The following is a 230,686-nucleotide window of genomic DNA, read 5'->3' as shown; positions in this document are numbered from 1 at the left end:
CCGGCGAAGGCAAGCGTGGGGTAGCCAATCCTAAGAAAGGATTTATCTGGGATTATTGCCAGCGCGCAGGTGTTACCTTCCGTACCTATGGCGAATTTGCTGATGACGGCAAAGCCAACATCCCTGTACTCGAAGGACACTTTTGCCCCTACTACACCGATTACAACTTAGCTGTAAGAGATACGACACGTTTTTACCAGTGGCGCCGCGAGTTCGATTCACTGGTAGCAGCCAACGCAGTACCCCAGTTCAACAGCATGCGCTTTGGCAACGACCACACCGAAGGGTTGAGAACAGGAAGACCTTCCCCATTTGCCCATGTGGCCGATAATGACCTCGCAGTAGGCTTGTTTGTCGAATATCTTTCCAAAAGTCCGATATGGAAAGAGTCAGTAGTGTTCATCGTTGAAGACGATGCGCAAAATGGACCTGATCACGTAGATGCACACCGCACTACCGCCTATGTGGCTGGCCCCTTTGTAAAAAGGAAGTTTGTCGACCACACGATGTATTCTACTTCCTCCATGCTGCGCACGATGGAACTGATACTGGGTCTGCCGCCCATGAGCCAGTACGATGCGGCGGCCACACCGATGTGGCGCAGCTTCACCGCTACACCCGATTATACGGCATTTCAATCCGTGCCGGCCAACGTGAACCTCAATGACAAGAACACGGCCAATAACGCTACGGCACAACTCAGCAATACCCTCGACTTCACAAAAGAAGACAGGATACCCGATTTGCTTTTTAGCCAGGTCATCTGGAAAGCCGTAAAAGGAGAACACAGCGTGATGCCAGCTCCCCGCCGCAGCTCATTTGTAAAAACAGTAAAAGAAGAAGAGGACGAAGACGAGGACGATAAATAATTTATTGGTCTGAGACCTTACTGGAATCTGCATGTATATTCACGGCAGCAGGGGTAAAGTCATATACTGTATTACTATCCCTGAACCAGGTATCCTTCACAGCACCTATACCATAAAAGCGATATTGCAACCCAACAATGTCCGTAGGTTCATTGGGAAAATTAAGTGAGTAGGCCTGCGTGCCATTCACAAAAAACGTCATTTGCTTATTACGGCTTTCTACACGCAGCGTGGTCCACTGGCTCAGGTCGGCGCCAAAGCCCGACAGATCAGTATCCTTGCTGGTACCGCCTCCACCACAGGCATACAACATCAGGTCGCCGGTGCAGGCTTTGGTCGACAGGGGGATGATCATGATATCATCCTTGCATTGGATCAATACCTGAACATGTTGACAAGCGTTTGTACCGCCGGAAAATTCATTCTTCAGCTTCGTTTCAAACGTGAAATTGTCATTGCGTAAAGAACCCAGATCACGCTGGTTGAACAATCTTACCTTGGGCGGCTTCGGATGTAGTGACAAGCTATAAGCCCGCAGCGTGGCAGAATCGATTTCTATCCGGTCACGCTTGATATACTCATCTTTCCTGAAATAAAGGGGTGTCGGTTCGTTTTCCACCAGGCCAAGCCAGCCATCGGAAGTGATCTGCACATCATGACGTTTTACCACCTCGCCGTCAACGATCAGCTTGGTGCGAAAGAAGCCGGGATAATAATAGATCGCTGAATGATCATGCTTGTTTTTCGGCACCAGTTTTTTACGCGATAGGTCCCAGGTTTGAACGATATAAACAGAATCGGTGGTAGCCGCAGAAGCGTCGTAGTGAAAGATGACGGTGTTAGGTACACCTTCGGAAATGATCTTGTTGGTAGAGAAGCTAAACTTTGCCGGATCAGGCTTCCTGGGCTTGGTATTTCGGTTGGCTGCAATGAAAACGATGGCCGCCAGTAGCACCAGTGCACCAGTCAGCATAATGACAACCCGCTTACGCTTGGACGAAGATCGTCTACCAGATTCGGTAGATGCACTTTCCTGTTGAGTTAAGTCCCGCTGAGGCGGAAAAGCCCCCTCCCCGTCATGGGAAGCAACTGCTGCCATAGCTTCCTCGACAGTTTGCGCTATAATAATAACCGGCGGAGGCCGGAACTGCTGCTGGTAAGCCCGCCAGTCGGAATACCCCAGGTACTGCGCCAGCGTGTGTAAAGTGGTAAGAGAAGGAGTATGTTGGGAGGAGACTTTGCCCCACACCCGCTTCAGCGTAGACACGCTGAGCTGCACATTGGTCTTGCCGGCGATGAGATCAGCCAGCTTTTCGAAATCATAATTGGACCATTTAGCGCTGCTGCCCCAGTTCAATTGCGCTTCAATGGCATCCAGGCAAGCTTTGATATGTACTTGCTCATCATTTGTTGTCATTTGACAATGAGCTGTTTAAATCGTGAATAAAAATGAACCAACTTGAACAACCTTTGCATCCCTGTATTCATGACGCTACATTCATATTTGGGTCAAATAACACAAACCGGAAAATAGCACCATGAAAAAAACAATGCACCTGACGCGCTTCCTCTCCCTGTCTATCCTTGCTTTATTGGTATCGGTTGTACAAGGCCAACAACGAAAAATAGATGTTGGTAACCGTAGCCTCTGGCAAATATATGACAGGGACTTGCAATTCACTACCAAAGATACCATGGGCTTTGCGCCACACGATAGCATCGGATTGTGGGTCCTGAAAAATGAAATAATAAGTCTGGGTACCGTAGAATTTGATGTGAAAGGAGTAAACGATATGAACAACAACTTTGTAGGATTGGCCTTCAACATGCAGGAAGATCCACATGTCTTTGAAACCATTTATTTCAGGCCCTTCAACTTTTACAACCCTGATACGGTGCGGAGACCCCGTTCAGTACAATACATGTCCCTGCCAGATAATGATTGGTTCAAATTGAGGACTGAGCATCCGGGAAAATATGAGAACAGGATCATTAATGCCCCGGACCCCGACAGTTGGTTTCATGTGAAGATCACCATCAACCACCCGGAAATAAAAGTATATGTCAACAACAATCCCCAGCCTTCGCTGGTGGTGAACAGCCTGTCTAAATATACCTCCGGAAGAATAGGATTCTGGATACAGGGTAAGTCACATGGCAGCTTCGCCAACCTGGTCATCACGCCGGCCACGGCAGCTAAGAAAGTAAGCTATGGCAACAATCCCGCCGCTGGAAAATACATGAACGCAGGCGACGCCAAACTCTACTATGAAACCTACGGCAGTGGCAAACCCATTTTGCTATTGCATGGCGGCGTATATGGCTACATCGATGAGTTTGCAGCATTTATCGATCAGCTGTCACAAACCAACCAGGTGATCTGCCTTGCTACCCGCGGGCATGGAAGATCGGAGATTGGCAATACACCTTTCACCTGGGATCAGCGCGCAGCCGATGCATACAAGCTGATCCGTACCATTACAAAAGACAGCGTCATGGTATTGGGCTTCAGCGATGGAGCAGCTGCCGGGTTCAAACTGGCGGCCAATCATCCGGAAGCAGTCTCGAAACTGGTGGCTATCGGATTTGGTGACACGCCCAAAGGAAGCCGCAAAGAGAAATTTAAGTATAGCCCTGAATTATTAATGAGCCAGGCGAGATCTCTATTTGAAGGTCGAAAAACATTGATGCCCCAGCCGGAACGCTGGGCTCAATGCCTTACCTGGCTCAACGGACTCTACAATAATGACTTTCTGAGCAAAGAAACCTTTGCAAAGATCAAATGCCCCACGTTGATCATGAGCGGCGACAAAGATGATTACCACAACGTAGACGGTATAGTAGCCACCGCAAAAATGATCCCCGGCAGCCGGCTGTCCATCATCCCCGGCTGTTCCCACGTAGTCTTCTTCTGCAACTGGCCCGCCGTCTGGGAAAGCATCAAACCGTTTTTTAGTTAGCATCCCTTGGCTTCCTCGTTGCCTGTTTGCCTCAATGCCTCGTTGCCTTCTTAACCTGTTGCCTTTATTCCTCACAATCCACCAGATCCAACAAATCCTGGTTCCGACATTAACAAACCTTTAGACCTCCGCGGCCCCTTATTTGTCCGTCTTCTACGTACCTGATAAATATGAAAACCTGTAAATCCATATCACTACTGGCTATTGTTGCAAGCATAGCCATCCTGCCCGGTTGCAAAAAAGACGACAGTCCTTCTTCCACCTCCAGTCAGCAGGAGCCCGAATGCGAACCAGTACGGTTTACTACCGCTGCCCTCAGTGATACCTACATCGTGATCATGAATAATGAAGCGCCAGCGGGTCGTCTCATGCAATCAGCCGATCAGGCAAGAGCAGTAACCACCAGCCTGTTTCAACGACACAAGATCGCAACAACACAACTCGACCAGGCATTTAACGCCATACATATAGGATGTATCGCCCGACTTACACCGGCACAGGCAGCAGCCTTGAAAGAAGACAGCGAAGTACAATTGGTAGAGCACGACCGGGTAATCACCTTGTCAGAAGGATGCTTTACCGTAGTGGCGCCATCCACTGCACAATGGGGTGTACGCCGTGTTGGAGTAGGCGATGGAACAGGCAAGAGAGTATGGATTATCGATACGGGCGTAGATCCCGATCATCCGGACCTCAATGTAGACCAAACCCTCAGCAGGTCATTCATCACCAGTGAGACTACTATTGAAGACAATAACGGACATGGTACCCACGTGGCGGGCATCATCGGTGCATTGAACAATACACGCGGCGTATTAGGTGTGGCTTCCGGTGTAAGCATCATTGCATTGAAAGCGCTCGATGGCGAAGGCAACGGCAACTCCAGCAGTATCATGCGCGCACTTAACTACATTGGCCAGAATGCACAGGCCGGTGAGGTAGTGAACATCAGCCTCGGTACCGATACGATATCAGCAGCATTGGACAATGCTGTACGCACATTGGCAGACAGAGGTATCTTGTTTGCCATCGCTGCAGGCAATGATGCGGTAAAAGCAAACCTTAGTTCTCCGGCGCGGGTTAACGCACCCAACGTATTTACTGTGTCTGCAATCGATAGCCTTGGTCGGCTGGCGCGCTTTTCCAACTTCGGCAATGATGTGGTAGACTTCGCAGCACCGGGAGTAGACATCGTATCCACCTTCAGCCAGGGAAGATATGCCCGGTTGAGTGGCACCTCTATGGCAGCACCACATGTAGCGGGCATCCTCGTGCTCAATGGCGCCAGGATCGTTACCAAAGGCGCTGCACTAAACGATCCCGATGGCGTACCTGACCCTATCGCAGCCGCGTATTAAATTGTCCTATCTTTAAAACAAAAAATGCAGCACAAGGGCCTGCTATTTATTCCTGATATCAGCGGCTTTACCCGGTTTGTCAACGAAATAGAATTAGAGCACAGCCGGCACATCATCCAGCAGTTGCTGGAGCTGCTCATCAATGCCAATGAGGTAGGGCTGGAAGTATCAGAAATAGAAGGCGATGCCATCCTCTTTTATAAATTCGGAGAACCGTTGGAGCTGGAAGCCATTTACAAGCAGGTAGAACGAATGTTCTGTTCCTTTCACCAACACATCAATGCTTACAACGCCCGCCGCATTTGTCAGTGTAAAGCCTGCATCTCGGCAGTAAACCTCAGCCTGAAAGTGATCACCCACTATGGAGAGTTTGCCACGTACAACGTAAAGAACTTCAGCAAGCTCATTGGTAAAGATGTGATCGTGGCCCACCAGCTGTTGAAGAACGATATCGAACAACATGAATACTGGTTGGTCACGCAGGGCCTCCTACCCAGTCAGCAACCGGCAGAACTCACCGGCTGGATGGAATGGAACAGCAGCAAAAAACAAACAGAGACGGGCGAGATACCATTTCACTATACCCAGCTAAGCCACCTGAAAGAAACATTACCATCCGATCCATTGCCATCCCTCGAGTTGGAACAAAAAGAAAGATGGTTGACGGTATACAGAGATTATGATGTAGACCTCAAACTGCTATGCTTTACCGTATTGCATTTTGAATTTCGTCACCAGTGGCAGGTAGGCGTAAAGGCGGTCAATGAAGTACAACACTACCTGCCGGGTATTGGCAGCACCCACCGTCACCAGTTTGACAATGGCGGGTCTACGCTCATGTACACCAGCAGCTTTGTATACAACCCTGAGGAGAGGATCATCTTCAGCGAAACAGATGAACAGAAAAAGAACTCCACCTACTATACGATGGAGATTGTAAACGGAAAGCCCCGGCTTATCCTCGATTACTACGGCAAAAAAGGTACGTTCAATAAACTCCTGTATACACTCACACAGAAAAAGAAAATGCAGCGGGAACTACAGCAATCGCTGGAGAATCTCGATAAACTGGTGAAGACAATGGTCCTGCCACTGGAGTTTTGATCACTACTTCAAATATTTTCCCAGAAAGCCAATTATACGTTCCCGTATATCTGCAGCATCAAACATCACCCCGAAGTGAGGCGCGCCAGGTACTACGATCAGCTCACTGTACACGCCTGACAATTTCAGCCAGGAGTGCAACACTTTCGATTGCGATTGGGGCACGCCATCATCCTTTTCACCCTGTATGATAATGAAAGGAGGGTCTTGTTTGTCAACATACGTTATAGGACTTGCCCGTTTGGCGAGGTCGGGCCGGTCAACCACCAGGGCGCCCAGCAATAAAGACAAAGCATCACGGCCATTACTCAGCGAAGTATCGGCAGGTGGATTGATGCCCAGCGCGATGAGATCAGAAGGACCATAAAAATCAACGACGCAACGGATAGAAAAAGAAGGTTTCCGGCCATCGGTATAAAAGTCTTTGATTGAATTGTTGTGCGAAAGGCCCATCAGCGAAGCAAGATGCCCGCCGGCAGAAAAGCCGATTAGGCCGATCTTTCGCTTATCAAGTTTATAGTCGGCAGCGTGCTGGTACAAATACTCCAGGGCAAGATTACAATCCTGCACCTGTGCCGGAAAAACAGCCTGTGAGCTGAACCGGTAGTCGATAGAAGCCAGCGCATAGCCATTATTGATAATAGCCCGGATGGTGGAGTTCATATAACTCATGTCGGCATACTTGTCATTGACCATCCAGCCGCCGCCATGTACCCACACCAGCAACGGCGTATTGGCCGTGGCATTGGCTGGCAAATAAATATCCAGCAGGTGCTTCTTCTCCGTATCACCCGCATAAGGAATGTTTTGATGCATGACCGTTCCCTTGGGGAAAATAGCTTTGATCAGCGAGTCTCGCTGTGCATGCGCAGCAGAGAAGGAGCACCAGGCAAACAAAAGCAATAAGGATAAGCGTATTGGCATAGAGAAGATGTTTATCCAAACTTACAACATATTCAGCGCCGTAAGGTCGCAAATAGCCCCCTATTTGTCCTGATACCACCCCTTCATTATACAGTCCCAACGGTATTTTTGAAAAACTGATCATTCATCTATTCATCGCTAAAAGCTAACAGCCGATAGCCAACACCTAACAACATGGCAAAGACAGATTTCAAGACCATCGACGAATACCACCAGAACTTCTCAGGCGAAACCCTCGAAAGAATGGAAACCATCAGAAGCATCGTTAAAAAGGCAGCGCCTGATGCCGAAGAGATTATCAGCTACCAGATACCCTCCTTTAAGTACCATGGTTACCTGGTTTACTATTCAGCCTACAAGTCGCATATATCCCTTTCGTCGCCCTGGAGCCCAGCCCTGCTAAAAGAATTCAAAACCGAACTGGCGAAATACAATGTCAGCAAGTCGGCCATCCAATTCCCCAACGATGAGCCGCTGCCCACTACACTCATTAAAAAAATAGTGCAGTTCAGGATGAAAGAAAACAAAGAGAATGAGGTTGTCAAAAAGAAGAAAGCGAAAGCCTGATGGTAGAGTTGTCGAAGTAAACGCATTGCCGATTGCTGACTGCCGATTGCCGGTCTTGCCTTCTCAACTTTTCAACCCTGTCAACTTATCAACAGAAAGACCTAAATTGTGTCATAACTAACGCACACAAAAAGCCTTGCTATGACAACACGCCGATCCTTTCTGCACAAGCTGACAGCCGCTGCCGTTACATTGCCTTTACTCTCATTTGAAGAATGCAATAATGCCGATACCAACACCAGTACGGGTGAAACAAAACCGTACGATGGTCCGGTATTGCGGGTAGCTATCATGGGTCTTGGTGGATATGGTACCCGCGTGGCAGATGCTATGCAGGCTTGCCAGAAAGCAAAACTGGTAGGCGTTATCAGTGGCACGCCTTCCAAGGTCAAAGCCTGGCAAACGAAATACAATATACCCGAGAAGAACTGCTACAACTACGAGAACTTCGACAACATTAAGAACAATCCCGATATCGATGCCGTATACGTCATCACACCCAACTCACTCCACCATGGCCAGGTGATCCGCGTAGCAAAAGCTGGCAAACATGTTATCTGCGAAAAGCCGATGGCCCTGAATGCCAAAGAAGGGCAGGAGATGATCGACGCCTGTAAAAAAGCCAATGTAAAATTATTAGTAGGCTACCGCATGCACTTCGAGCCAAAAACACTCGAAGTGGTCCGCATGCGCAAAGACGGAGAGTTGGGAAAAATACTGTTCTTCCAGGGACTGTCCGGCTTCAGGATCGGCGACCCTACACAGTGGCGGTTGAATAAACAACTGGCCGGAGGCGGCGCGATGATGGACATAGGCATCTATTCCATCAATGGAGCACGCTACATGGTAGGAGAGGAACCGGTATGGGTCACAGCACAGGAGACAAAGACCGACACTACAAAATTCAAAGAAGGAGTAGATGAGACGATACAATTCCAGATGGGCTTTCCCTCCGGTGCAGTAGCTTCCTGCTTATCTACTTATAGCATGAACGGCCTCGATAAATTCTACCTCAACGGCACGAACGGATTTGCAGAATTGCAACCATCTACCGGCTATGGACCCATTAAAGGCCGCACCAATAAAGGCGAACTTACACAGCCCCACAATACCCATCAAACCGTGCAGATGGAAGAAATGGCAGGCATTATACTCGAAGGAAAACAACCCATTGTGCCGGTAGATGGCGAAGAAGGACTGCGTGATCTTAAGATCATCGACGCTATCTACGCAGCAGTAAAGTCTGGAAAAAAGGTAGAGATTAAATAGACATACTACCGTTAGTTTTATAACACTATTACATCATTCACCACCTGCATACAGTGTCAGCACCTGTCTGTTGACACTTGCTGACAATCATTCTTTTATCAGCATTCGTGCAACGGACTTGTATAATTTACTGTCAGCACAAGCCGCGAGCGGCGCATTCAGCCCGTTAGATTGCCGCAATCGCCCCTCCGATCCTAATTCTGTACAATCTATTTTTGTTTTCGAACCTTGTGGCCGGTTGGTATGTTAGAATAGCCCCGGCGCTATGTTTACTGGCTACAAGTTGGCGATCTATAAAAAAATTCTTTGGAAAAAAGGTTGGCGGTAATTCAAACGTTGTTACTTTTGCTAACACTGTTAGGAAAAATAACGATGGGAATATCAGAAAGACGGTTACGGCAAAAAGAGGAGGTACGCTCCAACATACTCGCCACGGCATGGCAGATCGTAAAGGAAGAAGGGTGGCAAGCACTCTCCATCCGCAAGATCGCCGACGCCATAGAGTACAGCGTACCAGTGGTATATGACCATTTTGTGAACAAGGAATGCATTCTGTTGGAGTTTGCCAAAGAAGGCTTTTGTCTGTTGGCAAAAAAGATGCAACAGGCCAAGAGCAAGCATACTGATCCCGCCCAACAGTTAAAAGCCATGGCAGATGCCTACTGGAATTTCGCCTTTAAGAACAAGGAGTATTACCAGGTGATGTTCAACCTCGGCATACCCTGCAATGAGGTCGACGATTGCAACTGCCAGCCCGAAAAGATCAGCTTCAGGAGCCTCGTGGCGGATCCTATATCCGTCATCCTGGAAAAGAACAACAAGCAAACAGAAGACAGTGTGTGTTTGAAGACCCACACCTTCTGGTCGGTTATTCACGGGCTGATCTCGATTAAAATGATGAGAACTTCCGATGTGTCGGAAGTACTTAATAAAATGGTAATGGATGATGCAATAGAAGGGTTTATTAAAAACCTGGCATAGTGTGAAAAAAAGAAGCTAATTTATTTAGTGGTAAATGACTAATTTAATTAGCTTTGCTACCACTGTGGACACTCCGTAAATGATGGCGCAACTTCATTCACTGGGATAAGCAGTAACGAAAGGGAAAGATAAAGCCATGAACAAACAGATCCACCTGCCCAGCTCACAGGCAGAAGAACGGAAAAAATAACTTCCGGGATTTGTCCGAATTCGTCCCATCCGTTCGTAGTAGAAACGATAGGTATTGATTATCCTGCCCGACTGATAGAAACTCAAGTCGATTGCATGCTTTTGCCATAAGCATATTATTGAAACATATACCTGTTTATATAAAACCGGAAGCAAACCCTGCTTCTGTAAACAACCTGTTATGCAATACACAAAGATGAATAGAAGAACTAACAAACCAACCGTTTCCGTCAGCCCGGCCATGCATCGTGTCGTTGCACCGCTTGGGCACATTTTCCTGGGTGCTGTTGTATCCATCATACTATATAGCTGTGGCTCTTCAGCCGCACCCGGAGCTGCCTATGGGGCCATGCCTCCTCCGCAGCTGCCCGTAGTAGCAGTTGTTACATCTCCCGCTACTACTTTCAAAGAATACTCTGCTTCACTCGAAGGACGGGTGAACGTAGAGATCCGCCCACAGGTAGAAGGATACCTCGAAAAGATCTATGTAGATGAAGGCGCTTATGTAAAAGCAGGTCAGCCTCTGTTTAAGATCAATGACCGCATTTACAACGAAGCACTCAATAGCGCTCAATCGAGCGTACTGGCTGCACAAGCCAACGTGCAGAGAGCACAGGTAGAAGTAGATCGCCTGGTACCATTGGTAGATAACAAGGTGATCTCCGAAGTGCAGCTCAAAACTGCCCGCGCTGCCCTCGATGCTGCTAAAGCGTCAGAAGAGCAGGCCAAAGCAGGTGTAGGCAACGCACGCATCAACGTAGGGTACACTTATATCACGGCGCCTGTGAGTGGTTATATCGGCCGCATCCCTTACAAGACAGGTAGCCTGGTAGGTAAAGGAGAAGCCATGCCGTTGACAGTGTTGTCTGAGATCAACGAGATGTATGCTTACTTCTCCATGAGTGAGCCCGACTTTATCACCTTCAAACAGCAATTCGCCGGTAATACCATCGAAGAGAAAGTAAAGAAAGTGCCTGCCGTTGAACTGCTCCTGGCCGATAACAGTGTATACACCGAAAAAGGTAAGATATCTACAGTTGAAGGCCAGTTCGACAGAACTACAGGAACCATTGCCTTCCGCGCTACTTTCCCCAATGCAGGCGGTATGCTCCGCACCGGCAACACTGGTAAAGTGAGAATACCACAACAGCTGGCGCAGGTAGTAGTAGTACCACAGGAAGCTACTTTCGAAATACAGGACAAAGTATTTGTATTCGTAGTAGGCGATAGCAACAAAGTGGCCAGCAAGCCCATTGGCATCGCAGGCAAAACACCTACCTGGTACTTTGTGGAAAGTGGTCTCAAGCCTGGTGAGAAGATCGTATTCGCAGGTACCGGCAACCTGCAGGATGGAATGGCGATCGTGCCACAGCCTATCTCTGCCGACAGTTTATTAAAAGTTAAGCCATTATAAACAAATAATGCTGTAACACCGGATACTGATTTTGTGCTAAATGCTTATTGCTGTAAATACTGAACGCTATAATGAGTTCTGTAATCCGGATGCTGCATTCTAATTCTTTCTCCCATGCTTAGAAAATTCATAGAAAGGCCCGTTTTATCAACGGTCGTGTCCATCATATTGCTGTTGTTGGGCGGTCTGTCGTTGTATACGCTGCCAGTTACACTCTTTCCCGATATCGCGCCCCCCAGCGTACAGGTAACAGCCCTGTACCCGGGAGCCAATGCCGAAGTAGTAGCCCGTTCAGTAGCTACGCCTTTGGAAGAAGCCGTCAACGGTGTGGAAAACATGACCTACATGACTTCCAACTCCAGTAACGACGGTAGTATGACCCTCACTGTTTTCTTCAAACAGGGAACCGACCCGGATATCGCCTCTGTAAACGTACAGAACCGCGTGTCCAAGGCCGTGAGCCAGGTTCCTGCTGAAGTAGTACAGGCAGGTATCTCCACTCAGAAAGTACAGAACAGTATCATCATGTTCGTGGCCCTGTCGAGCGAAGACAGTACGCAATATGATGAGTTGTTTCTCGAAAACTACATCAAGATCAACCTGATCCCCCAGATACAACGTGTACCCGGTGTGGGCCAGGCCCTCGTATTCGGTACCAAGGATTACTCCATGCGTATCTGGTTAAAGCCCGACCGCCTCATTGCCAACAACCTGTCACCACAGGATGTGCTGAACGCGATCAGGGACCAGAATCTTGAAGCAGCACCTGGTCGTCTTGGACAAAGCAGCCCCGAAACATTTGAGTATGTACTTAAATACAAAGGCAAGCTGAACCAATACGAAGACTACGAGAACTTTGTGATCAAGGCCAATCCTGATGGCTCCATGCTGCGCCTGAAAGATGTAGCCCGCGTACAGTTTGGTTCTTATACCTATTCCACCAATAGCCGTATGGATGGCAATCCGGTATCAGGGTTCGCTGTATTCCAGACAGCAGGCTCCAACGCCAACGATATCCTTACAGAGATAGAACGTCAGCTGAAAGACTTTGAGCGCACGCTGCCCAAAGGTGTGAAGACCACCATCATGTTCAACTCCAAAGAGTTCCTTGATGCGTCGATCGACCAGGTAACGGAAACCCTGGTGATCGCCTTCGTGCTGGTGTTCCTCGTGGTGTTCCTCTTCCTGCAGGATTTCCGTTCAACATTGATACCGGCCATTGCAGTACCGGTAGCTATTATAGGTACCTTCTTCTTCATGCAGCTGTTTGGGTTCACCCTCAACCTGCTTACCCTCTTCGCGTTGGTACTCGCCATCGGTATCGTGGTGGATGACGCCATCGTGGTGGTAGAAGCGGTGCACTCGAAGATGGAACGTACCAAACTACCCGCACGCACCGCAACGGTGCAGTCTATGAGTGAGATCTCCGGGGCCATCATCTCTATTACCCTCGTAATGGCGGCGGTGTTCATTCCCGTAGGCTTCATGCAAGGCCCTGCCGGTGTATTCTACAGGCAGTTCGCCTTCACCCTGGCTATCGCGATCCTGATCTCTGCGGTGAACGCGTTGACACTGAGTCCGGCCCTTTGCGCCCTCTTCCTGAAAGGCGGACATGACGAAGAAGTTCATGGCAAAAGAAAAGGATTTGCAGGCCGCTTCTTTGGCGCCTTCAATGCAGGCTTCAACAGCATGACCAATAAATACATCAAGAGCCTGCAGTTCCTGATCAAGCATAAATGGGTACCGATCACAGGTCTTGTTGTCATAGGCGTGCTCTGCTTCTGGCTGATAGGAAAAACGCCTACAGGCTTCATTCCAACAGAAGACCAGGGTTTCGTGCTGTATGCATTGAACACGCCTCCCGGCAGTTCACTCGACAGGACCAAACAGGCAACCCAGCAGATCGAGAATATTATTAAGAACGAACCAGCCGCTAATCACCACTACGTGATCGATGGTCTCAACTTCATCAGCAATGCCAACGCATCACCGTATGCTGCAGGTTTTGTGCGATTGAAAGATTATAAAGACCGTGGTGCAGTGAAAGACCCCGACATGATTGCCGGTGGTATATCACAAAAAGTAGCAGGCATAAAAGGCGCGAACGCCTTCTTCTTCAACTTCCCCACTGTACAGGGATTTGGTAACGTGAGCGGTTTCGAGTTCATGCTGCAGGATAGGAGCAACGGCCCCCTCGATAAACTGGGTAATACTACCTGGGCGTTCATCGGAGCCCTGATGCAAAGACCGGAGATCGCTTATGCGTTCACCACCTTTGCCACTGCCAACCCGCAGTACATGATCGAAGTGGACAATATAAAAGCCAAACAACTGGGCGTATCCATTACCGAGTTGATGCAAACCATGCAGATCTACTACGGAAGTAGCTTCGTGTCCGACTTTAACCGCTTTGGTAAATACTACCGTGTAATGGCGCAAGCCGATCCGTCTTACCGTACCGATGCCAATTCACTCGATGGTATCTATATAAAGAACGGCAGTGGAGAAATGGTGCCAGCTAAATCACTGGTAAGATTGAAAAGGGTTTACGGTCCTGAAACAGTAACCCGTAACAACCTGTTCAATGCCGTTACCATCAACGGAGTACCCAAACCTGGATACAGTACCGGTGATGCCATCAAGGCCATCGAGGAAACAGCTAAGCAGGTGTTGCCACGCGGATATGCATACGAATGGACAGGTGTAACACGTGAAGAGATCAAGACAGGTGGACAAACAGGATTTATCTTCCTGCTCAGTATCATCTTTGTATTCTTCCTGCTGGCAGCCCAGTACGAGAGCTACATTCTGCCGTTCGCTATTATCCTTACCATTCCTACCGGCGTACTCGGTGTGTATTCCTTCATCGGATGGGCCGGCATAGAAAGTAATATATATGTGCAGATCGGTTTGATCATGTTGATCGGTCTGTTGGCCAAGAACGCTATCCTGATCGTTGAGTATGCCGTACAGCGCCGCAGGGCAGGCATGGGACTGATTGAATCGGCACTCGAAGGATCAAGACTTAGGTTGCGTCCGATCCTAATGACCTCCTTCGCGTTCATCGTTGGTCTGTTGCCATTAATATGGACACACGGCGCTTCCGCAAAAGGAAACGCATCTATTGGTACCAGTGCTGTAGGTGGAATGCTTACCGGGGTGATCTTAGGGATATTTATGATCCCTGTACTCTATGTAATATTCCAGTACCTGCAGGAAAAAGTAACCGGCAGAACAGGACCAAGAGAGATCAGCCTGAGCGAATAAAATAATATTTGATCCCGCAGAGCTTGCTCTGCGGGATCTTAAAGAACAATAATAATCGTATTAAAACGGATATACGCCATGCAACAGAAGCATATTCACTTTTATATAGCTGCCTTCGTCGCCGTGGTACTGGTGGGATGTAAGTTAGGTAAGGAATACCAACGCCCCCAGGTACAACTGCCGCAACAGTTTGGCACCACAGCACAGGCACAGAGTTTTGCCGATACCAACAGTATCGCAGACATTGCCTGGAAGGAGTTCTTTACCGATCCAACATTGCAGGAGTTGATTACCCGCGGCATTACTTACAACAATGACTTGCAGGTAGCCATCAAAAGAATAGACATTGCCAATGCCCAGGCAAAGCAGGCGAAGTTACTCCAGCTGCCGAAGGTCGACCTGCAGGTAACGGGAGCCATTAACCGTCCATCAGACAATAGCTTGAACGGACTTAGCGCCAGTGCCTTCTTAGGTAAAGTATACATAGAAAACTACCAGGTGTTGGCCAATATCTCCTGGGAAGCCGATATCTGGGGAAAGATACGTGGACAGAAAGAGACTGTGCTGGCCCAATACCTGCAAACACAGGAAGCTGCCAAGGCAGTACAAACACAACTGGTGTCCAGCATCGCACAAGGTTATTACAACCTGCTGATGCTCGACAGGCAATTGATCATTGCACGCAACAACCTTACACTCAATGATACATTTGTCAACGTTACCCGCTTACTGAGAGATGGAGGCGTAGTAACTACACTGGCAGTGCGTCAGGCAGAAGCACAAAAGCAAACCACTGCCTTATTGATCCCGCAGCTGGAGCAAGACATTGCCATGCAGGAAAATGCCCTGCAGGTATTGACAGGCCAGTTGCCCGGTGCGGTAGCCCGTGCAGCATCGTTGAACGATCTGCCCCTACCCACCAACCTGTCTACCGGATTGCCGGTGGCTATGGTGAGCCGGAGGCCGGATGTACGCACTACCGAATTGGCCCTTGTGATGGCCAATGCGCAGGTAGGTGTGGCGCAAGCCAATATGTACCCTGCGTTTACGATCACGGCAGGTACAGGTCTTGAGTCTTTCAAGTCAAGCAACTGGTTCAACATTCCTGGCTCTCTGTTTGGACTGGCAGCCGGAACAATATTGCAACCGGTATTCAGACAGAAACAACTGAAAACACAATTTGAAATAGCGAAGATCGAAAGAGAGCAGGCAGTGATACAGTTCAGGCAGTCAGTACTGCTGGCTACCGGTGAAGTGAGTAACGCGCTGGTACAGGTAGAAAAGCTGAAAGAACAACGCGTTTTGGCCGGCAACCAGGTAGATACTTTAAAACAGGCCGTTGGCAACGCACAATTGCTCTTCAAGAGCGATATGGCCAACTACCTGGAGGTGATCACCGCCCAAACCAACGCACTGCAGGCCGAATTGAACCTCGCAGCCATCCAGCGCAGCCAATTGGGAGCCGTGGTAGAATTGTACCGCTCCCTCGGAGGCGGTTGGAAATAAGGCAGCGCGCAACACAAAGCAGAACATTCAACACCCATAAACGAGCTTTTTTTTCGAAGATTAAGAGAACCAAAAAGTACGGCAAGTCCAAAGGGTGGGTCGCTCTCAAAAGCGGCTCACCCTTGTTGTTTTTTCGCCTTTTGTTAATCTCCACCTTTTCAATCTGTTAACTCTTCACATCACTACTCGTTTCCTCAATACCTCGTTTCTTTTTCCTTTTTAACCCATCACCGTTCCATTTTGGGAAAACTCAATCTATTCACTTTCCATTCTTATCAACTTTTTAACCTGTTAACTTTTCAACCTACCTCAATAATCCCGGTCCGGTCTTTGCCTGCTAAACGGCTAAATGGTTAACTTAGCTTAGGCATGAGAGCAGTGACCAAGACCAACCACTTTATCCGTTACCTCGTGTTGATGATCTTGAGTATAGCAGCGCAAGTTGCCTATGCACAAAACCATACTTTGACAATACAGGTGGCGGATAGCGCACAGATCCCGGTGAGCAACGCGACCTTGAAGATCAACAAACAGGAAAAGGTCGTAGATTCATCAGGGAATATTGCTATACAATTACCTTCAGGCATTCATCGAATCACCATCTCGGCCGTAGGCCACTATGCCAACACTTTCACCATTCCACTTTACAGTGATACCGCCATCCAGGTACTCTTACGATCACGCGAAAGCCTGTTGACAAATGTAGTGGTCACAGCAAGCGCCAATGTGCACCGCAACCAGATGAGTACCCAATCGCTGAACATTACACAGATCAAGAAATTGCCCGTTGTATTTGGGGAAATTGATCCACTAAAGACAATCACCCTGTTGCCCGGCATTAAAAGCGGGGGAGAGGCGAGTGCGGGTATCTATGTACGTGGTGGCGGGCCCGATCAAAATCTGGTGCTATTGGATGGCATACCCGTTTACAATCCCAATCACCTGCTCGGATTCTTCAGCGTCTTCAATGGCGAAGCGGTAAAAAATATTGAGGTCATTAAAGGTGGCATACCCGCCGAATACGGAGGCCGTCTCAGCAGCGTGATAGCAGTGGACACCCGTGATGGGAACAAAGACACCCTGAAAGGAAGTGGCGGCATAGGATTGATCTCCTCCCGCGTTTCGCTGGAAGGACCCATAGTGAAAGGCAAGTCCTCCTTCATCCTCAGCGCCCGGCGCACGTATATTGACCAGGTGGCCAAACTGTTTGCCCGCGACACCATTGGCGATAATGGGTACTACTTTTACGACGTCAACTTCAAGGCCGATTACCAGCTCAATAAGAACAATGCTCTATACTTCACCTTCTACCACGGAAAAGATGACTTCAACTTTGTAGATGATGACGAAGACGGTCCCGAACGCCGCTTCAATGCGGTATGGGGCAATACGATCCTGGGCCTTTCCTGGAAACAGCAATTGAATAAAAAGTTGAAACAGGAACTGGCGATAGTGCGCAATGATTTCAACCTCGATACCAAAGTATCATTCGGCATCAATGGATTTGTTTTCTCCTCCGGGCTCACCGATTACCAGCTGAAGAACGACTGGACCTATACAGCCAACAGTTGGATGAAATGGAAGTGGGGACTGCTATATACCCGCCACGAATTTCGGCCCGGCGCAGGAAGCTCCAATGCCGGTGTGCAGGAATTCAAGACTTCCATCACAGATCAGTATGCGCGTGAAGCAGCAGCTTACGTGAGCACAGACCTCAACATCACACCACAGCTGAATATTATAGCAGGATTACGCTACAGCTATTTTAATCAGGTAGGACCTACAGAGCGTGTGCTGTACGGTCCCGACGGATCACCCACTGGCGAAACAGAACGATATGGAAAAGGACAAAGCATAGCACGCTATCATTATCCCGAGCCCCGCTTTAGTGCGCTCTATCGCCTGCCCGGAAAAGCCAGTATCAAGGTGTCCTACACACGTACTATACAATACCTGCACCTCGCAACCACCAGCGCTGCAACATTTCCCAGCGATCTTTGGGTGCCATCAGGCAGCCTTATCAAGCCGGCGAAGGCCCAGCAGGTGGCAGCAGGATTTTTTAAAGACCTCGGCAATGGCGCTTATGAAATGAGTGTAGAAGCCTATTACAAAACCATGTCCAACCAACTGGAGTTTAAACCCGGGGCCCGCTTATTGCTGAACCAGAACATCGAAGGAGAAATGATCTTCGGAACAGGAAAAGCCTACGGCCTTGAACTGTTCTTCCAGAAAAAGACCGGAAGACTTACTGGTTGGATTGGGTATACACTCAGCCGCACAGAACGCACATTCCCTGCTATGAACGAAGGCAAACCATTTCCATATCGCTACGACCGTACCCACGATGTAAGCGTAGTGGCCAATTATAAACTCAGCAGCAAATGGGATGCTTCAGGAGTTTTTGTATATGGCACTGGCAATGCATTGACCATGCCTACCGGCCGGTTTGTATACAACCTTGGTTACAACGAATACGAAAAGAGGCCGGTTTTTACCAGCCTGAACCAATACGATAAGATCAACGATTATCGAATGCCGGCTTATCACAGAGTAGACCTTTCATTTACCTATACACCAAAACCGAATAGTACAAAACGCTTTAAGAGCAGCTGGATCTTTAGTCTTTATAATCTTTATAACAGGCAGAATCCCTATTTTATTTATATGGATGTGCAGGAAGATGAAGAAACCATTCAGGGAAAGAAAGTATTTCTGTTTCCCATTTTACCAGGCGTTACCTGGAACTTTAAATTTTAGGAACATGAGGAAAGTAAAGTGTAAAATAGGATGGGCAGCCCTTGTATCACTCATAGCTTTTGTAGCATGTGAGCGGGATTTTGATATAAAGATCAAGAACAACGAGCCACAACTGGTAGTGGAAGCATACATCAACAATTTATTGCCCACCTTCAACTATGTGGTGTTGAGCAAAAGCAAGAACTACTATGAACCCGGATTTCAGAATACGCCGGTAGGAGGAGCAAAAGTGTACATTACCGAAGGCGAGCTATCCGCAGATAACAAATACCGTTGGGATGAAACCTCTACACGCGAACTAAGAGAAGTCGCCCTGCCCCAGGTTAGGAATTCGCCCGCATCAGGTGTTTATTTTGATCCCAGGCTTGTTACCGATTCTGCCAACGCATTGAGAGGGAAACCTGGCAAGCACTACCTCTTGGAAATAGAAGTGGAGGGAAAGAAATACACGGCCACCACAGCGCTGCTGATACCGGTGCCTGTAGACAGCCTCAGTACGGGCAATTACTTCGTGGACGAAGACGATGACCACGACACCTTGACAAAAGCACGAATAACAGTTTATTTTAAAGACCCCGATACCATTGGCAATACCCAGCTCTATTACTGGCGTCACGGCGGCATTCGCAACAACTTTGGCTGGGGAGGCTTAGGCGCCAATTGGTATACCCCCGGTACAGATGAATTGGTAAATGGGCAGAATGTCAAGATCACTCACTCTTACGGATTTGTGATAGGTGATACGGTCGAATACTTTATGGCCAATGTAGAAAGGAAAGTATACAACTTCTGGGATAGCTTCAATAAAGCCAGGGACAATGGAGGACCCTTTGCTACGCCGGTATCCCTCCTCAGTACCATCAATGGTGAAAATGTAACTGGCTGCTTCAGCGGCTTCAGCCTCAGCACCCGGAATATAATTGTGAAATGACACCTTCTTTTTGTCATTTCGAACGAAGCGCTAGCGTAGTGAGAAATCTGCTGTCGAAGCAAACGCGAATTGCCCGGTCCTTTAGGGCCGGGAGAAAAACAAGTAGGTCGACTGGGCTTTAGCCCAATTCTTTGCTACGAAACAAAAGTGCCGCTGCTACTCATTAAGCTCACATTAAACTTATTACTCCGCCCTGTAATTATTGTAAATTTAAGACGACATATACCACAGCAGTCCCACCGGGGCAGGCCACCTATTAAATGATTTCGCAATGGAACAAACGATTGTACTCAAAGTCAATGGCAAAGACTGGAGCTTGAACATAGATCCCGAAATGCCATTATTATATGCACTCAGGAACAATCTGCAATTGAATGGACCCAAATACGGTTGCGGCATGGCGCTTTGCGGAAGCTGCATGGTATTGTTGGATGGAAAAGCACAGCCCTCCTGCATCATGCCTTGCTCTACAGCTGCCACCCACTCCATTACAACACTCGAAGGCATTGGCAACAGAGAGAAACTACATCCTGTACAAAAAGCTTGTATTGAAGAGCAGGCCGCACAATGCGGCTATTGCCTCAATGGCGTTATTATGTGCGCCAAAGAACTGCTGGAAAACAATACGCATCCCACAGATACAGAAATAAGAGAAGCCCTGCAACGTGTGCTCTGCCGCTGCGGCACCCACACCCGCTTCATCAGTGCCATTAAAAAAGCAGCCGCTCAACTTTAACACACGCCCATGTCAATACACCACACAGATACACCAGCCAATCCCGGAAGACGTCATTTCCTCAAAGCCACGGGGCAATTACTGATCGGTTTCAGTATTATACCATCCACCTTCAGGGCAATGCAGGCAATGACTGCCGATGCAGTAACGGTCGATGAAGGAAACATCAATGCATGGCTCAGGATCGATGCAGAAGGGAATGTCACGGTGTTGACGGGTAAAACAGAATTGGGCCAGGGCATAAAAACAGCCCTGATGCAAATAGCAGCCGAGGAGTTGGACGTGAGCATGAAGCACATGCACATTATTATCTCAGATACAGCACAAACTGCCGATGAACGATATACAGCTGGCAGCGCTTCCATCACAGGCAGTGGTAGTGCCATCCGCGAAGCAGCAGCAGAAGCAAGAAGAGTATTACTGGAAATGGCCGCAGAAAAATTACAAACACAAGTAGGCGGTCTCAATGTGAAAGATGGCATGGTAACAGCCACAGCTACCGGTAGATCCATTAGCTATGCAGCCTTATTAGATGGAAAAAGTATACAAGGAAAAGTCTCTGGTAAAGCACCGCAGAAAGATCCATCAAAATATACATTGGTAGGCACTTCCTGGCCACGCGAAGACATAGCAGCCATGGCCACAGGTGAGCCGGTATATGTACAGGACATGAGACTACCCGGCATGCTGCACGCACGTGTAGTACGTCCGCCAGCATACGGCGCCAAACTGTTGACATTGCCGGAAGACAAACTGAAAACATTGCCAGGCATTGTAAAGCTGGTACGCAATGGCAGCTTTGTAGGCATTGTGGCCCAGGAAGAATACCAGGCCATGAAAGCACTGAAGCTGCTGCAACAGAGCGCTACCTGGAGCAAGCCGGCATTGCAGCCTGCTCAGCCACAATTGTTCGACCATATACTACAACAAAATACCAATAGCGAAGTCGTCAAGAAAAATGAATCGGTAAACCCGGCTATTGAAGGCGCTGCTACCAAACTGGAAGCAGTATACAAACGACCCTACCACATGCATGGCTCCATTGGCCCGTCTTGTGCAATAGCCGAATGGAAAGACGATCAGCTGACAGTATGGTCCCACACACAAGGAGCTTTTCCTCTCAGGGGCACGCTGTCCGATCTGTTGGGTATACCGGAAACCAGGATCAGGGTAATGGCAGTGCCGGGCTCAGGTTGCTATGGACACAATGGTGCTGATGATGTAGGCGCAGATGCAGCCTTGCTGGCGATGGCAGTGCCGGGAAAACCAGTGCGTGTACAATGGATGCGCGATGATGAGCACAGTTGGGAGCCATACGGATCAGCTATGCTGCTGCGCTTAAAAGGCGGCCTCGATGCACAAGGCAACCTGCTGGCATTGAGTACAGAACTTTGGTCCGATACACACAGCTCCCGTCCCGGAGGCCGCGCTGGCCATTTCATTGCAGGCCGCGATCTGGAGAAACCCTTTACCTTTTCTGTTGGGCGCTTCTCCGGTGGTAGCTACCGCAACTCTCAGCCACTATACGATACACCGAGCCAGGTGATCCTCAACAATTGCAAAGGACCACTCAGAACTTCTGCGTTGCGTAGCCTCGGCGCTTATGCCAACATATTCGCCCTCGAATCCTTCATGGATGAGCTGGCCCATAAAGCAGGTAAAGACCCTGCCGACTTCAGGCTGAAGTACCTGAAAGATGAACGCGCAAGAGCCGTCATAGAAATGGTGATAGAGAAAACCCAGTGGCGCGATCGCATTAAGAAGAAAGGAGCCGGCCTGGGTATTGCCTTTGCTCAATATAAAAACGATGCATCCTATTGTGCAGTAGTGGCAGAAGTGCAGATCGATAAAAAAACAAAACAATACCGGCTTGTAAAACTTACCAGCGCTATCGATGCAGGCCAGGCAATTAATATAGATGGCATCATCAACCAAACAGCCGGCGGCATGATACAATCAGCCAGTTGGACGATGCTCGAAGAAGTGCGCTACAACGAAGGAGGCATACTCACCCGGGCCTGGGATTCATATCCCATCCTGCGCTTCAATGCAGTACCTCACACAGAAGTATTTGTCATCAACAAAACAGGACTGCCGCCATTGGGAGCAGGAGAGGCGGCACAAGGACCCACGGCCGCAGCCATTGCCAACGCTATTTTCAATGCTACAGGCAGCAGACTACGGGAACTGCCATTGAAGCCAGCTAAGATCGACTGGAATAAAGTATCATGATATTAGCTCCGTAAATCATATATTCACGATAGCAACTCCCTGAATAGATGACTAAACGGACCCCTCTCCGGCAGGCCCTGCTATTGCATGCCTGCATGCTCCTGACCCTGTCGATGCATGCACGACAACAACGTTTCATTACCTGGAACGTATCCCACGGCCTCTCCCAAAGCAGCGTACACACCATTTACCAGGACAGCGATGGCCTCATCTGGATCGGCACACAGGATGGCCTCAACAGCTTCGATGGTCAGCACTTCAAAACCTGGAAACACCACCAGCACGATACCACTACCATCAGCGATCAGTTCATACTTTCCATTACAGAAGACAATACCGGCCACCTCTGGATAGGCACCCGTAACGGCTTTAATAAATTCAATAAACGTACTGGCAAGTTTACCCGGTATTATACTACCCTTGAAGAGAAGAGAACGATCGGCCACCCTTACTTCACAATATTGAAAAACCGGCAAGGCGATATACTCGTGCCGGGCAGAATAGGCATTTTATCGGTATTTAAGAATGGTCAGGACGGAGCAGGCTTACAAACGTATCCCCTTATGATCAGTGATCCCGCTATAGACAGCAGCGGTCGCCTTTGGGGCTTCGATAAAAACAATATACTCTATTGCTATGATCCTGCACTGCAATACCGGCCACAGAAAATGACAAGCCTGCCGCAGGCTACCCAGCTCAAATGTGTAATAAGCCCTGCACAGGAATTGTGGTGCTATGAAGAAGGTGCAAAAAACAGCATATGGCGTTACTATATATCATCACGCAAATGGGAACAGCAACCCTTGTCGGTGCCTGCTGTGATCACGCACATCGGCTTCGACCACAATAGCCATCCATGGATCAGCACGTACAAGGGATTATATACCATATCACAACAGCAATTGCCACAACAGGTCGCCATTGCAAAAGATGAACAGTTCACCTTACCCCCGGGAAAACTATTGTGCAGTTACCACGACAGGCAAGGCAACCTCTGGGTAGGTTCCGCAAGCGGTGGTTTGGCCTTTCACAATCCCGCTTTTAATAACTATGCCCTGTTAACAACAGGCATCAGGAATGATGGCATAACAGCAGCTGTTGATTATTCGGAAGACGAACGATGGATAGCAGCGGTAAGTGGACTATATGTCGCTCGCCGCCAACCCGGTGAAGAAAATAACTATGCAATAGAAAAACGGTTACTGCCCGGACAGGTTATCACGGCACTCGCAAATGACAAAGAAGGTAAAATATGGGCAGCTGTTCAAAAGAAAGGATTGTATGTGATTAATAAAGGCAGCATGCAATCACCTGTTCAGGTGCCACAGGCACTGCTGCAGGATAAAGACATCAATTACCTCTTTTGCGACAACCACAACAGGATATTGGTAGGAACAGTGAAGGGATTATTTATACTTGATCAGGCTACGGGTAAATGGCAGGGATTCACGAAGCTGAATGATAACAGCGCCACGGGATATTACATTATGAATATATTCCAGGATGATCAGCATCGTATCTGGGTAGGTAAAAATACAGGCGTCGATGTGTACGATGAAGAACTCAGGATGCTGTTCACGATCAACAGCGCGTCCGATACATCCGCCATCAACCGCACGCTCATTACGGCCATCACGCAGGACAAACGTGGCGACATATGGATAGCGACCCTCAGCAGCGGCATCTACCAATACCATAATGGAAAACTGTCCCAGTTTACCACCGATCATGGCTTAAGCAGTAATGTCACCTATGGCATTATTGGCGATCAGAAAGGACGCCTTTGGATTACCACTACTTCAGGCATCAACATCTACGTGCCCGAAGAAAAGAAGTTTTATAAGCCAGGCTTCAGTGAAGGTGTACCGGCAGGAGATTACATGGTAGGGGCGCTCACCCTGAACGAGCAAGGACAGATTTACCTGGGCACTACACACGGCCTGCTGGTGGCGAATGCCAACAACATCGAGCTGCAAAATAAAACCGCAGAAGCGGCAGTGAGCGACGTGAAAGTAAATGGAGAAAGCATAGCGTCCCTGCAACAATCCTATGTGCTGCAGCCCGGCTACACAACCATTAGCTTTGAATTTTCTATACGCGAAGCCTTCCAGCCGGGCAACCTTATTTACCAGTACCGGCTTAGCCACGAAAAAGAGTGGAATACATTACCACAGGGAACGGCGCGCATCAACTATACACAGTTGCCATTTGGAGCCGTCACGATGCAGGTGCGGGCTGCTTATTCCACAGCCGAATTACGGGAAGCGCCGGTGTCTACATTCAGCATGAACGTTCGGCCACCCTGGTGGCAAACGACCTGGTTCAAGGGGCTGTCGTTCCTGGCCATAGGAGGACTCATCGGTTGGGGAGTTAGGATCTACACACAAGCCAAATACGCCCGGCAAATGCAGGCCCTGCAGGTGCAACGGCAGCTCCAGCGGGAACGCGAAAGAATTAGCCGCGACCTGCACGATAACATCGGCGCCTACACTTCAGCCCTCATAGCAGGCATCAACCGCCTGAAAGATGAAAACCATGAACACACGGAAGTAGAAGAACTGGGGGAATATGCCGCCGGCATCATGGCTTCCCTGCGGCAAACAATATGGGTATTGAATAATGAAAGCCTCACCCTCACCGCTTTTGTTGACAGGTTCAAAAGCTATGCGGTAAAGATCATGAGAAACTATCCAGACATCACCCTGCAAATACACCAGGACTCGCCGGCAGAGAAAACCCTCTCCCCCCAGCAATCACTCAACCTCTTCCGCATCATGCAGGAAGCATTGCATAACGCCTGTAAATATGCTGCAGCCACCTGTATAGAAATAACAGTCTTGAACCGCGATCAATTCAGCATCACCATAAAAGACAATGGAAGAGGATTAAGCAACCACAAAAAAGAAGACAGCTATGGCCTCCACAACATGGAGCAGCGCGCAGAAGAATCAGGTTATAATTTATTGATACAGTCCGGCGAGGGATCAGGAACAGCCGTGCACATACAGGAAAAATAGTGCAAATGCAGTATCCCCCGGCAGCAGTTAAAAAACAATATTTGTACATGACCCGCATCGGCATCGTAGACGATAAGATGATCAACCGGAAAACCGCGCAGCGCAACCTGCAGGGAGCGGCAGATATACGGATAGTGCTGGAAGCCTCCTCCGGCCAGGATTTCATTGAAAAAATGGAACACCTCACAGAGGCAGAAAGGCCACAGATCGTACTCATGGACATTGATATGCCGCAAATGAGCGGCATTGAAGCCATAGCCATCGGCACCATCAGGTTTCCCGGCACCAGGTTCCTGGTCCTTACGGTATTCGACGACGATGAGAAAATATTCGAAGCCATACAGGCAGGCGCTTCCGGTTACCTCCTCAAAGACGATTCAGCCGTACAGTTGGCCGAAGCCATCACAAACATTATGGAATTCAACGGCACACCCATGAGTCCTGCTGTGGCCCGTAAAACCCTGTCCTGGCTGCGGGAGCTCCAGTATAAGCCGGGAGCGCCGGCAACATCACCGGTCACCAGCGACAAACTACTCAGCAACCGCGAACTGGAGATCATGAAACTGATGGTAGAAGGTTTGGAATACAAAAGCATCGCTGCAAGACTATCCATTAGCCCCAACACGGTGCGGGCCCACATCAGTAAAATATACGAAAAGCTCCACATCAACTCCAAAGCACAGGCAGTACAACTCGCGTATAAGTATAAATGGGTATAATTGCTGGCTAATGCAAATGCACTATTGATTCCGCTTCCCCGTAAAGATAGCTTTGAGGCATTATAGCAATCCCCATAAACCCTCTTTAAATGAAAAAGCTATTCTTTACCCTGCTGATCACAGCTTGCAGTGCAATGGCTGTTGCTCAGGACTTCGATGTATTCACCTTTATCAAAAGTGGCACATTCGGCAAGCAGACCATTTTAAAAGACATGAACAAACTGGCCATCCCACAGGCCACCATCATCTTTAAAACAGCCACTACAAAAGATTATCTGAAAAATGAAAGAGGCGGCTTGCTGGGCGGACGCAAATCCGGGGGTGGTACCGTCACCGGCAAGATCACAGCTTACCTCGAGATCACAGATGGAGAGCTTACACAAGAAGATTACCAGTTGATGGCAGACCAGTTCTATGGTTACCTCACAAAACGTCTGAACGAGAACGGCATTGGTACAGTAGATTGGAACACCATCACCCAGAAAGACTTTTACCAGGCAGGCGATGATGCGGAAGAAGAAGACAAAACACGCAAAAGCGAAGAAAAGAAAGGACAGATCTACACCATGGTCAATGCCAACAAAGGAAAGACCGTCACTACCTACGATCCTTCCCGCACTTTCAACTTCGGCTTTGCCGGCATGAAAATAAAAAGAGCAGCCAACTTCTCCGAAGAGCTGGGTGCACCCATCTTATTCCTGCATACAGTAGTAGACTTTGTAGACCTGATGCTGGAAGGTGATGTACATACGGGCTCCGGCGTTAAATACGAGTGGATGAACAACCCTGTCACAAAAACCGATTTTGGTCTTTATGAGATCAAGACGAGTTTCAAGAACTATGAAATGAATGCCAAAGCTGCCCCCAATGTAAAAGTGGCTGGCTGGACTACCTGGGATGGCAAGAGCATGGGCGGCAGGCTGATGTTTCAAAACGATCGCTCCAAAACAGATACCTACATGTTCAATGCCGATATTCCCTCCTTTACAGAGTTCGCTACAGAGCTTACCCAGGACCCTAATCGTAAAGTATTGAACAAACGCGAGAACATCTTTGCCAAAGACATACGCTATGTACCGGTAGTAGTGGCAACTACCAAAGCAAAATACATGAACGCTGTACAAAAAGCGCTGGAAAACTTTGCAGATGCATTGATATACCAGGTGAAGCTCAGCAAAAAGTCATAGTCTCATTAACCATAGGAATATAAACGTTCGCGCGCATCAGAGTAGTTTAGCAAAAGGTCAAAGGCCCCGTAAGGGGCCTTTGGTGCTATATAAACCTTTCAAATTCTTTATTGAGTGCTCACCTTCATCACCACCTTCTTCACGGGCGAAGGCTGCTTCACCATAATATTAGGCATGTGCAGATCAGTAGGATAGAAGATCGCAAACATACCAGCCTCCAGCTTCGAGAAAAAAGCAGGCTGCTCACCAAATAACCAATAATCATTAGCCTCATCATACTCCTTGGCAGGCGACTGCTGGCGCAGCCAGTCATGGCCGATAAGCTCCTGGCCACTCACAATATACTGGACATCGATGTATTTTTTGTGCGCCTCCATCTTTTCACCGGCAGCAGGAACAGTGTCATATTCATTTACAATGGCAATAACATTGGTGCCATCAATCTCATACCTGCCCTTGGGCACCTGCGAAAAATCAGTTTCAGTAAGATACTGGAAAGCCTTCACGACCCGGGGGCCAAGATTATAATACAGGATCGCATTCTGTAAAGTGTCGATAACCATGTTGGGTAATAATATTAGAACAGCAAGATACTCCTTTGCACTTACAAACAAAATCGGGAAGGCATCAAAATAGGAGCTATAATATTAATAATCAGCTTGAAGTGCCGCTTTTAGCCCCCTCGGCAGAAAAAATATAAAGCTATTTGTTATAAACGTACGTTTTTTATCGTACCTTGGTCCTATGAAGCTTAGAAAAGAACCTGCCGGCAAAGAAACAGTGCCCACCAAAGCAGAGATGGATGTGCTCCAGGTACTCTGGCAACACGGCCCTTCCACCGTTCGGTTTGTACACGATACACTCAACGAACAGAAGGAAGCGGTACAATACACATCTACCCTCAAGCTCATGCAGGTGATGACAGAAAAAGGAATGCTCACAAGAGATGAGTCCAGCATGAAGCACGTATACAGTGCGGCACTCGAAGAAAGCAAGACGAAAGGCTCCATGTTGAGCCGCTTCGTAGATAATATGTATGATGGCTCCGTGAGCAATCTCATGGTTGCCCTGTTAGGAAATGACAAAACCTCCGAAAAAGAATTACAGGTGTTGAAGGAAATGTTGAAGAAACTGGATGATAAATAAATAAGCACAAAAGCAGTACAACATGAACGCCCTTGTAAACAACATACTGTTGGAACGAAGCCTCCAGGCCTTCTGCTGGATGCTGATCCATTCCCTTTGGCAGGGCCTGCTGTTAGCCCTTGTCACCGGCATCGTAATGCTGCTGACCAATAAAGCCAAAGCAGAAACACGGTATGCCCTTACAACCGGTCTTTTCTTTACATTCCTGGCAGTCTGCTGCGGCACCTATATCTATGAATGGAACAATGGGTTTGCAGCAACCGACTCTCAGACTGCAAAGACAGGATTTGGTAATATAGCCTTGCTGCAGCACTATGGTATCGACGGATGGCCTGCTGCCTTGGCCCAATACTGCTCTTCCCATGCAACATACATTGTGTTGGGATGGTTTGCCATCTTCACCTTCCGCTGCTGGCAAATGAGCCGTGCATTCAGTTACATACGGCGCGTGCGCACAAGCAATCACCGGTCGCCTGGTGTTTACTGGCAAAACAAGATCAGTACCCTCACACAACAGTTACAGATAAAGCGAACAGTAACGATGCTCGAATCAGGTATTACCAAAGTACCTGTAGTCATTGGCCACCTGAAGCCGGTTATTTATATGCCGCTTGGTTTACTGGCCAACCTGCCGCCCGACCAGGTAGAAGCAGTACTGTTGCACGAACTGGCACACATCCGGCGCAACGACTACCTTGTCAACCTGCTGCAGAATATGGCAGAAAGTGTCTTCTTCTTCAATCCCGGATTATTATGGGTATCGTCATTGGTAAAACAGGAAAGAGAACACTGCTGTGATGATGTGGCCCTGGCTCACACAGGCAATAAAAAACAGTTCATTCAGGCATTGATCAGCTTCAAAGAACATGTTATATATGGCAACAGCCAGGCGGTGGCCTTCCCCGGTAAAAAGAGCCATTTATTACAACGTGTGACACGCATAGTATACAACCGCAACAACACATTAAGCGGAGGAGAAAAGATATTCCTGCTCGGTAGCCTGTTGATATGCTTTGCCCTATTGGGAGCAATGACTGGTGGACAAGCCACGCCGGTTGTAGCCGTGAAAGAACCGGTAAAAGAAATAACGGCAGCAATACTACTGCCACTGCCGCAACCTGCAGCAACTCCAGTGAGTGTAAAAGAAAAGAAGACAACACCGGTAAAGAGAAATACAACAACAGCTCGCCGGATACCAACAACAGTAAGCACCCAGGTAATACAAACGGAGCTGGCCATGAATGCACAAAGCAGCCATGAACAAACCGTGGAGATCGCCCAACGGCAAAGAGAGGAAGAGATGAAAGTTGCATCGCATACAGAAAGCCAGGCCGACCGGTATCGCAGGCAGGCAGAACAAGATCATCAGCAGGCTATGCGCGACCGTGAGCAGGCAGCAAAAGACCGTGCACAAGCTGATCGTGACCGCGAGCGGGCCAACATAGATAGACAAAGAGCCGAACAAGATCGTGCTCAGGCCGAGCGCGATAGATTGCAGGCCGACAGAGATCGTGCACAGGCAGACAAAGATCGTGAGCAGGCGGAAAGAGACAGAGCACAGGCAGACAGGGACAGGGCGCAGGCCAATGAACACCGCCGGCAGGCCGATAGAGACCGCAAACAATTTGAGCAGAAAAGAGTAGAACAACTTAGAAATACAGCAACTCCGCTTTACACCAACCCATAAAGATGCGCACTTTACAGGTTGAGTAGTATCCTATCAATATCGTTGAATTAAGATGTCACCCTGCGTGTCCCGCCCTGCGGGAAGCTCGTCGAAGGGTTGTAAAAATTCACCAGGAGTGAAAAGGGAAAGTATTGCCTATTGCTTAACATCAAAAAAGAAAACATGAAAAACAAAACGTTAATGATTAAAGTACTCCTTTGTGCCATGACCATTTCAATTACTGCTGCGCAGGCACAAAACAATCCACCTGTACGCTCCAGTACTACCAGAACACGCAGTTCGTCATCAGACAATTGGATGAATGTACAATCAGATTCAGCCAACGATCCCAACAAATCGATCACGATGTACAAGAACGGTGATGTTTATAAGATCAAGGTCACCAATGAGAAGATCACAGAAATGTACATCGACGACAAAAAAGTGCCGGAGTCGGACTTCCCTAAGTATGCAACCATGGTAAAAGAAATACTGGAGCAGGTAAAGCGTGATGAAGAACAGGCTGCCCGAGACCGTGAGCAGGCCGAGCGCGATAGAAAACAGGCAGATAAAGACCGTCAACAAGCTGAGCGTGACAGGCAACGCGCCGAACTGGACAGAGCGCAGGCAGAAAAAGATCGTCAGCAGGCAGATAGAGACCGTGAACGCGCCGTGCAGGATAGAGCACAGGCCGATAAGAATCGCGAACAAGTCCAGCGTGATCGTGCACAAGCAGAGCGCGATAGAGCACAGGCGGACAAAGACCGCGAACAAGCCGGGCGCGACAGGCAACGTGCCGACCAGGATCGCGCGCAGGCAGAGCGTGATAGACAACGGGCCGATAAGGACCGTGCACAGGCAGATCGCGACCGTGAGCAGGCCAATCGTGATCGCGAACAGGCTGGACGTGACCGCGTGCAAGCCGAAAAAGATAGAGCACAAGCCGAAATAGATCGCAAGCGCGCAGAAGAAGACCGTAAAAAGATGGCAGCATTCTTTGAAGATTTGGTGAAAGAGAACATCGTAGGCAGCAAAGAAGAAGTACGGATCGTAGAATTATCTGATGATTCATTTATCGTGAACGACAAGAAACAATCAGCAGAATTACACCAGAAATTCAAAAGCAAATACCTGAGCGGTTCTGGTAGCCGTATGCGTTATTCCAACCAGAATGGCAACAGGCATTTTAGTATACACAACGAATAGACACATTTGATAGAGAGACGACACTGCTGACTGCAAGGCAAGTCGTTCGACCAACCACCCGCCATGCAGGGCGGGAAGCACCAAAGAGCACACTGGCGCAAGTATGCCGCCAGGCCAACGCGCGAGGCGTACTTGTGCCAACCTGGATGCCCACTCAAAGGAAATTGCCCCTGTTCTTAAAGGGTGTCGACTCGAAGGGAATTGCCCCGTCCTTTAGGACGGGGTACACGGATCTTCTATACACAATGGGCTTTAGCCCAATTAAAGCAAAAAACAAGGCCCCTTTTCTAAGGGGCCTTAATGTGTATATGATCTTGTCAATTATTTATGCGTATGCGAAGCCCACGTATGCCCTTGCTTCGCTATCAAAGCCTCTGCATTTTCAGGACCCCACATGCCGGCAGTGTAATTAGGAAACTCGATCGAATTATGCGACTCCCATGATTCCAATATCGGCGTCACCACATCCCACGCGATCAACACCTGGTCAGAACGCATGAACAAAGTCGCATCACCTTGCAGTGCATCCAGCAGCAACGTTTCATAAGCCTCCGGTGATTGTGTAGAGCATGTATCATAGTCAAACACCATCTCCACTGGATTCAGGTTCATCTCCAGGCCCTGCCGTTTGGCAGTAAAACGCAACCGGATATCCATCTGCGGTTGAATATTGATGATAAGCCGGTTGGGCGTCACACTATCATACAGGTTTTCCGGGAAAGAAGAGTGGGGGATAGGGCGGAACTGAATAGTAATAGAAGAAGTCTTCTCCAGCATCCGTTTACCGGTGCGGATATAAAAAGGAACACCCTGCCAGCGCCAGTTATCAAGATGGAACTTGATCGCCGCATAAGTCTCCGCATTGGAAGTGGGGCTCACACCCGGTTCTTCACGGTAACCAGGCACCTTGCGACCCTCGATCCAGCCGGGCGCATATTGACCACGCACAGCCACCTTGCTCACTTCTTCATGTTTGATGGGGCGTATAGCACGCATCACATCAGCCTTGCGGTTACGGATTTCCTCTGCATCGAAAGAGACAGGCGGTTCCATCGCGATCATACACAACAGCTGCAGCAAATGGTTCTGCACCATATCGCGCAATGCACCAGCACTCTCATAATAACCACCACGTTCTTCCACACCAACCTGCTCGGCCACGGTGATCTGTATATAATCGATGTAGTTACGGTTCCACAATGGCTCGAACAATGCATTGGCAAAACGGAAAGCCAGGATGTTCTGCACAGTTTCCTTACCAAGATAGTGGTCGATGCGGTACAACTGCGTCTCCTGGAACAGGCCGGTCAGCAGGTTATTAAGTGCAATAGCACTCTCTTTATTATGACCAAAAGGTTTCTCGATAACGATGCGGTCGGTGGCTGCATTGGAAGCAAGACTCAGCTTGTGCAGGTTCACGGCTACCACTTCCACGAAGCGTGGAGCAATGGAAAGATAGAACAACCGGTCAGCACGCGCGCCCCACTTGGTATCGAACGCTGTTACTTTGGCCGACAAGTTCGAATACGTGATCTCCTCATTCATATTCGAAGGAATGTAAGTCAGGCGTTGCTTAAAATCTTCCCAGGAAGGCCCCGAAGGTTTGCCTTTGCGGGAAAACTCAGACAAACTCTCTTCAATGAAATCCTGGTATTGAGCGTCGTTGAATTCGTTCAAGCCAAGACCAATGATGGCAAACGTGTCCGGCATCCAGCCGTCAAGAAAAAGATTATAAAAAGCAGGTAATAACTTTCGCTTAGCCAGGTCGCCGCTGCCTCCAAATATGATAATGATAGTGGGCGTAGTTTTTCTGCCTGAGATCATAAACAGGATAATTTAGTAATGGGATCAAAGATAACATCAAATACATTAAGCCAAAGACAGACCATATTGCGCCAGCTCCTTCTTCGAGTTCTCTACGCTGGTATGGTGAATAGCATTGATGCCAAGGCTGCGGGCCACTTGAATAAACATCAGGCGGTCATCGAAATAAAGTGCTTCCTCCGGCTTGGTATAAGCAATATCCAATGCCAGCTGGTAAATACCCTTGTCAGGCTTACGCAACTGCACAAAAGCCGACGAAACGAAAGCGTCAAATAACTTATCCAGCCCGAAGGTCCGGATACGGTATTCATTCAGCTCACGACCTTCATTATTGAGCGCAAAAACCTTCAGCCCGTTCTGTTGCTTCAGCTGTTGTACAAATTGAAGCATGTCAGTTAATGGCTGCGATTGCGTGTACATGAACTCGATGAACACTTCCGGCGTAAAAGAGCGCGGCGTATAAAAAACAGTTAACTGCAAATACTCGTGGAGCGACATCTTGCCCGTTTCATAAGCATCAAACGCCAGCTTATGACGGTCATTCAACTCAGTAAAATCAAGAGAGAACTTTTCAGCGGCCAGTTTCCTTGAGGCGGTGCCCCATCCATTCGATAAAATAACGCCTCCCATATCCAGGAACAGCGTCTTGATTGCTGTACTCATATATAAATTCCTTTCTTAAAAAAACATTCAACTATAGAACAAAGCTACTATGTAACCATCGATGCGCCAATTGACAAACACGCACCGTTGTTGTATAAATCATCGAATAAATAACAGTTAACGAAGCCTTTGGTTTAACCCACAGCTAAAACCTAACACCTATTTAAAAATCTCATTCAGTACCCCTGCCAGCCGCACGCCACCCTTCAACAGGCGATCATTCACCGTATCGAGATAATCGAAATTATAGCGGTAGCCCAGCTTTTGATTAGGCTCTTTGATCTCGGCATAAAGACGCTGACTGATGGTATAAGATTCAAACAACCAGTGCTTGATAGAGTTTGACTGCCATTCCTTGCGTTGAGCCTTCGTAGTAAAATTGATGGCAGCAGCATACTCGGTATAACTCAGCTCCTGCTGCTCTACCAGCCTATTATCCCACACACTGTGCAGGTTGGTAGGCTGGTTGAACCACAACACGTTGATGCGATTGCCACCAAGGTCTTCGGGACGACCGGTATGCATAGGCTGATGTATATCGCCTACAATATGGACTACCAGGCGGAGATAAAACACCTTCTTTTCCTTATCGAGCGATTTGTTTTTCAACTCGTTGATCAGGAAGTTCAGTTTGGTGTATGCATCGGTAGCGGTATCCTTATCGAGATAGTCATGCAATTGCTGTTCAGTAAGGCCATCCTTAAAATTGATATAATGCCAGGGATCGAGGTAGCGAAAAGTGGTGTCCGATTTGATGAAGTCTGGCCAGTTACTGCACATAGCCAGCGATTCGTTACCCAGGATCTCCCTGATCTGGCGGCGGGCTTTGGCACTCAGGTAGCTATCGGCAATCTGGCCAACAATACGGTGACCCAGCATACCCCAGGCCATCACCTGACTGGGTAGATAAAATAACAAGCCGGCCAGCAGTAAACGCTTGATGATCCTCATAACAGTAGAAATTATTTGGCCAAATATAAGCAGGAAGCGCGAAGCCGATATTAATCTTCTCTTAACATACGACCCGGTGGCACAAGATTAGAACCTCCTAAAAACAACTAACGGCGGGGAAAATGGTACCCGTTCCTTTAAAAAGAAGCAACTTATGCGCGTAAAGTCCAAAAAATCAGGCAAGCAGGTATTCTCCAGGCAGTTGGACGCATTCTTCATGGACATATACGCCATCGGGCAGTTTACCGGGCGATTCTTCAAAGAAGCCTTCCTGCCGCCCTACGAATGGAAAGAGATCATCAGACAATGCTATATGGTAGGCTACAGATCGCTGGCGTTGGTATCCGTCACGAGCTTTGTTACAGGCATCGTGTTTACCAAGCAGTCCCGGCCTTCTCTGGCCGAATTTGGCGCCACCTCCTGGCTGCCTTCACTGGTGGCCATTGCCATCATACGGGCCCTGGCGCCGCTGGTCACGGCCCTCATCGCAGCAGGTAAAGTAGGGTCCAATATTGGAGCTGAACTGGGATCGATGCGCGTAACAGAACAGATAGAGGCCATGGAAGTCTCTGCCGTCAATCCATTTCGATACCTGGTCGTCACGCGTGTCATGGCCACCACATTTATGTTGCCACTGCTCATGCTTTATATGGCCCTCATAGCCCTCATAGGCGCTTACCTCAATGTGCACCAGAATGAACAAACGAGCCTGGTATCCTTTTTTGAGAACGCATTCGAGCAGATATCCTTCCTCGATATTTTCTCCTCCACGTTCAAGTCCCTGGCCTTTGGCTTTACCATCGGTATAGTAGGATGCTATAAAGGATACTACACCACCCAGGGCACGCAGGGGGTAGGAAAAGCCGCCAACTCCGCAGTGGTCATATCCATGTTCCTCATATTCATAGAAGAGATCATTATAGTACAGGTCGTCAACTGGTTCAGGGTATAAAAGAACAATATGAAAAAAAGCACCAACCATATCGATAAAGACAATGTAGTCGTCACCATCCGGGATTTGTACAAATCCTTTGGAGAAAACCATGTATTGCGTGGAGTGGACCTGGATATTTCCCAGGGCGAAACCCTCGTGGTGCTCGGTCGATCCGGTACGGGCAAAAGCGTCCTCATTAAGATCATGGCAGGCCTGCTGAAACAGGATAGCGGAATGATGAAAGTGTTGGGACAGGAGGTGGATAAACTATCGGTAAAAGAACTGGATGCCTTACGATTGAAGATAGGCTTCTCATTTCAGCACAGCGCATTATACGATAGCATGACGGTAGGAGAGAACCTGGCATTTCCACTACAACGCCACAACAAAACATTGTCCACAGCTGAAGTTAACAAAGCAGTACAGGAGGTACTGGAAGCAGTTGGATTGGCAAAAGCCATACACCAGCTGCCGGCCGAACTGTCGGGTGGACAAAGAAAGCGTATCGGCATCGCCCGCACCCTGATCATGCAGCCAGCCATTATGCTCTATGATGAGCCAACAGCTGGCCTCGACCCCATTACAAGCATGGACATCAACAACCTCATCAATAAAGTACAGGAACAATACCACACCACGTCCGTTGTCATTACCCACGACCTTACCTGTGCCAAAGTAGTGGGCGATCGTATAGCGATCCTGCTCGAAGGACAATTTGCCCACATAGGCACCTTCGAAACAGTGGTAGAGCATACGACCGATCCACAGGTACAAAGTTTTTATGACTATAATTTTATCGACTAATGAGCACACCCAAAAATAAACAGGCCATCACCGTAGGGTTCTTTATCACCATCGGCATTGTCATACTCATCGTGGGCATCTTTACCCTCGGTGGGCAGAAGAAAACCTTTGCAGCCTCCTTACCGGTAACAGCCATCTTCAATAATGTAAATGGCCTGCAGAAAGGAAACAACGTCTGGTTTTCCGGCGTGAAGATCGGTACGGTCAAAACCATCGAGTTCTATGGCAATTCCCAGGTTAAAGTCACCCTGAACATTGACAGGAAGGCCCATGAATTCATTCGCAAAGATGCGAAGGCTAAGATCAGCGCTGAGGGACTGATTGGCAATAAGCTGGTAGTGTTGTACGGAGGCACGGAACAGGCAGGAGGAATAGAAGGAGGCGAAAACCTGCAGGTGGAAGAAGCCCTTAGTTCTGAAGAACTGTTAGGTACGTTGCAAACCAACAACAAGAACCTGTTGGCCATTACCACCGATTTCAAAACACTCAGCAAAAAACTGGTAAACGGAGAAGGGACTCTTGGAGCTTTGATCAGCAATGAAGCCCTCTATAAAGATATGCAAGCCACGATCGCTAAGCTCAATAACACGGTAGCCAACCTGCAAGTGGCTGTTCGCAACAGCGAAAAATTGACGGGCAATGTAGCTGAATACACGGCCAGCCTCAATACACCTGGCACCCTTGCCGGCGATCTGGTGACCGACACGGTGATCATGACAAACCTGCGCACGTCGGTAGAGCAGATCAACCTGGCAACAGCCCAAACAAATGCATTTGTACACTCCCTGCGCAATGCAGGAGATAAGCTCGACGAAGGCAACAATGCTGCCGGAATACTATTGAACGATGAAAAGGTAGGCGATGAACTGCGCAACACCCTGGAGAATTTAAACAGCAGCAGCCGCAAACTCGATGAAAACCTGGAAGCGCTGCAGCACAACTTCCTGCTCCGCGGATACTTTAGAAAAAAAGCAAGACGAGAAGCAAAGGAAGCACGCGACAGCGCCCGCAAAAACTAAAGTAGGGTGAGTCGCTCTCCAAAGAGCGGCTCACCCTATTTTAGTATCTTATCGAAGCAAATGCTTTTCACATAAAGGCTCTTACCTCCTACCTCTTACTTCTTACTCCGCATCCATCTTCTTCTTGAAGTCAGGATACATCAGGTACAACGTTTCACGTTGGTCCGAAGGGATCTTCTTATAATTGCTGCTCCTTGAATTCACAAGCGCTACAGCCTTGTCAGTTTCTTTATTGTCGAGGTACGTCACGAGCAGCTCCAGTGTTCCCTCATAAAAAGAAGGCATATTTTTATCCAGCAGTTCAAGATGCTCACGCTGCTTTTCCTTGTTGCCCATCATCTTGTAGATCAGTCCGCGATAATAATCAAGGAAGGGATCTTTATTGATAAGAGCATCCAGTTGATTTACCGACTCAAGCGCCTTCTCATGCTGTTCTTTCAGGATATAAGCGTCGATCATTAATAGGTACATATTCGGAGCATCCGGATAAGCTTGTTGATAATCGGTCATGGCCTTGAGGTACTCATCGTTGCCCAGCCCGGAAGCAATTTGTACGTACATCATCTTGAAGATCTTGGTTTGCCGTAAAATAGCAGGCAAGCTCTTATAAATCCTGTTAGCCTGTTCATAATCCTGGCCATTGATAAGCTGACGTATCCGCTTGATGTTATTCACGTGATCCTTATCTACCGAAGATAGACTGCTGAGATTTTCCGACATCAACATCGCCGATTCGGCCAGCGTGGCGCTCAGCGTTTCACCCGTTATATAAATAAATATATCACCGATCTTCACCTGGTCTTTTTTCTTGATCACCTCAAAATCGTGGTAATTCAGTTTGCTATCGGCATACAACCGGAAAATAAGATGCTGCTTTTGGTCCTTCTCATATTGCTTTACCAATTGATAAGTGCCGCCTTTTCCAAGCGATTGAGTGATCTGCGTACCCAGTTGCCCGGTTTTAAGTTCTTTAATAGCACCATCCACGATGCGGGAGTCGATCTTTTTCTTGCCGGCCTCCATGATCCTATTGCGGAGCGATTCGGCATCGAGCGCTTCGTTAAACTTGGCAGCACTGCGCTTAGCCATGCTGCTTTCAAGAGACTTGGCAAGAGCGGCAGCCTCTTCCTTGGTGGCAGGCTTTTCAGGTTCCGAACAGGCAGTAGCAAGAAAAAACAGCGAAAAACAGGTATACAACAAGGTGGTAAAGCGGCGCATAAAGGGTCGATTGGTTAGGTAATAAACGAAAGGTACAAAATACAAAAGGAAAGAACGCCAGTTCTTTCCTTTTGTTGTATATATAACACTGTCATTTCGAACGGAGCGCTTCCTTGTTTGTCATTTCGAACGGAGCGACAGCGCAGTGAGAAATCTGCCTGCGAAGCAATGGTATCGAAGCAAACGACTCTGAACTCTCGACTCTGAACTCATCACTCTGTCTTCAGACTCTTCACCGGGTTCGCCAGGGCGGCCCTGATGGCCTTATAACCCACAGCTATCCAGGCAATCACTACCGAGAATACGATCGCGGCGACAAAAATCCCAACGCCTATGCTGATATGATAATGGAAATCGGCCAGCCATTGATGCATGAAGTAATAACCCGTGGGCGCTGCTATCAGGAAGGCTACCACGATCAGCACCGTAAACTCCTTGGAAAACAAATACACGATACTTTGTACCGAAGCGCCGAGCACCTTGCGGATGCCGATCTCTTTTGTCTTCTGTACAGCCATAAAAGCCACCAGACCATACAAACCGAGGCAGGAGATAAAAATGGCCAAAGCAGCGAATATTTTGAACAACTGCGCAATAGTAACCTCCGACTTATAAAAACGTTCGATTTGCTCGTCGAAAAAGCGAAGGTCATACATGTATGTTGGGTACACCCCCCGGAAAGTCTTTTCCATTTGAGCCAGCGTGCTGCCCATATGAGCACGGTCCATACGTACTGCCAGCGTGGAATACATGTCATAATGAGTAGTAATAGCCAGCGGTTTGATCTGAACATGCAGCGAGCGCGCGTGGAAATCACGCAATACACCTACTACAGGAAATTTTATTTTGCCATCAAAGGAGATCAGCTTGCCGATAATATCATTGGCAGAGGCAAAGCCCAATTGCTTTACCGTCGCTTCATTCACCAGGAATTCCCGGGCAGTATCACTGTGAAAAGGCAAACGGCCTGCTGCCAGCTTGAGACCGAACGTTTGATAATAACTGCTGTCGGCAAACTCCATACCGATCTTGAACGGCTGCTTCACAGGATCATTATTGAAATAAAGGTCATTTTCTGATACCCACATTACAGCCGGGGCATCCCAGCAAAGGCTGGCATCCTGCACCCCTGCTATAGCCTGCATGCTTTGTTTGAGCAGCGGATACTTCACTTTCAGAGAGCTGTCACTGGGAAGATCGATAAGCGCAATACCTTCCTTTTGAAAACCCATAGATTGGGAGCGGAAAAACTGCATCTGCTTCACAACTACAATAGTGCCGATCACCAGCAATTGAGCGATCACAAACTGGAACACCACCAGCGCCCGGCGTAAAGAAATGCCACCAATGCTTTTCGTAGATAACTTGTTCCTGAAAATAGTTACAGGCTTAAAGCCCGATACGATAAGAGCAGGGTAGAGGCCGGCCAGGAAAGTAACTACAATAACAACCGTAGCCATAAATAAAAGAACACCCGGGTCATACAGCAGGTTGGCAGAAAGCTGCTTATCGAGTACTTGAACCAGCAAAGGCAAAGTAATAACAGCCAGTACAATGCCAAGCGCCAGCGCCAGCAAAGTAATAAGACCGGTTTCTTGCAAAAACTGCCGCACCAGTTGAGGCCGGTTACTGCCCAATACCTTGCGTACACCGATCTCACGCGCGCGTGTCACCGACTGTGCAGTAGCGAGGTTAATGAAATTGATGCAGGCCACCAACAGCAAAAAGCCGCCGATCAGTCCCAGCGCCCACAACTCTTTTACCGATAGGCTGTCGCCCGTAAAAGTACCATAGACATGGTTAAGGTGCACATCGGCCAGCGGCTGTAGCTTCAATTGCAGGGATTGCTTGGTGTTTTGGTCCTCCGGGTAATACTTCTTTACAAAAGCGGGCAGTTGAGCCGCAGCGATAGTGGCAGACTGTCCTTCCGGCATCAATACAAAACATTGGAGATTTTCATGTACCCATGTCCAATTGTCTATCGAAGTAAAAAAATCAGGCGGGTAAATTTTTCGTATGGTGGCAAAAGATACTCCCATGCGAATAGGTACATCGGTATTGGAAGGCAGGTCTTTAAAAACCCCGGTAATTAAAACCTTATTACGAAAAGAAAAGAATTCGATCGTTTTGCCGATGGCTGCTGTGGCACTGCCGAAATACTTTTCCGCCATACTTTGTTCGATGACACCGGTATTGGGAGCAGTAAGGCCTGTAGCGTTACCGGCAATCCATTTGAAATCGAACATGTCGAAGATTCCGGGCTCGGTAAAATAAAGCCCCTCATTTTCCTTGAACCTCTTTTCATCCGCCAGATCTTTACCCGGCACATAGATCTGTGCCTGTCCAAGCGCGGTGACCATGCTTACCCTTTCAAAAGAGGTAAGATCATGACGCAGCGCATCTGGCATGGGCGTGGGCACACCCCGGTGATATTCTTCGATGGCCCCATTACTACGGCTTTTCTTTTCACTCACCACCCGGTAGATCCTGTCCTTCCTTTGATGATAACTATCGTAACTCGTTTCATAATGAATCGTCAGGAAAATAAGCAGGCAGGCGGCGATACCAACGCCAAGACCGGCAACATTGATGATAACGAAAGACTTGTTTTTCTGCAGCGAGCGAAAGCTGGTTTTGAAGAAATGATTGGCCATAGCAGGAGTGTGAGGTTAAAGAAACGGGATCAGTGATAACTACAACACAAAGACATGCAGCCCGTCCTATTGTTGCACAAACAGGTCCAAAACACAGAGAGCTAAAAATCAATTAAATAGATATAGGAATGGAGTAGAAGTTGTCCGTTTGTGATACAGCTATCGCCCATTTGTGAACATCGGGAAAACCAGGGAGTAGTGAACCAGTGCAGCTACAAAAAAGACCGGGAGCCTGAACCCAGACCCCCGGCTTTATATGATCGGCCTTTCTATATTAACTTACGCTGTCATTTCGAACCCTGCCACACGTACTTGCCTTCATAACCAGAACACAGGGTGAGAAATCTGCCTGCGACGCAAAAGTTTCGAAGCAAACGACTCTGAACTTACTTCTTAATCATCAACGCCTGCACCTGCTCGATCGTATTACCCTTCACCTGGATAAAATACTGACCAGCCGTCAGATGGCTCGTAGGAATAGATTGCTGCCAATAGCCCGTTTCCTTATTGAACTGATTCACTTGCACTACCATGCCTTGCTGATTGATGATCTTCACAGAAAGCCTGTCCTTCTCAGGATGGCTGAATCCAACAGTTACAGAGGCGCTGGCAGGATTGGGGAATAGCACAATGCCATTGGCTTGTAGTTCAATAACAGATTGCAGGATAGAATAAAGCGTGGTTTTACCATTCAGGTCAGTCTGGCTCAGACGGTAAAAGTTATTGCCGATAGCAGGTTGCTGATCCTTGAAACTATAATTACTGCCACTGGAGAGGTTGGTACCCGCTACTTTCCCAATGACGGAAAAGTTGTTGCCGTCAGTAGAGCGTTCAATACTGAAAAAATCATTGTTTTGTTCCGCAGTAGTCGACCAGCCAATAGTTACCGCCTGCTTGTCGGCAGATACGATCCTGTAGTTTGTTAGCGTAACTGGCAGCGCGGCCTCAGCCCGGCTATATTGCAGCATCCACTCGTAAATATTCAATCCATTCTCCCGGAAAGAAGGACTATAAGTGCGTGTCCATGCATCGTGGAGTTCGGCAGGGGCAGTGGTAAAAATAGTTTTCCGGGCCAGCGGCGACGGTGGACGCGGATTACCATTGATAAAACTTACATAACCATTGGTATTGTCAACCGATACCGCATTATCAGCCTGGTTATGAGTAGCCCATACCGGCACATCACCATTGGCGATCACATTGGCAACAGGAGTTTGGGGCGAAGAAGCGCCGCATATAGGTACAATAGCGGCCAGCTTTTGAGCTGCATTGATATTACTGCCGGCGTATTCCCAGGTAATGCCGCCGCCCATGCTCATGCCGGTCAGGTAAACACGGTTGGTATCCACCTTGTAGCGGCTCTTCACATAAGCAAGCACTGCAGCTACATCCGCTGCTCCGGCAGGTCCTGTCTGCGGCCACAACTTCAATTGAGGGGAAATAACGATGAATTTGAAAGCCTGTCCATTGGAAGTCACAGAAGAAGGAAACTGTCCCTCATTGATCAGCTTGGGTAATGCTTTCGTTAACAGCTTAGCAAGATCAGCCTGGCTACCACTGCCACGGTCCCCATCGCCATGCATATACACGATCAGGGGGTATCGCTGAGCGGCGGTGCCGTCATAACCCTGCGGAAGATATTCATAAAAACCGCCACAATTACTGTTGATGTTAACAGTCCTGGGCGTGTGCGTAGAGGCTGGTAGTTGAGCTATGCCTTGCTGATTCGTTAGTACACATACCAATAACAGGCATGCTGTACATAAATTGTACAAATGCTTCATATCAATTGCTTTTTACAGGATGATGCAAATCAGGGCATCGCGACAGAAACTGCCGGACACGTCAGATTAGACATATGGCAAGAGGAACAGAAGGTAAGCGATCAACAGAAGTAAAAAATCATGCCCGGGGCATTTTTATTAAAGGATAAAAGCTTAGAGGAGTACCCTATTGGGAAATAGTGGTAAATCCTCCACAAGATATTGTATTCTCCTACTCACCATTCAAAACCACCACAATATTTTATCGCGGAAAAAAGAAATTGATTCTATACAACAAAAAAGTACTTGTCTGTCTCCGGTAGTAAAGCAAAAACGACGCAAAAGAGGTGACACCTTTTCGCTTGCGAAGTGAAAGAAGGTGTCACCTCTTGCCAGTCAGGAAGAATACAAACAAACAAACGTTCGAAGCAAGCTACAAACGAGGTGACGCCTCCCTTTCGAAGCAAACGCTGCACAGGAAAAGCCCCTCTCGAAGCAAACGGAATTGCCCGGCCCTTCAGGGCCGGGATACAAAATGACTATTCCCACCTTGGGCTTTAGCCCAATTGACAAAGAAGAGCAATCGATAAAAAAGTAATAAGAATAGACAGGACAGCCACTTATATCTGCGAGTACAAAACAGGCTTCAGAAAAGTGCGCACAATTTTGGAGATCAGTTTTTTATCCGCATACTCCTCCATACTGCTGATCCGCTTCCACTCAGCATCACTCCCAAAAGTTTTCCAGTTGCGGTCATGCGCTTCCATATTGTCGAAAGTGATCATGTAAGTCAGGTTGGGACGTGAATCACCGATCAGCACCTCCCCAAAAAACACAGGCGTCAGCCCGGTCTTTTTGAAGATTTCGATCTCTCCACCTTCGTTGAACATCTCGATCTTCTTTTTACTGGCGTACTCCGTAGGACTTTCATAGCGCCTCAGCTCGAAGATCCTTTCCTTATTCTCGGGCGCCACCAGGTTGGGCATAAAAGAAAAAGCCTTCAGCAGCGAACTTTGAATACGTACATAGGCCGGAGCATCCGCTGGAGCCGTGAGATAATCTGAAGCCTCCTGTTGATATTGGATATCCTTAGCCAGGTTTACATCCATCGCCGTAAAATTTTCCAAAGATGGGAATTGAGTCACTACATAAACCTTGGTCTGCCCTTCCGGCTTAAGCTCGGTAAACACACCCACATACTTTGACCCTTGCCGGTTCATTGCCGGAATATAAGCCTGCGACAGGTACACTTCTGTTAATCGTTGTTGAGCCTCATCCTTTAAGGTGTATACACGTAGCTCGTAAAATTCCTGTTTCTTCTTGGCGGCATCGGCAGATAGCGCAGTGGCAGGAGATAGCGCCGCAGAGGTGCCGGCGATAAAAGAAGATTGAATAAAGCGGCGTCTTTTCATCATCAGTCAGTTTAGGTTGGATACAAAAACAGGCAATAACACTGTAAATTAACATATTTCCACAAACAGAAAATAGCCGGAAGAACGAGGTGAAAGTAAAAACCCAAACCAACCCCGCCCTCCGGCTATATTCTGGCTGTTGCTAATTGCTAACAGCTAAAAGCTAATCGCTGTTCCTACGTCAGCGACACTTGCCTCTTCTGCTTCCGGCTGTGCGACCGCCGGTAAATGATCTCCACGATCAGCGGAAACACCAGCAACGTAAGAATGGTTGAGCTGATCAACCCACCGATCACCACAATAGCCAGCGGCTTTTGCGTTTCAGAACCGATACCGGTTGATACAGCCGCTGGTAATAAACCGATGGCTGCCATCAGTGCGGTCATTACCACAGGCCTGATCCGCGAGTTCACGCCCTCCCGTATAGCCTGCACCAACGGTATCTTCTGATGCAGGTTCTGCTTGAACACCGAGATCAGGATTACCCCATTCTGGATACAAATACCAAACAATGCAATGAAACCAATGCCCGCCGAAATACTGAAGATGGTACCGGTGATATGCAAGGCCAGGATTCCACCGATCATCGCAAAAGGCACATTGATCAACACGAGGCCCGCATCCACGGCATTGCCAAACATAATGAACAACAGGATGAAGATCATTACGAGCACGATAGGCACCACCTGCGACAACTTCTTCTGCGCACGCACCTGGTTCTCAAACTCACCACTCCATTCAACATGAAAACCCTTGTCGAGCTTGATATGCTGATTTACGAGTTGCTGCGCTTCAGCAATGGTACTGCCCATATCCCTTTCCCGGATAGAGAACTTGATAGCGATAAAACGTGTATTCTTATCGCGGTAAACGAACGCCGGACCGGTAACCGTTTTAATGTCAGCGATCTCACGTAACTGCACTTTAGCGCCGTGAATAGTGGGCACCATCAGTTTACCGATCTTATATTCATTATCCCGGAATTCTTCGGGGTAACGAATACGGATATCGAACTTCCTTTCCTGCTGATAAAAAGTAGAAACAGATTTACCACCAATGGCCATTTCGATAACAGCATTGGCATCAGCAGTAGTAACGCCATAAATACCCATCTTCTGCTCGTCGAGCACGATACTTAGTTCCGGCTGACCAATATTCCGCATGATACCAAGGTCCTTTACTCCCTGTACCTTGCCAAGAATAGTATACACACTATCAGCCAGCTTGTCGAGCTTTTCAAGATCATTACCAAATATCTTCACCGCCAGAGAAGCATTGATGCCGGCCACGGCTTCCGCTACGTTATCGATAATAGGTTGAGAATAGTTGTACACCACGCCGGGGTACTGCCGCAGCTTGGCATCCATTTCTTCAACCAGCTGATCAGTCGATATCTTACGCTTCCATTCCTTCTTGGGCTTCAGGTTCACCTGGCATTGCACATAATAAAATCCGGAAGGATCAGTACCGTCATTACTACGGCCCGTTTGAGACAATACCCCATTAACCTCGTCAAAACTGTTGAGAATACTCCGGAACTCGTGCACAAACTTGGTTGAATTAGTCAGCGAGCTGCTCATCGGCAACTTAGCCTCCACCCACAAGGCGCCCTCATTCAACGTAGGCAAAAATTCACTGCCAAGGAACTTGAACGAGAAAAGCACAGCACCCATGATAGCAAAAGCCACTGTGAGGCTGAGCTTCTTATGACCCATAGTGAAATTGAAACCCTTGTTCACGATACGGTTGAAGAAGTTCACCACAGGATTATTCCTTTCCCGGGCATTCTTCCTGAGCAGGATACTTGAAAGCACAGGCACCAGCGTAAGCGTGAACAACAAGGCGCCCAACAATGCGAAACTCAAAGTCCACGCAAGCGGAGAGAACATTTTTCCCTCTACCTTCTCAAAAGCGAAAATGGGAATAAGACTGGTAATGATGATCACCTTGGCAAAGAAGATGGCCTTGGCGAGTGAAGAACCCGTCTTACGGATCATACTCAGCTTGGCGATCTTATTATACTTTTCCATCCCTACCTCGTGCGCCTTATGCGCCAGCACTACAAACAATCCTTCCACCATCACCACGGCCCCATCGATGATGATACCGAAATCGATAGCCCCCATCGAAAGCAGGTTGGCGCTCATACCCTTCAGGTGCAAACAAATAAAGGCAAACAACAGCGAGAGCGGAATAATAATAGATACGATCACGGTCGTACGCCAGTCGAACATGAAAATGAAAACGATAAGCGTTACCAGCAAAATACCTTCCACAAGATTGTGGATGATGGTCTCCGTACAAAAATCCATCAGGTTGTCCCGGTCATAAAAAGTCACCATCTTCACATCCGACGGTAGAATATGCTCATTGAGATCATTGATCTTATCCTTTACCCGCGCCAGCACCTCACGTGGGTTCTCACCCTTCCGCATCACTACAATACCTTCTACGGCATCGTCATTCTCATCGAGACCCACTTGACCCACACGTGGCACATGACTCTCGACAACGGTAGCAAGGTTTTTTACGAGGATAGGCGTGCCATTGATATTATCCACAATGATATTCTCGATGTCTCTGATCTTGTCCAGCAACCCGATACCACGCACCACATAAGCCTGGCCATTCTTCTCGATCACATCACCACCCACGTTGATATTACTTTTACTCACCGCACTATATACTTCCAGCGGCGTAATATCATACCGGGCCAGCATGGTAGGGTCAACCTTGATCTCATAAGTCTTCTCGGCACCGCCAAACGCCACCAGGTCGGCCACGCCAGGAATGCTCCGCAGCTGCCGGTCGATCACCCAATTCTGAATGGTCAGTAGATCGGTAGAGCTTTTCCCTTTGCCCTGGATAGTATACCGGAATATCTCACCGGTGGGGCCATAAGGAGGCTGCACATCCGGCTCCACATTTTCCGGTAAGTTCACATTGCGCAATAGATTATTCACCTGCTGTCGTGCAAAGAAATCCTCCACATCATCATCGAAAATGATCTTGGTCACAGAGAGACCAAACATGGAAATAGACCGCAATGTCGATTTCTTCTGTACGGAGTTCATGGCCACCTCGACCGGCACCGTCACAAACCGCTCCACTTCCTCGGCACTACGGCCGGGCCATTGCGTCACAATAATGATCTGCGTATTCGTTACATCCGGGAAAGCTTCCAGCGGAGTTTTAATATAACTCCAGATACCGCCGATAATGATCAGCAGCGTCATGAAGAAAATAAAGAACCTGTTCTTAAGCGAAAAGGTTACTATGTTGGAAATAAATTTATTCATGTCCAAAGACGTTTTGCAATAAAAATATCAATACCACTAACTGCTAAAAGCCGGCAGCTAAAAGCTAATAGCTAACAGCTAATCATTCAACGCATCATACACCAGCAACTGGTACTGCGTGATCACCTTCTCTCCATCAGTCAGGCCACTCTTCACATAAGTGGTCCCACCAATGGTTTTGTACAACTCGATCTCCCGGGTTTCAATATTGCATTTGTCTTTATACACCATCACAAAATTCTTGTTCTTGTCGAAGATCACTGCCTCGGCCGGAATGGCAGGCATGTGCTCTTTTCCTTCTGTATATTGAATATTGATCTGCGCAAACATTTCTGGCTTCAGTACATAACCACTGTTGGGAATACGTATCCGCACCTTCATCACCCGGCTCTGAGGGTCCAGCATGGAAAAGATCCTATCGACCTTTCCTTTGAACACCTTGTCCTTATAGGCGATCACGGAAACATTCGCATCATACCCCACTTGTATTTTAGGAATATCACTTTCAAATACATTGGCCATAACCCACACCTCATCCAGGTTCGAAATGATGAAGAAAGGCTGGGCGCCATCCACACGGAATTGCATCTGGTCAGTAATATTCTTTTCAATGATAAAGCCCGACACAGGCGCTGTGATGGTTTGCAATGCATTGCCTTTAGCACCGTAGATCGCATTCGTTTCGCGAATACGCTTCAGATCGGCCTTAGCTTTTTCGAGTTCAGTTTCAGCAGCCACCACATCCTTCTCCGTAGCCAGGCCGGCAGAAAACATGTCTTTGTTCGAAGACAATGTTTTCTCTGCCATCTTCACAGAAGCCTCGGCACTCGACTGTTGCCCCTGGTAATCGGCAATCTCACTACTGCGGATCACTGCCAACACCTGGCCTTTAGTAACATAATCGCCCAGTTCTACCTTCAGCGATTCCACAATACCACCTACTACGGGGAACACCTTGATCCATTTGTCCTCATTAGCCTGGATTTTGCCCGATAGTGCGATCTCATTCTTCACCGTGTCCGTTTGCACGGTCGCCATTACTATCTTCTTTTGTAAAGTATCGGTAAGGCAAAAAGGAGTGTCGGTTACAGGGGTAGCTTCGCTTTCCCGGCAGGCAGTCATCTGAAACAAAAGAAGACCACCCAACAGGAATATGATCATAGATTTCATACAATACATTTTAGGTCGTTTAATTGAAAAGGGTTTTGCCAATAGCGAAATTCAGCGCTTCCATAGCCTGGTCTTTTTCATTCCTCAGCTGGTTCCATTGCAACACATTGTCACGCCAGGACTCATAGAAGTCGGTAAACTCTAATAAACTGATATTCTTCTTCTGGAAATTTTCCGTAATGCCCTGCAGCAGCTTGTCGAACTGCTGTTTGAAGGAGGGGTCGAACGATTGAAGCATCTTGCCCGTATTCATGGCTTTGATATAAGCCTTCTGCACATCATTCTCAACCGTCAGCTGTTGATGCTGATACAACACCTTGCTTTGATCGATCTGCGTTTTAGCTGCTTTGATATTTCCCTGATTGCGGTTGAAAAAAGGAAGATCGATGGCGGCAGTCAGGAAAGAAGCATTATTGACAAAACTTCCCCGCTTGTCGAATTCGGCGCCCAGCGTAAGATCAGGCGTGCGCAAAGCCTTTTGCAATTGATAATTCTGTTCACTATACACCCTGTTGGCATCGGCAGCCTTCAGGTCATAGCGATTATTATAAGCACTGTCAACCAGCGATTGCAGCGGATATTGCGTAGGCATATCCGGACCGTTGTTGGCATCCTCCGGTATAAAATAATGCTTGTTGTCGCCCAGCAGCAATTGCAGTTCAGCCTCGAGGTCATTCAACTGATTCTGCAGACTCGTTTGTTCAGCTTGCAGCGAATACAACAACGATTTGATGCGCACTGCATCCTTGAGCGTTACCACTCCTTTAGCCTGCAAGTCGCTATAAGCGGCAGTCAACTGTTGCAGACTATTGATCTGTACCTGGTAAGCATCCTTCGATTGCTGCAGGTGCAGCATGCTGAAGAAATTACTGCGCAGAGAAAAACGCAGTGTGCGCAGCACATCGTAAAAATTATACTCGGCTATCCTTGCATTGGTAGAAGCCAGGCTGATCTGCTTGTTGCGTTTGCCTGCCAGCGTGATCAATTGCTGGATTTGAATATCGTATTGGCCGGTTTTGTTACTGATATCAAAAAACTTGCGACGGTCGGGATTATATAAATTACCATTTACCGATAAGTTGGGATTATTGTACAATCGGGCCTGGATGATGGCTGCCTGCGCTATCGAAATATCATATTTAGAGGCCAGCAGCGATAAGTTGTTCTGCAAAAATTGTTGCTCAGCCGATTGCAGGGAAATACGCAATGTATCCTGGGCGTTGGCTGCAAAGCCTGCCAGCAATACAAAACATACAACCATGCATCGCCTGAACAGAAAACACTTTCTGTTCATACATACATTAGTTTAATAAAAATGATAAAGGAAGGTCAGCTTAAACGAGCCTGAGATCTGGGGGAGGAGAAACAATGTGAAAATAACCCTTGCAGGTTGGGTAATCCTGCCGGTTGGCCGTTTGAGAAGCTTTATCAGTTCTGTTGGTGGGTGTCACAATTACTTTCTGAAAAAATTGACAGCACAGAGGATTCCAGGAGAACTTTTCAACGCCTTTATTCTTAGGCATGCCATCATCTTCATTTTGTTGCTCGGGAATATAATCCTCATCATCCATGATCTGCTCGATCACAAACTCCGTGATCGAATCGATATCATCATAGCCGCGCATATTCGCCGACTGCCGGGAGGCAAAAGTCGACGTGATGTAATCAAGGTCGATACTCTGGTTCAACACCGAGAAAGCGACTAATATGAGCAAAAATCTTGTCACGGGTTTATATACAATTTGCAAATATATCGACCAACAGTAAAAAATCATAGTTTATTGGCCAGATAGAGCGTTAACAGCGCGTTAAGGTAGCCCTTTTTCATTATTATTGTATACACGATTATAATATAATACTCTTACAATAATACGCAGATGCCTAATCCTTCCTCAATCATTCGCTCTTTACGCAATAGTATAGCCCTTGCATGCCTCATTTGTGCAACAGGGTTTCACACGATAGCCCAACAAACAGTTGTTCAGTATTTGTCCGGAACCGATAGAGACCACACAGTAGCCTGGGATTTCTTTTGCACCAAAGGAAGGAACAGCGGGAAGTGGACCACGATTGCAGTACCATCCTGTTGGGAGTTGCAGGGCTTTGGCCGCTACGATTATGGACATGTGAAACTGGCAGAGCAAGGCGATGAAGAAGGACTTTATAAATACCGTTTCAAAGTAGACAAACAATGGAAAGGACAAAAAGTGAAGATTGTCTTTGAAGGTAGCATGACCGATACCGAAGTAAAGATCAATGGCAAGCAGGCTGGTAATATACACCAGGGAGCCTTTTACCGCTTTAGTTACGACATCACAGATTTGCTGAAATACGGAGCAACCAACCTCCTTGAGGTAAAAGTGAGTAAGAAATCAGCCAATTACTCCGTCAACCAGGCCGAGCGCGTTGCCGACTTCTGGATATTCGGCGGCATCTTCCGTCCGGTATACCTCGAAATGACACCCGTTGCCCATATCGAAAGAATAACAATAGATGCGCAGGCCGATGGAAAATTTTTAATGGATGTATACAAACAGCAAGCCAGCGAAGGCTACACTGTGAAAGCTTCCATCAGCAAAGCCAATAGTGACTTGCCAATAGCAACAATGACCAACAATTCACGAGACGGTGAGGTCCTCAGCCTGGAAAGTAAGATTAATAACCCCGAATTATGGAGCCCTGAATTTCCTAACCTCTACAAAGTAATAGTAACATTACAAAACAGTCAGGGAAAAGCAGTCCATACGATCGAAAAGAAATTCGGCTTCCGTACAGTTGAACTACGACGGGGCGACGGCTTCTACCTGAACAACCAAAAAGTCATCTTCAAAGGTGTCAACAGACATAGTTTCTGGCCCGAAAGCGGCCGAACCCTCAGCAAGGCCCTCAGTATTGAAGATGTGACCCTCATGAAAGACATGAACATGAACACGGTGCGCATGTCCCACTATCCGCCCGATCAACACTTCCTTGATGTGTGCGACTCGATGGGCCTCATGGTCATTGACGAACTCACAGGCTGGCAGAAAATGTATGATGATACCACGGCCGCCCGCCTGGTGGGTGAGTTGGTGACGAGAGATCAGCACCATCCTGCCATAGTACTCTGGGCCAATGGCAACGAAGGAGGATTCAACCGCACCGTAGATAAGAACTACCATTTCTACGACCTTCAGAAAAGACATGTCATACACCCTTGGGAAAAATTCAATGGCACCGATACCAGACACTATCCCGATTACAACTACATGGTGAATGCTTCACTATATGAGAAAGAGGTGTTGTTCCCCACAGAGTTCATGCATGGATTATATGATGGCGGACATGGCGCCGGTCTCGATGATTTCTGGAACATCATCCTGAAGTATCCCATTTTTGCCGGAGGTTTCCTCTGGGTATATGCCGATGAAGGCGTAGTGCGTCGTGATAAGAACGACAGCATCGACACCTGGACCAACAACGCACCCGATGGCATCGTTGGCCCTTACCATCAGAAAGAAGGCAGCTACTATACCATCAAAGAAATATGGTCGCCGGTACACATCGATGTGAAACCAATAGAACTCGACAATAATATCCAATTACCAGTTGAGAATAGGTTTCTCTTCACTAACCTCAACCAGTGCACCTTCCGGTACAAAGTAATGAGCGTCATGAAGGCAGGAGGCCATGCCGCCATGGAAACCCTTGATTCCGGCCAGTTAGCAACTATCTCCGTTAAACCCGGAGAAAAAGGAATGCTGGATTTATCAAGGGTGAAGATGCCGATACTCTCCAATATACTATACATCACAGCAACCGATCCCCATGGCAAAGAAATATGCACCTGGAGCTTTCCGTTGGAGTCGTTGCTAAAGCTAGGTAAAATGGTATCCAGAAGTGGTCAACCCATCCAGGTCACACAGGAGCAAAACACCTTGATAATAAGGCAGGATAACATAGCCATGCATTTCGATACCACCACAGGCTACCTGTCCAAAGTAATGAAAGGAGATTCATTGCTTTCGTTATCAGGAGGTCCGGTATTGGCAGGTCTCGATCAACAAAAGACCTCTTTCACTCACAAAAAAGAAGGCGATAATTATATCGTAGAGGCCAAATATAAAGGCAACAATAACTCGCTGAATGTAACGTGGACCTTCAGCCCCGCCGAAATGGTAAAACTGACCTATAGCTTTTCACAGCGCGGTGAAGCCGACTTCATGGGCATCACCTTCAACTACCCGGAAGAAAAAGTAAAAGGTATGAAATGGCAGGGCCGTGGGCCATACCATATATGGAAGAACCGGCTCAAAGGACAACAATATGGAGTATGGGAAAAAGCATACAACAATACCATCACAGGTGAGCGTGGCTGGCAGTATCCGGAGTTTAAAGGCAACCACGCGGAGGTAGCCTGGGTTACCATACACACCAATGAATTTCCCTTCACCGTGCATACAGAAGACAAAAAACTATTCTTCCAGATGTTGAAACCCGAAAGTCCCAAAGGCGCTTACAATAGCAATACAACCGTCAACTACCCGGCAGGCAACATTGGATTCCTGAACGCCATACAACCGATCGGCACGAAGTTCCAACCTGCCTCCGCCATGGGCCCACAAAGCCAGAAGAATGTCCAGCTCAATGCCCCCTACACTGGCACGCTGTGGTTTGACTTCCGGTAAGTACTGCTCTGCGAGGCTATCGCTCTGCGAGGCTTGCAGCCTCGCAGTGTTATGGCTGGGCCTTTGGCCCAATTTATATGATGCGTCGTTTTGCACCGAAAACATCAGAAGTGACCAATTATCACAATCTGTCTCCACATAGCCCCGGAATGCATCACCACATATTGAAGACCATTACTTTTTAGCACTACATTTGTTAAGCTATGCTATTGATGACAATGAGACAGTAAGTGTGACAGAAAGAACCGGCAGACTCGAAAAGACGACCGGAATGAGGTAGAGCTAAAGACAGGATAGGGTATAGATGAAGTATAGATACCCTATAGATGAAGTATAGATAGAGTATTGAAATAGCGTAGTTGACTAAAACGTGCAGTTTTTACCAAAAACAGCAGGGCTGTTGGTGTCTATATCTTTTTAACCTTTCAACTTGTCAACCTCTCACCAAATAAACGCCGTCAGCGCCAGCCCAAAAGCAAAGTGATCAAACTTCACCCGCTCAGTACCCTGGTGCTGGTAAGTATACTTCCCATCGATATCGATCTCCGACAATCGATCGATAACAAAGTCATGGTCCGAATCAAAATAACCGGTGTATAACTTCATCGCGAGGTTACGGCCAACCCTCTTCTGCAATCCCATCCCCGCCGACCAGCTGAAAGTAGCTTCAGGCTTATACCGCAGGTAAGGCAATTCATTGGTGCCAAAGAAATCAGCATATTCATCCTTGATCTGCAGCACCACATTACCATCTGCGCCCAGCGAAGAACCAAAGCCGATCTTGCCAGTAATAAACCAGTTATTGGGCAGTGGCACACTGAAGAAAGGACCAAGGTGCAGGTAGCGGATACCCATCGGTTGCGTGTAATGCCCATCGGTGAGCGTTGGAATATCGGGATCACTCAAGATGAGATGGTCATCATTGATAGGAAAACTGGTAAAAGCAAACTCACCACCAATGCCAAAGTTTTTATGAAAGAACCACGCACCCTCCAGGCCGAGATTAAATCCCTTGCGTGCATGCACTTCACTGGATGCTTTTGTAAGGTCCCTGCTGGTAGCAGTAGCAAAGCCAAGCCGCATTTCAATAAAGCTGGGCTTTTTATTGATGGGGTAGGGGTTATTCCGCAAGGGATGGTGTGTCCCCTTATTCTTGAATATCTTATCGGCAATAAAGTAGCCTGCTTCAGTCGATAAGATGCCGATGCCTGCACCGGCCAGTACATCCGATATCCAGTGCCGGTTGTTCAGTTGCCGGCCGATGGCAGTAGCAGTAGCCATAGTATAACCGGCAACACCATACAGCGGATGCCGGTATTGGCCATACTCCTTGTGTAGGAAGGAGGCATTCATGAATGAATTAGCTGTATGACCAGAGGGAAAAGAGTTACGGTCATCGCCACTGGGCCTTTGCACTTTAGCTGAATACTTGATGGTATTGACGGTGAGGCCCATGATGGCGGCAGAAAAAGCATAAGATACAAACGCACGCTTAACAGTATGTTTGCCTTTAATGCCCGCAGCGTTAAGTCCAAACACAGACAGAGCTGGGACATACTGCATATAATCATCATAGTGATGCCGGAAGGTGGGGATATAGCGGTTGCGGAACTTCCTGATCTCCTCCCGTTCACCCCAGGTCAATGCGCTGGCGGCAAACAAACCAATGGGAATACCCGCCACGCGGACCGCCTTCGTTTGCCAGAAGCTGGGTTTGGGAGGAGCAGGAGTGGAATCGAATATAGAGCTATTCAAAGAGAAAGAAAGAGAACTCGATCGCTGCGCCACAAGCGAATGCCGCAGGCAGCAAAACAATAACAACAGGCACATGCCGTATCGCTTCATAAGCCCTTAGTTTAATGGTATGTAAAGCAGGTACGGCGTATATCCTATAACACAAATTCAATATAAGACTTTTCCCTCATAATAACATCACCAAACGAACCAAAAAAGTGCGTCGTTTACTATCAGGAGGCTAGGTGCTTGTGGTAAATAAGGTGTGCTACACCTAAAGTGTCTTGCTGCTTATAATAAGTGAAGATTGTTACGCCTTGGAGAGGCGTTGGCCCGTCAGGCCGCGCGGAGCGATCGGGCCTGACTTGATTTTTCTTTGGTTACTTTCTTTTCATCAAGGAAAAGAAAGTGACAGTCCCGCGCGCACAGCGCGAAACCCTTGCGTCAGCAAAAAGCAAAGAAGAAAGTAAAGAAGTGGCAAAAAGTAAATCAGACATCCCTCCGACTCTCCGTCGTATACACAAAACTATCCGCCCTATAGTACCCAATATTATACTCTATAGGCCGATCCTCCTGATCAAACACATACCGCTTGCGCAATAAGATAGGCGACCCCGCATCAATCTCTAATTTTTTAGAAATAAACTTGTCCGAAGCCCTTGCACTAATCTCCTCCTTGGACAAAGTAGCTACCACACTATGATCCTTCTCCAGGATTTCATACAGCGGTCTTTTGAAGTCTTCATCACCGGTGAGACCTACACGGGGATGAAAGTACGAGATGAAATATACGAAGGGACCTTCGGGGCGGCCCCGCAGACGTTCAAGACAAAGGATCTTCTTATCAGTACCGATCTCGAAGAACTGAGCCACCTTTTCTTCAGGTTCTACCCAGCTGATGTGCAGTTCGAAGTTTTTGATGGGGATGCCACGTGCAGCCATTTCCTGCGAAAAGCTCAGCCAGTTGTTGGAGCGTGAGCTCACGGTATGTTGCGCCACCGTGGTGCCAACACCCTTCTTGCGTGCCAGCAGCCCTTCATACACCAGTTTATTGATAGCCTGGCGAAGCGTGGTGCGCGAGATAGCCAGTTGCTTGGCCAGGTCCACCTCTTTCGGAAACAGCTTGCCATTCTCAAACTGAGGGTCCCTGATCATTTTTCTCAACAGTTCTTCAGCCTGTATGTGCAGCGGAATAGGGCTTTTATGATTGATGCGATACTTCATTAAACACGTTTGGAGCATTAAAGATAAGTACAATATCCTATTCCGGCTTTTTGTATCCGGATAGCATATCAGCACTGATTATAGATTTATATGTAAGTACATATAGTTATTTCTGGGTTATATGTATTGTTTAATAATTAATTGATAAACAAATAAATAAGAAGTATAAAAATGACCTTTTAATAAATATTTGGAAGTCAGGATACTTAATTGTAACTATGTACATACATACTAAATATCCCGTAAGGGAGTTTATAAACCAAGCTAACTAAACAAAAACGATTATGCGCCACTTCTCCACGTGTCTGCGAGTGAGGTATCTCAGCTCCATCTTTCTTATCCTATACACAGCGGGCGCCACCTTTGCCCAAACACCCATAAAAGTCAGTGGGTCTGTGGTTGATAATAAGGGCACGAAGCTACAGGGCGTAGCAGTGGCCCTGAAGCACAACCCGGCTATTGGCGCATTTACCGACGAAGATGGCGTCTATGGCATCAATGCTCCCGACACGGCCACCCTGGTGTTCTCCTTCGTAGGCTTTACTACAAAAGAGGCGAACATTGCTGGCCGTAAGATCATCAACGTTACATTAGACAGTAAGAACGATTCCCTCGGAGAGGTCATCGTGGTGGCCTATGGCACGCAGAAAAAAGAAAGCATGGTAAGTGCCATTACCACGATATCGCCGAAAGAGATCAAAGGACCAACCAGTAACCTGACCACCATGCTGGCAGGTCGCATCTCCGGTTTGGTTTCGTACCAGCGTAGCGGCGAACCCGGCGCCGACAATGCCTCCTTCTTTATCCGTGGCATTACATCCTTCGGCTCTGGTAAGCTGGACCCGCTCATCCTCATCGATGGTATGGAGTCCAGCAACACGGCACTGGCGCGCCTTCAGCCAGATGATATTACAGGCTTCTCCGTATTGAAAGATGCAGCAGCATCCTCCCTCTACGGAGCGCGTGGTGCCAACGGCGTTATCCTCGTTACCACCAAATCAGGTAAAGTAGGAGAAACGAAATTGAACGCCCGCCTGGAGAACTCCATATCCTCCAACACACAGAACTTCCGCCTCGCAGATAACATTACCTATATGAAACTGGCTAATGAGGCAGCGTTGACCCGTAATCCCCTGGCCCCATTACCCTACACGCAAAACAAGATTGACCGTACGATAGAAGGCGCTAATCCATTACTGTACCCCAACAACGACTGGATGGGTAGGCTCATCAAAGATTACACCTGGAACCAGCGCGTTAACCTCAACGTAAGCGGTGGTGTAAACAGGGCACAGTACTATGTGGCAGCCACCTACAACCAGGACAATGGCATATTGAAATCACAGGAAGGCAACAACGTCAACAGCAACATTAAGCTCAGAAGCTACCAGGTTCGTTCCAACATCAATGTGAAACTCACCAATACGACCGAAGGAATACTGAGGATATCAGGTGATTTCGATGATTACAATGGGCCAGTAGGCGGTGGGGGAGCTATCTTCAATAGCGTACTCAATGCCAACCCGGTATTGTTCCCGGCCATCTACCCCGCTTCAGCAATGCCCTATGCAAAACATCCTTTGTTTGGTAATGCTGCACGTGGAACGAACGGAGAAGTATATACCAACCCGCTGGCTTCGATGGTATCAGGATACCAGCATAACAGCACCTCTACCTTGAACCTGCAGCTGGAAATGAAACAGGACCTTAGGTTCATTACCGAAGGGCTTTCGGCAAGAGCAATGGTATTTACCAAACGCTATTCATACTTCGACCTGAGCCGTCAGTACAATCCCTATTTCTATGCGGCTTCTCCTTCCATCACAGATGGAAAAGGATATGTGCTCACCCTGTTGAATCAAAGCACAGCAACCGAGTACCTCAACTATAAAGAAGGAAGCAAGGTTACCAACACCGCTACCTATGGCGAGTTGGCCCTTAACTACAACCGCGTATTCAATAAAGTACACAACATCGGTGGTCTGTTGATAGGCATACAAAGAAATTACCTGACAGGCAATGCCGGCGATCTGCAGGCGTCCCTGCCATTTAGGAACCAGGGCATATCCGGCCGCTTTACCTATGGCTATGATAACCGTTACCTCCTCGAAGCCAACTTTGGTTACAACGGTTCAGAGCGATTCGCTAAGAATAACCGGTTTGGCTTCTTCCCATCGATAGGCCTTGCCTGGAATGCCAGCAACGAAAAGTTCTTTGAACCACTCGTTAACACCATTACAAAATTGAAACTGCGTGCTACCTACGGCCTGGTGGGTAATGACCAGATCGGTAGTGCAGCCGACAGGTTCTTCTACATGTCCAACGTAAACCTCGCAGATGCGAACTACGGAGCTTACTTTGGAGAGAACTACAACTTCTATAGACCGGGCGTCACCATCTCCCGCTATGCGAACAACGACATCTCCTGGGAGAGATCGAAGAAAGTCAACGTAGGTATGGACATTGGCCTGTGGAATGCCCTGAACATTACCCTCGATGCTTATTACGAACGTCGCAGCAACATCCTGATGCAGCGTGCTTACATCGCTTCCACCATGGGGCTCACCGCGCCGGTTAGTGCCAACGTGGGCGTAGCTTCTGGTCAGGGTATTGACTTATCTGTAGATTACAACAGGACCTTTGGACAGGCATGGCTGCAGGTGCGCGGCACCTTCACTTACGCAGCCAGCGAGCTCCTCACCAATGAAGAACCCGACTATCCTGCCAACATGAAATATTTGTCGCGCGTAGGCCATTCATTAGGACAGGTATATGGTCTCATCGCAGAACGCTTGTTTGTAGACGACGAAGACGTGAAGAACTCGCCCCGCCAGAATTTCGGAGAAGTGAGAGGAGGCGATATTAAATACAAAGACCTTAATGGCGATGGACAGATCACTGATCTGGATATGGCCAACGGCCTGGGCTACCCAACGACGCCAGAGATCATCTATGGCTTTGGCTTTTCATTCGGCTACAAAAACTTCGACATCAGCACCTTCTTCCAGGGCTCTGCCAGATCAGCCATCTACATCAGCCCCTCCGCCATATCACCCTTCGTGATGGATGGAGCTAACCAGCATGGTTTGTTGAGCGTCATCGCCAATGATCACTGGTCCGAAGACCACCGCAACCTCTACGCATTCTGGCCACGCCTGAGCCTCATGCAAAGCGAGAACAACAATAAGCCTTCCAACTGGTGGATGCGCAACGGCGCCTTCCTCCGCATGAAGAGCGCAGAGATCGGCTACAACATCAAAGACAAAGCCCTTAGAAGATTTCATATATCGGGACTGAGGTTCTATGCCAATGGCACCAACCTGTTTTTGATCAGTGCCTTTAAGCTGTGGGATCCTGAACAAGGAGGCAACGGATTGGGCTATCCTGTACAACGCGTATTCAACCTGGGCCTGAACGTCTCCTTGTAAACCGAGGGTGGGTCGCCCTCGAAGGGCGGCTCACCCTGGACTAAGTCGAATTGAAAAAAGTCAATGAAGTAAAATGAAAACGGTAAAACTCACCATACTAATAATAAGTTTGCTGGCCACACAAGCCTGCAAAAAATACCTCGACATAGTGCCCGATAACGTGGCCACGATCGACAATGCATTTGCCAATAGCATCGAGGCAGAAAAATACCTGTTCACCTGCTACACCTATTTGCCACAGGAAGGACATCCGGATAAGAACCCTGCCTTCAGCGGAGGCGATGAAGCATGGACCTACTGGCCCATGATCGAAGACTTCTTCTTCCTTGATCCCTACAACATTGCCCGTGGCAACCAGAACCGTTCCAATCCCTACATGAACTACTGGGACGGATTCGACAACAAATCATTATGGCAAGGCATCCGTGTTTGCAATATATTCCTGGAGAACGTCGACAAAGTAGCAGACCTCCAGCCCTACATTAAAGAACGCTGGATAGCAGAAGCTAAATTCCTGAAAGCCTATTTCCACTGGTATCTCTTCCGCATGTATGGACCTATACCTGTGGTAGACAAAAACCTGCCGGTAACAGCAGCGCCCGCTGATGTGAAAGTATACCGTCAGCCGGTCGATTCAGTGGTGAACTACATAGCCAACCTGCTGGAAGAATCTGCAGCCGGTGATGCCAACACAGGATTGCCCATGGTGATCACAAGTACGACCACCGAGCTGGGACGTGCCACCAAAGTAGCGGCCATGGCGATTCGTGCAAGAGTACTGGTTACAGCAGCAAGTCCCCTGTTTAATGGCAACAATGATTTCACTGGATTGAAATCCAACAATGGAGTAGCGTTGTTCAACACCCAGTACGATCCTGCCAAATGGACAAGAGCTGCCGAAGCCTGCAAAAAGGCCATCGATATGGCCACCGCTGCAGGAAATAAACTCTACTACTTCAACGATGCACTCTTTCCGGTAGATCCTGCTACCAAAACAGAAATGAACATTCGTAACGCAGTATGTGAGAAGTGGAACAGCGAGTTGATCTGGGGTTCATCAGCCAGTGGCAATCCAACCTACTGGATACAACTCTATGCAGTACCCCAACTGGATCCCAGCAACCTTAACCTCAACCTGAAAGGAAAACTGGCGCCGCCTTTGAAAATGGCAGAACAGTTCTATACAAAGAACGGCGTACCCATAGAAGAAGATAAGACCTGGAACTATGCCGATCGTTTCAAGCTGCGTACTGCTGCTGCAACTGATACGGGCATACAATCGGGTTACCAAACGATAGGCCTCCATTTCAACAGAGAGCGTCGTTTCTATGCCGACATGGCCTTCGACGGATCGAAGTGGTTCATGAAAAACGGTAACTACAACATACAATCCAAGTCTGAACAACACGCCGGTAAAAAGCAAAGCCGCTTGTATTCAGTAACCGGCTACTATACCAAAAAGCTGGTCAACTGGAACCTGGTATTCACTGCAAACAGCACTACCGTTGAATCCTATCCATGGCCGGTGATACGCCTCGGAGACCTTTACCTCTTATATGCAGAAGCATTGAACGAGTCAGGCAATGCAGGCGCTGCGTTACCCTACGTAAACCAGATCAGGGCAAGAGCTGGATTGCCAACAGTGGAAACGGCATGGACAACCTATTCAACCAAGCCATCTAAATACACGAGCGTGGAAGGGCTGCGCGAGATCATACGCCAGGAGCGCACAATTGAAATGGCCTTTGAAGGAAGCCGCTTCTGGGACCTTCGCCGTTGGAAAACAGCCCCACAGGTATTGAGCCAGCCGATCTACGGTTGGGACATCCTGCAAACCACCTACGAAGATTACAACAGGAAAGTCCTCCTGTACAATCCAAGGTTTGTAGCCCCCAGAGATTACTTCTGGCCGGTAAGAGAATACAACCTGCAGATCAACCCCAACCTGGTACAAAACACGGGCTGGTAGTAACAAACATTAAATACAACGACAATGAAAAATATTATATACACGATGCTCGCCGGGATGCTGATGCTGCTCAGCGCCTGTAAGCAAGAAGTGCTGGGACCTGTTGAAAAAGACAGCACAGTGCCCGGACAGGTAAGCAACGTCACTGTTGAGAACCTGCACGGCGCCGCCAAAATAAGCTACAAGCTGCCCGACGATGGCGACCTCTTATATGTAAAAGCCCTCTATACTACCAAGCAAGGTGAGGTAAGAGAAACCAAAGTGAGTCGCTTCAACAGTAGCCTCACAGTAGTAGGCTTTGGCGATACCGATACTTATCAGGTAAGCCTGTATGCAGTAGATAAAAGCGAAAACGAATCAGCGCCGGTACAAACGGCGGTGAAGCCACTAAGCCCTGCAGTTGTGCTTACACGCGCCAGCTTTCAGACAACGCCCGACTTTGGAGGTATTAATATCAAATACGAAAACGAATCAGAAGAAAACCTGGCATTGATAGTATTGACGAATGATTCATTAGGACAGTTCTCTCCGGTATATACGCACTATACCAACCTGAAAGAAGGCAATTTCTCTGTCAGGGGCATGGCTTCCCAGCCTACAAAATTTGGTGTGTATGCCCGCGACAGATGGGGCAATCTTTCCGATACACTCATCGTAACCCTTACACCTTTGTTTGAGCAACTATTGGATCGCACGAAAATGAAAGGCGTGGTATTTAGCAATGATGCACCCCTCGGACATGGCGGTAACATTGCAGGCATCTTCGATGGCAATGTCACAAGTGGTTTCTATCACTCAGGCGATGCTGCCCGGATGCCCCAATGGTTCACATTTGATATGGGCGTCACAGCCAAGCTGAGCCGCCTCACCTGGTTCATGCGTGATGGGTTCTATTATACACTGCACAATCCCCGCGTAGTAGAAATATGGGGTTCCAACAATCCCAATCCTAATGGCGACTTTGATGCTACCTGGACTTTGTTGGGCACGCATACGGCGATCAAGCCTTCAGGCTTACCGGAAGGACAATTATCACAAGCGGATATCGATGCGGCACATGCCGGAGAAACGATGATATTCCCGCTGAACATACCCAAAGTTCGCTATATAAGATTCAAGACACTCAAGAACTGGTCAAACGGTACATACGTCAACTTTTATGAACTGATGATGTGGGGAGACACACAATAAAAACAACAGGCATGAAAACGAACATAAACATTGCATTGCTTATCATAGCCATCCTGGCAGTTACAGTAGCTACCTGTACCAAAACAAAAAGCGATTCCTGGAAAGAATACGTGAAGGGAGGAGAGATCGTTTATCCCGGCCGTGTGGATACCGTGATCGTTGAAGCTGGATACAAACGCGTTCAGTTGGCCTCTGTACTGGGCAACGATCCTTTGGTAACCCGCTTGCGTATATTTTGGAACAACCAGGCCGACTCGGTGGATGTGGCAGTTGACCATACAAAAGATACCGTACGGGTCATAATCCCCAACCTGGTAGAAGGCAATTACAACTTTATCATCTATACCTTTGATAAAAATGGCAACAAGTCGGTTATCTTTAATACAACAGGAACGGTATATGGCGACAGCTATGTGAGCTCATTGGCCAACCGCACCCTGAAGACAGTAGCACAATCGAAGAACGGCCTTCAAATGCAACTCACCTGGGGAGAAGCCGCTGCCGGTGAATTAGGAACAGAAGTGAATTATGTGGCAGAAGATGGCACAGCTAAGAAAATAGTAGTTCTATCAACAGATGCAGTGACCACACTGCCCAATTACAAAGAACAAAGTAAACTGACCTACCGATCCCTCTACAAACCCGATTCGACAGCCTTTGAAAACTTCTCACCCGCGGCCGTTGAAATAACCCTGCCCTTATTTGAAAGAGAACTGGATAAAGCAGGATTCAAACTGGTAAACCTTACAACGGATGTACAGGAAGGTGGATATAACTGGTTCCAGCAATACATGTGGGACGAGAAATACAACCCACCCGGCTTTGCTACCAAAAACCAAATACCTTGTTGGTTTACGATCGATGCCGGACAAGCAGCTGCCCTCAGCAGGTTCAAAATGTGGCAGGCGAATGACCGCTTGTTTCAACTCGAAAGCGTAAAGACATTTGAACTATATGGCAGCAATGCACCAAATGCAGACGGTACCTGGGATAGCTGGACCAAAATAGGAGAGTATACTTCGATCAAGCCATCGGGCCAGCCGGTAGGACAGAACACCCAGGCAGATATCGACTATGCGAAAGCCGGAGAAGAATTTATAGCACCGGCAGGCACACAAGCTTATAGGTACTATCGCTTCAAGCTGCTGACGAACTGGGGCAACAGACCATTCATGACGATCGAAGAATTTACATTGTATACGCGCGACAGATAACGCTTTAGCATAATGATGAAGACCATTCGAAATACCGTACTCATTCCGTGTCTCATGATGTTGGCAGCACATAGCTATGCCCAACAAAAACAACCAATAGATTATGTAAACCCGATGATCGGCACCTCCAATTCCCGCTGGATGCTATTCCCCGGGGCCACCATGCCCAATGGTATGGTAAAACTGAGTCCCGACAACCAGGGATGGGTATGGCAGGGAGGTTACGATTACTCGATAGGAAGCATACACGGCTTTACCTTCATACACGGCTGGACGATGGCCGGCCTGCTTACCATGCCGGCCAATGGCGACCTTGCACTCAATGCAGGCACGCCCGATGCGCCATTCAGAGGAGCAGGAGCAGGCTATCATTCCCGCTTCAATCACAACGATGAAAAAGCCAGTCCTGGTTATTATTCCGTTTACCTGCTGGACCCACAGGTGAAAGCAGAACTGACGACAACAGAGCGAACAGGCGTACAGCGCTATTCCTTTCCGGCCGATGAGTCCAACAGGATCATGGTACAATTGAACCCACCGGCAGAATATGGTTACGAGCTGAAAGACGCCGTCATCACCAAAGTCAACGACCACGAAATACAAGGCTATGCAAAGACATCAGCCGTATGGGGATTCAACGAATACACCCTGCACTTTGTGATGCAGTTCAGCAAACCCTTCACTAAGTTTCGTGGCTATAGCAACTGGAAAGAAATAGCAGGCGATACAGAAGTGAAAGGCAGTAAGGAATTAGGCGCATACGTTACATTCCCTGCCAGCAAAGCCGAACAGGTGATCGTACGCACAGGTATATCCTTCGTTAGCATAGACCAGGCCCGGTTGAATCTCTCGATGGAACTAAAAGACTTCGACTGGAATTTCGATGCACTGGTGAAGCACAACAAAGCAATATGGAACAAGCAACTCAGCACTATCCAGGTAAAAGGCGGTTCAGAAAAAGACAAAGTAAAATTCTACACCAACCTATACCGCTGCTTCACCGCCAAAATGATCATGAGCGATGCCAATGGCAAATACCTCGATGCCTGTGAAAAAGAACAACAACTGGCACAGGGCCGCAAAGCGATGATCGGCGGCGATGCCTTCTGGAATACCTACTGGAACCTGAACATGTTGTGGTCTCTGGCAGCGCCGGAGATCACGCAGCAAATGGTAGATACACAATTGGAGATGTACGAAAAAACAGGATGGACTTCCAAAGGGCCAGCTGGCATTGAGTATTCAGGCATTATGGAAGGCTCTCATGAAATGGCCCTGATGGCAAGCGCCTACCTGAAAGGCATCGTTAAAAAAGATGTAGACATTGCTTACGCAGCGATGAAGAAAAATGTAGAAGTAGAACCCGCACCCACCTGTGGTGGCAGGCCCGGTAATCCACACATCGCTACTTATGCACGCCTTGGATATGTACCCATAGAAAAAGGTTTTACATCCAATACCCTCGACTACGCCTTCGACGATTGGTGTGTAGGCCAGCTGGCACAATCACTCAATAAGAAAGAGGATGCAGCCTTTTTCTTACAGCGGTCAGGCAACTGGCGCAACGTATTCGATACAACAGTAGGATATGTACGACCACGTAAAGAAGATGGAACCTACACGCCAGACTTCGATCGTTTCTCAGTAAAACACTTTGTAGAAGGTAATGGCTGGCAATATTCCTTTTATGTGCCCCACGACATCCCGGGCGTAGTGAAACGAATGGGAAAAGGAGAGTTTATAGCAAGGCTCACAGAAGGATTTAAGAAGTCTGAATTCCACAAGTTTGCAGCTCATGCACTCGACCGTACCGAAGGCCAGTCGGCGGAATACTACATCAACCAGGGCAACCAGGTGAATATGCAGGCAGCCTATCTGTTCAACTACGGCGGGCGGCCAGACCTTACCCAATACTACACCCGCAAAATAATGAACACCTTCTTCGACGACTCACCCTACGTAGGTTGGAATGGCGATGAAGACGAAGGACAGATGGGCGCCTGGTTTGTATTGAGCGCATTGGGCCTGTTCGAAATGAATGGCGGCACCTCACCAGATCTGCGTATAGATATTACGAGCCCTTTATTCACAGAAGCAACCATTTGCCTCAACCCGGCCTTTTACAAAGGCAAAACCTTTGTGATCAAGGCCATCAACAACTCGGATAAGAACATCTATATCCAGTCCATTAAACTGAATGGACAAACCATAAAAGACCATGCGATCAGCTTTCATGACATTACAAAAGGCGGGACCCTCGAATTGACAATGGGACCTAACCCTGCTAAATAATTCCGTACACTTAACGACAAACAATAATTAATGAGGAAGGGGATAACAACGATTACAGCTTTAGCACTACTGACCAGTAGCTACATCACAAACGGTCAGCAAGGAGCAGCGAACAAGATGGCGACAGTCATTTTGATGGGTGATTCTGTCAAAACGATGGCAGAACAGTTGATCAAAAAAGGGTTCAACGCAGGCGATGGCTACGGTGAGGTCTGGATCAGGGACTTCAACACATTTATGGAAGTAGCTTGCAAAGTGCAGGACCGTGCATTGATCAGGAAAGGCCTGATCAACTTTATAAAGTTTCAGCAACCCGATGGCGCCATCCTCGATGGCTACGTACCCAATCCCAAAGGATCGGGCGTTCCTTACAATTATTACCACACGCCACTGGCGCCTGAATACGCGGGACACAAGAACACCGTAGAAACTGACCAGGAAACATCACTCATACAAGCCGTTGCCAAATACATCCGTATTACCGGCGACAAAACAATCCTCACAGATACCATTGCAGGTATAGCCATACAAAAACACCTCGAACGAGCCATGCAGTTCCTGTTGACCAAACGGTACGACGAAAAGCATGGATTGATTTGGGGTGCCACCACCGCCGATTGGGGTGATGTGCAACCCGAACATGAATGGGGCGTTGAGATCAATGAAAACACACACCGGGCAATAGACATCTACGACAATGCCATGTTTGTGATCGCCATAGAAGATTACCTTGGCTTTGCTACGATCCCGGCCAAAGAGCGCAAATACTGGACAAACACCAGGAACAACCTGAAGAAAAACATACAAACACATCTGTGGGACAAGGCCAAACAAAAGTATCGTCCACATATCTACCTGAACGGATCACCCTTCCCAACCTCCTTTGATGAATCGGACGTCTATTACCATGGCGGCACTACAGTAGCCATAGAAGCAGGGCTACTTAGCAAACAAGAAGTGAAACAAGCCTATGAAAAAATGCAGGACAATGTAAAGAAAGCCAACGCAGCTACGATTGGCCTCACCCTATATCCTGTATATCCTGCCGGTACTTTTAAGAATGGCGGCATGGGCCCTTATTCCTATCAAAACGGTGGTGACTGGACATGGTTTGGCGCAAGGATGATCACCCAGCTCATCAGGTACAACTTATTGAACGAGGCTTGCGAGGCTGTAGAACCGATGCTGGCACGCGTGCTGAAAAACAAAGGCTTCTATGAGTGGTACACGCCCGACAACCGGGCGCAGGGCTCATCAGGATTCAAAGGAGAAGCCGGCGTATTATGGAATGCCATTACACAACTGGAGAAAAAGAAGTAACAACACAACAATACAATGGATTTTATGGAGGTTAACACCAATATTTTAGCGAACAACCCTGTGGAAAAGAAATGGCGAAGTGGAACACAACCTTTGCTGCCGGTAAAAATTGATACCACCAATACACCGGACGGGTACACCCTTTATCCTTATCACACATTAGGAACCGGTCAGATCAACAATGGCTACACATCCCTGGCAGGCTGGATGAAGAAACAGACACAGGTAGTGATCGATGGCTATGTAGGCGTATTCTGGGAAGAAACAGAACGATACCTCACAGAAGAGTTTAAGAAACTGAACCTGCGCATAAACTGGGTGCGCACGGCTACTTATCTGAAAACACCATCGGTTATTCAAGACCTAATAGCGCCCTTCCTTGGAACAGAAAACTCGGTATGGGGCACAAAGTGTACACTGGAATTAGCTGATTTGTATGAATTCAAATACAAGGAAGTGCCGGGCGCCAACTATGACCTTACGATATTTATTGGCCCGGGCGCAGCATTAATGAATACTTCAGCACCTGTCGTCTACCTCGACCTGCCTAAGAATGAACTGCAGTTGAGGATGCGTACAGGTTCTGTCAACAACCTCGGGGCCGATGTAACCGATGCGGCTGCTGAAATGTACAAGCGCTTTTATTTTGTAGACTGGGTACTCCTGAATGCACATAAGAAGAACATCCTGCACAGGATGGCAGTGATTGGTGATGCCCAACACAAGCATACACTCAACTGGTGCTTGGGCAGCAGCTTGCTGACTGGTCTTAAAAATATAGGCAATCATGTATTCAGGGTGCGCCCTTGGTTCGAGCCCGGTGCATGGGGAGGACATTGGATGAAAGACCGTATCAATGGACTAAGCCAGGAAGAGATCAACTACGCATGGTCATTCGAGCTGATCGTGCCCGAAAACGGAATACTGTTCGAAAGCGATGGCCTGCTGCTGGAAGTATCATTCGACTTCCTTATGTTCAGCCAGCGCGATGCCGTGATGGGAAAACATGCAGACCTCTTCAAAGATGAATTCCCCATACGGTTTGACTTTCTCGATACCTGGCAGGGAGGCAACCTGTCTATACAATGCCATCCTTCCTTACCCTATATACAAAAGGAGTTTGGAGAGACCATCACACAAGATGAAACCTACTACATACTCGATTGCCAGGACAATGCACGCGTGTACCTCGGCTTTCAGGACACCATCGACCCGGACCAATTCAGGAATGAGCTCGAGATGAGCCGCGATGAAAAAATACCGGTCGACATAGAGCGGCATGTGCAGGCCCATCAGGCACAAAAACATGACCTGTTCCTCATCCCTAATGGTACGGTACACAGCGCTGGTGCGGGCAACATGGTACTGGAGATCAGCGCCACGCCCTACATCTTTACCTTTAAAATGTACGATTGGCTGCGTCTTGGTCTGGACGGCGAACCACGTGCCATCAACATAGAGCATGCTTTCAATAACCTTCGCTTCGACCGAAAAGGTAACACGGTAAAAGACGAACTGATCTCGAAACCTGCTATATTGAAAAAGGGAAGCGATTGGCAGCTGGTTCATGTGCCCACACATGCTGCACACTTCTATGATGTACACCGCCTGGAGTTTGATACCAGCATACCGGTTGAAACCGGCAACGTGTGCCACGTATTGATGTTGGTGGAAGGAAGTAAAGTAGCAGCGGTGAACGAAGACGGCTCAGAGCAGGTTTTCCAGTATGCAGAAACCTTCGTTATCCCGGCAGCAGCGAAGAGTTATACTTTAGTCAACAAAGGCAGCGGACGTGCAAAAGTGGTGAAGGCATTCGTAAAAGACAATGTAAGCGAAATTTTGCAAGGAAGCTATTAAGACTGTCACCCTGAGCCTGTCGAAGGGTACAGAAGGGCATCACACAACATAAACAGCAACAAATGAAACACGGTCAAAAAAAGATAAGCCTTGCATTGATCACCTGGGTGGTGGCATTGGGAGGGTTTCTTTTCGGGTTCGATATGGCAGTCATCTCCGGCGTATTGCCGTTGGTACAAAAACAATTCCTGCTAACACCAGGCCAGGAAGGATGGTTTGTTTCATCAGCTTTGATTGGGTGTATAATCGGTGTGGCATTCTCCGGAGAGTTGAGTGATAGGATAGGCAGGAAAGAGCCGCTCCTTATAGCAGCCATCCTGTTTGTCGTATCAGCTGTTGGTTGCGCAGTAATGCCTTATCTGTCGGGAGTGATCGTATTTCGTTTGTTGGGAGGTATCGGTATTGGTATCGCGTCAAACGTTGTCCCCTTATACATCTCTGAAATTGCACCGGCTCATAACCGCGGCAGGTTGGTCACCTATTACCAGCTGGCAGTAACCGTGGGCATCCTGGTAGCCTATATTAGCAATGCCGGTCTTGTCGCAGTAGCGCCACACAACACTCCGGGCAATGAAACCTGGCGTTTAATGTTCGGAGCGGGCGCTATTCCGGCGTTGCTCTTTTTCGGTGGACTATTCCTGGTCCCTGAAAGCCCGCGTTGGTTGAGGCAGAAGGGGAGATATGAAGAAGCCAACCGTATTACCAGCGCCATCACCGGCCAGCCGGTCGCAGCAGTTAATGGAGCTGCGACAGTGAAAGAAAACAATAAGAAGGTATCGTATCGTGAGCTGTTTGCCCCCGGCATGCGCAAAGCATTATTGATAGGCATACTCCTGCCGTTCTTTTCACAATTCAGCGGCATCAATGCCATCATCTACTACGGACCCGGCATATTGAGTAATGCAGGTGTATCATTAAGTAATTCCTTGTTGAGCCAGGTGATCTTTGGATTGGCCAACGTGCTCTTTACCCTCATCGCCATCTGGAAAGTAGATAGCTGGGGCAGAAGACCCTTATACCTCTACGGCACAGCGGGTGCGGCTGTAACACTGGTGTTGACGGGATTGTGCTTTTACTATGGCGCTACCCAAAGCATCTGGTTGCTGGTATTTGTGTTGTCCTTCCTGGCATTCTTTGCCTTCTCCATTGGCCCCTTGAAGTTTGTAGTAGCTTCAGAAATATTCCCCGACGCCATTCGTGGCCGTGCGTTGGCCATCAGCATCATGGTCATGTGGATCGCCGATACCATTGTAGGACAACTTACCCCTATATTACTGAAAGAGATCGGCAGTAGCGGCACCTTCTGGTTCTTTGCCGTCTTTTGTGTGATCGCTTTTGTATTCATTTACCGCTTCCTTCCCGAAACCAAGGGCCGCTCCCTCGAACAGATCGGCGACTCATGGAAAAGTGAGGGCACAGAAGGAGATAAACAGCCTATGGCAGATACCCACATACCAATACATTAACCGTTCAAGGTTGCTTAGCTCTACGAGGCTTGTAGCCTCGTAGCCCTATTCCCGGGCCTCTGGCCCGCTATTCCTTGGGAAGCAGCTGCAGATTCTCTTTGGCCATGGCATTATCCTTATCTATAGCCAGTATCTTATTATAAACCTCGCGTGCTTCTTTAAATTTTTTATTGATCTGAAGTTCGGCAGCCTTCTGCGATAACGTATGGATCTCCAATTGCTTTAAATTGATTTTGGCAAACTCATTATCCGCATCTCTATCCAGTATCTTTCTATAAAGGACCATTGCTTCCTCCAGCTTTTGCGCATTATGAAGTTTAAAGGCCTGATGGGAAAGCAATGAAACAGAAAAAGGGCTCCACCAAACAGAAGACCCCAAAACAGCCAGTAACAACAACGCGCCGGCCCATTGCTTATAAGACGCAAAGCGGGTAAGATAAGCCAGCAACATGCCCCACACAAGTCCGCCGACATGGGCAGCATTGCCGATATTCATAAGCCCGAGCTTTGTTATCACGATACAAATGACCAGCCATGCAAAGAATAAGCTGATGGCCTGTCGATCAAGGTAGTTTTTATACGCATCAGACGATTTACTCTTTATGAATACGAAGCCAAAAAAAGCATAAGCAATTCCTGATAGACCAATACCCGATGCGTCACTAAAGGAGAGTTGCGCTAAAGAGCTGACCAGGGCAGAAGATAAGACCAGCAGCAGGTAAAAAAGCTTGTTGCTCTCAAATTCGATCTTCTTTCCGAGGAACCAGAACCAGAATAAATTAAAGATAATATGCCAGACTTCTACGTGTAAGAAATTAGACGTGATAAGACCCCAATAATCTCCGTCGAAGATCTCCGTGAAGGAAGAAGCGCCCCATTTCCTGTATGCTTCCATACTGATAGGCTTGTCTTCAAAAAGATTTATCCCGAGAAATAGAACAATACTCGCTGCACAGAAAATGACTGTTGCAATAGGAATATACTTTTTAAAAACAGGATCAACAGGCGGAGCGCCGTCACCTGTTTGTTCATCGCTTGCAGATTGAGTATGATCTATAGGTTGAGTATTGTCTACAGCTTGGGTACTGTCAATAGGGTCGGTTGGTTTATTGTCAGGCATGGTGGAGACTTGGAAGATCAGAGCTTGATACTGTAAAATGTTTTCTTGAATTTGTCGATGTATATGCCTTTATCAAGATCACCACTCGCGAAAACAATGAGTGTGTTATCCTTGATCACATAGGCATTAAAAACAAAGTTCTTATAATTGGTCTTTTCATTAGACTCGGTATATGAAACATAATACGCCGGATTTCCGTGAAGGGTCGTATCCTTTTTGACTACATCCGAAAGGGTATTATTCAGTTGTTTGGAAAAAGCCACGAATTGTTCGAACTGGTCAAGCGCCACTTTAGCACTCATATTAGGTGCTAAGGTGAAGGAAAAAGCAGACGGGTTAACACTCTTAATGTCCGATGGTCCGTTTTTAGTGTAAACAACCGTTCCCTGGAAGTTGGCGGCAAAGTGGAAGCCGGTAATGCTGGAGTCGATCTTGAGGTCTTCAAATTGCACCTTACCGGTAGAAGCAGGGGCGACCTGTCCGGCAGCAAAAAAATAAACAACAAGCAGGAGAGAAGTAAGAGTAAACTTCATATAATATTGGGTTAAGGGTGTAGAAATCGGGGTATTGTTACCAACGCTAACAAACAATCATTGCAATATATTATAAAAAACTGGTTGTCAAAGTATATGGGCTTACTCATAGTGTAAACAATCTTATCTTTACGGCTCGTATATAACAATAAATAATAATGAGCATTACAATAGCAGCCGGATTAAAAGATCGTAGCAGTGGAACTTGCGAATTATGCAGCAACGAACAGGCAACCATTGCCTATGCTGTTAGCCCTAAAAATAACGATGCTATTGAGCATGAAGTAGCCTTGTGTAATACCTGTCTTTCTGCAATCGATGATCCGGCAGCTTCACTGCATTGGCAATGCCTGGCGGGCAGCATCTGGAATACAGAGCCCAGCGTGCAGGCTTTGAGCTATCGGATACTCTATAAACATAAAGATCAGGCATGGGCCAGCGAGATCATGGATTCTGTGACATTAGAGGAGTCGGTGATCAACTGGGCACTCAGTGCATTCGAAGTAAAAGAAGTGCACCGCGATAGCAATGGTAGTCAGCTGGAAGCAGGTGACACCGTTGTGCTTACCCAGGGATTGAATGTTAAAGGAACTAACTTCACGGCTCCTAAAGGAACGATTGTTCGAAAAATAAGATTGGTACCCGATAATACGGAGCAGATAGAAGGAAAGATAAACGACCAAACGATTGTGATCCTTACAAAATATGTACGCAAAGCTACTTCCTAAAAACCTTAATTTGCTCAAGCCTTGTCAACGCTTGGTCGTAGGTATATTCATCTTTAGGTAGGTGTTCTACCATTTTATAATTCCCGAATCGAACCTCTTTAACATCTGGTCCGTGCGAAAGCAGGTTCAGCTCTTCACAGTTATTGCATCTTACCACATCCCAGGAGTAGTCAGGTATTCCGGCTTCTTTCCTAAGAATATGGGTTTCTAAATCTATACTGCATTTCGTACAGGGGGTTCGAAGTGTCTCAACAATTTTTTCAGGGCGAAGCGTTCGTTGGATTTTCATCAGTGTTGCTAACACAGAACCATAAAGCCACTTAGTCAGGTGTTCATTAAAATCAACTTGTACAATGGAAGCAAGTTCATGAAATAAATCGCAAATAAACTCCCGTTCTTCTGTATCGAAGTCTGATCTTTTTAATCTATTGAGCTCCGAATCAAGTAGTGTTGTTAAAGCTTTGGTTGACTCTTCACGATTTACCGCATTAACCAGCTTGTCTGTGCAGACATTGAAGAATGCAGTAAGATATTGACATAACTCATCGCCGGAAGGATTTAAACCCCTTTCATTCCATGCCTGTACTGAAAACTTATCACGTCGTTTAAACTCAATAAGCTTGTCAATCTTTTCCTGGGTGTTTTGCATAATTAAACCGATAGGCTGCTGTTTGCCTCGCCGGGTGTAGACAAGATAGCTATTTTATAATATTTCAGCCAGGCTAAACGTAGACGTGTTGGTTTGGGGTACCTGCCGTTTAGTCACACTAACCCGTCACATTAAAAAGGGTCAAATGGGTCATAAGTACTAAAAACGGTCATCTCCATTTGGGTGGCCTGTAGATATGATCTACGTTTGTATTGATTCAATGAATGACACAAGGACAGTGAAGTGATGGGAATATATACAGCAATTGGCAGGAAAGCGTAGAGATTGCAGGGCATGAACAAGAGGCGAAGTGTAGATACAGTAAGGATAGTGTATAGATGGTGTATAGATGCTGTATAGATAGTGTATCAAAATAGCAGTGTATAGAAAATTCGCAGTTTTAGCCAAAAACAGCAGGGCTGGTTGTTTCCGTCTTTGAGATGATTGTCATACGATCATTTTACAATTTTCTTTTCATTAGCAGGTTGTATTTTTAGGTTGAACGAAAACGTACAAGTATGAGTTCCTGGTCAGGCTTTTTGGATACCATCGTTTTGCTGGGCATACTGCAAGGGTTTATCCTCAGTGCCTTGTTGTTTTCATCCCGCAAAAAAAAGCCTGCCAATCGTTTCCTGGCTGCCCTTATAGCACTTATCACATTGGCCTGTCTCAACATCTACCTGCTCGATGCTACCTGGCTGGATAGCAACATCGTATTGCATATACTCGCCGGTGCATTGCCGCTTGTAGTGATCATGCCGATAGGCCCATTGATCTGGTGTTATGTCCAGGCAACAACCGATCCCATATTCCGTCTCACCCGCAAACAGTACCGGCATTTCTATCCGGTAGTGCTCGACCTCTTCCCGTATTTACTCATCCTGATTGCCGATATCGGATCACTTACCGGCATGGTATCCAAAGGACAGCGCAGCTGGGTAAGTAGCTTTATCGATCAGTGGCAGGTGTATGCCGACATTCCCCGTTGGCTATCCCTCACAGCTTATCTGTGGCTGACCCACCAATACCTGCGGCAGCAAACAGCAGAGCAACCGCAAACAAGCCATTGGCTACAGCAGTTTGTAACGATATTTCTCGTATTCCAGGCCATCTGGTTTGTCTACCTCGTGCCCTATAGCATTCCCGCTACGCGGCAGGCGTTGCTCGATGCTGTCGACTGGTACCCTGTATTTATTCCGCTGGCAGTAATGATCTATTGGCTGGGGCTTAAAGGATACCTTGTCAACTATAAACCCTTTGAGTTAAACAGCCCTAAAACATTGGCTACGGTCTCCGCTTTGCCCGAGTCTTTAGCAACGCTTTATATAGACCAGTTGCAGCTGATCATGGAAGCGCAAAAACTCTACCTTGATCCATCACTCACTGTGAATACATTGGCAAAGCAGGTGGACATACCCGCCAAAACGGTCTCCGCTGTATTGAACCAGCACCTCAACAAAAGCTTTTCCGTTTTTGTAAACGAATATCGCATAACCGCTTTCAGGCAAAGGATCATGCAGGAGGATGCCGATAAACTGACCATTCCCGGCCTTGCTGCAGAATGCGGCTTCAGCTCAGCCGCTACCTTTCAGCGCATCTTCAAACAGCTCACCGGCACTACGCCGTCCCAATTTATACAGGAGACAAAGCTGCCGGAAGGCGACTCCGTCAGGCCGCTCAATGCGGCCAGACCGGTCGATACCTCCCTCAAATCCGGAATTGAGTAACTGTTTTTCAGCCTGTTAAGCAGTTAATAAAGAGGTTTGCAAAAAAGCTACCCATGAAGTTTGTATGGATCATCCTTGTTTTACTATGTATCGTAACACAAGCTGCAGCGCAGGGGAAAAATCCCGTGTATGACAGTTTAGCTGACCGTACCCTGTCAAAACAGGATATGCAGGAAGACCTGCAATACCTCCGCCATATTATGGAGAAAACACATCCCGGCTTGTATCGTTATGCGTCCAGAGCTGACATGTACAGGCGCCTGGATAGTTTCTATAACCTCATTACCACGCCGTTACCTTATTACGATTTCTACAGGCTGCTGGCATCACTGATCGCTGGAGTTCGCTGTGCGCACACCACCATCCTTCCCGGTGGCAACTGGCAGGCTCATTTTTCCACCAATATGCCTGTATACCCTTTTTCAACGCATTTCATCAGCGACAAACTTTATGTATCGGCAAACCTTACGGCCGATACCACCATAAAACCCGGTTATGAAGTAACCCACATCAACGGCCAACTGGTAACAGCTATTCGCCAGTTTATCTTCGATCACTCCTGGAGTGATGGCTATAACCTTACCAATAAACAACAACGCCTGAATACCGGCTCGTTTGGCCTGTTCTATTATTTGTTCATAGCCCGGCCGGATAGCTTTGCCATCACTGCCAAAGACCTGTCAGGAAAAGAAGTCAGGATCGTTTATCCTGCACTAACAATGCAGCAAGGTGGCCAGCAGTTTCGCCAAAATCCAGTCAACAAAGAAATAATAAGACTATATGTAGATAGAAAACGAAAAGACCTCGACCTGGAGATCAATAAGGAGCTCAATACAGCCGTGCTCAGCATACGCACCTTTGGAGGAAAAGCAGCATCAGACCTGGGAGGTTTTCTGGAAAGATCCATGCGCGAGCTGAAGAAAAAGAATATTGGTCATCTTGTTATAGACCTGCGCAACAACGGCGGTGGGTGGGACAGTGCCGGCGTATTGCTCTTCAATTATCTTATTGACAAACCATCCCGATACTATATCCGGCAGCATGGTATTACCGATTCCATGCAATATTTAAAACTAAGCGATCTGTCGGAAGATGATCTTCAAAACGTACGTAATGAATTGATACGGGAGACAGACGGCACTTTTTCTTTGAAACCTGCTGCCGCTGCTGGCTTGTCGATACAAAACCCCAAACCACTCCACTATACCGGCAAGGTTTATTTCCTGATGAATGGCGGCAGTGCTTCCACTACGGCTGAGTTTTTAGCGGCCGCCCGTACCAACGAGCTTGGTGTATTCATTGGCGAAGAAGCAGGTGGCAATTATGAAGGCGGTAATGGTGGCTCCTTCATTCCATTGAATTTACCTCATAGTAATATCAGGATATCCATTCCATTAGTGTATTACAATAATGCCACAAAACCACCTTTTGAAAAGGGCAGAGGAGTATTGCCCGATCACGCAGTGCCCGACGACATCAACAACATCCTCAAAGGCATCGACACCCAAAAGCAATTCGCCTTCGATCTAATAAAGCGTGGCCATTAAAAGTAGCGGCTTGATCCAGAGCCCTTTCAACTTATTAACCTATCAACTTCCCATCAGGACTCGTGATATGCAACACCTCATACTGCCCCGGCTCAAAATCAAATTGCATCTTTCTTTTAATAGATACCGATTCACCTGAATAGAGATTATGATATTCACCGGCTATAGCCGGATGATCGATGCTGAAAGAGGCGCTCTCTTTACCGAAGTTTAGCAGCACAAGCACCTTATCTGCCTGTCGCCTGCACAGGTAAGCCAATACGTAAGTATGTTCTTGCGGTAGTATCAATACAGAAGCGCTTTCCTGTAAAGCTTTATTCTTTTTGCGGATGGTAAGCAAGGTCTTGTAAAAATCGTGTAGCTCTACTTTGCCGTTCCAGTCGATGGAATCCTTTTCAAAAAAAGCGAGGCGGTTATAATTAGGTTTTTCCTGTCCGGAGTAAATGAGCGGAATGCCCGGCCAGGTGCAGGTGAATACAGCCATGGCTTTGGCAGCGATGCCATATTTTTCATACTCGGTACCATGATCAGTATTCTCATCGTGATTGGAGGTAAACAATAATTTGCGCGAACCAATAGGATAGCGCGAATAATCTACCAGTATCTTCAGGATATCTGGCATCTTAATTTCTTTGCCAGCCATGAACTTATCGATGGCCCGCATGCACTCCCAGCCATAGGTGATATCAAACACTTCATGATAGTTCAGTATCTCACATTCTGCCAGCCACAGCAATGGCCTGATGGTATCACATTCACTGCGCGCCTCGATCCAGAAATCGATGGGCACAGTGCGCGCCATATCACAGCGAAATCCATCGAGGTTAAACTCCCGTAGCCAGAATTTCATAGAGTTGATCATCTCTGCGCGCATCTCGGGGATGTCGTAATTGAGATCTATCACATCAACCCAGCCATACAGTTCAGTGAAATTGCCAGCTTCATCTTTCCGGTACCAGTCAGCATACTTTTTCGTCCATTGATGATCATAGCCGGTATGATTCGCTACCCAGTCGATGATCACCTTCATGCCGTGAAAGTGAGCCGTATCGATCAGTTGCCTGAAATCATCAGTAGTGCCATAGGCAGGATCGATATCGGTATAAGAGCTGGCGGCATAATAACTGCCGTAAGTACCCTGTCTTTTTTCTACACTGATAGGCGTTACAGGCATCAGCCACAAAACATCCACCCCCATATTGGCCAGACGCGGGATGTGTTCGATAAAAGCCTGGAAAGTACCTTGAGGTGTGTATTGCCTGATGTTGACCTCGTAAATATTCGTTCCGTTGCCCCAGGATACAATGGGAAAAGCTGTGCTCATACAATGCCTTTAACAGGCATTATGCAACTTTGATACCCCGGTTCCTATTGGATAAAATACACTTCAGCGATCTTATCATTAACGATCTTATAAATAGCAATGGCTGTTAAAGGCTTATTGCCAAAGCCGGTAACACTTTCCTGGTCGATCACGGTATTGCCTTCCACAATACGATTCACCAGTTTGCAGTGCAATTCTTTTACATTGGTGAACATACCGCTGTATTGCTTCCGCATGGCTTCCTTGCCTTGCATGATCAAGGTGTTGGGGAAACTATAAATGCGTACACTGTCGCTATACGGCTCCAGGAAAGCATCGATGTTCCTGGCATTATAAGCATTCAATTGTTGCTGCGCCAGACTTTCCGGCGTTACGGGCAGCAGTTGTTTAGGCTGCATAGGTACACCGCGGTGGATCACCGTATTGATATTGCTCAGAATGGAGAGGTCTTGCAGCGGGTCTTTGTCCAGCAACAGCAGATCGGCGATCTTGCCTTTCTCGATACTGCCATAATCTTTGTCCTTGCCAAACCCTTTGGCCGCATTGATGGTAGCTGCACGGATGATATCGGCATTGCTGAGCCCTGCCTGCTTCATCACCAGCAGCTCATCGTAATAGGAAGAAGCATGGTGCGTACCGATATTGCCGGCATCGGTTCCCGTTACTACCAATACGCCTGCATCCTGCGCCAGTTTGAGGTTGGTTATCATGGTGCTGTCTTCCTTGTCGGGAATGCGAATGTAATTGCGTGTCTTCTTGTAATCGAAAGTGATCTTGTTTTTCTCGATGTGCTGCGGGTCCATCAGGGTGCCCAGCATAAAGGGATCACTGTATTTGAAGTCATGCGCCGTGAAGTTGAACTGCTGGCTGAACGTGCGGTTATAGTTTTGCGCAACGATCATCGTAGGAATATAAACCGTTTGTTTGGTCTTCAGCAATTGCAGCATCTCAGTGTCCAGCACTTTATCATCCACACTATGCACCAGTATATCGGCGCCGGCAGTCACGGCCAGTTTGGCTGTTTCATATTGCGTGGCGTGAACAGCTACCTTCAGGCCATTGGCATGGCTTTCTTCTATGGCAGCTTTTACGATCGGCAGCGTAGCCTCCGCTTTCTGGTTGGGCAATACGATGTACCATATCTTGATGAAATCAGGCTTGAGCGGTACCTGCTTTTGCACCAATGCGCGTGCTTCATCGGCAGTAGTGACTTTAACGATGGGTGGGTCTTTCTTATCGAGGTTGGGCGGCAGGTAGGTTGACACCAACGGACCGGTTACAAAGGCCGTAGGCGCGGCTATACGTGCATTCACCGAATCGCGGGTGGTGTAATTGCTCATAGGGCCACCCACGTCAATGACCGTGGTGATACCACAGGCGAGGTAGCGGGTCATGAGACCATATAGATTGTCCCTTACCCATTGTTGGTCCTTCTCATAGGGATATACCTGGTTGAGGTTGGCTCCGTCGGGGCGTGTGTACAAACCGCCGCTCTGGAAAAAGTGAATATGCGCATCCGTCATGCCCGGCATCATGTACTTGCCGGTACCATCGATCGTAATAGCATTGGCGGGCGCCTTGATCTTTTTGGAAGGGCCGGCTGCGGTAATGCGGTCATTCTCTATGACGATGGTTTGGTCGGCTTCGGCTTTCCCGGTGAGCACATTGATCACACTTACCTTGTTGATCACCAGGGGGGCGGCAGGCTTTTCGATTTTTGTCGTACCGGATTGATTTTGAGCAGGCGCAGTGAAGGATAAACCCGCCAGTATAGGCAGGAGCAGATGCTGTATTTTTCTCATGAAGCGGTTGCGTTTAATCAATTAAAGATAAGGTTTTGCCGCTCATCGAAGCAATACCCATTTCGTCGGATAGTTTCCTGCCCGGCATCCCGGATAGGGTATTTTTATAGTATGAGTGGCAACACATGGGAGCGGCTATTAGCTAAACGGATCATCTGGACCATCAGCCTGAAGGAATTTTTGCTCTGGTTGTTATTTTTCATCCTGTACGGGATCATTTACTACTATGCGCTTATCTCCATCAAGTTTGGCGCGCCCGCAACCGGGATCGATAAAGCAATCCTGACAGATATTTCCATAGGAGCTGGCGTGCAGGCATTGCTTACATTGCCCATCTGGTGGATCATCTTCCGCAAATTGAAAGACCGCCCACTCACCTTGATCCTGTTGGCCCACATCGCTTGCGCAGCCGTTTTTCTATACATCCGGTGTTGGGTAGAAAGCAGTGTGATCATGATCATAACCCATAAAGAACGGGGTGTCTATAGCTTTTGGTTTGCCTATTACCTGCCATTCCTGTTTTACCTCATACAGTTTGGTATCATGCACGCGTATAACTTCTGGCTAAAGAGTCAGCGGCAGCTGCAAAAAGAAAAAGAGTTGCTGTCCCTGGCCTATCAAAGCGAAGTAAATGCCTTGAAGGCGCAAATACAACCCCACTTCCTGTTCAATACCCTCAACTCGATTAGTGCTACTGTGCCACCTGAAATGGAAGCCACCCGGGTAATGATCGCACGTCTCGCCGATACTTTCCGGTATGCACTGCGTAGCACCCAAAAACATGAGGTAACACTGGCAGAAGAACTGGATTTCATTCATACCTGGATCGAGCTGGAAATGCACCGGTTCAAATCGCGGCTCAAAGTTGAATACGATACCGACGAATCTGTATTGCAAATACTGATACCACCTATGTTGTTACAACCATTGGTAGAAAACGCGGTGAAACATGGCATCGGGGGCAGTATCAGCGGAGGCACTATTAAAATATCCTGTATACGGGAGGGCCAGTATGCAAAGATCACGATCAGCGATACAGGAGCAGGATTTAAAGGCGATTGGCTGCAATTGGAACGTGCAGAAGGTATCGGACTGAAAAATACCCGCCAGCGGTTGCAGCGGTTATACAACGAAGAACTGTTTGTGCAAGCCAATATGCCTACCGGGTTCACCTCTTATTTTTACATACCCTTATAGACTATCATGACAAAGAAAGTATTGATCATCGATGATGAAGATGCGGCCCGGCTGGTAATACGACAATACCTTGCCGCCTTTGAAGAGTTGCAGATCATCGGTGAATGCAGCCATGGGCAGGAAGCCGTTACAGCCATCAACCGGCTGGAACCCGATCTGATATTCCTGGACATACAGATGCCCGGTCTTAGTGGCTTCCAGGTAATACAGCAGATCGTGCACGTGCCACAGATCATCTTTACTACCGCTTACGATCAATATGCCCTCAAAGCCTTCGACTCCAACGCCATCGACTACCTGTTGAAGCCCTATACATTGGAAAGGTTCAGGCAGGCAGTATCCAAAGTCTTATTGAGATCGGGCAACGCTTCCATGGAAGCGGTTAAAACCCTTGTCGATCAGGCGAGCTATACGGCCACCACCTATTCAGAAAGAATACTGGTAGAAAGTGGCAGCAAGCTCACCAACATACAAACGGCCGATATCATCTACCTCGAAGCAGAAAGAGATTATACCCGCCTGTTTACCGAAAAGAAACAATACCTCAGCAACTATGGCATCGGTGTGATCGTGCAGCGCCTCGACCCCCGGCACTTCATACGCATTCACCGCTCCTGGATCGTCAACATCAATCACATCAAAGAAGTATACCGGGAAGACAATGGCATACAGGTGGTCACTTCCAACAATGTTTCCCTCAAGGTTAGCCGCAGCTATACGGAAGACCTGCGCCGGCTCATGTACTGATCTTAAATAAAAATAAAAAGCATCCTTACGGGGATGCCTTTATTGGATGTACCTTTTAAATTGCCCCTTACAACTTCGCCAATTTGGCTGCTTCTGCAGGAGGTACAGGTGCAGGTACCCGGTTCTTCACAGGAGGCAATGACTGCAAATAAGTATATACGGCTTTAAGGTCTTCATCGGTCATTTTCCCTACAAACTCCCAGGGCATGGGTGGTAAAATAGGACGGCCACCTTCCTGGCCCAGGTGCTTACCGGTACGTATGGTCTTTACAAAGGTTTCTTCACTCCATGCGCCGATACCGGTAGTGGAATCAGGCGTAAGATTGGCGGAATAACTGATGCCCCAGGGACCCACAGCAGCGGTAAGATGACCTGAAAATAATACCCAGCCTCCCGGTTTAAGTGATTTGGCATCTACTGCCGGAATAGTGCTGCCTTCCGGGTGGCCGGACAATAAACGTTCTTCATCCAGCGACATGCCATGTGGGCCAAACTTTTTCGGAGAGTGACAATCATTGCAAAGTCCCACAGTTACCAGGTACTTACCCCGTGTTACCAGTTCTCCGTGCGTAAGCGCCGCGCTTTGCGGCAACACATCCGCCTTCTTTTCTGCTTGTGTTGTACAACTGGCATCTACCAGCACGATGGCGCCCACGAGCAAGCCCATGATGCCCGTAAGCATCAGCTTCTTCTTCATTGCGTTTAAGTTTTAAATTCAAATAAATATCTGTCTGCAGGTTACTGATAGCTTGCAGCAGGTGATGATACGGGCAGGATGATCACAGGATGAATAACGATGAGTGGGGGTGAAAGTTGAACAAAGGTATGCCCCATCAAATGCAGCAGCAATGCGGGATTGAACGAATTGTAATTTCTTTGCTATGAATTGAGACACGAAGAAAAGGGCAGCTAAGAGCTAATGCCTAACAGCTAAATCCTAAGCCTACTGGTTACCAACCTTGTACATGAGCCAGCAGATAAGGCCGGTGATTACTACTACCGCCACCCATTTGTATTTCTCCCACAGGTCGCGACGCTTTCTTTGTTGCACGGCATGATCGATGGCGCGGATGATGGGCTCGTCGTTGCCGGCCAGTTTGGCCAGTAGTAGCGCGATAGGCTGCAGGTATTTTAAGGGTAAGGGCTCAGCAGCTTGCAAGAGGGTTTTATTGATGGTGCGGTTGGTGGATACGTCGTTGAACTGGTGTAGGATGCCGATATTACTATCACTCAGCAACTGCCGGATATGAAAGCTCAAGGCATCGAAGTCGATCTGGAAAATGTTCATCGATACCACGTAGTCTTTCAACTGCTGGGCAGATGCCAGGATAGCGTCAGGCGTGAGCGGACGTTCAGTATAACCGCCGCCGATGCTGCGGTTGAACCAGCGTTTGTAATTGTATTCTTCCCGCTTTTTAGGGTCCGATAATACCTCCCAGGCTTCCTGTATCTCTTTGAACATAGCCTCCGAGAGAGGGGAGGCTTCATTTTTATCCGGGTGGTATTTCAACGCCAGCTGGCGGAACGACTTTTTGATCTCCTGCTGGGTGGCCAGCGGTGTCACTTCCAGTATTTTATAGTAATCTTTTAGCTGCATATATAACGGTGCGAAAATAGCGCGTATTTGCTTACAGAATCAGACAACAAAACCCTAAGTTTGCCGTTATAAAACCCAAGCTTACCTATTCCCTAAACGCTATGAAAACCACAGCCCTCCATTTTTCTGCCAGGAATCTTTCTGTAGCAATCTGCATGTTTTTTGCTTACAGTTGTCAAAATACACCCGGCACTACGGTGTCTATCGCTGCGCCGCCTCCGGCTGCTGCCGCTGAAAAGACCGAAACTCCGGCTGAGCCTAAACCGGTTGCCACGCCAACTCCAGCCACTGCAGTTCCTGTAGACCCGGCTAAAGTAATGGCCCGCCGTGAAGTGCCCATCCTTTGCTATCACCAGATACGCGAATGGAGGGATACCGATTCCAAAACAGCACAGAATTATATTGTACCGGTGCAGGCTTTCCGCGATCAGATGAAAATGCTGGCGGATAGTGGCTACCATACCATCCTGCCCGATCAGTTATATGCTTACCTCACCACCGGGGCTGCACTTCCATCCAAACCTGTAATGCTTACGTTCGATGATACCGACCTGGAGCAATATACTGTGGCACTGCCTGAGATGAATAAGTACGGATTCAAAGGTGTGTTCTTTGTAATGACCGTATCGATCGGAAGACCTCACTACATGAGCAAAACACAGATCAAGGACCTGGCCGATCAGGGAAATATCATTGGCTCACATACCTGGGATCATCATAATGTAAAACAATACCAGGGACAGGATTGGGTGACACAGATCGAGAAGCCATCTAAACAGCTGGAAACTATTACCGGTAAACCCGTTAATTATTTTGCATATCCATTTGGTCTATGGAACCCACAAGCCATTCCACAATTGAAACAACGCGGCATGATAGCAGCCTTCCAGTTATCAGGCAAGCGCGACCTCAATGATCCACTGCATACCATTCGTCGTATCATTGTTCCAGGAGCTTGGAAACCAGCTACATTGCAGTCCTGGATAAAGAAAAGTTTCTAAAACTGCTATAAAAAACTAATACGGTTCATCCGTTAATTCATTCGGTTTATTCTTTCTGATTAACTGTCTATAACGTTCGCTCTTTTTACCGCTATGGGGTTCTCTACATTTGCCGGCTGTTGAAAGTACCGTATTTCTCAACCGATAAAATGCAGAATCATGAAGGTATTAGTCGTGGAAGGGGAAAAGCGCGTTGTAAGGTTATTAGAACGGGCTTTGAAAAAGATCGATCACTCCATCCACATCATTGGAACAATCCCTGCTATTTTTGCTTCCGCCCATTGGCTGGAGCAGCATGGTATTCCGGATATTATTTTGATGAGTGAAAGAGCCGTGAAAGAACACCAGATCGCCGACCTCTCGAGCGGTAAGATCAACGCTACCGTTATTTTCACAGTACAGTCTGACCAGTTTACATTCTACGCTTTCCGCATCAGCCATCTTGAACATCTCCTACCGGCAGCTTTTATGAACCGCGTGCAGGAAGAAGCTTATACTACTACATTGCAATTGCCGGAACAAGCCATCGAAGCAACAGCTGCTGTAGCAACCACTGCAACATCTACTTTACAAACTGCCTGGCGAACCCGTTTTCTGGTAAGGCAGGGACAGAAATTTGCTTCTATCGAAACAACTACCATCGCTTATTTCTTCTCCGAAGGGCGCTTTATATTTTTCAAAACCTTCGATAGCCAAAAGTACCTGGTGGAGTATACATTGGAGGAGCTGGAATCGATGCTCGATCCGCAACTGTTCTTCCGCATCAACCGTTCACTACTCATTGCTTTTAAAAGCGTGGAGCAGATCCATCCTTACTTTGGCAACCGGTTAAAACTGTTCCTCGATCCTTCCATGGAAAAAGAAATACTGGTGAGCAGGGAAAAAGTAAACGAGTTTAAACGGTGGCTGGGGCAGTAAGTTCACTACGTAATTTGTGCAATTCGACCCGTTAATCATTCAGCTTAAACGGATTCGCTTTCAGGCACCGGGCGCATGGGGTATTTTGTTTGAGAACCTGATATCCTGCATAAAAACCCTCAAACCCCTATTCCCATGCGTGCCCTTGCTATGCTTATCAGCGTTGCATTTCTGCAACTATTGTATCAACCTGCGTTTAGCCAATGCATCGTTGCGCCACCCGTAGAGCCCTGTGTAGGTAATGAAGCAACCGTCTCCGATAACGAGACGATATTGCTCGGCACAAAAAAATGGCATTATGGAGCGCCGGCTACTTTTAACCAGCTTACGCTTCGCGGCGGTACCCTCATCGTTTGTACAGAACTTACCATTAATGTATTGAACATGGACTCTGGCACCATCGTGATCAGGCCAGGCGCCAAACTCACAGCCGGTGGGGGAGGAAGTGGTATGATCTGGCGGGGCAACTGTGCTGTTTATAACCATGGAAGGTTTGAGATCACTTCCAATATCACTTTTGAAGGGCCCAATGCCACCGCTTCAAAGCCCAATATCCTGATGAATGTAACGGCTGCTTCCTCGTGCCGTGCCTTCAACTACTTCGTGATCAATAACCCCTTTTCTTACTTTGTAAATAATGGGTTGGCAGAGTTTCATGGTATCATTACCGACAACAACGCGGTAGCTGGTAGTGTGTGCCTCGGAAAGGGAAGTCAGGTGAAGCAAACCGTTCTTATCAATAAAGTAAAAGATGCCTATTCGGTACCTTACGGCATGGCTTGCGTATCGGTATACCAGTTTTCGCAATTGACCGATACCCTGACCAATGATCCCAAGTTATTGATTTGCCTGAGTAGTTCGCATTCCTCAGCTACCGGAGGTACCAACAAGCCCAATGCCTGGGGAATACCGACAGCGCATATTTTTTCTGCCTGCAATAGCTGCGCCGATGTGGCGCTACTACCTGCGGAGGAGAGCCCGTCCCGGCCAACGCTCGCACGGGAAAATAATCCTTCCACGATCTCCCTGTTTCCCAACCCCTTTTCGGATGTCGTACGGATTAAATGGGCTACCGGTAAAAAACCGCATTCTGTCATGATACTTGATAATATGGGCCGCGTAGTGCACCATGAAAACCTGGAGCAGGCAGTGGCTGGCAGTCATAGTATTTCACTGGCTACCTTGCCGGCAGGCAGCTATATGGCAAGGATCATGTACCCGGGATCGGTGATCATTCAAAAACTCGTCAAAACAGGTAAATAATATCAGAAAACCTTGTTAAAGAGCCATTTGCATTCAGGCCTTGCCCTTACTTTTGCCAGGGGGCGTACAGCGGTGCAACGAAAATCCATCGTAAATTGTCTTAATAGCCTACAGGAAAACCTTTGCACCAAAGCCGGCAATCTTTCCTAATATTGTGCGGTGATATCCTGTAGATATAGTGCTGTTCGTCAACCCTAATTATTAAGATAAAAAAGTAAAACTGTGCAAAAGAGTAAGGCAAATATTTTCTTATGGAGCGCGATAGCTTTGCTGGGTGTTACCTTAACGGGCTGCTTGAAGACAAGTGAACCACAGCGGCAGGCTGCTAAAGCTTACGTATCGATGCTGCATTTAGCTACCAAAACACCGGCTGTGGCGGTGCAGATCTACTTTAATGATACCCTGGTATCCGGTACTTTTGATGCAGGTGGTGTATCACAAACTTATTCTCCTGTAAATACGGGCAACTTTGTCGTTAAGTTCAAAAAGAGCACCAAAGACAGCATAGTAGCCGGCATACCTTTTACGCGTTTCGATTCATTGGGTTTCTATTCCATGGTATTATTCAACGAACCCTCAGGATCTAATGTAAACGCCATGGTAATCGAGGATGACTTCTCCGATCTTACGCTTGATAAACCTTTCTTTAGATTCTGGCAACTGAGCCCCGGTATCAACGACCTGGGACCGGTAGACTTGTATGTCGATAATAACAAGATATTTTCTCAGCGCTCACTGGCTGATAATGAGTTCAGTGATTACTATAACGGATTTACAGCATCTACAGCAGGCTACCACAAGTTTGAGGTAAAAGTAAAAACCAGCGGCGGAACTGATAGTGTTGTTGCTAAATTAGACGATGTGAACCTGCTGGCAGGCAACGCTTATACCTTCTACCTGGCAGGTAACCCCGGCGGTACAGGTTCCAATGCCCTCGGATTGGGCGTATTAAGAGCAGCCAACTAAGCTTTGTATATAAAGAAATTGAAAGGGTGAGCCTACGTGGCTCACCCTTTTGTATTTGGTGGTGGTTTTAATGGTATTTTAATTGCTGACCAGCGTCTTGCTATTGGCCATTGACTTGCTTCCCAATGAACCCACATTGTTTTGCAACACTTCTGCTACATATTGTTCACAAAGCAGATGCGGATCGTACCGGTTGAATTCTGCCGCCAGTTTCTTCACCTGTTGTTTGTAGATATCGTTCGACAATACTTCCAGTACACTCTCCTTTAATTGTTGAGGCGTGGGCTTTTCTGTTTTCATATCAACGCCCAGCTTGAAATAGCCAACCCGTGCATTGATCTCCAGCTTGCCCTCGTGGATACCACCTACCACCAGTGGCAGTAAATGTTGAATACCCAGCAGTACACCACCATATCCTCCATTGGTAACATATACATCGGCATAAGGCATCACATCATCAAAAGGAATAAAATCTTCAACGATGATATTGTCGGCAGCATACTTTTGTTGCAAGGCAGCGGTGCCTGAGCCACCAGTAGTAGCAATCACCAGGTGGCTGGTAGAGCCCCTGAATGCTTCCAACGTGGGCACAATGATTTTCTCAGGATCTTTCTCTACAGTGCCCTGCGTCACAATGATCACCTTATCATACTGCTCCAGCTTTTCATGGTACCAGCGTTTGCGTTCGCGCGAAGATGTATAAGGCAGTAAAGGCCCGATAAAGCGAATATTGCTGGCCAGGTCACTGCGTTCAAACTCAAAGCCCGGCGTACCACTTTGCAGCATCAAAGTAGCCTTGCGGGTAAGCGTGTCGAATACATTGGAAGGTCCGGGGTCGATGTCATACTCCCTGAATATCTTGCGCATCACCTTATTGGATTTGCGGAAGATGAATTGGTCGGCGATGAAACGCATGAGGTCCTGCTTGCGCCTGCCAAAGAAACTGGTGGCAGGTGTAAGTCCCAATCCTGCAGGCCCCAGGTCTTTTGAAGTTTGTGTGATGGGAACAATGCCTATACCGATCACCGGGATATTCATCTTCTCTTTCACGAAAGGCATAGCAGAGAAAGTAACGTCTGCGATCATCAGGTCGAAGGGGAATGTTTGATAGATCTCCCGGATGTCGTCGTAATACTCTGTAGAGCGTAATATGAATACATTGATCAGGTCGTAATTCAATTTAGCGATCTGGCTCTTATGTTGCTCCCGGTCGGGAAACAACTCATTCACGTTGTCGCCATTCAGGTTCAGCGCCCGTTGAAAAGGATACCAGGGCATGCCCATCTTTTTGATCTTCTCTTCATAGGCATCGCCGGCATACCACCTTACATCATACCCAATGCTTTTCAGGTGCATGGCCAGCCCCGTGAGGGGATTGAAATGTCCATCGGCAGGCACACAGGCAAAAAGGATCTTCTTCCCATTGCCGTTTCCGGCATAACCATAATACTTGCTATTTTCCATAATAACCGGTTTTAAATTGATTGCAGCGACAATATTAAAAACCGGTTAAGTTCTTTCCCTGCCTGTAGTGCATGAATTGGCCGATCTGTATGACCAGTTGACGAAAGCAGGGGATAAGTCAAATAGAGGAGGAGGTCAAAACTCGAAATTGATAACCGTTTCGTCCTTCAGCATCGCATCGATAAAGCGGTCATGGGCTGCTTTACCACCTTTTATTTTGAGCCTGAAATGCAGTTCCTTTCCTTTCTTTGCCCGCCTTTGCTTGGCACAGGTGAGACCATAACTCTTTAACAGCGCCTCGTACTTCTGCAAAATGTCGGGTTCGTAAATACTTACGATGGTATAGGTTCTTTCTTTGTGAAAAGTGTCGATAAGCGGTTCGAGGTGAACGAAGAGTGATAGGACGATCAGTACACACAGCGCCGTGGCCGAGGCTACAATATACAATCCGTTGCCAACGGCCATACCGATGGCGGCGGTGGCCCAGATGGTGGCAGCGGTGGTGAGGCCATTAACGCCCTGCTCGCTTTTGAAGATCACGCCGGCGCCGAGGAAGCCGATGCCGGTCACTATAGTAGAAGCAATCCGGTCGGCAGTGCCATTGGTCAGCAGCAGGGATATAAGTGTAAACAGGCAGGAGCCCACGCAGATAAGCGTCAGCGTGCGCAGACCGGCGGATTTATCATGATATTCCCGCTCGGCGCCAATAAGGGCCCCGATAAGTACGGCAATACCTATTCGGATCAAAGCAGTTTCCCAATCCAATATCATATTAGCAGAAATTATTCCCTTTCATCGTCTTCATTCTCCTCATCAACACTGTAGGCATTATTCTCCTCGTCTTCCTCCCCGATTTCTTCATCGGCATCATCGTCCTCACTGCCGGGCACATCCAGGTCGTCACCGCTATAAGCATTGCGGAATCCCCGTTCATTTAGTGGGTCGCCATCTTCGTCGGTGCTGTCGAGCGCGCTGGCCCGTATGATCTTATCATCCTCATCGGAGTTATAGTCTGTTGCTTCCTGTAGCAGAGCTGCTTCTTCGGCAGAGACATTGGAGCCCCTGTCGGCAATGATATCCTCATCCTGCGGATCATCCAATATACTTGCACCCTCTTCATCATCGGAGGAAATGGTGGTATCCTGGAACTCACGCATGCGCGGCACCCGCACATGCTCCTGGCCGGGAATGTCTTTCACCTCGGGCAGGTCCAGCGTGGCCTCGTCACCCTGCAGCTTTGCCTCGTCTTGTGGCGAGTCTTGCAGATCACTGGAAGAAGCTTTTGACTTGGTTGCCGGTTGTGGGTTGGTATCTTTTAATTTGCCTGATTGGGCGCCCGCGGTTTTCTTTGCCATGGTCTTGCGTTTACAAAACACAACAAAAATCTTGTGCCAATGGTTTTTTATGGCGGTGAAGCCGGGAGAAAATTGATCAATACGTGATGGTGGTCAGATTTTCGTTTGGAACGGTTCACTCCTTAATAGAGCAAACCTTGTAAAAGAGTTCATTGTCAGGTAAATAATACACATTAAAAGCGCAGGATTTTTTTATTTGTGTGATCGAACGATTTCTTTTTTGACTATCTTTGAAGGGATCGAATGAATCGTAGCGAATTATTATCTCTTTCTCCGTCAACATTGAGCGCCTGCCATATTTAAAGTTCCGATTTTTTGCCCAACGTTTGCTTCCGCATCCCCTTAACTGAAAACTGTGCAAGGATAGTGCTGTGTGCATAATCAACCTGTTCAGTATTCTCTGTTCACTCTATAAAATCTGATGGCATGAAAAAGCTACATTACAATTACCTCCCTGCCGACGGAACCGGCACAGGAAAGGCAGCGAAAATCAAGACTCAACCAAAAACGTCTGCCGGCAAGACCACCCCTACACCTCCCGATGAGGAAACGATTAAACGCCTGAACGCTATTGCCCGTGAGTATCCCTTTTGCGTGAACTTCAGGCAGAATGGAATTTCATTGTTATAACATCCCCAATGAGGGAAAGATCAGAACCAACTGCTACATGAGAGGAAGCCGCCCCGGTAATACCAGAGGCGGCTTCTTCTTTCTATTAACGCTAATGGCTAATACCTAAAAGCTGACACCTAAGCGCTAATCTCTCCTGAAACTATTGGCATGGTCGTCGTCTACCGGCAGCGATTGGAAATAAAGAACAAGCGGGTAATTGGAAGACGGATCATAAGTAAAGAAAAACTTGTTGTTATTGGTCATACCCTGCACCTCACTGTCTGTAGCAGCCCGGTCAACGGTCAGTTTACCGGTTGTCCATCCTTTGTACCAGGCATTGCATACTTTAAACTCCAGCGTTTGAGCATTCTCGTCGAATACCACAGTACCATACATCCTGGTCACTGATTGCAGACCGCTATAATAACCCCCGTCTACCAGGAGTGTCAGTTCTGCATTCTTACCATTGGCATCAAACTTCAGGTACTGGCCGGTTTTGAAACCGGTGCCCACATATTTGCCATTATAGGCATCCGTTACAATGGTCGATGAAGCCTGACCCCGTACCCATCCGCCGGCAGCGCCTGCAGGGGCCGGGCTGCTGGGCAGGTTACACGATTTTGCCTGACCCTTACTATCATTGTCTTTGTCGCAGCTACTGTTGAAAAGGAGCGTGGCTACCGTTCCGATAATGAAAACTACTTTACGCATGGCTAATACTTTATGCTTATTGATTAATGAATGCGCAAAGTAATCCCGCCACACGGCCGCCATCAAGCCTGCACTGCCTGAATTGACAATAAGATTTGTTGAATTGAGGAATGGCATTTATGTTGCTGTGCAACCAGGGTTATTATGAAGCGAATTACTTTTTTTACCATATGCCTGTTATTGAGTTGTGCTGCTGCCCGTGGACAGTTTAATGATTCCACGCATTACCATGTGAAGTATTCAACCACAGGCATCATCAACAAAACAAACGATGCCCGCTCCTTTGTGTTGAACAATGTGCTCGGCTTCCAGGTCAATAAGGAAAAGTTCAGTCTCAACAGCAGCAATGCCTGGATCTATGGCCGGCAGGGGAGCAGGCTTACCAACAACGACTTTACCACGGCCCTGAACCTGGATTACCTGAAGGACAAGCAGCGGCTGTATTACTGGGCACTGGCCACCTTCACATCCAGTTACTCCCTGAAGATCGATTACCAGTTCCAGGCCGGCGGCGGCATTGGGTATAATTTTATCAATAAGGAAGCGGCTGAATTGGTGATAAGCGATGGCTTATTGTATGAGACCAGCGACCTGAAGTTGGTTACCGGTGAGCAGGATATTTACCAGACAGTACGAAACTCTTTGCGTATAAAATACAGGTGGGATGTAAACAAGTTGGTGGTGCTGGAAGGCATGCATTTCTGGCAGCCTTCCTTACAACGCTTCGATGATTATATCATCCGTTCGGTGTCTTCGCTATCCGTAAAGCTGCGATCATGGTTGAGCCTTACAGCCGCAGTCACCTATAATAAACTCAGCCGCACCGACCGGGAAAACCTGCTGGTGAACTTTGGCCTTACAGCCGAGAAGTTTTTTTAGGTACTGGCTATCGTACCAGCATGAGCATGCCTCTATTGTTTTGGACCGGTTCGTTTGCCAATTGCCAGGTACAGGTCCATGTATAGCCACCGGTATCCTGCGGCAAACCGCCAACTGTTCCATCCCAGCCTTTATGAACATCCCCCGTGGAGAAGATGCGCTGTCCCCAACGATTGTAAATGGTTAATTCATATTTCACCACAAGACCATGCGCAACAGGCTTAAATACATCGTTTTTCCTGTCGCCATTGGGTGAGAAGGCATTGGGGAAGAATAGGCCTTTCAGGCATTCTTTCGGCAGAATGGTAATGGTATCCATTCCCTGACAGCCAAATTGATCGGTTACCGTAAGCCTATAGACGCCGCTTTGAGCGATCGTGATCGAGGAGGAGGTAGCACCGGTACTCCAGGCATAACGGCTAAAGCTTTCTGAAGGTTTGAGGTTCATACTGGAGTAAGCGCATAACACCGTATCTATAGGCAAAAAGCCTTTCGGCAGCGGAAGTATAGTGTTGATGATGGTGGTGTCACTACTGAAACATTGATTGGCATCTGTAATTTTTACCCAGTAGGTACCTGTGGCAGAAACGGTTAGCTGTGGCTGTGAAGAACCATCCTGCCACTGGTAGCTGGAGAAGCCAGTGCCGGGCGTCAATTGCCGGGAAGAGGCGGTACATAAGAATGGGTCCTTATTGAGCTGACTTACGGGAAGCGCATATACGTTGAGCACCCTTAACGTGTCGGCAGCAGGGCAGTTATTGTAATCAACAGCCCTGATAATATAAGAACCTGCATTCCTCGCAGTAATAAAAGAAGAGGAGGCGCCCGTGTTCCAGGTATAAGATTGAAACCCTGCGCCTGCATTCAATACAATACTGTCGCCCCGGCAAAAGCTGGTATCCCTGCCCAATGAAATAACAGGCGAATGATGAACTGCAATGCGGATGGAGTCATAGGCAAAACAGCCTGGCGATTTCTCTGCAGCGACATAATACATCGTATCGACGGCAGGAAAGGCGGTGAGTTTTTGTTCTGCAGTGCTGGTTACATTATATGCCGGCGACCAGCTGTAATTTAAAAAGCCTGCCGGCGCCGTAATCGTTACAGAGTCTTTATTGCATTTGCTCACAGCTGCGCCCAGATCGAACGGAATAGGAGGAGCGGCCGACACTACCACCGTATCGGTATATTCTATGCCACAGGCATTTTGGGCAGTGACATAGTACTTCCCGGGAGCCTGTACGAGGAAAACGGAATCGGCTGATCCATCCTGCCAGCGATACGAAAGAAAGCCTTTGCGGGCATTTAATTGTAAGGTGTTGGAAGGACACAGGGAGGTATCCTTACCCAGGTCGATCCTGTCGGGAGATATCAGAACGGCGATCTTAATAGAATCCGCCTGCGCATTGCAACGGCCATCGATAGCGGCATAGATCTTTCCTTCCCAGGTAGATTTTATCTCAAAGCTCACCGTAGTATCATTCAGGTAAGTCACCTTGCTGAGGGCCGAAGTATCTGGCAACTGCCAATTCACCCAACTGCCACACTCCCTGTTTTTGAAAGCCGTCAACACAATAGGTTGCTGGCCTGTACAAAGCGTATCAGGTCCATGTACCTTCAGTGTATCGCACCAGCTTTGCTGCACGCAACCATCCCGGGTATAAAAATCCAGCGGATCCGCATAGATGTCATTAGGTATTTCCTGGAACTGGTTGGTAAGAAGCCCTGACCATCTATTGGTATGGGGAACATATTTTAGTGGCGTAAGCCTGGCAAAGTTCGTATCGATACCCATGCAGGTTGCGTAGCCGGAAGTATCACTGTTGTGCATTTTCACAAATTCAATATAGCTCTGGGGTTCATTAGGTGCATAATAGTTCTGCAGGTGTACTATCGAGTTATCGCCAAATGAGAGAAAAGTAGAGCCATTAACAAGTGTAACATCTGTATACGATATTTTTCGCTGCTTCCGGAACTGGCCATCCTTTATGGTAGCCATAAAAAGATCTTTCTGCGTACTGTTAACCTGATAGTGAATACCGAAGTTGATCTGGCCATTGGGGCTTATGCTGATGTGGTCGTAGCTGGTGATATTATCTACAACAGTTGTACTGATGAGATAGCCTGCCACATAGTTGAGGTCGCTATCGAATTCTATGACGGCAAAATAATTGGTTTCTGCCGGCCGGACAATATTCCTGTCCGATACGAAACCTGCCATCACGTAATGACCATTGTTCAGTCTTTCCGTGATGATATCATAGCCCGAAAACTGTGTCCAGTAGTTGGTAGAGGATACTGTGCCTTCCTGTTTATAAGAACGTTCGCCCAGCAATGCGCCCGTTTGATAATTGAGACGCAGAAAGGTCATATTCGTCACCAGATCATATTCAAAGGAGGTGCCGGACCTGCCCATTACCACCACTTCATTGTTGGCAAAAAATATACCATCGGCCCAGCTGTGGTTACTCATATGTTTGAAGGCCGTACTCCATACCATATTGCCGGAAGCATCGAGCCGGAACGCAATACCGGTAGGACAATACACCACCGTACCTGCTACCAGTATATCGCCGTTGCTGCCTTCTGCCATCGATTTAATTTGTGTAAAGCCAGAAGTATTACAATTAGTCAGCGATGTACGAAATTTTTTCGCCCATATCAGGTCGCCTGTACTCGTCAGTTTGGCTATCCATGTATCGTATTGCTGATTTACGGTATTATAATTACCTGCAATGGCGATGCTGCCATCACTTAATTCCATGACCTTAAGAATAGGGTTGTCAAAATTGAGGGTGCCGCGCAGTTTTTTTGCCCATACAACATTGCCCAGGCTATCATATTTTACGATCAATCCAAAGAACCGCCAGGTATCTGCTTTATCCCAAACACTCCCTGTTGCTATGATACTACCATCCCGTAGTTTGGTAGAGCCGCCATGCATGGAAAACTGATGGTTATCTGCCCAGGACAATTTTTGATAAGAGCTGTCTTTGCAGGTAGCAGCATTTACCCGGAATTCCATACGGCTTTTCTGTAAAGCTTCTCTGCCGGAAAAGTTAATGCTTTCGCTATAAATACGTAATTCCTCAGCGCGAACAGGTTGTTGGAGCGTGTCCTGTGCCTGCACTGTATGGCACAGCAGGCAACCAAGCAATAGGATATAACAAAGGAATTGGGTTTTGACGGGCACATTAAGGAACATAGTGATCTCAGGTCAGGGTTTGGATCGTAAAATACAGAAAAAACATCATACGCTTCCCTGTAAACGCTCCGGCCGGGCGTTTCGTCTTCATCAACCACATTAAAAAAGCCCTCCGCTATAAACGGAGGGCTTCTGCTATTGGGCAATGATATAAATCAATTCACCATTCACTATTGTGCTTCCACTTCTGCATACGAGCTAACCGGCTCACAGGTACAGATCAGGTTCCTGTCACCATGCGTGTTGTTTACGCGGGCTACAGAAGGCCAGAACTTGTTGGCGCGGATATACGACAGCGGGAAGGCTGCTTGCTGACGGCTGTAAGCATGTTTCCACTCATCGGCAGTGATCACATACTGCGTATGGGGAGCATTCTTCAGGGCATTGTCTTTCTTGTCAGCTTTGCCTTCTTCAATGGCACGGATCTCATCACGTATGCTCAACATAGCGTCGCAGAAACGGTCCAGCTCGGCTTTGTCTTCACTTTCTGTAGGCTCTATCATGATCGTGCCTGGTACAGGGAAGCTCAGGGTTGGAGCGTGGAAGCCATAGTCCATCAAACGCTTGGCCACATCTTCCGCTTCGATCTCGGCAGACTTCTTGAAAGGACGCAGGTCTACGATAAACTCGTGTGCACACTGGCCATTGTGGTTGGTATAAAGGATCTCATATTCTTCCTGCAACCTTGCACGCATATAATTAGCGTTGAGGATAGCATATTCAGTAGCCATCTTAGTACCTTCCTGGCCCAGCATGCGGATATAACCATAGCTGATGAGCAGGATAGAGGCAGAACCATAAGGAGCAGCAGATACAGCACCTTTGGAATTCAGTGACACGTGGCCGGGCAGGTAAGGAGCCAGATGTTGCTTCACACAGATGGGACCCATGCCAGGACCACCGCCACCGTGAGGGATAGCGAAGGTTTTGTGCAGGTTGAGGTGGCAAACGTCGGCGCCGATAAGGCCCGGAGCCGTTAAACCAACCTGTGCATTCATGTTCGCACCATCCATATATACCTGACCACCATGTTGGTGGATGATATCAGTGATCTCTTTTACCGTCTCTTCATATACACCATACGTGCTGGGGTAGGTGATCATGATACCGGAAAGCTCCTTGCTGTACTGAGCAGCTTTGGCTTTCAGGTCCTCTACATCAATATAACCGTTCTCCAGCGCTTTCACCACAACCACCTTCATACCGGCCATTACAGCGCTGGCAGGGTTGGTGCCGTGGGCGCTAATGGGGATCAACATCACATTACGGTGACCTTCACCACGGCTTTCATGGTAATCGCGGATTACCAGCAGGCCAGCGTATTCGCCCTGGGCGCCACTGTTGGGTTGCAGACTACACGCGTCGAAGGCAGTGATCTGGCAAAGGTATTCGCTCAGTTCATCCACGATCTGCTGATAACCTTGTGTCTGATCCTTGGGGGCGAAGGGGTGGATCTTGCTCCAGTGTGCCCAGCTAAGGGGTATCATTTCACTCGCTGCGTTCAGCTTCATGGTGCAGGAACCCAGGGAGATCATGGAAGTATTGAGCGAAAGGTCTTTATTTTCCAGTTGCTTGATATAACGCATCATCTGCGTTTCACTGTGGTGCGAGTTGAACGTCGGATGCGTTAAGAAAGGAGAAGTACGCGTTAAGCCGGTAGGCAGGTGATACAGGCCGGCATCTTCACTTACGCTGAAACCAGCTACGCTGTGGTCATTGGGTTGATCCAGCAACAACAGGATATCCAGTACATCGCTGAGTGTAGTGCTTTCGTCCAGAGAAATACCGATGAGGTTATTCTCATAATAACGGAAGTTGATCTCCGCCTTTTCAGCTTTTGCCTTGATAGCCGCACTATCTTCTACCTTGATCACTATGGTGTCGAAGTAGTTATCGTGCAGTACCTCATAACCTTCAGCTTCCAGCTCTTCTGCCATAGCGTTGGCCATTACGGTAACGCGCTTGGCGATATCCTTCAGGCCATCGGGGCCATGATATACAGCATACATCGCAGCCATATTGGCCAGCAATGCCTGTGCCGTACAAATATTGGAAGTTGCTTTCTCCCGTTTGATGTGCTGCTCTCTTGTTTGCAGCGCCATACGGAGCGCACGGTCACCCTGCGCGTCGATGCTCACACCGATAATACGGCCGGGGATATTGCGTTTGAACTCATCTTTGGCAGCGAAGAAGGCTGCGTGTGGACCACCATAGCCGAGCGGAACGCCAAAGCGTTGAGCAGAACCACAGGCTACGTCAGCACCCAGTTCACCGGGAGGTGTCAGCAGGGTGAGCGCCAGCAGGTCGGTAGTCATTACCACGTAAGCCTCCGCTTCGTGTACTTTATTGATGAAACTGCGGTAGTCTTCGATAGAACCCTTGTCATTGGGATATTGCACCAGCGCACCAAAATAGCTCTTGTCGATAGTGGCAGTCTTATAATCGCCAAATACTACTTCAATACCTACTGGTATAGCGCGGGTAACCAGTACATCTTTGGTTTGTGGGAAGGTGGCTGCATCTACAAAGAACTTAGGACGGGTGATGTGATCATGGTCCCTGTTCAGTGTATTGAAGAACATGGTCATCGCTTCAGCAGCAGCGGTAGCTTCGTCCAGCAGCGAGGCGTTGGCCAGCGGCAGGGCGGTAAGATCGCTTACCATGGTCTGGAAGTTCAGCAGGCTTTCGAGGCGGCCTTGAGAGATCTCGGCCTGGTAGGGCGTGTACTGTGTATACCAACCTGGGTTCTCGAAAATGTTGCGCAGGATAACACTGGGAACGATATTGTCATAATAACCCTGACCAATGTAAGTTTTGTAAGTCTTATTCTTCAGGGAGATTTCTTTCAGTAAATGCAGGTATTCATTTTCACTGATGGAGGCGGGAATATTCAGCGCCTTGTTCATGCGGATAGCAGGAGGAACAGTTTTGCTAACCAGCGCCTCTACACTGGGCTCCCCGATCGTTTTCAGCATTTGCCGGGTCTCGGATTCATGGGGGCCAATATGGCGACGGATAAATTCGGAGTTTTGCTTTTCGAACAGACTCATATATAGTATTAATTTCTAATTTCAATTGTTGGGAGCAACCGCGGGAAAGGGGAGGTGTAAGGATAAAAGACTACCTCGGAATCGACCAACAAACCTTACGGTAACCCTTCAAAGAGGGTGCAAAGTTAATATGATTAATCCAGACGAACAGGTGTTTGTTGAAGACGGTGCATTAAATGGGGAAAACCGTTGAAAGACAGGGGATAGTGCCTCTGTAGGCTGCTGGATATAGGGCGTTATAGGGTGTCCGGGCTTGAATAAGGGTGATTGACCGGGCTGCTGGTAAAAGGGGCATAGTTGATAGCTGGTGCCCGGCGGGTCAGCTGAGCCGCATGACCAGAGGGACATGGTGGCAATCAGCTGTACCTTATTCAAAGATTGCTCGTATTTCCTCTTCCTCCTCTTGTTCGGCTATTTCTTCGTCTGACTCAACATAGCCATCATATCGCTCTACAATAGAAACAAACTCATCTTCATTTTCCCGCATCCATTCATATTCATCCGGAATAGCATAATCAAGTTTGAAATAACCTTGCAACTCGTTTTCGATGATGGTTGTCTGATCACGTATGAATTCAGTTATCGCTGTATATGCTCCCGTTATGTCTTCCCGATAAAAAAAGTCGGACTTAATAAGACTAATTTTAAATTCAATGTACATGTGGAACCTTGATCTCAATACCTCAATGTGCTCTTCATTGCTAAAAAAGGCTGCCAGATCCCTTTCATACTTGTTAAACAACTGGCAAAAGGATGGTATATCAATATGACCGCTTATTTCTCTTAATGCTACCATGATTAGCTGGTCAAAATTCAATTGGATAATTTTTTTTAAATCTGGGTTGTTAATACTATTGTCGAGTGTTTCAACAAGTGAATGTTTTTCGGCAGAATCAAAATTATTGAAGTCTATTTTTTCCAAAGCCTGTAATGCTGCCTTATTACCCGGTGAGATTATTGAGATAAGACAGAAGCATCGGATTTGTTTATCTGTAACAGTATATTTAAACTCATAAGTAAAAAGTGTATCAGCTAATAGAAGCTTCTCAAGTATATCAATTTCTTTTGTCGTGAAACCGGTATTCATGAACATGTAGACAAATCGTTCGACCTGCTCAATGTAAGAAAATGAACCAATCATACGCACGCGCTCGTGGACAGATGAAGCCAAAAAGAATCGTAGGAAATCCTGCAAGGAAGGATTAATGAATGCTACTTTGGCAATAGGATTTCTACCTTCTATTGAGATTTGTCGACTAATAAACCCGTTGACAAGTACTTTCATAGCTTTCTGAAAAGAATCGAATGAAAGGCGGTGATTATGGTTTGCGATTTCATATTGCAGTCTTTTTTCATAAATTTCCTGTACTAAACTTTCATCGACGGGGAGCCCAAAGCGGAGGCTGAATAAACCTAATAATAAAAACCGCTCCTCATCATTCAACTGTTTTTCAAAACTAAACCTCCAAATATCTGCCGGATTCGCCAAGGTATTAAGCACAAATTGTTTATAATCATCTATAAGTATAGTTTCCAGCCGTGCTGGATTAGTGACAAATTCGATAACCCTTGGATTAAAATTGCCGTGCCGGATGATCTCCAGGAAAAAGCCATCTTGTTTAATAACTGCAACGTGATCGGACGGCAAACCATGGAAATAAATATGATTGTACAATATTTTACCACGTTCCAGATCTGAGTACTCATTGATTGAAAGCTCTGTTTTTTCACGGTCCAGAAATGCATACCGAAATCGTTCATAGGTTTCAAGCCCCTGGTTAAGGATTACTGTCCGGCTGGTTAGTACAAATAACTTATTGCTTGATTTGCGTATTGTTCTGAAGAATTGATCGAGCGAAGCGTCGGTAAGATGCTTATTCATCGCCAGGTCAAGATGAATGGCTCCCAGGAAGTCATCAAAATAGAAAAGTTGCTTTTGATCTGGCGAACGGGATAGATTCTCTTCAGCTTCTTTAATGGATTCAATTTTGAATAAATGATAACCCTCCGCCAGCATTCGAAAAGAAAGCATGTCTGCCAACGTCGTTTTTCCGGCGCCAGGTTGCCCGGTAATAATAAGTATCTTGTTCTTTAGGAGCTGGTCATAAGCCTTGTGGTAAGCTTGCGTAGGTACATAATAACGGATACGGTCCTTTATCCAATCTATATAGTAGCTGGAGCGCCCGGTGACAGCATTATTGATAATGTTATTGATGATCTCAGTACTGGACAGCCATAGTTTAAAATGCACCTGTTCTACCTCTTTGTATTCGCCAAGCCAGGCGTTCAGGGTTTCGTTGCCAATGACATCGCCTGCGGATTTTATAAATGGCTTAAACAGTGCTTTGATTTCATCTTGGTTAGCAGCAGATAACGGCACAGAAGTAACGACAAAGTACCGGCCGGGCTTAAGCTTACTGACCTTGGCCACCTCTTTTTTTAACGTTCTTAGCAGCACTTTATAACCTGAGTTATAATAGTGCTTTACCTGCACCACAGTTTTATTTGGATTGGCTGAACTGGAGTCACGAAGGTCTATACCTGCATCCCGTCCACTTTTATAGCTTTGAAGATTAAAGGAGAACTTTTTATTGAGGAGATCCCTGGCAAGCTCCTCAAAATCTTTATCGTTCAAAGTGGTAAAATCGTAACGTGGCATATAAATGAAAATAAGGAAAGTTTGCTTACATTCGGTGGCAACCAAAACAACCCATGCATTCAACCAACTGCTTAAACTGTAATACGCCTTTACAGCCGGAACAGCGTTATTGTAGCCAATGTGGGCAACAAGCTGCTATCCACCGCTTCTCCGTACCCCATTTCCTGCATGAGTTTTTCCATGCTTTCACCCACACGGATAAAGGTATTTTTCACCTCCTTAAGTCGTTGGCTACCAGGCCCGGCGCCACAGCCCGGGAATATATACAAGGCAAGCGTAAAGCTTACTTCAACCCGTTTACCTTCTTCCTCATCGTCATGGGCATCTATGTGCTGGCTGATGCTATGTTTGTGAAAAGTGCCCCTGAACAGGAGCCCGATCAGCGGGTGCTGGCTCGTATACCGACAGCTGAAGGAAAACAGCAGTATGTCGACATGCTCCGCCGGGGCAATAACGTCAAGCATTTCATGGAAAAGAAGGCCAATATCGTGGCCATGGTAGCAGTACCGCTAATAGCCCTCGTCTCCTGGATGTTCTTTTATCGTCGTGGGTTTAATTATGCTGAACATCTTACTGGCAATATGATGTTTGTAGTGTTCAGCAACCTTTTATTTGCACTGATTATCTTTCCTCTGCGGGGCCTGTTCAAAGGTACTGCTATAGCAAGCTGGTTGCCGCTGATAGGCATGTTGCTGCAGACCTTATACCTGTGCTGGAGTTACAATGGATTCTTTCAGTTGACAACTGCGGGGCAGCGCATCAAGTCATTCTTTGTGGCTCTTTTTGCCATCATTGCCTGGTTTATGTTCTCATTCACCGCTATGGCAGTGTACATTTATCAAAGCGGGGATTTCTATAAATTCTTTGTGAGAATGTTTAGCGGAGGACGCTAACAGCTAACCTGTAATATATTTACGCGCAGCTCATAACTTGTCCCGTTACGATGGGAGCTCGCGGCTCGTAGCTTTTACTGCTATCGCGTCTTCTTTAAGCTCATCGGTGATCATACCTGCATCCTCTTCCTGTCGCATCTGCTCGCTGGTCAGCCTGCTGCCATCGTGGCTCCAGCCGGGAGGGCCAAAGATGTAGCCAAATCGTTCTTTCCAGCCAATATCGGTGCGGTTGATATCCTTGAAGATATTCTGCCATTCGTGGAATACCACCGTAACAGGCGTTTCCTTCTCTACAGCCTTAGTAAGCCCGTATTTAATAGGCTGGTATTCGGTTGCCGGCAATTCGGCCTGGAAGGTACCGAACAACTTGTCCCAGATGATCAGGAACATGCCCATGTTCTTATCGAGGTATTTAGCATTCGAAGCATGGTGCACGCGGTGGTGGGAGGGTGTTACCAGGATATGCTCCAGCCAGCCCATCTTGTTGATCAGTTCCGTATGAACGAAAATGCCCCATATCTGGGTAGCAGAGTAAACGAATACGATATCTACCGGGCTAAAGCCCATCAGCGCCAGCGGTATAAAATAAATAAAGCGGTATAAAGGCTGGAATACAGAAGAACGGAATCCAACGGTAAAGTTCATGTGCTCCGATGAATGGTGCGTAACATGCACCGCCCAGAAGAGCCTTATTTCATGGTCAAACCGGTGTAGCCAGTAATACAGGAAGTCTTCCAGCAATACCAGCATGAACCAATACACAACCACATGGCTGAACGAAAATAGTTGATGACGGTAGAAGTAATCCAGGATCAGCAGGTATACAGCCCTGAACAGCAGATCGATGGCACTGTTCATCAACATCAGGTAGCAATTGATGGCCGTATCTTTCCAGGTATACAATTTACGGTGACGGTAATTGCTCAATAACACCTCCAGCCCAATAATGATCAGGTATAAAGGTGTACTGATGAGAATAAGTATTTGCTCCCGTAAAGAGTCCATATGCGATGGGCAAAAGTAAGCAACTGACAGTAAATGATTTGTCAAAAAATGAACATAATCCCATCTTATCGTGTGAGCGGTGGCTGTACATGGCTTCTTTCTGTCATGCGTTCCGCTCAATCTGGAGGGTTTGCCGCCTGGTTTTGAGGGTAGGAAATCTGGCAGTTTTTTGTTTATTTCTTTTCAACATCTCTCTCAGTTCTTCACTTGTCTTGCGGCTACCATCATGGCTCCAGCCCGGAGGACCAAAAACATATAACCATTTTTGTTTCCAGGTAAGCCCCGGGCGGTGCAGATCCTGCCAGATGGCAGACCATTCATGAAAGATGATGGTGGGTATAGTATCTTTTTCGAGTGGCGTAGTGAGCCCATACCGGATAGGCTCATACTCAGCAGCGGATAATTCTTCCTGGAAGGTGCCAAATAATTTGTCCCAGAAAATAAATACAGAACCCATATTCCGATCAAGGTACTTAACATTGGATGCGTGGTGAACGCGGTGGTGGGAGGGGGTAATGAGAATATATTCCAGCCATCCCAGCTTGCGCACCTTTTCTGTATGCGTTAAAATGGCCCATATTTCAGTAATGGAATAGACCAGTAAAAGATCAGCCGGTTGGAAACCCAGCAATACAATGGGAATAAAGAAGGCGAAACGATACAAAGGTTCCAGTACACCTGCCCGAAAGCCTACACTGAAATTATACAGCGAAGAAGAGTGGTGATTCACATGCACGGCCCAAAATAGCCGGCAGGTATGGCTAAGGCGATGCAGCCAATAGTGCATCATATCCACCAGTAGTAGTAAGACTGCCCAATAGAAAAAAGTATGCGTAAGCTTGAAAAAATGATGGTTGAAAAAGAAAGCAAAAATTGCCAGGCTTACACCCCGCATCAACACATCTACCGCGCCTGATAAAATACTAATACAAAAATTCTGGAAGGTATTGCGCCGGGTATAACTATGCGTGTGGTGAATATTACTTAAAATGATCTCCGCGCCAATGACGATCACGTACAACGGCGTGGTGATCAACACCAATAATTGCTGCTGAAGTGTTCCCATGCCATCCCCGACTCAAAAAAAGTACCATGCAATGCTGGCAGGGTTCAGTAACTTGCAGGGCAAATAATTATAATCATATTATAATCCCGTATTGATGGTCAGGAGCTTATAAGTGGCTCTTGTGGAATGATTTAGCTGATGGCAAACCTTGTAAACGATAACTGGCAAAAGAAGGCTGCGGCCAATCAGAAACAGTATAAACAGTTTTTGAAACAGGCCGACAAGAATAAAGTGTTGAAACAATTGCCCGATTTGCATGAGGAGGCCTTCAGTAAGATAGACTGTTTGCAATGCGGCGCCTGTTGTAAGAACTATTCCCCCCGTTTTAAAACGCCCGACATAAAACGTATCAGTAAGCACCTGAGAATGAAAGAAAGTGCATTCATCGATACGTACCTGCGCCTCGATGAAGAAGGCGATTATGTGGTCAAGTCTGCACCTTGCCCTTTCCTGAGCGCTGATAATTATTGCAGCATCTATGAAGAGCGTCCCTCTGATTGCGCACGATTCCCCTATACGGATGAAGATGTATTGTTGAAACGCCCGAACCTTACCTTGAAGAATGCGAGTTTTTGTCCTGCAGTACACTACGTAATGGAAAAGCTGATACAGCCAACAAATAAGTGATATAAATATCCAGACAATACACAACAACTGAACGATATTTTTTGTATAATTCAGCAATGTCGCATTTGCCTAAACTAATTGAAGATCTCGCCTTGATATTGGCCCTGGCTGGTATCATCACTTTGCTGTTCAAAAAACTTAAACAACCCGTAGTACTGGGCTATATATTGGCGGGTTTGCTGGTAAGTCCTAATGTGTCATGGCTACCCAATGTGTCCGACAGGCAGAGCGTGCAGGTATGGGCAGATATCGGGGTCATCGTGCTGCTATTCAGTCTGGGTTTAGAGTTCAGTTTTAAAAAACTGGTGAAGGTCAGCGGCACGGCTGGCATTGCAGGTATTTTTGAGATCACCTGTATGATTGCCCTTGGATATTTCACGGGCAGGTTGATGGGATGGCCAACCATGGATTGTATCTTCCTCGGCGGCATTATAGCTATTTCTTCCACCACCATTATCATCCGGGCTTTCGATGAGCTGGGCGTAAAAGCCCAAAAATTTGCGGGCCTTGTATTGGGTATACTCGTTATTGAGGACCTGGTAGCGGTATTGTTGATGGTATTATTATCAACGATTGCGGTAAGCCAGACCTTCGAAGGCGGCCAAATGTTACAGTCAGTCTTTAAGCTATTATTCTTTCTTTCCCTTTGGTTCATATCTGGCATCTTTATCCTGCCCACTTTTTTTAAATGGGTACGGCGATTGATCAATGAAGAAACCTTGTTGGTAATATCATTAGGCTTATGCTTATTGATGGTAGTGTTGGCTACCCACACCGGTTTTTCTGCACCATTGGGCGCTTTCATCATGGGCTCTATATTGGCCGAGACAACACAGGCAGAAAAAATTGAACACCTGGTGAAACCAGTGAAAGACCTGTTTGGAGCCATATTCTTTGTATCGGTAGGCTTATTGATCGAGGTGCCCATGCTGATCAAGTATGCCCTGCCTGTTGCTGGGCTGGTGCTTATTGTCATTGCCGGTAAAACGATAAGTGTTACCATCGGATCATTACTCTCCGGGCAGCCGCTGAAGCAGTCGTTGCAGGCAGGTATGAGTTTGTCGCAAATAGGGGAGTTCTCTTTTATTATCGCCAACCTCGGGTTGTCGCTGAATGTAACCGGCAAACACCTCTATCCCATTGCAGTGGGCGTTTCTGTGATCACTGCATTTACTACACCTTACATGATCAGACTGGCCGACCCCTTGTATAACTGGCTGGACAAAAAGCTGCCATTAAAATGGCGCACCGCACTTAATCAGTACAGTACGGGTGCTCAAACCATCCGTGTGGAAAGCGATTGGAAGATTGTGCTGCGGTCTTACCTGACAGTAATGCTGGTCAATTCTGTGATCGTAGTGGCGCTGGTACTGTTATCGGCTCAGTTCCTGCTGCCATTTGTCAGCAGCTATTTAGCCAGTCCTACACTGGCTGCTTTCCTCACCTGTTTTATCACCTTTATAGTGATGGCCCCTTTCCTGTGGGCATTGGCTATCCGGCGAATACATTCCTTTGCTTCCGCCAATCTATGGCTGGATCAAAAGTATAACCATGGCCCATTGGTATTACTGGAAGTAATGCGCAATATTTTGTTGATCGTGCTGGTGGGATTTTTGGTCGACAGGCTTTTTGGCGCATTGGTAGCTTTGATGGTAGTATTACCCGTCATAGTAGTGGTATTGTTGGTATTCTCGCGCAGGCTGAATGCATTTTACTCACGCATAGAAAAACGCTTTCTGTCCAACCTCAATGACAGGGAGACGACTGCCGCGCAGGGCTCCCATGATCTGTCGCCCTGGGATGCGCACCTTGCCTATTTTACCATTTTGCCTGAGTCGCCTGCCATCGGGCAAACCTTGCTGCAGCTTTCCTGGCGCGAGAAATACGGTGTAAACGTCGCCCTGATCGAGCGAGGCAAAAGAACGATCTATGCCCCGTCCCGCGACGTCATGATCCACCCCCACGACAAGATGGCTGTAATAGGAACCGATGTGCAGTTGGAAAATTTCAGGACGATTGTAGAAATAGAAACCGGCGATGGCGAATACATCCCTCATAAAGATGATATCATCCTCAATAAGCTCATCATCGACAACCGCACAGACCTGCGGGGCAAAAGCATCCGCGATTCCGGTATCCGGGAAATAGCGCATGGACTGGTGGTTGGCATCGAACGTGACGGTACACGCATCCTCAATCCGGACTCTTCCACGGTTTTTGAATGGGACGATATTATCTGGATAGTAGGAGAACGGAAAATGATTCAGAAACTGGTAAAGGAGTAGGGGACTCAATACTCGAATTTGCGCAGCTTAGGCGCCTTCCACCACATGGCGGCTACCACCAATAGCGTCATAGCGCCGCCGAAGATCACAGAAGGTACTTTGCCCATCAGCGTTGCTGCGAGGCCGCTTTCCACCTGTCCGATCTCATTCGACGAGTTGATAAACATAGAGTTCACGGCAGATACACGCCCGCGCATATTGTCGGGCGTTTTCATTTGTAGAATAGTGCCGCGCACTACCACACTGATACCGTCCAGCACACCACTGATCAGCAGTGCAACAAAAGAAAGCAGGAATATTTTCGAGAGGCCAAATATGATAATGCACACACCATAGCCTGCCACCACATACAACAGCTTAAGTCCCTGCTTGCGGCGCAGCGGGAAAAAGATAAGCGTGATGATCACACCAAAAGAGCCAATATCGCCAGCGGCATTCAGCCAGCCAAAACCAATGGGACCTACATGCAATATCTGGTCGGCGAAGAAAGGGATCATCGCTACGGCGCCGCCAAACAGTACGGCAAACATATCCAGCGTCAGGGCGCTCAGCAATTCTTTAGTGGTGATCACATATTTCAATCCTTCTTTCACGCTCTCCCAGGTTTTCTGCTCGGAGTTGTTATGCAGGATGGGTTTGGGCTTGATCCGCCAGATGCTCAGGCAGGCAATGACCAGGTATACCATGATAATCACGAAAGAAGCCGAATAACCGGCATACGCGATCAGCAGGCCGGCGGAACCATGCCCCAGCACAGAGCCCGTGAGCCAGGTAGTAGAGCTCCAGGTCACGGCATTAGGTAGCATCTGCTTAGGAACCAGTTGAGCCATGATAGAACTGGAGCTTGGACCTGTGAAAGAGCGGATAATGCCGGTACAGAAAATCACGAAGTAAATACCATATTGCACAAACCGGCTGCCCATACTTGCCTCTACATCTTTGTAGGTGATCACCAGCAGGCCGGTCACACACAGTAGGTACAACAGGATAGTACGGAGCAATAACGTGCGCTTATCACTCTTATCCACCACGTGGCCGGAATAGAGCGCCAGTGAAATGGCAGGAATGGCTTCGGCCAAACCGATCAGGGAAACCTGTAAGGGATCTTTTGTCAACAGGTACAATTTCCACAGTACCAGTGTGGCCACCATGCGCATAGCCATGATGAAGAAAAAACGTTGTATGATAAAGTAGCGGAATTCTTCGATACGAACGGAGGCAAATGGGCTGTTGTTGCTTTGTAGTTCACTATCCATGGGCGCAAAAATAATGGATTCTCAGCATTGTCACCCGGAACCGTCATCGGCTAAAAGCTAAAAGCCAATGGCTAACAGCTAATTCATTTACGGCAACGTAAGATAACGCTGCCCATAATCATGATCCTTCTCCAGGGCATCGGTGATCACCTGCAGGTGTTTCTCGTTACCAAGAAAATCGGCATTGCTGGCATCTACAAACAAAGTCTTCAGGTTATGCTGCTTGATGTAATTCGTATAAGTCTCCTGTATCCTGAATAGGTATTCATCAGGAATGGCCTGCTCGTAAGGACGGTTGCGCTTACGGATATTTTGCTGCAACTTATTGACCGGCACATGCAGATAGATCAGGATCTCCGGCTGCGGTATCTGTTGGTGAATGATCTCGAATAACTTCTGGTACAGGCGAAACTCTTCTTCAGGCAGGTTTACTTTAGCGAAGAGCAGGCACTTGGTAAAAAGATAATCGGTGATGGTCACACTCTGGAACAGGTCTTTGGTGTGGATCAGTTCCTTCAATTGTTTATAACGCTCAGCCATAAAGAACAACTCCAGCGGAAACGCATACTGCGCCGGGTTTTCGTAGAATTTGCTGAGAAAAGGATTGTCGGCAAAAGCTTCCAGGATCAGGCGCGAATTGTACCGTTTGGCCAGTAAGTGCGACAGGGTGGTTTTACCCGCCCCGATATTGCCTTCAATTGTTATAAAGTGATAATTCATAATGTGTAGGAGTCCGCAGTCAGTGCACCAAAATAAAGGAAATGACTACATACATATGGGGTGTGAACATAATTTGTGGAAAACTTGAAAAGGTATTAGCTATTAGTTGTTAGCTTTTAGCAGCGCAATAACAGGGCATTGCTAAAGGCTAATGCCTAACAGCTAAAAGCTGACTTTTTTAACCTCCAACTCATCCTTACACTCCTCTAACAGCGTTCGAATCGTCTTCCCCAGTACTGGGTGCAAATAACCGGGCGCTATTTCCGCCAAAGGCGTCAAGGCAAAGCGGCGGTTCTGCAGCTCAGGGTGCGGAATGACCAGATCGGGCTCACTTATATCATCATAATTAAAAAGTAATATGTCGATATCGATGATCCGGGGGCCATATCGTTCCTTGCGCACACGGCCCAGCAGCGTTTCCGCTTCCAATACCTTTTCCAATAATTGGAAAGCCGTCAGATCCGTTTCTACCAACAGCGCCTGGTTGAGAAAAGATTGCTGGTCGGTCTTGCCCCAGGCGGCCGTTTCATAAATAGCCGATTGACGCACAACACGGCCGCAGGTACGGTCGATGGTAATTACGGCCTGTTGCAGGTTGTGGAGCCTGTCACCTACGTTGCCGCCTATCAGTAAATACACATAATTCATATATTGCAGGCTGTCAAAGGGTCAAATATCTTTGAATTTTGTATAAAATCACTTGATTGATGAACAGCTTTCTCAAAATATTTCTTGCTTCTCTGACCGCATTGTTGGTGTTTACCCTGGTCCTGTTTTTTGTCAGCCTCGGCTTTCTATCAGGATTAGCTACACCCAAAAAAGAACCAATAGGCGCTAAGGCCGTATTGACGATAGACCTTTCACAACCCATTCAGGAAGTCAAAACAGAAAATCCATTGGCTGCACTGGGAGGAAGAGAACAATACAGCAATCCCGCCTTGTATGATGTAGTGAGACTTATCCGTTACGCCAAAACCGATTCTTCCGTAAAAGGCATTTATATCAACAGCGGTAGCAGTGCGAATGGCATGGGTACCAGCGATGAGCTGCGCGATGCCCTGCTGGATTTCAAATCAACCGGCAAGTTTATCTACGCCTATGCAGATGTGATCACGCAAAATGCTTACCACATCGCCAACGTAGCCGATAAAGTATACTGCAACCCCAAGGGCGGGTTAGACTGGCGTGGTTTTGTGATGCAGATGGTATACCTCAAAGGAACTTTGCAAAAGCTGGAGATAGAACCACAGATATTCTATGCCGGTAAATTCAAGAGCGCCACAGAGCCTTTCCGTGAAGATAAAATGACAGATGCCAACAGGCTGCAATCGAGCGTTATCCTCAATGACCTGTATGGACATTTCCTGTTGCAGACATCGGCCACCCGTAAAACAGACACCGCTACGTTGCACCACTATGCCAATGAGAATAGTATTCAATTTGCTGCAGATGCATTGAAGTATAAACTGGTTGACGGTCTAAAATATGATGACGAAGTAAAAGACGAGATCAAAGAAAAGCTGAGCGTAAGCAAATACGATAAGATCAATTTTGTAAGCCTGGGCAAATATGCACAGGCAGTAGATTATAAAGAAGCCGGTACCGATAAGATCGCTGTGATCTATGCACAGGGCGATATTGTTGATGGCAAAGGCGACAGGGAAACCATTGGCGGTGATACCTATCGCAACCTTATCCGTAAAGCACGCCTCGACAAGGAAGTGAAGGCCATTGTAGTTCGTATCAATTCTGGTGGTGGCAGTGCCATGGCCAGCGAAAATATCTGGCGCGAGCTCACAGTAGCCCGTCAGGACAAGCCCGTGGTGGTAAGTTTTGGTGATGTAGCTGCTTCCGGCGGATATTATCTATCCTGCAATGCCGACAGCATCTTTGCACAGCCCAACACCATTACCGGCTCCATTGGTGTATTCGTTTTGTTGCCCAATATGCAGAAGTTCTTCCAGAATAAGCTGGGCATGACCTTCGATGGCGTAAAGACATCGCCCGATGCAGACGCCCTCTCCATAAGCAAACCCCTCACGCCTGCCCAAAGGCAATACCTGCAAAATGATGTAGATACCATTTACCACAGCTTTAAACAGCGTGTTGCCGACGGCCGTAAGATGACATTGGAATATGTAGACAGCATTGGTCAGGGCCGCATCTGGAGCGGTACACGGGCCCTGGAGTTGGGGCTGGTAGACCGTATCGGCGGACTGAAAGAGGCCATTGCCTGCGCGGCAAAGCTGGCCAAAGTAACAGACTACGGACTTAAAGAATTTCCCGAACCACGTAACATCTTCGATATGATCTTCGGTGAGTACCAGCGCGAAGCCAAACAATCGGCTATCCGGGAAGAGCTGGGCGCCGAAGGCACAAAAACCTACAATACCATCAAACGCGCAAGGGGGCTCATGGGCGTTTCACAGGCAAGGCTGCCATTTGATTTTACGATCGACTGAGGGCAGAGGTCTGAGGTCTGAGGTCGGAAGTAAGAAGTAAGACGCTATAGTATCATGAATGTCATACTTCTTACCTCCTACTTCTTACTTCGTATTAAAACCATAGCTTTGCTGCTCATTTAACAGATTCCTCCCCATGCCGCAACCATACAATCAGTTCCGGGCTATGCTGGCCATTACCAAAGCCAGCCTGAAAGCTGTTTTCAGAAGTCCCAGCGCTGTGATCTTTAGTTTTGCCTTCCCCATGGTGTTTATACTGGTGTTTGGCTTTATAGGCGGCGGTGGAGGTATTAATGTGCGCATAGCCTTTGACAGTAAAACCGATACTACAGCACCCTTATACAATGTTGTAAAAAACATCCCCGGCATCCGGATTGTCCAGAAAGATGAAAAGGAACTGATAGAAGACCTTGAAAAGGGGCGTATGACGGCCATCGTGAACATTCAAAAAAGCCATGATACGCTGTCAAATTATACGGTCAGCTTCAAAAGCTCAGGAGCAGTCAATCCTCAAAACCTGCAGGTACTGCGTTCCATTTTTGAATCGATCATCAAGCAAGCCGATGAGATGGTGTATCCCAACCGGAAGACAGTAGCACTCATTGATAAAGAAGTAGAGAAAATACCGGGCCGGGTATACCGCACCATCGATTTCATCCTGCCCGGTCAGCTTGGCTTTTCCCTCATGAGTGCCGGTGTATTTGGGGTAGCTTTCATTTTCTTCAACCTCCGGCAAACACTTGTATTGAAACGTTTCTTTGCCACACCGATCAAACGCTCCTACATTGTGTTGGGAGAGGGGTTGAGCCGCGTGATCTTCCAGTTGATTACAGCTGTGGTGATCTTGCTGGCAGGACATTACTTCTTTAAGTTTACATTAATTCATGGCTTTATCACTTTCCTTGAATTACTGGTATTGAGCTTTATAGGCTTGCTGGTATTTATGGGATTTGGCTTTGTGGTGAGTGGCGTGGCAAAAAATGAGAGTGTTATTCCTCCATTGGCCAATTTGTTTACACTGCCACAATTCCTGTTAGCTGGTACTTTCTTTTCTGTAGATAACTTCCCATCCTGGCTACAACCCATTTGCCGGGCATTACCGTTGACACATATGAACGATGCCATGCGTAATATCGCCTTTGAAGGAGCACACCTCACCGATTGTGGCAAACAACTGGGCATATTGGCCATCTGGGGAGTGATCGCTTACGTGCTGGCTATAAAAGCATTCAAATGGGAATAATCTCCCTGTTGTTATAAATATCCAATATGCGTTTAGTAAAATTAGGGTTGATCAGTATCGTAGTATTATTTGTAGTGATCTTCTGTATATCACTGCTTATCCCTTCGAAGGTGCGTATATCCCGCGCCATCAATATCACGGCTCCCAAAGATAGCGTGACCCGTTACCTGGCCGACCTGCGGCAGTGGCCCAAATGGAACACCCTGATCACCAAACAGGAGCTGACCAATCCCTGGTACAGCAACAATGCCTTTACCAGCGACAAGCTGCAAGTACGCCTTGGAAAGGTAGATACCGATACCATCACCACCATTTGGCAGCAGTCGACCGGCCGGGAAACCTTCAGCGGATTTAACCTGCATACGGCCGACAATACCATTGTGGTTCAATGGTATTTTGATTTTCAGTTGAAATGGTACCCCTGGGAGAAATTTGGTAGCATCATTTTTGATAAGCAATTAGGACCGCCGATGGAGCAATCGTTGGGGGAACTCAAAAAAAAGCTGGAAACCATTCCCCAATAACATAATTTCATCATCCACAAATAAACACGATATATGAAAAAACTATTATTCCTTGCAGCGATAGCGATGGCCACCACCATGTTCGTTACTACAGAGGCTGCTGCGCAAAAGAGCCCACATGAGACCGCAACTGGTAAAGAAGTAAGCGTACGCTATGGCCGTCCTTACAAAAAAGGCCGCGAGATCTTCGGCGGACTGGAGAAATACGGTAAAGTATGGCGTACCGGTGCTGACTCAGCTACCCAGATCACCTTTGCCAAAGACGCTACTTTCGGTGGCAAAGCGGTAAAAGCAGGTACTTACACCCTGTTCACCATTCCCAATGAAAAAGAGTGGACAGTTATCCTCAATAGCCAGCTGGGCCAATGGGGCGCTTACAGCTACGACAAGTTCAAAGACAAAGATGTGTTGCAGGTAACAGTTCCAGCTAAAAAGCTCGACGCTGTAGTAGAGCAACATACCATTCGTTTTACGCCTAAGAACGACCTGATCATCGAGTGGGACCAGACACAGGTGACTGTGCCTATCAAGATATAAAGTTTGCGTTAAGCTTACTGAAGCGGCCCCCGGGCCGCTTTTTTTATGCCTCGTCACTTGCTTATCAACAGGCAGGCTACGAGCCAAAAAAAGCCTATTTTGTAACCCAAATTGCTGGCGATGGCGATGAATAATTTGTATCCTTTGCTGGGTTGGACGGGTACCTTTGCTTACCTGCTTGCCTATTTTCTGTTAAGCATTAATAAGATCAAAGCAAACCAATCCATTTATCATGCCCTGAATATTGTAGGAGCGATAGGATTAACGACAAATGCCATTTACTATGCAGACCTGCCCAATGTAGTAGTGAACCTCGCGTGGGGCATTATCGCTTTGACCGCTTTGATTGTGATTTACCGGAAGCGGAAGAAGCCAAATTGAGTTGCTGCAATGCCTGTTCTTTATATTGGGCTAACTTTCTTTTGTATTCCTGTTTATTGCTGACCAGGCTCAAATAGTAATAAGCGCCATCCACCAGTACGAAAATACTATCAGCAACATGAGCAGGATCTTTTACATTAAGTGCTCCCTGCTGATTACATTCTATGATGATCTCCCTGAAGTTACTCCGTAACGTATCCAGCAACAGCTTATACTTTTCTTTTACTTCTTTATCCCGGAAGGCCAGCGAATAACAACTATAAGAAACACTATCGTCGAAGAGCGTATTCCATTTTTGTGAAAAGATATTGTCTATCACTTTCAGTAATCTTTTCTGCGGATCGTTCTTGTAGGCTGGAGGTGTTTTGAATATCAACAGATACTGGTCGAGAATATGTTCGATCAGACCGTATACGAGGGATTCTTTCGTTTTGAAATAGTGAATAACAAGACTGGGATTGATATTGATGAGTGCGGCTGTTTTAGCGATGGAAGCATTTTCAAGCCCTTCCTTTTTAGCCAGTTCGTAAAAAGCCTGGATGATTTCTTTCTGCCTTGATTCTTTGATACTTCTTCTTCCCATAGTTGGTTAGTCTTGTAATTTCCGGCAAATATAAGATTCGTACTTGTCTTTCGCAGGTAAAACGATTGCGTAAGAAAGTGCAACGATTGCGTAGGGTTGTGAAACCGATTGCGCATATGTCATTTCATGCCACATTTGTATTAATTAATTGTAACCATTGCATTATGATTTCAAAAATAAATTGAACGTTCATTCAATTTATTTTTGAAATCTGCATTATTTCCCCATTTTTGTACGGTCATTCTTACAAGGTCCAATCTTCACAACGCGCTTTTATCTTTTAAAATAGTTTCAGTTTATGAAAACAACTGCTTTATTAATCCTTTCATTACTGTTACAGTATATCACCTTTGCACAGGATATTACAGTAACAGGCACAGTGCGCTCTGTAGGCGAAAATGCTTCGCTGAGTGGTGTTTCTGTTTCAGTAAATGGCAAGAGCCGGGGAACTACCACCAACAATGATGGTAAGTATTCCCTGCTGGTTCCGAAAGACGCGGTACTTACATTTTCATTCCTGGGTTACGCCTCCCAGCAAGTGCCGGTCAATGGAAGAACGGTAATTGATATCGAGTTGAAAACCGGTGGCGGCAATGAGCTGGAAACAGTGGTTGTTACCACAGCCCTTGGTATTAAAAAGCAACAGAAAACATTGGGCTATGCGGTGCAGGAAGTGAGCGGAGAAACGATGGCTAAAACCAAAACGGCCACAGCCCTCAGCGCTTTAACCGGTAAAGTAGCTGGTCTGAATATCAACAATACGACCGATCTGTTTCGCAATCCCGGTATCTCTTTGAGAGGCAGAACACCATTGATCGTGATCGATGGAATACCCGATCCTGATGCCGATCCTTACAAGATCAATGCAGATGATATTGAAAGCATCAGTGTGCTCAAGGGAACGGCAGCTGGTGCATTGTATGGTGCAGTAGGCGTAAATGGCGCCATCCTGTATACGACCAAAAAAGGTAATAAAGGAAAAGTAAATGTAGAGGTTAACTCATCTACGTTGTTCCAGACTGGCTATACCGTAATACCCGAAATACAAACCACCTATGGTGGTGGCGATCAGGGTAAGTATGCCTATGTAAATGGCTCTGGCGGTGGCACCGAAGGTGGTGGCTGGATATGGGGACCAAAACTCGATCAGCGCGATCCTTCTACTCCAAGCGGTTTTTACGAAACAACACAATTTGATAGCCCTGTTGATCCCGTTACCGGTGTGCGTAAGAAAACGCCCTGGATCTCTAAGGGAGCAGACAATATCAAGAACTTCTTCAGAACAGGTCTGTTATCTACCAACAGCGTTTCAGCTTCTATAGGTACCGAAAAAGGAGCCTTCAGGGTAGCTGCCAACCACATTTACCAGAAAGGTGTGGTGCCCAATACCGGACTCAACAACTCATCCTTTTCTATCGGGGGCAACTATCGTCTTTCCAACAAATTGAGCATGGACGGTAAACTGACCTTCAACAAAGAGTATTCTGATAACTATCCTACAGTAGGATACGGACCTCCCAACTATCTGTATAACCTGATACTCTGGATCGGTCCGGACATAGATATCCGCGATCTGGAAAACTATTGGATACCAGGCAAGGAAGGTTTGCAACAACGCAACTATAACCTGTCATGGTACAACAATCCCCACTTCGTGGCCAATGAACTGTTGAACGGTTACAAAAGAAGCAACAGCTTCGGACAGGTAACGTTCGATTATAAAATTATGGACAACTTCACAGTGAAGTTCCGTAATGGCTTCAACCAATATGCCAGCAATGCCGATCTGAAAGAACCCTATAGCTATATTGCCTATAGCTATATTTCAAGAGGCAACTATTCTACCGATGTCACCAACTACTTTGATATCAACTCAGACCTGATCCTTAACTATAACCATAAATTTGGCGATGCCCTTAAGCTGAATGTAACAGCTGGAGCTGCCAATGCCTATAGAAGGCTGGAAAATACATACACCACTACCGATGGACTTACTATTCCTGCGTTCTATTCATTGGGCAATTCCATCAATCCCCTTAAGGCTACCAGTACACTTCGCGAGCGGAGAACAGCGAGCGCCTATGGTATGATCGATATCGAAACACTGGGCTTCTTATACCTGTCGTTCACAGGCCGATATGATAAAACCTCCACATTACCTGTTAAGAACAACGGCTATTTTTATCCATCAGCCGGTGTTTCAGCCGTACTGTCGGATGTAATTAAAATGCCCGACTTCGTTTCTTTCCTGAAAGTACGTGGCTCATGGGCTAAGGTAAACACGGGTTTCATCAATAGCGGTGATCCTTATGCTCACATCAATACCTATAACCTGGGACCTAAGTGGAACAACGTGCCTTCGTTGACCCTGCCCACCACTTTTAAATCACCAGATCTGATACCTGAAACAGTTAAGTCGGGCGAATATGGCATCGCTGCAGGTTTCTTCAAGAACAGGCTCAATATCGATGCAACTTATTTCAGGAATAAGGACTATAATAACTTTGCTCCGATTCTCCCTTCACAGGCCAGTGGATACACCAACATCCTCACGAATGCGGATGTTTACCTCAGAAAGGGATGGGAATTCATGATAAGCGGATCACCGGTTAAGAACAAGAACTTCAGGTGGGAAGCTTCTATCAACTTCAGCAGTGTACACCGCTGGTTGGAAGATGCAACCGTTAACCAGGATGGATATATCAACCAGGTTAAAGAAGGTCAGCGCATGGACCGGATCTATATTACTGACTCCCGTACACCTGATGGACAGGCGATCTACAACGCCAACGGTATGCAAGCCTATACTCCTTACGGACAATACTTTGGCAACCGCGATGCTGATTGGATCTATGGTGTGCAAAATACATTTGGTTACAAAGATTTCTCACTGAGCTTTTCATTCGATGGCCGTCTGGGTGGTTTGATCTATTCTACTACCAACCAGAAAATGTGGTGGGGTGGTTCGGCTAAAGGAACCGTTAACCAATACCGCGATGATGCCAATGCAGGTAATGCTACCTATGTTGGACCAGGCGTAGTAGTTACTGATGGAGCTATAACCTATGACAGCTATGGCAACATTCTTTCCGACACACGGAAGTTTGCGCCCAATACTACCAAGGTTAACTACATCAGCTTTATGCAAACAACGAGCGGGGCAATGCTGAACAACTATTTTTACTATAGCGGTACCTATATCAAAATGCGCGAACTGGTATTGACGTATAATCTCCCCACCAAATTGGTAAAAGGCATCTTCAATTCCGCTTCAGTTTCCCTGATCGGCAACAACCTGTTTATCCTTTCCAAACTGGATAACGTAGATCCGGATGCTGAACGCGATGACCTGCAAACGCCTTCTATGAGGTCTGTAGGATTCAACATCAATTTGAAGTTCTAACCAGGTGTATCATAATTATAAAAAATAGTAAGATGAAACGATATAAGATATTATTCCTGTTGACAACCCTTGCAGCTTTTTCAGCCTGTAAGAAGTTCGAGGAATTTCAGATAAATCCCAATAACCCTACAGTAGCCGATCCCTCTTTGCTATTGACGTCTATCGAGCGTAATGCATTCGCTACCATATCGGCTGATGCCGCCCTCGCTTCCCGTTACCTGGTGTATACACAGGGTGCCAGCAATTCCCAATACTATGGTTGGCAACGCAGCAGCATGGGATACGGCAACATTACCCAGATTGTTAAGATGCAACAGGAAGCTGAGCGTGTGGGTAAGAAAAATTACAGGTATATCGGCAAGTTTTTAACGGCCTATTATATCGTAGGCATGACGCAGACCTTTGGCGATATCCCTTATTCCCAGATGATGCAGTCGATCAGGAATAACAATTTCACCGACTCATCAGCCCTGAGACCAGCCTACGACAAGCAGCAGACTATTTACCGTGGCGTGCTCGATGAGCTCAAGATTGCCAGCGACTCATTATCTACTGCAGAAGTGGCCATCAGCGGTGACCTGGTGTATGGAGGCAATATCGACAGATGGAAAAAACTGATCAACTCCTTTACATTAAGAGTATTGATCAGCCTTTCCAAAAAAGAAGCAGATGCTACTTTGAACATTAAGCAGCGTTTCAATGAGATCGTGTCAAATCCCACTAAATATCCTTTGCTGAGCGCCAATGCCGACAATGGTAAGTTGCCTTATTATGACATCACCGGCAACCAGTATCCTTATTTCAACAACAACTCCATGAAAACGGACTACTACCTGGATAGCACGTTCGTGGATATTTTGCAGGACCTGAAAGATCCGCGCTTGTTCTCCTTTGGTAAGCCCAAGCCATCATCTGCGCTTCCCGTAAAGGACTTCAACGCATACGATGGTCTGAGAGGTAGCGGTTCACTGGCTTCCAACACCGCTAAAAGAGGTGCCGGTAATGCTTCACAAATCCATGACCGCTTCTCTTACCAGGCTATCAACGAGCCAAGCGTGCTGATGAGCTATGCAGAAGTCCAATTCATCCTGGCAGAAGCTGTTATACGCGGATGGATCACAGGTACTGCTGAAACGTACTATAAAAATGGTATCAAAGCTTCATTGGAGTTTTCTAACTTTAGCAATACGTATTCTACTACTGATATAGATACTTATGTTGCACAACCGGTAGTGGCTTTGCAAACAGGCACTGAGATAAAGCAAATTATTACGCAGAAGTACATCAGTATGTTTATGAATACCGGCTGGCAGCCATTCTATGAACAAAGACGTACAGGATTTCCTGCTTTCGATGTTACCGGATCGGGTATCCTCAATGGAGGTGTTATTCCCAAACGCTGGATGTACCCTACAGATGAGTTCACCAACAACCGGGTGAATGTAGAGAATGCGGTGAAAAGCCAGTACCCCGGTGGAGATAATATCAACGGCGTAATGTGGATTTTGCAATAAATGATATATTCATAACTATGAAGAAAGGGATTTTATTATTGGCGCTGGTATGCTCCTTTGCAGGAGTACAGGCGCAGAGAGCTAAGAAAGCACTGTTTGTAATTGTAGACGGCATAGCGGCAGACGTTATTGAAGATCAGCCTACCCCTTTTTTAGATGCCATTGCAAAAGTGGGTGGCTACACGAGAGCCCATGTAGGCGGAGAGAAAGGTGGCTATTCACAAACACCCACCATCTCTGCAGTAGGTTATAATAGCCTGCTCACTGGTACCTGGGTCAATAAACACAACGTATGGGGCAATGACATCAAAGCACCCAACTATAACTATTGGACGATCTTTCGTTTTCTCAAAGAACAATATCCTCAGAAAAAGACGGCTGTTTTCTCAAGCTGGCTCGACAACAGGACAAAGCTGGTTGGTGAAAGCCTGCCAGCTACCGGCAACCTCCAACTGAGCTATCATTTTGATGGCCTGGAGTTGGATACGATCAACTATCCGCATGATAAAAAGCGCGACTTCATGCACCGTATCGATGAGTCTGTAGTGAACAATGGTGTTGACTATATCAAAAAAGAGGCGCCCGATTTGTCATGGGTGTACCTGGAGTACACAGATGACATGGGACATATGTTTGGCGACAGTCCCGAATACTACCGGGCCATATCGTTGATGGATCAACAGATCGGCCGTCTTTGGGAAGCCATCACCTACCGCGAAAAACAGTTCAAAGAAGACTGGGTGATTTATATTACTACCGACCATGGCCGTGATAAAGCTACCGGTAAGGGACATGGCGGACAATCTGACCGGGAAAGAAGCACCTGGATTGTAACCAATGCAAAAGGATTGAACGACTATTTTAAAACCGGTAATCCGGGCGTAGTAGACATCATGCCTTCTATTGCCAACTTCTTAGGCGTTAAAATACCGGCAGAACAATTGAAAGAAGTAGACGGTGTGCCATTAACCGGTTCTATATCTGCTATTGCTCCTGATGCCAAACTGGAAGATGGAAAGCTGAACATTACCTGGAAAGCCGTTTCCCGTAAAGGAGATGCAAAGATCTGGATAGCCACTACCAATCAGTTCAAAGAGGGAGGCCGGGATGAATACGTGCTGAAAGCGACGGTGCCGGTTTCAAAAGAACAGATAACCGTAGAGGTTGGAAGCGATGCGTCCAAATTCTATAAGATCGTGATCGAAACACCCGGCAACTACCTCAATCGTTGGGTAATTGTAAAATAAACAAAGGAAATCTACGTTAATCATTAAACGTATAAGGCGGCTCATTCAGCCGCCTTTGCTAATATAATAGCTATGAAATACCTCTATGTCCTGTTATTACCGGTACTGGTTTGCTCATCGGCAGCTGCCCAGGATAAGCCGCTGGAAGATGTTCACTGGGAGTGGATCAGTCGTTTCAAATACGATAGGATCACCTGTGATACCCTTTATTACACGGAAAGTATCAATACTACGATTATCGATTCAATGATTCAGAGAATAGCGGCATCGCCTGTCTTCAAAATACACTTCCTGTATACGAATTCCAATGCAGCTCCATTGACGCTGACGAAAGAAGAACAGCAATACATTGTAGCTGAACTGGAAAAGTTGAAAACATACAAATGGAAGGCGGGCTTATTTCCTCAATCCAGAATGATCGTTGAAGCCGACATAGAATCGGTGCTTGCCAGAACAGAAACCTTGCGAACAGAAAAAGAAAGAAATCTCTGTTCAATCATCTATACTTTCTCAAACCCCATTTTTATCAGGGAAGGCTCCATCTGCCTGTATCTGGATCAGGAAAGATATCGAACCAATTACACGCAGCTGGATTTTGGCTTTTATACTAAAGAAAATAACAGGTGGCAAAAATATGCACAGGCATATAGTCACTACGAAAGTGAAAAAGCTAAATAGCCTTGGTTAACTCCCTCAATATTTCCCTGATTACTTCATACACCTTCTCCAACTCCTCTTCCGTAATACAATAAGGTGGCATCAGATATACTGTATTACCCAGCGGACGAATATATACTCCTCGGGCAAGCGCCTTCTGTGTGATCTCTTTACCAATATTGTTGAGGTATTCATCCTTGCCTTGTACCAACTCAAAAGCAAGCAAGGTTCCGAGCGAACGGATATTCTTGGTAGAAGCGGGGAAGTCTGCAGCCAGCGAAGCCGCAAATGCACGGTGCTGCCGGCCAATTCGCTCGATACTATCGAGGCAGCTTTGTTGTTCCAGCAAATCGAGACTGGCGAGTGCGGCTGCGCAGGCCAGTGGGTTGGCCGTGAAAGAGTGGCCATGGAAAAAGGTTTTCAGTTTATCCTCCTGCAAAAACGCTTCATAAATGTGGTGCGTACAGGCAGTAACGCCCAACGCCATCGTGCCTCCTGTCAGCCCTTTGGAAAGACAAATGATATCCGGCTGCTCTGTCATATAGGAGGAGGCAAACAGCTTACCCGTTCTGCCGAAGCCGGTCATCACCTCGTCGGCTATGCAAATAACCCCCTGCTCATGGCACTTCTTCAACAAGGCATCCAATCCTGCCGGGTCATACATCAGCATGCCACCCGCTCCCTGTACCAGCGGCTCATAAATAATGCAGGCAATCTCGTCCCAAGGCAGCGTTTCCCATTGCGGGTTTTCTATTGCCGATTGCCGACTGCCGACTGCCGGGGTATCTATAAACACCACTTCAAACAATTTATCCTGAAAAGCCGAGGTAAACACGCTTCGCTGACTCACACTCATGGCGCCAAACGTGTCTCCATGATATGAATTGTTGAAAGCCAGTACTTTATTGCGCTTTGAATGGCCATTGTTCCACCAATACTGCAAGGCCATCTTGATAGCTACTTCAGTAGCCGTAGACCCATTATCAGAATAAAAAATACGGGAAAAATCACCGGGTAATACATCAATCAGGCGTTCTGCGAGCCTAACAGCGGGTTCATGGGTAAAGCCGGCAAAAATTACCTGCTCCAGTGTCCTGGCTTGCTCATATAGTTTTTCAGCTATATATGGATGGCCGTGGCCATGGATGGTTACCCACCAGCTGGCGATTGCATCCAGGTATTTGTTGCCTTCAGCATCGATAATGTAGGTTCCTTCACCTTTTACTATGGGAATCGGATCTGGCATGTACTTTTGCGGAGTATATGGGTGCCAGATAACCTGTTTATCCCTGGCTTTCAATGAATTTGGCATAAGAGGGCAAAGGTAAAGCACTTGTTCCTTTCCCGGGCGCCGAAAAGCATCGAAAAAACTGCCAGGGTGCAACGGATCATCCCTGCAAATTGTCACCCGTAGGATACAAAATGGATTATAACAGGCTGGTAAAAGAATGTTTGAGGGGACGACCGGAGGCCCAACGACAGCTCTACGAGCATTTCGCCGAGGGCATGTTGGGTATATGCTATCGGTATACCAAGTCTATGACAGATGCGGAAGATGTACTGCAGGAAGGATTTATCAAAGTTTTCAAACACCTGGATCAATATAAGTTCGAAGGCGAACTGGGAGGGTGGATACGGCGGATCATGGTAAACACAGCGCTCAATTACCTGAAGAAGAACAGCCGTTACCAGACCGACCTGGCCTATTTCGATACAAGCCTGCATCCCGTGTCGGCTGATAACCCTGAAGTAAGCCTGCTGGCCAAAGACCTGGCAGAGCTGATACGCCAGTTGCCAACCGGATACCAAACAATATTTAACCTCCACGCAGTGGAGGGTTTTTCACATGTAGAAATTGGGAAGATGCTTGGAATTAATGAAGGCACTTCCCGTTCACAATATGCCCGTGCCCGTGCTTTGCTTATCACCTGGTTGAAAAAGCAAAATATGGAAACCAAAAATGAATCGTATGTCCGACCATGAATTTGAAAAACAGGTACAGCTAAAAATGGAGCAGTTCAGGCTGCGCCCATCCAATGCTGTGTGGACGGAGGTGGAAAAGAATATCCGAAGGGATAAACGCCGCCGCCGAATGATCATGTGGCTACCCGTTGCACTCCTTTTCCTGGGAGCAGGGGGCTATTTTGCTATGACGAAAACAGCCGGTTCCGCCAATCACGTGGTGAGCCAGGCGACTCCGTCATCTTCAGTAACGTCATCATCTTCCACACAAAATGACAAGCCATCGACCTCAACTTCTACACAGCAAACACAAGAAAATACACTTCCCGCAACCACGTCCGCTGCCAACACAGCAACGCCCGATGCTCCAACAAGCAATGTGCCTGTAAGCGCAGATAAAGGAGCTACAGATAAGACAGTTTCCGGAAACCCGGTTACTGTGAAGCCAGCTATCGACAAAACAACACCAGCTGTCAAAAAGCCAACACGCATTACTGCCAGGAAAACAACAGAAAGCAATAACACCAATTCCAAAATCATAGTACCTCTTGTTAAACAGACTAAAAAGAAGCCTGAGAAAGCGAATAAGAATAATAGTGAGTTGGCTTCCAATAAACAGGAGAATAATAATGTACAAACGGAGGAGATCGAACAGCCAACTGTGTTGCGGGGTGACAGTAGCGTAGCCGTAATGACTGCCGTCGATTCTGCGCAAACTACAGAGACTGTAGCTACCATAGATCCAGCTATTGCTACTGTGGATAGCAATAGCCTGGCACAGGTAACTGCTGTCGACAGCGCAACCGTAGTAAAAGATTCTGCTGCTCAAACGATCGCCAACGTACCACCGGTAGCTGTGCCGGAAGTAGCACAGGCCGCGAAAGTGCAGAAGAAAGCAGGCCCTTCCAATTGGCAGTTTGGTGTGCAGGTGGAAGGCGGTTATTCAGGCGTTACCAAAGATGGATTGTTTGGTTTCCTTGAAAAGAACTATACCCAGGTGCCCGATCTTGCATCCCCTTCCTTCAACAACTCGGTCACCTATACGCCACAGTTCCCCAGGCCGGTCAGCAAGCCCTCTAATCTTACGATGGGGCTATCGTTCTCCGTTGGTGGATTTGTAAAGCGTGCCTTGTCAAACAGGTTGAGCCTTTCTGCCGGCTTGCAGTACACCTACCTAAGTACCCGCCAGGTAGTAGGTAGCAAAGTAAGCAACAACAGGACTGTTAACCGCGCCCCTTCAACCTCACAGGTGGTGAATGAATACTATAACGCCAGCTCCTTTGCAAGCTTTAATAATCCCGGCCACAACACACAAAACTATACCAACAGGTATCAGTTCATTGAATTGCCGGTGACCTTGCATACGCAATTGAACAGAGGAAAACGCTTACCCATCATATGGGATGCCGGCTTCTCTGTATCAAAGCTGTTAAACACAAATGCGTTGCACTATGATGGATTGGGTGGGGTATACTACCAGGATAAGGAACTGTTCAATAAAACCCAATGGGCTGTTTCTACAGGCTTTAATGTCCAACTCTTTAAGCATACACAGCACCCGCTCACAGTTGGGCCTGTAATGCGTTATAATATCACCCCAATGTTGAAGAAAGACTATTCCACTGGCCAGCATGTATGGGCCGTAGGATTGCGTGCAACCGTTTTATTGAAAAAATAAACAACAGGCAACGCTCTTTCCTATTCCAGTGTCAGAAGGAAAACCCTTCGTTATGACCTGGAAATACCAAAACAAACTGTTATGGGTAGTGCCTGCATTGCTACTCCTGTCGCTGAGCAGTTGCTTAAAAGACAATTGTACACGCACCTACACACTGTACACACCTGTATATAAAACGCTTACCCAGGTAAGGCAGGAGATGAAGAGCAGTACAGCAAAAACATTGGAGAGTCCCGGCAAATTATATATTTACGGTAATTATATTTTCCTCAACGAACAAGAGAAAGGTATTCATATCATTGATAATACCAATCCTGCATCTCCAAAGAATATCGCTTTCATCAACATACCAGGCAATGTCGACATGGCGGTAAAAGGCAATACCTTGTATGCCGACTCCTGGGGCGATCTGGTCAGCTTTGATATCACTAATCCGCAGCAGGTAGCTGCCAAAAATTTCCTCAGCAGCGTTTTCCCGGATCGTAATGGTTATTACAGGTATAATACTTATTATCGCCCGGCTCCCAATGAACCCTTAAATCCAGATTCGATAAGTGTGGTCGTTGACTGGACCTCAAGAGATACTACGGTGGATTGTGAAACGTATAATATGCTGTATGAAAGGTTTTACGCGAGTGCATCGGCTGACGCAAGCGGGTCTTTTGCATCGCAGAAAGTGGGTGGTGGTCAAGGTGGCTCCATGGCGCGTTTTACCCTCATGAACAATTACCTGTACACGGTCACCAACACGTCACTCAATACTTTCGATATATCTACCGCGCACCAGCCTTTTTTAGCCGGCAAAACACCGATAGGCGGGGGAATTGAAACCATTTATCCTTTCAAAGATCAATTATTCATCGGTTCTACTTCCGGCATGTTCATCTATGATGTCTCCAGTCCCGGTACGCCCTCTAAAAAAGGCAGTTTCTCACATGTTCGTAGCTGTGATCCGGTAGTGGCCAACGATACCTATGCCTATGTTACCCTGCGATCAGGAACTACCTGCCAGGGATTTACTAACCAGTTGGAAGTGCTCGATGTCAGGAACCTGAACAGCCCAAGCCTGATAAAAACCTACCCAATGACCAATCCGCACGGGCTGGCTATAGACGGCAATACCCTGTTTATTTGCGATGGAAAAGATGGACTTAAAGTGTATGACGCTCAAAATGCCAGTTCACTCAAGCTGATCAAACAGATTGGTGATTTCGAGACCTATGATATTATAGCCTACAATAAATGGGCGCTGGTAGTGGCAAAAGATGGACTGTACCAGTTTGATTATACCAACCTGAACAACATTAAACAGATCAGTAAAATAAGCCTGAATAAACACTAAGAAATATGATCAGGCACATTACTGTCACTACATTATTATGTTGTTGTTTGGTTATTATGACTGTTGCGCAAACCACTACTAAAGAAACAACGCCAAAGAAAGGATGTTCTTGCGCATTCAGTTCTATCAATCAGGTGGGCGTTCTAACAGGAGAAGCAGGTTCTTCTTTCCAGCTGCAATCGATCAATGGCATGCGCTATAAAACCTGGTTTGCAGGAGCAGGCGTTGGATTAGATTTTTATAAAAAAAGAGGAATACCTGTATTCCTCGATGTCCGGAAGGATATTTTGAATAAGCCGTCCACACCCTTTGTGTATGCAGATGGTGGTATTCATTACTCATGGCCTACTGAGAAGGACAAACCTGGTGGTACTGGCAAACGCACATTCAGTAATGATCTTTATTATGATGCAGGGATTGGTTATAAAGTGAGCGTGAAAGACCAGCATGCAGTATTGCTAAGCGCGGGCTTTAGCCGGAAGACAGTAGAGGAAGTTACTACCTATCCCCAGTTTTGCCCGTCGTGCTCGCCGGAAAGTCGTGAAACTTATAATTATACTTTCAACAGGATAACCCTGAAACTGGGTTACCGGTTTTAATAATCGTTCATTCATCGCTATTCTTCTGTCTCAAAGTAAGACCCCGGGTTAAACGGTTAATGGCTTCGGCCATCCGTTCTATCCGGGTTTCTTCTTTTTTAGCACCGTATATCCAGTCGATGTATTGCTTTTGTTCGCTTTCCGGAAAAGCAAAGAATTTTTTGTGGGCCACAGGCTCATCGCGCAGGCATTCCAACAGGTCAGGAGGGATGTCCAGTGGATCGGCATCAGCATACAATACCAGCTTTACCTGGTCGCCTTCACCTTTTTTGAGCAGCTTGCGGATCTCCGCTTTTACAGGCATGAACATGCAACCATTGCTCATCGGCATCAGGTTGAAGCTTTTGATTTCGTACGTGTCGTCAATAAGCCCTTTCACTTGTACCATACCTCTGATACCTCTCATATCAGGGGTGATCTCTTTGATGACTATAAACGTCCAGCCGCCTTTGCCAGGCATTCGTTGCAAAGTATACTTCTTATTCACTAGTGGCTTTTCCATGATCCGGGTTTTGTACGAAGTTTAAATTACGTTGTATACCGTGGAATTTAGAGCGCTTGAGCGGAGAATGTCGGAAGATCTTTTTAAAAGCATCTTCTGTGAGCGATTGCCATTCGGCCGTAGTGAAATTAAGCAACTCAGGTATCGGCGAGAATTCGGTCTCCCGGGTAGGTTGGGAAAACCGGTTCCAGGGACATACATCCTGACAGGTATCGCAGCCAAAAAACCAGTTGTCGAACTTATTGGCCATCTCTCCGGGGATCAGCTTCTCCTTCAGTTCGATGGTAAAATAAGAAATACACTTACTGCCGTCAACTACCTTATTTTCCAGGATGGCATCAGTAGGACAGGCGTCGATACATTTGCGACAGGTGCCGCAATAGTCTTTGGCAAAAGGATCATCATACAGCAAAGGAAGATCGGTAATAAGCGTGGCGATAAAGAAAAAAGAACCAGCCTGCTTGGTAAGCATATTTCCATTTTTGCCGATCCACCCCAGGCCGCTACGTTGTGCCCAGGTTCTTTCCAATACGGGTGCCGAATCTACAAAGCCCCTTCCCTGTACCTCGCCGATCTGTTCTCTCATCATCGCCAGCATCCTGTTGAGCTTTGTACGTATCACTTCATGGTAATCCTTGCCATAGGCATATTTGGCTATTTGGGGCGCATCCGGGGCCTGTAGCTCTGCCGGGTAATAATTCAACAGCAAAGTAATCACCGATTGAGCGCCCGGTACCAGCTTCGTAGGATCTATCCGCAGCTCGAAGTGGTTCTCCATGTACTGCATAGAACCATGCATACCCTGGTGCAGCCAGTTCTCCAACCGCCGGGCATCATCGTCCAGCCGTTGCGCCCGGGCGATGCCGCAGTACTCAAACCCCAGCTGAGCCGCAAAGGATTTGACAAGGGTGGTATGTTGTTCCGTGTTTCTCAATTCGGGATTCTTCCTTACCGACGCAATTTATGAAAGATAAAATGCCTAAATTGGCTACCCGGTTAGAAAACCTAATTGATTACATAAAAAGCGATTGTGAAATATTTACTCGGCATCGATATCGGCTCCTCCTCCATAAAAGCCGCTTTAATAGAAATTTCCAGTGGTAAGATAGCAGCTACAGCCTTTTCTCCTTCCGAGGAAATGCCCATTGCTGCCCCTAAAACCGGTTTTGCCGAGCAGGACCCCGATATGTGGTGGCAGGAGTTGCAGCACGCGCTTAAAAAACTGCGCCAGCAAACCCCTTTCAAAGGCGATGAGGTGGCTGCTATCGGTATTTCCTACCAGATGCACGGCCTGGTGTGTGTAGACAAAGCAGGAAAGCCATTGCGTCCGTCTATCATCTGGTGTGATGGCAGGGCCGTAGAATATGGCAACAAAGCCTTTGAAGCCCTCGGAGAAGATTTCAGCCTTTCCAATTTCCTGAACTCTCCGGGCAACTTCACCGCTTCCAAATTGAAGTGGGTGAAAGAGAATGAGCCCGAACTCTATAAAAAGATACACAAGATCATGCTGCCCGGCGATTACATTGCCCTGCGGCTCACAGGCGATGCTACCACCACGGTTTCTGGTTTGTCAGAAGGCATCTTGTGGAACTTTAAGACAAAGAGCATTGCCAAAGACCTGCTCAATTATTACGGCATAGACGAAAGCCTGTTGTCTACTATCGTGCCCACCTTTGGAGAGCAGGGTAGGGTAACACAGGAGGCTGCTGAACTGCTGGACCTGAAAGCAGGCATACCAGTGAGCTATCGTGCCGGCGACCAGCCCAACAATGCTTATTCACTCAACGTATTACAACCCGGCGAAGTAGCTGCCACAGCTGGTACTTCGGGTGTGGTATACGGTGTTACCGACAAGGTGGAATACGATCCCAAGTCAAGAGTAAACACCTTTGTGCATGTAAGCCACACAGAAGAGAAACCTCGTTATGGTATTTTACTATGCGTAAATGGCACCGGCATCCTCAATAGCTGGCTGCGTAAAAACTTCTTTGGCACAGCCTCCTATGCTGATATGAATGCACAGGCCGCTGCCGTACCGCCCGGTTCAGATGGACTTCGTTTCTTCCCCTTCGGCAATGGTGCCGAGCGTGTATTGGAGAACAAAGACATTGGCGCCATCCTTCAGGGCTTACAATTCAACCGCCACGATCGTGGACATGTAGCCCGCGCAGCACAGGAAGGCATTGTATTCTCTCTGCAATATGGTATGGAGATCATGCAACAGATGGGCATGCAACTGAAGACCATCCGTGCAGGATATGCCAACATGTTCCTCAGTGAAATATTTGGAAGCGTATTTGCCAATACCACTGGCTGCACAGTCGAGCTGTATAATACAGATGGCGCGGCCGGTGCAGCCCGCGCTGCAGGCGTAGGCGCAGGCATCTATCCCGATTTTAAATCCTGCTTTGCTGGCATGAACGTGATCAAAAAACTGGAGCCGGAAAAAGGATTGCAGGAGCAATACAAAGACATCTATGGTGAGTGGAAGAATGCCTTGCTGAAAAACTTATAAATTAATAACCGGTCATTTCAGGGCATTTACGGCCATTTCGGTCACCTGTTGGCAGTTGCTTAACTGTTCAATGTATTTTTGTGTGCAGGAAAGCTTGTACTTGAGCCGCAGTTAAGCCGGGGTTAAGCCGTACTTAAGCCGTAGTAAAGCCGTACTAATCCCGTATTAATAGCACAACAAGTCCAAAACAGCCATTTACACCAAAAACGGCAGGGTAGCTGGTGTCCGCTATTTACAAGGACCAACTTGCTCATCAACAGCCTCTTTAAACTGCAGGTAAAAGTCTTTCTTCTGTTCGCCCAGTAATGTTTTCACAAAGATGATGGCGGCATAATTGCGGCATTTATCGATATAAGGCCAGGTACCAAACAAGCCGGGACTGCTCACTACAGTTGCATTGCCACTGGCATCCTTCTCTTGTATCCACTCACCTAAACCATACTCATAGCCCTCTGCTATCTTGGGCGTAAACTTGACGGGCAACCCGGGAAAGTGGTTCTTCTGCATTTCCGCGATCGATGCTTCGCTCAACACACGTTTGCCTTCAAACATCCCTTTGTTCAGGATCATGATGAGGAAGTTCATATAATCATTAGCGGTCGATTGGGCGCCACCCGAAGGATTGGGAGCATTACCATTATCGTTCACAAAAGTGGTGGCCCGCATTTTCAACGGACGGGTGATCTTCTCCTGCACCAGCCGTGAAAAATCTTTCTTGCTCACCACCTCTGCACAGCGTGCTGCCAGGTTGAGACCGCTGCTGCCATAAGCAAACTCCTTACCGGGGTTGTTGGAGATCTCTTTTGCGGCAATTGAATTGGCTTCATCCTCCAGGTTGTCAAACTTGCGGCGCTCAAATACTTTGGCCAGGCCACCCTTACCATTGTCTATACCAGTAGTATGCGACAGACATTGACGGATGGTGATATAGCCCTTCATATATTTCTCCAATACGGGAATGTACTTTACAACAGGATCGTCCAGGTCCAGCTTACCCTCGTCAACCAACGCCATGATAGTAGCAGCCGTGATCCACTTGCTGCAACTGGCAATAGGCGCCTGCGTTTTGCCGTTGAAATCCGTACCGATCGCCTTCTGGTAAATCAGCTTGCCATCCTTCCACACCAACGCTACTACATTGTTACCCAACAACTTCTTGTTCTTTTCCAGCAATTGGTCCACGCTGCTGAAGTCCTGGGTATAGGCAAACTGCAACATTAACAGGAAAAACAGGGACAGACTGAATTTTGGGCAGGTTCGGGGCGTTTTTAATGACATAAATGCCGGAAATTTTTGGTTGGATTGTGATTTGCGATAAGGGATAAAGTTATTGGAAGTTACGGTAACTGAACCTTGAGGGTTGGCACAATGTTGTTATTAACGAAGAATTTAAGCCTATCCTTCCCAGCTACCGGCCGCCAAAACACAAACAAAGAGACTATGAACTTAAACAACTTTACCATTAAGGCCCAGGAAGTGATCGCACAGGCACAGCAGATCGCTTTTAACCAGGGGAATGTAAATATAGAAACAGAGCACCTGCTCAAGAGCTTGCTGGACCAGGAAGATTCTCCGGTAGAATACCTGCTGAAGAAAAATAATGTGACAGTGAACCTCCTGGAAAGCAAGCTGCGGGATGCGATTGATAAGCTGCCCAAAGTAAATGGCGATGCACAGCCGGCGCAGGCTATCAGCCGGGATGCCAACAATGCTATCCTGCGTGCGGGTACCACCCTCAAGCAGTTTGGCGATGAATTCGTGAGCGTAGAACACCTGTTATTGGCCATCGTGCAAGGCAGCGATAATACCGCGCGGTTGTTGAAAGATGCCGGCCTTACCGAAAAAGGACTGGTAGCTGCTACCAAAGACCTGCGCAAAGGCGATACCATTAAAAGCCAGACCCAGGAAACCCAGTTCAACGCACTGAACAAATATGCGAAGAACCTCAACGAACTGGCGCGCCAGGGCAAACTGGACCCCGTGATCGGTAGGGACGAAGAGATTCGCCGTACCCTGCATATCCTTTCACGCCGTAGTAAGAATAACCCTATCCTGGTGGGTGAGCCCGGCGTAGGTAAAACAGCTATTGCAGAAGGGTTGGCCATACGCATTGTGAATGGCGATGTACCAGATAACTTAAAGTCGAAGATCATTTATGCACTGGACATGGGACAGCTCATTGCCGGTGCCAAGTATAAAGGAGAATTTGAAGAAAGACTGAAAGGCGTAGTAAAAGAAGTGAGCACCAGCGAAGGAGAGATCGTGCTCTTTATCGATGAGATACACACCCTCGTAGGTGCAGGTGGTGGAGAAGGTGCTATGGATGCAGCCAATATCCTGAAGCCTGCCCTGGCAAGAGGAGAGTTGAGAGCCATTGGTGCTACAACCCTCAATGAATACCAGAAGTTTTTCGAGAAAGATAAAGCCCTGGAACGCCGGTTCCAGAAAGTAATGATCGAAGAACCCAGCGTGGAAGATGCCATATCTATCCTGCGCGGATTGAAAGATCGTTACGAAACGCACCACCATGTGCGCATCAAAGACGAAGCCATCATCGCAGCAGTGGAATTGTCACACCGGTACATTACCGATCGTTTCCTGCCCGATAAGGCCATCGACCTGATCGATGAGAGCGCCGCTAAGCTGCGCCTCGAAATGAACAGCATGCCCGAAGAGCTGGACAAGCTGGAAAGACAAATACGCCAGTTGGAAATTGAGCGCGAAGCCATCAAACGTGAGAACGATGAATACAAGCTGCGCGAGCTCAATACAGAGATTGCCAACCTGAGCGTAGAGCGCGATACATTCAAAGCAAAATGGAAAGCAGAAAAAGAAGTAGTAGATAAAGTACAGAATGCCAAAGCAGCGATCGAGCAACTGAAGCTCGAAGCTGAACAGGCCGAGCGAAATGGCGAATACGGTAAGGTAGCTGAAATACGCTACGGCAAGATCAAAGAACAGGAAAAGATCATTGGAGAACTTACAGGAGAGTTGGCAGGAATTAATGAGAAGCGCTTGTTGAAAGAAGAAGTAGACGCGGAAGACATTGCAGAAAATGTGGCGAAGGCTACCGGTATACCGGTAACGCGTATGTTGCAGAGTGAGAAAGAAAAACTGTTGCACCTGGAAGAACACCTCCATGAACGTGTGGTAGGTCAGGAAGAAGCAATTACCGCCGTAGCGGATGCTATCCGCCGTAGTCGCGCAGGGTTACAGGATCCCAGGAAGCCTATCGGTTCCTTCATCTTCCTTGGTACTACCGGGGTAGGTAAAACGGAACTGGCGAAAGCCCTGGCCGAATACCTCTTCGACGACGAAGGTATGATGACGCGCATTGACATGAGTGAGTACCAGGAAAAACATACGGTGTCGCGACTGGTAGGCGCCCCTCCGGGATACGTTGGTTATGACGAAGGAGGACAACTCTCCGAAGCTGTAAGACGTAAGCCCTATAGTGTGGTATTGCTCGACGAGATTGAGAAAGCACACCCCGATGTATGGAACGTACTGCTGCAGGTATTGGATGATGGACGCCTTACCGACAATAAAGGCCGGGTGGTGAACTTCAAGAATACGATCATCATCATGACCAGCAACATTGGTAGCCACCTCATACAGGAAGCCTTTGAAGGCGTGAACGAACGCAACCTGGAAGATGCTACAGAAAAAGCAAAAGTGGAAGTGATGAACCTGTTGCGGCAAACCATCCGCCCCGAGTTTTTGAACCGGGTAGATGAGGTGATCATGTTCCAGCCATTACTCAAAAAAGAGATCAGGGGCATTATTACGATCCAGTTGAACAACCTGCGGAAGTTAGTGGCCGCCAATGGCATCGACCTCCAGTTCAGTGAATATGCGGTAGACTATCTGGCAGAGAATGGATTCGATCCCCAGTTCGGCGCCCGTCCGCTTAAGCGGCTTATCCAGAAAGAGATCGTGAACCAGTTGTCCAAAAAGATACTGGCAGGCGATGTCGACAGGACGCACCCGGTGTTGGTAGACGTATTCGACGGGGTGGTAGTATTCAGGAACGAAGTGCCCAATCACATCACTTCTTAAACAGGCATGCCACCAATCAGAGACTAAAACCGTCTTAATAACATATTACCAAAGCCATTCTGCCGCGAGCGGAGTGGCTTTTTATTTACTGCACAGCTAATCGGTTGATTATCTGTGCATTTGGCGTATAAAACTATACTTAACATATGGCAGTAAACAATAAACCTAAGGTCATCGAGATCATTTCACCCAAGGACATCTGGCAGGGACCTGCCAGTGCCCCGGTGAAACTGGTGGAGTTTGGCGATTATGAAAGCGAAGAATGCGCGAAAGCGCATGAAGTAATTAAAAAGATCCTCCATACCTATGGCGATGAGGTGCGGTTCAACTACCGGCATTTCCCCCTTACGCAAATACACCAGCGGGCCCACAAAGCAGCTGAAGCAGCGGTAGGAGCAGGGCAGGCTGGTAAGTTTTGGGAAATGCATGAGGTCATATTCAGGAACCGTAAGCACCTGGGTACTGCAAGCCTGAAAGAATATAGCAGGGAAGCAGGCGTTTCCGATAAGCATTTCCTGCCCCGGCTGATCGATTCATTCTATGGCTGGACAGTGAGGGCCGATCTGTTAGATGGTCTCTCTATGGGTGTAAGAGATGTTCCTGCTTTCTTCATCAACGGAGAATTATATACAGGTAAACCCACCTTCGATGGATTGCGCAAGGCCATCGATGAAGCCCTGAAAGGCAAACGCAAAGCACCTGCCAAACAACGGGCATAAATAGTAATTTTTATCTTCCCAAAAGTGTGCATAGTCTCATAGAGGCCGTCCCGCAAGGACGGCCTTTTTCACATCCTGTTAATCCTTTAAATACCTGAAAATCGCGGTTCAGACTATATATTTACGCCATGAAATTCCTGCCGATCCCTTGTATCATTGTTACCCTGTTTTTCCTGACATCCTGCGGAGGCGCAAAAAAAGCGGTTACAACGGCCAGTGAGCCACCCGCCCGCCTGTTGCCAGCCCTCCCGGTGTCGCAGATCAATATTCCTATTAAGGTATACATGAGGCCGCTGCTGAACCTGATGGACAGCATGACGGCCAAAGAGTTTACCAGCGATAAATGGCCCAATTATATGCAAAGCGGTTGCGACTTTCGCTACAAATACCGTTTCGTGCGTTCCCCTTTTGTGATCACCTGCGTCAACAATAAAGTGAACATTGGTTTCCGTGGCAATTACCAGATTGCCGGCAGCCGTTGCGTGTGTGCATTCGACAAACAAGTATCACCCTGGGTGAGTGGCAGCTGCGGTTTTGGTGATGAGGCATTACGCCGGGTAGATCTCAACATCAGCTCGGTGCTCAACCTGCTGCCCAACCACCAGATAGCGACCGCTACCCGGCTCGAAGCCTTAAAGCCTATCGACAAGTGCCAGGTGACGCTGCTGCAAAATGACATGACTTCCGAGATCATGGACAGCATCAAGGCATCTGTAGAAAGCTATTGCAGCACTTTCGACAAGTTTGTACAGGCTGTCAACAACAATGCCTTTCTGCAGCAATGGCGTGGTGGCGGCAGCCGCGTGATGGCCGTCAGCAAATATGGATTCCTTAACCTCAACCCCACCAAGCTGCAGGTGAGCAGCTTCAATGTAAACCGTGACACCTTGTACTTCGCCCTCGGCTTTCAGGGAAGCCCTAAATTCTCGTCCGATAGCAACCGGCTGGTGACAAGAGCGCCACTGCCACCCATTTCCGGGACCGATAACAGCGGTACCATCAGCACCTATTTTGATGCCGTATATGAATACAAATTCTTCAACAAGCTGCTGAACGACAGCCTTAGCAATAAACCATTCGAAGTAGAAGGCCGCACCTTCGTGATCAAAGACGTCAACGTACGGGGCAGCAACGACGGTAAAATAGCAGTCGATGTGTCTTTTACCGGCAACCGCAAAGGCGTATTGCACCTCAGCGGCACCCCCGTGCTGGACACGGCCCGCCAATACCTTTCCATGCCCGATATTACCTTTGCCCTGGATACCAAGGATATCCTGGTCAACATTGCCAAAGGCATGTTCCGTAAAAGGATCATGAAAGAGCTCCAGGGCAAGTCGGTGCTCGACATTGCCGCCCTTATCCAGAAAAATAAAGCCCTTATAGAAGCCCGCCTCAACCAGCAGGTTACCGACTGGATGAGTACTACAGGTAAGCTCGAAAGCGTTAAGGTATTGGGTCTATTGCCCCAAAAAGATTATATTCAAATACAGGCATATATAAAAGGCAGTATCGTACTGATTGGTCGGCCACCAGCTAACCTGTTGAGTATGAAACGGTAAAGACAGCCAGGATGCAGAACGAAATAAAAATCCGGGAGCGGCAACCAATAGGAGCCATGCTCCGTATTATGGGGTGTTCCGGAAATATATTGTAACTTATTAAAGAAGTTTTACAATTGTAAACCAACCATCCCTTGCTCGCAGATAACCCGAAAATTTCTGCCCTGTTGAACGGCTGTCGTCAAAATGACCGTAACAGTCAAAAGGAGCTCTATTACCTGCTCCGCGGGTTTGCTATGAAGATTTGTTACCGTTACACCAATGCCCAGGAAGAGTCAGAAGAGATCATGAACGAAGGTTTTGTCAAACTGTTCAAGAACGTGCATCAGTTTGACGAGAACCGTCAGGAAGATACCTTGCTGTCCCTCAAAGGATGGTTCAAGCGTATCCTGATCAATACCTGTATCGACCACTACCGAAAAATGAACGCCTCGGTGAGCGGTCACGTATTGAACCATGAATCTGAATCCATTCCGGACCATAGTGAAACCGGCATAGATATTTTATCGTATAAAGAAATAATAGAAGCAGTCCGCTTGTTGTCACCCGGCTACAGAGCCGTGTTCAACCTGTTTGTGATAGAAGGATTAAGTCATGAGGAAATAGCCAATGTGCTGGGGATTTCAGTGGGCGCTTCAAAATCCAACTTATCAAAAGCCAGAGACAACCTCAGAAAACTATTGTTGAATAAAACACAGTACAACGTGTATGTATCCCCTCAATGATAACGACCTTGACCGTTTGAGCAGGGAAGCAGCCGAACAATACGATGTAGAAGCAAGTACGTCGGGTTGGGAAACGCTGGAAAACCGGCTCAACAGGGAACTGCCACTCAAAGAAGAGAAGGAGCGCAGGCGCTTTCTGTTCTGGCTGTTCCTGATCGTATTGCTGGCGGGTGGCGGCTTGCTGTGGACGATGACCAACAAGAACAGCAACACTGTCCAGGTAGCCCATGCAGATAAAGCAACACCAGCTGAAAAGGCTCCCCAAAATACAAACCCTGCCGATAACCAACCATCCCCAAATGTGGGGAGTACCCCGGCTCCTGAGGGCGCCGCCAGCACTGCCCCCGAAAATGCAACCACTGCCCCGGGAAGTGATGCCAATACCCTGCCGGCCGGAACAATCATTACTCCAGAGGAGGTCGCTGCCGGCAAACCACTGGGTAACACTCCGCAACCCAATAATACTACAGCAACAAAAAACGATAAGAAAGAAAGTCTTTTAAGGAAGAAAGCAGCGCAAACATCCGCTGATGATGATGGCCAGGAAGTCCTGGTAATAGGTGAAATGCCTCTTTCTGACAAACGGGAGCCTGTAAAACATCATAAAAAACAACCGGTAGTTATTAATTCTACAGACGAATTGGAAGCTGAAGCCTCGCTTCGTCCCAGTATGGTGGCTGATATAGTTTGGAACAATAAACTGGAAGGCATCAAAGCGCCATCCTTAAACCCGGCAGTAACGCCTGCTCCGGAAGAAGCACCGATAGAAAATAAGCAACAAAGAGAAAAAGGGTTGCAAGTAGGCCTGGTGGCTGGCCCGGATATGAGCAATGTGAAGTTTACCGATATGGATAAGGCAGGCTACAACGTGGGCCTGCAAATAGGATATCGCTTTAATGATCGTTGGTCGGTTAACACAGGATTACTCTATACAAAGAAAAATTACACTGCGGCAGGTAAAGACTGGACAAAGACCGGCTGGTGGCGAAATATAGATATTCATACTGTACAGGGATATTGTGAAATGTGGGATATTCCCATCAATATACGGTACGACTTTGCTGTGAATAAAAAACAACGGTGGTTTGCCAGTGCGGGAGCATCTTCCTACATCATGAAGAGCGAATACTACAATTACGATTATACATATAATGGAACCCGCAGGCAGGCAGATTGGACAAGAGACTCCACCAGCACTTACCTGTTCTCCATCCTCAACCTCTCGGCAGGCTTTGAGCGGGCACTTAATAAGCGCTTCTCCCTGCAGGCAGAACCATACTTCAAGTTCCCGTTAAAAGGATTAGGGTACGGAAAACTGGACCTGAATAGTTATGGCATCTATTTCTCTGTAAAGTATAAACTGACTAAGTAATAGAATAGCTGAGCATTATTTCGGCAGGTAAGTAACATCCGTACAAAGATACTCGAAGTCGATCTTCAGCGTTTTGATATCAGGGAGGCTTGTACGATTGGTAACAAGTTCATATTTCTTTACCTCACCGTTTTTGGGGCAGCTATAACAGGTTAAGCAGGGAGTTCGCGCAATCGTATCTGCGGGAGCACCTCTTTTAGTGATGAGTACGCCCAGGTATACAAAATCATCCTCACAGTTCTTACAGGTATTCTCTATTGCCACTTCAACGATAGCACCTTTCAGTTCAACACTTCTTATCAATAGGTTCCTGCAATCCAGCGTTTCGATATCCGTAAAAGGATGTTCGATGACGGTAGTCTTTTTACAACGCAACGCAGTTGAAATAAAAAGAATAACAATAAACAGTTGAATAAAACGGGTTGTGTGTGTAGGAGTTGTATTTTTCATGTTTAAGCGGTTGTATACATTGACAACCGCTTCGTAAATAGCGTTGCTGAAGCTTTCAATTACTTTGCATCAAACCACAGCGGCTTGGCATCATCCCAGGTGCCGTTATAGTTGATGAACAGCTCTTCGCCCGCCTTGATAAAGCGAACAGTTTTGATGGTAATGATATCATGCGTATAATCCATCTCGTATTCACAGTTGGAAGCGTAAGAATGATTATAGATAGGAATATAACCCAGGGCCATACAACATTGCTGGCGCTCACCACCCCATTCAAAAATATAATCATGCAGGATGGTTTGGTCAAGCAGCTTGCGGTCATCATTGTTCATCACGATCACCGGCGATATCTCAACGATACTATCCGCTTCCAGACTCTGGGAAGTAAATACACCACGGCCCATCACCCGGGTAGGAGCAATAAATAAACATGGCAGGATCATAAGTAAAATCGAGGTATGAGGGTCTAATATCTAAACCGTTCTAAATTAGTTATTATTTTTGAAGAGGCACTGATCGCACCTCTGATCTCGAAAAAATAATATGCCATTCAATCCCGTAAATTTGGCCCATGAGCACAGAAGACATCACCCTACAGGAGCAATTTGAAGAGCTGATGCACAGCGGTAATGAGACCTCCATCCGGGAGTTTCTGAACGACCAGAACATCAGCGATGTGGCCGAGCTCATCAATGAACTGCCCGAGTACGAGAGCCAGATCATCCAGCATATGAACATGCACCGGGCAGCCAGCGTATTCAAAATACTGGACCTTTCCACCCAGAAAACCATCATACAGGAATTACCCCCCTATAAAACGGCTGAATTATTAAATGAACTACCGGCGGATGACCGTACCGCCTTTTTGGAAGAATTGCCCAGCGAAGTGGTGAAAGAACTCATCAGGCTGCTGGACCCCGAAGAGCGCCGCGTTACCTTGTCACTCCTGGGCTATCCCGAAAGCAGTGTTGGAAGGCTGATGACGCCCGACTACATTGCTGTACAGGTCGATTGGATGGTACAGGAAGTATTGGAGCATATCCGCGAAGTAGGGAAGGAGAGCGAGACGATCGATGTGATCTATGTAGTCACCGATAAAGGAGAGTTTGTAGATGATATCAGGATCAGGGAAATATTGCTGGCCAGCCCCGACAGGCAGGTGGGCGAACTGATCGATAACCGCTTCATTGTACTGAATGTAAACGATGACCAGGAAGAAGCCAACCAGGTGTTTAGAATGAATAACCGCGTGGCCTTGCCGGTGGTAGACGATAAAAACGTACTGCTGGGGATCGTTACCATCGATGATATCCTGTGGGTGGCCAACGAAGAGTTTAGCGAAGACATGCAGAAAATGGGTGGTACCGAAGCGTTGGATGAACCCTACCTTGAAATACCGATCCTCAAACTCTTTAAAAAACGCGTAGTGTGGTTGGTCGTGCTATTCCTGGGTGAAATGCTCACCGCTACGGTTATGCAGTATTTTGAAGGACAGATACAAAAGGCAGTGGTGCTGGCCTTATTTATACCCCTCATTATTTCCAGTGGTGGCAACAGTGGATCACAAGCTTCCACCCTCATCATACAGGCCATGGCCGTGGGAGAGATCACCCTCGTGGATTGGTGGCGCGTATTGCGGCGCGAGATCATATCCGGCTTGCTGCTCGGCGCCATGCTGGGGCTCATCGGCTTCTTCAGGGTCGTATTCTGGAACTCTGTCTTCCATACCTATGGCGATCATGGCATACTGGTCGCCTTTACCGTAGGTGTTTCCCTGATAGGAGTTGTATTGTGGGGCACTATATCAGGTTCTATGCTTCCCATCATATTGAAGAAACTGGGCGCCGACCCCGCCACCTCCTCTGCTCCTTTCGTAGCTACGCTGGTGGATGTAACAGGCCTCGTCATATATTTTTCCGCAGCACTTATCTTTTTGCATGGTATTTTGCTCTAAATCGTCTAACACCCATATCATTTTTAACTAACATCATGAGAAAATCACAGCTCTTTTCCGTGGCCCTGTTGATGACCACAGCAGCAGCCTACAGCCAAAGCCCCGGCGCATTGACCGTCGATAAGATCATGCGCGATCCCAAGTGGATAGGCTCATCACCGGCCAATCCTGATTGGTCATTGGACGGCAAATACCTTTTGTTCGACTGGAATCCCGAAAAAGCAGCATCCGATTCCACTTACTACATTACGCCGACCTCCCTTACTCCGCAAAAAACGAACTATGCTTTCCGGCAGCAATTCCTCGACGAAAGCGGTGTTCGCTACAATACTAAACGCACCCATTATGTGTTCTCCCGGCAGGGAGATGTATACCTGGTTGATGTAAAGACCGGCCAGCAGCGCCCCGTTACACAAACAGTGGAGTTTGAAAGCGGTCCACAATTCTCCTTTGGAGATAGCAAAATAGTATACACCCGTGGCCTCAACCTCTTTGCCTGGGATATTGCTACCGGCGCAACCACACAGCTTACCAACTTCCAGGCAGGCCTGGCAGCAGCACCCACAGCGCCCGCCGCTGGCCCACAACGAGGTGGCGGTGGACAAGGTGGAGGAGGTGGCTTCCGCGGCGGTGCCGGCAACCCTAACAGAGCAGCAGCCACCGGCAACCCACAGGAAAAATGGCTGCAGGAAGAATCACTGGAAAACTCACTGGTGTTACAAAGTCGCAAGGAAAAGCGTGAACTGGCCGACTCCATGCGCAAAGCACTGCCCAAAGAAAAAACACTCCGCGCCATTGGTATAGATGACAGATCCGTTTTTGGTACCAGCATCAGCGCCGATGGACGGTTTATTACTTACCGGCTGGCAAGAGCCGCTACTGGCGGTAAGAATACCATCATACCCAACTACGTTACGGAAAGCGGTTTCACAGAAGATATTTCCGGCCGCACCAAAGTAGGAGCACCCCTGGGCACACAGGAATACTTTGTATTCGATACCATGAAAGACACGGTATTCCAGGTGAAAGTAGATTCCATACCCGGCATCAAAGACCTGCCCGACTATGTAAAAGATTATCCGGCCGTTAATGCCGAAAAAAGCAAGAACCCTCCTGTACGCGCGGTGAGCTTTCAAAACGCCTCCTGGTCACCCGCCGGCGATTATGCAGTAGTGGAAGTACGTTCACAGGACAACAAAGACCGCTGGCTCATGCTGCTGAATGGCGCAACAGGCAAACTGTCCCCGCTCGATCGCCAGCGCGATGAAGCCTGGATAGGTGGCCCCGGCACCAGTGGCTTTGGCAGCTTTAGTACTGGTTGGATCGATGCCAATACTTTCTGGTTCCAATCAGAAGCAACCGGCTATTCACACCTCTACACGATCAACGTACAAACCAAAGAGAAAAAAGCCCTCACAAGCGGTAAGTACGAAGTGCAACGCACCATCCTGTCCAAAGACAAGAAATACTTCTACTTAACCACCAACGAAGTACATCCCGGTGAGCAACACTTTTACCGCCTGCCGGTAAGTGGTGGTAAAGCAGAAAAGATCACTACCATGACAGGCGCCAACCAGGTGACCCTTTCACCCGATGAAAAATGGCTCGCTATTCTTTATTCCTATAGCAACAAACCCTGGGAGTTGTACCTGCAGGAAAACAAACCCGGCGGCAAACTGCAACAAGTTACCACAGCTGCACAAACAGACGAGTTCAAAGCCTACGCCTGGAAAGATCCGGAAGTAGTGACCTTTAAAGCAAAGGACGGAGCAGATGTATACGCCCGCTTATTCCGTCCGGCCCAGGTCCATGCCTCCAAACCAGCTGTAATATTTGTACATGGAGCAGGCTACCTGCAGAATGCCCACAAATGGTGGAGCAGCTACTTCCGTGAATACATGTTCCACAATATGCTGGCTGATCAGGGATACACCGTGTTGGACATTGATTACCGGGGCAGCGCAGGTTATGGCCGCGACTGGCGCACCGGTATCTATCGCCACATGGGTGGCAAAGACCTGAGCGACCAGGTAGACGGCGCTAAATACCTCGTGGAAAAACTGGGCGTGAACCCCAAGAACATCGGCCTTTATGGAGGTTCCTATGGAGGCTTCATTACTTTGATGGCAATGTTCAATGAGCCCGATGTATTTGCCGCAGGTGGCGCCCTTCGTTCCGTGACGGATTGGGCACATTACAATCATGGCTATACAGCCAACATCCTGAACGAGCCATTCAATGACAGCATTGCCTACCAGCGCAGCTCACCCATCAACTTTGCGAAAGGCCTGAAAGGACACCTCCTGATGTGCCACGGCATGGTGGATGTGAATGTGCATTTCCAGGACATCATACGCCTTTCCCAAAAACTCATAGAACTGGGTAAAGACAATTGGGAGCTGGCGGTTTACCCAATGGAAGACCATGGCTTTGTGGAGCCCAGCAGCTGGACCGACGAATACAAACGCATCTACAAGCTGTTTGAAACATACCTGAAGAAATAAACATAGGGAAGACTTTACCGACATGGCGCTCTGTTACAGAGCGCCATGTTTATTTTTAACCTTTTGACAGGTTGCAACTCAGTATAAGAACTTCTATATTGGCACATAAACGCCTGCACAAATATGCCATCTGTTCCCGCAAGCTTATACAGTACAATTAGATTGAGCAAAAGTCTCAGGACGATGTTCATGACTTGTTTCATAATCATCATCACTTGTTTGAACGGCATTGCTCAGAACATACCCATTGACTCCTGTAAGCCAACACAGGTTATCAAAGTAGAAGCTTTTGTTCCCAGCCGGTTAAAAGATACCTCTATTATTAGGGGCACGTCGTTCGAGCCTCAGAAAAGAATGGATCGTGCTTCTTTGGAAAATGGGTTCAGGGTACATCTGCGGGATACCACCTATAAGATTATAAGCTTCAGGCTTGGATTTTATACTAAGACCGGCGTTTACTGTGAGCAACTTTTTAGAACAGATACGTTGGAACCTGCAAAGCTTGGGATACGACCTTACGAGCAGTTTCTTACTGCTACAAGGATGTTTATTGACGATATTAGAATAACGAGGTATAATCAATGTTATTGGGCTACATCTGTCATATACCCCATTATTCAGTAATCCTCTTGCCACTGCATTCCCCGGCTCTACATTTATCGCCCCTGAACTCTCCACTTCCGACTCCCGAACTGCCCTTTTATGCATGCTATAACGGTTTAATATTTCAAGGCAAGTCCCTGCCCGGCAAAAACTTGCATGGTCGGCATAATATTCAATATATTGCAACCGTTTGTGTTGCAGAATAAAAACTGTGATACCAGATATCCGGTCAATCCTGTCAAAAGAACCATAACAAGAAATTAATAATATGTGCGGAATCGTAGCCTACATTGGACCCAAAGAAGCATATCCGGTAATCCTGAAAGGTTTGAAACGACTCGAATACCGGGGATACGATAGTTCCGGAGTAGCCCTGCTCAATAGCGGACTCAAAGTATACAAGAAGAAAGGAAAGGTAGCCGAACTCGAAGAAAGCCTTGTGGGAAAAGACCTCCACGCCAATGCAGGCATCGGCCACACACGTTGGGCCACCCATGGCGAACCCAGCGATCGCAATGCACACCCCCATATCTCCGCCAATGGCAAGCTGGCCATGATACACAATGGCATCATCGAAAACTACACCCAGCTCAAAGGCGAACTACAGAAGAAAGGATACACCTTCACCAGTGATACCGATACAGAAGTACTCCTCAAATTCATAGAAGACATTCAGCTCAACAATGAGTGTGGACTGGAAGAAGCAGTACGCATTGCCCTCAAGCGCGTAACAGGCGCCTACGTAATCGTATTGATCGATCAGGACCATCCCGATACCCTGATCGCTGCCCGTAAAGGAAGCCCTCTGGTAATAGGCATTGGCAAAGGAGAACATTTCCTTGCTTCCGATGCCTCACCCATTATAGAATACACCAAGGAAGTAGTATATATCAATGACTATGAGCTGGCCATCATACGACCCGATGAGCTTATCCTCAAAAACCTGGGTAACGAAAAGGTCACGCCATTCATAACCAAGCTCGATATGGAGCTGGCGGCCATAGAAAAAAGTGGCTACGACCACTTCATGCTGAAAGAGATCTTTGAACAGCCACATACCATCTTCGACTGCTTACGCGGCCGTCTCGATGCCACCGCTGGCACCATCACGATGGCAGGCGTTCAAAACAACATTGAGCAATTAAAGAACGCCTCCCGCATCATCATCGTGGCCTGTGGTACGAGCTGGCATGCCGGGTTGATCGCCGAATACATTATCGAAGAGCTTTGCCGCATACCGGTAGAAGTGGAATACGCTTCAGAATTCAGGTATCGTAATCCGGTCATCCACAAAGGCGATGTGATCATAGCCGTATCACAAAGCGGAGAAACGGCAGATACCCTGGTGGCTATAGAAAAAGCTAAAGAACAGGGCGCATTGATATTTGGTGTGGTGAACGTGGTAGGCTCTTCCATTGCCCGTTTATCACATGCAGGCGCTTACACACACGCAGGTCCCGAGATAGGCGTAGCCAGTACCAAGGCATTTACTGCCCAATTGGTAGTACTGACGCTGATAGCTCTGAAAATTGCTTACGAAAAAGGCAGCATCGACAACAAACGCTTTATGCACCTGCTGAACGAACTCCATGAAATACCGGAGAAAGTACCGGCAGCACTCAAGCAAAGCGAAGCCATACGCAAACTGGCTGAGAAATATAAAGACGCTAAAGACTTCCTCTACCTGGGCCGTGGATATAACTTCCCCGTTGCATTGGAAGGAGCTTTGAAGTTGAAAGAGATTTCCTACATACACGCAGAAGGATACCCTGCTGCAGAAATGAAACACGGACCCATCGCCCTGGTAGATGAAACCCTGCCGGTAGTGTTTGTTGCTACAAAAGACTCCTACCACGAAAAGATCGTGAGCAACATCCAGGAGATCAAAGCCCGTAAAGGGAAAGTAATTGCTGTTATCACAGAAGGCGATGAGATCATCAGCAAAATGGCCGATGATGTTATTGTAGTACCAGCTGCCGATGAGCTGATGGCGCCGATGTTGAGCGTAATACCATTGCAGCTGCTGGCATACTATATTGGCGTGGCTAAACAACTGGACGTAGATAAACCAAGAAATCTCGCCAAGAGCGTAACCGTTGAATAAACACTCGAAGCGTAAAGCTCGACGCTCGTAGCTAACGGGCAATTGTGTATGAACATTATCAAAAAAAGTCCGCTCAATACATTAGGGTACCACTTCGTTCCTAAAGAATACCTTCCCAAAGGAAAAGATGAATACTACCTGCGCAACCAGCAAAATGAGAACGGTATAAAATACCGTCAGCTTACAGCGTATGAAATAGAAGTACTGGTGCGTAACCGCAATACCTCCGACAATTGGAATAACATCCTGGTGTCAGATGCTTTCCTGCCCGAACTGGTACAGAACTGTAAGTTCTTCGGCCTGGTGCGCATCGGAAAACTGGAGCCCTATTACCTCGAATACCATAACCTCCGCAGACCGGTAGGTCTGTATAACAGCACCATCATTAGTTGCGACTTTGGCGACAATGTGGTTGTCGACAATGTCAACTTTCTATCCCACTACATCACGGGCAGCGAGGTAATACTTGTCAATATCAATGAAATAGCTACGACCGACCATGCGAAGTTTGGCAATGGTATCCTGAAAGAAGGAGAAGCAGAGAACATTCGTATCTGGCTCGAAGTATGCAATGAAAACGGCGGACGCAGTATCGTCCCCTTCGATGGCATGTTGCCTGGCGATGCCTGGTTGTGGACACAGTTTCGCGATGATACAGTGCTGCAGGATAAACTCAAACAATTTACCCAGCAAAAGTTCGATAATCGTCGCGGTTACTATGGCACCATTGGTGACCGCACAGTGATCAAGAATTGCCGCATCATCAAAGATGTAAACATAGGAACAGATGCCTACATCAAAGGAGCCAATAAGATCAAAAATGTTACCATCAACTCATCGGCCCAGGCACATACACAGGTAGGCGAGGGGTGCGAGCTGGTAAACGGGATCATTGGTTACGGATGCCGGCTGTTCTATGGTGTAAAGGCTGTACGTTTCTTCCTGGCTTCCCATTCACAACTGAAATATGGCGCCCGGTTGATCAACTCGTACCTGGGCGATAACTCTACGATCTCCTGTTGCGAAGTATTGAATTCACTCATCTTTCCTGCCCATGAGCAGCACCACAACAACTCATTCCTATGTGCAGCCCTGGTGCAGGGACAAAGCAATATGGCGGCAGGCGCCACCATTGGGTCCAACCACAACTCCCGCAGCCCGGATGGAGAACTCGTAGCGGGACGTGGCTTCTGGCCCGGCCTATGCGTAAGCATCAAACATAATTCACGTTTTGCCACCTACACCATATTAGCCAAAGGCGATTTCCCGGCAGAGTTGGACATACGCATACCCTTCTCACTCGTTAGCAACGATGTTACCCACAACAGGCTGGTAGTAATGCCTGCCTATTGGTTTCTATACAACATGTATGCGCTGGCGCGCAACTCCTGGAAATATGTTGACCGCGACAAGCGTATCAACAAAACGCAGCCCATAGAATTTAATTTCCTGGCGCCCGATTCAGTCAATGAGATCGTACAAGCCATCACCATGCTCCAGCTATACACCGGAAAAGCATGGTTCAGGAAAGAAAGTAGTCGTAAAAAGATGGCAGAGGAAGAAATTATAGCCATCGGTAAAAAACTGCTGGAAGACAATGACCCTGTTATCGACGAATTGGAAATACTGGCAGAAGGCTTTGAAAATGCCAACAGGCCCATCCTGCTGGTCAAAGTAGCCGCTGCTTACCGTATATACAAAGAGTTGGTGGTGTACTATACCGTACAACAGGTATTGGAATATACAAGCGGAAATAGCATCAAGACACTGGAGCAATTGACAGAAGGATTGCCGGCCAAACCAGTACTTTCACAGTGGGTGAATGCAGGTGGACAGTTGATCCTGCGTACCGCGTTGGAAAAGCTCATTAAACAAATACATACCGGTCGTGTAAAAGGCTGGAACGATATACATACCTTCTACCAGCAACAGGCACAAAGCTACCAATACGAGAAGCTATTACATGCGCTGGCCGCACTGAGAGAAGTACATAGCATACAATTCAAAAAGGCCAATGCAGCAGCGATACTCAAAGACCTGTTTACACAAAGCGTTCAGGTCAAAGAATGGATGGTAAAAGGTATTTATGATTCAAGGGCAAAAGACTACCGTAATCCCTTCCGGAAAATGGTGTACGAAACCACTGAAGCCATGAATAAAGTATTGGGCAAACTGTCCGATAACACCTTTATCAAACAAGAGCAAGCCGCCCTGGAAGCCTACAAAAAAACAATCCAGCAGCTAACTAAGAAGTGGCAGTTAAATAAAGAAACACAACTCATCCATTAAATGCAGTAACCAACTCTTCAACATTCCCCTCCACCCCGTAAAACGAAGCCAGCCTCCGTATCACTCCTTCCACCAATGCATCCGGGCAGGAAGCACCACTGGTGATCAGGATACGTACAGGTTCCTGTGTTGGTAGATAGTTGGTCGTAGACAATTCCTCTTTAGTATGGTAATTATAATGCAGCACATGCTCTGCAGAAAGTAATTTCTCTTCGGAGTTGATAAAATAAGTAGGCAACTTCTCTTCACACAGTTCTACCAGGTGCGTGGTATTCGAAGAATTATAGCCCCCTACCACGATGGCGAGGTCGGCAGGCGTATGCAACATATGCGTAATAGCCGTCTGGTTATCATTCGTAGCATAACACAGCGTATCGCGGGTGTCGGCAAACCGTTCACCAATGTTGCTATCATTCAAACCATAATGCTGACGCATGGTTTGCTTTAAGAAATCAGCAATGGCCTGTGTATCAGTAGCCAGTTGAGTAGTTTGGTTCACTACGCCGACGCGCTGCAGGTCTTTCGCAGCATCAAAACCCGGGGAATAGCGGCCGGCAAAGCTGGTATAAAATTCAGCAGCATCTTTTTCGCCGGTAATAAATTGTGCCAGCAACAACGTATCCTTCATATCATTCACGATCACAGAAGGAGCATTCTCTGCTGCATGCGAAAAAGTGGCCCGCGTTTCCTCATGCCTGGGCTTGCCATGGATCACGATGGTGTAACCCTTCTTAGCAATCTGCTCACTGCGGTTCCATACCTTCTCAACAAAAGGGCAAGTGGTGTTATATTTCTCTGTAGGGATTCCAAAATTGTTGAGCTTTTGTTCAATTTCCAATGTGGTGCCAAAAGCAGGAATGATCACCACATCCTCAGGCTTCAGGTCCTCAAAAGGGATCAACTGATTACCATAAGTATCCTGTAAAAACTGAACACCCCTTTGCTGCAGGTCGGCATTCACCTGCGGATTGTGGATCATTTCACTGAGCAGGAAAATGCGCTTGCCGGGATTCTCATCGATCGTGCGGAAAGAGATTTCAATAGCGTTCTCTACCCCATAACAAAAGCCGAAATGGCGGGCCAGGTAAATATGTAGCGGGCCCAGGTTCAACAGGGTAGGGGTAAAATCCTTCTTCATCTTATCCTCTGCCTTCCGCTTGCTTTTAATGGCATTGATCAGCGGACTGCGATATATGATGGGAACATTGAACGTTTTCATTCCTGCAAAGGTACAAAGTTGACGCTGAATGCATCATATCCGCCAGATGGCCTATATTCGTGCCGTGTCCAACCATAAATACCTATGTCGAAACGCTTTACACCAGTAGCCTGGAGCAATGATACCAATATATATGAAGTCAATCTCCGACAATATACGCCCGAAGGAACATTTGCAGCCTTTGCCAACCATCTTCCCCGGCTGGCAGCTATGGGCGTAGAGCTACTCTGGTTCATGCCCATCACACCCATCAGCAAAGCAGGCATGAAAGGCACCCTCGGCAGCTATTATGCCTGTTCAAGCTATACGACCACCAATCCTGAATACGGAACAGTAGCAGATTTCAAAAAGCTGGTGCAGCAAGCCCATGAAGCAGGCATGAAAGTCATCATCGACTGGGTGGCCAACCATACCGGCCTCGATCATGAATGGACCACCAGTAACCCTGAGTTTTACAAAAAAGACATCAACGGAAAATTCTACGATACCAACGGATGGGATGATGTGATAGACCTCAATTATTACGACCAGTCTATGCGCCGCACATTGATAGCAGCCATGGAGTTTTGGATCAAAGAATGCAATATCGACGGATTCCGTTGCGATATGGCACACCTGGTGCCGCTCGACTTTTGGCGGCAGGCACGTACAGCCCTCGACCCATTAAAGCCGTTATTTTGGTTGGGCGAAACAGAAGACATACCCTACCTCGATGTATTTGATACCTGCTATGCCTGGCGCTGGATGCACCAGACCGAGAAGTTTTACAAGAAAGAACTCAACCTCACAACACTACTGGCACTGTTAGATACCTACCAGCAAGAGTATCCCGCCGGCACCTGCCCATTATTCTTTACCGCCAATCATGATGAGAACAGTTGGAACGGAACCGAATACGAAAAATACAATGGTGCAGCTACAGCCCTTGCCGCATTCAACGCCACGTGGAAAGGCATACCATTGATCTATAGCGGACAGGAATTACCTAACCTGAAAAGGCTGAAATTCTTCGACAAAGATCCTATACAATGGAGCGGGAATAACCAACTGCACGATTTCTATAGAGTGCTGAACCAATTACGCAAACAGCATCCTGCATTGAGCAATGCACATGGAACACAGCCAGAACGCATAAAGACCACCCAGGACACACAGGTATTTGCGTTTGTACGTCGGCAGGAAAACAGGCAGGTGCTGGTGCTGCTCAACCTGTCCGATCAGCCGGTATCTGTGCAATTGACCGATCGCCAGGTACAGGGAACCTTCACCAATGTCTTCGACAACAAAACATTCAACATTACCCCTCAACTGATCATCGGCTGCAAGCCCTGGGATTATCTGGTACTTACTAATTAAAGCATTTCTTTAGTCGCCAGCCTCTGGCTGGTGACGCCTGTTTCAAAGCCTCTGGCTTTGCTACTAAAAAAAAGGGGCTCTCTTTCGAAAGCCCCGTGCAACAATTTATTATGATTAAAGCTTAGTTGGCATTACTGAGGTTGATCACAATTGGATAGATCCCTTCATAACCAGGATACATACCTTCAATCTTTACACTGCCGCTGGCACTTTCCAGTATCTTACGGAAATCTTCAACGGTCTTCACTTCTTTACCATCAGCCTTTACGATCACATAACCCTCCTGAACACGTACACGGCTCAGGGCGCCTTTACCGGCAATCGATTTGATTACCACGCCACCGTTTACACCCAGTTCCTTCGCGTCTTCTTTGCTCAGCGTTTGCAACTCGGCGCCCAGTTTGTCCAGTACAGAAGTACGGACAATATCAGTTGAGCCGGATTCATTGCGTAACGTTACAGCAACAGTATTTTCTTTACCCTCGCGTCTGTAGGTAATATTGATCTTATCGCCAGGACGGAAAGTAGCGATCTGGCCAACCATATCAGCAGCATTCACTACAGGAACACCATTCACTTTAGTAATGATATCACCCTTCTTGATGCCGGCAGCGGCGGCAGCGCCTTCAGTACGGGCATTCAGTACAAACACACCTTCACCCTCTTTGATGCCATTTTGCTCTTTCACTTCGTCGCTCAGGTTCTCACGGGGATATTCTATACCCAGGTAAGCCCTTTGAACAGTACCATGCTTCATCAGGTCGGCTACAATCTTCTTCACGATATTAACCGGAATAGTGAAAGAGTAACCCGCATAAGCGCCGGTAGGAGAAGCGATCGCAGAGTTGATACCGATCAGTTTACCATCGGTATTGATCAGCGGACCGCCACTGTTGCCCGGGTTCACCGCAGCATCAGTTTGAATGAAAGATTCTACAGGCGTACGGCTTTGACGGCTATTGATGTCCAGCGTTCTGCCCTTGGCACTCACGATACCAGCGGTAACGGTAGTTTCGAGCGTAAGCGGATAACCTACGGCCAGTACCCATTGACCAACTTTTACATCGTCAGAGTTGCCATAGATCAGGAAAGGAAGACCTTTCGCTTCAATCTTGATCACAGCCAGATCACTGCTGGGGTCAGCGGCAATCAGCTTAGCCTTGAAAGATTTCTTATTATTCAAAGTAACATTGATCTCGTCAGCCCCTTCTACTACGTGATTATTGGTAACGATGTACCCGTCTTCACTGATGATGGCGCCGGAACCGGAAGCCATTTGGGGAACAGACCGTAAACGGTCACCAAAAAAATCATCGAGGTCCATATCGAACATGTCGCCAAAAGGACTTCTGCGTGGAAGATTGTTGCTGGCCGTACGTGTAGCCTTTGTTTTAATGTGTACAGTAGCGGGGATAGCGGCGTTTGCAGCCGGAACAAAGTCGGCCGTTGGCGCATTCATCACCCCTTTAAAATCTGCGTAGTTGGCGGGAATCTTACCACTATCGTTATTATCATTCTGGTAAACGTAAGTGTCTTGCTTTGCAAACCGTTGGTAGCCCCACATGGTAGCAAATGTTGTGGCAGCACTCAGCAACACAATCGCTGCTATCTGTTTAAACTTCATATGCTGTGTAATTTTTAATTTTTATTCTGATGGAAATATACAAATTCAAATTATATGCCCGGTCACAACAAATTAACACCACAAAACGAATAAGGGTCGTACCAACCTCCCGGTTTAACAATTAATTTACTAAAGTCTTCGTACTTCGTGATACAAATTTAGAAAATAAACCCGGAAAATCAGCGAGTTAGCTTATCTGGAATAGCCTGGTAATCTGAATTATTGCAAGGTTTTTGACGTCATTACAGGTTCACTGCTTGCGGCTCGCAGCTCGTAGCTTGAAGTGCACAACTGTTCTGCCCGCAATTTTGTCTTTGATTACCGCCTTTACGTCTTGCCGGCTGCCTTAATTTCCGGAATAGCTACAACGACAGCAAGAATTGAAGTGTATCGATCCCATCAGCATAGTCTGTTAACCCCGGTTGTTGCGATTGCCCAAAGGGGAGCCACTTCTTGCCAACTACACATTGGATATCGGCATTGTTCAATAGTGAAGAAGCTACAGCCTGTTCGTCCTTGTAAAAAGAATAATGCAACTGGCTGATGGGGGAGAAAGGAGATGCATTTTCATGCAGAATAATACTGCCATTGGTCATGTAGTACGACTTATTCAGGATCAGCAAAGCCAGTTGATAATCGTAGTTATTTCTGTACTTATTATGGTCACCCAGCTCGCTGTATTTCTTGAACGTTTCCAGCAGCGGCACGAAGTCATACTCCTCCGGCACATACAGCTGCGTCACATTCCGGCAGCCGAGACCAAAATACAGGTACACATCGTCAGCCAGCAGCGCGAGCTCTTCTATCGTTTCATTGCCGTCCAGGATGGCCACTGAAGTACGGTTGCGGCGGATAATATGCGGGAATTTGGCAAAATAGTAATCAAAATACCGGGCAGAGTTATTACTGCCGGTAGCAATATAAGCATCACAACCCTTTAGCATAGATTGTATACCAATAAGCGACTCCGTGGCAGGCTCCCAGGCATGCAGCTGAGCTACCAGGTGCCGCAACAGTACTTCGTCTTTGGAGGAGAGCTTGATCGTTTGCCGGTGGCCACTCATAAAGACACACAGCAGGTCATGAAACCCTACCAAAGGGATGTTTCCGGCCATCACGATCCCAACATTTTTGACAGAAGATTGTGTTTCGGGGATACCATATTGAGAAGCCCAGGCCGACAAAGCAGCCGGGTCTAAAAAGATGCGGGCAATGTTTTGAACACTCAGATCAATGAATTCAGGAGTAAACCAGCCATTCTCACGGGAAGCCCTTTCCTTGACCGCGGTCCATTGATTATCAGTCGATAAAATATATTCACCTAAGCGCTTCAGTAAATCTATCCGTTGTTGTAAATTCATTACAGCGTATATTTGTCGTGCAAAATAACTGTATTCGATCCATTAAAATTCAAGCAATATATGTCTATCAAAATAACGGAAGAGTGTATCAACTGCGGAGCTTGTGAACCTGAGTGTCCTAATAACGCCATTTATGAAGGAGGAGTAGAGTGGGCCATTACCGATGGCACCAACGTAAAAGGCTCTTTTACACTCATGGATGGTACAGTGGTGGATGCCGAAGCGCGCTTTGCGCCCGTTAGCGTTGATACATACTACATTACTCCTAATAAATGCACAGAGTGCCAGGGCTTTCATGAAGAGCCCCAATGTGCTGCTGTTTGCCCGGTGGATTGCTGCGTGCCTGACGAAATGTACCAGGAAACAGTAGAAGAGCTCATGGCTAAAAAAGAAAAAATGCACCTTTAACAAAAGTGTGCATAAGTAACCCGCCCTTTATTTGGAACAGGGTATCTTAAAATCGTAACTTAACAGTATTCAAATAGTGAATGTAGTCTTAGTACTACTTATAGCAGGCGGGTGATATTTCCCGTTGTAGAAAGGTGAAGCGGCAAACGTCCTTCACCTTTCCGATTTTTATGCCATAGTCATCCTATTCATTTTATCCTTATCTTGACATCTTTCAACACTAATCATCGGCCCCGGGCCGGCTTTTTCTGATTATGGCTAAGAAACATCTCCTCTCCATTGCCCTGTTTGCAACAACAGCGATCGCTCATGCGCAACAAAAAGATTCATTGACTGTCAAAGACTACCAGCATGCGGCCAGCTTTCTCAGCGCTGGTACAGAGTCCCTGGTATATCGCAGTAGTGTTCGCCCGGTGTGGCTGGCGGGAGACCGGTTCTGGTACACGGTAACGACCGAAAAAGGAACGGAATTCATACTGGTAGACCCGGCTAAAAAGACGAAGGCAGCAGCGTTCGACCAGGAAAAACTGGCGGCAGCACTGTCCACAACGACAGGTAAACAGATAGCCCCCTACCGTTTGCCCTTTCAAACATTCATGTATGCGCCCGACGCCAAAAGCATCTCTTTTGCAGTTGACGGGAAAAAATGGAAATACGACTTTAAAACCAATCAGGTGCTGTCCGATACAGGAGCTGTGATAGCAGAAGCCCCGGCGCCTGCTATGGGCAGAAGAGGTGGAGGAGGAAGTGACGTCCTCTCACCCGATGGCAAACTGGCCGCATTCATCAGGAATTATAACCTCTGGGTGCGTGACGTAGCTACCAAAAAAGAAACACAACTTACCACCGACGGAATACAATACTTTGGATACGCCACCGACAATGCCGGTTGGAAATCCAGTGATCGACCTATCATTAAATGGTCGCCCGACTCTAAAAAGATAGCCACCTTCCAGCAAGACGAACGCAAGGTGAGTGATATGTACCTCGTCACTACCAATGTAGGAAAGCCTACATTGAGAGCCTGGAAATATCCCCTCCCCGGCGATAAAGACATTGCCATGATACACCGCGTTATCATTAACGTCGAAAACCCGGCTGTTATCCGTTTGCAGATTCCTGCTGATCCACACAGAGCTTCCCTTACTGATGATATATCGGGTACTGGTGCACTCGACGATGTGGATTGGAAAGCAGATGGTACCGAAGTGGCCTTCCTGTCTACATCACGCGACCACAAACAAGCAAAAATGCGTATCGCTAATGCAAGCACAGGAGCGGTTCGCGAAGTGTTTGAAGAAGTGGTAAAAACCCAATACGAGTCAGGCCGGGGAGCCATCAACTGGCGCTACCTGCCAGCCACATCCGAATTCATCTGGTATTCCGAGCGCGACGACTGGGGGCAGCTATACCTCTATGACGCCCAAACAGGCCAGTTGAAAAACCAGATCACCAAAGGACAATTCGTAGTAGCGAGAATAGTGGAAGTAGACGAAAAGAAAAGAGAGATCACTTTCACTGCAGTGGGCAAAGAACCCGGCAATCCTTACTATTCACACTTGTACAGGATCGGCTTCGACGGAAAGAACCTAGTTTCCCTTACACCCGACGAAGGCAACCACCAGGCAACATGGTCGCCCTCTCAAAAATACATTATCGACACCTGGTCACAACCCAATGTGCCACCGGTAACAGCCTTGCGCGATGTGAATGGAAAACTGCTCCTCGAACTCGAAAGAGCCGATGTGTCCAAGCTGAAAGCGAAAGGTTGGCAACCACCTACGCCGGTAAAGCTCATGGCACACGACGGCAAAACTGATATCTACGGCCTCGTATTTACGCCAACCAACATGGACCGCACAAAGAAATACCCGGTGGTCAACTACATCTATCCCGGACCGCAGGGAGGAAGTGTTGGTAGCTGGTCATTTGCTGCATCACGTGGCGATCACCAGGCGTTGGCAGAGCTGGGCTTCATAGTAGTGCTTATCGAAGGCACCAGCAATCCTTTTCGCTCCAAAAGCTTCCATGACATGAGCTATGGCAACATGGCCGAAAACACCCTGCCCGATCAGATCGGAGGCATCCGGCAGCTGGCAGCACAATATCCCATCGATACAACCCGTGTTGGCATCTGGGGTCATTCCGGCGGCGGCTTCGCTACCGCTACAGCTATGTTCCGTTATCCCGATTTCTACAAAGTAGGCATCTCCGAATCGGGCAACCACGACAACCGCAACTACGAGGACGATTGGGGCGAAAGATACAATGGCCTTGCAGAGAATGCTAACTATGAGGCACAGGCCAATCAGAACTATGCTAAAAATCTGAAAGGCAAACTCATGCTCGCCCATGGATTGATGGACAACAATGTGCCACCCTACAACACCCTGCTGATAGTAGAGGCACTCCAAAAAGCAAATAAGGATTTCGATCTAATTGTCTTCCCCAACAGCGCCCATGGATTTGGGCCCTATTCACCCTACATGATGCGCCGTCGCTGGGATTATTTTGTTCGTAACCTGAGAGGGCTGGAGCCGCCCAAAGAATTTGACCTGAGCAGATAACCAGCCAATATCATTACAATGAAGTGGGTTTCCCTGCCGTCCAGCATAGGAGCACTGCAGGGAAGCCCACCTTTTTTTGAGCCTGCTAACCCCTCATATACAGCAACATAGCTGTAACAAAACATTTATACCAAGCCCGCCGCTTTTTTCGTTTATTTGCTGAAAATTCGAAACATATAAATGAAGCCTGTCATTGCCTTTGTCACCGGAGGGTACTCGTCAGAAGCAGCCGTATCCTATAAAAGTGCACTTACCATTGAGAAACACATAGATACCAGCAAATACGAAGTATTTAAAATAGACATCACCCCCGAAGGGTGGTGGTACGAAACCTCTACCGGCCGTAAAATAGCCGTGGACCGTAGCGATTTCTCCATAGCAGCAGATGGAAGGAAAGTGACCTTCGATGCCGTGCTCATCGGCATCCACGGAACACCCGGTGAAGATGGCAAACTCCAGGGATATTTCGACCTCCTCGGTCTTCCATACACCTCCTGCGATGCCGCCACATCGGCCCTTACCTTCAACAAGCGCTACACGGTAGCAGTGGCAGCCTTCGCAGGCATACATGTGGCCAAATCTTTGCATGTCTTCAGCCATACACCCGTTGCCCCGGCAGAAATACTGAAACAAGTTAGCCTGCCCGTATTCGTAAAGCCCAACAATGGCGGGTCGAGCATCGGCATGAGCAAAGTACACAAAGCCGAAGACCTGGCAGCCGCCCTTGAAAAAGCCTTTGCGGAAGACGACCAGTTGCTGATAGAAGAGTTCATTTCCGGCAGGGAGTTTACAGTTGGCGTGTTCAAAACAACCAAAGAGATAATAGTACTGCCTATTACAGAAGTAACTACCCATAAGGACTTTTTCGACTTTGAGGCCAAATACCAGGGCAAAAGTGAAGAAACAACACCGGCCAACATTGACGAACACATGGCCAATACCATTCGGAAAACAGCCCGCAAAGTGTACGAAACCTTTAACTGTCGTGGAGTAGTGCGAATCGATTTTATATACAATGAAGCCAAAAATGCGCCATACATGTTGGAAATAAATACAGTGCCCGGTCAAAGCGAGGCCAGCATTGTACCCCAGCAGGTGCAGGTGATGGGATGGACATTGAAAGACTTCTACTCATCCCTCATCGAAGATGCATTAAGCAGAAGAACGAAGAAATAAATCACTATGTTCAAATTCATCACCACACGACCCCTTTGGCAGAACATCCTTTTTGCGGTCATTCTGATCATCCTTCTCCTATTCCTTTTTTTGCAGTCCCTCAACCTGCTGACCAAACATGGCGATACACTTGTCATCCCTTCGGTTACAGGCAAGCCCTATGATCAGGCAAAAAAGATATTGGAAGACCAGGGGTTTGATGTAGAGATCCAGGATTCCATCTACAACGATACCGCCAAAGCACTTGCCGTATTACGCCAGTTCCCCGACGGCGAAGCGATCGTAAAAGTAAACCGCACCGTATACCTTACGATCAATAGAGCTGTACCGCCGGAGATAGAGATGCCCAACCTCGAAGGACAAACATTCCGCAGCGTACAACTTGCACTAAAACAATATGGCCTTAAACTGGATGACACGCTGTACGAAACAAACTTCGCTAAAAACGCAGTGATAGAAGTACGCTACAAAGGACAACGCATAAAGCCCGGTACCAAAATAGCTATGGGAAGTGGTATTGTCCTCGTATTGGGTAGTGGATTGGGGCAGGAAGAGTTGCCCGTACCTGATCTTTTTGGCAAAACTTATGCAGAAGCCCGTGTACTCCTCGAATCATACGGGTTGATTCTTGGCTCCATAGCGTATGATGGTTCTGTTTCCGATACCAGCATTGCATACATACACACTCAAATGCCAACACCGCTAATGCCCGATGGCACTGTAAGCATGATACGTCCGGGACAGTCCATCAATATAAGGCTGGTGGCACAGCGTCCCGTTCGTACTGACGATAGCACCACCGTTCCGGCACAACAACCAGAATAACAATTAACACCAGATAAAATGCAAAACATCACAGCAGAAGAAGTAAAAGCACGTATGAATGCCGGAGAACAACTCAACCTGGTCGACGTACGCGAGCCGCACGAACATGCTGACTTCAACATCGGAGGAACATTATACCCACTCGGAAAAATACAGACCATGCAGGTCGATGAGCTGGAAGCCCTCAAAGAGCAGGAAGTGATCGTATACTGCCGCAGTGGCAACCGCAGTGGACAAGCCGCCATGATCCTCGACATGCTCGGCTTCAAAAACACCAAAAACCTCGTCGGCGGCATGATGAACTGGGAAACCGTCTACGGCAGATAGTTTTTCCTTTTTGTCATTTCGAACGAAGCGATAGCGGAGTGAGAAATCTGCTTGCGACACAAAGGTTTCGAAGCAAACGTAAATTGCCCGGCCCTTTAGGGCCGGGATAAAGATCAACCCACCACTGGGCTTTAGCCCAATTTCATTTTGAACGGAATAAGCATCGGCACCCGTCGCTGATAATCTGTATATTCCTCACCAAATTCCTTGCGCAGCTTCTTTTCCTCCAACACAGCTCCCAGCCAGGTATACACCGTAACCATGCAGCAAGTCACGAGATAATGCATCGCCGGCAGCAACACAAAAAAAGACCACATGGCCAGTAACGTTCCGAAATAAAGCGGATGACGTACATACCGGTTCAAACCACCGGTAGCAAGCCCCATCGAAGCCTGCTTGGCGGGAAACAAAACATCGATCCCACTGAGATAAAAGAAATAACGCCGTATACAAATACCCATGATCAGGAGACCGGCAAGAGCGGGAACACCAAATACGATCAACAATACAGAAGAAGTTCGCCATAACCAATTGGCGGGAAGCTGTAACTCATAAACAACAATGACAACCAGTAAAAACAGCGCGATAAAAGAATAGATAAGACGATAATAGCGGAAATAAACACCGGTAACACTGGCTACCCAACCCTTCCACCATTCCGCTGCCAGCAGGCTATGCGATAGCCCAAACAATACCCAAAGAAGTATTAGCAGAAGGTAGGAATTCATACAGCAGCAATTTATACAATAAGCGTACCCCCCCATTTCAACCTATCAACTTTTCAACCCCTCAACTATATCTTAACCTTCAACAGACATCCCTTACCCGGTGATGACACGATCTCCATCTCACCATTAAACACCTCGATACGGTTATGGATATTATTCAGCCCCATGCCTGGTCTTACTTCCCCGGGATCGAAACCAATACCATCATCCTGGATCGTCAAATGAACATGCTCACCACAATGCGCCAGCCGGATAACGACAGATTGAGCATTTGAATGCTTTAAGGCGTTATTCAATTGCTCCTGGATAATACGGTAAAGGATCAGGCATTTGTTGTCCGGTACCTTCGATTCATCAAACCCCTCATGTTCCACTGTGAAATCGATGGCCTTTACAGGGCGGATATCTTCGATCAGTTGATGCAGACTTTCCAGTAGCCCATGCTCCTGAAGCGCAGGAGGTAGCAGCGAGCGTGATAACTGCCTGATCTCTTCTATTGTTTGAGAAATATAACTGGCACTCTTTTGTAGCAGCTCTTCCCGCATCTTGGGATTTACCAACGCATGCTGAATATACAACTTCACAACACCCAGCAACTGATTGATATTATCATGAAGCTCTTCACCCAGCTTCTTGCGTTCTGCTTCCTCTGCCTGCAACACGCTTTGCGCCACCTCATCTTTATGCCTCGTCTGCGCATCGATCAGCGTTTCCTGCAGGATCCGCTGCTCCGTTACATCCTGCATAGCTCCGATCAACCGGTAGGGCTTGCCTGCTTTATCACGCAGGATAAAACCCCGGTCAAAGATTGTTTTGTATTCCCCGTTCTTGCAACGGAACCGGTACTCATCCTGCCACACCTTTCCACCAGTATCCAGTTTGGCATCGATGGCATCCAGCACACGAGCCTTGTCAGCCGGGTGCAGGTTATTCGTCCACCAATGATAGTTGTCCTGCAATTCATCAGAAGTATAACCAAAAGTCTCTTGCAGGGCACGGTTGGTATAACATATTTTGGTAACAATATTATAATCCCAGATCGCATCATTGGTAGCCATGCCCAGCAACTCATACCGCTCCAATAGATCCTCCTCTTGCTTGTGCGACTTATCGATATTAGTTTGCAACCGGCGACTTACGAAATAGATCAGCAGGGCAGATAGCACCACAAATAAAATACCCTTATAATTCTGCAGCTTATTGTAGGAAGAGAGATCATGATTGGTGAGCGTTAGCGTGAGGGAATCAGAAAACAATATCCAGGCAATGCCGAATACAAGAAAAGCCAGTGAAAGTTTAACAGAGGAGGGCAGTGGATTTCGCATACAATAGGCTATAAACACACAATATTGCGAAAAAAATGCTTGCATTCCATGACAATCGTACTTTTCATAATAAATAAATGCACGAGCTGTATCAGTAACCCCTGCAACTGAAACTTGTAACGTGCAACCTAAGCCCTTTTCAACCTATAAACTTATCAACTTTTCAACCCCTATCTTTGCCCCATGCATTACGTTTCAGCAGAAGCACTCACAAAATCATTCGGCGTCAAGCCGCTTTTTGATAATATATCATTTCACATTGAAGAAGGCGATAAGATTGCACTCGTGGCCAGGAACGGCAGCGGCAAATCCACCCTCCTTAAAATACTGGCAGGCAAAGAAGTGCCCGATGAAGGAAAAGCCTGGATCAATAAAGAAGTCACCGTTGCCCTTTTCGATCAGGAACCGGTATTCCGTGAAGACCTCTCTGTACTTGATAACATCTTCCAGCATGATCATCCCATTATCAACGCTATCAAGCAATACGAAGCCGTTAGCGAAGAAGGAACACCCGAACAGGTAAGCGATGCCATTGTCAAAATGGACGAACTGGGCGCCTGGGATTTCGATGCCAGCGTAAAACAGATACTGGGCAAGCTCAACATACACCACCTCAATCAGCCCACAGGTACCCTGTCGGGTGGGCAGCGTAAGCGCGTGGCCCTTGCCAAAACACTGATCGATATAGGATTTGAACATAAACACGTGCTCCTTATCATGGACGAGCCCACCAACCACCTCGATGTAGAAATGGTGGAATGGCTCGAGCATTACCTCAACCAGCAACACGTAACCCTGCTACTCGTTACCCACGACCGCTACTTCCTCGACAACGTGTGCAACGAAATATGGGAAATGGACCGCAGCGAACTCACAGTATATAAAGGCGATTACGAGAACTATTTAGAGAAGAAAGCTGCCCGCATGGAAAGTGAAGCAGCCAGCATCGATAAAGCACGCAACACCTACCGGCGCGAACTGGAGTGGATGCGCAAACAGCCCAAAGCCCGGACCACCAAATCCAAAAGCAGGCAGGATAACTTCTATGCAGTAGAAGCGAAAGCCAAACAACGCATAGAAGAACAGAAGTTGCAACTGGACATGAAGATGACCCGCCTCGGAGGAAAGATCGCCGAGCTAAAGAAAGTCTACAAAAGCTATGGCGAAAAAGTCATCATGAAAGGCTTCGACTATACCTTCAAAAAAGGAGAGCGGGTAGGAGTAGTAGGTAAAAATGGAGTAGGCAAATCCACCTTCATCAACATATTGCAAGGCTCGGAACAACCCGATAGCGGAAAGATCAATATTGGAGAAACAGTTGTCTTCGGTAACTACTCACAACAGGGACTTACCATCAAAGAAGACATGCGCGTAATCGAATACGTCAAAAACATAGCAGAAAGCTTCCCCCTCGCCAGCGGAGGATCATTAAGCGCCGCGCAATTCCTTGACCTTTTCCTCTTTCCGCCCGACCAGCAATACACCTATATCTCAAAACTCAGTGGAGGAGAAAAACGACGCCTCCACCTGCTGTCCATCCTGTTCCGTAATCCCAACTTCCTGGTGCTCGATGAGCCTACCAACGACCTTGATCTGCCGACTCTGGGCGTACTGGAAAACTTCCTCAACGACTTCCAGGGCTGTCTGCTGATCATATCCCACGACCGATACTTCATGGACAGGTTGGTAGACCACCTGTTTGTCTTTGAAGGCAATGGAGAGATCAACGACTTCCCGGGCAACTATACCCAATACAGGATAGCAGAAAAAGAGAAAGAAGAAAACAAAGCAGCAAGCCCAAAAGCTGAGGCTAAGCCTCAGAACACGGCGCCGATGAGTGATGCAACCGGTAAGCCGGCAGAGAAAAAAAGACTGTCATATAAAGAAAAAAGAGAGTTTGAAACCCTGCAGCAGGAAATAGCCAATCTTGAAAAAGAAAAAGTTACCGTAACTGAGAAGCTCAACAGCGGCAGCGCGCCATTCGACGAATTACAACAGCTGGCCGTTCGCATCGGAGAGATTACCAACCTCCTCGACGAAAAAGAGCTGCGCTGGCTGGAACTCAGCGAGATGGAAGGCTAACCCTATAATTCCACCAATGGCAACTAAAATCACATTGGTTGCCCTATTTTCGCCTCCTAAACACAAACAATACATTACATGAGAAAACTATGCCTGATAATGGCATTGGTAGCACCTTGTGGAATGATGGCCCAAAAAGCTGCCAATCCAACTACCTACGCCAACAGCATTACGGCGGAAGACCTGAAAAAGCACCTCTACATCATAGCTGGTGCAGAAATGGAAGGACGCGAAACTGCTACAGAAGGACAGCGCAAAGCCGCTGCCTACATCGAAAACCATTTTAAACAACTGGGCCTGGCGCCGGGCATAAATGGAGGATACCAGCAACCATACCCTGTATTCCAGGATTCACTGGTAAAAGCATCCATTGAAGTAAACGGAAAGAAGTTTGCACCCTTTACCGACTTTGCAGTTAACCTTGGAGGCAGCAATACATCAGCCTTCCTGGGAAGCGAAGTTGTATTTGTAGGATATGGCATCAGCGATTCAACCCGCGACGACTACAAAGGCATCGATGCAAAAGGAAAAATAGTGCTCGTATTGGCAGGGGCACCACCCGCAGCAGCACAACCAGCCGGAGCACCCCGTCGTGGTTTTGCCGTTAACCCCGTACTGGATGCAGCAGCTAAAAATGGAGCAATAGCCGTATTTCAGGTGCAGGCAGGCTTTCCCCGCAGAGCAGGTGCTGCACGTGGATTCCAATACGTAAATGGATTCCGGAAAGCCAATTACCCCAACCTCATTGCTATCTCTGATCAGGTGGCAGAAAGCATCATGGGCACAGACTATGCGCCAGCCAAAGAAGCAATGAAAGCTGGCAATCCTGTTGCTAAAGCCTATACAGCCAACGTAGGCGTTGAGCTTATCAAATATATTACAGCACTCGAGAGCACCAACGTGATAGGATTCCTGGAAGGTTCAGACAAGAAAGACGAATACGTGTTCATCACAGCCCATTACGACCACATTGGAAAAACAGCAGCAGGCGTCATCAACTACGGCGCCGACGATGATGGCTCTGGAACAGTGAGCGTTCTCGAACTGGCTGAAGCATTTGTAAAAGCCAAAGCCGCTGGCAAAGGCCCACGTCGCTCCATCGTATTCATGACGGTATCAGGAGAAGAAAAAGGATTATGGGGATCAGCTTACTATGGCGATCATCCGGTATATCCCCTCGATAAGACAACAGTCGATCTCAACATCGACATGATTGGCCGCATCGATCCCAAACGTAAGATTGGCGATTCAACCAATTACGTATATGTAGTAGGAGATGACAAGCTCAGTTCAGACCTGCGCCCGATCAGCGAGGCCATGAATAAAAAGTATATCAAGATGGAGCTGGATTACAAATACAACGATCCGAAAGATACAGAGCGCATCTACTATCGCAGCGACCATTACAACTTTGCACGCAAAGGAGTACCCATCATCTTCTATTTCAACGGCACCCATGCCGACTACCACCGTCCGGGCGACACACCCGATAAGATCGGTTATGAGTTGATGGCAAAAAGAGCAAAGCTGGTATTCTACACAGCCTGGGAAATGGCCAACCGCAACGACATGCTCAAGCGCGACATTCCCCTTGATCCCAATGCAGTACGATAATACTGTAAACTAATAAAAGAAAATGCGGCCCCTTGAGGCCGCATTTTCTTTTATTATACTTTTTCAATCTTATAACACCACCTGAAAAGCTTTCCCTGAAAATCAAACGGCGTAGTAGCTTTGGTAATATCCCTGATCGAAGACGAGTGTATCTTCTCCTGCTCCAACACAAAACGCCGGAAGTTAGTACTGAAGTAGATCACTCCACCGGGCGAAACAGCCTGCAACGTCTTATTCAACAACTCCGCATGATCACGCTGAATATCAAGGAAGTCGACCATGCGCTTACTATTACTGAAAGTAGGAGGGTCCATGATCACCAGGTCAAAAGAACCCGGCTTCAAAGAATCGAGGTATTGCTTCACGTCGGCATGAACATAAGAGTGCTTATTGGGGTCATACAAGTTATTCAACACCATATTATCCTCACCCCATTTCAGATAAGTCTTGGAAAGATCTACAGACGTTACCGACGCAGCGCCACCGGCCGCTGCATACACGGAAAAAGAAGCAGTATAACAGAATAGATTCAGAACATGTTTGTCTTTAGAAGCCTCACGCACCATACCACGGGTAATGCGGTGATCGAGGAACAAGCCGGTATCGAGATAGTCAGATAAGTTTACTTTAAACGTCAGCCCTGCTTCCTTCGCAAGGAAGAAAGCCTCCTCTGTGGCAACCCGCTGATATTGACCCAGGCGACCTTGCTTGCGTTGGCGCTGCTTGATATAGACATTATCGGCAGGCATTTCCAGGATCTCACTGATCACTACGATACAGTCTTCCAGCCATTGCTCATGCTCCTCTTCCGAAAGCGCATGACGGCGCTTGTATTCAGCGAGGTAAATATTCTCTTCGTAGATCTCGATACAAAAGGGAAACTCGGGCAGGTCATGATCATATACCCGGTAACAGGTGATGCCTTGCCGGCGGGCCTGCTTGCCAACATGCCGGTATACCTTCGACAACCGGTTCCTGAACATCTCGAACTTTTCCGTATTCATGACCCCAAAGATACTTCCTTCCTCTTCATCATCCAGAAACCCACACTGGTCACTACACACAATCCCCCAACACCCCACCACAGCACGGTCCAGCCAGCATGTTCTGCCACCTGCGAGCCAAAGAAAGGACCCAGCGTTTGCGCAATCGACCAGGCGATCGTATACAAACCGGCATATTGCCCACGGTTATGAGCGGCCGTGCGCACGATCCAGAAAGAGTTCATGAAAGGCATGGCCAGTATCTCACCAAAAGTGACCAGTATGATCATGCCGATGGCCAGCGTCGCATTCATGTTGAATACATTCAACATCAGGTAAGCAAGACCACATAAAAGAACACCTACGGAAATGTAATACAGCTTGCTGCGCTTACCCTCCAGTTTGAAGATCAGCACCATCTCGATGAAAGTAATGATCAGGCCATTCAAAGCATTCAGCAAACCGATGTATTGCTCGGAGAAATGAAGCACGTTCTTGAAATAAGCAGTCAGGTTATTGAACACCTGGAAAAAGCAGGCGGCAAACAAGATGGTCAATACGATGAACCACAGGAACACCTTGTCTTTATAAGCAGAATGACTGGGATCCGGAGCTGCAACGTGTTCTTTCTTTTCACTGTTGGTTTTGGAAGGAGGTAATAAGAACCACATCAAAATAGCAGCGGCGATATTGGTAAAACCATCCACCCAGAAAAGCAGTTCATAATCGTAAGCTGCGATCAGCCCACCGGCGGCGCTGCCCACAGCCCAGCCCAGGTTGATGGCGAGGCGGTTCAGCGAAAAAGAGCGGGTACGATTCTCCGGGTTACTATAAAAAGCAATAGCAGTAGAGTTGGCCGGACGGAAAGATTCATTCACCATGCTCAACAAAAAACTCAGCACACAAATACTGGTAAAGGAATGCATTTGCCCCAGGATCATGAACAGGATACCACCGCCAATAAGCGCAAACATCTGCACACGGAAAAAGCCGATCCTGTCAGTGAGCCGACCACCCAGGTAGCCACCGGCAATAGCGCCAAGACCAAAGAGGCCCATGACGATACCGGCATCGCCGATACTATAACCAACTTCAGGACTAATGAGATAAATGGTCATGAATGGCAACACCATCGTGCCGCTCCGGTTGATCAGCATGATGAATGAAAGCCACCAGGTAGAAGGAGACAGACCGCTGTAAGCACTTCTATACAGGGACAAGGTGGTAGATAACATGGCTATGACTTATAAATGCGCAGCAAAAATAAGCATCCACCTGCCTAAAAAAGAAAACATCCCCATAATAGAGGATGTTTCTTTATAATATGCTTGAAGCTTGCTTCTTATCCAAATACCTTCTTCAACGTCTCCGTCACGCGTGCAGCAGGGTCCTTGCGGATCTTCTGCTCTTCCTGGGCTACCTGGAAAAACAGGCCACCCAACGCACGGTCCGTTACATAACCCGAAAGATCAGGATTTACCTTAGATACGAGCGGGATCTTATTATAAGCCTCCATTACAGCTTTCCAGTGCTTGGTAGCGCCGGTCTTTTCCAGAGCGCCTTCGATCACAGGACGGAAAGCGTTAGACAGGGCGGGTAATGTTTTACCCCTCAGGTAACCGGTAGCGGCAGTATCACTGCCCCTCAGAATACCCAGGGCATCCTGGAAACTCATATTCTTAACAGCATCCACAAAGATGGGAGCAGCAGATTTGGAAGCCTCTTCGGCAGCACGGTTCATAGACAGGATCGCATCATCTACGAGTTTACCCATACCGGCTGAACGCAATGTTTTCTCGACCTTTTGAGCCTCGGGAGGCATCAACACCTTGATAGCGGCATTGGCAAAAAAGCCATCAACAGAAGATAATTTAGTAGCGCTGTTTTGAGCACCTACAGACAGCGCCTCTTTCAAACCGGCCACGATGTCTTCGTTGCTCAGGGAGCCACCTTTGCCCTTATTCAATAAGTTACCAGCCTTTTTCAGCAGGCCACCAGATTGAGCAAAAGATGCAACAGAAGTAAGCAATAACAGGGGGAGTACTAATTTTTTCATAGCGACATTATTTCGTTAAAAGTAACGTCACTTTCTATAAAAAGTTGTTAACCCTCAGCTATTTAATGCCATATTAAACCCTATTTAATTCCCTGTCGGCCTTATTTAATCCACTCAAACCCTTCCGGCCGGGGCATATTGTTAAAAACGTGCAAAACCTGCTCCGGTGGGGCCGCTAACTTGCGCAGCTGTGTATTGATCCAGGCGCCGTCAACGGTGATAATGGCCGCCAGCGTATCGGAATTTTTATAAATATGATGCTGGATACTCCAGCGCGATTGATCTTCCTTGGCCTTCAGTAAGTGCAGATCGATAGACACCGCATCACCCAATCGGATCTCTTTGCGAAACACACATTCTTCCCGGAACAGGACGGGACCAAGATTATTTTGCGCCATAAAAGCGGCGGTGAGGCCATGCGCATCCAGGAATGCAATGCGGCAATAAGCTCCATAATCATAATAAACGGAGTGGCGTAAGTGAAAATTAGGGTCCAGGTCCGACCAACGAACTTCAATATGCTTTACGTAATTACTCATACATTATTTTTTAACAACCTTATCCGTAAAATTATACGATACCGTAAATATTAGCTAACTTTCAGTTAAGCTGTTGCTTTCAACAATGTCACCAAGGATTTGTTGAGGGGGCGCCACCAGCAATATGCGCAAGCTGATCACCATAATATGCCTTACCGCTTTTGTTGCCTTACAATATGGCAAGATCGTCAGCTATTGGCATTGTAAGCTTATTGCGCCACCCAATTGCGATTGCCAGAAAACACTATTGACGGGCCATACGGATAAAGATCATCCCCATATCCCTATCGCCACTGCCAAAGAAAAAGCTGAAGAAGTCTACCTTGTCCATGAGCACATTATTCAACTACCAGTTATAATCATTACAGATAACAACAAACAGCGTTACTACAACGCCGACATCCCCACTGGCCACACCGCCTCGATCTTTCAACCTCCCCGGGCATAGACAATCATACCAGTATTCAAATCACTTCAATGCCATTGTTGCAAATTGCGCATGGAGTATTGCGTATGCAATATTGTTTGCTTAGCAACCATGTGTTCTGCATAAAGTAAGTGGTGCGTCACCGTAGCGCTTGTCCCGCTCTGTGGGATGACGTTACTGAAGCTTATGTCCATCTCGTACCTGCCGTTAAAACACAAAAAACTACAATCATGAAACTTATACATATATCACTCATAATCACAATCACATTTATAGCCTGCAACAGGCACACCGTACCCACAGCCGCTGCACAAACTACAGCACCTGTTCAGGCAACCGAATACAAAGACGCCGCCGGAAATACCAACCTCTTGGGCAAAACCCCACGCGAGCGCTTAACCCAAGCCCCCTTCGATGCCTGGTTCAATAAGAACTACACAGACTACACCATCGACACCAACACCGCCAACCAGCTAAAACCCCTGTTGAAGAATAAGCAATTTGTCATTTACATGGGCACCTGGTGTGGCGATAGCCGCCGGGAGGTGCCACGCATGTATAAACTACTGGACTATTGCGGCGTGAAGCCATCACAGATACAAGTGATCAATGTAAATAATCATGATTCGGCCTACAAACAAAGCCCGCAGCATGAAGAAAGAGGACAATACATATTTAAAGTACCGGACTTGTTGGTGTATGAGAACAACAAAGAAAAGGGTAGGATAGTAGAGACACCAGTAGCCACACTCGAAAAAGACCTGCTGGTAATAGCAGACAATAAAGGGTATGCGCCCAAATATCCCGGCATTGCGTATTTGATTAACCTGATGCAATCACCACAATGGATGCCGACTAAAGCCACACTCGAACAGTCAGCCGAACAACTCAGGACATTAATTACAAATTGGGGAGAGCTGGCATCCTTTGGCAGGGTATTGCTCACTGGTGGGGAAACAGACAAGGCGATCGACGCCATGCGCATCAATACCATACTATTCCCTGCCGAGCCAGGCGCCCACAACTACCTGGCCACTGCCTACGTCAAAAAAGGCAATACCAAAGCAGCCAGGGAATGCTGCGAGAAGGTGTTACAAATGCAGCCCGGAAACCAGCAGGCCATCGCCATGCTCAACCAGCTCAATAAGCAATAATTCCCTACATTTGGGCCCATTAAAAACAACGGAATGAAAAAAACGAGTTTATTGATAGTTACCTGTTTTGCCGCTGCTACCACGATCGCACAAACCACAAAACCCGCAACCACAAAACCTGCAACCGCTAAACCGGCCCCTAAAACAGCTACAGCCAAACCCGCTACCGGCGCAAAGCCCGGCGGCACAGCAGTAGCGATGAAAAGCTCAGTAGATTCATTCAGCTATGCAATAGGATTGAGCATTGCTAATTTCTATAAACAACAAGGCGTTACTGGCATCAACAACCAGTTGGTGCTCAAAGCCCTCACAGATGCAAAAAATGGCAAGCCGGTGCTGAACGATGAGCAGGCCAACATGTGCATCATGAACTACATGCAGGAAGCCCGCAGCCAGAAATCTTCCGGCACAAGAAAAGCAGGACAGGCATTCCTGGCGCAGAACAAGGCTAAAGCAGGCGTGGTAACCTTGCCCAGCGGCTTGCAATACCAGATATTACAGGCAGGAACAGGGCCCAAACCAACACCAACTGATCAGGTAAAATGCCACTATGTAGGATCATTTATCGATGGACAGGTATTTGAAAGTTCCTATGCCCGGAATGAGCCCGCTACCTTCCAGGTAGGAGGCGTTATCAGAGGTTGGACAGAAGCCCTGCAACTGATGCCCGTAGGTAGCAAATGGAAACTGTTTATCCCTTCAGAACTGGGATATGGCGACGGAGACAATGGCCCGATAGCCGGTGGTTCCACCCTCATCTTTGAAGTGGAACTGCTGGAGATCATTAAACCACAATCCACACAGCCTACCCAGCCCATACAACAATAATTGAATTATTGTCAATAAAAGTAAAAGCCGGACGCCACGCGTCCGGCTTTTGTATTTTACTCTGAACTCAAGACTCTCTACTCTTTCACAAACTTATACTGATGCATCTTCACTCCCTTCTCATCAGTCACCACCAGCATATATACACCACTGGCAAAAGAACGTACATCCAGTAATGTATTACCTTCCGATGCAGGTTTATTGATCAGCAACCTGCCATTGACATCCACTACCTTGATCACCGACCGCGAAGAAGTACCCGCAATGTTTACGTTCAGCGAGCTCACCACAGGATTGGGGAACACACGCACCTTGGGAGCGCTGGTAAAGTCGGGAGCATCATCACCCCTTGAGGCTGTCCCCGTAGCTACGCGTAGCGTGTAACAGTTGGTAGCGTTGTTGGCATTGCTATAACCATATACCCGTATATAGTAAGTACCGGCAGCGGCTGTGTAATTGATGGTCTCACTGCTGGTGCCGCCTGCCTGTGAAATGCCTACCTGCGTTTGTGCACTGTTGAACAACCGGATATCATAATCAGCCGGCAATGTGCTCAGCGTAATAGTGATGGTGCCACCGGTAGTGATGACGAACCGGTAATAATCATTATCACCGCTCGGGCTAATCAAACCAGTAATATTTGTATTCAGCGGAATTTGTGGGGCACCTGCGAAAGTGCCATTACTGCTGTTGTCATAAGTGCTGGCGCAACCGGTCACCGTAGTAGCACCGATGTTCAGGTTATAACATACCGAAGTACTGAAAGCACCACTATATCCGAATACCTGGATATAATAAGTGCCAGCCGCAGCATTCGTGCGTGTAATAGATTCACTGGAAGTGCCACCGTTCTCAGAACGTGCCAGCTCAGTACCAGCAGAATTATACAAAATGATATCATAATCACCCGGCAGGTTACCCAGCGTAATATTGAGGTTGCTGGTAGCACTCAAAGTAAAGGAATACCAGTCCTTATCAGAAGCACTGCCGATAGCAGCCGAAATAGCGGTGTTGGTAGCCACAGCTGCCGCCGCACTAAGCGTTTCATTGGGCTCATAAGCATTCGTACAACCAATGATAGGGGAAGTCGTGAATTGAGCAGCGGAGTAAGAACTGCTGCCTGATGCGCAATTGGCCCGTACCCGCCAATCATAAGTAGTATTAGCGGCTAAACCACCTAAGTTGGCAGAAGTAGTGGTAATGCCTGCTGCACCAGCTGACCACGTAGAAGAAGCAGTCGTTTTATAATCGACATCATAACTATTGGCGCCGCTTACTGCCGTCCAGCTTACAGTGGCGCCTGCAGCCGTAACGCCTGAAGAAGCTAAGCCAGTAGGAGGAGAGCAGGTGGGAGGCGTACCGCTGATCGTGAAGTTGACATTCGAAATATCATAGAAAATATTACCCACCGCCTCGATCTTCACCCTTGCCTGTGTAGTAACATTATTAGGCACGGTAATACTTTCCGTACCATCGTTGGCGGTGCTGGCCAGCAATATGATGGGGAAGCTATTACCGCCATCAGTCGATAAGCTGATCTTCACATTGGTACAACTAACAGGAGCTGCATTAGTGCTGTTCACACTCCAGGTAATCGTTTGCGAAGAACCTGGCGCCCAGGTAACAGCCGTATTGGGAGCTGAAACAGCAAAAGGTCCGGCGGCAGAGGATATGATTACCTGCATATCATCACTGTTGTTATTACCACCGCCACTATGATTGTCCCGTACGGTAAACCGGAAGTTAAGCGTGCGCGCTACAGAAGGCAACACTTCCCACTTGTTGCTATTGGTTCCTCCCAGTACAGAAGCCAGGTTGGGGAAGGCACGTGAAGGACTGGTGGAATAAGATACACTTCTGAACTGCGGGCCCGAAGTAGCCGTAGCAGAAGGAACAGTAGCCGAGCCGGAAGCATAATTATCATACTGCTCCCAGGTATACGTCAGTACATCTCCGGCATCTGCGTCGGCACCGGTACCAGATAATACAAAAGGAGTAGACCTCGGAATAGTATAATTAGCGCCCGCATTGGCGGTAGGAGTGGAGTTGCCGGTAATAGTTACTACAGCGCAGCCACCACCAGTAGAGCCCTTAATATAATCAGTTACCTGCTCGACACTTTTAGCGTGGAAATAATCATCACTATGCGGTTGCACATCAGTCGTTGAACCGGTAATGCCGGCGTAACCCATGATGGTGCTGCCACTGCCCGGCTCCATATTGGCGCCGGTACCTTCCGTCTGGAAAGAGAAAGTATGATTGGCGCCAAACTGGTGGCCCATCTCATGCGTGGAATAATCCACCACAAAAGGATCACCCTCCGGCGTTGTGTGAGAAGTAAAGGCGCTGCCCTTCTGACCGGCAACGCAAACACAACCAATACAGCCTGCATTACCATTGTTGGAACCGCGGTGCACGAGGTGGCCAATATCATAATTGGCATTACCGATCACGGCGTCGATAGTTTGCTGTGTTTTGGTATTGTATTCATTGGTCCACGGATCAGAAGCAGCCGTGAGATAGATGATCGCATCATTATTGGCGATCAGGTTCAGGCGAACGCCAAAATCACGCTCATAGATACCATTCGTTCTGGTCATTAGCGTGTTCATAGCAGCCAGTACTTTGGCCTTCCGTTGTGCGTCGGTGGTTTCTGTACCATTCAAGAAATAAGTGGCATACTCGCCAGTACAGGCCAAAGCCAGACGATAAATGCGCAGCCTGCCATCATCAGCGCCCCGCAACACTTCGCCGGGAATAGCAGCAGAAGGTTGCTGGATCTTGTTGTTCTCTTGCGTGAAACATTGAAACACATTCCGGTAATCGATCACCTCCTGACGCGAGAACACAACATAATACTTCGCATCACGGTCGATGGGATCAATGTAGATCGTTGGCCGGTCGGCAGACAAGATCATTCCATGAAAGCCCCTTGGCGAAACATCAAACCGGATGGTGGAAGTGGGGTGGTCGATCCCCTGGCCGGCATACGATTGAATTTCTGGGTAGCGGACTGCCAATGCTGGGTCCATCACAGGCGCGGACACAACACTAAACCGTTCCAGTTGATTACCAACAGGAACAGCAATGATAAAAGAAGATTGAGCGGCCGATACCCTTCTTTCCGAAGGAGAGTTGCGCAACGTGCGCGTTATCGAAGGTTCGTCCAGCCGGTACAGCTGGTAGGTTGAGGGCTTAATGTGGGTGGTGAAGAGATTTTTAGTGATGGTGGATTCATTGACAGGCGCCCAGAAATCAGCTTGTTGGGACAAAGCGCCATATCCGACCAACACTAATGCAAAGAGTAGTGTGATCTTTCTCATGAGACTTGGTTTTTGGTTATACCTAAATTAAACCAAAAAAGGATCGTTTGCGCAAAGGCGTTTGGGTATAAACATAAATGCAACTGCGCGTCACAAACTATAAAACCTTTGCTTTGATGCGTAAGGCGTAGTTCGTAACACGCAGCTGCATTTGACTGCCAATCGTTTCTGAAAACTACTACTAATTAGATAAACTATCATTCTTCGTATTGTTGTCTACCTTTCTGCGTATCTGTTCCAGTAATTGCAGCCCCAACAAACCATTAATAGAGCCATTCCCATCACCATTACCACCAATCAGGACGTCGGGCATCACCTTAATATGCTGCGTACCGATGGCCTCCATAATTTTGAGCTGAGTAAAATTATCACCTCCCATGCCTTCTACCGCCAGCTTATAAGACTCAGCCGAAGACTTACCGATAGCCAGGATCTTTTCAGCTTCCGCATTACCCGTAACAGATATTTTCTCCGCTTCCGCCTTAGCCAGCCATTCTATCTTTTCAGCATCGGCCTTGGCCAGCAAGCGTGTTTTTGCTGCCTCTCCGTCGGCCAGCAATTTCACCCTTTCCGATTCGGCAGTAGCCTGGATGCGTACACTATTCGCATCACCCGTTGCTTTCTTTACAGATGCATCAGCAACACGCTCAGCGATCAATACACCCTGATCGGCTTTTACAATATCCTTCTGGATCTCAGCAATAGCCGTTTCCTTTTCCAGGTCCTGCCTTGTTTCCTGCGCCAGCCTTTGCGTTTCATAAGTTACCTTTTGCTCTTCCGCCAGCTTACGATCGGTGAGTGTTTTCATCAAGGTCTCCGGTGGCACGATATCACCGATCAGCGTATCGACACCAAATACGTTATACTGATCCAGCACATGACCAATATGCTCCCGGGCAGATTCCTGCCTTTCCTTCCGGCTTTTCAGGAAGTCAATTACATCGGCATCCTGCGCCGAGTTGCGGAAGTAGTTACCAATAGTAGGTTCCAGCACCTGCGTTACGAGATTACTCATATTACCGAACCGGGCAATTACCTTGGGCGCTTCAGTAGTAGGAATATGAATGATCTGCGCTACATCGAGGTTGAACGTAAAGCCATCCTTGCTGCGCACTGCAATAGTAGAAAGGTTTTTATCCAGCTGATGCGATTCACTGCGCGCACTTGCCCAGTTGAGCACAAGGTTAGTAGTGGGCACCAACTCGATCTTCATAATATGCGAATTGACAGGATATTTACCAGGCCCCAGCGGTTCAGCCCATACACCCTTCTGCTTTTTGGACACGATATTCCCATGCTTGAATTCCACACCACTTAAGTCTACACCCTCTTCACCTACAAACGAAATGACCACACCCACATAACCGATGGGGATTTCCGTCATCTTCACCATCTCTACTTTGGTAAACCAGGGATTCAGAAAATAAGAACCCGCCAGGATCACTTGTTCCTGTAGCCCTTTAGATCCGCCGTTGCTTAAGAACGTATCTATATCCTGAAACTTGCTATGACCTTCGATCTGCCCGCCGGCGATCTGGCCTTCATCGAGCGGTTGTCCCTCCAGTGTGGTCACAATACCCACCGCATTATCAGGGATGGTGGTCATATCATAGATCTCGGTCTCGAACAGAAAAGTATTGATCCGGTAAGAGCCGGGCGGAATAATAGCCGTTTGTCGTCCCTTCCGTCCACCATTCTGCAGAAAAGCTTTGGCGTCCTGGAAAGTATCGCACTCCACCTTGCGGGCAAGGATACGGCCCGTTTCCAGTTCCTTTCCATCCTTGGACATTACCAACCCGATCTTTCCTGTAGGAATGATCGTAAAAGGCTGAAACGTGATCTCATACTGCCACATCCATTTCCAGAAGTAAACACCCGGAGGTAAGGTATCTGCCTGAAAGCCCGCTTCGCCTTCGGTTGCAACAATGCGATTTGCCGGTAGTTCCTGCTTGCCTACCAGCACCCACTTCTTGGTCACCAAACCAATGCGGTCTTCCGGAACAATTACAAGACCAAAGAAAAAACGAAGAATAGACTTATACAGTAAAAGGCAAAAAAGGGGTATACCAATGAGCATAGCCCATTGAATTAGCGTTAGGGAGTTCATAATATTTAATGATAATTAAAAGCTATAGAAAATAGATAACCATCCCATGGCTGCTACGGGAATGTAACGGCCATAGGTATAACCATAAATAGTTGTAAATACACGATTACTAACAGCCGGGAGGAGAAGTATTGTGAATGGTGAACCGGATGGTCCGGTAAAGAGAAAGAAAATGAATATTACAATGATCACTTTCCATAAAGGAAAAATTGAGATATCAAAAGTAGACAAACATTCCGGATTCCCATAGCAACGGAAAAAATTTTGTCTTTAGACAACATTTAACAATCCTGTATTTGCAAATCGCCCCAACGCTATAGTATATTTGGTATAACGGCAGCAACCTGTAAAATGTGGCGCCGCCTGTATGACCCCTCTCTCGTTTCCCCGCCTCTTATTATTATCATTGTTTCCTGTATTCCTCTTTTCCTGCAAAGAAAAGCAAGTGACCCGTGCCTACTATTACTGGCGCAACAGCACCTACTTGCAGGAATCAGAGAAAAACTTCCTCCGCCAACATGGAATGCAAAAGCTGTACGCCAAGTGTCTCGACATAGATTGGAACGAGGTCAACCAGGCGCATCCCCTTACTATTACCGATGTACATGAAATAGCGTATGCCTTGCGGACCTACGACAGCATGGCAATACAGGTAGTGCCGGTCATATTCATCACCAACAAAACATTCCGGCATACCGACTCTACTGATATTCCCTTGCTGGCTACCCGCATCCTGCGCAAATGCCTGCCCGGGTTCGACGAGCAAGCCATCCCATCTGAACGGTGGGGGAGACGAATGCCAGTACCCCATGAAATACAATTCGATTGCGACTGGAGCGCTACCACAAAAGATAAATACTTCTACTTCCTGCAGGAAATACGCCGGCAACTGGCTGGTGAGTCAATAGCCATTACCGCTACCATTCGTCTGCACCAATACAAGTACCCCACTAAAACAGGCGTCCCGCCGGTCGATCGCGGTATGTTGATGATTTACAATGTGGAGAAGCTTACCGACTATGCCTCTACCAACTCCATCTTCGATTACAAAAAAGCCAAGACCTACTTTACAGGCAACAGGCCCTATCCATTACCATTGGATGTAGCCCTGCCGGCATACTCCTGGGGCATTGTATTCAGGCAGGGAAAATTCTACCAGATAGAAAATGATCTTAACCCGGATACGCTACAGAAAAGTACCTTCCTCCGTAATACCCGCGACAATACCTGGAAAGTAACAGCCGACACCGTTTTCTACGATGTTTTCCTCCGGCCAGGCGATGAGATCAGGTTGGAGAAAATAGATGAACAAACATTGCGGCAGGCAGCCCAACTGGCCGGGAAAGCTATCAATACAGATTCCTTCACGGTAACACTCTTCGAACTCTCCGACGCAGAAATAAAAAACTACCAACATGAAACGATCGAGCAGGTGTATAATGGTTTTGTGCATTAGCACATTACTGATACTCCCCAAAAAAGTAGCACGGGCCTGCGGATTCTATATCTGGCCCGGCGAATACCGGTTCTGGCTGCTACAGCCCGATCTCTCGAATCAACCCGAGTTAAGCCCTTACTATTTTTCTACGTTAGCGTTCTTTCCGGATGATCAGCCCGCAAGCACGCCACCCCACTACCGGCAGAATGTGCAAGAATGGATAGCCCTGATAGGCGGCAAAACCAATGAACAGGATGTTGATGCAATCATATACAGTGCAGAACCCAATGAATTTCTGGTCAGCCTGGACAAGTTATCCAAAACCAATTCCTTTGCCAGGCTATTGCTGCAGCCACGTAATAAAGAACTATTGAACTACATGAGGCTGGCAAAAAAGATAGAACTCTACACCGCTAACCCCGACCCCTGGCAGGAAAATAAATATGCCGATCCCACCCGCGATAAATTGATCAGTGAAGCAGAATCCCGGTATGCATCCTCTACCAACGCTAACATTCGTATGCGCCTCGCTTACCAATTGGTACGTCTGTATGGTTATGACTATTCATACAATACTGCTGCGAAATGGCAGCAGAAGGTAGCTGACGAAAAGATCGATAGCTGGATACAATATGCCGCCCTATACGACCGGGCACGAACAGCTCCTGAACCGGAGAAGTATTATCTCATGTCACGTGTATTTGACCGGTCAAACTTTAATCGTAAATATTGCCTCTGGGGATTCAGAGAAGTGAACCTGAAAAAAGTGTTGCCATTCACTACCAATGAACATGAACGCACGGTGCTATATGCCATGAAAGCTTTTAGAGATCCGGGAAGAGCCTTGCACAACATCAAATACATTTATAGCCGCGAACCCTGGTACAAAGAAATTCCTTTCTTGCTCTTGCGGGAGATCAACAAAGCAGAAGATTGGCTGCTGACCAATAAAGTAACCGGATTTGAACCCGCTACCCCTCAAGGCTGGTATGGTGAGGTAGATGAAGTCAAAGAGAAGAATTGCAAAATGGACCAGCTCTATGCCAGACAGCTCTACGATTTTGTAAAACAGCTACTGGCAGAAAGAAAACAGCAAGACCGGCCATTGCTACAACTGTGTGCAGCCCACCTGGCCTTTATACAAGGTATGCCGTCGTTGTCACGGCAGCATTTGGAAGCAGCTTCCCGGATGCCCAACCTGCCGGCGAATATAAAGACCCAAATACAGATAAACGATCTCCTGCTTCGCCTTGAAGTAGATTCCTCGTTTGATAAAACAACAGAAGACAAACTTATGCACCTGTTGTTGGCGCCAGCCTCCAGGTTAGGTGTACACAGCCCCGGATACATGAAAGACCAACTGATACTGTATACCGGTAAAAAACTCATCCGCAATGGGCAGCGCGCAAAAGGCCTCTTGCTATTGGGTAAAACCCGTCGTGCATTGGGGCTTCTTTCTATCGACACTTACAAGAGTGTATACGAGATGATGTGGGAGACAGCTACCGCAAATGATTATAATGAAATATTCCACCTACTGCAAAAAGGATCGAAAACGCCGTTCGAAAGATTCGTTACCCAGGGTACAGTAGCTACTCCTTATGAATATTATGAGTGGGCAAAAGACGACCCCAAAGAAAAGTGGAATATCAACAAGCTCATGGACCTTAAAGCAGGCTGGTACATACGGCAGGACAGCCTGGAAAAAGCACTGGCAGTATTAAAGCAAATACCCGATACCTTTTGGCTAAAGCATCCTTATGATGAATACGTAAAAGGAAATCCCTTTTATCTAAACATCAATCATGCCCGCAGCCAGGAAAAAGGCGAAGAAGACTATGATAAGATACAGGTAGTGGCAGGCATGATCAGGCTAAAGCAAAAAGCAGCGGAGGACAAAAAGAACGCCGCTTTACATTATTATAAACTGGCTAATGCCTACTATAACCTTACCTGGCATGGTAAATTCTGGATCTTATCAAAGCCCTGGTCATCCGCGAGCGACTATAGCGAATACGCAAAAGACTTTACTGTTAGCCGGTTCAACGATGCCTACTATGGTTGCGTCCGCGCAAGAGCATACTATATAAAAGCAATGACGTTGGCGAAAGACAAAAAGCTGGCTTCCCTATGCGCTTATATGGCGCGTCAGTGCGATAAAAAGTTTCAGAACTATCGTGCTATGAGCGTCTTCAAGCGGGAAGCCGGAAAAATACCGGACCACTACCCGGAACTACTGACACAAAGAGGATTTGATAAAGATTATTATAAAGAACTCATAGAAGAATGCGCTACCTACAACAGCTTTGTAGCACAACTCAATAAACAATAAAAGCGAAAGCCTGGACTTATGCCCAGGCTTTTGCTTCTAATATAGTACTCAATAAGAGACATTTCATTTTCAACCTAACGCTTCTTACTGCCTACCTCTTACCGCTATTTATACAGCTTCTCATAATACTCAGTCGCCATGCGGCCCGCATCGAATTCAAAACGAACATCACGCATGCCATTCTGAGCTACCTTACGCCAGGTGTCATATTGCTCATAGTAGAGCGGCAGGATTTCCTTTTCCAGGATATCATACAGCTTGTTGTAATCATAATCATCCTGCTCCTGTGTATTCATGCGTGCATAATCAGCCTTGGGAACCACAAAGCCATTGTGCGCATGATCAATGAACTCGGGGATCCAGCCATCATCGGTAGAGAAGTTGACTGCGCCGTTCATAGCAGCCGTCATACCACTGGTGCCTGATGCTTCACGCGGCACACGCGGGTTATTCAACCAGATATCAGCTGCTTGCTTCAACCGTTTGGAAAGGCCCAACTCATAACCAACGAGCACGGCCACATTCTTATAGTTCTTGCTCAGGTGAACGAGGTTGTTGAATTCATTGATAGCCGGGTAATCCATTGGGTAAGGCTTTCCAGCCCAAATGATCTGTACAGGATACTTTGTGTTGGACAACAGCTTCTCAAAGCGGGCCTTGTCACGGGTCAGGAACTCAGCTCTTTTATAACCCGCAAAACGGCGTGCCCATACAATGGTCAGCGCATTGGGATTAAAGATCTTACCCGTTTGATCGGCCACCACTTCAAAAGCACGTTTCTTCAGGTATTTCTTGCGGTCATCCCACCAGGTGTCGTTACTTTCATCCGTAGCACGGTACAATTGCTTATCGGCCCAATAACTCCAGTTCTGTGCATTGGTGATGGAAATGATCGGACAAATGCCGGGATACTTGCCCCACATCTGCCGGGATACTTCTCCATGCAACGCCGATACGCCATTGGCGAGGTGCGCAAAGCGAAGCGCCACCAATGAGTGATTGAATTGATCATCCTGCAGGCCAGTCAGCTTACGCACTTCATCAAGGCCCAGCCCACAGAAATAACTCATTTTATGACAAAGATTGATATCGTGCTTTTCATTACCGGCTTCCTCAGGCGTGTGCGTGGTAAATACCAGGCGCTTCCTGATCTCTTCTACATTGCCAAACTTCTTATAGAGATAGAACACGGAGGAAACGCCATGCGCTTCATTAAGGTGATAACGATCGGGGTTGAAATTCAATTCATCAACCAGCTTGGCGCCACCTACACCCAACAGGATGAACTGCGCTACTTTGGTAGCCACGTTGGCATCATACAGGCGATGGGTGATCGTTTGCGACACATAGTCATTCTCCGGCAGGTCGGTGCTCAGCAGGAAAAGTGGCGCCGTGCGGAAGGTTTCGGGATTCAGGTAAAAGACCTTTACCCATACGGGGTGATCATGAATGATGATCTGAAATTTAATGCCGGTATCTTCGAGGAAGCTATAATTCTTCTCCATCCAGGTCACTTGCAGTGTCTGGTCCTGGTTGCGCGCCTGGTCATAATAACCATATTTCCACAAAATGCCGATGCCGATCATGTTTTGGCGCAACTCATACGCGCTCCGCAGGTGAGAGCCCGACAAAAAGCCCAAACCACCACTATAGATCTTCAGGGGCTGGTGCACAGCAAACTCCATAGAAAAATAGGCCACCTTCTTATTGAAGCGCTCGTCAAGCTGGTACGGTACAGTAAAATTGGTAAAACTCATATAGTAAAAAACTTAGTCGTCAAATTATATGTGTATAAAATACACAACAAGGGTGCAATATACTGGTAAAATATTAAATGTATTGCATTTATAGAGTCAACACATTATTAACGAAATACCAACGGAACAAAAGAACGGTTATTGCACGGCAGGGTGGGGGATCTTGTAGGCTCACTTCTTCTTCGCCGCTTTTTTCTTCGGGTAGGTGCCTTCAAAGAAACATTTGAAGTCCCGGTATGAGCCACAACCACCGGTTTCTTTCATCACTACCTGGGAATTACTGAAGGTAAACTCAAGCTCGCAAGGGTTGCCGCTTTCCTTGAAAATGGCAGTATTGGCCGATACCAAACGGGCAGCGCCTTTCAGCTCGCCGCGACAGTCGTTTTTCTCAAAGTGCACAAAGATCATCGGCTCATTGGCATGGCGTCCATCACGCACAGAAATGAAATTCTTCTTATCCTTTACATAGTCGCCAGAGAACTTGTTCTTAGCCGAAAAAGTATCGATAGGATTGATGACATTTTCAATGATCTCCTCATTGGGCTCAGTCAGGATAAGCGTAAACTCGTTTGCGCCACTATTATAAATGTACACATTACGCTTAAAGGATGTCTCGCTATTGGCCCGCTTCTTCTCGTGGTAGGTAGTGATCTGGAACTTTTTGTCCAGTACGCCATAAGCGGAAGAATAGGAATCGAAGCCAGTTTTTACCAGCGGCAGCATCTGCAGGAACTCATTTTTATCGCTGAAAGTGGCCAGGTAGGCAATGCGCTTTGAGCCGGTAGTAGCTTTGATAAACAGGTAAGTTTCTTTGTCCTTCTCCTGGGTCCTGCCCAGGGGGAATATCCGGGGCGTTACACCCTTACCAAAGTCTTTTTTGATGAGGCTGTCGGGAACGAATTGCGTAAATATCTTATATCCGATCTGGAGAGAATCTGTGGATTTTCTTACCAAGGTAGTGTCAGCAATACGGATGGGTAGCGGCGTTTCGGGGAAAAACTCAATAAATTCTTCAATAGTCACCGTCTCATTATCCTGGAGAGAAGTTTTCTTTCCTTTACAGGCAATGATCAACAAGAAAAAGGGCAGCCAGAAAAAGTACTTTTTCATAAACCGGGTTGAAACATAAGCATTCACGATTAAAAGTAATACATCCCCCCCACTCATTGAAAATATTGTGTTTTAATTGTCAGGATTTAATTTTAGATTTGTCTAAAATTAATTTTAGGCGCCACTCGCATGTAGACCAGTTATGAGCGTTAAATACACCAGCAGCACAGAAAACTACCTCAAGGCCATCTTCCATCTCCAAAAAAGCGATGGTATAGTAACCACCAACGACGTTGCCAATGAATTGCAAACCCGGCCGGCTTCCGTGACCGACATGCTTAAAAAGCTCAAGGCACAGAAGCTATTGATCTATGAGAAATACAAGGGGTTCAAGTTGAGTAACGAAGGCCGCAAGGTGGCATTGCAGATTATCCGCAAACACCGGTTGTGGGAATACTTCCTGGTAGAGAAGCTGAGCTTTGGCTGGGATGAGGTGCATGAGATTGCGGAAGAACTGGAACACATCAGCAGCAAAAAATTGATAGACCGGCTGGATGAATACCTCGGATTCCCGAAATCGGATCCTCATGGAGATCCTATCCCTGACAGCAATGGCAAGTTTACGTTGCCCAAACAAGTGGACCTGCTGAACTTGCCACTCAATAAAGTAGCAGAGGTGAGTAGCATTGGCGATCAGAGCCCCGAGATGTTGGAGCTGTTGGGTGATAAAGGGATAGCGCTGGGAACAAAACTGGAAGTAAAAAAGAAATTCGCTTTCGATAATTCACTGGAGCTAAAGATCAGGAACCAATCGATGGTTACTGTCAGCGAGCATGTAGCTAAAAATGTGTTTGTAAAGTATGATGAATAGAGTTAAACACGAACAGTCACTCAGCGAAGTACACGAATCAATAGACGTTAACAATAAAGCCATCGGCTGGAAAAGAGTGCTGGCATTCTTTGGACCCGCCTACCTGGTAAGTGTTGGCTATATGGACCCCGGCAACTGGGCCACCGACCTCGCCGGCGGTAGCAAGTTTGGCTATACACTCATCTGGGTATTACTGATGAGTAATATCATGGCCCTCTTGCTGCAAAGTCTTTCTGCACGGTTGGGCATCGTGCGTGGCCGCGACCTTGCCCAGGCCAACCGCGAAACTTACCCCAAGACCATCAACTTCTTCCTCTATATACTGGCGGAAGTAGCTATTGCCGCTACCGACCTGGCTGAAGTGCTGGGCATGGCCATTGGTATCCACCTGCTCACCGGCATGCCCATTTTATGGGGCGTAGGGATTACTGTTTTAGATACGTTTCTGTTATTATACCTGCAGCGGTTGGGCATGCGGAAGATGGAAGTGTTTATCATTGGTCTGGTAGCCATTGTAGCATTTTCGTTTCTTATAGAGATCATACTGGCGAAGCCAGCACTTACTGATGTAGCTTCCGGCCTCATTCCGCGTTTGCCTTCAGATGAAGCTTTGTATATAGCCATCGGTATCATCGGCGCCACGGTAATGCCGCATAACCTGTACCTGCATTCTGCACTGGTGCAAACCAGGAAAATCAACCGGTCGAAAGATGGGATCAAACAAGCGCTGAAATGGAGTTTTTGGGATTCCGCTATTGCACTCAATATTGCATTCCTGGTCAATGCGGCCATCCTGATATTGGCAGCTACGGCTTTCTTTAAGCAAGGCCTTGTGGTAGATGAAATAAAAGATGCCCATACCTTGTTGTCTGATGCGTTGGGAACGCGGGTAGCTCCTATACTATTTGCTGTTGCATTAATAGCCGCCGGACAAAGCTCGACCGTTACCGGCACGCTGGCCGGCCAGATCGTGATGGAAGGATACCTGCGTTTGCGCATCAATCCCTGGATACGCCGGCTGCTTACCCGTTTATTAGCCATTGTGCCCGCGCTGATCGTTATCTATATTTTTGGCGACAAGGAAGTTGATAGTCTCTTGATCTTAAGTCAGGTGATCCTCAGCATGCAATTGGGATTTGCCGTGATACCCCTCATTCACTTTGTGAGCGATAAGAAGACGATGGGTGGCTTTGCCATCAAGCCCATTGTGCAGGCGGCTGCCTGGTTGATAGCGACGGTGCTGGTATACCTCAATATCAAGATGGTGATGAATGAAGCCAGTAAGGTATTTAATGAGCCAGGAAACTTTGTCTGGAAAGTACTCATCATTGTTGGCGGATTATTATTTCTCCTGTTGTTGGTGTTTACGATCTTCTATCCCTTCTTTAGTAAGCGCGACAAACCGGTGTCGATACAAATGCACCCCGATGTGGAAGGCTTGAAGCCGCTGGTGGTGCCTACGTATAAGAAGATTGCCGTGGCGCTGGAATTTGGAGAGAATGATTCAGCGTTGCTGGCGCATGCCATTGGCCAGGGAAAAACAGATTCTGAGTATGTGCTCATACACATCGTAGAAAGTGCTTCGGCCAGGTTGCTGGGACAAGAGAGCGATGATGCTGAGACGCGTGCCGATGAAGAACGCTTACAATTCTATATTCGTCAGCTACAGGAGCGTGGCTTTGTCACTACCGGCCACCTCGGCTTCCGCAACCGTGCCAAAGAGATCGTTCGACTGGTAAAAGAGAACGGAGCAGATATGCTGGTGATCGGCGCCCACCGCCACACCGGTGTTAAAGATTGGCTCTATGGTGAAACCATCAACTCCGTTCGTCATGAACTAACAATTCCCGTGTTGGTGGTTAATCTTTGATCATCAGCTGTGTAATAGTATAAAAAAAGGCCCTGCTGTTTTTGGCTAAAACTGCGGATTTTCTTTGCACTGCTATTTTGATACTCTATGTATACACCATCTATACAGTATCTATACACCATCCATAGGCCATCTACGCTTAGTTGCTCCCTGACTCCTATTCGATACCCACTGTGTTCATTTCCTGTTTACCTGCTTCTGCTGCTTACGCTTGCAAATTGGTGTAAAAACCTTCTATCCTTTTCTGCACTGCTGTCATCAATAGTGACAAGACAAACGTACGTGATACACTAAGTCTTTCCAAAGGAGCCTGCCCGTTATTAGCACTGATGCTCTATTTGCTCCTTTTTATCGCGGAGCGGGTCAGGGACTATGAGCCATCTTTCTACAAGTAGATACGTAACAAACGATTGTTCGTATTTATCCTTCTTCAGATTGATCGTTGATCCTACTATAGATATTTTTCTATTGCCTGATTCGGGTACTTACAACTGGCAGGAAATGTATTCAGAAATAGCAATTACTTCATACTTGGGTAATGATAAATTAATATACGGCTAAACGGAGCGGCAAAATCATTTTTTATCGAAAATATTTCTAAAAAGAAAGGACAATCACCGGGACAATCCAGGGTTTGTTCGTTCTAAGTGTGTACAAATTGTACCGGGGTTAGATACAAGTTGTATATCGATCGTGAAAATATGAGTATTATCGTGCTTCAAATTTAACCCCCTTAAATAAGAACATGCGGAAGTCTTTGCATCCTATATCGGCACTCATTATTAAGAAACTGGAAGGAACGATCACTCCTTTGGAAAGGCAAACGCTTGACCAATGGATCAATGAATCGAAGGAAAACAAGGACTTATTTGAAGAATTGTGTGATGAGTACCGCATGAGCCAGGACCTGAACGAGCATAGTGAAGATAAAAGGGCAACATGGGCCAAGATCATTTCTATGGCGCCTGAACTGGATGAAACGCCGGTAAGACGCATCAGGTGGATGCGCTATGCAGGGGTGGCTGCCGTATTATTAATGACGGGTTTGGGTGTTTGGTACTTTGCTTTCAACAATACCCAAAAGGAAAGCATAGCGAAAGTCGTTAACAAGAGTAAGTACAAAAATGATGTGGCCGCGCCTACTGGTAACAATGCAGTGCTGCGGTTGGCCAATGGCAACACCATCAACCTGGATGATGCGAATAATGGTCAACTGGCAGAGCAGGGAACGATGGAAATAGTGAAGCAGGATAATGGGACGATTGAATACCGTGAATCGTCAGATGTGAATCGTGAATCAGTAGTTCAATATAATACCATCAGTACAAACAGAGGTGGTAAATACAAGATAGTGCTGGCAGATAATAGTGTGGTATGGCTCAATTCGGTATCCTCCTTAAAATATCCCACGACGTTTACGGGCGATGAGCGGGTGGTGGAGTTGACAGGTGAGGCGTATTTCGAGGTCGCTAAAAGCATGATACCCGGCAGTACAGGAGCAGCGCCCAAAAGAAAACCATTTATTGTGAAGTTGAACGGCATGCAGGTGGATGTGTTGGGCACGCATTTCAATATCATGAGTTATTCAGATGAGTCAGCTATAAGAACGACCTTGTTGGAAGGAAGCGTAAGAGTGACGCCTGTTCCCGTTTCTGGCGGCGCGCCTGTGGGCCGCAACTCACGCCTTCTTTCCCCCGGTCAGCAGGCGATATTGGCAGGAAAAGCAATCGCTGCCGACAACAATGATCCTTTTAAAGTAGTAGCTGCGGACACTGAAGAGGCTGTTGCCTGGAAAGACGCTGCTTTTGTTTACAATAAAGCCTCGATAGAAACTATTATGCGGGAAATAGCCCGGAGCTATGATGTAGAAGTTGAGTATGAGGGAGGTCGTACGGATGAAAAATTTACCATCATGTGGATGTCCCGGAATGTGCCCGTGAGTAAAGTGTTGCAATACCTGGAGTTGACAGAGAAAGTAAAGTTCGAGATCGAAGGCCGGAAGATCACTGTTAAAAAAGTATAATCACTATTGTATCATTATACATAGACCATTAACCTACCTATTATTTGAAAACCATACGACCGGTTAAAGGGTTGTTAAGCTAACTTGTATGAGTATAAGGCACTCAATGATGATGACATCCGGAAGATTAGTACAACTGCACGCACGGCGTATGGTGTGGCCATTAAAGACATCACTAAACTGCGACTACTGTTCTGACAAAAGAATGGCGTCGCAGTTTTGTTATATGTACCTATCCTGAAAACCTTAGAACGTATCTACTTATCCATGATCTGTGGAGCTGGTGCGTAAGACAGGATAAAGAAGGCCGCGTACAAATTGCACCTCAACATTAAGTAACCCTTGTTTTAGTTCACTATCCTTTTAGGTGAATTGTCTCCTCATGGAGATGATCGGAAATCCTTTTGCTATGAAATAAACCAGAGATCAAAGAACTTAACCATTTGCTACGATTGTTCACAATGACCGAAGTCCGATGAAAGGAACGCTTGCTTTATGATTGCACCATTACACCTTTCCGCATCATCAACATCATTTTGAACAAACTATTGTACATGCAACTCTCTACAACAACTGACCAACAACGACTGTATGTTAGTAGCGCCACCCGTTATTTGTATAACCGCTGGCAGCAAGGTGCACTGATTATTTTGGCATTCCTATTCTCTCTCGGCGTACAAGCCCACAACGGAGAGCTGCCCCAGGATATTACGCTTTCGTTCAAGGAAGCAACCCTGGATAAAGTATTCAAAGAAATACGCAAGCAAACAGGTTACAGCTTCGTGTACACGGAAAGTGAAATTTCCCGTGCTAATAAAGTGACTATACAAGTATCCAACACTTCATTGGACAAGGTGCTTTCCCTCTGTTTCCAGGATCAACCCCTTACTTACACCATCGTAGATAAAATTGTAGTGGTGAAACCGCGGCAGGAAAAGGCATTGGCTGTTCCTGTGGTGAATACTTTTGCCGCTGGTAATCCCAAAAAGATTTCCATGCGCGGCAGGGTGTTGAATGAAAAGGGCGATCCGTTGGCGGGGGCTACAATTACGGTACGTCGTAGTGATATGAGCACTACTACAGACGGAGAGGGGTATTTCACGCTTTCAGAGATTGAAGAAGATGCTATCCTTGTAATAAGCTCTATAGGACATATCACTCAACAGATAAAGTTGACCGGTAATAAACTGACAATGGAGATCAAACTACCAATTTCTATTAAGTCTGAGGAAGAAGTTGTGGTAGCTTATAATAAAATTTCTTCACGTAGTAATGTAGGTGCAGTCACCGTAGTAAAAGGAGAAGAGGTTCAAAATTTGCCGAATATGTCAGTAGATAAATCCCTGCAAGGATTGGTGCCGGGTTTATTGGTTACTTCCGGTACAGGTCAACCGGGAGGAGGTTTGAGTAACTTTGTATTAAGGGGAATAGCTACAGGTACTTCTGAGAATATTTTAACAGGATATTCCACTATCAGAAATCCATTGATGGTGGTAGATGGTGTTCCGGTATCTCAGGATGCGCAATTAGCGGCAGGACGAAACCAGGAGCTTTGGGAAGTACCGGCTAACAATCCTATGGCCACTTTAAACCCTTCTGATATAGAATCCATATCTGTATTGAAAGATGCCGCCGCTATTGCCTTATATGGTTCTACCGCCAGCAATGGCGTAATCCTGATCACTACAAAGAAAGGAAAAGCCGGTAATACGATATTAAGTTTTCGCAGCCGGGTAGACATTGCTAATAGGATCAAGAACAATATTGAACTGGTAAACCAGGATGAATATATGGAGCTGTTGTATGAAACTTATCGTAATAGTACACCTGGTATTACAGATGCAGACATTCTTGCTGACCTAAAATCGAAGTTTCCCGTAAGAGCTGATGGTAGCTTTTACCCGTTTACTGACCTAACACCTTTATTATACAAGGACAATGCCGCTACTTTTTCCAATGATCTGTCGATATCTGGTGGCAATGCCCGGTCTAACTTTTATTTAAACTTTGAATGGACCAAACAGGATGGAGTTTACAGAAAGACCGGATTCGACCGTAAATCTGCGCGGCTGAATTTTGAAAATAGCGTGACTGATTGGTTGAAGATAGGAATGAATACAGCATTTTCTTATAATGTACAGGATTTTTCTTCTGATCGTGCTATTCAGTACGGATCCATCTTCTTTGCCTATCCTTTAAACCCGGCATACCTGGAAAATGGAGAGTATTATTATAACTATACTGTTCCTATTAGGGGAATTAATCCCGTAGCCTCGCTTAATCTGAATAGCAACCAGAATACTAGTTATCGCGGACTAACTAAATTGTTTGCAGAGGTAAAACTGTCAAAGGCAATTAGGTTTACTTCCAATTTAGGGATCGACTTTTTATTTACTGAAGCTAATAGCAAAAGGGATCCAAGGTTACTGGATATCGAATTGGACGTAACAGGGGTCGGTAGGATCAGTCAGGATAACATACGTAATGCCAATCTCATTAATACTAATATACTCAACTTTACCAAGGAAATTGGACAGCATGGTTTGAATGTGGTAGCTGGCCAGGAAGCACGCTTAATTACGAAACAAGCGGTTACGGCAACAGGTACTTACTTGCAGTATTATACAAGCGACCAGATCGATCAAACCGGTGTTAGAACTAGCTCTGGCAATAAACTTAAACAAACAGGTTTATCTTATTTTGGACAGATCAACTATGATTTCAGAAAAAAATATTTTGCTTCTACCAGTATTCGTTCAGACGGTTATTCCCAGTTTGGTGGGAAACAGCCCTTTAATACCTTCTGGTCTGCAGGGGCAGGCTGGATCATTTCGGCAGAAAACTTCATGAAGGGTGCACAATCCTGGTTGAATTATCTGAAACTAAGGGGTAGCATCGGGTCTGCAGGCAATGCCGCCGCAATCAATAGGTATATCAAGTATCAGACGCTGACTACCTTAAATTACCAGAATAGTATCACACTTGGTTTGCTGCCTAGTAGTGTCCCCCCCAATACCCTAATAGAACCTGAACGAACATTTACCTGGGATGCCGGTCTTGAGTTGCAATTGTTGCATAACAGGCTTTCTTTTACGGCTGATTTTTATCAGCGTAAAACCTCGAACCTGATTTTTAATAAGGAATTGCCTGCTGCCAGTGGATTTACTGTTGTTCAAGATAATTTAGGGGATATTGTCAATAAAGGGGTGGAGATTTCTCTATCTGCAACAATTATTAAATCCAACCATTTTTCCTGGAACATAGCTGCGAACTGGAGCACCAATCAAAATAAGCTTGTTAAGGCCAATAATCGACTTCCGGTGGTGGTATCCGGAACCAGTGAATTAGCTAATCAGGAAGGGCGTAATTTTAATTCCTTTTATCTGCCAGTGTGGGCTGGTGTTGATCCGACAACAGGAGAGGGCATGTGGGTAGATTCTACTGGTAAGTCCAACACTGATTTCAATGCTGCTAAACGTCAGTGGGTAGGCAAGCCACAACCTGACGGATTCGGCTCCATCACCAATACTTTTATTTATAAAGGAATTTCTCTTTTATTCCAGTTCTATTATCAGTATGGTTTTAAGGTATACAATGCTGATCCCAAACTAATCAATGATGGGTTCACTCCTTTTGATAACCAGCAGAAAAGCGCTTTAAACCGGTGGCAAAAACCCGGCGATATAGCTACCAATCCTAAAAGACAAATGAATAACTCCGTTTATACCCGTAGTTCCACCCGTAATCTATTCGATGGAGATTACATACGTCTGCAAACGGTATCCATAAGCTATAATATGCCCAAGAAACTGATTCAGCCCCTTCGTTTAAACTCACTTAAGGTTTTTGCCCAGGGATATAATTTGGCATTATGGTCTACCAAAAGACCTGGTACAGCTGACATCAGCAATGTAAATGTACAGGGATTACTACTTTTTCAGTATCCACAAGCACAGTCGTATTCAATTGGCATTAATGTAAGCCTGTAATGTTTACGTAATTATAGAAAGGTTTTAAAAATATAAAGATCATGAAGCAGCTAAAATATTACTTTGTTACATTACTCTTTTGTAGTAGCCTGTCCTGCAACAAATCTTTCCTTGATGTGGAAGACAATACTTTCTTGCTCAGGGAACAGTATGTGAATAATCTCAATAGCCTGCAGCAATACCTAAACGGTATATATATTGTACTTGGACAAAACTTAAATGAGGCATTAAATGGGCACAGGATAATGTCCGAACTAACGGCAGATAATATTAAACCTAGTTTGAGGAACCCTTCTTATCTTATCTCTCATTATACGTGGAATCAATCCAATGGGACAAGATCTGGGTCTCCCAATGGGGGAGATGAATTATGGAAGAATAGTTATCAATTCATCCGCAATTGTAGTTTCGTCATCGAAAAAGCCAAGGACTTTAAGAATGAAGATCCGATAAAAGCCAACCAGATAGCAGGAGAGGCTTACAGCTTAAGGGCATTAGCTCATTTTATCTTGGTTAATACGTTTGCACAATCTTATAATTTCACCACTAATGCCAGCCATTTGGGTGTTCCTTATATTACCAGTTGGGATTGGAACACCCCGTTTCATCGTAATACTGTTAAAGAAGTATATGATGGCATGATCGATGACCTAAACAAAGCAATTCCCCTGCTTACTCCCAACAATAACAATAAGATCATTATGAACCAGCTGGCTGCCAAAGCCCTTCTAGCAAGGATATATCTTTTCAAGGAAGAGTGGCAAAAGGCAAAAGATTTTGCTGTTGAAGTATGCATGGCTGTACCTCTTATGATTAATAGTCCAACGAATCACAAATATCCAGATAGCCTTTTTCGAAAAGGGGAAACGGAGGCCTTATTCCAGATAGAACCTTCTTCGACCAACGTGGTTAACGGAAGTTATACTACCATTTTTGAAGGAAGTTACTTTAGAGGTACCCTTACCCTCTTTATTGCTACCGATGATATTACAACATTACTTAATCAGGGATCCGGTGACGTCAGAAGAAAATGGATATCCACTTCCCTTGACGGTATTGATTCCATACGAAAATTTCCGAGTAATGTAGTTTCGGGTTTTGGCTCGGCAAATAATCTTCATCGTTCTTATTATATTACGGTGATCAGGTCATCAGAAATGTTTCTCACTGTAGCTGAAGCGTCCGCTCATTTGGGGGACGCTCTTACTTCAAAGAATTTTTTAGATGCTATTCGGCAGAGAGCAGATCCTGCTGCTGCCAATTCTACTGCGACAGGCTTGGCTTTGCTGGATTCCATATATATTGAAAGAAGGAAAGAGTTAGCCTTCGAGGGACTTCGGATGTGGGATCTGCTACGTTGGAAAAAAGGCGTGAGCAGGATGGATGCTATCTCCAGCGCACCGCGCTCTTTGCCCTACCCCAGCAACAAAGCGATAACGCCTATTCCTTTATCGGATGTAAATTATGGTATTCAGCAAAATCCATCGTATTGATTACAAGGCCAATATAAACCAGTATGAAGTTAAACACCTTATTTATTATTGCTTTCCTCGTTGTCTGTCAGCATTGGACATTGGGACAAAAAAATCAGGTAGTCATTGTAGCCAATCTATCAGGCTATACAGAAAAACTACCAACCTCCAGTCATCCGATTTGGGAAGGAACTGACACCCTCGTTCCACTTACGGTAAATGCCCATGTCCCTAAAACTATGGGAGCAGAATATATAATTTTTCCTTTCCGGCTCGATGGAGACAGCCTCTCTCCCAACGGTGATGATAAAAGAAAAAGGCCCTATTTGTGGAGAGAAAAAGCTACCATTCATCAGCAAACTTATACCTGGCAATTCTCATTGGATAAACCCTGCATCGTACGTAATAACACAATATTAGGAGGGGATTACCTGATATTACCAGGGGACAGCATTCATATTACCTATGACCAAGGAAAACCCGTTTTTACCGGTAAAGGAGCTACCAAATTTCAGACACAATATGAAATGACTAAAGCAAGCGAGAATGTACCTTACCCTACCGGTGAGAAGTATCCCAAGAGTCTGTCCCGTTTTTTGGTACTCCATCGCCACCTGAATGATAAGGTAACAAGCGCCCTACAAATTCTTGATTCCCGCAAGTCCAGCCTAACCCAATATGAGCACGACTGGCTGAAGGCCATTTTTTTAAGTAATACAGAATATAGCCGCTGGCTGTATTTTTATGTAACGCCCAACCCGGCTGTTTCCAATCGACCGGACTCATTCTCATACTCCAGCAATGATCTCGTGCGAGTATGGGATAGCACTATGTACCAATCCAATGCTACCTGGTTTCGAGCGGGTGCTATACAAAATCTACCAGGCATCGGAAATCGTGGATATATGGAAAGTTTTGTCGTAACAGAATTATTCCGACGTTTTGGATTTATGCCCACTGACTCCATTCGTAATCAACCAGTGTTTAAAAAACTATCTTATCATATCATTAAATCCAACCTCACAGGATTATTCCGCGAACGGATTTTGTGCTATTTTATCAGAGAAGAGCTTATTCAGGAATTGGGTAACTATAACTGGATCACACAATCCATTCTACAGGATTATTATGCAATGCCTGGCTTCCCTGCCTACAAAAAATGGGTAAAAGAAATGGAGCATGAATCCAGTATTAATAGCGGAGAGATCCCTTTATTTAACCTCTCAGACATGCAGAATAATGTTTTTCCGAAAAAACTCACGGATGGAAAATTTACAGTGGTTAATTTCTGGTATACCGGAAGTGAGCCGTGTTTACAAACAGCCAAAGAATTGTCCCAACTGCAAAAACAATTCAAAAACGATCCAAAAGTTGTTTTTCTGAACGTTTGTATAGATACCGATAAAGAGCAATGGAAAAAAAGTATCCAGGAAGGGAAGTATGTGCCCTTAGAAGGAATACAGTTATACACCGGCGGCATGGGTAATCACCATGAAATAATTAAAGATTTTCATGTAACCGACTTTCCTGCTATCCGTATGTATGATCATACCGGCAGGGTAATAATAAATAAATCCAATCCATTGGCAAGCACATTTTCACCTCAACAAATACTTGCTGCCATAGCCGACAACCGGATAATGAACTTTAAAGACGGTCCTTACGTATTTCATGAAAAAGGTAATATTCAAGGGTATTATATCGCTGATGATTCTGCTACTCGCCTACAATCTACTTCCCTCCTTGCCTCTGTCACGGACCAGCCCGGAAAAGATTTCATGTTCAGGCTGCAAAAAAAGCATGCATCAGTTCCATCCATTTATGCTGCTCCTGAAAAAATGTTGGTACTCTCAGATATTGAAGGCAATTTCGGTCCGTTTCGGCAATTGCTGCAAGCCAATGGAGTGATGGATGAAAAATATAACTGGGCATTTGGTAAAGGGCACCTCGTATTTGCCGGTGATATGTTCGACCGGGGCAATCAGGTAACAGAATGCCTATGGCTCATTTACGCACTCGAAAAAAAAGCTAAAGCAGCCGGGGGGATGGTACATTTTATATTAGGTAACCATGAGATCATGAACCTGCAAGGCGACCACAGATATGTACAAGACAAATACCACAAAAGCGCCAAGTTGATGGGTAGAACGCTGACAGCGCTTTATAACGAAGACAGTGAACTGGGCCGGTGGTTACGCACTAAAAATATCGTAGAAAAAATTGGAGATATGCTGTTTACGCATGGTGGTATATCCAGGGAGCTTAATCAACTACCAGTTACTATAGAAGAGATCAACCAATTGGCAAGGTCCAATTATTCCATCAGGAAAGATAACTATGGTAGTGAAAAAGCCAATATTATTATGAGTGCTAAGGTGGGACCATTTTGGCACCGGGATTATTATAGTGGGGCAAAAGCAGAAAGCATGATAGACAGTACCCTACAAAAATTCCAAGTTAATTACATCGTAACTGGTCATACCATTGTGGCTGATACAATAAGCGTACATCATTCAAATAAAGTGATCAATACCGATACCAAGCATGCCAGTGGCAATAGTGAAGCTTTGTTGGTGGAAAAAAGTAGCTTTTTCAGGGTATCAGCTACTGGAAAGCGCATATTGTTATTCAAAAAAGAAGATATAATTATTAATGGAACCGCCTCCCGGGCTCATTAATGATTATGTACCTGATTTAATATCTTGCTGCAGTTTTAGTGCAGCAGGTGAAAGTAACTTAGCATTGAAATCTATTGGCCATAGATAAATAATTTATTTTTTACCGAATAAACATCATTTATGAAAAAAGAATCAATGCGTAAGTACTCCCTGTTGGGCCTTGTACTCATCGGTGCCTCTGCTGTTGCCGCAGCTGTAGTTCCTAATAACAAAGATAAGGGAACCAGCGGACGTCTGCAGGCAAGTGCTAACGGTCTCTTAGCACAATTAACTTGTAGTAAAGATCAGGCGGTTGGGAATCTATGTACCTGGACTGCAACACAAGGCGTTAGTGGTGTTGATGGCGAAGGATCAAGAACTTCAACTGTAGGAACTGGAAAAGATCTTACCAGTTCAATAACAAATGCTTTGGGCGCAAAAGTAAAGACCATTAGCAGCAATGCATCGGGTCCAGATCAAGATATTAATCATACATCTTTTAATTAATCCTGATGAAAAAAAGCTGGCTATTGCAGCCAGCTTTTTTTCATTAATGTATTTGTGGTTAATGACAAAGTATGCTTGTAAGGAGATTTATATGTCTCTCACTATTGACCTATATGCTAAGATACTAACCAATCCAAGTCCCATACCGGAGAAGTTTGTTACGATGATGGACGTCATTTTCAAGAACTTCAACTGCAGGAGTTAGAAAAAAGCTTACCAGTTCAACAACAGCTGGATTCATTTTCCTCAATAAAGTAAAGACCATTAGCAGCTATATATGGGCCCAGATCGAAATGTTAATCATACATCTTATAATTGATGCTTAAAATTGCCTATGTGCCAGTTTTCTCTATTAATCTATTTGTAATTAATTGTACAAGTATGTTTGTCAGGAATGGTTATACTTCACACTATTGATCCAATATGATAACTAATCCAAGCCATTACTGTAATTGTATTCTTAATCAATCATTTATTGTATATGAAACAAAATATATCATGGGGTGTTACAGGTCTATTGCTTATCATAACATCAGCCATTACTGCAGCTATGCTTCCCAATAAAAAAGATAAGGGAACCACTGGACGTCTGCAAGCGAGTATTGGTGCTGGTTGGATAGCACAATTAACTTGTAGTAGGGATCAGGCGAGTGGCGCACTATGTACGTGGAGTATAACTCATGCCGGAGGAAATTGTTATGGTGCACGTAATTCTTCAAGAACTTCAACTGTAGGAGTTGGAAAAGATCCTACCAGTTCAATAACAACTGGCGTTATTTGTATCCAAAAAGTCAAGACTATTACCAGTAATGTATCAGGCCTGGGTCAAACATCTTTAAATTAATTCTAATGGATCTTATAGATGGTTATCATAATCATCTTTTTCCGGTTCAATTACTTCCTTTTGTGCTCTTTGAATAATAAAAGCAGGAGGAAATCTAATGGCGCTATAAATAATCAGGATATGAGCTTAGATTATTACAAATCGTGCATTGTGTTGTTCTTCTTATTTGTTGTACTGATGCAAGGTTGCCGCAGTTCTGTACGAACGATCGATCATAACTTCCATAGTGCCACTCCTGAATATGACCGCATTCAGTTGATTGCAAAATCTGATACGTTACAATTTCAACTGAGTAACAATAGTTACAACGAAGTAAAATCTTTCAATACTTTTCAGGAAAAAGGAATTCATTATATATCTTTTTATGACCAGCGCTCGCAATCAATCCTTGTTTATTACTTATTGAATCAACAGCTATGCCGTCACATTCCCTTAAAAAAACTATTTGACACCCGACAGCTTCATAAAACATCAGTTTTTATAAAAAATTGGGACAGTATCTTTATTATTAACAGATCTACCCTACGTCTTTTTGATAGCAGTGGGCATCGGACAGTTAAGATCGAATTTCCTACTAAGCCAGAAGACAATGTTGCTGTATTTGATAATCACAAGCAGCCAGTCCTGATAGGCCATACCCTATATGCCATCAGTCGCAACAGAGTAGATTATCGGTCTTTAAATGCTTTACGCAACTGGAAAGTCATGTATAGCTTCGATCTTAAAAAAGGGACTACTCAATTGCTTTATCCTTTGCCCAAACTATATCAGGAAAACCTATACGGCGATCACTTCCTGGAATACAATTTTTGCTACAATAACCGGAGAAAATTCGTATTTAGTTTCCCTGCCGACACACTGCTATATGAGACGAACTTTATTGATCATTTTGATTCCTATTTTGCCCGCAGTCGTGAGCAGCAAGAACCCATATACCCGCTATCTGTACAATCTCTAAAAAAATATGAGGATGAGTTGAAAGAGTCTGCAATCCGTGATTCCTATGGCCCTGTACTTTTTGACTCAGTCCGTAAATATTATCTACGTCTCGCACGACACAAAATGACCCCGGAGGAGTTCCATGCTAAAAAAGCCCCCCGGTTAACCGTACTAATCTTCAATGAACATTTTCAGATAATTGGCGAATCAGCCTGGCCGGCCGGCGTAGACTTCGAATCGTTGTTCTTCACTCCGGATGGACAACTCTACGCCCGTACTGATTTTCAGAATGAATACGCTCTGAAGTTTGTGCGTTTTGCCTATAAAGACGGCCAGGACCAAATAACTCCGTTGGCCGGACTTCATGCTCCGCAGAAATAATCTTGCGCTGCAACCAAACTGCAGCAGCCCGATTTATTTTAGTGCTATGAAAACGATCATCTTATTGGTTGTAATAGTCTTTTGGACGGCCTGTGAAAAGCCCCCCACCAGTATAGAAATAATTACCGAGCCACAACAGCAGGATTCCTTGTTCAGAGGTTTGATAGCCGTTATCCAATACCGCATACCGGAGATAATACGCAATGACTCACTTGCTTTCCTAATACTACCAGTGCAGGCCAGTTGCCCTTCATGCCGGAAAAAGACCATCGATAGTATTATGAACCACCAGACGAGTCTGGCCCCCAATCATTATATCATTATTGCGGCAAACGGAGGCCGGAAAACCATGCGTGGATATTTCCAGGAGCAGCATTATGAACTTCCTATCATATCCGATGGCCAACGACTTATTCTTGATAGCCAGAACTTAGCTTATCGATATAATCTGTACAAGGACAAACCAACCCTATATTATACGCACCATCAAAAAGCATATAAAAGAGTATCGGCTGTCCCTGCTACTGTAAGGGCCGATTTGTGTGAATTTTTTTCTGGTCAACGGCCATTAAGCGAATAACTATGCCTCATTCTGTAAAAATAGCATTACGATTGCCTGGTGATCTTACAAGACATGGACATTTTTCATTCCGGCTGCAACAATCATTGAGTACTATACCCCACACTTATCAGGCTTCCCGCCGCTTATTTGTAGTGTCAGGCAGTAAAGATCAGTTCCGTCCTTTTTGCCACCTGCTGATCAAACATAAAGTAGTAAACCAGAATTTGCGCTGGACTTTTGGAGAAGGCAGTTTGGTGATATTTGGCAATAGTCATGATTCCAGTAAGCCTGATGCTAACTGGTGGTGGTTTCTGTATTCATTAGAACAAAGGGCAAAGGCCATGGGAGGAGTTGTCCATTTCCTACCGGGACCTTATGAACTGGGACAGGTTAACGGATCCTGGCAATACGAGCATCCTGCTTACCCGGCTGCTACCGACAAATCCCGTAGCCCTTTTACAGCCCTGTATAGCGCCAACTTTGAATTAAAGCAATGGTTGAGTGCGCGAAATATTGTCGAAAAGATCGGTCAATTATTATTTGTACACTATGACTTGCTGCCCTTTCTCACTAATCGATCCTTTACACTTGCAGCAGTCAATAATTTTGTACGCTCACTATACATACAACAACCTGTCACGCTCACCACAGTATCAACTGTTGCTTTACCGGAAAATCATGGATTAACTATAGAGACAGTTAACAGCCTGTTGCAACAATTCAATGTAAAGGGCTTAGTAACAGGTAATAACCTGCCAATTACAAATAGTATTTCATTTGACGGCAAACTTGTCCATACAGGGACCGATTATGCTAATGACAACCCAAGTGGCCTCTTTATCAAACGGCATCATTTTTTACAGGTTGATCGAAAAGGCCACCGGGTATCTATAAAATTGTAACTCATTTACCTTATTGTTATGGAAAAAATACCGTTCATACAAACTATGTCTTTTTTTGGTTATGGGGTTATTATCGCTTCGACGACTTTTTTTTTATTCCTTACAACAGGCTGTAAGTCAGGCAGCGAGTCACGTAAAAAAATTATTATTGAGGCGACCATAAATAAATGGTTTCACCGCGAACTGGAAGAGGTTTTTACCATACAGGAAGAAATAAACCTGCGATATCAGTTTTTTCCACTTAAAGAGGTCAGCCCCGATGTTGCTACTGTGAAGGGAAAGGTAAGAGAGGGAAAGGTGCGTTGGGAAATATATTCCAATCAACCTATTAAATTGTATCCGCCTTTGGGCACAGGTATTATCATGTATCCCGGAGATAGTATATATGTTCTATACAAGGAGAATTACCTCCGCTACTCGGGCAGTAATACCCATGCAATGGTATTGATAGATACCTTGGCTCAATTGGCAGAACGGGTATCAAAACCTTTCAAGAAGTACAGCTATAATGTCAACAATATGTCCGATTACCAGGAATGGAACCGCTACGTCGATGAAAAAATGGCCTTATCGCTGCCCGTAATAGAATCTTTCAGGAACCAGATCACGCCTACCGAATATGATTTTTACAAATCTAATCTTATCGGAAATGCAGAATGTGACCGGGTCGACGCCTTCTGTGCTTTACAGAGAGCCGTTAGCTCTACAGGTAATACACAGTTAACCACCAATGATCTTATGCAGATATGGGATTCTACCCAAAACAAACCGTCCCGGCAATGGCTGAACGGGCTTTCAGAATACAATGGATCCATTTATGATGTTTATACCTTTACCTGGATGGAACTCAACAGGCAGGCAGGCTTTGATTTTAGTACCGACAGCCTGAAATCCTATGACGTGTATGCCAGAACCTTGTATAACAAAGCGAAGCAACAATTCAAAGGACAACTACGCGAACGTTTGCTTGATAGGATTCTGGATGAGAAAGTAATCTCTGAATTGGGCCTTAAAAATCCTATTGCACAGGCCATCTTGCAAGATTACTATAGCCAGCCTGGCTATCCCGAGTTCAAGGCCTGGGTAAAAGAACGGGAAAAGAAAAGACAAGAACGCGAATTGGAAAAAGAAAAGAAAGCAAAACAAAAAGAGAAGCAAGTTGATGAAAAGAAAACTGCGTGAACGTGAGGTTACTTATATTATATGTTTATATATTCGCTTTTAGGTTTTTCGCCGGCTTCGGCACTGATACGGGAAGCATTACACCAATCGATCAGGCATAGTTCATATGTAGCTAATACCCGCATAAACTCATCATCAGCCCACTCAAACTGATTTAAGCATAGCATTTGGATGGAACCGTTTTCCTGTATGCCATAATAAGTATAGCTATCGCTCTGTACAGCAAAGCCGTTTTGTACAAACCCTCTATTACTGAATAAGATATTTCCTTTTACGGGATTAACCAGCAAGGAACAAAATTGATCGAAGGGAAAAGTGATGCCCGGTTGCAAGGTATTATCACGTATATATTGTTGCTCATAACCCAGCAATGGGTTGATCTGGTTGTTGAGAATACCCGCTACTATTTCTACCGCTTCTTCTATTAGGCCTGATTGACTAAGCGGTAATAATTCTATCTGCCGCCAATCGATTTCTTCTATTTTCAAAGTAAAATCCTGATACATACCACTTGCATCTATAGACGGCAAAACTTTACATATAGTAGGTAAATCAAATTTTAGTTGACGTGAATCAACACTTGCAACGGGCTGCACCTGGAGGGTAAGTTTCTTTGTGAACAGAAAGTCATCTGATAGCAAAGGATCAGCCTGCAGTATGCGCCAGTGAGTATTGTCAATGTCCAGCGTAATAGGGCGATTAAAGGCAGCTGGCAGCAACTCTGCCAGTATTTTGTATTTGCCTAATCTATTGCCAGTAGCTGCATCGATCAATGTTACATTGATGCGCTTAGGAAAGAGACCCGAAGCAGCCTCGAACATTCTTAAATACTTCATATGAACACAAGTTTTAAATGATTACCCTTCGACGAGCTCAAGGTGACAAAAGGCTCCAGCAAGCTAATGCGATTGTAAGTTAATTTTCAGGCATAAGGGGGAAACCGATCTTGTCAGGATGACAGTACCTTAGCAGGAAATGTATTACGCCACTATTACCTACCATAAAATTAGCTACGGGCTCACGTTCTCCTTTCACTATCCAATAGGTTCCATATTTAGGGTGCAGTTTTTTCTGTTGCATGATCACTTGAGCTATCCATGTGGCCCGGTTAAGCCACTCTGGGTTGTTGAATACCTGCCAGGCTTCCAGATAGACTTCTCCAATACTGCTAAGGCCGTCCTGCTGGCCTATGTCATATGCCGTATTATCCGCCGGGATATGGCGTAATGTCTTTTCAGCATATTTACGGTATAATGGTATATTGGTAAGCTGGAAAGCCCGGATAAAAGTAAACGCAATACCGGCTGCTCCTTCCGCCCAGCCATAACCTAATCGTTTTCCTCGTGCAGAACGCCATTCTATATTTCCTTTTTTGTATCTCGCTTTCTGGGTCAGCCATTGCAGGCCACGTTGAGCCGCATCTTTACTTGGCTGATGTTGGCACCGGTGGCCGTATTCCAGCAAGAAGTATACAAAGCCCGCCATTCCTTGTGTAAAACCACGGGTAATTCTTTTCATTTTTCTTCTGGTATACTTTTGCTTATAATACCCTTTTAGCCAATAACCATCTTTGTGTTGATTCTTTATCAATAATTCAGCATAGCGTTGCAATCTTGCCTGTAACTGCTGCGGAGTGATAAATGACTTGCTCACCAGATTGGCTATTCCTTGGCCCGCCACCCCATACTCAATATCAAGTATATCACTGCTCTTCTCCAGCAATAAATCAATCCATTCAAGGTACTCCGGAGAAGCTACTATCAATTCATTCCGGATAGCAACGGTCAGTGCAGCGGCAATGCCATCAGGCCCAAAATGCAAGCCAGTAGCACCTCGTTCGATACGATCTATGTATTTTCTTTTTACCAGTTCCAGGGTCTTCTCTACAAAAGGTTTATTGGCATCAATATTCAATCCCATTGCTTTGGCTTGCGCCAGCATATATACAACTCCTATACAACCCCTGTTATAACTGGCATACCATTTTTTCCGTAACAAGTGTTTGTCTTCGGGGGAAGGTGGTTGCAAGTCATCTGCAAACCATCCCTTCTCCGTATCTGCAAGTAAAGGCGTCGCCAATGTTTGAATAGCTTCCTGCACCGTAACCAATATTTCTTCATGTGAATAATAAACACGCTGATTGACCGGTCTCGGTACTTTATTTTTCAGATCTATCTGGTATTGTTTTAATACGCGAAGTGCATGAGTAGCATCCGGTCGTTTATCATCCTCAGGCAGCAGACATTGGGTTACGAGATTAGCTATCTGTTGATCAGGAACGAAAAAGGCTATCTTTTTGGTTAATTCATCAATAGGTTCATTGGTCAATCTGGAGGCAGATATACCACTCCACATTTGTAATATAACAGCTCCAAAAGCAAAAATGTCTTCCGCTGTAGTGGGAATGGCAATTGCTTCCTGCTGCTTTGACATATAGCCATAAGTACCCAAAGAGAAAGCCGGAGTGGGAAACTGCTCTGGTATAGAATAAGATAGTTCCATATCTATAAGTGCCACTTTCCCGCCAGCAGTGATCATATAATTATTGGCCGTAGCGTCACGATGTACAATACCTTCCTTATGGAGTGTTTCCAATAAAGCAGCTATCTGGATTAAGTAATTGAGGAACTTTCTGCCGATTTTATTACCGGTGATTAATCCTTGCTTTAATTCTTTTTCTTTATCATCACATGCCTTGTACAAGGGTATTCCTTTGATATGTCCGATCACCAAATAATAATTACCATTTTCTTCAAAATGTCCTAATAATCTTGGCATTCGAATCTTGTCCTGTAATTGTTCATGCAACTGTTTTTGCCATTTGAGCCGGTCTATGATATCACGATTGTTTTTATCCTTGGTGTCACCATAAGAACCTTCCTTGATTACACAAAATCCCCACTTGATCAGGCTTTTAATATACAGGCATTTAACTACGTCATTCTTCTGGCTTTCCTTATAACTTTTTAGAATGATATAGTTGAATCCAATACGCTTTCCGGATTTTTTTTCGACCTTGCCTTTGGGTTGCTCCTGCTGTTGTTCGGGGCCTTTTTCAGCAGGGATTTCGGATGCGTGGGTGATGCTTATTGGTTTCATGGGCTTGTTTTAAATTTAGCATAATAGAGAATACAGCATGTATTCGACACACTGTATTCCATGTATAAAAATGCTGTATTCGTGATTCTAATTTACACGGCCATACTGCACCTATTGTGCAGTGGCGTGTTATTATTCAAGCACAGGCCTTTGACAGGATCAGGCTGACAAAATAGATGCTTCAACAAGCTCAGTATGACACTAAGCAGACTTTTTAAGTGCTGTTTTTTTGTCCTTATCATCTGTTTCCTCTCCCTCGAAGCGTTGAAAACAAACAATGAATTGTCCTTCTTCGCTGTAGTAGTAAGTTTCACGATAAGGATCAAATTTGATAGGCGCGCCCAGGTCGCGCATGAGGTTGAGGTACTGGTAAATATTTCTTTCAGACATTTTTAATCTGGCCGCCAGTTCTGCCGGGCTTCCGGTTCCTTTAATTCGGATAAGGCGGTCAATACGTTCCAAACGTTCCAGGATGTTCTTACGCATGACACATTGGTTTAATGGTGATCGGTATTTGAATAGGTGTAACTCTTGATAAAGATCCTTCGACTTGCCTACGCTAAAGCTTCGGCAGGCGAAGCAGGTGACGTCGTCGATGGAGGACGTCGTCGGCGCTTCTTCTCGAGCATGATGGCCCAGGCGCTGCCCAACACAAAGGCCAGGTTGAAGGCAATGTGTACGCCCCACGACATTTCTTCCAATACGCCCCCGCAAGAACAGGGGATGTCGTCGTAGAAACTGAGCATCACAATAATGTACAGGGTAAATAATGTCATTAATACAAAGGAGGCGTACAAGCCGGCTAACCGAAGGCGTGGTATGGCCAGCATGGCAGCAATGATGAGCTCCATCGCCGGTACGGCCCAGGCCAATATACCAGCAAAAGGAGCGATGATGGGTGATTCACTAAGCCCGAATTGAAAATTGTAGTAATCTCTTAGTTTGGCCTGTGCTGCATACACCATCAACAGGATAAGGAGCAGGGATACGATCCCCACTATGAAACGCTTGTTCATTTGACTGTAACGATTTCTTAATGTTTGTTAAGGTTTTACATGGGTACAAGGCAGACACTCCGCCTGTTCAGCATGTACTATTCGATAAAGCAAGTGTGTCACACAGTGTACGGGCCTAATCAGCAGCCTTTAGCAGTATAAGGGTCAAAAAGAGGAGGAGAGTCAGTGGGCTGGCACAATCCTATAGCATGTACTGTCGCTTAATACATACTACCGGTATTGGCCGGCCGGTTTTTATTAAATACATACCTCAACCAAGGTGGCTATACAGCCAGTTGCAATTTCAGATAACCCGGACCTTCGAAATACATAAGCTATCGTAGCGTTCCCGTTTTTAGAACTTTAGGCCCGGGTTATTGAAATTGCGTAGATTTTCTCATGATCATAGGTGGCCCTTCGATTAACCCGGACCACACCATAAATTTCATCCATTATTTACATCCTTGTTTTATTTCGACAGACTAAAATTTCCATAATTGACCACTAACCCAAATGTTAACATTGGGTTAAGTGTTTGTAAGTAGAAGAATGCTGTATTCGGTATACGGTGTATAGAATGGAGAGTCCTGTATTACAAATTTACCCAGCTAAAGTGTTGAGAGCAGGACAATTTTAAGCAAAAGCCCATCCGGTAAGGCTCTTGACGGTTGTCAATTCAGCGTGGAAGAATTATCCACCCCCTGTTACTAAGTTCATTTGACCAGCCCCGCCTCGAAGTTTAAGTTTGTATTCGCTCTTTTACAAAATATTGTGTTGGTGCCCGTCTATTTGCCTCAAAAACAGGTATTTAGACAGGCTTAAAAGGGAACCATGTGTAAATCATGGACTGTTGCGCAACTGTGAATTTCGTGAATTGGCAATCGGCAATCGGCAATAAGTAGTGGCTTTAAAATCGCTTACTTTTCGCCACTCCGGTTTGTAGCTTTCGCGGACAAAGTCAGATACCTGCCATACAATTAAGTGCCACACCTTCGCATCAAAGGTAATTCGCACTGCTATACTGTCACTCACTGCACCCTCACCCCTCCGGTCAGTGGCGTGGCCACGTATTGTGTTGTTCCCTTTTGTAACGGGTGATCGCTGGTTCCATCCATGGAAGTGTATTTCTATGGAAGGATATCGTCGTCGGTAGAAGGCAAGGCAACGAGGAGAAGACAGACTATTACTAATATAACTATACCATTGAGCCATGAGCAACGAAAACGAAATATTACTGCAGGAAAACAAAGACCGCTTTGTTATTCTGCCCATCAATTATCCCAGGGTGTGGGAAATGTACAAGAAGCATGAAGCAAGCTTCTGGACAGCGGAAGAGATCGATCTGAGCGGTGACCTGCAACACTGGGCGAACTTAAACGATGGTGAACGTCATTTTATTTCGCATGTACTGGCATTCTTTGCTGCCAGCGATGGTATTGTGAATGAGAACCTGGCAGTCAACTTCATGAGCGAAGTGCAATTGCCCGAAGCACGTTGCTTCTATGGCTTCCAGATCATGATGGAGAACATCCATTCTGAAACATACGCTTTATTGATCGACACCTATATTAAAGATCCCCAGGAAAAGCATCGCTTGTTCCATGCTATCGATACGGTGCCTGCTGTGAAAAAGAAAGCGGAGTGGGCGCTGCGCTGGATCGAGAATGGCAGTTTCGCTGAAAGACTCGTAGCCTTTGCCGCCGTAGAAGGTATTTTCTTCAGTGGCAGCTTCTGCTCCATCTTCTGGTTAAAGAAGAGAGGCCTGATGCCCGGTCTTACATTCAGCAATGAACTGATCAGTCGTGATGAAGGCTTGCATTGCGAATTTGCCTGCTTGCTGTACAGCATGCTGAGTAAAAAGATGACGCAGGAAGAAGTATACGCTATCATCGGCGATGCGGTGAAGATTGAAAAGGAATTCATCACGGAAGCACTGCCTGTGGACCTGATCGGTATGAATGCCAAGCTGATGCAGCAATACATCGAGTTTGTAGCTGACCGCTGGCTGAGTGAACTGGGCTATCCCAAAATGTTCAACAGCACCAATCCTTTCGACTTCATGGAAATGATCTCCCTGGAAGGTAAGACTAACTTCTTTGAAAAGCGTGTGGGCGATTACCAGAAGAGTGGCGTGATGGGTAATAAAGAAAGCCAGTCATTTTCGTTGGAGGAAGATTTCTAAACAGGCATTAGCCTTTAGCTATTAGCTTTTAGGGCTTTTGCTTTGCTAACACCTAATGGCTAAAAGCTAACAGCTTAAAAAGCATTAATCACTTATCATAAATACTTACTGACCCATGTTTGTAATAAAAAGAAACGGCAAAAGAGAATCTGTCAAGTTTGACAAGATCACTGCCCGCATAGAAAAACTATGCTATGGGCTCGACAGGCGGTTTGTGAATTCCATCGATGTAGCGAAGAAGGTTATTGAAGGTTTGTATGATGGCGTTACCACTACCGAACTGGATAACCTCGCTGCAGAAACTGCTGCTTCCTTAACGGTGAAGCACCCGGATTATGCGTTGCTGGCCAGCCGCATCGCAGTGAGCAACCTGCATAAGAATACCATCAAGACTTTTTCCGATACGATGAAGTTGCTGTACGAATGCAGGGACAGCAAGGCTGGTAAAGCAGCTCCTTTGCTGGCTGATGACGTGTGGGCTATCATCCAGGAGCATGCCGAATTGCTGGATTCTACGATCATCTACGATCGTGATTACAGCTTCGATTATTTCGGTTTCAAAACACTGGAAAAATCTTACCTGCTGAAGGTGGATGGCAAAGTGGTGGAGCGTCCACAGCATATGTTCATGCGTGTATCGGTGGGTATTCATAAAAACGATATCGAGAGCGCTATCAAGACTTATCACCTGATGTCTGAGCGCTGGTTTACACATGCCACGCCAACCTTGTTCAATGCCGGCACGCCTAAGCCGCAAATGAGCAGCTGCTTCCTGCTGACTATGAAGGAGGACAGCATCGATGGTATTTATGACACCTTGAAACAAACTGCCAAGATATCTCAGAGTGCTGGTGGCATCGGTCTTTCTATCCACGGCATCCGTGCTACCGGTAGCTATATCGGCGGCACTAATGGTACCAGCAATGGTATCATCCCTATGCTGCGTGTGTTTAATGATACTGCCCGCTATGTAGATCAGGGCGGTGGTAAGCGCAAAGGTGCTTTTGCCATTTACCTGGAGCCCTGGCATGCTGACGTTTTTGAATTCCTTGATCTGCGCAAGAACCATGGTAAGGAAGAAATGCGTGCAAGAGATTTGTTCTATGCGCTGTGGATCCCCGACCTGTTTATGCAACGTGTAGAGAGTGATGGCCAGTGGAGCTTGTTCTGTCCCCATGAAGCGCCGGGTTTGCATGAGTGCTGGGGTGAGGAATTTGAAAAGCTGTATCATCAATACGAACAGGAAGGCCGCGCGCGCAGAACGGTGAAAGCACAAGACCTCTGGTTTGCTATCCTGGATGCACAGATCGAGACTGGTACGCCCTACCTGCTGTATAAGGATTCTGCCAACCGCAAATCAAACCAGCAGAACCTGGGTACGATCAAGAGCAGCAACTTATGTACGGAGATACTGGAATATACTTCCGATAAAGAGGTGGCGGTTTGTAACCTGGCCTCGCTGGCTTTGCCACGTTTTGTGAACAACGGCCAGTTTGACCACCAGACCTTGTATGATGTAACCTACCAGGCTACCAAGAACCTGAACAAGATCATTGACAATAATTATTATCCGGTTGAAGAAGCCAAAACGTCTAACCTGCGCCATCGTCCGATCGGGTTGGGTGTACAAGGATTGGCTGATGCCTTTATTCTGATGCGCCTGCCTTTTGAAAGTGAGGGTGCCAAGCAACTGAATAAAGACATCTTCGAAACGATCTATTTTGCCGCTATGACTGCCAGTAAAGATCTGGCTAAAGTAGAAGGTGCTTATGAAACGTTTGCCGGTTCTCCTGCTTCCAAAGGTGTTTTCCAGTTCGACGCATGGGGTGTTGAGCCGTCTCTGCGGTGGGATTGGTATACACTGAAGGCGGAGGTAATAAAGCACGGTATCCGCAACTCTCTGCTGGTAGCGCCGATGCCTACGGCTTCTACTTCACAGATACTGGGCAACAACGAGTGTTTTGAGCCTTATACTTCCAACATTTATGTGCGTCGTGTACTGAGTGGTGAGTTTGTAGTAGTGAATAAGCACCTGTTGAAAGACCTGGTTGAACTGAACCTGTGGAATGATGATATGAAGAACAAGATCATTACGCACAATGGTTCTGTGCAGAAGATCGATGGCATTCCTGACAATATCAAGGAGATTTACAAAACTGTTTGGGAGATCAAACAGCGCACGCTGATCGATATGGCTGCCGATCGCGGTGCTTATATCTGTCAGTCTCAATCGCTGAACCTGTTTGTAGATACGCCTACTACCGGTAAGCTTACTTCCATGCACTTCTATGGCTGGAAGAAAGGTTTGAAGACCGGTATGTACTACCTGCGCACGAAGGCTGCTTCTCAGGCTGTACAGTTCACGGTAGAGAAACAAGGTGGCAAGATGACCGAGCCACTTACCGACAATCATACGTTGAAAGTAGTAGAAGGTGGTGAGGCTGATGCCATCCCAGTAGGGGCTACCTGTACTATGGAAGACGGTTGTGTGACTTGTAGTGCGTAGGCAAAAGATATAGAATCCACCATCCAGTATAAAATACACCACACAATGTCCTGAAGGCGCTCTCTTTGAGAGCGCTTTTTTGTTTTACACGCGGGTTAGGTCATTGATTTATAGGCTGTTTCCGCATTGCGAAACCCATTTTCCCAAATGCGTAAATGAAGCTTCCTAACTTGCGCCTATGTCCTTCAAAAAGATCATTGGTAAAGTGCATTTATGGCTCGGGTTGGTGTCCGGGATCCTCGTTTTTATTATCGCTATTACGGGCTGTCTGTATGCGTTTCAGGAAGAGATTACGGATATGATGGAGCCGTTCCGGTATGTAAAAGCGCAGGAGCAGCCTTATTTGCCACCTTCTCAACTCAAGAGCATTGCCGAAAAGCAATTGCCCGGCAAGCATATACATAGTGTTGGCTATGGCCGTAAAACCGATGCTGCCCGGGTATCTTTTTATGCTTATGAGCCTGAGGAGTATTACTATATGGTTTACATCAATCCTTATACAGGAGAGATGCTAAAGACCAAGGACATGGAAGCTGGCTTTTTCCACTGGGTATTGGATGGGCATTTTTACCTCTGGTTGCCGCCAACCATTGGTCAGCCCGTAGTAGCTTACGCGACGCTGGTATTTGTGGTAATGATGATCTCCGGCCTTATTCTCTGGTGGCCTAAGAACAAGGCTGCACGTAAGCAACGTTTCAGCGTGAAATGGAATGCCCGCTGGCGCCGGGTGAATTATGACCTGCATAACGTCTTCGGCTTTTATATGACCTGGGTAGTGATCTTCATTGCACTAACCGGATTGGTTTGGGGTTTTCAATGGTTCTCTAAAGCTGCTTATTGGGCTGTGGGTGGAGAAAAAACGACTGAGTATGTGGAGCCGCTGAGTGCCAAGACCGATGCGAAAGCGCTGTATGCTCAACCGGTGGATGTGTTGTGGCAACAGCTTGCCAAGGAAGCTGCTACTGGTGAAGTGATGGATGTACATTTCCCGGCTTCTGACACGGGGGCTATAGAGATAGCTTTGAATGCCGAAAGAGGTACTTACTGGAAAACGGATTACCGCTTTTATGATCAATATACGCTGAAGGAGATCCCGGTAAAACATATCTGGGGTAGAATTGATCAGGCAACGGTTTCCGATAAGATCTACCGCGCTAACTACGATATCCACACAGGGGCCATTTGGGGCTTGCCGGGCAAGTTCCTGGCTTTCTTTGCCAGCCTGATTGCAGCTTCATTACCTGTTACAGGTGTTATGATATGGTGGGGCAGAAAGAAGAAAAGGAAAGCTTCCAATCCGATAAACCTACTAACTACACGCCAGGTTTCTACTCAACAAGTATAAATAAATTGTAAACTCTTAGTTCTTTAGTCGAAAATATGGAATTCTTGTAACTGAAAACTCTCTAAATGTCCCGGTGAAAACAGGAAAATTTTAAATAAAGGCTGCATTATCAATAACTTACCTCCAAGCTGGTTATCTTCACGCCCGTTAAAGAAATCCCAATTGTCTTAAACCTATGCTATGCGAACTGTTTTTATCGTAATTCTTTCTTTTCTTACTTGTATATCTCAGGCACAGGATAATACCCCTAATAAAACGGAATATTTCATCATTAGTAATGATTCTGTTACCACTATGGCTACTGTAAATAAATATGCTAAAAGTGGAGATATCAAGACTGTGCGGAAAGGAGTATCCGATGAAGAAATGAAAGCACTTAAAGAAAAGTTTGGCGACAAAGTGAGTAAGGATAAGCAATCTATTATGATGATCTCCCTTTTTACCGAGGAAGAAAAGAAACAAAAAGAAAGCCAGGTCCAACAATCAGTACGTGGCATGGACGAAGAGAATCTGCTCAATGTAAATAATCCTGCTGCCGATTTTACTGTTCAAATGCTGGATGGGACAAATGTAAAATTATCCGATTTGAAAGGCAAGGTAGTGCTAATCAATTTTTGGGCGACGTGGTGTCATCCTTGCTTAAAAGAATTGCATGAACTCTCTTCAAAGGTTCTCATACCTTTTAAAAGCAAAGATTTTGTTTTTCTGGCAATCTCCTGGGGAGAACAAAAGGAACTTGTAGCCGAATGCATCGCCAACCTGCAGCAGGAAGAGGGAATTTTTTTCACACCTGGCCTCGATCCTGATAAAAAAATATGTAATAAATATGCCACTGTTGGCATTCCTAAAAACTTCCTCATCGATAAGCAAGGTGTTATACAGTATATTTCCTCTGGTTATAGTGAGAGAAAGGTCGATGAAATAGCCAATGAAATAAAAAAACTACTGGGTAACTAATCGTCTGTTTACATTATTATATTCTTTTCTACTTGACTGCATGTTAACAGGCAAAATATTAACATCCGTAGTAACTTCTTACAACAAACCAGCCGGCATCATCCAAAGGAGGAGCGACACTATACGCAGGTGATCAAACAATGCTACACGCAGTAGTTTTTTAGCCAATACTTTTTGATTGCGCACAGTTTTATCAGTAATGTGGAGCAGTTCAGCAATTTCATTATTCTTGCGGCCTTCGAGGTAGGAGAGGGTGAATACCGCCTTACATTGTTGGGGTAGTTGCTCGATCGCAGTGTAGATATGATCCAGCACATCAGCCTTGATCTCATCGCGCATTACTACACTGTCGGTCTCGGGTAGCAACTGGTGCAGCAACTCTTTTTGCTGACTGTTCTCCCGGGCATTGTACTTTAAAAAATCATAACAGGCATTGCGGGCGGTCACGAACAGGAAAGCCCTTATTTTATCGGTCGTGGAGAAGTTGGGGTGCAGGCGCCATAGCTTCACGAAGGTTTCGGCCGTAATGTCCTGCGCCTCCTGGCGGTTGTCCACCATGCGCTTCACGAAGTTGAAAAGACGGGGATAGTAAATATTATAGATAGTAGTAAAAGCACGGGTATCTCCCTGTGTAAATTGGGTAACCAGGTCTTGTCCCAGGTGCGTCATCGAGCCTGTGCTTTTGGAAATTACGAATTAAAATTTGCTACTATAATCAGGATGGATATTGGTTAACGCCAGCCCCTTGGCCGGTAATTGATCAGCAATGGCAGCAGTGATGAAGGTTTAATGGTGGATGGATAGATGGTAACTGAATACGGGAGGTCATCCTTGAATCCAGCACCAAAATAAGGATATCGGCGCAGAATACACAAATCTGGCACATTACTTATTCAAGAAATCTTTGCACAGGGAGGGGGGAGTGAAAAGATTGTTCCGCCATCGATAGGCCAATAATTCAAACCCTTGAATTATAGGAGGCTATATGCAATGGAGAATCGTTACCTATGCCCGTGAGCATTTGTAATGCTTGAATCCGGTCACTTGCCTTTCAACTTTTCAACCTATCAACCCGTTAACTAATCATATTTATGCCCCTTACTGAACAGGAACTCTCTTAAACTTAGCGTTAAAGTGCCCTGCACATAATTCTCTTTGATGAGGCCATTGACAATGGTGCCCCGGCGGCCGGCTTCTACAGACAGGCCATAAAACAGGCTACCGGATAGGTAACTGCCATAGCCGATGCTGCCGCCTATTTCATTGATGGGGGTATTGCGCACACGCAGGTAAGAGTTGTTGGTGAAGAAGCCTGCCTGTATATAGTTCTTTTCATAGCGGCGGCCCCAGGCTTCTATCTGGTTCGAGAACTGTATGCCGGCCGATAGCCTGCGGCTGTTGATCAGGGAGTAACCATAGCCCCGCTGCTTCAGATCGGTCCAGCTTTGGTAGTTGTAGTCTACAGAAAATGTGAGTCGGTTCTTGTGGGTGAACGATATGCCCGCATCATACGAAACAGGCAGGTAAAAAGCGTCACTTTTTACTTCCTGGTCTTCTTTGATAACGGTGGTCCCTTCTGTAATGGTAACTGTTCGGTCGGAGTTGAGTTTGGTCTTGGTGGTAAGCTTACCGCCAAGCGCCAACTGCCAGTTCTTAGTAATATTGGCTCTGTAGATAGAGCCAAACTCAAAACGAAAGTTGTTATAGTAATCTCTTGTCTTGGTAACGATAGAAGCTGCCAGCGCTTCGCCGGAAAGCGTCTCTGTCAGGTTAAGGGAACCAAAGATGAAAGACGAGCGTACACCTACTGAAAAGTGCTTGCCCAGCGCCAGGGCATTATTCCAATATACATTGTACAACCCGCCGTCGCCTTCATAATCTCCGGCATAGGTATCATTGCTTCCTTCAATGGTTTTTGTGGCAGTATATCGGTAGCCGGCATAGCTCACGGGCATAAAGCCAATGCTACTGGCCCAGTATTTATTCAGTTTGGTGGCCACTGAAAAACTTTTGATCGAGAAGTCGCGGGTAGTGCGGTTGCCTTCGTTGATGGCGTCGCCGGCATAACTAACTGTTCTGCCGGTAAGCGCCATATTCACATAAACATTACTGCGCTCCAATCCACTTAGTGAAGCCGGGTTCTTTAAGAATTGGTACATCGGTGTACTTACCAATGAAAGTGAGCTATTGGCCACACCAATACTGCGGTCATAAAATCGTTGCTCCAGGTCGCCCACGCCGTAAATAGAGTACGGAGCATTATAATCTTGTGCGTCAACATTAAACGCGATGATCAATACAAGAAAGGTTAGATATCTATTCATGAATGTCTTTTTTACGTTGAAATCGGCAGTCGGCAATGGGCAATCAGCAATGGGTTTTTATTCTATTACCATAACTGTCATTATCAACTGTGTTCTGTACTTTGGATGGTTGTAGCTGCCCATCAAAGCGCGGTTTAGTTTTTTATTGGAGCCGGGAATTTGTTCCAACACAAATACGCCATCTTCTGTTACGCCAGCCGTGTTCAATAAATAATTGGTATAGGAAGAAAGATCGAATGTGTAATTGGTGTTGAGGCGATAGATGTAATCGATGGAAGGCGTGCTGAACTGTGTGGCAGAACCTGTGATATCGGGAATAAAGCTGCCAATGTTATTGGTGCCATCCGTTTGAGCCATGTAAAGCGTATCGGGCAGGCGATAACCATAGGTGTCGAAAGTCTGTTCCACGGGTTTGATAACCACTTTGGCGTTCAGTAATCTCACCACACTGCCCAGGCCCAATATATTACGCAGAGAAGGGAACTTCATCTTCATCATTACACCGGTGCCCGATTGTGTAAAGGCATACGGGTATTGCTTGGAAGTAAAGAACTCTTTCTGGGTGGAGCCAAGCGGGTCCAGGGCGGTGCCTGTCCGGTTACTTAATAATTGATTGTACTGATAAGCGGTGCGTGTCAGCGTAAATTCGATCACGTGCTGTTGGTACGTAGGAATAGTGGTGTGATAATACAACTTCATCATCACACTGCTGTCGGCATTGAAACCAAAGACGGCGCCCTTGTCGTTGTCATTCACCTGGATGCAAAAGCCGCGCAGGTAATTCAGGAAGTTGTCCTCACTTTTTACTTCCGACGTTTGGGCTTTTATCTTGTTGTATAGTTCCAAGCCTTTGCTGTAGGGCAGGGTAATCTGTACGGAGTCATTCCGGTTGAGCCTGATGCGGACCGTGGTACTGCCCATCGGTGTAGCAGATGCTTTTGCCGTGGAGGAAGTGTTGTACAAGCTGTTGGCATACGTGTAGTCGGGTTGATTGGCCAACTCATATACAGAAAAGGTTTGGGCTTGTACCGTATCACCGAAGTATTGCTTGTTGGGCCTGAGCGTCATGGCCAGTGAGTCGTAGACCGCATCATTGGGAAAAGCCAGATTGATTACACTGGCCGGCAGTCCTACCTGGAAATACGTGCTGGCCCGGGTGGTGCCCATCAGCGGATCTTCCCAGCGACCGATAAGCAGGATGCCTTTGTCGGAAGTTGGGAAGGAATCCAGTATTACCGTCGATAAAATGGGAGTAATGGTGTCGATGGTAATAAGCCGGGTGTTGCTTTCGCCACCAATGTCGCCAAACTTGATGGGTTCTTTATAGCAGGAGCTGAACAATGTTATCACAAGGCACAGGCCGGAGAATACCGTAGCGGCAGGTTTCGGAATAGTCATACACAAATCTTGGAATGATGATCTGCGCAATATATTAGGGTAATGAGAGGACGATTTGTTATAATAGATAGTCGGCTCTAAATAATCGACGAATCAGAAGTTCACTTCTGTTAGGGTGAGCCGCCCTTGGAGGGCGACCCACCCTAACAGAAGGAGTGAATGCTTACACTATTGAGTATAACGTAGCTGAATACTCTTAGCATTTTATTAACAAGCTTCATGCAGCGAAAGATGAAGTGCTCAACCTTCTATTTCCCGCCTCTTACCTCGTTATTTAACCTGACGATTATTCCTAAACATTCGTCGATTCAACTTACGGGACTATCTATTTTACCAACTCATTTGGAGAGCACATAGATACTTTTATCGAAAATACGCTTAGAGATGAAACAATTTGCTGTTTATGTTGCTGCTTCATTGATTGTATTAACCCCTGTATTGATAGTGCCCGGCTGTACGAAGAGTACAAGTAGTGACGACGACCTGGTTGGAAACTGGTCGATCAGCAAGGACTTTGAAAACGATGCGAGAGGTGAGGCCATTCTGTTTACCATTGGGAATAAAGCCTATCTCGGTACCGGCGTTTCCGGTACCAAACGTTACAATGATCTGTGGGAGTACGATTTAGATAAAGACTACTGGACACGCATGAAAGAAGTGCCAGGTCCGCAAAGGAATTCGGCTGTCGCATTTGCAGTAGGTAATATCGGTTATGTAGGTACTGGTACCGACGGATACGATGAATTTAACGATATGTACTCCTTCAATCCGGCTACGAACGATTGGGATACGCTGCCTCCTTTTCCGGGGTCGGCCCGTTATAATGCAATAGGGTTTGCTATTGGTGATAAAGGGTATGTTGGTTCAGGATACGATGGTAGTGACTTGCAGGATATATATTCTTACACGCCCGCTACCGGTCAATGGGAGCAGGTGAAAAGTATGAACCGCAGAAGGTCAGCTTCTACCGTATTTGTGTTGAATAATAAAGCTTATGTAGTAAGCGGCAGCAACAATGGTACAGCGTTGAATGACTTGCTGGTGTATGATCCGGCAACGAAGGACTGGACCGAAAAAAGGAAGCTGACAAATGTATCGGACGAAAGTTATGACGATGATTATTCGTCTATTGTACGTTACAATGCAGTGAGTTTTGTAATGGGTGGGAAAGCTTACCTGGCTACCGGGCAAAGTGGTTCTTATAATGCTACTGTTTGGGAGTATGATGCGGCCAACGATCAGTGGACGCGCAAAACCGATTTTGAAGGCAAGGCAAGAGAAGGGGCTTTGGCCATGACCTTGAAAGACAGGGGGTTTGTGCTCACTGGCCGCAATGGTTCTGAATATTATTACAACATGTATGAGTGGCGCCCTGCAGATGAACAGAATGACGATGACAACCAATAAGTCTTACAGAATCCTGATAGCTGCCGTTGTGATAGCGGCAGCTATTACGGCTATCAAACTTTACTGGCACTACAACAACAGGCCTGCGGATCAACTATCGTATCAGTGCTTCTCCAGTGGAGAAGGGTGGGGGTATGATATTCTGACAGGTGATAAGGTGCTGATACACCAGTCCATTAATCCGCACGTTGCAGGCAGGAAAGGCTTTGCAACGAAACAGGCTGCGGAAGCTGATGCGCGAATTGTTATAGGAAATATAAAATTGGGTGAGACGCCTGTATTTAATGCGCATCAAATGCAGCGTACCACTACCTTGCCTGCTCATTAATATGATGACCAAAGAGAAAGCCCGTGATAGCATAGCCTATATACTGGGATTTAAACCCGTGAAAACTACACGTCATCGTGTACTGGTAATCGTGTCACATCTTTTTCTATGGGGGCTTTTTCTGGCCATGCCGTTATTGATCTACCGGATCAGGATATTGGACAATACGTTCATTTATCGTGAGCTGGTGACTAAATCTTTCCTTGTCATTCTTTTTTATGTAAACTATTATTACCTGCTGCCCCAGTTCTTTCAGCGCAGGAAAGTGGCTAATTATTTTTTATCCATCACGGCGGCTCTATTGCTGTTGTGTGTAGTGAATATTGTTACGGAGTATTTCTTCCGGGAGCACCTGCGGGCTAATGCAAAGCATTATATACTCACCAGCAGGATGGGGCCAGGTGGCAGGATGATAACGGTGAAGGATTCTGTAACGGGTGATGGTTTTTTTACGCAGGCTTTACCGACTATGCCAGCCATACCAGCCATGCCTACTTTGCACGTAGCAGGTACTACAGGTGCCACTTATCAGGAACCTGCAATGGTGGCAGGTACTGTGAGTCTTATAAGGGATGATACCATGCGCAGGCGTATGCATATGTTGAGACAATATTTCCATACGCGGCATCCGCAGGATACGATGATCGAGGCGTCGGTAAGTGCGGTAGGTGGAGTAACAATGCCTGCTGCGGGCATTCGTTTATTCAGGGGTGGCCCTTTGGGTGAGAGAGGAATATTCTGGATGGGTTTCTCGATGGTGTTGATGAATACGCTTTCATCAGGCGTGATCATCCTGCTCATCAGTGGGTTCATCAAACTGGCGAATTCGTTTATCATCAGTGAAAAGCAGAAGAAGGCGTTGGAGAATGAACGGCTGAATGCGGAGCTCAACTTCCTGAAGTTGCAGATCAATCCACACTTTCTATTCAATACCCTGAACAGTATTTATTCGCAGGCGCACCTGAAGTCGGAGCAAACGGAATACTCTATTCTCAAGTTCTCGCAGATCATGCGGTATGTGTTGTACGATAGTACTACTGAAAAGATACCCTTGAAGAAAGACCTGGAATACATACGGAACTACATCGATCTGCAAAAGCTGCGGATCTCTAAAAACATAACCATCCAGTACGATGTAAATGGTGTTACCAGTGATCTGCTTATAGCGCCTTTACTGTTGATCACCTTTATTGAAAATGCGTTCAAACATGGTATCAGTTACTCCAGCCCGTCGGCCATTGATATCAGGATTGGCGTAACCGGTACCGACCTTACCCTTACTGTGGGCAACACCATTATCCGCAATCCATCTTACAGCAGTGAAAGTGGGGGTGGGGGAGTGGGCCTGGTAAATGCACGTCGGCGGTTGGATGTCTTGTATCCTGGCCGTTACCTGCTCGACATCAGTGACAACAACAGCATCTATGTTGTAAACCTGAAGATCTCGCTTGACCATGAGACTGACCGTGATCAGATAGCTCATATATAATTAAAACGCACACCCGATGAACTTAAACTGCCTCATTATCGATGATGAACCCTGGGCATTGGACCTGATGGAAGATTTTATACGTAAGGTGCCCTACCTGAAACTAATAGCCCGCTGTGAAGGTCCCGTTGCCGCTCTCCAGCATTTTGATAAAGAAGAGATCGACCTTGTGTTCCTTGATATTAAGATGCCCGATCTCTCGGGGATCGAATTCCTGAAAATATTGCCTAAAAAGCCAGCGGTTATATTTGTCACGGCCTACCATGAATTTGCCGTGGAAGGGTATGAGTTGGATGCCATCGATTACCTGCTGAAGCCTGTTCCCTTCGATCGGTTTGTGACAGCTGTCAATAAGGCCTGGGAATATATATCTTACCGCAAGAATAAATCACCGCAACGCAAGGATGACTTCCTGTTCATCAAAACAGCCCATAAGATTCAGAAGATATTCTACAACGATATCGTTTACCTCGAGGGGTTGAAGGACTATACCCGCATCCACCTTACGGATAGTAAAAAGCCGGTGGTTACGCTCCAGAGCCTGAAGTACTTCGAGAGCAGGTTGCCCAACGAGGATTTTATCCGCATTCACCGGTCTTATATAGTATCTCTCCGGAAAGTAGACACGGTTTCCCGCAAAACGGTTTTCCTCGGCGACACCGAACTGCCCTGCAGCGAGCACTATAAAAACCTGCTGTATAATATAATAGGAGAGAAGTTATGACAGGCATTAGCCTTTAGCTGTTAGCTATTGGCTCTGTACTTCGCTAAAGGCTAAAAGCTAACAGCTAACACCTTCTTTTTTCCTTGTAAATCAATAAACTACCGAAGTACAACCTTTACACCCAGTTCAATAAATATGGGACTTCCAAATATGTGTTCTTACCCCGTAGAAAAGGTTGCAGGAACCGTAAAAACCGCTACTTTCGTGATCGTCCAAAAAATATCCTGATTGTCAATAGCCAGGGCAATTTAATCGCCAATATTTCGTTGATACTGAAATCATTGGTCAATCATTCACCCCTTCAAAAAGGTTGAATCTATGAAAAAACCGAATAAGGCAAGGTTTAGTAAGTTGGTTAGTGCATCCTTCTTAGGTTTAGCAATTCTGTTGCAATGGTCATTTGTACCCGCAACTTCAACCGTATATCCCGGTACGGTCGCTCCTCGTGATACTACTTCCATACATATAGAAAATACCAAAAAGGTTGCAGCTTTTTCTTTCGACAACAGCATGGAGATATACGATAGTCTCCACCTCGAAGAGGCAGGGCTCTCCCGTATGGTATACCGCACGGCGTTGAAAGGCATGGAAAAGCTGTCGGCTAAAGGCTGGCTCAAAGGGCATATCCTGGCCATTGTAGATTTTAGCCAGCCCAGCATCAACAAGCGTCTCTATGTGATCGATCTGGACAACTACGAGTTATTATATAATACCTGGGTAGCCCACGGCATGAAGTCGGGCAAAACCATGGCACAGTTGTTTTCCAATAAACCATCTTCCAACAAGAGCAGTCTTGGATTCTATGTAACCGGCGAAGCCTACCAGGGCAGCAATGGTTATTCGCTCAAACTGCAGGGCGTGGAAAAGGGTATTAATGATTTCGCTTACCGCCGCGCTATCGTGTTGCATGGCGCTGATTACGTGAGTGAGCAGTTCATTGCCAGCCAGGGCTATATTGGCCGCAGCAAAGGATGTCCCGCTGTTCCGCTGGACGTTTGTGCGTCCATGATCGACCAGATCAAAGAAGGCAACTGCCTCTTTATTTATCATCCTACATCGGCTTATCGTTCAAAGTCAGCTTTATTGAAGAAGTAAGCTTCGTTATTAGCTACGAACCCAAAAAGGCAACGAGGCGACAAGGCATTGAGGCAACGAGCGCTGTATTTTGCTCGCAGCTCGCGGCTTTCCCCACATGTTCATAAAAACCTCCGAACAAAACCGAATCCTCTGTTTATCTTTGATTTTTAACACCTTGTAACTCACAATACCTATGCTAAAGGTTGGCGTATTCGGCGTTGGTCATCTCGGAAAATTCCACCTCAATAACTGGAAAGAAATTAAGGACGTAGAACTGGTCGGATTTTATGACCCGAATGATGTAGCGGCTCAGGAGGTAACGGAAAAATACCAGTTGGCCCGCTTCCTCGATCCAGAAAGGCTTGTTGAGGCTGTGGATATGGTGGACATCGTGGCGCCGACGACCTTTCACTTCGACCTTTGCAAAATGGCCATCCGTAAGGGTAAGCACGTTTTTGTGGAAAAGCCTCTTGCCAATACCATGGAAGAGGCGCGAGAGCTGGTAAAGCTCGTGCGGGAGTCCAATGTCAAATTACAGGTGGGGCATGTGGAGCGATTCAATCCTGCCTACCTCGGCATCCAGCACATGCAATTGCAGCCGATGTTCATCGAGGTGCACCGCCTGGCTCAGTTCAATCCCCGGGGCACGGAGGTGAGTGTGATCCTCGACCTAATGATCCACGATATCGACATTATCCTCAGCATCGTCAAGAGCGAGGTCAAAATGATCTCGGCCAGCGGCGTAGCGGTTATGACTGATACGCCCGATATAGCCAATGTGCGGATAGAATTCAACAATGGCTGTGTAGCCAACCTCACTTCCAGCCGGATATCCATGAAGAAAATGCGTAAAATGAGGTTATTTCAGAAAGATGCTTATATTGGGGTGGACTTTCTCAATAAGAAGTCAGAGGTCATCAAATTAAAGACCCCCCAGGACGTGGATGCTTTTTCTTTTGACCTGGATACACCACATGGGAAAAAGACTATTGCCATCGTGAACCCACAGGTTCCTGAAGTCAATGCGATCAAAAAAGAACTGGAAGCATTTCGCGATTCCATCATCGACAATACACCCACACGGGTATCGGAAGTAGACGGTTATAGGGCCATGGACGTAGCACACCAGATATTGCAAAAGATTAAAAACAATAGCATTACCTCGTAGCCTCCTGCATGTCAGCGAACAATCGTATCCATAGCGCCTGGTATCTCCTCAGCGACTATATAGCGGCCATCCTGGCGTGGATCGTTTTGCACTTTGCACGTAGTTATTTCCTGCAGATAAAAGTTATCTCCAAAGAGCATGGTGTACAGTTCAATCCGCCATTCTGGTGGGGGTTGTTGTTGATACCCATTGCCTGGCTTACCTTTTTTACGCTGATAGGTTCCTATCATACTTTGTATAAGAAGTCGCGGCTCAATGAATTTACCAACACCATTCTTGTTTGCATCATTGGTTGTACGATCATTTTCTTCTCGATCATGATCAATGACCCTCAGCACAAATACACCTACTATTACAAGGCATTGTTCACCTATATCTGGGCTCAGCTATTCTTTACCTGGATTGGGCGCAGCCTGCTGTTGGGTAAGGTGCGCAGGCAATTGGTAAAAGGTTCGGTACAATTTAATACGTTATTGGTGGGTGGTAATGCAGTGGCCAGTAAAATTTATAAGGATACAAAGGCTGGTCTTAGGTTGGCAGGTTATCATTACACGGGGTTTATTGCGGCTTCGCCAGAACCCAATGGTATCAGCAGTCATTTGCCTCAATATGGCAATGTGCACGACATTGAAAGGGTGATACGCGAGCAAAAGGTGCAACTGGTAGTGATTGCGCTCGAGGAGTCGGAGAAGCACCAGGTGGAGAAGATAGTGGCGGTGCTCAGTGATGAAGATGTTGATATCAAGATCGCGCCGGACATGTTGGATATCCTCTCCGGATCGGTAAAGACCAGCAATGTGTTTGGTGCTATCCTTTCCGATCTCAAAACGGGCCTCATGCCCGAGTGGCAGCAGAATATCAAGCGGGTGATCGACGTGTTCATCGCTTCTTTTGGAATGATGTTGTTGTCTCCTTTATACCTGTATGCAGCCATACGGGTAAAAGCAACTTCACCGGGTCCTATCTTTTATATGCAGGAGCGTATTGGCTATCGTGGCCGCAAGTTCAACATCTATAAGTTCCGGTCTATGTATTATCCTGCTGAGATCAATGGCCCGCAGCTGTCATCGGCCAATGACGAGCGGATCACCAAATGGGGGAAGACGATGCGTACCTGGCGGCTGGATGAGCTGCCTCAGTTGTGGAATATCCTCAAAGGAGAGATGAGCCTGGTAGGCCCACGTCCGGAACGGGAATATTACATCAACCAGATACAACAGCAATCGCCCTACTTTAAATACCTGCTCAAAGTAAAACCCGGCGTCACTTCCTGGGGCATGGTCAAATTTGGCTATGCTGAAAATGTGGAGCAGATGGTAGAGCGCATGAAATATGACCTTATCTACATCGAAAATATATCCCTCGCTCTTGACCTGAAGATCATGATCCATACGTTGAGGATTATTTTCATGGGGGTAGGACGATGAACCACTATTTAGTACAGACTATTCACTAAAAGACCTACATGCAAAAAAAGATCGTTCCCTTATTTGTGCTTGTCCTTTTGTACAATGCGGCTTTTTCCCAGGATTACTGGCAACAGGAAGTGCATTACACCATCGATGTGGCACTTAATGAAAAACAACATACGCTTAAAGGCAACCTGTCATTGCAATACATCAATCATTCTCCTGATACGCTGACCTATATCTGGTTTCACCTCTGGCCCAATGCTTATAAGGATGACAATACTGCGCTGGCCAGGCAACTGGAAGGCGACAAGGAGGGGAAGAAAAAGCTCAAGAATAAAAAAAGTGAAGGATACATCGATGGCCTTGCCTTTACAGTCGATGGTAAAACCGTGACTACCGGGCAGGATAGTGCCAACGACGCAGATGTGATAAAGCTGATACTGCCTGCGCCACTGGCGCCCGGGCAAACGGCCACCATCGCTACGCCTTTCAATGTAAAGCTGCCGTTTTATTTCTCCCGCTCTGGTTATGATGGCGATCAATACATGATCTGCCAGTGGTACCCCAAGCCGGCTGTGTATGACAAAAAGGGCTGGCATGCTTTCCCTTACCTCGATCAGGGAGAGTTTTACAGTGAGTTCGGTACTTTTAAAGTGAACATTACCGTTCCTGCCGCTTATGTTGTAGGCGCTACCGGTACGTTGCAAACGAAGGAAGAGCTGGATCAGTATAAAGCGCTTGGGACGCAGAATTACCAGGCCAAAGCTGGTGTTGCCAAATACAAGGCTGCTCAACCTGATGCGCTCAAAACCCTGCAATACTATGGGGAGAATATCCACGACTTTGCCTGGTTTGCCGATAAAGATGCCATCATTCAGTATGATACACTACAACTGCCTTCGGGTAAGGTGATCGATGCTTTTACATACTACCAGCCCAATGGCAACAAGGAGTGGAGTAACAGCCTTTCTTTTGTTGAAGATGCGGTACGCCATTATTCCGGCTGGATAGGGGAGTACCCCTGGCCGGTAGTGCAGGCAGTGGAAGGCCCCAAGAACCTTTCTTCCGGTGGAATGGAATATCCCATGATCACCCTTATTACCAGTCCCGATGCTGATGCGGAAAATCTTGATGCCGTGATCACCCATGAGGTGGGGCACAACTGGTTTTATGGTATCCTTGGCAGCAATGAGCGGGACTACCCCTGGATGGATGAGGGTATCAACAGTTTCTATCAGTTCCGCTATGAAGCGGAAAAATACAAGTCCAACACTATTTTTGGTAAATCCATGCCTAAGGAATTAAAGCAACTCCCCACGGACGAACTCCTGGGCCGGCTATACAATGCGTTCAACAGCCTGCCTGCCAAAGAGCCCGTTAATACAGGCTCAACAGGTTTTGCCAATAAAAACGATTATGGTATCGTTGTATACGTGAAAGCGGCTACCTGGCTTTACCTCGTGGAAATGGCCCTGGGGCGTGAGCGATTCGATAAAGCCATGCAAGCATATTTCGCTACCTGGAAATTCAAGCATCCTTACCCGGAAGACCTCAAAGCTGCATTGGAAAAATCCACGCAGGTGGGCCTCGATGGAGTCTTTGAGCTGCTGAACAAAGAAGGAAGTTTTTGATATTGTCGACTGCCGATTGCCGAAAAAACCGATCATGAAAAAGAGTACCTGTATTATTTTATTGTTGATCATCTTGCAGAAAGCCAGTCACGCTCAACGTTACTGGCAGCAGGAGTTGCATTATACAATAGATGTTGAGCTCGACGATACGCAGCATAGTCTTAACGGGTACCTGAAGCTTCGGTACATCAATAATTCGCCGGATACGCTTTCTTTCATCTGGTTTCACCTGTGGCCGAATGCTTATAAGAATGACCGTACTGCCTTTAGTGATCAATTGTTGCTTCATGGCCGTACCGATTTCTACTTTTCCAACCGGGAAGACCGTGGTTATATTAACCGGCTCGATTTCAGGGTGAACAATGCTACGCTGGAAACGGAAGATCATCCTCAATACATCGATGTGATAAAAGTGCTCCTGAATACGCCGCTGGCGCCTGGTGCACAGACAGAGATCACGACGCCTTTTCATGTAAAACTGCCGAAACACTTTTCGCGTGGTGGGCATGTTGGCCAGTCTTACCAGGCAACTCAATGGTACCCCAAGCCGGCAGTATATGATAGCAAGGGCTGGCATCCGATGCCTTACCTCGATCAGGGAGAGTTTTACAGTGAGTTTGGTACATACGATGTGCGCATTACAGTGCCGACAGATTATGTGGTGGCTGCTACCGGCGAATTGCAGAGTGCGGCCGAAAAGCAGTGGATGAAGACCATGACGGCTGAATACAGGAATCAGCAGGCGCCACCACCTGTCGTGAACCAAAAGCCTAAGTTCCTGAAGCCAACACCTAAGAAGCCGGCACCTAAAACGCCTGTCAAAAAGAACACCAATAAGGCGCCGCTGAAAAATAAAAAGAATGTGGCTAAACCCGCAGAGGTTGAAAGCAAGCCTGCAGAGCCCGCCATTGCTGCAAAGCCTAATGCTACAGTGATAGCTACCAAAACGCTGCAGTTCAAACAAGACCGTATCCACGATTTTGCGTGGTTTGCCGATAAGCGTTTCGTGGTGGACTACGATACCATAAAGCTGACATCGGGCAGGGTGATAGAGGCCTGGTCGTTTTATCCACAGAAGGATACGTTGTGGAAGCAGAGCGTGGCCATGGCAAAAGATGCTATTCATTTCCGTTCAAAGCTCATTGGTGAATATCCTTATAATGTAGTGAGCGTGGTGCAGACCAAAGAAAGTGGTGGTATGGAATATCCCACCATCACCAACATTGGCTCTATGCCGGATGCCAAAACATTGGACATGGTCATTGATCATGAGGTGGGGCACAACTGGTTTTATGGTATCCTTGCCAGCAATGAGCGCGACCATCCCTGGATGGATGAAGGTATCAACAGTTATTATGGCAATCGCTATGTGGCCTGGAAATACCCGGAAAAACGCAAGAGGAACTGGCTGGAATCCAAGATACCCGAGAACCAGACCAGGCTGAATATTGCCATTTTTGCCAAGGAGAAAAAAGACCAGCCTATCAGTACAGCTTCTGCCGACTTCACTGAGCAGAACTATTCTATCATTGCTTACGGTAAAACTTCTTTATGGATGAAGCGTATGGAGGAACAGGTGGGACAGGCGCGTTTCGATAGTTGTATGCAATTGTATTATGAGCAGTGGAAGTTCAAACATCCCCAGCCGGAAGATTTTCAACGGGTGATGGAACAAAATAGTGGCCAGAACCTTGCTGAGCTTTTCCATGACTTACATACGCAGGGGGCGATACAGGATTATGTTGGCCCTAAAAAAATAAAGCCTGCCTTCCTGTTCTCTATGAAAGATTATGAGCGGGTAAACTATGTCAACTTCCTGCCGGCTATCGGCTACAACATGTACGACAAGTTTATGGTGGGGCTGGTATTGCACAATGTTTCCATGCCTTCTCACAAGTTTCAATTCATGCTGGCTCCTTTGTATGCTACCGGCAGCAAACAGTTTAATGGTATTGGTACGCTCGGTTATCATTGGAATCCGCGTAAGCATTTCCAAAATATCGATCTGTCAGTTACCGGCGCACGGTTTTCCACGATGGAAGGAGTAGACAGCAACGGTGCGAAAGTGCATGGCGGCTTTCACAAGATCGTGCCTGCATTGCGCTTTACCTTTAAAAACCGTTCTCTGCTTTCTACGGTTGAAAAGTGGATAGAATGGAAAACGTACCTCATTGGTGAGAAGGGATTCAATTATGTAATGGATCATGATGACAGTGTAAGTTATCCTACGCCGGGAGCTGTTAAGAATCGTTACCTGAACCAGCTTACTTTTAATATCACTGATTATCGGAAGCTCTATCCCTACGATGCGCAGATACAGTTGCAGCAAGGGGATGGTTTCTATCGTGCGCAGGCTACCGGTCATTATTATTTCAACTATGCCAAAGGTGGCGGCATGCAGGTGCGGGCATTCGTTGCCAAGTTTGGTTACCTCGGTGGCCGAACGAGTGAAAAGGTAAGCCGGTCGTTCCTGTACCAGCCCAAGCTCACAGCTGTGCGGGGTGATGAAGATTATACTTACAGCAACTATTTTATCGGTCGCTCTGAATTTGATGGGGCTGCCAGCCAGCAGATCATGATGCGGGATGGAGGGCTGAAACTGCGTACTGATCTTTTTGCAGGGTTGCAAGGGCGGTCGGATAACTGGATTGCTTCCATTAACTTCAATACTACGCTGACTAAAAACCTGTTTCCGGTAGAATTGCCGATACGCATATTTGCAGATGTGGGCACTTATGCAGATGCCTGGAAGAAGAATGCTGAGACCAGTCGCTTTTTGTTTGTGGCCGGGTTGCAGGTGTCGCTGTTTAAAGACCTGCTGAATGTATATGCGCCTATCTTCTACAGCAAAGAGTTCCGGGACAATCTCAAAACGGCACCGGAAGTCAATACTTTTGGCAAACGGCTTTCCTTTAGCTTTGATATACACCGTTTCAACCTGCGAAAGGTCATTCAGCGTTGAGATGTCAACAAACGTTATTCAATACCTTCAACACCCACAGATCGACAGGGTGAAATGGGACAACTGCATGGCCAATGCTCCCAATGGATTGATCTATGGCTATTCTTTCTATCTCGACCGGATGGCTGTTGATTGGGACGCGCTGGTGTTGAATGACTATGAAGCGGTGATGCCATTGCCCTGGAAAAAGAAGTGGGGCATTTGCTATCTGGCTCATCCGCCGTTGACTGCTTCGCTGGGTATTTTTGGTGCATCGATCACTGAAGCATTGACCAGCCAGTTCATTAAGGCTATACCTGCCCGGTTTAAATTAGTAGACCTGTTATTGAACCGGAATAATTTCCTGCCGTCTTCGGGAATACAATCCATGCGCAGCAACTATGTACTGAATCTTGAAAGACCTTAC

At 46.7% G+C, this 230,686-nt stretch carries 170 protein-coding genes and 1 riboswitch (2 of these 171 only partly in view); of the genes, 108 read left to right on the top strand and 62 right to left on the bottom strand.

The annotated features are described in order from the left end of the window. Positions 1-869 carry the 3' end of a bifunctional YncE family protein/alkaline phosphatase family protein gene (locus AC5JBY_RS24760; protein ID WP_495907354.1) on the top strand. 1,582 nt of this gene lie to the left of the window's left edge, so 869 of the gene's 2,451 nt are visible here — the last part of the coding sequence; the start codon falls outside the window, past its left edge; it ends in the stop codon at positions 867-869. Position 870: 1 nt separating this feature from the next. Here AC5JBY_RS24760 and AC5JBY_RS24755 read toward each other — a convergent pair whose 3' ends face one another. Further along, positions 871-2,286, bottom strand: coding sequence for a hypothetical protein (locus AC5JBY_RS24755; RefSeq protein ID WP_495907353.1), 1,416 nt, complete (start codon positions 2,284-2,286; stop codon positions 871-873). 121 nt (positions 2,287-2,407) lie between these two features. Between AC5JBY_RS24755 and AC5JBY_RS24750 the strand changes: the two genes are divergently transcribed. From AC5JBY_RS24750 to AC5JBY_RS24740, 3 genes are all read left to right on the top strand, one after another. Next, positions 2,408-3,829, top strand: a complete 1,422-nt coding sequence (locus AC5JBY_RS24750) for an alpha/beta fold hydrolase (RefSeq protein WP_495907352.1) — start codon at positions 2,408-2,410, stop codon at positions 3,827-3,829. A gap of 170 nt (positions 3,830-3,999) precedes the next feature. Beyond that, positions 4,000-5,187: a S8 family serine peptidase gene (locus AC5JBY_RS24745; protein ID WP_495907351.1), complete on the top strand. Its 1,188-nt coding sequence runs from the start codon at positions 4,000-4,002 to the stop codon at positions 5,185-5,187. Between the two features lie 24 nt (positions 5,188-5,211). Further along, complete coding sequence (locus AC5JBY_RS24740) at positions 5,212-6,291, top strand: DUF2652 domain-containing protein (RefSeq protein WP_495907350.1); 1,080 nt, start codon at positions 5,212-5,214, stop codon at positions 6,289-6,291. Between the two features lie 3 nt (positions 6,292-6,294). On the opposite strand, the gene AC5JBY_RS24735 is transcribed toward AC5JBY_RS24740, so the two are convergent. Then, positions 6,295-7,215, bottom strand: coding sequence for an alpha/beta hydrolase fold domain-containing protein (locus AC5JBY_RS24735; protein ID WP_495907349.1), 921 nt, complete (start codon positions 7,213-7,215; stop codon positions 6,295-6,297). 174 nt (positions 7,216-7,389) lie between these two features. On the opposite strand from AC5JBY_RS24735, the gene AC5JBY_RS24730 reads away from it, so the two are divergent. The 13 genes from AC5JBY_RS24730 (at position 7,390) to AC5JBY_RS24670 (ending at position 27,987) form a co-directional block, all read left to right on the top strand. Beyond that, entirely contained in the window at positions 7,390-7,782 is a 393-nt protein-coding gene (locus AC5JBY_RS24730; RefSeq protein WP_495907348.1) for an iron chaperone, read from the top strand. A 141-nt stretch (positions 7,783-7,923) separates the two neighbouring features. Continuing rightward, on the top strand, positions 7,924-9,051 hold the full coding sequence (locus tag AC5JBY_RS24725; protein WP_495907347.1) for a Gfo/Idh/MocA family protein: 1,128 nt from the start codon (positions 7,924-7,926) through the stop codon (positions 9,049-9,051). A 345-nt stretch (positions 9,052-9,396) separates the two neighbouring features. Beyond that, positions 9,397-10,032, top strand: a complete 636-nt coding sequence (locus tag AC5JBY_RS24720) for a TetR/AcrR family transcriptional regulator (protein WP_495907346.1) — start codon at positions 9,397-9,399, stop codon at positions 10,030-10,032. 385 nt (positions 10,033-10,417) lie between these two features. Then, on the top strand, positions 10,418-11,635 hold the full coding sequence (locus AC5JBY_RS24715; protein WP_495907345.1) for an efflux RND transporter periplasmic adaptor subunit: 1,218 nt from the start codon (positions 10,418-10,420) through the stop codon (positions 11,633-11,635). 114 nt (positions 11,636-11,749) lie between these two features. Further along, positions 11,750-14,902: an efflux RND transporter permease subunit gene (locus tag AC5JBY_RS24710; protein ID WP_495907344.1), complete on the top strand. Its 3,153-nt coding sequence runs from the start codon at positions 11,750-11,752 to the stop codon at positions 14,900-14,902. Between the two features lie 78 nt (positions 14,903-14,980). Further along, positions 14,981-16,408 (top strand): efflux transporter outer membrane subunit, encoded by a 1,428-nt coding sequence (locus AC5JBY_RS24705; protein WP_495907343.1) that lies wholly within the window; start codon positions 14,981-14,983, stop codon positions 16,406-16,408. A gap of 369 nt (positions 16,409-16,777) precedes the next feature. Further along, positions 16,778-19,165, top strand: coding sequence for a TonB-dependent receptor plug domain-containing protein (locus AC5JBY_RS24700; protein WP_495907342.1), 2,388 nt, complete (start codon positions 16,778-16,780; stop codon positions 19,163-19,165). Between the two features lie 4 nt (positions 19,166-19,169). Then, positions 19,170-20,096 (top strand): DUF4249 domain-containing protein, encoded by a 927-nt coding sequence (locus tag AC5JBY_RS24695; protein WP_495907341.1) that lies wholly within the window; start codon positions 19,170-19,172, stop codon positions 20,094-20,096. Between the two features lie 271 nt (positions 20,097-20,367). Beyond that, positions 20,368-20,832, top strand: coding sequence for a (2Fe-2S)-binding protein (locus tag AC5JBY_RS24690; protein ID WP_495907340.1), 465 nt, complete (start codon positions 20,368-20,370; stop codon positions 20,830-20,832). Between the two features lie 9 nt (positions 20,833-20,841). Continuing rightward, positions 20,842-23,064, top strand: a complete 2,223-nt coding sequence (locus AC5JBY_RS24685) for a xanthine dehydrogenase family protein molybdopterin-binding subunit (RefSeq protein WP_495907339.1) — start codon at positions 20,842-20,844, stop codon at positions 23,062-23,064. 47 nt (positions 23,065-23,111) lie between these two features. Continuing rightward, complete coding sequence (locus AC5JBY_RS24680; RefSeq protein ID WP_495907338.1) at positions 23,112-26,081, top strand: ligand-binding sensor domain-containing protein; 2,970 nt, start codon at positions 23,112-23,114, stop codon at positions 26,079-26,081. A gap of 5 nt (positions 26,082-26,086) precedes the next feature. Further along, positions 26,087-26,800 (top strand): response regulator transcription factor, encoded by a 714-nt coding sequence (locus AC5JBY_RS24675; protein ID WP_495907337.1) that lies wholly within the window; start codon positions 26,087-26,089, stop codon positions 26,798-26,800. An 89-nt stretch (positions 26,801-26,889) separates the two neighbouring features. Further along, positions 26,890-27,987 (top strand): hypothetical protein, encoded by a 1,098-nt coding sequence (locus AC5JBY_RS24670; RefSeq protein ID WP_495907336.1) that lies wholly within the window; start codon positions 26,890-26,892, stop codon positions 27,985-27,987. Positions 27,988-28,094: 107 nt separating this feature from the next. Here the strand turns inward: AC5JBY_RS24670 and AC5JBY_RS24665 are convergent, their stop codons facing one another. After that, positions 28,095-28,550, bottom strand: coding sequence for a NanQ anomerase/TabA/YiaL family protein (locus AC5JBY_RS24665; RefSeq protein WP_495907335.1), 456 nt, complete (start codon positions 28,548-28,550; stop codon positions 28,095-28,097). Between the two features lie 181 nt (positions 28,551-28,731). On the opposite strand from AC5JBY_RS24665, the gene AC5JBY_RS24660 reads away from it, so the two are divergent. From AC5JBY_RS24660 to AC5JBY_RS24650, 3 genes are all read left to right on the top strand, one after another. Continuing rightward, positions 28,732-29,133, top strand: a complete 402-nt coding sequence (locus tag AC5JBY_RS24660) for a BlaI/MecI/CopY family transcriptional regulator (RefSeq protein WP_495907334.1) — start codon at positions 28,732-28,734, stop codon at positions 29,131-29,133. A 22-nt stretch (positions 29,134-29,155) separates the two neighbouring features. Beyond that, a complete protein-coding gene (locus tag AC5JBY_RS24655) occupies positions 29,156-30,820 on the top strand; it encodes a M56 family metallopeptidase (protein WP_495907333.1) in 1,665 nt (554 codons plus the stop codon). 162 nt (positions 30,821-30,982) lie between these two features. Further along, the gene (locus AC5JBY_RS24650) at positions 30,983-32,005 is read left to right on the top strand and encodes a hypothetical protein (RefSeq protein ID WP_495907332.1); all 1,023 of its coding nucleotides are present in this window, start codon (positions 30,983-30,985) and stop codon (positions 32,003-32,005) included. A gap of 321 nt (positions 32,006-32,326) precedes the next feature. Here the strand turns inward: AC5JBY_RS24650 and zwf are convergent, their stop codons facing one another. The 3 genes from zwf to AC5JBY_RS24635 form a co-directional block, all read right to left on the bottom strand. Then, positions 32,327-33,829: a glucose-6-phosphate dehydrogenase gene (gene zwf / locus AC5JBY_RS24645; RefSeq protein ID WP_495907331.1), complete on the bottom strand. Its 1,503-nt coding sequence runs from the start codon at positions 33,827-33,829 to the stop codon at positions 32,327-32,329. A 45-nt stretch (positions 33,830-33,874) separates the two neighbouring features. Further along, positions 33,875-34,492 carry an HAD family hydrolase gene (locus tag AC5JBY_RS24640; RefSeq protein WP_495907330.1) on the bottom strand — a complete coding sequence of 206 codons (618 nt, stop codon included), beginning with the start codon at positions 34,490-34,492 and terminating at the stop codon, positions 33,875-33,877. A gap of 159 nt (positions 34,493-34,651) precedes the next feature. Next, a complete protein-coding gene (locus AC5JBY_RS24635; protein ID WP_495907329.1) occupies positions 34,652-35,443 on the bottom strand; it encodes a S1/P1 nuclease in 792 nt (263 codons plus the stop codon). 154 nt (positions 35,444-35,597) lie between these two features. Here AC5JBY_RS24635 and AC5JBY_RS24630 point away from each other — a divergent pair, with 154 nt between their 5' ends. The 3 genes from AC5JBY_RS24630 to AC5JBY_RS24620 are packed head-to-tail and all read left to right on the top strand — an operon-like array spanning position 35,598 to position 38,200. Then, positions 35,598-36,395 carry an MlaE family ABC transporter permease gene (locus AC5JBY_RS24630; protein WP_495907328.1) on the top strand — a complete coding sequence of 266 codons (798 nt, stop codon included), beginning with the start codon at positions 35,598-35,600 and terminating at the stop codon, positions 36,393-36,395. A gap of 9 nt (positions 36,396-36,404) precedes the next feature. Then, complete coding sequence (locus AC5JBY_RS24625; protein ID WP_495907327.1) at positions 36,405-37,181, top strand: ABC transporter ATP-binding protein; 777 nt, start codon at positions 36,405-36,407, stop codon at positions 37,179-37,181. Beyond that, on the top strand, positions 37,181-38,200 hold the full coding sequence (locus AC5JBY_RS24620) for an MlaD family protein (RefSeq protein ID WP_495907326.1): 1,020 nt from the start codon (positions 37,181-37,183) through the stop codon (positions 38,198-38,200). The genes AC5JBY_RS24625 and AC5JBY_RS24620 overlap by 1 nt, the downstream gene beginning before the upstream one ends. A 102-nt stretch (positions 38,201-38,302) precedes the next feature. Here AC5JBY_RS24620 and AC5JBY_RS24615 read toward each other — a convergent pair whose 3' ends face one another. From AC5JBY_RS24615 to AC5JBY_RS24580, 8 genes are all read right to left on the bottom strand, one after another. Then, the gene (locus AC5JBY_RS24615) at positions 38,303-39,418 is read right to left on the bottom strand and encodes a tetratricopeptide repeat protein (protein WP_495907325.1); all 1,116 of its coding nucleotides are present in this window, start codon (positions 39,416-39,418) and stop codon (positions 38,303-38,305) included. A gap of 212 nt (positions 39,419-39,630) precedes the next feature. Then, positions 39,631-42,072, bottom strand: coding sequence for an FtsX-like permease family protein (locus tag AC5JBY_RS24610; protein WP_495907324.1), 2,442 nt, complete (start codon positions 42,070-42,072; stop codon positions 39,631-39,633). A gap of 386 nt (positions 42,073-42,458) precedes the next feature. Next, positions 42,459-43,856, bottom strand: coding sequence for a T9SS type A sorting domain-containing protein (locus AC5JBY_RS24605; protein WP_495907323.1), 1,398 nt, complete (start codon positions 43,854-43,856; stop codon positions 42,459-42,461). Between the two features lie 599 nt (positions 43,857-44,455). Continuing rightward, positions 44,456-45,247, bottom strand: coding sequence for an NIPSNAP family protein (locus AC5JBY_RS24600; RefSeq protein WP_495907322.1), 792 nt, complete (start codon positions 45,245-45,247; stop codon positions 44,456-44,458). Positions 45,248-45,423: 176 nt separating this feature from the next. Beyond that, positions 45,424-48,546: an efflux RND transporter permease subunit gene (locus AC5JBY_RS24595; RefSeq protein ID WP_495907321.1), complete on the bottom strand. Its 3,123-nt coding sequence runs from the start codon at positions 48,544-48,546 to the stop codon at positions 45,424-45,426. Between the two features lie 78 nt (positions 48,547-48,624). Continuing rightward, a complete protein-coding gene (locus AC5JBY_RS24590) occupies positions 48,625-49,716 on the bottom strand; it encodes an efflux RND transporter periplasmic adaptor subunit (RefSeq protein ID WP_495907320.1) in 1,092 nt (363 codons plus the stop codon). Positions 49,717-49,735: 19 nt separating this feature from the next. Beyond that, positions 49,736-51,010, bottom strand: coding sequence for a TolC family protein (locus AC5JBY_RS24585; protein WP_495907319.1), 1,275 nt, complete (start codon positions 51,008-51,010; stop codon positions 49,736-49,738). 40 nt (positions 51,011-51,050) lie between these two features. Next, positions 51,051-51,431, bottom strand: coding sequence for a hypothetical protein (locus tag AC5JBY_RS24580; RefSeq protein ID WP_495907318.1), 381 nt, complete (start codon positions 51,429-51,431; stop codon positions 51,051-51,053). Between the two features lie 273 nt (positions 51,432-51,704). On the opposite strand from AC5JBY_RS24580, the gene AC5JBY_RS24575 reads away from it, so the two are divergent. Beyond that, complete coding sequence (locus AC5JBY_RS24575) at positions 51,705-54,383, top strand: glycoside hydrolase family 2 TIM barrel-domain containing protein (RefSeq protein ID WP_495907317.1); 2,679 nt, start codon at positions 51,705-51,707, stop codon at positions 54,381-54,383. A gap of 441 nt (positions 54,384-54,824) precedes the next feature. Here AC5JBY_RS24575 and AC5JBY_RS24570 read toward each other — a convergent pair whose 3' ends face one another. Both AC5JBY_RS24570 and AC5JBY_RS24565 read right to left on the bottom strand, forming a co-directional pair. Continuing rightward, complete coding sequence (locus tag AC5JBY_RS24570) at positions 54,825-56,228, bottom strand: phosphatase PAP2 family protein (RefSeq protein ID WP_495907316.1); 1,404 nt, start codon at positions 56,226-56,228, stop codon at positions 54,825-54,827. Positions 56,229-56,606: 378 nt separating this feature from the next. Continuing rightward, positions 56,607-57,341 (bottom strand): GntR family transcriptional regulator, encoded by a 735-nt coding sequence (locus AC5JBY_RS24565; protein WP_495907315.1) that lies wholly within the window; start codon positions 57,339-57,341, stop codon positions 56,607-56,609. A 284-nt stretch (positions 57,342-57,625) separates the two neighbouring features. On the opposite strand from AC5JBY_RS24565, the gene AC5JBY_RS24560 reads away from it, so the two are divergent. The 8 genes from AC5JBY_RS24560 (at position 57,626) to AC5JBY_RS24525 (ending at position 72,078) form a co-directional block, all read left to right on the top strand. Continuing rightward, positions 57,626-60,769: a SusC/RagA family TonB-linked outer membrane protein gene (locus AC5JBY_RS24560; protein WP_495907314.1), complete on the top strand. Its 3,144-nt coding sequence runs from the start codon at positions 57,626-57,628 to the stop codon at positions 60,767-60,769. 73 nt (positions 60,770-60,842) lie between these two features. After that, positions 60,843-62,738 (top strand): RagB/SusD family nutrient uptake outer membrane protein, encoded by a 1,896-nt coding sequence (locus AC5JBY_RS24555; RefSeq protein ID WP_495907313.1) that lies wholly within the window; start codon positions 60,843-60,845, stop codon positions 62,736-62,738. 24 nt (positions 62,739-62,762) lie between these two features. After that, positions 62,763-63,929: a DUF5000 domain-containing lipoprotein gene (locus AC5JBY_RS24550; RefSeq protein WP_495907312.1), complete on the top strand. Its 1,167-nt coding sequence runs from the start codon at positions 62,763-62,765 to the stop codon at positions 63,927-63,929. 11 nt (positions 63,930-63,940) lie between these two features. Beyond that, positions 63,941-65,143 carry a DUF4998 domain-containing protein gene (locus AC5JBY_RS24545; RefSeq protein WP_495907311.1) on the top strand — a complete coding sequence of 401 codons (1,203 nt, stop codon included), beginning with the start codon at positions 63,941-63,943 and terminating at the stop codon, positions 65,141-65,143. 12 nt (positions 65,144-65,155) lie between these two features. Next, positions 65,156-67,435, top strand: a complete 2,280-nt coding sequence (locus tag AC5JBY_RS24540) for a GH92 family glycosyl hydrolase (protein WP_495907310.1) — start codon at positions 65,156-65,158, stop codon at positions 67,433-67,435. A 30-nt stretch (positions 67,436-67,465) separates the two neighbouring features. Beyond that, complete coding sequence (locus AC5JBY_RS24535) at positions 67,466-68,755, top strand: glucosidase family protein (RefSeq protein WP_495907309.1); 1,290 nt, start codon at positions 67,466-67,468, stop codon at positions 68,753-68,755. A 24-nt stretch (positions 68,756-68,779) separates the two neighbouring features. Further along, on the top strand, positions 68,780-70,612 hold the full coding sequence (locus tag AC5JBY_RS24530; RefSeq protein WP_495907308.1) for a class I mannose-6-phosphate isomerase: 1,833 nt from the start codon (positions 68,780-68,782) through the stop codon (positions 70,610-70,612). A 62-nt stretch (positions 70,613-70,674) separates the two neighbouring features. After that, the gene (locus AC5JBY_RS24525; RefSeq protein ID WP_495907307.1) at positions 70,675-72,078 is read left to right on the top strand and encodes a sugar porter family MFS transporter; all 1,404 of its coding nucleotides are present in this window, start codon (positions 70,675-70,677) and stop codon (positions 72,076-72,078) included. Positions 72,079-72,145: 67 nt separating this feature from the next. Here AC5JBY_RS24525 and AC5JBY_RS24520 read toward each other — a convergent pair whose 3' ends face one another. Continuing rightward, positions 72,146-73,198, bottom strand: coding sequence for a rhomboid family intramembrane serine protease (locus AC5JBY_RS24520; RefSeq protein ID WP_495907306.1), 1,053 nt, complete (start codon positions 73,196-73,198; stop codon positions 72,146-72,148). A 17-nt stretch (positions 73,199-73,215) separates the two neighbouring features. Then, positions 73,216-73,731, bottom strand: a complete 516-nt coding sequence (locus AC5JBY_RS24515; protein WP_495907305.1) for a hypothetical protein — start codon at positions 73,729-73,731, stop codon at positions 73,216-73,218. Positions 73,732-73,889: 158 nt separating this feature from the next. On the opposite strand from AC5JBY_RS24515, the gene AC5JBY_RS24510 reads away from it, so the two are divergent. Further along, positions 73,890-74,459 carry a PhnA domain-containing protein gene (locus AC5JBY_RS24510; RefSeq protein ID WP_495907304.1) on the top strand — a complete coding sequence of 190 codons (570 nt, stop codon included), beginning with the start codon at positions 73,890-73,892 and terminating at the stop codon, positions 74,457-74,459. Here AC5JBY_RS24510 and AC5JBY_RS24505 read toward each other — a convergent pair. Next, a complete protein-coding gene (locus tag AC5JBY_RS24505; protein ID WP_495907303.1) occupies positions 74,449-75,108 on the bottom strand; it encodes a DUF4844 domain-containing protein in 660 nt (219 codons plus the stop codon). The genes AC5JBY_RS24510 and AC5JBY_RS24505 overlap by 11 nt on opposite strands. 518 nt (positions 75,109-75,626) lie before the next feature. Here AC5JBY_RS24505 and AC5JBY_RS24500 point away from each other — a divergent pair. Together AC5JBY_RS24500 and AC5JBY_RS24495 are read left to right on the top strand one after the other, a co-directional pair. Further along, on the top strand, positions 75,627-76,835 hold the full coding sequence (locus tag AC5JBY_RS24500) for a helix-turn-helix domain-containing protein (protein ID WP_495907302.1): 1,209 nt from the start codon (positions 75,627-75,629) through the stop codon (positions 76,833-76,835). A 53-nt stretch (positions 76,836-76,888) separates the two neighbouring features. Further along, the gene (locus AC5JBY_RS24495; protein WP_495907301.1) at positions 76,889-78,382 is read left to right on the top strand and encodes a S41 family peptidase; all 1,494 of its coding nucleotides are present in this window, start codon (positions 76,889-76,891) and stop codon (positions 78,380-78,382) included. Positions 78,383-78,416: 34 nt separating this feature from the next. On the opposite strand, the gene AC5JBY_RS24490 is transcribed toward AC5JBY_RS24495, so the two are convergent. Beyond that, positions 78,417-79,706, bottom strand: coding sequence for an alpha-amylase family glycosyl hydrolase (locus AC5JBY_RS24490; RefSeq protein ID WP_495907300.1), 1,290 nt, complete (start codon positions 79,704-79,706; stop codon positions 78,417-78,419). A 44-nt stretch (positions 79,707-79,750) separates the two neighbouring features. Next, positions 79,751-81,508 (bottom strand): amidohydrolase family protein, encoded by a 1,758-nt coding sequence (locus AC5JBY_RS24485; protein ID WP_495907299.1) that lies wholly within the window; start codon positions 81,506-81,508, stop codon positions 79,751-79,753. Positions 81,509-81,619: 111 nt separating this feature from the next. Here AC5JBY_RS24485 and AC5JBY_RS24480 point away from each other — a divergent pair, with 111 nt between their 5' ends. Next, positions 81,620-82,705 (top strand): sensor histidine kinase, encoded by a 1,086-nt coding sequence (locus AC5JBY_RS24480; protein ID WP_495907298.1) that lies wholly within the window; start codon positions 81,620-81,622, stop codon positions 82,703-82,705. Between the two features lie 6 nt (positions 82,706-82,711). After that, positions 82,712-83,452: a LytR/AlgR family response regulator transcription factor gene (locus AC5JBY_RS24475; RefSeq protein ID WP_495907297.1), complete on the top strand. Its 741-nt coding sequence runs from the start codon at positions 82,712-82,714 to the stop codon at positions 83,450-83,452. A 67-nt stretch (positions 83,453-83,519) separates the two neighbouring features. On the opposite strand, the gene AC5JBY_RS24470 is transcribed toward AC5JBY_RS24475, so the two are convergent. Continuing rightward, positions 83,520-84,149 carry a c-type cytochrome gene (locus tag AC5JBY_RS24470; protein ID WP_495907296.1) on the bottom strand — a complete coding sequence of 210 codons (630 nt, stop codon included), beginning with the start codon at positions 84,147-84,149 and terminating at the stop codon, positions 83,520-83,522. 246 nt (positions 84,150-84,395) lie between these two features. Further along, on the bottom strand, positions 84,396-85,049 hold the full coding sequence (locus AC5JBY_RS24465) for a J domain-containing protein (RefSeq protein ID WP_495907295.1): 654 nt from the start codon (positions 85,047-85,049) through the stop codon (positions 84,396-84,398). A gap of 101 nt (positions 85,050-85,150) precedes the next feature. On the opposite strand from AC5JBY_RS24465, the gene AC5JBY_RS24460 reads away from it, so the two are divergent. The 4 genes from AC5JBY_RS24460 to AC5JBY_RS24445 all read left to right on the top strand — a co-directional run bounded on the left by AC5JBY_RS24460 (position 85,151) and on the right by AC5JBY_RS24445 (position 89,197). Further along, on the top strand, positions 85,151-86,050 hold the full coding sequence (locus AC5JBY_RS24460) for a polysaccharide deacetylase family protein (RefSeq protein WP_495907294.1): 900 nt from the start codon (positions 85,151-85,153) through the stop codon (positions 86,048-86,050). Between the two features lie 159 nt (positions 86,051-86,209). Continuing rightward, the gene (locus AC5JBY_RS24455; RefSeq protein WP_495907293.1) at positions 86,210-86,968 is read left to right on the top strand and encodes a LytR/AlgR family response regulator transcription factor; all 759 of its coding nucleotides are present in this window, start codon (positions 86,210-86,212) and stop codon (positions 86,966-86,968) included. A 135-nt stretch (positions 86,969-87,103) separates the two neighbouring features. Further along, a complete protein-coding gene (locus AC5JBY_RS24450; RefSeq protein WP_495907292.1) occupies positions 87,104-88,231 on the top strand; it encodes a T9SS type A sorting domain-containing protein in 1,128 nt (375 codons plus the stop codon). Positions 88,232-88,525: 294 nt separating this feature from the next. Further along, positions 88,526-89,197, top strand: a complete 672-nt coding sequence (locus tag AC5JBY_RS24445) for a DUF4397 domain-containing protein (RefSeq protein WP_495907291.1) — start codon at positions 88,526-88,528, stop codon at positions 89,195-89,197. A gap of 78 nt (positions 89,198-89,275) precedes the next feature. Here the strand turns inward: AC5JBY_RS24445 and AC5JBY_RS24440 are convergent, their stop codons facing one another. The 3 genes from AC5JBY_RS24440 to AC5JBY_RS24430 all read right to left on the bottom strand — a co-directional run bounded on the left by AC5JBY_RS24440 (position 89,276) and on the right by AC5JBY_RS24430 (position 92,016). After that, positions 89,276-90,661: a glycosyltransferase gene (locus tag AC5JBY_RS24440; RefSeq protein WP_495907290.1), complete on the bottom strand. Its 1,386-nt coding sequence runs from the start codon at positions 90,659-90,661 to the stop codon at positions 89,276-89,278. 135 nt (positions 90,662-90,796) lie between these two features. Further along, a complete protein-coding gene (locus AC5JBY_RS24435; protein WP_495907289.1) occupies positions 90,797-91,432 on the bottom strand; it encodes an MgtC/SapB family protein in 636 nt (211 codons plus the stop codon). Between the two features lie 11 nt (positions 91,433-91,443). Next, the gene (locus tag AC5JBY_RS24430) at positions 91,444-92,016 is read right to left on the bottom strand and encodes a hypothetical protein (protein WP_495907288.1); all 573 of its coding nucleotides are present in this window, start codon (positions 92,014-92,016) and stop codon (positions 91,444-91,446) included. Between the two features lie 426 nt (positions 92,017-92,442). On the opposite strand from AC5JBY_RS24430, the gene AC5JBY_RS24425 reads away from it, so the two are divergent. Then, positions 92,443-92,646 carry a hypothetical protein gene (locus AC5JBY_RS24425; RefSeq protein WP_495907287.1) on the top strand — a complete coding sequence of 68 codons (204 nt, stop codon included), beginning with the start codon at positions 92,443-92,445 and terminating at the stop codon, positions 92,644-92,646. Positions 92,647-92,772: 126 nt separating this feature from the next. On the opposite strand, the gene AC5JBY_RS24420 is transcribed toward AC5JBY_RS24425, so the two are convergent. Beyond that, entirely contained in the window at positions 92,773-93,339 is a 567-nt protein-coding gene (locus AC5JBY_RS24420) for a hypothetical protein (RefSeq protein ID WP_495907286.1), read from the bottom strand. Positions 93,340-93,483: 144 nt separating this feature from the next. On the opposite strand from AC5JBY_RS24420, the gene AC5JBY_RS24415 reads away from it, so the two are divergent. Next, entirely contained in the window at positions 93,484-94,218 is a 735-nt protein-coding gene (locus AC5JBY_RS24415) for a DUF481 domain-containing protein (RefSeq protein ID WP_495907285.1), read from the top strand. 7 nt (positions 94,219-94,225) lie between these two features. Here AC5JBY_RS24415 and AC5JBY_RS24410 read toward each other — a convergent pair whose 3' ends face one another. The 3 genes from AC5JBY_RS24410 to AC5JBY_RS24400 all read right to left on the bottom strand — a co-directional run bounded on the left by AC5JBY_RS24410 (position 94,226) and on the right by AC5JBY_RS24400 (position 103,132). Beyond that, positions 94,226-97,243 carry a T9SS type B sorting domain-containing protein gene (locus AC5JBY_RS24410; protein WP_495907284.1) on the bottom strand — a complete coding sequence of 1,006 codons (3,018 nt, stop codon included), beginning with the start codon at positions 97,241-97,243 and terminating at the stop codon, positions 94,226-94,228. Positions 97,244-97,593: 350 nt separating this feature from the next. Continuing rightward, a complete protein-coding gene (gcvP, locus tag AC5JBY_RS24405) occupies positions 97,594-100,473 on the bottom strand; it encodes an aminomethyl-transferring glycine dehydrogenase (protein WP_495907283.1) in 2,880 nt (959 codons plus the stop codon). A 367-nt stretch (positions 100,474-100,840) separates the two neighbouring features. Continuing rightward, entirely contained in the window at positions 100,841-103,132 is a 2,292-nt protein-coding gene (locus AC5JBY_RS24400) for an nSTAND3 domain-containing NTPase (RefSeq protein ID WP_495907282.1), read from the bottom strand. A gap of 53 nt (positions 103,133-103,185) precedes the next feature. Here AC5JBY_RS24400 and AC5JBY_RS24395 point away from each other — a divergent pair, with 53 nt between their 5' ends. Continuing rightward, positions 103,186-104,025 carry a DUF3667 domain-containing protein gene (locus tag AC5JBY_RS24395; RefSeq protein WP_495907281.1) on the top strand — a complete coding sequence of 280 codons (840 nt, stop codon included), beginning with the start codon at positions 103,186-103,188 and terminating at the stop codon, positions 104,023-104,025. A 45-nt stretch (positions 104,026-104,070) separates the two neighbouring features. On the opposite strand, the gene AC5JBY_RS24390 is transcribed toward AC5JBY_RS24395, so the two are convergent. Together AC5JBY_RS24390 and AC5JBY_RS24385 are read right to left on the bottom strand one after the other, a co-directional pair. Next, complete coding sequence (locus tag AC5JBY_RS24390; protein ID WP_495907280.1) at positions 104,071-105,030, bottom strand: sterol desaturase family protein; 960 nt, start codon at positions 105,028-105,030, stop codon at positions 104,071-104,073. Positions 105,031-105,133: 103 nt separating this feature from the next. Next, positions 105,134-106,096, bottom strand: coding sequence for a sterol desaturase family protein (locus AC5JBY_RS24385; RefSeq protein WP_495907279.1), 963 nt, complete (start codon positions 106,094-106,096; stop codon positions 105,134-105,136). Positions 106,097-106,234: 138 nt separating this feature from the next. Here AC5JBY_RS24385 and AC5JBY_RS24380 point away from each other — a divergent pair, with 138 nt between their 5' ends. Together AC5JBY_RS24380 and AC5JBY_RS24375 are read left to right on the top strand one after the other, a co-directional pair. Beyond that, the gene (locus AC5JBY_RS24380) at positions 106,235-106,723 is read left to right on the top strand and encodes a YkgJ family cysteine cluster protein (protein ID WP_495907278.1); all 489 of its coding nucleotides are present in this window, start codon (positions 106,235-106,237) and stop codon (positions 106,721-106,723) included. A gap of 56 nt (positions 106,724-106,779) precedes the next feature. After that, on the top strand, positions 106,780-109,008 hold the full coding sequence (locus AC5JBY_RS24375; RefSeq protein WP_495907277.1) for a monovalent cation:proton antiporter family protein: 2,229 nt from the start codon (positions 106,780-106,782) through the stop codon (positions 109,006-109,008). 5 nt (positions 109,009-109,013) lie between these two features. Here AC5JBY_RS24375 and AC5JBY_RS24370 read toward each other — a convergent pair whose 3' ends face one another. The 3 genes from AC5JBY_RS24370 to folK all read right to left on the bottom strand — a co-directional run bounded on the left by AC5JBY_RS24370 (position 109,014) and on the right by folK (position 111,632). Continuing rightward, positions 109,014-110,264: an MFS transporter gene (locus AC5JBY_RS24370; RefSeq protein ID WP_495907276.1), complete on the bottom strand. Its 1,251-nt coding sequence runs from the start codon at positions 110,262-110,264 to the stop codon at positions 109,014-109,016. Positions 110,265-110,351: 87 nt separating this feature from the next. Then, positions 110,352-110,984 (bottom strand): deoxynucleoside kinase, encoded by a 633-nt coding sequence (locus tag AC5JBY_RS24365; protein ID WP_495907275.1) that lies wholly within the window; start codon positions 110,982-110,984, stop codon positions 110,352-110,354. A gap of 162 nt (positions 110,985-111,146) precedes the next feature. Then, positions 111,147-111,632, bottom strand: coding sequence for a 2-amino-4-hydroxy-6-hydroxymethyldihydropteridine diphosphokinase (gene folK, locus AC5JBY_RS24360; protein ID WP_495907274.1), 486 nt, complete (start codon positions 111,630-111,632; stop codon positions 111,147-111,149). Positions 111,633-111,691: 59 nt separating this feature from the next. Between folK and sppA the strand changes: the two genes are divergently transcribed. From sppA to AC5JBY_RS24335, 5 genes are all read left to right on the top strand, one after another. Beyond that, complete coding sequence (sppA, locus tag AC5JBY_RS24355; RefSeq protein WP_495907273.1) at positions 111,692-113,446, top strand: signal peptide peptidase SppA; 1,755 nt, start codon at positions 111,692-111,694, stop codon at positions 113,444-113,446. 136 nt (positions 113,447-113,582) lie between these two features. Next, on the top strand, positions 113,583-114,689 hold the full coding sequence (locus AC5JBY_RS24350) for an ABC transporter permease (protein ID WP_495907272.1): 1,107 nt from the start codon (positions 113,583-113,585) through the stop codon (positions 114,687-114,689). A 26-nt stretch (positions 114,690-114,715) separates the two neighbouring features. Continuing rightward, positions 114,716-115,213: an SRPBCC family protein gene (locus AC5JBY_RS24345; RefSeq protein WP_495907271.1), complete on the top strand. Its 498-nt coding sequence runs from the start codon at positions 114,716-114,718 to the stop codon at positions 115,211-115,213. Between the two features lie 33 nt (positions 115,214-115,246). Next, positions 115,247-115,750: a DUF2911 domain-containing protein gene (locus AC5JBY_RS24340; protein WP_495907270.1), complete on the top strand. Its 504-nt coding sequence runs from the start codon at positions 115,247-115,249 to the stop codon at positions 115,748-115,750. 120 nt (positions 115,751-115,870) lie between these two features. Further along, a complete protein-coding gene (locus tag AC5JBY_RS24335; protein WP_495907269.1) occupies positions 115,871-116,131 on the top strand; it encodes a CBU_0592 family membrane protein in 261 nt (86 codons plus the stop codon). On the opposite strand, the gene AC5JBY_RS24330 is transcribed toward AC5JBY_RS24335, so the two are convergent. Then, on the bottom strand, positions 116,076-116,714 hold the full coding sequence (locus AC5JBY_RS24330) for a TetR family transcriptional regulator C-terminal domain-containing protein (protein WP_495907268.1): 639 nt from the start codon (positions 116,712-116,714) through the stop codon (positions 116,076-116,078). The genes AC5JBY_RS24335 and AC5JBY_RS24330 overlap by 56 nt on opposite strands. A gap of 298 nt (positions 116,715-117,012) precedes the next feature. Here AC5JBY_RS24330 and AC5JBY_RS24325 point away from each other — a divergent pair, with 298 nt between their 5' ends. The 4 genes from AC5JBY_RS24325 to AC5JBY_RS24310 all read left to right on the top strand — a co-directional run bounded on the left by AC5JBY_RS24325 (position 117,013) and on the right by AC5JBY_RS24310 (position 123,556). After that, positions 117,013-120,117, top strand: a complete 3,105-nt coding sequence (locus AC5JBY_RS24325) for a SusC/RagA family TonB-linked outer membrane protein (protein ID WP_495907267.1) — start codon at positions 117,013-117,015, stop codon at positions 120,115-120,117. Between the two features lie 32 nt (positions 120,118-120,149). Beyond that, a complete protein-coding gene (locus AC5JBY_RS24320; protein WP_495907266.1) occupies positions 120,150-121,631 on the top strand; it encodes a SusD/RagB family nutrient-binding outer membrane lipoprotein in 1,482 nt (493 codons plus the stop codon). A gap of 17 nt (positions 121,632-121,648) precedes the next feature. Then, complete coding sequence (locus AC5JBY_RS24315; protein ID WP_495907265.1) at positions 121,649-122,878, top strand: alkaline phosphatase family protein; 1,230 nt, start codon at positions 121,649-121,651, stop codon at positions 122,876-122,878. 72 nt (positions 122,879-122,950) lie between these two features. Beyond that, on the top strand, positions 122,951-123,556 hold the full coding sequence (locus AC5JBY_RS24310) for a hypothetical protein (protein ID WP_495907264.1): 606 nt from the start codon (positions 122,951-122,953) through the stop codon (positions 123,554-123,556). On the opposite strand, the gene bioA is transcribed toward AC5JBY_RS24310, so the two are convergent. Continuing rightward, the gene (gene bioA, locus AC5JBY_RS24305) at positions 123,549-124,847 is read right to left on the bottom strand and encodes an adenosylmethionine--8-amino-7-oxononanoate transaminase (RefSeq protein ID WP_495907263.1); all 1,299 of its coding nucleotides are present in this window, start codon (positions 124,845-124,847) and stop codon (positions 123,549-123,551) included. The two genes, AC5JBY_RS24310 and bioA, sit on opposite strands and share 8 nt — an antisense overlap. Before the next feature lie 110 nt (positions 124,848-124,957). Between bioA and AC5JBY_RS24300 the strand changes: the two genes are divergently transcribed. Genes AC5JBY_RS24300 through AC5JBY_RS24285 form a run of 4 tightly spaced genes read left to right on the top strand, consistent with a single transcriptional unit; the run spans position 124,958 to position 129,116 of the window. Beyond that, positions 124,958-125,518, top strand: coding sequence for an RNA polymerase sigma factor (locus tag AC5JBY_RS24300; RefSeq protein ID WP_495907262.1), 561 nt, complete (start codon positions 124,958-124,960; stop codon positions 125,516-125,518). After that, positions 125,496-127,175 (top strand): porin family protein, encoded by a 1,680-nt coding sequence (locus AC5JBY_RS24295; RefSeq protein WP_495907261.1) that lies wholly within the window; start codon positions 125,496-125,498, stop codon positions 127,173-127,175. Before AC5JBY_RS24300 ends, AC5JBY_RS24295 begins: the two co-directional genes overlap by 23 nt. Positions 127,176-127,227: 52 nt before the next feature. Then, a complete protein-coding gene (locus AC5JBY_RS24290; protein ID WP_495907260.1) occupies positions 127,228-128,517 on the top strand; it encodes an LVIVD repeat-containing protein in 1,290 nt (429 codons plus the stop codon). A 5-nt stretch (positions 128,518-128,522) separates the two neighbouring features. Beyond that, positions 128,523-129,116, top strand: coding sequence for a hypothetical protein (locus AC5JBY_RS24285; protein WP_495907259.1), 594 nt, complete (start codon positions 128,523-128,525; stop codon positions 129,114-129,116). Positions 129,117-129,123: 7 nt separating this feature from the next. Here the strand turns inward: AC5JBY_RS24285 and AC5JBY_RS24280 are convergent, their stop codons facing one another. Both AC5JBY_RS24280 and queG read right to left on the bottom strand, forming a co-directional pair. After that, positions 129,124-129,618, bottom strand: a complete 495-nt coding sequence (locus AC5JBY_RS24280) for a YdeI/OmpD-associated family protein (RefSeq protein ID WP_495907258.1) — start codon at positions 129,616-129,618, stop codon at positions 129,124-129,126. Continuing rightward, positions 129,596-130,552, bottom strand: a complete 957-nt coding sequence (gene queG, locus AC5JBY_RS24275) for a tRNA epoxyqueuosine(34) reductase QueG (RefSeq protein ID WP_495907257.1) — start codon at positions 130,550-130,552, stop codon at positions 129,596-129,598. Before queG ends, AC5JBY_RS24280 begins: the two co-directional genes overlap by 23 nt. Before the next feature lie 96 nt (positions 130,553-130,648). On the opposite strand from queG, the gene AC5JBY_RS24270 reads away from it, so the two are divergent. Then, positions 130,649-132,133, top strand: coding sequence for a xylulokinase (locus AC5JBY_RS24270; RefSeq protein WP_495907256.1), 1,485 nt, complete (start codon positions 130,649-130,651; stop codon positions 132,131-132,133). A 228-nt stretch (positions 132,134-132,361) separates the two neighbouring features. Here AC5JBY_RS24270 and AC5JBY_RS24265 read toward each other — a convergent pair whose 3' ends face one another. Continuing rightward, a complete protein-coding gene (locus tag AC5JBY_RS24265; RefSeq protein ID WP_495907255.1) occupies positions 132,362-133,411 on the bottom strand; it encodes a serine hydrolase domain-containing protein in 1,050 nt (349 codons plus the stop codon). A 162-nt stretch (positions 133,412-133,573) separates the two neighbouring features. Here AC5JBY_RS24265 and clpB point away from each other — a divergent pair, with 162 nt between their 5' ends. The 5 genes from clpB (at position 133,574) to AC5JBY_RS24240 (ending at position 140,567) form a co-directional block, all read left to right on the top strand. Then, positions 133,574-136,192, top strand: coding sequence for an ATP-dependent chaperone ClpB (gene clpB / locus AC5JBY_RS24260; RefSeq protein WP_495907254.1), 2,619 nt, complete (start codon positions 133,574-133,576; stop codon positions 136,190-136,192). 146 nt (positions 136,193-136,338) lie between these two features. Then, a complete protein-coding gene (locus AC5JBY_RS24255) occupies positions 136,339-136,911 on the top strand; it encodes a DsbA family protein (protein WP_495907253.1) in 573 nt (190 codons plus the stop codon). A 128-nt stretch (positions 136,912-137,039) separates the two neighbouring features. Further along, positions 137,040-138,470, top strand: a complete 1,431-nt coding sequence (locus AC5JBY_RS24250; protein ID WP_495907252.1) for a DUF4403 family protein — start codon at positions 137,040-137,042, stop codon at positions 138,468-138,470. A 134-nt stretch (positions 138,471-138,604) separates the two neighbouring features. Next, complete coding sequence (locus AC5JBY_RS24245) at positions 138,605-139,195, top strand: RNA polymerase sigma factor (protein WP_495907251.1); 591 nt, start codon at positions 138,605-138,607, stop codon at positions 139,193-139,195. Then, a complete protein-coding gene (locus tag AC5JBY_RS24240; RefSeq protein WP_495907250.1) occupies positions 139,179-140,567 on the top strand; it encodes a porin family protein in 1,389 nt (462 codons plus the stop codon). Before AC5JBY_RS24245 ends, AC5JBY_RS24240 begins: the two co-directional genes overlap by 17 nt. Before the next feature lie 15 nt (positions 140,568-140,582). On the opposite strand, the gene AC5JBY_RS24235 is transcribed toward AC5JBY_RS24240, so the two are convergent. Together AC5JBY_RS24235 and AC5JBY_RS24230 are read right to left on the bottom strand one after the other, a co-directional pair. Beyond that, complete coding sequence (locus tag AC5JBY_RS24235; RefSeq protein ID WP_495907249.1) at positions 140,583-141,017, bottom strand: hypothetical protein; 435 nt, start codon at positions 141,015-141,017, stop codon at positions 140,583-140,585. A gap of 59 nt (positions 141,018-141,076) precedes the next feature. Next, positions 141,077-141,460, bottom strand: a complete 384-nt coding sequence (locus AC5JBY_RS24230; protein WP_495907248.1) for an SET domain-containing protein — start codon at positions 141,458-141,460, stop codon at positions 141,077-141,079. Between the two features lie 128 nt (positions 141,461-141,588). Here AC5JBY_RS24230 and mgtE point away from each other — a divergent pair, with 128 nt between their 5' ends. The 4 genes from mgtE to AC5JBY_RS24210 all read left to right on the top strand — a co-directional run bounded on the left by mgtE (position 141,589) and on the right by AC5JBY_RS24210 (position 150,471). Continuing rightward, a complete protein-coding gene (mgtE, locus tag AC5JBY_RS24225) occupies positions 141,589-142,971 on the top strand; it encodes a magnesium transporter (protein ID WP_495907247.1) in 1,383 nt (460 codons plus the stop codon). Positions 142,972-143,006: 35 nt separating this feature from the next. Further along, a complete protein-coding gene (locus AC5JBY_RS24220; protein ID WP_495907246.1) occupies positions 143,007-145,475 on the top strand; it encodes a S9 family peptidase in 2,469 nt (822 codons plus the stop codon). Between the two features lie 871 nt (positions 145,476-146,346). Then, positions 146,347-148,182 carry a glutamine--fructose-6-phosphate transaminase (isomerizing) gene (gene glmS / locus AC5JBY_RS24215; protein ID WP_495907245.1) on the top strand — a complete coding sequence of 612 codons (1,836 nt, stop codon included), beginning with the start codon at positions 146,347-146,349 and terminating at the stop codon, positions 148,180-148,182. A 48-nt stretch (positions 148,183-148,230) separates the two neighbouring features. Further along, positions 148,231-150,471: a DUF4954 family protein gene (locus tag AC5JBY_RS24210; RefSeq protein ID WP_495907244.1), complete on the top strand. Its 2,241-nt coding sequence runs from the start codon at positions 148,231-148,233 to the stop codon at positions 150,469-150,471. Here AC5JBY_RS24210 and AC5JBY_RS24205 read toward each other — a convergent pair. Beyond that, on the bottom strand, positions 150,461-151,690 hold the full coding sequence (locus tag AC5JBY_RS24205) for a 4-hydroxy-3-methylbut-2-enyl diphosphate reductase (protein ID WP_495907243.1): 1,230 nt from the start codon (positions 151,688-151,690) through the stop codon (positions 150,461-150,463). The genes AC5JBY_RS24210 and AC5JBY_RS24205 overlap by 11 nt on opposite strands. 84 nt (positions 151,691-151,774) lie before the next feature. On the opposite strand from AC5JBY_RS24205, the gene AC5JBY_RS24200 reads away from it, so the two are divergent. After that, entirely contained in the window at positions 151,775-153,046 is a 1,272-nt protein-coding gene (locus AC5JBY_RS24200; RefSeq protein ID WP_495907242.1) for an alpha-amylase family glycosyl hydrolase, read from the top strand. Between the two features lie 121 nt (positions 153,047-153,167). Here the strand turns inward: AC5JBY_RS24200 and AC5JBY_RS24195 are convergent, their stop codons facing one another. Then, positions 153,168-154,670, bottom strand: coding sequence for a trypsin-like peptidase domain-containing protein (locus tag AC5JBY_RS24195; RefSeq protein WP_495907241.1), 1,503 nt, complete (start codon positions 154,668-154,670; stop codon positions 153,168-153,170). 362 nt (positions 154,671-155,032) lie between these two features. Beyond that, positions 155,033-156,031 carry an acyl-CoA reductase gene (locus AC5JBY_RS24190; RefSeq protein WP_495907240.1) on the bottom strand — a complete coding sequence of 333 codons (999 nt, stop codon included), beginning with the start codon at positions 156,029-156,031 and terminating at the stop codon, positions 155,033-155,035. A 60-nt stretch (positions 156,032-156,091) separates the two neighbouring features. Between AC5JBY_RS24190 and AC5JBY_RS24185 the strand changes: the two genes are divergently transcribed. The 5 genes from AC5JBY_RS24185 to AC5JBY_RS24165 all read left to right on the top strand — a co-directional run bounded on the left by AC5JBY_RS24185 (position 156,092) and on the right by AC5JBY_RS24165 (position 161,334). Then, entirely contained in the window at positions 156,092-156,439 is a 348-nt protein-coding gene (locus tag AC5JBY_RS24185; RefSeq protein ID WP_495907239.1) for a 4Fe-4S dicluster domain-containing protein, read from the top strand. A gap of 254 nt (positions 156,440-156,693) precedes the next feature. Beyond that, positions 156,694-159,006: a S9 family peptidase gene (locus AC5JBY_RS24180; RefSeq protein ID WP_495907238.1), complete on the top strand. Its 2,313-nt coding sequence runs from the start codon at positions 156,694-156,696 to the stop codon at positions 159,004-159,006. A gap of 180 nt (positions 159,007-159,186) precedes the next feature. Next, positions 159,187-160,182, top strand: a complete 996-nt coding sequence (locus AC5JBY_RS24175) for a D-alanine--D-alanine ligase (RefSeq protein WP_495907237.1) — start codon at positions 159,187-159,189, stop codon at positions 160,180-160,182. A gap of 6 nt (positions 160,183-160,188) precedes the next feature. After that, entirely contained in the window at positions 160,189-161,007 is an 819-nt protein-coding gene (locus AC5JBY_RS24170; protein ID WP_495907236.1) for a PASTA domain-containing protein, read from the top strand. 18 nt (positions 161,008-161,025) lie between these two features. Further along, complete coding sequence (locus AC5JBY_RS24165) at positions 161,026-161,334, top strand: rhodanese-like domain-containing protein (protein WP_495907235.1); 309 nt, start codon at positions 161,026-161,028, stop codon at positions 161,332-161,334. Between the two features lie 131 nt (positions 161,335-161,465). Here AC5JBY_RS24165 and AC5JBY_RS24160 read toward each other — a convergent pair whose 3' ends face one another. Both AC5JBY_RS24160 and AC5JBY_RS24155 read right to left on the bottom strand, forming a co-directional pair. After that, positions 161,466-162,062 carry a methyltransferase family protein gene (locus AC5JBY_RS24160; RefSeq protein ID WP_495907234.1) on the bottom strand — a complete coding sequence of 199 codons (597 nt, stop codon included), beginning with the start codon at positions 162,060-162,062 and terminating at the stop codon, positions 161,466-161,468. 65 nt (positions 162,063-162,127) lie between these two features. Then, complete coding sequence (locus tag AC5JBY_RS24155; protein WP_495907233.1) at positions 162,128-163,387, bottom strand: sensor histidine kinase; 1,260 nt, start codon at positions 163,385-163,387, stop codon at positions 162,128-162,130. Positions 163,388-163,570: 183 nt separating this feature from the next. On the opposite strand from AC5JBY_RS24155, the gene AC5JBY_RS24150 reads away from it, so the two are divergent. Together AC5JBY_RS24150 and AC5JBY_RS24145 are read left to right on the top strand one after the other, a co-directional pair. After that, the gene (locus AC5JBY_RS24150) at positions 163,571-165,469 is read left to right on the top strand and encodes an ABC-F family ATP-binding cassette domain-containing protein (RefSeq protein WP_495907232.1); all 1,899 of its coding nucleotides are present in this window, start codon (positions 163,571-163,573) and stop codon (positions 165,467-165,469) included. A gap of 78 nt (positions 165,470-165,547) precedes the next feature. Continuing rightward, positions 165,548-167,083, top strand: coding sequence for a M28 family peptidase (locus tag AC5JBY_RS24145; RefSeq protein ID WP_495907231.1), 1,536 nt, complete (start codon positions 165,548-165,550; stop codon positions 167,081-167,083). A 53-nt stretch (positions 167,084-167,136) separates the two neighbouring features. On the opposite strand, the gene AC5JBY_RS24140 is transcribed toward AC5JBY_RS24145, so the two are convergent. The 4 genes from AC5JBY_RS24140 to AC5JBY_RS24125 form a co-directional block, all read right to left on the bottom strand. Next, positions 167,137-168,087, bottom strand: a complete 951-nt coding sequence (locus tag AC5JBY_RS24140) for a class I SAM-dependent methyltransferase (protein ID WP_495907230.1) — start codon at positions 168,085-168,087, stop codon at positions 167,137-167,139. After that, positions 168,084-169,301, bottom strand: coding sequence for an MDR family MFS transporter (locus AC5JBY_RS24135; RefSeq protein WP_495907229.1), 1,218 nt, complete (start codon positions 169,299-169,301; stop codon positions 168,084-168,086). Before AC5JBY_RS24135 ends, AC5JBY_RS24140 begins: the two co-directional genes overlap by 4 nt. Positions 169,302-169,408: 107 nt before the next feature. Beyond that, a complete protein-coding gene (locus AC5JBY_RS24130) occupies positions 169,409-170,122 on the bottom strand; it encodes a DUF4197 domain-containing protein (protein WP_495907228.1) in 714 nt (237 codons plus the stop codon). Positions 170,123-170,223: 101 nt separating this feature from the next. Further along, entirely contained in the window at positions 170,224-170,661 is a 438-nt protein-coding gene (locus AC5JBY_RS24125; RefSeq protein ID WP_495907227.1) for an acyl-CoA thioesterase, read from the bottom strand. Positions 170,662-170,785: 124 nt separating this feature from the next. Here AC5JBY_RS24125 and AC5JBY_RS24120 point away from each other — a divergent pair, with 124 nt between their 5' ends. From AC5JBY_RS24120 to bamJ, 3 genes are all read left to right on the top strand, one after another. Next, the gene (locus tag AC5JBY_RS24120; protein ID WP_495907226.1) at positions 170,786-171,109 is read left to right on the top strand and encodes a hypothetical protein; all 324 of its coding nucleotides are present in this window, start codon (positions 170,786-170,788) and stop codon (positions 171,107-171,109) included. Positions 171,110-171,318: 209 nt separating this feature from the next. Beyond that, entirely contained in the window at positions 171,319-172,242 is a 924-nt protein-coding gene (locus AC5JBY_RS24115) for a tetratricopeptide repeat protein (RefSeq protein WP_495907225.1), read from the top strand. Positions 172,243-172,275: 33 nt separating this feature from the next. Next, a complete protein-coding gene (gene bamJ / locus AC5JBY_RS24110; RefSeq protein ID WP_495907224.1) occupies positions 172,276-173,070 on the top strand; it encodes a BamJ family beta-barrel-assembly machinery protein in 795 nt (264 codons plus the stop codon). 77 nt (positions 173,071-173,147) lie between these two features. Here the strand turns inward: bamJ and AC5JBY_RS24105 are convergent, their stop codons facing one another. Together AC5JBY_RS24105 and AC5JBY_RS24100 are read right to left on the bottom strand one after the other, a co-directional pair. Next, entirely contained in the window at positions 173,148-176,393 is a 3,246-nt protein-coding gene (locus tag AC5JBY_RS24105) for a reprolysin-like metallopeptidase (RefSeq protein WP_495907223.1), read from the bottom strand. Between the two features lie 181 nt (positions 176,394-176,574). Next, positions 176,575-178,500: an SPFH domain-containing protein gene (locus tag AC5JBY_RS24100; RefSeq protein WP_495907222.1), complete on the bottom strand. Its 1,926-nt coding sequence runs from the start codon at positions 178,498-178,500 to the stop codon at positions 176,575-176,577. Between the two features lie 367 nt (positions 178,501-178,867). Here AC5JBY_RS24100 and AC5JBY_RS24095 point away from each other — a divergent pair, with 367 nt between their 5' ends. Both AC5JBY_RS24095 and AC5JBY_RS24090 read left to right on the top strand, forming a co-directional pair. Next, positions 178,868-179,956, top strand: coding sequence for a hypothetical protein (locus tag AC5JBY_RS24095; RefSeq protein WP_495907221.1), 1,089 nt, complete (start codon positions 178,868-178,870; stop codon positions 179,954-179,956). Continuing rightward, the gene (locus tag AC5JBY_RS24090; RefSeq protein WP_495907220.1) at positions 179,916-182,270 is read left to right on the top strand and encodes a hypothetical protein; all 2,355 of its coding nucleotides are present in this window, start codon (positions 179,916-179,918) and stop codon (positions 182,268-182,270) included. Before AC5JBY_RS24095 ends, AC5JBY_RS24090 begins: the two co-directional genes overlap by 41 nt. 104 nt (positions 182,271-182,374) lie before the next feature. Here the strand turns inward: AC5JBY_RS24090 and glgP are convergent, their stop codons facing one another. Together glgP and AC5JBY_RS24080 are read right to left on the bottom strand one after the other, a co-directional pair. Next, positions 182,375-184,027: an alpha-glucan family phosphorylase gene (glgP, locus tag AC5JBY_RS24085; protein ID WP_495907219.1), complete on the bottom strand. Its 1,653-nt coding sequence runs from the start codon at positions 184,025-184,027 to the stop codon at positions 182,375-182,377. A 171-nt stretch (positions 184,028-184,198) separates the two neighbouring features. Further along, positions 184,199-185,137 carry a hypothetical protein gene (locus AC5JBY_RS24080; protein ID WP_495907218.1) on the bottom strand — a complete coding sequence of 313 codons (939 nt, stop codon included), beginning with the start codon at positions 185,135-185,137 and terminating at the stop codon, positions 184,199-184,201. 142 nt (positions 185,138-185,279) lie between these two features. Here AC5JBY_RS24080 and AC5JBY_RS24075 point away from each other — a divergent pair, with 142 nt between their 5' ends. The 12 genes from AC5JBY_RS24075 to AC5JBY_RS24020 all read left to right on the top strand — a co-directional run bounded on the left by AC5JBY_RS24075 (position 185,280) and on the right by AC5JBY_RS24020 (position 203,276). After that, positions 185,280-185,948: a metal-dependent transcriptional regulator gene (locus AC5JBY_RS24075; protein ID WP_495907217.1), complete on the top strand. Its 669-nt coding sequence runs from the start codon at positions 185,280-185,282 to the stop codon at positions 185,946-185,948. Continuing rightward, a complete protein-coding gene (locus AC5JBY_RS24070; protein WP_495907216.1) occupies positions 185,938-187,818 on the top strand; it encodes an Nramp family divalent metal transporter in 1,881 nt (626 codons plus the stop codon). The genes AC5JBY_RS24075 and AC5JBY_RS24070 overlap by 11 nt, the downstream gene beginning before the upstream one ends. A gap of 745 nt (positions 187,819-188,563) precedes the next feature. Next, a complete protein-coding gene (locus AC5JBY_RS24065) occupies positions 188,564-189,841 on the top strand; it encodes a FecR family protein (RefSeq protein ID WP_495907215.1) in 1,278 nt (425 codons plus the stop codon). A 554-nt stretch (positions 189,842-190,395) separates the two neighbouring features. After that, entirely contained in the window at positions 190,396-193,830 is a 3,435-nt protein-coding gene (locus tag AC5JBY_RS24060) for a SusC/RagA family TonB-linked outer membrane protein (RefSeq protein ID WP_495907214.1), read from the top strand. Between the two features lie 41 nt (positions 193,831-193,871). Then, complete coding sequence (locus AC5JBY_RS24055) at positions 193,872-195,323, top strand: RagB/SusD family nutrient uptake outer membrane protein (protein ID WP_495907213.1); 1,452 nt, start codon at positions 193,872-193,874, stop codon at positions 195,321-195,323. Positions 195,324-195,346: 23 nt separating this feature from the next. Continuing rightward, complete coding sequence (locus AC5JBY_RS24050; RefSeq protein WP_495907212.1) at positions 195,347-197,980, top strand: metallophosphoesterase; 2,634 nt, start codon at positions 195,347-195,349, stop codon at positions 197,978-197,980. A 120-nt stretch (positions 197,981-198,100) separates the two neighbouring features. Beyond that, positions 198,101-198,466: a hypothetical protein gene (locus AC5JBY_RS24045; RefSeq protein ID WP_495907211.1), complete on the top strand. Its 366-nt coding sequence runs from the start codon at positions 198,101-198,103 to the stop codon at positions 198,464-198,466. A 481-nt stretch (positions 198,467-198,947) separates the two neighbouring features. After that, complete coding sequence (locus AC5JBY_RS24040) at positions 198,948-199,310, top strand: hypothetical protein (RefSeq protein ID WP_495907210.1); 363 nt, start codon at positions 198,948-198,950, stop codon at positions 199,308-199,310. Between the two features lie 120 nt (positions 199,311-199,430). Then, positions 199,431-200,630: a DUF4221 family protein gene (locus AC5JBY_RS24035; RefSeq protein ID WP_495907209.1), complete on the top strand. Its 1,200-nt coding sequence runs from the start codon at positions 199,431-199,433 to the stop codon at positions 200,628-200,630. Positions 200,631-200,676: 46 nt separating this feature from the next. After that, the gene (locus tag AC5JBY_RS24030; RefSeq protein ID WP_495907208.1) at positions 200,677-201,210 is read left to right on the top strand and encodes a hypothetical protein; all 534 of its coding nucleotides are present in this window, start codon (positions 200,677-200,679) and stop codon (positions 201,208-201,210) included. Between the two features lie 2 nt (positions 201,211-201,212). Continuing rightward, the gene (locus tag AC5JBY_RS24025) at positions 201,213-202,094 is read left to right on the top strand and encodes a hypothetical protein (RefSeq protein ID WP_495907207.1); all 882 of its coding nucleotides are present in this window, start codon (positions 201,213-201,215) and stop codon (positions 202,092-202,094) included. 18 nt (positions 202,095-202,112) lie between these two features. Continuing rightward, positions 202,113-203,276: a hypothetical protein gene (locus AC5JBY_RS24020; RefSeq protein WP_495907206.1), complete on the top strand. Its 1,164-nt coding sequence runs from the start codon at positions 202,113-202,115 to the stop codon at positions 203,274-203,276. A gap of 17 nt (positions 203,277-203,293) precedes the next feature. On the opposite strand, the gene AC5JBY_RS24015 is transcribed toward AC5JBY_RS24020, so the two are convergent. From AC5JBY_RS24015 to AC5JBY_RS24000, 4 genes are all read right to left on the bottom strand, one after another. Further along, a complete protein-coding gene (locus tag AC5JBY_RS24015) occupies positions 203,294-204,112 on the bottom strand; it encodes a hypothetical protein (protein ID WP_495907205.1) in 819 nt (272 codons plus the stop codon). Between the two features lie 79 nt (positions 204,113-204,191). Continuing rightward, entirely contained in the window at positions 204,192-206,375 is a 2,184-nt protein-coding gene (locus AC5JBY_RS24010; protein WP_495907204.1) for a lanthionine synthetase LanC family protein, read from the bottom strand. 201 nt (positions 206,376-206,576) lie between these two features. Continuing rightward, a complete protein-coding gene (locus AC5JBY_RS24005) occupies positions 206,577-206,861 on the bottom strand; it encodes a hypothetical protein (protein WP_495907203.1) in 285 nt (94 codons plus the stop codon). A gap of 68 nt (positions 206,862-206,929) precedes the next feature. Next, entirely contained in the window at positions 206,930-207,391 is a 462-nt protein-coding gene (locus AC5JBY_RS24000) for a MauE/DoxX family redox-associated membrane protein (protein ID WP_495907202.1), read from the bottom strand. A 737-nt stretch (positions 207,392-208,128) separates the two neighbouring features. Then, positions 208,129-208,358: riboswitch (cobalamin riboswitch) on the top strand. A 222-nt stretch (positions 208,359-208,580) separates the two neighbouring features. Between AC5JBY_RS24000 and AC5JBY_RS23995 the strand changes: the two genes are divergently transcribed. From AC5JBY_RS23995 to AC5JBY_RS23980, 4 genes are all read left to right on the top strand, one after another. Further along, complete coding sequence (locus tag AC5JBY_RS23995) at positions 208,581-209,552, top strand: ribonucleoside-diphosphate reductase small subunit (protein WP_495907201.1); 972 nt, start codon at positions 208,581-208,583, stop codon at positions 209,550-209,552. 115 nt (positions 209,553-209,667) lie between these two features. Continuing rightward, on the top strand, positions 209,668-212,058 hold the full coding sequence (locus AC5JBY_RS23990) for a ribonucleoside-diphosphate reductase subunit alpha (RefSeq protein ID WP_495907200.1): 2,391 nt from the start codon (positions 209,668-209,670) through the stop codon (positions 212,056-212,058). Between the two features lie 178 nt (positions 212,059-212,236). Beyond that, the gene (locus tag AC5JBY_RS23985) at positions 212,237-213,403 is read left to right on the top strand and encodes a PepSY-associated TM helix domain-containing protein (RefSeq protein WP_495907199.1); all 1,167 of its coding nucleotides are present in this window, start codon (positions 212,237-212,239) and stop codon (positions 213,401-213,403) included. A 180-nt stretch (positions 213,404-213,583) separates the two neighbouring features. Further along, positions 213,584-214,360 (top strand): peroxiredoxin family protein, encoded by a 777-nt coding sequence (locus AC5JBY_RS23980; RefSeq protein WP_495907198.1) that lies wholly within the window; start codon positions 213,584-213,586, stop codon positions 214,358-214,360. Between the two features lie 78 nt (positions 214,361-214,438). On the opposite strand, the gene AC5JBY_RS23975 is transcribed toward AC5JBY_RS23980, so the two are convergent. From AC5JBY_RS23975 to AC5JBY_RS23965, 3 genes are all read right to left on the bottom strand, one after another. After that, complete coding sequence (locus AC5JBY_RS23975) at positions 214,439-215,029, bottom strand: RNA polymerase sigma factor (protein WP_495907197.1); 591 nt, start codon at positions 215,027-215,029, stop codon at positions 214,439-214,441. Between the two features lie 410 nt (positions 215,030-215,439). Then, positions 215,440-216,684 (bottom strand): BamG family beta-barrel-assembly machinery protein, encoded by a 1,245-nt coding sequence (gene bamG, locus AC5JBY_RS23970; RefSeq protein WP_495907196.1) that lies wholly within the window; start codon positions 216,682-216,684, stop codon positions 215,440-215,442. A 57-nt stretch (positions 216,685-216,741) separates the two neighbouring features. Further along, entirely contained in the window at positions 216,742-218,082 is a 1,341-nt protein-coding gene (locus AC5JBY_RS23965) for a DUF4270 family protein (RefSeq protein ID WP_495907195.1), read from the bottom strand. A 384-nt stretch (positions 218,083-218,466) separates the two neighbouring features. On the opposite strand from AC5JBY_RS23965, the gene AC5JBY_RS23960 reads away from it, so the two are divergent. The 10 genes from AC5JBY_RS23960 to AC5JBY_RS23915 form a co-directional block, all read left to right on the top strand. Continuing rightward, positions 218,467-219,489 carry a Kelch repeat-containing protein gene (locus AC5JBY_RS23960; protein ID WP_495907194.1) on the top strand — a complete coding sequence of 341 codons (1,023 nt, stop codon included), beginning with the start codon at positions 218,467-218,469 and terminating at the stop codon, positions 219,487-219,489. Continuing rightward, a complete protein-coding gene (locus tag AC5JBY_RS23955; RefSeq protein WP_495907193.1) occupies positions 219,476-219,817 on the top strand; it encodes a DUF4907 domain-containing protein in 342 nt (113 codons plus the stop codon). The genes AC5JBY_RS23960 and AC5JBY_RS23955 overlap by 14 nt, the downstream gene beginning before the upstream one ends. Position 219,818: 1 nt before the next feature. Further along, the gene (locus tag AC5JBY_RS23950; RefSeq protein WP_495907192.1) at positions 219,819-221,306 is read left to right on the top strand and encodes a sensor histidine kinase; all 1,488 of its coding nucleotides are present in this window, start codon (positions 219,819-219,821) and stop codon (positions 221,304-221,306) included. Positions 221,307-221,322: 16 nt separating this feature from the next. Continuing rightward, entirely contained in the window at positions 221,323-222,030 is a 708-nt protein-coding gene (locus tag AC5JBY_RS23945) for a LytR/AlgR family response regulator transcription factor (RefSeq protein ID WP_495907191.1), read from the top strand. A 318-nt stretch (positions 222,031-222,348) separates the two neighbouring features. Next, complete coding sequence (locus AC5JBY_RS23940) at positions 222,349-223,125, top strand: murein L,D-transpeptidase catalytic domain family protein (RefSeq protein WP_495907190.1); 777 nt, start codon at positions 222,349-222,351, stop codon at positions 223,123-223,125. Positions 223,126-223,300: 175 nt separating this feature from the next. Further along, positions 223,301-224,275 carry a Gfo/Idh/MocA family oxidoreductase gene (locus AC5JBY_RS23935; protein WP_495907189.1) on the top strand — a complete coding sequence of 325 codons (975 nt, stop codon included), beginning with the start codon at positions 223,301-223,303 and terminating at the stop codon, positions 224,273-224,275. 8 nt (positions 224,276-224,283) lie between these two features. Further along, complete coding sequence (locus AC5JBY_RS23930; protein WP_495907188.1) at positions 224,284-225,702, top strand: sugar transferase; 1,419 nt, start codon at positions 224,284-224,286, stop codon at positions 225,700-225,702. Between the two features lie 38 nt (positions 225,703-225,740). Further along, entirely contained in the window at positions 225,741-227,318 is a 1,578-nt protein-coding gene (locus tag AC5JBY_RS23925; RefSeq protein ID WP_495907187.1) for a M1 family metallopeptidase, read from the top strand. 34 nt (positions 227,319-227,352) lie between these two features. Then, positions 227,353-230,280, top strand: coding sequence for a M1 family metallopeptidase (locus tag AC5JBY_RS23920; RefSeq protein ID WP_495907186.1), 2,928 nt, complete (start codon positions 227,353-227,355; stop codon positions 230,278-230,280). 1 nt (position 230,281) lies between these two features. After that, positions 230,282-230,686 carry the 5' portion of a GNAT family N-acetyltransferase gene (locus tag AC5JBY_RS23915; protein ID WP_495907185.1) on the top strand. 612 nt of this gene lie beyond the right edge of the window, so only the first 405 of its 1,017 coding nucleotides appear in the window; it begins with the start codon at positions 230,282-230,284; the stop codon falls past the right edge of the window.

This window comes from Paraflavitalea sp. (assembly GCF_059502485.1).
This window is presented reverse-complemented; position numbering and strand designations above follow the sequence as displayed.

Bases quoted from the DNA above. Each gene is read 5' to 3' on its own strand.
- AC5JBY_RS24755 (WP_495907353.1), bottom strand. From the start codon at position 2,286: ATGACAACAAATGATGAGCAAGTACATATCAAAGCTTGCCTGGATGCC.
- AC5JBY_RS24750 (WP_495907352.1), top strand. From the start codon at position 2,408: ATGAAAAAAACAATGCACCTGACGCGCTTCCTCTCCCTGTCTATCCTT.
- AC5JBY_RS24745 (WP_495907351.1), top strand. From the start codon at position 4,000: ATGAAAACCTGTAAATCCATATCACTACTGGCTATTGTTGCAAGCATA.
- AC5JBY_RS24740 (WP_495907350.1), top strand. From the start codon at position 5,212: ATGCAGCACAAGGGCCTGCTATTTATTCCTGATATCAGCGGCTTTACC.
- AC5JBY_RS24735 (WP_495907349.1), bottom strand. From the start codon at position 7,215: ATGCCAATACGCTTATCCTTATTGCTTTTGTTTGCCTGGTGCTCCTTC.
- AC5JBY_RS24730 (WP_495907348.1), top strand. From the start codon at position 7,390: ATGGCAAAGACAGATTTCAAGACCATCGACGAATACCACCAGAACTTC.
- AC5JBY_RS24725 (WP_495907347.1), top strand. From the start codon at position 7,924: ATGACAACACGCCGATCCTTTCTGCACAAGCTGACAGCCGCTGCCGTT.
- AC5JBY_RS24715 (WP_495907345.1), top strand. From the start codon at position 10,418: ATGAATAGAAGAACTAACAAACCAACCGTTTCCGTCAGCCCGGCCATG.
- AC5JBY_RS24710 (WP_495907344.1), top strand. From the start codon at position 11,750: ATGCTTAGAAAATTCATAGAAAGGCCCGTTTTATCAACGGTCGTGTCC.
- AC5JBY_RS24705 (WP_495907343.1), top strand. From the start codon at position 14,981: ATGCAACAGAAGCATATTCACTTTTATATAGCTGCCTTCGTCGCCGTG.
- AC5JBY_RS24700 (WP_495907342.1), top strand. From the start codon at position 16,778: ATGAGAGCAGTGACCAAGACCAACCACTTTATCCGTTACCTCGTGTTG.
- AC5JBY_RS24695 (WP_495907341.1), top strand. From the start codon at position 19,170: ATGAGGAAAGTAAAGTGTAAAATAGGATGGGCAGCCCTTGTATCACTC.
- AC5JBY_RS24690 (WP_495907340.1), top strand. From the start codon at position 20,368: ATGGAACAAACGATTGTACTCAAAGTCAATGGCAAAGACTGGAGCTTG.
- AC5JBY_RS24685 (WP_495907339.1), top strand. From the start codon at position 20,842: ATGTCAATACACCACACAGATACACCAGCCAATCCCGGAAGACGTCAT.
- AC5JBY_RS24680 (WP_495907338.1), top strand. From the start codon at position 23,112: ATGACTAAACGGACCCCTCTCCGGCAGGCCCTGCTATTGCATGCCTGC.
- AC5JBY_RS24675 (WP_495907337.1), top strand. From the start codon at position 26,087: ATGCAGTATCCCCCGGCAGCAGTTAAAAAACAATATTTGTACATGACC.
- AC5JBY_RS24670 (WP_495907336.1), top strand. From the start codon at position 26,890: ATGAAAAAGCTATTCTTTACCCTGCTGATCACAGCTTGCAGTGCAATG.
- AC5JBY_RS24665 (WP_495907335.1), bottom strand. From the start codon at position 28,550: ATGGTTATCGACACTTTACAGAATGCGATCCTGTATTATAATCTTGGC.
- AC5JBY_RS24660 (WP_495907334.1), top strand. From the start codon at position 28,732: ATGAAGCTTAGAAAAGAACCTGCCGGCAAAGAAACAGTGCCCACCAAA.
- AC5JBY_RS24655 (WP_495907333.1), top strand. From the start codon at position 29,156: ATGAACGCCCTTGTAAACAACATACTGTTGGAACGAAGCCTCCAGGCC.
- AC5JBY_RS24650 (WP_495907332.1), top strand. From the start codon at position 30,983: ATGAAAAACAAAACGTTAATGATTAAAGTACTCCTTTGTGCCATGACC.
- zwf (WP_495907331.1), bottom strand. From the start codon at position 33,829: ATGATCTCAGGCAGAAAAACTACGCCCACTATCATTATCATATTTGGA.
- AC5JBY_RS24640 (WP_495907330.1), bottom strand. From the start codon at position 34,492: ATGAGTACAGCAATCAAGACGCTGTTCCTGGATATGGGAGGCGTTATT.
- AC5JBY_RS24635 (WP_495907329.1), bottom strand. From the start codon at position 35,443: ATGAGGATCATCAAGCGTTTACTGCTGGCCGGCTTGTTATTTTATCTA.
- AC5JBY_RS24630 (WP_495907328.1), top strand. From the start codon at position 35,598: ATGCGCGTAAAGTCCAAAAAATCAGGCAAGCAGGTATTCTCCAGGCAG.
- AC5JBY_RS24625 (WP_495907327.1), top strand. From the start codon at position 36,405: ATGAAAAAAAGCACCAACCATATCGATAAAGACAATGTAGTCGTCACC.
- AC5JBY_RS24620 (WP_495907326.1), top strand. From the start codon at position 37,181: ATGAGCACACCCAAAAATAAACAGGCCATCACCGTAGGGTTCTTTATC.
- AC5JBY_RS24615 (WP_495907325.1), bottom strand. From the start codon at position 39,418: ATGCGCCGCTTTACCACCTTGTTGTATACCTGTTTTTCGCTGTTTTTT.
- AC5JBY_RS24610 (WP_495907324.1), bottom strand. From the start codon at position 42,072: ATGGCCAATCATTTCTTCAAAACCAGCTTTCGCTCGCTGCAGAAAAAC.
- AC5JBY_RS24605 (WP_495907323.1), bottom strand. From the start codon at position 43,856: ATGAAGCATTTGTACAATTTATGTACAGCATGCCTGTTATTGGTATGT.
- AC5JBY_RS24600 (WP_495907322.1), bottom strand. From the start codon at position 45,247: ATGAAAAGACGCCGCTTTATTCAATCTTCTTTTATCGCCGGCACCTCT.
- AC5JBY_RS24595 (WP_495907321.1), bottom strand. From the start codon at position 48,546: ATGAATAAATTTATTTCCAACATAGTAACCTTTTCGCTTAAGAACAGG.
- AC5JBY_RS24590 (WP_495907320.1), bottom strand. From the start codon at position 49,716: ATGAAATCTATGATCATATTCCTGTTGGGTGGTCTTCTTTTGTTTCAG.
- AC5JBY_RS24585 (WP_495907319.1), bottom strand. From the start codon at position 51,010: ATGAACAGAAAGTGTTTTCTGTTCAGGCGATGCATGGTTGTATGTTTT.
- AC5JBY_RS24570 (WP_495907316.1), bottom strand. From the start codon at position 56,228: ATGAAGCGATACGGCATGTGCCTGTTGTTATTGTTTTGCTGCCTGCGG.
- AC5JBY_RS24565 (WP_495907315.1), bottom strand. From the start codon at position 57,341: ATGAAGTATCGCATCAATCATAAAAGCCCTATTCCGCTGCACATACAG.
- AC5JBY_RS24560 (WP_495907314.1), top strand. From the start codon at position 57,626: ATGCGCCACTTCTCCACGTGTCTGCGAGTGAGGTATCTCAGCTCCATC.
- AC5JBY_RS24555 (WP_495907313.1), top strand. From the start codon at position 60,843: ATGAAAACGGTAAAACTCACCATACTAATAATAAGTTTGCTGGCCACA.
- AC5JBY_RS24550 (WP_495907312.1), top strand. From the start codon at position 62,763: ATGAAAAATATTATATACACGATGCTCGCCGGGATGCTGATGCTGCTC.
- AC5JBY_RS24545 (WP_495907311.1), top strand. From the start codon at position 63,941: ATGAAAACGAACATAAACATTGCATTGCTTATCATAGCCATCCTGGCA.
- AC5JBY_RS24540 (WP_495907310.1), top strand. From the start codon at position 65,156: ATGATGAAGACCATTCGAAATACCGTACTCATTCCGTGTCTCATGATG.
- AC5JBY_RS24535 (WP_495907309.1), top strand. From the start codon at position 67,466: ATGAGGAAGGGGATAACAACGATTACAGCTTTAGCACTACTGACCAGT.
- AC5JBY_RS24530 (WP_495907308.1), top strand. From the start codon at position 68,780: ATGGAGGTTAACACCAATATTTTAGCGAACAACCCTGTGGAAAAGAAA.
- AC5JBY_RS24525 (WP_495907307.1), top strand. From the start codon at position 70,675: ATGAAACACGGTCAAAAAAAGATAAGCCTTGCATTGATCACCTGGGTG.
- AC5JBY_RS24520 (WP_495907306.1), bottom strand. From the start codon at position 73,198: ATGCCTGACAATAAACCAACCGACCCTATTGACAGTACCCAAGCTGTA.
- AC5JBY_RS24515 (WP_495907305.1), bottom strand. From the start codon at position 73,731: ATGAAGTTTACTCTTACTTCTCTCCTGCTTGTTGTTTATTTTTTTGCT.
- AC5JBY_RS24510 (WP_495907304.1), top strand. From the start codon at position 73,890: ATGAGCATTACAATAGCAGCCGGATTAAAAGATCGTAGCAGTGGAACT.
- AC5JBY_RS24505 (WP_495907303.1), bottom strand. From the start codon at position 75,108: ATGCAAAACACCCAGGAAAAGATTGACAAGCTTATTGAGTTTAAACGA.
- AC5JBY_RS24500 (WP_495907302.1), top strand. From the start codon at position 75,627: ATGAGTTCCTGGTCAGGCTTTTTGGATACCATCGTTTTGCTGGGCATA.
- AC5JBY_RS24495 (WP_495907301.1), top strand. From the start codon at position 76,889: ATGAAGTTTGTATGGATCATCCTTGTTTTACTATGTATCGTAACACAA.
- AC5JBY_RS24490 (WP_495907300.1), bottom strand. From the start codon at position 79,706: ATGAGCACAGCTTTTCCCATTGTATCCTGGGGCAACGGAACGAATATT.
- AC5JBY_RS24485 (WP_495907299.1), bottom strand. From the start codon at position 81,508: ATGAGAAAAATACAGCATCTGCTCCTGCCTATACTGGCGGGTTTATCC.
- AC5JBY_RS24480 (WP_495907298.1), top strand. From the start codon at position 81,620: ATGAGTGGCAACACATGGGAGCGGCTATTAGCTAAACGGATCATCTGG.
- AC5JBY_RS24475 (WP_495907297.1), top strand. From the start codon at position 82,712: ATGACAAAGAAAGTATTGATCATCGATGATGAAGATGCGGCCCGGCTG.
- AC5JBY_RS24470 (WP_495907296.1), bottom strand. From the start codon at position 84,149: ATGAAGAAGAAGCTGATGCTTACGGGCATCATGGGCTTGCTCGTGGGC.
- AC5JBY_RS24465 (WP_495907295.1), bottom strand. From the start codon at position 85,049: ATGCAGCTAAAAGATTACTATAAAATACTGGAAGTGACACCGCTGGCC.
- AC5JBY_RS24460 (WP_495907294.1), top strand. From the start codon at position 85,151: ATGAAAACCACAGCCCTCCATTTTTCTGCCAGGAATCTTTCTGTAGCA.
- AC5JBY_RS24455 (WP_495907293.1), top strand. From the start codon at position 86,210: ATGAAGGTATTAGTCGTGGAAGGGGAAAAGCGCGTTGTAAGGTTATTA.
- AC5JBY_RS24450 (WP_495907292.1), top strand. From the start codon at position 87,104: ATGCGTGCCCTTGCTATGCTTATCAGCGTTGCATTTCTGCAACTATTG.
- AC5JBY_RS24440 (WP_495907290.1), bottom strand. From the start codon at position 90,661: ATGGAAAATAGCAAGTATTATGGTTATGCCGGAAACGGCAATGGGAAG.
- AC5JBY_RS24435 (WP_495907289.1), bottom strand. From the start codon at position 91,432: ATGATATTGGATTGGGAAACTGCTTTGATCCGAATAGGTATTGCCGTA.
- AC5JBY_RS24430 (WP_495907288.1), bottom strand. From the start codon at position 92,016: ATGGCAAAGAAAACCGCGGGCGCCCAATCAGGCAAATTAAAAGATACC.
- AC5JBY_RS24425 (WP_495907287.1), top strand. From the start codon at position 92,443: ATGAAAAAGCTACATTACAATTACCTCCCTGCCGACGGAACCGGCACA.
- AC5JBY_RS24420 (WP_495907286.1), bottom strand. From the start codon at position 93,339: ATGCGTAAAGTAGTTTTCATTATCGGAACGGTAGCCACGCTCCTTTTC.
- AC5JBY_RS24415 (WP_495907285.1), top strand. From the start codon at position 93,484: ATGAAGCGAATTACTTTTTTTACCATATGCCTGTTATTGAGTTGTGCT.
- AC5JBY_RS24410 (WP_495907284.1), bottom strand. From the start codon at position 97,243: ATGGAATTCCGGGTAAATGCTGCTACCTGCAAAGACAGCTCTTATCAA.
- gcvP (WP_495907283.1), bottom strand. From the start codon at position 100,473: ATGAGTCTGTTCGAAAAGCAAAACTCCGAATTTATCCGTCGCCATATT.
- AC5JBY_RS24400 (WP_495907282.1), bottom strand. From the start codon at position 103,132: ATGCCACGTTACGATTTTACCACTTTGAACGATAAAGATTTTGAGGAG.
- AC5JBY_RS24395 (WP_495907281.1), top strand. From the start codon at position 103,186: ATGCATTCAACCAACTGCTTAAACTGTAATACGCCTTTACAGCCGGAA.
- AC5JBY_RS24390 (WP_495907280.1), bottom strand. From the start codon at position 105,030: ATGGACTCTTTACGGGAGCAAATACTTATTCTCATCAGTACACCTTTA.
- AC5JBY_RS24385 (WP_495907279.1), bottom strand. From the start codon at position 106,096: ATGGGAACACTTCAGCAGCAATTATTGGTGTTGATCACCACGCCGTTG.
- AC5JBY_RS24380 (WP_495907278.1), top strand. From the start codon at position 106,235: ATGGCAAACCTTGTAAACGATAACTGGCAAAAGAAGGCTGCGGCCAAT.
- AC5JBY_RS24375 (WP_495907277.1), top strand. From the start codon at position 106,780: ATGTCGCATTTGCCTAAACTAATTGAAGATCTCGCCTTGATATTGGCC.
- AC5JBY_RS24370 (WP_495907276.1), bottom strand. From the start codon at position 110,264: ATGGATAGTGAACTACAAAGCAACAACAGCCCATTTGCCTCCGTTCGT.
- AC5JBY_RS24365 (WP_495907275.1), bottom strand. From the start codon at position 110,984: ATGAATTATCACTTTATAACAATTGAAGGCAATATCGGGGCGGGTAAA.
- folK (WP_495907274.1), bottom strand. From the start codon at position 111,632: ATGAATTATGTGTATTTACTGATAGGCGGCAACGTAGGTGACAGGCTC.
- sppA (WP_495907273.1), top strand. From the start codon at position 111,692: ATGAACAGCTTTCTCAAAATATTTCTTGCTTCTCTGACCGCATTGTTG.
- AC5JBY_RS24350 (WP_495907272.1), top strand. From the start codon at position 113,583: ATGCCGCAACCATACAATCAGTTCCGGGCTATGCTGGCCATTACCAAA.
- AC5JBY_RS24345 (WP_495907271.1), top strand. From the start codon at position 114,716: ATGCGTTTAGTAAAATTAGGGTTGATCAGTATCGTAGTATTATTTGTA.
- AC5JBY_RS24340 (WP_495907270.1), top strand. From the start codon at position 115,247: ATGAAAAAACTATTATTCCTTGCAGCGATAGCGATGGCCACCACCATG.
- AC5JBY_RS24335 (WP_495907269.1), top strand. From the start codon at position 115,871: ATGGCGATGAATAATTTGTATCCTTTGCTGGGTTGGACGGGTACCTTT.
- AC5JBY_RS24330 (WP_495907268.1), bottom strand. From the start codon at position 116,714: ATGGGAAGAAGAAGTATCAAAGAATCAAGGCAGAAAGAAATCATCCAG.
- AC5JBY_RS24325 (WP_495907267.1), top strand. From the start codon at position 117,013: ATGAAAACAACTGCTTTATTAATCCTTTCATTACTGTTACAGTATATC.
- AC5JBY_RS24320 (WP_495907266.1), top strand. From the start codon at position 120,150: ATGAAACGATATAAGATATTATTCCTGTTGACAACCCTTGCAGCTTTT.
- AC5JBY_RS24315 (WP_495907265.1), top strand. From the start codon at position 121,649: ATGAAGAAAGGGATTTTATTATTGGCGCTGGTATGCTCCTTTGCAGGA.
- AC5JBY_RS24310 (WP_495907264.1), top strand. From the start codon at position 122,951: ATGAAATACCTCTATGTCCTGTTATTACCGGTACTGGTTTGCTCATCG.
- bioA (WP_495907263.1), bottom strand. From the start codon at position 124,847: ATGCCAAATTCATTGAAAGCCAGGGATAAACAGGTTATCTGGCACCCA.
- AC5JBY_RS24300 (WP_495907262.1), top strand. From the start codon at position 124,958: ATGGATTATAACAGGCTGGTAAAAGAATGTTTGAGGGGACGACCGGAG.
- AC5JBY_RS24295 (WP_495907261.1), top strand. From the start codon at position 125,496: ATGAATCGTATGTCCGACCATGAATTTGAAAAACAGGTACAGCTAAAA.
- AC5JBY_RS24290 (WP_495907260.1), top strand. From the start codon at position 127,228: ATGACCTGGAAATACCAAAACAAACTGTTATGGGTAGTGCCTGCATTG.
- AC5JBY_RS24285 (WP_495907259.1), top strand. From the start codon at position 128,523: ATGATCAGGCACATTACTGTCACTACATTATTATGTTGTTGTTTGGTT.
- AC5JBY_RS24280 (WP_495907258.1), bottom strand. From the start codon at position 129,618: ATGGAAAAGCCACTAGTGAATAAGAAGTATACTTTGCAACGAATGCCT.
- AC5JBY_RS24265 (WP_495907255.1), bottom strand. From the start codon at position 133,411: ATGTCATTAAAAACGCCCCGAACCTGCCCAAAATTCAGTCTGTCCCTG.
- clpB (WP_495907254.1), top strand. From the start codon at position 133,574: ATGAACTTAAACAACTTTACCATTAAGGCCCAGGAAGTGATCGCACAG.
- AC5JBY_RS24255 (WP_495907253.1), top strand. From the start codon at position 136,339: ATGGCAGTAAACAATAAACCTAAGGTCATCGAGATCATTTCACCCAAG.
- AC5JBY_RS24250 (WP_495907252.1), top strand. From the start codon at position 137,040: ATGAAATTCCTGCCGATCCCTTGTATCATTGTTACCCTGTTTTTCCTG.
- AC5JBY_RS24240 (WP_495907250.1), top strand. From the start codon at position 139,179: ATGTATCCCCTCAATGATAACGACCTTGACCGTTTGAGCAGGGAAGCA.
- AC5JBY_RS24235 (WP_495907249.1), bottom strand. From the start codon at position 141,017: ATGAAAAATACAACTCCTACACACACAACCCGTTTTATTCAACTGTTT.
- AC5JBY_RS24230 (WP_495907248.1), bottom strand. From the start codon at position 141,460: ATGATCCTGCCATGTTTATTTATTGCTCCTACCCGGGTGATGGGCCGT.
- mgtE (WP_495907247.1), top strand. From the start codon at position 141,589: ATGAGCACAGAAGACATCACCCTACAGGAGCAATTTGAAGAGCTGATG.
- AC5JBY_RS24220 (WP_495907246.1), top strand. From the start codon at position 143,007: ATGAGAAAATCACAGCTCTTTTCCGTGGCCCTGTTGATGACCACAGCA.
- glmS (WP_495907245.1), top strand. From the start codon at position 146,347: ATGTGCGGAATCGTAGCCTACATTGGACCCAAAGAAGCATATCCGGTA.
- AC5JBY_RS24210 (WP_495907244.1), top strand. From the start codon at position 148,231: ATGAACATTATCAAAAAAAGTCCGCTCAATACATTAGGGTACCACTTC.
- AC5JBY_RS24205 (WP_495907243.1), bottom strand. From the start codon at position 151,690: ATGAAAACGTTCAATGTTCCCATCATATATCGCAGTCCGCTGATCAAT.
- AC5JBY_RS24200 (WP_495907242.1), top strand. From the start codon at position 151,775: ATGTCGAAACGCTTTACACCAGTAGCCTGGAGCAATGATACCAATATA.
- AC5JBY_RS24195 (WP_495907241.1), bottom strand. From the start codon at position 154,670: ATGAAGTTTAAACAGATAGCAGCGATTGTGTTGCTGAGTGCTGCCACA.
- AC5JBY_RS24190 (WP_495907240.1), bottom strand. From the start codon at position 156,031: ATGAATTTACAACAACGGATAGATTTACTGAAGCGCTTAGGTGAATAT.
- AC5JBY_RS24185 (WP_495907239.1), top strand. From the start codon at position 156,092: ATGTCTATCAAAATAACGGAAGAGTGTATCAACTGCGGAGCTTGTGAA.
- AC5JBY_RS24180 (WP_495907238.1), top strand. From the start codon at position 156,694: ATGGCTAAGAAACATCTCCTCTCCATTGCCCTGTTTGCAACAACAGCG.
- AC5JBY_RS24175 (WP_495907237.1), top strand. From the start codon at position 159,187: ATGAAGCCTGTCATTGCCTTTGTCACCGGAGGGTACTCGTCAGAAGCA.
- AC5JBY_RS24170 (WP_495907236.1), top strand. From the start codon at position 160,189: ATGTTCAAATTCATCACCACACGACCCCTTTGGCAGAACATCCTTTTT.
- AC5JBY_RS24165 (WP_495907235.1), top strand. From the start codon at position 161,026: ATGCAAAACATCACAGCAGAAGAAGTAAAAGCACGTATGAATGCCGGA.
- AC5JBY_RS24160 (WP_495907234.1), bottom strand. From the start codon at position 162,062: ATGAATTCCTACCTTCTGCTAATACTTCTTTGGGTATTGTTTGGGCTA.
- AC5JBY_RS24155 (WP_495907233.1), bottom strand. From the start codon at position 163,387: ATGCGAAATCCACTGCCCTCCTCTGTTAAACTTTCACTGGCTTTTCTT.
- AC5JBY_RS24150 (WP_495907232.1), top strand. From the start codon at position 163,571: ATGCATTACGTTTCAGCAGAAGCACTCACAAAATCATTCGGCGTCAAG.
- AC5JBY_RS24145 (WP_495907231.1), top strand. From the start codon at position 165,548: ATGAGAAAACTATGCCTGATAATGGCATTGGTAGCACCTTGTGGAATG.
- AC5JBY_RS24140 (WP_495907230.1), bottom strand. From the start codon at position 168,087: ATGAATACGGAAAAGTTCGAGATGTTCAGGAACCGGTTGTCGAAGGTA.
- AC5JBY_RS24135 (WP_495907229.1), bottom strand. From the start codon at position 169,301: ATGTTATCTACCACCTTGTCCCTGTATAGAAGTGCTTACAGCGGTCTG.
- AC5JBY_RS24130 (WP_495907228.1), bottom strand. From the start codon at position 170,122: ATGAAAAAATTAGTACTCCCCCTGTTATTGCTTACTTCTGTTGCATCT.
- AC5JBY_RS24125 (WP_495907227.1), bottom strand. From the start codon at position 170,661: ATGAGTAATTACGTAAAGCATATTGAAGTTCGTTGGTCGGACCTGGAC.
- AC5JBY_RS24120 (WP_495907226.1), top strand. From the start codon at position 170,786: ATGCGCAAGCTGATCACCATAATATGCCTTACCGCTTTTGTTGCCTTA.
- AC5JBY_RS24115 (WP_495907225.1), top strand. From the start codon at position 171,319: ATGAAACTTATACATATATCACTCATAATCACAATCACATTTATAGCC.
- bamJ (WP_495907224.1), top strand. From the start codon at position 172,276: ATGAAAAAAACGAGTTTATTGATAGTTACCTGTTTTGCCGCTGCTACC.
- AC5JBY_RS24105 (WP_495907223.1), bottom strand. From the start codon at position 176,393: ATGAGAAAGATCACACTACTCTTTGCATTAGTGTTGGTCGGATATGGC.
- AC5JBY_RS24100 (WP_495907222.1), bottom strand. From the start codon at position 178,500: ATGAACTCCCTAACGCTAATTCAATGGGCTATGCTCATTGGTATACCC.
- AC5JBY_RS24095 (WP_495907221.1), top strand. From the start codon at position 178,868: ATGACCCCTCTCTCGTTTCCCCGCCTCTTATTATTATCATTGTTTCCT.
- AC5JBY_RS24090 (WP_495907220.1), top strand. From the start codon at position 179,916: ATGAAACGATCGAGCAGGTGTATAATGGTTTTGTGCATTAGCACATTA.
- glgP (WP_495907219.1), bottom strand. From the start codon at position 184,027: ATGAGTTTTACCAATTTTACTGTACCGTACCAGCTTGACGAGCGCTTC.
- AC5JBY_RS24080 (WP_495907218.1), bottom strand. From the start codon at position 185,137: ATGAAAAAGTACTTTTTCTGGCTGCCCTTTTTCTTGTTGATCATTGCC.
- AC5JBY_RS24075 (WP_495907217.1), top strand. From the start codon at position 185,280: ATGAGCGTTAAATACACCAGCAGCACAGAAAACTACCTCAAGGCCATC.
- AC5JBY_RS24070 (WP_495907216.1), top strand. From the start codon at position 185,938: ATGATGAATAGAGTTAAACACGAACAGTCACTCAGCGAAGTACACGAA.
- AC5JBY_RS24065 (WP_495907215.1), top strand. From the start codon at position 188,564: ATGCGGAAGTCTTTGCATCCTATATCGGCACTCATTATTAAGAAACTG.
- AC5JBY_RS24060 (WP_495907214.1), top strand. From the start codon at position 190,396: ATGCAACTCTCTACAACAACTGACCAACAACGACTGTATGTTAGTAGC.
- AC5JBY_RS24055 (WP_495907213.1), top strand. From the start codon at position 193,872: ATGAAGCAGCTAAAATATTACTTTGTTACATTACTCTTTTGTAGTAGC.
- AC5JBY_RS24050 (WP_495907212.1), top strand. From the start codon at position 195,347: ATGAAGTTAAACACCTTATTTATTATTGCTTTCCTCGTTGTCTGTCAG.
- AC5JBY_RS24045 (WP_495907211.1), top strand. From the start codon at position 198,101: ATGAAAAAAGAATCAATGCGTAAGTACTCCCTGTTGGGCCTTGTACTC.
- AC5JBY_RS24040 (WP_495907210.1), top strand. From the start codon at position 198,948: ATGAAACAAAATATATCATGGGGTGTTACAGGTCTATTGCTTATCATA.
- AC5JBY_RS24035 (WP_495907209.1), top strand. From the start codon at position 199,431: ATGAGCTTAGATTATTACAAATCGTGCATTGTGTTGTTCTTCTTATTT.
- AC5JBY_RS24030 (WP_495907208.1), top strand. From the start codon at position 200,677: ATGAAAACGATCATCTTATTGGTTGTAATAGTCTTTTGGACGGCCTGT.
- AC5JBY_RS24025 (WP_495907207.1), top strand. From the start codon at position 201,213: ATGCCTCATTCTGTAAAAATAGCATTACGATTGCCTGGTGATCTTACA.
- AC5JBY_RS24020 (WP_495907206.1), top strand. From the start codon at position 202,113: ATGGAAAAAATACCGTTCATACAAACTATGTCTTTTTTTGGTTATGGG.
- AC5JBY_RS24015 (WP_495907205.1), bottom strand. From the start codon at position 204,112: ATGAAGTATTTAAGAATGTTCGAGGCTGCTTCGGGTCTCTTTCCTAAG.
- AC5JBY_RS24010 (WP_495907204.1), bottom strand. From the start codon at position 206,375: ATGAAACCAATAAGCATCACCCACGCATCCGAAATCCCTGCTGAAAAA.
- AC5JBY_RS24005 (WP_495907203.1), bottom strand. From the start codon at position 206,861: ATGCGTAAGAACATCCTGGAACGTTTGGAACGTATTGACCGCCTTATC.
- AC5JBY_RS24000 (WP_495907202.1), bottom strand. From the start codon at position 207,391: ATGAACAAGCGTTTCATAGTGGGGATCGTATCCCTGCTCCTTATCCTG.
- AC5JBY_RS23995 (WP_495907201.1), top strand. From the start codon at position 208,581: ATGAGCAACGAAAACGAAATATTACTGCAGGAAAACAAAGACCGCTTT.
- AC5JBY_RS23990 (WP_495907200.1), top strand. From the start codon at position 209,668: ATGTTTGTAATAAAAAGAAACGGCAAAAGAGAATCTGTCAAGTTTGAC.
- AC5JBY_RS23985 (WP_495907199.1), top strand. From the start codon at position 212,237: ATGTCCTTCAAAAAGATCATTGGTAAAGTGCATTTATGGCTCGGGTTG.
- AC5JBY_RS23980 (WP_495907198.1), top strand. From the start codon at position 213,584: ATGCGAACTGTTTTTATCGTAATTCTTTCTTTTCTTACTTGTATATCT.
- AC5JBY_RS23975 (WP_495907197.1), bottom strand. From the start codon at position 215,029: ATGACGCACCTGGGACAAGACCTGGTTACCCAATTTACACAGGGAGAT.
- bamG (WP_495907196.1), bottom strand. From the start codon at position 216,684: ATGAATAGATATCTAACCTTTCTTGTATTGATCATCGCGTTTAATGTT.
- AC5JBY_RS23965 (WP_495907195.1), bottom strand. From the start codon at position 218,082: ATGACTATTCCGAAACCTGCCGCTACGGTATTCTCCGGCCTGTGCCTT.
- AC5JBY_RS23960 (WP_495907194.1), top strand. From the start codon at position 218,467: ATGAAACAATTTGCTGTTTATGTTGCTGCTTCATTGATTGTATTAACC.
- AC5JBY_RS23955 (WP_495907193.1), top strand. From the start codon at position 219,476: ATGACAACCAATAAGTCTTACAGAATCCTGATAGCTGCCGTTGTGATA.
- AC5JBY_RS23950 (WP_495907192.1), top strand. From the start codon at position 219,819: ATGATGACCAAAGAGAAAGCCCGTGATAGCATAGCCTATATACTGGGA.
- AC5JBY_RS23945 (WP_495907191.1), top strand. From the start codon at position 221,323: ATGAACTTAAACTGCCTCATTATCGATGATGAACCCTGGGCATTGGAC.
- AC5JBY_RS23940 (WP_495907190.1), top strand. From the start codon at position 222,349: ATGAAAAAACCGAATAAGGCAAGGTTTAGTAAGTTGGTTAGTGCATCC.
- AC5JBY_RS23935 (WP_495907189.1), top strand. From the start codon at position 223,301: ATGCTAAAGGTTGGCGTATTCGGCGTTGGTCATCTCGGAAAATTCCAC.
- AC5JBY_RS23930 (WP_495907188.1), top strand. From the start codon at position 224,284: ATGTCAGCGAACAATCGTATCCATAGCGCCTGGTATCTCCTCAGCGAC.
- AC5JBY_RS23925 (WP_495907187.1), top strand. From the start codon at position 225,741: ATGCAAAAAAAGATCGTTCCCTTATTTGTGCTTGTCCTTTTGTACAAT.
- AC5JBY_RS23920 (WP_495907186.1), top strand. From the start codon at position 227,353: ATGAAAAAGAGTACCTGTATTATTTTATTGTTGATCATCTTGCAGAAA.